Below are 229445 nucleotides of genomic sequence, written 5' to 3' on the forward strand. Positions count from 1 at the left end.
GTAAAAGTTGATGAAGCGCAGCAGGCTGAAATGGCGGTTCTTACGATCTTTGAACGTCTCCTGCTGATGCCACATCTCCATGATTGTGCGGATAACACGCTCGGCTTTGCCGTTGGTCTGGGGCCGGCTGATCCGCGTAAACTTCTGGCCGATACCGAGTTCGTTACAAGCCTTGACGAAAGCATGTTCGCCAGTGCCTTTAAATTCTTTGCCGTTGTCTGAGTAGGTGTATTCGATGGTGTAAGGGCATTCATCGACCACCTGACGCAGAAAGAGTTCGGCACTGTGTTGTGTCTTGTCCGGGAATACCCCTGCATAGAGTTCCCGGGAATAATCATCAATGGCGACGAACAGATACTCGCGTGGCAGCGTCTGATCTTCGCCCTTGATCAACGGGAGCCGCTTGCTGTCGAAGTGAACCAGCTCTCCAGGATATGATTTGTTGTAGCGTCTGGCTTCTCTTTTTCGTTTTTCTTCGAGTTCGCGCTCGACTTTAGCCAGCCGCTTCAGCCCATACTTGAGGCTACGAAAACGATCGTTGACACTCTTGCGGGGTACAAACTCCTGCTTCCTGGCCCGTGCGAGTATCTTGTAGATCGTTGGCCTCGAAACCCGGTAGAGTTCTGCCAGGCGACTGACCTTGTATTCGCCAGTCTGCCAAAGCTGCCAGATCTTCTGCCGATCATGAGGCGTTAACCGAATGTTTTTGTGCATGACCATGTTTACAAAATCCTCCCCTCGATATTATCGGATTCTGTAAACAACGCGTCAATTTCTTACATCTTAAGTTATCAGAGAGCCTGGCACCGACAGCTGCCAAAAGACCAAAGCCGGCATCATAGGACATCTCGCCCGTATCAACACCATCGTCAATGTCGGAATCGCTAAGGGAGACAATTCCTATATTTCCACTGAAGTAGGGCTGTGCCATGGCGGATGCGGCCAGAAAATGCAGAACAAACACCGAAAGAACGATTGTCAGAAAATTTTTCATTTTCATTTCTCCTTTTTCCTAATCGACAGAAGGATTTTCATCAAGAGTCCCACACCCGTTCATAAGAAGCTCACTAGCACTTCTTTGAATATTAATTCACCGTATCTTTTTGATGAGCGGCCACACTCCGGTTCAATTAATCGTATTTACAAGGTTATTACCCTACCCCCATACCAAGGTTTCGTCCATCAGGAATTTCCTGATAACAGCCGTCGCAAAACTCTTTTTCAGGCCCCCTTTTCGCATTTCAATAAATCTATCAAAGCATTTTATATCGTCAAATCGCCCACCTTGACAGCCGGGGGACGACCGATAAACTTGGAAGCCTAGGGTCATCTCGACGATTGATCAATCCATGAACCCAAGGACAAGGGAGGCCGGAATGAATGTGTTTGAGGTCGCCATGAAAATGGAAGACGACGGCAAGGCGTATTACCAGAAGCTGGCCGCGCAGACAGCGCATGAAGGCTTGCATAAGATTTTCCTGCAACTGGCGGAGGACGAGCAGAAGCACCACGACATTTTCAAGAGACTGAAAGAGAAGACGCCGACTTCCATGCAGAAATCCACCGCGCTGGAGCAGGCCAAAAACGTCTTCGAGACACTCATCGCCAGCAGAACTAACCTGACCATCGCGGGGGATCTGGACGGCTATCGCCACGCCATGAAACTGGAAGCAAACAGCTTTCGTTTTTACGAGGAAGCGGCCGCAAAGGAACAGGACGCTAAGGTAAAAGAGCTGCTGCTGCAGATCGCCGGCGAAGAGCAGAAGCATTTCAATATTCTGCAGAACGTCTACGACTTCGTGAACGCGCCGAACCAGTTCCTGGCCTGGGCCGAATTCAGCAATCTCGGTGAGTTCCGCAATTTTGGGCGCGACAGCACGATCTAGGCTGCCTTCTGCCACCGCCTCGAATGAAAGGATGGCCATGAGGATCACCTTCCAGGGCGCCGCCCGTACCGTGACCGGTTCCCAGCATCTTATCGAGGTCAACGGCAAATCCATCCTGCTCGATTGCGGCCTCTTTCAGGGCAAGCGCAAGGAAGCATTTGAGCTGAACCGCAGCACCCTGTGCGATGGAGGGGATATCGACTGTCTTATCCTTTCGCACGCGCATATCGATCACTCGGGGCGCATCCCCTGCCTGGTGCGCAATGGTTTCAGGGGGGATATTTTCTGTACGTCGGCAACGCGGGATCTGTGCGCCGTCATGCTGATGGACAGCGCCTTTATTCAGGAAAAGGACGTCGAGTACGTCAACCGCCGTCGTCAGAAGAAGCGGCAGCGGCTGTTTGAGCCGCTCTATACGCGGGAGGATGTGGCCCGCTCCATGGACTATTTCGTGGGCCTGGGTTACAACCGCCGCCATCGGCTTTTTCCCGGTGTTGATCTGACGCTGGTCGATGCCGGCCACATGCTCGGCAGCGCCCATGTCATTCTCGATATCGATGACCGCGACACGGGGCGGCAGCAGCGTCTGGTATTCAGCGGCGACATCGGCCGCCCGGACATCCCCATCATCCGCGACCCGGTGCCGTTGAGCGAGGGGGCGGACATTCTGATCATGGAGAGCACTTACGGCGACAGCACCCACCCGCCCTACCCCGATTCGGAGCGGGAGTTGGAGCGTATCGTCAACGAGACCGTCAATCGTGGCGGCTGCCTGCTCATCCCCGCCTTTGCCGTGGGACGCACGCAGCAGCTGGTCTACGCCCTGCACAAGCTGCATAACGAAGGGGCTATTCCCAACCTGCCCATCTTCGTCGACAGTCCCCTGGCCACCCGCACCACCGAGATTTTCCGGCTGCATCCCGAGGTCTACGACGCCGAAATCCGCGAGTTTCTGCTGACCGACGACGACAAGAATCCTTTCGGCTTCGGCCTGCTGCAGTACACCCAGACGGTAGAGCAGTCGAAGGCGCTCAACAGCCTGAAGGTGCCGGCAATCATCATCAGCGCCAGCGGCATGCTGGAGGGGGGACGTATTCTGCACCACCTGCGCAACCGTATTGGCGACGCGCGCAACACAATTTTGCTGACGAGCTGGCAGGCGCCCAACACCTTGGGTCGCAAGCTGGTGGAGCAGGAGAAGGACATCCGTATTTTTGGTGAGGATTTCCACGTAAATGCCCGCATCGAGGTACTGACCGGCTTCTCCGGCCACGCCGACCGCGAAGGGCTGCTGGATTTCGTCCGGGTCATGGCCAAGAAGCCGCGGCGGACCTTCATCGTCCACGGCGAGGACGAGGCCGCGACCAGTCTGGCCCAGACCCTGCACCAGGAATTGGGCCTCAAGGAGGTCAGCATCCCCACCCCCCAGCAATCCGTTACAATCGATTGAGGTGTCTTCACCTTCTGCCATGGCTGAGACCATTCTGGTGGAGTGCGGAGGTCTCCTGATCTTTTTTGACCGGATTAACGCTGTAAAACCGGCTCCTTCCTCTTTGTGGTGCCCCCAAGGTCCGACAAGGCCGTATCTTTTGGGCGAACAAAAGAGTATTATGTAAACAGTTTTATCCTCTCCCTCCTTTTACCAACCCCCTTTGCCTCCGCGAAACACATCTTTTCGGAGTGAAGCATCTTGCTGCCATGCGAGAAAACCCTGCATGGCAATCGTCCATTGTGCCCTTTAAAATCCTCTTAATGACGGATTTTATCGGCCACTATTTGGTCAACCCCAAAATAGGGAGCCCGTTATGGAAAGCACCACGATGACGATCGGTAGCACGATCAAGGCCCGCTGCACCAAATGCCGCAAAAACACGGATCACACGCTTATTTCTCTGGCCGGAGACACGCCTGACAACGTGCAGTGCGCCAGCTGCAAGCGTACACACAAATACAGGGCGCCCACGGTGACGAAAAAAGCGGTCACTCTGCAACAGAACGACCGCCAGGAATGGGAGTCCCTAAACACCAGGCTGGACCACTCCCAGGCAACGGAATACAGCATGACCGCAGCCTACAAGCCCAAGACACAGATCAACCATCCCCGTTTCGGGCTTGGGTTCGTCATGCGGGTAGCGGGTACGCAGAAGATTGAAGTCCTCTTCGAGGACGGCCGGAAGATGATGCGCTGTAAATAACCGGAAACAGGATAGCGGACGGACCTACGCAGAAATGCCGCCCTTTAGAGGAATAAAACACATATGAAGATTTGTGAGCTGTGTGAAGAGCAGGCCAAAAAATCACGCAACGGCAAACCCCATGGCGGGCTGGCCACGATGGATGCTCCGCGTTTTTTCAAGGGGAAAAATCCTCAGGGGTTCGAAGAGCAGGACTACCAGTGCCTGACCTGCCAGGCAAAATTCACCCACAGCACCGATAAAAACGATATCCCCTGGACCCTCTGGCAGGGATAAGATAGTGGGCCGAAATCACTCCGCCTGCCGCAACCAGGCTTCGAAGCGCTCCCGCGAGCCGCGGGAGAGGATGCGGCCAAAGATATCCCGATCGTAGAGGAACAGGCAGTGGCGGATAACGGTATAAGGGCTGAACGTATTGTCGGGATTTTCTTCCAGGTAATCCTGGCGATAGTCCTTCACCGCTTTGAGGTTCTCGATGAGGCTCTTGTGCAGGTCTGACTTGTGAAAATCCGGGTCCATCTTGAGGATGACCTGCACGAAGTTGTCGACTTTGTAGTCGGTAAATTCGAAATCCCGGAAGAAATGTCCGGCGATACGCAAAAAGCTGAAAACGTTAATGGTCCGGCCACTGTTCGCCGCCAGACTTTCGCCATTGACACCCCCCGAACCGGCGGTTCCATCACTCACCGGGGTGGCCTTTTCCTGCTGCAGCAACTCCTGAGTGGCATTGCGGATCTCGCGGAACTCCCGGTCAGCCAACTCGAAAAGGGCCGACAGAACATTGATGCGACGCTTGAGGTCACTGGGGATCGACTTCTTGTACTTGATCTTATGATCCAGCACGCTCCAGGCATCCTGGATCAGGGAGCGTATCTGCACCTCGAAGGGATAGGCGGCATGGGGATGGCTGCCGAAGCGGGACGCTATTTCAGCCTTGGGTTCCAGATCCATGTGGAGCCCTTTGTAGCCGAACAGATCCTCGGTGCTTTCCAGGGCGGTGATCTTGTCGGTGACATCGATGATGCGAAAGTGCTCCTTCAGTGAGTCCGAGACAGCGCCCACCTGATCATCATAAAGACAGACGATGCGAATACCGAGCAGATCCGAAATATAATCCTTGATTTCGTAGGGGGTTTCATCGGCTTCGAGTTTGCCCTGGTATTTGCGCTGAAACTTTTTGATGCACTCTTCCCTTTCTTTGATCCGCCCTTCGATCTTGGTTACCTCCTCAATGCCGGAGTCTTTGAGCATGGCCTTGATGACCCGGGTATAGGCGTTCTTGGCCTCTTCAAAATGGCTCCTGTTGCTGTCATAGAATTTGCGAAAAGCGCGTTTTTCCTGTTCAAAATCGAGCGAGGCCAAAAAGGGCTCCTTTATAAAAAATCAGGGGTTCAGGGGTACGGATCGTGCTCAGAGCACAAAAAGAGAATGGAGATAAGTATAGCAAGAAAGTCAGCGATGGCATTTTACGGAAGGCGATCAGACAGGAAGACAACTTGGGGACGGGGCGGGTTTCTTATTCCGGTTCGGTATTTTCCAGGGCGACTTCTTCGGCCTTTTGCTTTTTCTTCTCTTCTTTTTTGGCTTTGCGGGCAAGTTCCTTCTGCCGCTTTTCATAACCATAGTTCGGTTTTCTCGCCATAAGGCCACCTCCTTCGGTTTGCTAACCAATCTCTTGTTAACGAAGCACAGCGCCGTCCCTCGAAAAAAAAACCCCGCGAAAGCTCGCGGGGTTCCTTTACAACCGGATGTCCGAACTTATTTATATGCGGCGGACATTAGCCGACTGGGGACCCTTCTGGCCCTGAGTTACCTCAAAGCTGACGCGATCGCCCTCGGCGAGAGACTTGAAGCCGTCGCCCTGGATTTCAGAAAAATGAACGAAAACATCAGGTCCGTTGTCCTGCTCGATAAAACCAAAACCCTTTGCATCGTTAAACCACTTTACTGTACCTTCTGCCATTTTTTTCTCCATGTTCCGCGCTGGGAACTTTCCTGTTGTGCAAATTCTGTTGGTCCCAAAAAAGAAAAAACACACGCCCAAGTGGGCCTGTGTTTTTGATCCAGCCTGACACCTTGTCGAACTGGTGAGCAACTAAAACCTACACAAACTTTCCTAAGTTCAGTAACCCTATCACGGGCAACGCCCCAATAGCAACACATAAATGCTTATCAGGTAAAAAGTTTTTCTTTTCCGCCCCCCACTACCGCTTCCTCCGCCTCCCTACGCCTGGGCGAACAGACACTTGAGATAGCGGCTTTCGGCAAAGTCTAGGGGATGATCGAGGGCATGACCGGTCTCCTGAATCTCCCGCAGGGGACGTCCGGCCCGGGCAGCGGCGTCACAGACGGCCGCCCGAAAATCCTCAGGGCTCACGGGATTCGAGCAGGAGGCGAGAACGATATCCCCACCGGCGACAAGCAGATTGACCCCGAGGTGGGCGAGGCGGCCATAAGCGTTGAGCGCTTCCCGGACCTGGCTGCGCCGCACCGCAAAGGCGGGCGGGTCAATGATCACCAGGTCGTACTTTTGGCCCTGTTTCACCAGTTCGGCCATAGCCCGAAAGGCATCGCCCTCAATGGTGTGGTGGCGGGCCGCGGCAATGGTCGGCACATCGGCATTAAGAGCAAAGTTGCGCTTCGACGAATCCAGCGCCTGGCCACTCTGATCGAGACTGGTCACCTCAACGGCGCCGCCGCGGGCCGCCGCGAGAGAAAAGCCGCCGTTATAGGAAAAGGCATTGAGGACCCGCTTGCCCCGGGCCAGCTGCTCAACCCTGGCCCGGTTGTCGCGCTGATCGAGAAAAAAGCCGGTTTTCTGGCCATGGATGGGATCCACTTCAAAAAGCAGCCCGTTCTCCCGACAGGTCAGTACGCCGCGGATAGGCTCGCCGTAGAGAATCTGGCCTTCCCTGAGGCCGTGCAGGCAATCGGGATGCTCCCGCAACCCCCGACTCAGACGCAGGACCAGCCGATCGAGAGGCTGTTGCTCCAGCAGGCTCGCCAGGCAGTCATGCAAATACGGAATCCAGGCGTGTGTATAGATTTTCACCACCGCCGTGCCTGCATAACGGTCGATGACCAGGCCGGGAAACCGGTCACTTTCACCATGAACCAGGCGATAACCGTCCGTCTGCGTCCCTTGCAGCGGCAGGCGGCGGGCCAGGGCAGCGGCGAGACGTTCGGCGAAAAAGGCACGGTCGATAGGGCCGGGCTTACTGGCCCGCAGGACGCGCAGGCGGATAGGTGAGAAGGGGTCGTACAGCCCCACCGCCACGAAACGCCCTTTACCGTCATACACCACGCCAAGATCGCCGGGCTGGCCACGATGGCTTTCCGCCTTGACCCGTTCGGCGTAGAGCCAGGGGTAGCCCCGGTGCAAATTGGCCATGGCCGAGTTGCTGACCTGCAGCTTTACGGTCTTGCCGGGGAGCCGGGCCAGTTCGGCCAACAGAGGATGTAGGGAAGAAGGCATGCTCAAAGTCCTGAATAGAAGGATTCGTGTTCCGGTGCAGGCCACCTTAGCAGACGTGACCAAAGAGATTCCAGCACAACCTGAGAAAAGGTGTGACAAAGAAGGTCAAACCGTCTGTTTTTTGGGCCTGATTTGATATGATAAAAGCAAGAGCAACCGATGAATGCCCCTAAAGGAGAAAACCATGATTAAAAATATTGGCGGCAGTCCGCTTGAACGGTTTCAGGCCGAAGCTAAACGCCTGGCCCACCTGGTCCGCCAGGAGCGTCAGAGCAAATCCACCATAAAAACTGAAGAAAGAACCCTCGGATTAGATGGCGACCGTGTCACCCTGGGACAATCCCCAACCGAGGAAGTCGGCTATGCCGCCGGCGTCAAGCCCACGGCCCCGGCGACGAACTTCCTGCTATTACGCGACCTCATCGCCCGCACCCTCGAAGACCAGGGCATCGCCACACGTATTGCCGTCGAAGGGGGCGAAATCAATCTGCAGACCCTCACTGGGGAAGAAGCCCAGTCCTTGATTGCCGAGGACGGTTATTTCGGCGTCGACAAAACTTCCGACCGCATCGTACAGTTTGCCATCGGCCTCGCCGGCAACGATCCGGCTCGCCTCGACGCTATTCGCCAAGGCGTCGAGGATGGCTTTGCCGAAGCGGAAAAGGCCTGGGGCGGCCAACTGCCCGAGATTTCTTACCAGACTCTCGACGCTATCATGGAAAAACTCGACAACTGGGTTGTCGGCTTTTCCCAGCAGGGCTGATTTTCCACCTGTCCAGGGGGACTAGCCCCCCTGGACAGGTGCCCCATTTTTCCCCATCCCGTTCACACGCATCGCGTCATTCTGTCCCGTCCCTACGCCTATATTGTATACATTTTCTTTTTATTTACAGAGATTTAGACTAGTTACAAGATCAATCTTCTTGGCACGAGTTTCGCTTTGGACAGGTCATGGCAGGCCGTCTTATCGGGCCATCGACACACCATCATAACAGCGGCGGAAACACCGCCCGCGCAACTTTGCACAAGGAGACCGGTTATGGGAGAAGCAGCCAAAGCATTCTGGGTAAACGAGGACGACGTCGAGGAAGTATGCGTATCGGAGTTCGAGGATATTTCCTACATCTGCACCGGCGTGCAGGACGAGCAGTGGAAGTTCGGGACGGATTAGTCTCCTGATTGGAAGTCAAAACCGGCGGGTTAGGCCCGCCGGTTCCGGTCCTTTCTGTGGACCAGCCGGGTCACCGCCCCCGCACGGCTTAAAGCCCCCATCCCCATATCCCTAAATACCTATTACCGCTTGTGATTACCCACCATTCGTGGTAGTTTTTTGCGCAGTTTTCCGGGCATCCGAACCAGGATAGCCCCGGTGCCATTCCTCGTTCCCCCTGATGCCGAAGAGAGACGCGATGGATAAAAACGAGCTTCTGCGCCAGCTGCCCGCCGTTGACCGCCTGCTCAACGCTCCTGCCATGCAGGCCATGGTGACGGTCTGTCCCCACATCATTTTGCTTGAAGCGGCGCAGCAGACCGTGGCTGGCCTGCGTCAGGCGGTGCTGGCGACGGACGCCCAGAGTCACACCATCGACCTGTCGGTGGAGGCGGTGGCGCGTCAGGCGGCCCGCCTGGCAGCCCGCAAGCTGCAACCGTCACTGCGCCACGTCATCAACGCCACCGGCACCCTGCTGCACACCAATCTGGGTCGAGCCCCTCTGAGCGACAAGGCCCTGGCGGCCATCGATCAGGTCGCGCGCACCTATTCGAATCTGGAGTTTGATCTGCATACCGGCCAGCGGGGGCATCGCTATTCCCATATTGATGAGCTTTTGTGCCGGCTGACTGGCGCCGAAGCCGCCGCCGTGGTCAACAACAACGCCGGCGCCGTACTGCTGGCGCTGACCGCCCTGGCTCAGGGCAAAGAGGCCATCGTCAGCCGCGGCGAACTGGTGGAGATCGGCGGCGCTTTCCGCGTCCCCGATGTCATGGCCGCCGGGGGAGTGATCCTCAAGGAAGTCGGCACCACCAACAAAACGCACCTGAAGGACTATCGCACCGCCATTGGTGAGCATACCGGCCTGCTGCTCAAGGTGCACACCAGCAACTACCGCATCGTCGGCTTCTCGTCGCAGGTGCCCGCCGCAGACATGGTCGATCTCGGTCGGGAGCACAATATCCCGGTCATGGAGGATCTGGGTAGCGGCATGCTCTTCGACCTCTCGAGCTACGGCCTGCCCCGCGAACCGACGGTAAGCGAAGCGGTGGCCGCCGGTATCGACGTACTGACCTTCAGCGGCGACAAGCTGCTGGGCGGCCCGCAGGCCGGGCTTATCGTCGGCAAAAAGTGGGCGATCGACAAGATCCGCCATCATCCGCTGGCCCGCGCCCTGCGCATCGACAAGCTGACTTTGGCAGCCCTGGAGGCGACCCTGCGTCACTATCTCGACCAGCAGGAGGCCCTGCGCGAACTGCCCGTACTGCAGATGCTGGCCATGACCGAGGCGGATGTCAAAAAGCGCGCCCGGCGGCTGCAACAGAAAATCCGTACGGCCCTGGCCGACCAGGTCGACACCGCCATCGTTGCCGAAGCTTCCCAGGTCGGCGGCGGCGCCCTCCCTTTGACCGAACTGCCCGGCTATGCCGTGGCTCTCACCCCCAGGAACTGCTCCGTGGAAGAACTGGCCATCCGCCTGCGACAGGGAAATATCCCGCTGGTCGGCCGCCTGCAGGAGGGGCGTCTGCTCCTCAATCCCCGCACCATCTTTGCCGCCGAGGAGACCCTGGTGGTCACCGCTCTGAAAGAGGCGCTGGAGGACTGACATGAGCCTGAAGACCGAACATCACGTCATCATCGGCACGGCCGGCCACGTCGACCACGGCAAGACGGAGCTCATCCGCGCCCTCACGGGCAAGGAGACGGATCGTCTCAAGGAAGAGAAGGCCCGCGGCATTTCCATCGATATCGGCTTTGCCCCGTTTCGGCTGCCCAGCGGCGAGATCGTCGGGGTGGTCGACGTCCCCGGCCACGAGCGCTTCATTAGCAACATGCTGGCCGGCATCGGCGGCATCGACCTGGTGCTGCTGGTGGTCGATGTCAATGAGGGCGTCATGCCCCAGACCCATGAGCATCTGCAGATTCTCGATCTGCTGCAGGTCCCCAGGGGCATTGTGGTATTGACCAAGTGCGACCTGGCCGAACCGGACTGGGTCGATATCGTCGAAGAAGAGGTACGCGAGGAGATCAGTGGCACCTTTCTCAAGGATGCCCCCTGCTGCCGGGTCTCTTCCATCACCGGCGAAGGGATCCTCGAACTGGTCAAGACCATTGCCGAAGAGGTCAAGGCTTTGGCAAGCAAAGATGCCGACGGCCCCCTGCGCCTCCCCGTCGACCGCCACTTCACCGTGGCCGGCTTCGGCACGGTGGTGACCGGCACCCTGCTGTCGGGCACGGTGCGCCCCGGCGACACCCTTGAGGTGCTGCCGCCGGGGGAGACGACTCGCGTACGCGAGGTGCAGGTGCACAGCAAAAAGGTCGACGCCGCCTTCGCCGGGCAGCGCGTCGCCCTCAACCTGACGGGGATCGAGCGCTCCCGACTGCAGCGCGGCGCGGTCGTAGGCACCCCGGGCATCTTCGAGCAGACGGACCGCATCGACGTGCGCCTGACCCTGCTGGCCGATGCCCCTCGCCCCCTCAAGTTCCGCGATCCGGTGCACTTCTACCTCGGCACCGCCAAGGTGGTGGGGATGGTCGCCCTGCTCGACCGTGACACCATGGAGCCGGGCGAAAGCGCCATCGTGCAGATCCACCTCGATCGTCCCCTGGTCGCTCACCGCGAAGACCGCTTCATCATCCGCTCCTATTCCCCCATGACCACCATCGGCGGCGGCAAGGTCATCGACCCCAAGCCCGTCAAACACCGCCGCTTCCGCGAGGAGATCATGTCGGCCCTGGCCGAGCTGGAATCGGGGGAGAAATCTTTCCTGCTGCAGAAGCTCAGTCAGCAGGGGTGCGCCAGAGTGAAGGAGCTCGAACTCATCTCCGGCATGGGCAAGGAGCGCATCACCGACCATCTGCAGACCCTGGAACAGGACGGCAAGGTGGTCCTGCTCGGCGACCAGTGGACCATCAGCGAATCGATCCGCTCCTGGCTGCACCAGCTGCAGGAGGAGACCAAACGGTTCCTCGGCCAGAACCCGCTGCTGCCCGGCATTCCCCACGCCACCCTGAAGAACACCCTGCCGGCGGCCCTGTCGGCCAAGGGTTTCGAGCAATTGCTGGAACAGGCCGTGGCCGAAGGCCTCCTCGCCCAACAGGGTGAATGGGTGGCCATCCCCGGCTACGTGCCGACCCCTTCCGAGGCCCAGGCCCGGGATATCAACCGCATCGAAGAGGCCTACCGCAACGCCGGCTTTCTCGCCAAGAACAAGCGGGAGATGCTCGATCAGCTCGGCCTGAGCGCCGAGAAGGCCGATCCCTACTTCGGCTTCCTCTTTGCCCAGGAGCGGCTGGTGCGCCTGAGCGAAGAATCCTTCTTCCACGTCGAGACCTACCAGCTAGCTGTCGACGCGCTGCGTAAACACTTCGCCAGCCAGCAAACCCTGACCCTGGCCCAGTTCCGCGATATCCTGGGGAGCGCCCGCAAGCAGACGCAGGCTGTCCTCGAACACTTCGACTCCCTCAAGTACACCATGCGGCGGGGAGACGAACGGGTGGCCTGGAAGCTGCCACCCGCTTAACCTGAAAATGGAGACAACCATGGCCGAGAAGACACGCCTCAGCAGCCTGGCTCGCAGCGCCGGCTGAGCGGCCAAATTGGGTCCCGAGACCCTGGCACAGGTTCTGTGCCATCTACCGACATATAACAACGACAACCTGCTGTCCGCCGCCATCCCCTTCGCCGACGCCGGCATCTACCGCCTTGCCGAAGACATGGCCCTGGTGCAGTCCATCGACTTCTTCACGCCCGTGGTCGATGATCCCTTTCTCTACGGTCAGATTGCCGCCGCCAACGCTCTCTCTGATATCTACACCGTGGGGGGCAGGCCGCTGACCGCCCTGAATCTGGTGGGTTTTCCCACATGTTCCCTGGGGACGGAGATGCTGACCCGCATTCTGCAGGGGGGCGCCGACAAGGTGCTGGAAGCGGGCGCCGTGGTGGTAGGGGGGCATTCCGTGCAGGATGACGAACCCAAGTTCGGTCTGGCGGTCACGGGCCTGGTCGATCCGCGCCGCATGGTCACCACCCAAGGGGCCAGGGCGGGCGACGTCCTCGTGCTCACCAAGCCGCTAGGTACGGGGTTGCTGACCACGGCCATCAAAGGGGAAGTGCTGCAGGAGGGGGATATCCCCGAGGCGCTGCAGGGCATGTCCCTGCTCAACCGGCGGGCCAGTGAAATTATGATGGAGGTGGGGATTTCGGCCTGCACCGACGTCACCGGTTTCGGCTTGCTCGGCCACGCCCTGGAGATGGCCGAAGCCAGCAGCGTCTGTCTGGAACTGGAAGGAGCAGCGCTGCCGGCCTATCCGCGCGCCTTGGAGATGGCCGACATGGGCCTGGTACCCGAAGGGAGCTACGCCAACCGCGCCTACTATCTGCCCCGGGTGGAACAGGCGGCGCAGGCGTCCCGCGCCGTGCTCGATTTAATCGCCGATCCGCAGACCTCCGGCGGCCTGCTCATGGCTGTACCGGAGGCCCGGGCGGACAGCCTCTGTGCCAAGCTGCGCGAGGGGGGCGGTCAGGCCTTCGTCATCGGCCGCGTACTGCCCGCACCGGCGGCCCGCTTGCGGCTGCGCTAAAAAAAACCGGCGACCTAAAGGTCGCCGGTGAGCTCCTGTAAACGGTAGATTTTTGGATTGAGCTCGCGCACGCAGGCGACGATCTCCCGCAATCGCTCTTCTTCAACTCCTTCCTCTTCGTCCCGCCCCTGAAAAAAGGCGTACCCCTTGGGCAGGGGCGCATAGCCGCCGTCCTTCATCAGAGAGACGTCCACCTGGTCGTTGACGCGCCCTTGGGCCTCCCACGGATCACGATAGTTGAACTGGCGGGCCACGATGTGCAGGCCGAGGCCGTTGGGAAAGAGGGCCTTGACCTCGAAGGAAAATTCCCGCGGCGCACTGTAGTGTTCGCTGCGCCCCGAACGGGCCATGACCTTGGCTCCCGCCTCGACCAGCAGATCACGCACGGATTCCAGCGTCATCGGTTTGATTTCGGTATCCATCCAAATACTCTCCTCTTTGGTTCATCCATCCAATCGCAGTTCCACGCCCCAAGGCGCCGGTTTCTTCCCGTCCCGGGTCAACACCCACAGGGTGGGGTAGGCCATGGTCGCGGGGGCCTCGCCATAGCCGTCCGTCAGGTAGATGACCGCCGCCGGCGGCGGCTGCATGGTGCGGGCATAGTCGAAGACGGGGCGCAGGTCGGTGAAACCGCCCCCTTCGTAGACTTCGACCACGGCGGCGCTGCTGCGAAAGCTGTCGATGCGCTGCACGCGGCTACCAGCGTAGAGGACGGTGAGGTGGCTGTCGCGCCCGCGGGCAATGTTCAGCAATTCGCGGGCAAAGGTCTCGCGCAATTCACGAATATTGGTCGAATCGCTGACATCGATCCCCACCAGCAGATTCAGGCGCCGACGCTTGCGTTGTCCGGGGGTTTCATGGGCAAAGCGGCGATGCTCCCGCTTCCAGGTACTCTGGCGGCCGACGCGACCGGCCGTCGCCACAAACTGGCGCAGCACCTGTTTCCAGGGGATGGGCGAGGGCGCCAGCAGACCCTCCACCAGTTCGCGCACATCGCCGGGGACTTCGCCGTGACTCTTGCGCCAGGCATCCTGCACCAGGTCGCGTACGACCTGTTCCGCCAGGGCGACCGGGGTGCTGTCGGACTCCTGCCAGACCTGGTGATCGTCATGGATCTGCGGCTGACTGTTCAGCGCCGGCGCGAGCTCCTCGTTTCCGGCCTCAGCATGCTCGCCCGCATCCTGCTCGGCGTTGCCCAGCCCCTGCCCTTGCTGATTGCCGGTGTCGAAGGGGCGCTCCAGCAAACGATAATATTCCTCGGCGGCCAGCCCCTCCTCCAGCCGCAGACGCTTCGGCAGGGCCGCTTGCAGGGGAAGGTCGGCGATACCCGGGTTGATGGCCAGATCACAGGCCAAATCCCAATCGTGACTGTTTCGCTCCTTTCGCCGCAACATGTGCAGATGCAGGACGTGCTTGATGACGTGCTCCAGCAAGGCTCGCTGCTGCGCCGGCTCAAAAGAGGCCAGTCGTTCGGGGTTGAAACAGAGGGTCGGGATGCCGTTGCGAAAGGTCACCCCCAAGGCCTTGTCCCCCACCACCTCGCGGCGGCGAAAGCCGAGCAGAAACTGGCCGTAAAAGGGGTGCGTCTTGAGCAGGCGCACCACGGCATTCTCCAGCACCCGCGCCGTCATGGCTTCAGGAGGCCTCGCGGCTGATTTCGTTGATGGCTTCAAGAATCACCCCGTCGTACTCGTCCTTGCTGAGAGCCTGCGCCACCTGGGGCAGGCGCAGCAACGACTTGACCAGGGCGAAACGCAAATCGCGGGGGAGCACGTCGATGTAGGCGATGAGATTGCGCTCCTGCACCAGGGTCATGACGGCCGAAGTCTCCAGGGCCGTGACCAGGGCGTTGAGGGTGGCGGCCTGTTGGTCGTCACGCTGGCTAGCCGCCCGTTCTGCGACGCGGTCCCAGTGGTCAAGGATGTCGGCGGCCGTCAGCGGTCGCTCACTCTGCTCGGCGCACCAGCGCAAAAAGGCCACGGCCGCCTCCTTGCCGACGATGCCGGCATAGACTTCCATCTCCAGTTCGGCCGGAAAACGGCAATGACGGCGCAGGATGCTGACCATCTCCCAGGCCCGCTCCGTCGGCTCCATCTGCATGTCGACGGGGCTGCCCTGATGCGCCAGCAGCTGCGGAAAGGCCGCCAGAAACTGCTGTACCCCATCGTCGAACCCGCGTTGACGGGCGTGGCGGGCCCAGCAGGGGTAATCGGTCTCGACCGTGATCATGACCATACGGTCGAGCAGGGCGCGATCGAGGGTCGCCACCTGATAGGTGCCGTCGGGTGGATTGATGGATACCACCACCTTATGCTTAGGCGCCAGTTTGTGAGTATGCAGGGCACGGCGCTGCCCCTCCGCCGGCGGCTCGACAAACTGGAAGATGGCCTGCAGGGTATCCTCCTGCTGGGCCCGGTTGAGCTCGTCACAGTGAATAATGGCCGGCTCATTCTGCTCGGACGGCCACCAGGAAGGACGCGACCAGTGCATGACCTCCCCCTCGCGGTAAGGAATGCCTACCAGGTCGCCGACCTCCATCTGTCCCAGCCGCAAGGGGACGTACTGTCGACCGATTTCCCGACACACCTGCAGAATACCCGCCGTCTTGCCGACGCCGCGGTGACCGACCACGCAGGGAGTCAGATCCGTGTGCGTGAGGATTTCTCGCAGCACCGTTTTCATCTGTTCGATATTCATCGCTTTGCCTTTCTGCCTGCTTCCGCTCGGGCGGAGTCCGGCAGCTGAATCATAATGCCTGCAGCCTGACGCTGTCCATCCCGGCCAACAGCATCCCAGAAATCACCCCTTGCCGTAAAGGCCTCTTTGCCCTAGGATGGCGACAGCCTTTCATTGCCATGGAGACAAACATGTTCGGACTAGGATTATTTGAAATTGCTTTGCTCGCCGGCCTCATCGTCCTCGTCTTCGGCATCGGCCCGGCGCGCCGTCTGGCGGAGTCGGCCTACCGGACCTACCGGACGGTGCAACAGACCAAGCAGGACATCAGGGACAGTCTCCATGTCGACGCCATCCTTGGCAAAAAGAATCGCAAACCTTAAGCCCTGTTTCCCTTCTTCTAATAGAAAAGCCCCCGCCGAACCGCTGGCAGGGGCTTTTTTTGTACAGCGCAGCCGCCATCACACCAGCTTGCGAACCGCCTCCAGAGCCGCCTTGTAGTCGGGCTCGGTGGTTACTTCCTTGACGATTTCCCGATAGACGATCTTATCGTTAGCATCCACCACCAGTACGGCGCGGGCCAGCAGCTTGAGCTCGTCAATAAGCAGCCCGTAATTGAGGCCGAAGGAACGATCCTGATAGTCGGACAGGGTCTTCACCCGATCGATGCCGGCGTTGCCACACCAGCGATTCTGGGCAAAGGGCAGGTCAACGCTGACGGTGTAGACGACGACGTCCTCAGGCAGTTTGGCTGCTTCTTCGTTGAATTTGCGGGTCATGGTATCGCACACCCCGGTGTCGAGGGAAGGAACCACGGTGATGAGGCGAACCTTACCCTTGGAATCAGCCAGGGTCACAGGCTGGAGGGTACCGTCAACCACGCGGAAATCAGGGGCCTTATCGCCGACCTTGACATCGGGGCCGACCAGAGTAACGGGATTGCCTTTAAAAGTAATGACGCCGCTGCGTTTTTCGCTCATGAGTCTCTCCTTGTCAATTGAAGATAATTTTGGTTACAATTTAGCCATCCAGTCCCGACTTGTCAAGCAGCAATTCTCACTACCATGAATCGTTGCTGTGGTTTTCTCCGTGGCAGCTCCCGTTGCAAGTACCACCGCTGTAGGTCATTATGATCCCGGTAGCGAAGGAGACATCGGCCGGCGGGGTGTGATCGGGATACCAGTGTCCGGCCGTTGCGGTACCGAAGCCGTTGTGGCATTCGGAGCAAGCCACCCGGTGATCACTGCGCGAATGCCCCTCCGCTCTGTTGGGAGTGACACTGCCATCGGGACGACCATCAGAGGTAGCAATACCATGGCAGGAGGAGCAGGTCCCCAAGGCCATATTAGGATTGGTCGCCGTGTGACAGGTACGGCAGGCTGGCTGAATGCCGCTCCCCCCAGTATCCATGTCGTGGCAGGCCAGACAGACACCGTCGTCGGCAATGGCCTCGGTTGCATGTGCTGACGGCAGCAGCCAGGCGGCACCCAGCAAATGGGTAGCATGACAGTCGTGGCAGGAGGTTGGCGGGTTGTTGTAGGCTCGGTTGGTATTGTGGCAGCTGTTGCATACGTCGCCGTAAGTGCTTAATCCCGTCGGACGAGTATGGGTGCCGCTCGTCACTGAGGTAGCATGCACCCAGGACAGCACGGCGACATCCCGGCTGCCGTTTTCATCAAAATGGCACGTGAAACATCCCACGCCGGTAAAACCTCCTTGGTAGTCGTCACCGTGGCACGGGGTGCAATCCAGAGTGTTTGCCGTTTTGACCTCGCCATGATAGCCGATCTCGTTTTTGTCCAGCCAGAGCTCACCAAGGGGATGTGAGATCATGTGGCAGTCGTGACAGGCGGCCGGGTTTTCAGTAAAGGCACGGGTGATCTCGTGACATCTATTGCACACAGATCTATTGGCAAAGAAGGCTTTATGGGCATCGACATCGCTCAGACTCCCGTGTATCCAGGTGGATCCTACAGGAACGCGGGAACCGTCTGGTCCAAAATGGCAAGTATAGCAACTCAACGCATTCCCGTTGCCGGTGAGGTCGGCCCCGTGACAAACCTTGCAGGATTCCAGGCTTGCCTGCGCATCAGTCCCATGAGTCATCTCAAAGACGGCCTCGTGAGCGGCGTTAGCGGGAGGTGCATTGGTATTGCTGTCACTGCAGGCGCAAAGGACCGCTAGGACCAACAGCGGAAAGATGAATTTGAACCGGTTGAATATTATCACAGGGCCTCCTCGCTTAACCGTGACATTGAATACAGGTCGTTGCCGACTTGGGGCTTCCGTGGCAGCGGAAACAGGAAGTTGGATCCAGGCGGCCATCTATGCGGTGGCGCGACAGATAATCGCCTCGATGAGGCATACTGCGATACGTCTCGGTCTGATTCTTGATCGAGGGTTTGAGTTCCACCCGGGTGGCATGGCAGTCGTTACAGAAACTGGTTTGGTGGCACATGGCACAGAGTTGCTCGTTCTGGTAGGCCTCCATGCGATGGGTTTGGATGAAGCTGCCGTTATGATTGAACCGCTGAAAATTCATGGTACCCTCCCGTGCCCGGTGACACTGGGTGCAGGTGGGCTTGCCCTGTCCGAGCTCTTGCGGGTGACTCGTCAGCCTCACCGTACCCGAGTCCAGTCCGGCGCAGGCGACAAGAAGACTTAGAAGAACCAATCCCGCCAGCCACATCAACAGATTTTTCTTCTCCATCATGTACTCCATTCTCAAAGGGAAACGGCTCAGCGGCCAAAAAGGTAACTCACCACGAGCATGCCCCGCATATCCTTGTCAAAATAAGGGTCCTGGCTGTAATCCCCTGAAAGCTTAATTTGCAGCCTGTCCTGCAAGATGGCCATCCCCAGTCCGAGGGAGGCAAAGAGTGAAAAATCCTCGTTGTAGATCGGCTCATCGTAAAGGGCATAAACCAGATCTCCCGACAAGAAGGCTCCGGCAGCCAGACGCGGCAGGCGGTTCAGATAAAAATAGGCCCGCGCCAGCAGGTAACTGTTGTCGTCGCTGTCGCCGTCCATATACCCAAACTCTGCCCCTACCTCGTTCATTCCCTTTCCAAATAAGGAGAGCAGACCGCCGGTGTACACGGCGTCTTCTGCGTTGCTGTCATTGCTGATACTTTTCACCTTCAGTCCCGCCGAAACCCTGCCTCCGGAATACCAGTTCAGGTCTCCACCAAGGATTGAGAGATTAGCATCCCCCCGTGCGGCCAGAGCATTGAACAATGAGACGCCGGAAGCCGACGTGCCGAAATAGTCTGCGTAGACGAAACTCTGGAAGTAAGGGCGAAAGGTGAAGGAACCGGCGGGAATACGCAGCTCATAGGAATGTTCGGCCCAGCCGCGGCTGTCGACATTGTGGACAGAGAGGCCATTAAACTGAACCCCGATGGGGAGGCCGAGGGACAAATCGACTCCTAGCCTCTCTTGGAAGGTTTCGCTGTCGTTCTGGCTTTTCTTGTAGGCGAGGCCGAGATCGTAGAGGGTTCCCCGATGCAGCGAAAAGCGACCGCCATACAGGACATCTCCAGTGCGGTTGTTTACGGAATCGAGAGCGACGGGCAGACCGCCATAGGCAGTAAAGGAGGCCATCGGCCCAAGGTCGGCATGAATCAGCGCCCCGTCGAGACTTTCATTGACGATGCTGGAGAACACATACTGCCGTCCGATCCGCACCAGCAGATTGGCCGTATCACGCCGGTAATCGACATAGCCATAGAGCAGTTTGGCCTCGGTGTCGTCCTCGAAGTAATTACCATCGCCGAGATCGGAGCGTCCCCAGCCGTACAGGTGGAAGGAAAGTTCCTCGACCCCTGCAACCTCGACATCAGCCCTCAGGTACTCATACAAGGGCAAAACAGAAACGTCTGTTGCGGTCAGGGTGTCTCTCTGATAAACACGCATCAGGGTGTCTGATTTCACCTGATACTGCTGCGCGAAGACCGTAGAGACGCCGAGGCACAGCAATAGACTCAGCAGCACGCCTGATACCAGCAAAGGCCGTTTCTTCATTTAATCCTCCTTGTACAATGGTTCATCCACTGCAGGCAATGGATTGCATCAAACACAAACCAAATAGAACCGGCAAAAGGGCAGACGCACCGAATAAGTCGTCAAAGAATACCAAGGATGAACAACTTGACAAGTCAGGTTTTGTGACTCGCATTCAAAAACAAATCGGAATAGCTCTTACTTACAGATGCCGCATCGACGGCAACCTGGCGAACAAGGGGACGAGAGTTTCCCCTCCTGTCCACGGTGGTACTCGGCAAGCAGATAATCCCGGCGGACACCGTTGTCGAGAATATCCCAAGGGAAGATTTCGTCTTCCGGGCGTTGGCGGTTCACATAGAAGTCGGGATCGAGCCCTTCTTCCCGGCAGGCCGCCTTGAGGTTTTTCCCGGAGGCCAGATGGGGCAGCACTCGTCCGACGCGGCGATCCCCGCGGGAGAGAAAGGCCTGCAGTACAGCACCGCGCACCGATTCGAAAATCACTTCGCAGTTGGCCATCCGGGCTATGGCGCCACGGATCTGCTTCATCTTTCGTTCCAGGCTCTTCGCCTCGTCCATCGCCGCCCACTGCAGAGGGGTGAAGGGCTTGGGAATAAAAGGGTTCACCGATAGGGTCAAGGTACCGAGGCGTCCGGATTTCTTCTGTTCTTCCACCCAGACCTCGCGCACCTTCATGGTCAGTTGCAGCAATTTGTCGATGTCATCCTGTTCTTCCGTCGGCAGGCCGATGAGAAAATAGAGCTTGAGGTTGAGGATGCCCCCGGCGGCCAGCAGACGGGCAGCGGCCAGGATATGCTCTTCGTTGATCCCCTTGTTGATGAGGTCGCGCAGGCGCTGACTGCCGGCCTCCGGCGCCAGCGCCAGGGTACGGTGGCCCGATTCGCGGAGGGCATGCACCTCGTCGGCGGTGAGGGAATCCATGCGCAGGCTGGCGACGGAGACCTGCCCTTCCCGCTCGAATATCTCCCGGTTCAGGTCATCGATGGCCGAGTAATCGGACACGGCGGCACCGACCAGGCCGATCTTGCGATGCTCGCAGAGCCCTTGTTCGATCTGCGGCAGCAGGGACTGCAGGGAACGCTCGCGGGCCGGCAGGTAGATGAAACCGGCGGCACAGAAGCGGCAGCCGCGGGAGCAGCCGCGGGAAATCTCCACCAGCGACATGTCGGCAAAAGCCGTGTCCTGGGTGTGCACATAGGAACGGCTTTCACTGGTATCGAGCTCTCTCACCCACTGGCGCTGTACCTGCGGCGGCGCCCCGGCCTGAGGCGCTATCGCCGCCAGGCTGCCGTCCTCGCCGTAGGTCACCTCGTACAAGGAGGGCACGTAGACGCCGGGAATGGCGGCCAGGGCTCTGAGCAGCTCGCCCCTCGGCAGTTCCAGGCGGGTCAGTTGCTCCAGCAGGGGCGGCAACATCACCTCCCCCTCGCCCACGGCGAAAAGATCCATGATGTCCGCCAGGGGCTCGGGGTTCAGAAAAGCACAGACGCCGCCACAAAGAACGAGGGGATGGTTGTCTCCGCGCTCAGCCGCGTAGAAAGGCAGGTGCCCCAAGCGGAAAAGGGTCGGCAGATGGACGTAGTCGTTTTCAAAGCAGATGGAAAAGGCCACGACATCAAAGTCGGCCAGGGGCCGCTGGGACTCCAGGGAAAAGAGCACGGTCCCGGTTTTTTCGTGTTCCTTCAGATCGGCGGGATCTGGGAGAAAAAAGCGTTCGCAGAGGATATCGTCATGGCTGTTGAGAAGATGATAGACGGTCTGAAAACCGAGATTGCTCATGGCCTGATAATAGGTGTTGGGAAAGACCAGGGCCATGGTCAGGCGACCACCCCAGGGTTTCGGCTGGCTGCCCTTCTCTTTTTCGAGGCGGCTTTTGGCGTGAGAGATCAATTGTCGTGACATGCAAATCATCCTGCAGGCTGGCGTTGTCTGCACTATGGCATCAATCGGAGGCCGGGTAAAGAGGCGCACACAAAAAAAGGGGACCGCAAATGCGATCCCCGAGACGAGGGAGTCTACCAATTCATGAGTGACCAAATACAGCCGGCACGGCTCCTTATGGCAGCAGGCGGAGATCCGCTGTCAGAAGGTATTGCGCCCGTACGGCACAAAGAAATCCATCTACGGCCCGGCTCGGCGTTTTTTCCAACCGCGAGCATCGAACCGCCAGAGATCAAAAATCTATTCGGCGGGGCCTAGTCGACCCGTTTGCGCAGAAACGTCGGAATGTCGTATTCCATTTCGTCACCGCCGCCGGAAGCCCGCAGGCTGAAGGGAACTTCCTTCTGACGGTCCCGAATGAACGTGGGCAGATCGCGATCGACCTTTCCGAGGGTGGCAGCCGCCCGGTTTTTCAATTCTTCGGCATGCCGCCCGTTCTTCTCGAAAGAAGGGCCGAACCCGGTGGCGATGGCCGTAATCTTGATACGGTCGCCGAGTTCTTCGTTGATAACCAGACCGGTGATGATGTTGGCTTCCTCGTGCACTTTCTCGTGAATGATGCGCGAAGCCTCATCGAACTCTTCCATGGTCATGTTGGAGGAACCGGAGATGTTGACCAGCACCCCTTTGGCGCCCGAGATGTCGATATCTTCCAGTAGCGGGCTGCTGATGGCCTGGTGGGCTGCTTCGGCGGCCCGCTTTTCGCCTTCGGCCAGGCCGATGCCCATCATGGCCATGCCGCGCTCGCTCATGATGGCCTTGACGTCGGCAAAGTCGACATTGATGAGTCCGCTGGTGGTGATCAGGTCGGAAATCCCCTGGACAGCCTGCAGCAGAACGTCATCCGAAGGTTTGAAAGCATCGAGGATGCTCATGTTCTTGCCGGCCAGGCCCAACAGGCGGTCGTTGGGGATGACGATCAGCGAGTCGACGACTTCCTTGAGCTCTTCGACGCCCTGCTCGGCTTTTTTCATGCGCTGCTTACCTTCGCGGGAGAAAGGCTTGGTAACGACGCCGACGGTCAATGCCCCCATTTCCCGGGCGACTTCGGCGATGATCGGCGCCGCCCCGGTGCCGGTACCGCCGCCCAGTCCGGCCGCGATGAAGACCATGTCGGCGCCATCGAGGATTTCCTGCAGACGGGACTTGTCTTCCCGCGCCGCTTCCCGTCCCACCTCGGGATTGGCGCCAGCGCCCAAGCCCTTGGTGAGCTTGGAACCCAGCTGAATCTTCATCGGCGCCTTGTTGGTTCTCAGCGCTTGCGCATCGGTATTGGCGCAGATAAATTCCACCCCTTCGATCTGTGAGGCGATCATGGTATTGACCGCATTGCCTCCGCCGCCACCGATGCCGATTACCTTGATTTTCGCTCTCTGGTCGATACTTTCATCAAATTCAAACATAATACTCCCTCCGTTCTGGTTTGGGGGCCGATTCTCCGCAACCGGTTATCCCCGTTTATAGATTCACTTCCCGTACTGTTCCTTGCCAATCAGAAAAATTCATCGAACCACTCTTTCATGCGCCGCACCACCTTGTCGAAGACGTTGGTCTGGCCGATGCTGAAATTGCGGCTGCTTACGTTCCGGCTGCCATACTTTACCAAGCCGACGCCGGTCGCGTAGATAGGTGAGTTGACGACGTCCGTCAAACCGCCGATATCCCGAGGGACGCCACGCCGCACCGGCAGATTGAAAATCTGTTCGGCCAGTTCGGGCATACCCGGCAGAATGCAGGTGCCGCCGGTAATGACGACACCTGAAGCAATCAGGTCTTCGTATCCACTGCGGATAATCTCCCGGTTCACCAGGGAAAAAATCTCCTCGACCCGCGGCTCGAGGATCTCGGCCAGCAGCTGTCGGGAGAGCACACGAGGCTCGCGCCCACCCACTGAGGGCACTTCGATGGTCTCATCCTTGCCGACCATGGAAGAGAGGCAGCAGCCATAGGCCTGTTTGATCTTTTCCGCCTCGGCCATTGGCGTACGCAGACCGACGGCAATATCGTTGGTCAGGTGGTTGCCCCCCAGGGAGAGCACCGAGGTGTGCTTGATGGCCCCATCCACGAAGATGGCGATATCCGTCGTGCCGCCGCCAATATCGATCAGGGCGACCCCCAACTCCTTCTCATCGGGAGAGAGCACGGCCTCCGAGGAGGCAAGCTGCTCCAGGACGATATCAGCCACATCGACATCGGCGCGGTTGCAGCTCTTGACGATGTTCTGGGCGCTGGCCACGGCCCCGGTGACGATATGCACCTTGGCTTCCAGACGCACGCCGCTCATGCCCAGAGGCTCCTTGATGCCGTCCTGGTCATCAATGATGAACTCCTGGGGGAGAATATGGATGACTTCCCGGTCCATAGGGATGGCGATGGCCTTGGCGGCGTCGATCACCCGACGGATATCGTCGTCGTTCACCTCGCGGTTCTTGATGGCGATGACCCCCTGGGAATTGAGCCCTTTGATATGTCCACCGGCAATACCGGCGAAGACCGACTTGATCTCGCAGCCCGCCATGAGTTCAGCTTCCCGCAGGGCTTTGCGGATGGCCTCCACCGTGCTTTCGATGTTGATCACCACCCCCTTGCGCATTCCCTTGGACGGGCTGGTGCCGATCCCGACGATATCCAGCCCTTCGTCGGTCATGTTGCCGACGATGGCGCAGATCTTGGTGGTGCCGATGTCCAAGCCGACGATCAGGTTGTCCTTCTTCGTGCTCATATCGTACCCCTTCCTTTAAAACTAGCCCTTTTGTGTGGTGGTGCGGTTGTCCACCTTCACAATCACACGGTCCAGTACATTGAGATCAATATATTTCAGCCCCGGCAGCCTCGGTTCGAGCTCCTTGTAAATCTCTTCGAGGCGGTCAAGTTTGAGTTCGTAATTGGCGTGGCCCATGTGCACCGGCACGCCACCCACGTAGGTAAACAGATCGATACCGGAGGCCGGATCAAGGTGCAGCTCGGACACATCTTCCAGCCCGAAACGGCTCCTGGTCTGCAATATTCTTATCAGGCCGACAGCCTCGCGCAGCAGCTTGCGGGACTCTTCCGGCTTTTCCAGCAGAAAACCGCGATCGATACCGGTGATCACCGGGTAATCCAGCCGGTCTTCCGACTCCAGTACCTTGAACAGCGTTCCTTCCGCGTCCATGTAGTAGAGGTAGCCGAGACTGACGATGGCCAAGGGTTTCCGCTCTTCGACTCGAATTACGACGCTTCTCGGTAGCACTCTTTCGACCTGGACGCGGGAAATCCACAGATTTTCTTCAATTTTGCTGCCGATCAAGGCCAGGTCCAGATCAAAAATGCTGGTGCCCGGCTGGATATCGGACAGGGCCAGAATTTCCTCTTCGCTGACCCGCTGCGCCTGTTCAACCTGAATGGTTTCAAGGCGGAAATAATCGGAACTGAAGATCATGCGCAGACCGATGAAGCTGCCGCTGGTGGCGAGGACGAGGCTGCCGACAAAGACGGTGAAGCGCAGCGTGCGCCGGAAGATTTTTCCCCAGTCACGGGGCTGCTTCTCCCGGCGGCGACGGTTTTCTTTCACCCGGCTCTTTTTCTGTCCCTTTAAATCGCGCATGATCCCCGTCTTATTTCCTCGCGGTTCGGTCTATTTTCCCAATCCCGCGTCTTCCAGAATCCGCTGGGTCAGTTCGGCAAAGTCCAGACCCGCCTGCTGTGCCGCCTTGGGCAAGAGGCTCGTTTCGGTCATCCCCGGAATGGTGTTGGCCTCCAGGCAGTAGAATTCCTTTTCGCGCACCATGAAATCGATTCGCGCCGCCCCGGAACAGCCCAGCACCCGATACACGTCTCTCGCCACCTGCTGCACCCGGTGGTACAGCGCGCTGTCGAGAGGGGCTGGCAGGATATACTCCGTCTGGCCGGCCGTATACTTGGCATGGTAGTCATAAAATCCCCCCTTCGGGGCGATCTGGATGATGGGCAAGGCCTCCCCTGCCAACACCCCTACCGTGATTTCCATGCCCTGGATAAAATCTTCCACCAGGACATGATCGTCATGCTGCAGGGCGTCCTGCAACCCCGCCGCCAGTCCCTGTTCATCCCGGACGATACTGATCCCTATGGTGGACCCTTCCCGGGCCGGCTTGACGACCAGGGGGAAGTGACGACACTTTTTCAGAAAATCTCCCAGCACATCACCTTTTCTGTACACCTGAAAAGCCGGCGTTGGCAGTTCGTGGTAAAGGAGGATCTTTTTGGTCGTTTCTTTGTCCATGGCCAGGCTCGAGGCCAGCACACCGCTGCCGGTATAGGGAATCTGCATCATCTCCAGCAGGCCCTGAATGGTGCCGTCCTCGCCATAGCGGCCGTGCAGCGCGATAAAAGCCACCTCGACTTGTTCTTCGATCAGACGCAGGGCAATATCCCTGCCGGCATCCAGACCCACGGCCTGGTATCCCGCCCCCTGCAGGGCGGCAAGAACCGCTTTGCCCGTTCGTAAGGACACCTCACGTTCGGCGGAAAGCCCCCCCATGAGAACTGCTATTTTTTTCTGCTTCAACTCCTGCCGTGTCATATCCATTCATCCCTGGCAGGCAGCTCATCGCTGCCAATTATTTTCACTTCGGGTTCGAGGTTGACGCCCTGACAGGCTCGCACCCGTTCTCGGACCTGCTCGATCAATCCCAAAATATCTTTGGCTTTGGCTGTCCCCGTGTTGACGATAAAGTTGGTGTGCCGCTCGGAGACTTTGGCTCCCCCTTGCGAAGCGCCCCGCAGACCAGCTTCATCGATCAGTCGCCACGCCTGCCTCCCCGTCGGGTTTTTAAAAACGGAACCGGCATTGGCGCCACCCACGGCATGGGCCTGGCGGCGGTGCGCCAGGCGCTCCCGATAAATCACCTGCAACTCCACCGGCTCGGCTACCGTCAGGGAGAGGGTGGCCTCAACCAGCAGCGATTGCGGGGGCAGCTCGCATCGGCGATACGCGAAGGAAAGATCAGTCGCCGTACGGCTGACTTCCCCTTCCGGAGTGGCCAGCACCACCTCTGTCACGACACCTGCCATCTCCTGGCCTCCCGCCCCGGCGTTCATGGCTACCGCTCCCCCCAGGCTTCCGGGGATTCCCGCCATCGCCTCCATCCCCTTCAAGCCCTTTTCCACACACAATCGGATGAGGTGTGTCACCGGCAGTCCCGCTTCTGCCACCACCCGCCCATTTGCCTGAAATTGCAGCTGGCGAAGATTGGCGAGATTCAGAACGGCTCCCCGGATGCCGCCATCGCGTACGAGCAGGTTGCTGCCACTGCCGATGGCCAGCCAGGGACAGTGAGCCTCCTGCAATAATCGCAGGGCCGTCAGCACATCGTCGCGGTCCGCCGGCAGAATAAAGAGGTCGGCCGGCCCTCCCACCCGCCAGCTGGTGTGAGCGGCCATAGACTCATTTTTAAGAACCGATCCCCGCAGGGAATCCTTCAAGCTTTCAAAGAGCGATGACACCTTAGCCTTTATCCTGCAGACGCCTGGCTAATTTTTCGCCGACCTGCCAGACGTTGCCGGCCCCGAGGGTGATGACGATGTCCCCTGGCTTCACGATGGCGGCCAGATGGTCGACCACCGCATCGGCTCCGGCGATATAATGCACATCCTTGTGACCATGCCCGGCAATCCCGGCCGCCAGATCCGCAGCCTCCACCCCTTCAATCGGCTCCTCACCGGCGGCATAGATATCCATGACCACCAGATGATCGGCCTGATAGAACGCCGTGACGAAATCGTCGAACAACGCCTTGGTGCGGCTGTAGCGATGCGGCTGAAAAACCGCCACCACCCGCCGATCCCAACCCGACCGAGCCGCCGCCAGGGTCACTTTGATTTCGGCCGGATGGTGGCCGTAGTCATCAATCACCATGATTTTGCCGTCGTCGTGGCGAACCTGGAACCGACGCTGCACCCCGCCAAAATCGTGCAAGCCCTCCGCGATGGTGGTGAAGGGGATATCCAGCTCGCTGGCCACAGCGATCGCGGCCAAGGCGTTGAGTACGTTGTGTCGACCCGGCATGTTGAAGGAGACACGTCCCAACTCCTCCGAGCCCTGGTGAAGGACGAAGGAGGTGCGATGCCCCTCATGCCGGATATCGGTGGCGTAAAAATCGGCCTGACTGGCCAGTCCGTAGGTGACGAAACGCTTCTTGACCCGGGGGATCAGCGCCTGAATATTGGCATCGTCCAGACAGAGAACCGCCAGCCCGAAAAATGGCACTTTATTGATGAATTCCACGAAGGTATCGCGGATATGATCCATATCGCGGTAATAATCGAGATGGTCCGCATCGACGTTGGTCACCACGGCGATGGTCGGGGACAGTTTCAAAATCGTCCCGTCCGATTCGTCCGCTTCTGCTACCAGAAACTTGCCCTGGCCGAGTTTGGCGTTGGAGCCCAGGGAATCGAGACGCCCGCCGATCACCGCAGTGGGGTCGATGCCGGCATGGGAAAGAATGGTGGCGACCATGCTGGTGGTGGTGGTCTTGCCATGGGTGCCGCCGATGGCGATGCCGTATTTCATGCGCATCAGTTCCGCCAGCATTTCGGCCCGCGGGATGACCGGGATCAGGCGACGGTGGGCTTCCACCACTTCGGGATTGTCCTTGCGCACCGCGGTAGAGATGACCACCACATCGGCCTCGCCAAGGTTCTCGGCCTGATGGCCGTAGACAATCTCGCCACCCAGTTCCGCCAGGCGCTTGGTGATCTCTGACTCGCGCAGATCGGAGCCGGACACCTGGTAGCCAAGGTTCAGCAAGACCTCGGCAATGCCACTCATACCGATGCCGCCGATTCCGACAAAGTGGATTTTCCTGATTTTCCCGTACATAAGAAACCCTCTTTCAGCCGATCACTTCCCGGCACTGCTTCAGGATGCTGTCGGCAGCGCCCTGAATCCCCAGGGCTTTGGCCGCGCTGGCCATGGTGACCAGCTGGTGGTGATCGTAAATCATGTTGCGGATCAGGGTCGCCAGACTTTCACCGCGCAACTCCGACTGGGGCACCATCAGGGCGGCGCCTTTGACGACCAGGGCGCGGGCATTGGCGCTCTGGTGATCCCCCGCCGCATGGGGATAGGGGATGAGAATAGCCGGCCTACCGCAGGCGGTCAGTTCCGTCAGGGTCGTCGCCCCCGCCCGGCAGACCACCAGGTGCGCTTTACTGTAGGCCGCGGCCATATCATCGATAAAGGGCAACACCTCTGCCGAGCCCCACCCGGCCTCGGTATACTCGGCCCGGACCTTGTCCAGATCTTCGGCGCCGCTCTGATGGATAATGAGCAGGCGGTCGCGCAGGTCCTCCATGTGCCGCAAAGCCGCTACCATAGCCTCATTGATGGCACGGGCTCCCCGGCTGCCGCCAAAGACCAGCAGGGTCGGTTTTCCCTGGGGCGGGGCCGGACACTGCTCCATCCCCTGTCGGGGTGGATTCCCCGTCAACACCGTCTTGCCTTCCGGGAAAGCCTGCGCCGCTTCCGGAAAGGAGATGCAAATCCTGTCCGCCCAGCGGGACAGCAGCCGGTTGGTCAGTCCTGGCCAGGCGTTCTGTTCATGCAGGATGAACGGGATGCCTTTGAGACGAGCCGCCACCCCGACGGGGCCAGAGGCATAGCCACCGACGCCAATGACGACATCTGGTCTGAATTCCTCCAGCAGACGCATAGACTGCCGGATGCTTTTTATCAACTGGGGTGCCAGAGCCAGCTTGGTTCCCAGGTTCTTGCCGACAAAACCGCCGATGTCGATAGTGGACAGGGGCCAGCCCAAGGTCGGCAGGACTTTGGCCTCCAGTCCCTTTTGGGTGCCAACGAAATGAATCACCGCCTCGGAGTCCATCTCTTTCAGGCGTTCGGCAATTGCTACGGCGGGGAAGAGATGGCCGCCGGTGCCTCCTCCAGCCAGCAGAAGTCTCATAGGCCCTCTCCTTTCGCCTGGCGGGAGACGCTGAGCAACACCCCGATAGCCAGCAGCGTTGTCACCAGGCTGGTACCCCCATAGGACAGGAAGGGAAGAGCTAATCCCTTGGTCGGCAGCATGCCCATGACGACGGCGAAGTTGACGAACGCTTCCAATCCGATGAGGAGCGATATGCCGAAAGCGAGGTATCTTCCAAAGTCGTCCGGAGCCGCCTGGGCTGCCCGGATGCCTCTCAATACCAAAAGGAGGAACATAGCGGTGACGATGAAAACGCCGGCGAACCCCAATTCTTCGCCGATGACAGAGAAGATGAAATCCGTATGGGCCTCAGGCAGATAAAACAGCTTCTGCTTTCCTTCCCCCAAGCCATTGCCGAACAGACCGCCGGTGCCGAAGGCAATCCAACTCTGAATGATCTGGAACCCGGTATTGGTCGGATCATCCCAGGGATTGAGAAAAGCAAAAATGCGGCGGCGGCGGTAGTCAACGTTCATCACCAGAAAATACAGAAACGGCGTCGTCAGAATTATCGCCGATAGAAAATAGACGAGGCGCGTCCCCGCCACAAAGAGCATGACCATGGCCACACAGCCCAGCGTAATGGCACCGCCCAGGTCCGGCTGCAGCAGGAGGAAAAAAAGGAGCAGCGCCAGCACCAGCATATAGGGGAGGAATCCCCAGGTCAGGCTTTTGATCTTGTCCTTTTTCTTGGCCAAGGAATGGGCCATGTAGAGGATGAGCCCCAGCTTGGCCAGTTCCGATGGCTGAATGGAGATGCCCGCCAGCCGAATCCAGCGGGAGGCGCCGCCGGCGTTCGAACCCAGTCCCGGCAGAAAGACCGCCCCCAGCAACAGGACGCAACCAAACAGGAAAGGCACAGCCAGTCGCCTCAGGACCTGATAATCGACATGCATCACCGCGGCCATAAGAGCGAACCCCAGCATGGCATAGACGCCCTGGCGCTTGAGAAAATAGAAGCCATCCGCATAACGCTTGTCCGCCATGATCGAGGACGAGGAATAGACCATGACCACGCCGAGGCAGGTCAGCACGACCGCCAGCAACAAAATGGTATTGTCGAATCCTCCCCGTGTCTCCATGTCAGTCTCTCTTCGTTTCCGGCAGGCCCATGACCAGGGCAGCAAAACGCTCTCCTCGCTCGATATAGCTGGAGAACATGTCGAAACTCGAACAACCAGGGGAAAGCAGCACCGTCCCCCCCACAGGTGTCAGTTCATGGGCGAGGCGCACCGCTTCTTCCAGACTGGCAGCCCGTACGGTGTGCGTCAGGTTTCCCAGAGACTCGGCGATACGCTCCGCCGCCTGCCCGATGAGGATAAGATGGCTCACCCTGTCTTTGACCACCTCCACCAGGGGCAGGTAATCCCCCCCTTTGTCCTTGCCGCCGGCGATCAGGGTGACCGGTGCCGTCAGGCCGGAAAGGCTCTTGACGACGCTACCGACATTGGTCCCCTTGGAATCGTCGTACCAGGTCACCCCGTTCAGGGTGCGAACGGGCACCATACGGTGGGCGAGACCACCAAATTGGCAGGCCGCGCGCCAGGCCGTCGTAACCGGACAGCCCTCGAGCAGAGGCGGAATCAGGGCCGCCATGACATTTTCGACGTTGTGCAGTCCCTTGAGCCGCAATTCGGCCAGAGGGAATCGATGGGTTTGCCCTTGCCAGGTCCAGACGATATGCGTTCCGTCACATCCCATCCCCTCCTCCAGGATCCGAGCCGAGGAAAAATAGACTTGCCGGGCGGTGAGGTTTTTGCCAAGGGCGCACACTGCGTTGTCTTCGGCGTTGAGTACGGCGACGTCGCCTGCGGTCTGATTGGCAAAGATCCGCGCCTTGGCCTGCACGTAAGCATCCATGTCCGCATAGCGGTCAAGGTGATCTTCACTGATATTCAGAAGCAGAGCGTAGCGGGGGTGGAAGTGCTGGATCGCTTCGAGCTGAAAGGAAGACAGCTCGGCCACCAGGTACTGCCAGGGTCCCGCATCGACCGCCTCGATCAGCGGCGTTCCCAGGTTCCCCCCCACAAAGGTCTCTTTTCCCCAGGCCTGAAGCACTTCGCCCATGACCGTTGTCGTAGTCGACTTGCCGTTGGTGCCGGTGATGGCGATCAGAGGCGCCTCGAGCTCCTCATAGGCGACTTCAATTTCACCAACCACGGGCACGCCGGCGGCCGCTGCCTTGGCGATGGCTGGGACAGTCAGGGGAACACCCGGGCTGACGGCAATCAGATCGGCAGCCTGAAAAAGCGCTTCCGTGTGGCCGCCAAAATCGGTGGCAGTGTTTTTCGGCAGACGCGCCACGCCTTCGATCCGTTCGGCAGAGCGCTGATCCGACAGGGTGACACGGGCGCCACGGCGACTAAAATAGGCGCACAGAGCCACCCCCGTGCGTCCCGCGCCTACCACGACTATCTGCTTTCCCGTAAAATCCCGCTTCATGCTACCTCAGCTTCAGGGTGGAGAGCGCCACCAGAGCCAGAATAATGCTGATGATCCAGAACCTCACGATGATTTTCGGTTCCGGCCAACCCTTGAGTTCAAAGTGATGATGGATGGGCGCCATGCGGAAAATTCGTTTGCCGTAAAGGCGAAACGAGGTCACCTGAAAAATAACGGACAACGCCTCGACCACAAATATGCCGCCCACAATAACCAGAACGATCTCCTGCTTGGTAATAACCGCGATCGTCCCCAGGGCACCCCCCAAAGAAAGGCTGCCCACATCGCCCATAAAAACCTGGGCAGGATAGGTGTTGAACCAGAGAAACCCCAGCCCTGCCCCCACCATAGCCCCACATAACACCGCCAATTCACCCGCCCCCTGGACGCTGCTGATCTGCAGGTATTCGGCCAGCCTGGCGTTGCCGGCCAGATAGGCAAAGAGCAGATAGGTGCCGGAAGCGATGATCATCGGCCCGATGGCCAGTCCGTCCAGTCCGTCCGTCAGGTTCACGGCGTTGCTGGCGCCGACGATAACGATCATGGCGAAGGGAATGTAGAAGATTCCCAGATCGGGCACAACCCCTTTAAAGAAGGGGAAAGCCAGGGTGGTCTGAAACGGCGGGTAGACATACAGGGTGGACGCCGCCGCCAGCGATATCAGCATGAGCCACAGCATTTTCTGTCGGGCCGACAGGCCGTCGCTGCTCTTGAGTTTCACTTTGCGGTAGTCGTCGATAAAACCAACCACGCCAAACCCGACCGTGACCAGCAGGGTCACCCAGACATACAGATTGGTCAAATCAGCCCACAACAGCGTCGGCCCGACGATGGCCAGCAGGATTAGCGTCCCCCCCATGGTGGGCGTCCCCTCTTTCTTGAAGTGGGATTCCGGTCCTACCTTGCGAATGGTCTGGCCGATCTGCAGCATGGAGAGCTTCTCGATCACCCAGGGGCCAATGATGAAGGCGATCACCAGGGCCGTAATCGTCGCGTAGATGGCTCTAAAGGTGATAAAACGGAACACATAGAGAGCCGAAAACTCCGTGTGTAATGGATAGAGCAGATGATAGAGCATGGGTGCCCTTACCTTTCCGTTTCAATAGGAAAAAATCCAGGGGCCAGCAGGGCGGCCGAGATCTTTTCCATCCGCATGCCTCGCGACCCCTTTATCAGGATCCTGTCATCGGGCTGCAGCCATGACTGCAGCCAGCGACACGCTGCCTCGGCCGTGTCGACCACGTGCAAGTGCGCTGCATCGAGCCCGCCTTCTTTGGCGCCTTCCGCAACTTTCCCGGCCTTGTCTCCCAGCAACAAAAGGGCGTCTACCTGGCTGGCTGCCTGCTGCCCCAGTTCTCTGTGCAAGGCATCGGACTCTTCCCCCAATTCAAGCATGTCGCCAAGAACAGCCAGGCGGCGGCCCGTCCCCGACAAATCGTTCAGGGCGTCGAGCGCGGCCCGCATGGAGGAGGGATTGGCGTTGTAGCTATCCTCAATCAACTGGGCGCCATTGGCCAACCGAAACAATTCCATGCGCCCGCGTATAGTGCGAAAAAGGGACAGCCCTCGTGCAATGACCTCGCCATCCACCTTCATCGCTACCGCCGCCGCGGCCGCAGCCAGCGCATTGGCGACATTGTGCCTCCCCGGTACGGACAGGGTGACCGGCCAGCGTCCCTTCGGCAAGACCAGGTCGAAAACGACCGTATCTCCCTTGACCACAACTGCCTCGGCGCGCACATCGGCCTGCGGATTGAGGCCGAACAGGATCCGATGGACGCCGTTGGCCACGGGCAATGCCAGGACTCGGTCGTCATCGGCATTGATAACTGCCGTGGTCTGAGGCTGCATCGCCTCAAACAATTCGCCTTTGGCTCTGGCCACCCCTTCGAGTCCATGCAGGGTTTCCAGATGCGCCGGCCCGACATTGGTGATCAGTCCGATGGTAGGCGACGCAATCTGAGCCAAACGGGCAATTTCCCCCCTGGCACTCATCCCCATTTCCAGGACGACCCAACGATGGGCGGCCTCCAGACGGAACAACGTCAAGGGCAGACCAATGAGATTATTGAAGTTTCCTTCCGTCTTCAGGCCAGGCCCCGTCTGGGACAGGATGGCGGCCAACATTTCTTTGGTGGTCGTCTTGCCGGCGGTGCCGGTTATCGCCACCAGGGGGCCTCTATAGTGGGCGCGAACCGCCGCGGCCAGATCGCCGAGAGATTTAAGGGTGTCCTCCACCCGAATAATGGGTACGGGCAGGCCCGCTACGACCTCTTCACTCAGACAGGCCGCCGCCCCATTCTGGACCGCCTGGCCCAGATAGTCGTGGCCGTTGTAATGCGGGCCGACCAAGGGCACGAAGAGTTCCCCCGGCCGAAGAGTACGGCTATCCGTGGAAACACCCGTCACCATCTCCTGAGAGTGGGGAGGAGTCAGAATTCCCGATACCAGGCGGGCTATTTTCTGAACAGGCAGTTCCATGCCGTTCACTCCTCCGAGGCCAATGCTTGCCGCAATTCCTCGCGATCGTCAAAGTGGTGTTTTTCGGTGCCGATAATCTGGTAGTCTTCGTGCCCTTTACCGGCAACCAGGAGAATGTCTCCCTCCCCGAGGGTCGAAACGGCATAACGAATGGCCTTCCTGCGGTCAGCCAGCACGACAAAGCCCCGGCAGCCATTTTGGCCCTCGTCGAGGCTGATTTCCTGCGGGTAGTGGTGCTCGATTCCCGGCCGCACTTCCGCCAGTATGGCGAAGGGATCTTCCGTGCGGGGATTGTCGGAGGTCAGCACCACCAGATCCGCATAACGCGCAGCTACTTCCCCCATGACCGGACGCTTGCTGCGATCCCGATCGCCGCCGCAACCGAACACGGTGACAAGCCGCCGCGGCTGCAGGTCTTTAAGGGTGGAGAGGACCTTTTCCAGGGCGTCGCCGGTGTGGGCATAATCCACCAGGATTAAGGCCCCTCGGTTATTTTCGATGCGCTCCAGGCGTCCCGGCACCATAGCCGCCTCAGCAATTCCCCTCGCCACGAGTGGCGCTTCCAGGTTAAGAGCCAGGCCGGCGGTAAACGCACAGAGAATGTTCTGCAGATTGAACTGGCCGACCAGAGATGATTTCAGGTCGATTTCATCTTGAGCGGTGCTGATTCTGGCCGCGATGCCGTCGACGCTCAGCTGGGCCTCTTTGACCTGTACCATCGCCTGCTTAGCGCAGCCACAGGTCAGAGCCTCCGGAAGTTCGGCTGCCAGACGTTGGCCGTAGGGGTCATCGATGTTGACCACCGCCCTGCCGCCAGAGGAAGGCAGCAGCCGGCGAAAAAACGCGGCCTTGCTGGCAAAATACCCTTCCATGGTGCCGTGATAATCGAGGTGTTCGGGAGTCAGGTTGGTGAAGATGCCGACGTCAAAGTGAATGCCCTCGACACGATACTGCTCCAAGGCATGGCTCGAAACCTCCAGGACCAGCGCATCGGCACCCTGAGCGCGGAAATCGGCCAATGTCCGCAGGAAATCCACGGACTCAGGGGTCGTATGACTGGAGGGCAGCTCGGCCTTCCCATAGCGGTAGTTGACGGTTCCGAAGACGGCCGGTTTTTTTCCGGCTGTCCGCAGAATAGCTTCGAGCAGATACGTCACCGTGGTCTTGCCGTTGGTGCCGGTCACGCCGACCACAGGAATATCGGCAGTCGGATTGCCATAGAACGCATGAGCGGCCAGAGCCATGGCCTGTCGGGCATTTTCCACCCGGACAAGAGTCACCCCTTCGGGGAGAACCAGTGGCTTCTCGGCAAAAACAGCGATAGCCCCACGCCCAATGGCGTCCTCGACAAAGAGATGACCGTCCGATTTGGCTCCCGGCAGGGCGAAGAAGGCCCCCCCCTTGATCACCTGACGGGAGTCATAAAACAACCCGGTGATTATCTGGGTCTGGGGCCCCGCCACCTGGCAGGCCGGTATCTTTTCGATCATCTCACATAGTTGCATAAAGTCAGGTTATTCCTTGTCCTGGCTAAGAGGGTCAGTTCATCCGCTCAGGCCGGCGGCGCCAACTTCACCCAGACTTCCTGTTCGTATCGAATCGGTTCACCCGGCCGGGGCGACTGCTCGACGACACGGCCGCTGCCTCTCAACTGGATGTTCAGGCCGGTCCTTTCCATGGTCTGGAGCACCTGTCTGTAACTCTGTCCCTGACAGTCCGGCATACGCACGCCTTCATGGCCGTTTTCATTCCAGGCCGCCTTGAGGTTTTTGTTCAGCGGAAAAGCGGAAACCTCCACGGATGGAGGTGTCGAGGCCACGTAGGTCGAAGCCGTGGCCGGCACCTTTAGATAGTGGAGCGACTTGGCGGCAATGCGCGAGAAAATCGGCGCCGCCACCAGTCCGCCATAGGCCTTTCCTTCCGGTTCATCCACCACCACCAGAATGACCAACCGGGGGTCATCCACAGGCACTAGTCCAACAAAGGACGAAACCCGCTTGTCCGCTGAATACCCCCCCGTTACCGGGTCAACCTTCTGAGCCGTTCCCGTCTTGCCGCCGACACGATAGCCTGGCACGGCCGCCATCGTGCCGGTGCCACCTTCTTCCGTCACCTGGCCCATCATCTGGCGAACCCGGTTGGCGACATCATTGGAGACGACCTGCCGGACCACGCGCGGACTGTTCTTTTTAATGACCTGCCCATTGGTATCCACCACCTTGTCGACCACATAGGGCTTCATCAGGTAGCCGCCATTGGCGATGGCCGCCGTAGCCGCCGCCAGCTGAATCGGCGTCACGCTTAAACCCTGCCCGAAGGAGATGGCCGCCAGGTCGATTTCAAACCAATCGGACGGCTTGCGGATCAACCCTCCCGCCTCGCCTGGCAGATCAATACCCGTTTGCTCTCCAAAGCCAAAGTCTCGGATATAACGGTAATAATTATCGCGCTCCAAGGCTTTGCCTATTTTGGCCGACCCTACATTGGAGCTGAACTTGAGAATCTCATCGACCTGCAATTTTCCGTAGGGGCGGTGGTCATGTATCACCTTTCCGCCTACTGCCAGCTTGCCGTTCTCGCAGTCAATCTTCTGAGAGGCCTTGATCACCCCCTCATTCAAGGCGGCGGCGATCAGAAACACCTTGAAGGTGGATCCGGGTTCAAAAGCATCGGTAATCGCCCGATTCCGCCACTGCGCTGGCTTGTAATTGAAAAACGAATTGGGGTTATAGTCAGGTTGGCTGGCCATGGCCAGCACACGGCCTGTTTCCGGGTCGATTACGACAACGGACCCCGATTTGCCCTGAACCGCCGCTATGCCGGCTGCCAGTTCCTTTTCGGCTATGTACTGAAGGTTCTTGTCCAGAGTCAGATAGACGTTGTACCCCTGACTTTGCTCCTGTAATGGCTGAACCCCCGCCCCCATTCCACGCCCGAGAGCATCTTTTTCGGTGACCAGATACCCTGATTGGCCCAGAATCATGGCATCGTAGCGTAGCTCAACCCCCTCCAGTCCTTCGGGGTCGAGACCAGCAAACCCTATGACCTGGGCACCAATTTCCGCATTAGGGTAATAGCGCCGATGTTCTTTGATGAAATCGGCGCAGGCCAGTTTCAGTTCCTTGACCTTGTCGCTCTCTTTCGGAGAGACCCGCCTTTTGAGCCAGATAAAACTTTTCCCCGAACTCAGCTTGGCCTTGACCGCGGCGACGGGCAGCGTCAGGGCCTTGGCCAGCGCCTGAGCCTCCCCGTTCAGATCTACTACTTTGCGGGCATCGACATAAATCGAGTCGACTTCCACACTCAGGGCCATCTCCTCGCCATGGGCATCGAAAATCGCCCCCCGCTTGGGCGCCAGAGAGATGACCTTCTGGTGCTGCCTCTCGGCCCTTTTGCGCCACTCTTCCTGATTCAAAACCTGGATACTGAAGGCACGGACGGAAATCAGAACAAAGGCCAGCAAAAAACACAGGCCAATGAACCGAAGGCGATAACGTCCCCATTTCTCCTGTTTATCCAAGCGGCACTCCCAACCGGCGTCTTCTAAAGATGAATGATCGTCGGAGAATCGATGTCTTGTGGCGGCTGCATCAGATTCGTCTCGCTCCCGGCATAGGCCGAATCAAAAGGGGTATAGGTTGTCCCTTCCCGGTCGGCCTGATAGCAGGCCCCCAGCACGAGCAGACTGACCCCCATACAGAAAAAAAGGCCCACTACCCCGACCAGGTGGCGCGACCTCTTCTTTTCTCTTATCACCAGCAGCTCCTGCATTTCCTGCCACAGGTCCTGCTTCTCTTTAGGTTCCAACAATTCCATAACAACAATCCCTCAATAGATCTACCTTACCGTGATGACCTGTTGTGGTGTGGGAAACCGCAAGCCCAGTTCTTTGACGGCCACTTTTTCTATTCGGGCCGGATTGCGCAGACTGGCCGCTTCCAGACGCAGGTTTTTGTTCTCCTGGTGCATTTCCCGCAACCGCTCCTGCTGACTGGAAATCTGGTATTCAAGGTTGATCACCTGGATACGGGTCCAGACGAAAAAAAGAGAGATGGCCAGCATCAGACCGATAAAAACCATCACGGGCATCAGGCTCGGTTTTTTCAGCGCCACCCCTCCAAACCTGGGGAAAGCCCTCAAAATAAGTTCAGACATGATCTCTCCTTTACCCTCTTCGCATCAGTCGAGACGTCGGGCGGCCCGAAGAACCGCACTGCGTGCTCTGGGGTTGTCGGCAATCTCTTCTTCGCTGGCGCGAACGGCCTTGCGGGTCAATATTTCAAGCTTCGCTTTTTGGCCGCAGCTGCAATAGGGGAGCTGCGGTGGGCAGATGCAGCTTTGCGCCTGTCGTTGAAAAAACTGTTTGACGATGCGGTCTTCCAGTGAGTGAAAACTGATGACCACCATACGCCCGCCCGGTTTCAGAAGTTCCAGCCCTCGGTTAATACCTTGGGCCACATGATCGAGTTCGCCGTTGACATGAATCCTCAGCGCCTGAAAAACCCGGGTGGCCGGGTGAATCCTGGCCGGCTTGTAACCACCGGGAACCGTATCCCGAACCAGGTCCGCCAACTGCCCTGTCGTCAAGAGAGGTTTTTCGGTCCGGGTGGCCACGATGCGGCGGGCAATGCGCCCTGCCCAGCGCTCCTCTCCGTATTCGCGAAAAATACGGGCCAACTCCTCTGCACTGGCACTTTCAAGAACATCGGCGGCCGTCTGACCGGCGGTGGTATCCATGCGCATATCCAGCGGCGCATCGGCGCGAAAGGAGAAACCTCTTTCCTCGGCATCAAGCTGATGAGAGGAAACTCCCAGATCCAGCAGAATGCCATCAACCCGGTCCACGCCTAGCATCGGCAGGATCTGATTCGCCTCCGCAAAGTTACCGTGTCTTAGCACCGCCCGCTCTCCGAAGGGAGCCAGTACTTCACTTGCTTTATTCAGCGCCGCCGGGTCGCGATCGAGCCCGATCAAGCGGCCATCCGGTGCCGAAGCTTCGAGGATCAGGCGGGCATGTCCGCCACCACCCAGGGTACCATCCAGAAAAACTTCCCCTGACTGCGGAGCCAGGTAGGCCAGAACCTCTTTGGGCATCACAGACAGATGCCTGAATTCGCTGGCGGACAAACCTAGAATCCCAGATCCGACATGAACTGGGGATCTTCCTGCACAAAAGACACCGCCGTCTCGGTCACTTCGGCGTGCTTGTCTTTGCTGTATATTTCAATGCGGTCCGACATGCCCACGACCACGATATCCCGTTCCAGATTGGCGTGCAGTCGCAGCGACTCAGGAATTAGAATTCGGCCCTGCTTGTCGAAAGAACATTCGGTGGCCGGGGCGACCACGAGGCGATAGGCGGCGTTGCGCTGGGGGCCAGGGGGGAGATTTTCCACATTCTGGCGATTTTTCTCCCAGAGGGGCACAGGATAGGCGCTGAGCCCGCCATCCCAGTTTTTGGTCACGACCAAGCGCTCCTCCCCATGGGCTTCCGCCAGGATTTCGCGGAAACGGGCCGGTATGCTGGCTCGCCCTTTAGGGTCGATCGAATTGTAGAATTCTCCCTGGAAGCTCATTGCCCTCTTTTGGTCCAATTTGGCACTAAATTACACTTTGTGGGAAACTATAGCCGTGGCCCATACCCTTGTCAAGGAGATATTTCTTCTCTGTTAAGGGTTTAGAATTGGTAAAAGGTGTAAAAGCAGGCACAAAAAAACCCCCAAAAAGGGGGTGAAGGAAAAAACGGTGAATGGCGGGCTGAAGTCAGGAATCCGTTGTCGCCCCGGGCAGCAACATTTCAATCTCCTCGATACGGCGGTCCACCACCTTGCGCACGATGAACTGCACGCCTTCCGACTCACAGGTTTCGCCTTCCTGGGGGATGGTACCGAGAGCTCTCAACAGGAAGCCGGCCAGGGTGGTAACGTGCTCTTCGGACAGTTTCAGGTGGAAGCGCTTGTTGATTGTTCGCAGCGAGGTGCTGCCATCAACCAGGTAGCGGCCCGGGCCGAGCTCCCGCAACATCTCTTCCTCGACATCGTACTCATCCTGAATTTCGCCGACGATTTCTTCGAAGATGTCTTCAAGAGTCACGATCCCTTCGACCCCGCCGTACTCGTCCACCACGATAGCCAGGTGCATACGCTTGCGACGGAAAGACTGCAGCAAGGTCTCGATGCGCTTTGATTCGGGAACAAAGTAGGGAGGACGGGCGATATCCCTCAAAGAGAACGTGTCAGGACGTCCCACGAAACTCAGGATATCCTTGGAATGAATAATACCCACGATGCTGTCAAGATTTTCCTCGTAGACCGGAAAACGGGAATGATGGGCCTGCTGGACCAGGACCAGCGCCTCTTCAAAGGTCGAATGGACTTCAATGCCGACGACTTCGGTGCGAGGTATCATCACATCACGAACGCGCATCTCCGCCAGATCGAAAATCCCGTGGAGCATCTGGTGTTTCTCCATATGGACCACCCCCGTCTGCTCACCAACCGTAATGATGGTGCGGATTTCATCTTCGGAGAGGATCGGCTTCTCCTGTTCTCCGGGGATTAGCCGCGACAAGAAACGAGTGACTCCGGTGATGAGCCAGATCGCCGGCGCCAGCACCTTGAGAACGACCCCGATCGGCCTCAGCACGGCGAAGGACATCGCCTCCGACTGTTTGGCCGCATAGCTCTTGGGCAGCACCTCAGAGAAAACCAGCAGCAGAGGGGTCACCAGGAGGATGGTGAGCAGTTCCCCTTTTTCACCATAGCGTTGGACGAGCAGCCCCGTGGCGAAGACGGAGATGGCGATATTCACCAGATTGTTCCCGACCAGGATTCCCCCCAGGAGCTTCTCGGGACTCTCCAGCAGCTCCTCCAGGCGCTGGGCCCCGCGGCGTTTTTTCTGCACCAGATATTTCAGACGCAGCTTGTCCAGCGACATCAGGGCCGTTTCCGAGCCGGAAAAAAAAGCGGAAAGCACGAAGAGGACCGCCAGCAGACTCAGCCGTATCCAGACATCATCAGGTTCGAGCATGGGAATCTCCAAAACATTCAGGAATCAACATCATCACAAGTGAAGGGAAGTTTATCCCAGAGATCGCGAATATTCAACACAGATCACACGCAACCTGTTGAAACGCCAACATTCCCTGTTATATAATCCCCCGATATTTCATCGTGACCCTTTGCTGCCCGCCGGGCAGCCCTCCCAAGGAACCCTCCATGACCCCAGACCAGGCCCGAAAAAGACATGAGGCGTTGTGCAGCACGCTCCATCGACATAATTATCTCTATCACGTGCTGGACCAGCCGGAAATCTCCGACGCGGACTATGATCGGCTTCTCCAGGAACTTCTGGACCTTGAAACGCAATTCCCCGAGCTTGTCCACCCGGAATCCCCCAGTCAGCGCGTGGGGGCGCCGCCTCTGGAGAAATTTGAGCAGGTCCGCCACTCCCTGCCCATGCTCTCGCTGGAGAACGCCTTTACCGAGGCGGACATGCGTCAGTTTGACGACCGTGTCCGGCGCTTTCTGGCCAGGGAGGAGCCGCTGGAATATGTCTGTGAGATGAAGATGGACGGGGTGGCGGTGGAGCTCGTCTACGAAGAGGGTCGCCTGCAGACCGGTTCGACCCGCGGCGACGGCACCACCGGGGAAAAGATCACCGAGAACCTCAAAACGATTCCGTCCGTCCCCCTTGTCCTGACTTCTCCCTGCCCCTCGCTGCTGGAAGTACGGGGAGAAGTCTATATGGAGCTGGACAACTTCCAGGCTCTCAATCGGGAGCGGGAAGAGGAGGGACTGCCCACTTTCGCCAATCCGCGCAACGCCACCGCCGGCAGCCTTCGGCAGCTCGATTCGGCGGTCACCGCCCGCCGCCCTCTGCAGATATTCTGCTACGGCATCGGCCGTCTAGAGGGCGAGGCCCCCCGCACCCACGAGCAGCTTCTGCAGCAGCTGCAAGAATGGGGGCTGCGCACCAACCTCGCCGGCACCACGTGTTGCCCAGACATTGAGGCGGTTATCACCCATTATCATTCGCTTCAACAGCGCCGGGAAGATCTGCCCTACGAAATCGATGGCATGGTCGTCAAAGTCAACGAACTGGCCCTGCAGCGGGAACTGGGCGAAAAGACCCGTACGCCGCGCTGGGCCATCGCCTGGAAATTCCCGCCTCGCCAGGCGGTCACTACGCTGGAGGACATCCAGCTCCAGGTCGGCCGCACCGGGGCCATCACCCCCGTTGCCCTCCTGCAGCCGGTGGAAGTCAGTGGCGTTACCGTCTCCCGCGCCAGTCTTCACAACTGGGACGAGATCGACCGCCTCGATGTGCGGATCGGCGACCAGGTGGTCGTGGAGAGGGCCGGTGATGTTATCCCCGATGTCGTCAGGGTGCTCACCGAAAAGCGCCGCGGCAACGAAACCCAGGTCCCCCTGCCCACCCATTGCCCCGCCTGCGGCTCACCGGTGAAACGCCTCGAAGGGGAAGTCGTTCCGCGCTGCCAGGGGCTTTCGTGCCCGGCCCAGCTCAAGGAGTCCCTTAAACACTTCGCCCGTCGGGGAGGTATGGACATCGACGGGTTGGGCGGAAAATACATCGACCAGTTGCTGCAGCTCGGGCTGGTAAAGAACGTGGCCGATCTCTATCGCCTGAGAAAAAAGGATCTCTTCCGTTTTGAGCGCATGGGGGACAAACTGGCGGAGAAACTGCTGGCCGCCATCGAGGCCAGTAAAAAACGCCCCCTCTCCCGTTTTCTCAACGCCCTGGGCATTCGGCACGTCGGCGACCACATGGCCAAAATACTCGCCAGCCAGTTCGGCTCCCTGGAGGAGCTGTCTCGGGCCAGCCAGGAGGATCTGCTGGCCATTCACGAAGTCGGCCCCCAGGTGGCCAGCAGCGTCACCAGCTTCTTCGCCTCCCCCCAAAATCAGCAGATTCTGGCCGACCTGTCGATGCTCGGCGTGCACCCCGAGCGGGAGCAACGCCGCGCCGGCGGTCCTTTAAGCGGCAAGACCTTTGTTTTTACCGGGAGTCTGGCCCTGTTTTCTCGCAAAGAGGCGCAGACGCTGGTAGAAAAGCTCGGTGGCCGCGCCAGTGGTTCCGTCAGCAAGAAAACGGATTTCGTCGTGGCCGGCGAGGAAGCCGGCAGCAAGTTGGCACGGGCGCAGGAGTTGGGGGTAACCGTTCTCAGCGAAGAAGAGTTTCAGCAGATGGTGGAAAGGGAGGGAGCATCGTGAAAAAAGTCAGGGCGTCTGTTCGCTTCAGAGGACGGGTTCAGGGCGTGAATTTTCGCGCTTACACCCAGAAGATCTGCCGCCAGAACCACCTTACGGGGTGGGTGCGCAACTTGCCGGATGGCGATGTGCAGGCCTTGCTTGAAGGTCGCGAGTCCGATATCCGCAGCGCCCTGGAGGCCTGCCGCCAAGGACCCGAGATGGCCGCTGTCGACGATGTACTTATCGACTGGGAAGAGTATCAAGGTGAGTTTGCCAGCTTCTCCATCCATTACTGACTTGCCGTCAGGAGACCTCGAGCCGGAAGACCAGGGGTTTTAGTCTTTGCCCAGTTCCGGCAACTCCAGACTTTCCCGATACACCTCGGCGCCGGGCAGGCCCAGCTCCTTCGCTACCCGCTTGACCAGCTGCCGGCGCGGCAGGGCGGTCTCGCGGTGCAGCCGCAGCAGGGCGTCCTTGACCGTCTCTGCCGGCTTTTCTTCGACCTCTAAAGCCGGTCCCACCAGCAGGACAATTTCCCCGCGCACTCTGGCCGAACTGAAATGGTCCAGGGCTCCAGCCAGCGTCCCCCGAAACACCTCTTCGTGCAGCTTGGTCAGTTCCCGCGCCACCACCGCCGGTCGTGTCGTTCCGCACACGGCGATCAGATCCTTCAGGGTGGCCAGCAGGCGATGGGGCGCTTCATAAAAGACCAGTGTGCGGCTTTCCGACTGCAAGGTGGCCAGCTGGGCCAGACGCGCCTGTTTTTTGGCCGGTAGAAACCCTTCGAAGGCAAAGCGCTCCGTCGGCAGCCCCGAGACGGACAGCGCCGTGACCACAGCCGACGGCCCCGGAATGGGCACCACCTCAATGCCCGCCTCCAGACAGCGGCACAACAATCGGTAGCCGGGGTCGGCAATGCCCGGCGTACCCGCATCGGAAATGAGCGCCACGGAGCGGCCTTCGCGCAGGGCGGCCAGAAGCTGCTCCCCCTTGCCGACTTCATTGTGCTGATGGCAGGAGGTCAGTGGCGTACTGATGCCATAGTGGGAAAAGAGCTTGCGGCTGTGGCGGGTATCCTCGGCCGCCACCAGGGCTACTTCCTTGAGAACGCGCAACGCTCTGAGCGTCATGTCCTCGAGGTTGCCGATGGGGGTGGATACCAGATAAAGAACCCCTGCTGCGCCTGCCGTATCAACCGACTCACGCATCATAGGGGCAAAGACTCCAACTCGGCCAGCCAGAGGTTCACGCTCGCGTCGCTGGGCATGCGCCAGTCCCCGCGGGGCGACAGAGCAACACTGCCGACCTTGGGACCGTCCGGGAGGCAGGATCGCTTGAACTGCTGGGAGAAAAAGCGCCGGAAGAAGATCCGCAGCCATTTGACGATTTCGTCCGGGGCGAACTCCCCGTCAAAGGCATGACAGGCCAAAAGATATATTTTTTTAGGGGGAGACTGCAGACGAACCAGGTGGTAGAGGAAGAAATCGTGTAGCACATAAGGGCCAACCTGATCCTCGGTGATCTGCCGGATCTCGTCTCCCTCGCCGGGAGGCAGCAGTTCCGGCGAAACGGGCGTCTCGCAAACATCCCGCAAAACAGCTGACGTCTCACCGCTGAATTCCTCCAAGGCGCACCAGTCGACCAGATAGCGAACCAGTGTTTTCGGCACCCCGCTGTTCACCCCATACATGGACATGTGATCGGCATTATAGGTGCACCACCCCAGGGCCAGTTCGGAGAGGTCTCCGGTGCCGATCACCAGACCGCCGACCTGATTGGCCACATTCATCAGAATCTGGGTGCGTTCGCGTGCCTGGGCATTTTCGTAGGTAACATCGTGTAAAGACGCGTCGTGGCCGATATCGGCAAAATGCTGCCTGACGGCCTGATCGATGGGGATGACACGAAGCGTCACGCCCAGCAGTTCGGCGAGTTTTTCCGCGTTCCCTCGCGTTCGCCGGGTCGTCCCAAAACCCGGCATAGTGATGGCCACAATACCCTCGTGATCCAGCCCCAGCTTGTCAAAAGCCTTGACCGTCACCAGCAGGGCCAGAGTCGAATCGAGGCCACCGGAGATACCGACGACGACACGAGAGGCTGCCGTGTGTCTGAGTCGCTTGGCCAGGGCCGTGGTCTGCAGGGCGAAAATTTCACGGCAGCGCTGCGCCCTGTCCCGATCATCGGCAGGAACAAAGGGCGTACGGGAGAGGGGTCGCCATATCTCAGCTGCTTTTTTTTCCGTCCCCTTAAGTTCAAAGGGGATAACCCGGAAAACCCGCTCGCTCCGCGCCACCGAATAACTGTTGTTTTTCAACCGTTCACTCACCAGCCGATCCACATCAATGTCGGCCATGGCCAGTTGACTGTCGAATTCGAACCGTGCCGTTTCTGCCAGGACCACGCCGTTTTCCGCTATCAGCGAGTGCCCGGAAAAAACCAGGTCGGTGCTGGACTCCCCCGGCCCCGCCGAGGCGTAGGCATAGGCGGCCAGACAGCGGGCGGACTGGGATTCCACCAGAGACTGCCGGTAGCTGTGCTTGCCGAGCACTTCCGGGCTGGCCGACAGGTTGAGCAGGACCGTCGCCCCCGCTCCAGCCATTTCGCCGCTCGGCGGGTTGGACACCCAGGCATCCTCGCAAATTTCGATACCCACCATGCAATCAGGCTTGTTCACGGCCTGAAACAGCAGATCCGGCCCGAAAGGTATGGCACAGTCGTCCAGAAAGATCTCCTCACCCGTTCTGTCCAGGGCGGAGGAGAACCATCGTTCTTCATAAAATTCCTGCGTGTTGGGCAGATAGGTTTTGGGTACGCATCCCAGAATCTGCCCACCGGCCAGAAAAAAGGCCCCGTTAAAGAGGCGGCCCTGCTGGTGGACCGGCGCTCCGACAACCAGGGCGATATCATACTCCGCCGTCAGGGCAGCCAGGTCGGTAACGGCCCGCAGGGCTTTTTTAACCAGAAGGGGTTGAAAAAAGAGGTCGCCACAGCTGTAGGCCGTCAGGCACAGTTCGGGACAGACAAGGAGCTGACACTGCTGCGCGGCCGCCTTTTCCACCACGCGAGAGATCCCCGCCAGGTTGAAATCCACATCGCCAACCCGCAACTCGGGGGAAGCTACCGCCAGGCGTAAAAAACCGCAATCAGCGAACGAGACAGAATTCATCATAAGCACTACTTTCGTCTGTGTTTTTGGCTGCACGGCAAAGGCCAACGGCTCCCTGCCAGGGACGCTCGGCGAAAAACCGACATTTAGAGGCCGAATGCATCGGGGATGTATTCGATCTCCGCGCCGGCTGCCCCCGGCGAAACCGCCAGGACATCGAAACGAGGCTGCAGACCCTGGCCTTGGCCGGACGCGAGATACCACTGGGCTGACCGGATGATCTGTCGTTGTTTGCGCGGTCCTACGGCCTCCTGCGGAGAACCGAAAGCGAGGCTGCGGCGGGTCTTCACCTCAACAAAAGCCAGGATTTTGCGATCCTTGACCACCAGGTCGATCTCCCCCAGGGGCGTACGAAGGTTGCGTTCGACGATTTTCATCCCCTGACGACGCAGGTAGCGGGCCGCCTCTTCCTCTCCCCAGCGACCGAGGGACTGACGCTCCTCGCTCATAAGTCGACCACATGCTCGCGCACCCCGGCGAAGGTGCGCCGATGAATAGGGCTGGGCCCAAGGCGGGCAATGGATTCCATGTGGGCGGCGCTGCCATAACCCTTGTGACCGGCAAAACCATACCCAGGGAAACGGCGATCATAAGCGATCATCATTCTGTCCCTGACCACTTTGGCCACCACGGAGGCGGCGGCAATGGAAAGAGAGCGGCTATCCCCTTTCTTCAAGGTCAACTGGGGGGTCTGCTCAGGCAAGGGAGTAATACCGTCGATCAACAAGTAATCGGCTGAAAAACGGAGACGGTTGACGGCCAGGGACATGGCCTGAATGGTCGCCTTAAGAATATTGATCGCATCAATCTCTTCAGCAGACACGATCCCTACCCCAATAGCCCGGGCCTGCTGACGAATGAGGGGAAAGAGTTCGTCCCTTTTCCTGGCCGAGAGTTTTTTGGAGTCGGTCAGGCCGGGCAGATCGTGGACTGACGGCAGGATGACAGCCGCCGCCACCACCGGTCCGGCCAGGGGACCCCGGCCGGCTTCATCGATGCCGGCGACAGCCTTATAGCCGTTTTTCAGGGCCTGCCTCTCAAAGTGCAGAGGTGACAGACTCTCCTCGGCAAACAACTGCAGTGTCATCGGCAAGCCGCCATGGCAAATTTTCCCTTTAATTTTGTCGCTGAGCTTGGTATACAATATACAATATTTGCATGCATAACTCTAATGAATCGAAGGAGAAATTTCATGGCAGCTATTTTCATCGGCCTGGCAGTTGTGGGGTATTTGGCTTTTCTGGTGGACTGGAAGGGATTCATGGAAGTTTTCCGCCTGGGGGGCTGGGCAACGGTCGCTCTTTACGGCGTCCTCACGGTGCTCATCTACGTGCAGCTGACTTCCCATTCGGCCGGTACGGTTCCCGGAGTTCATCATTAAGGTTTCAGACGGTGGGTAAATCCTGATATGTCCCCCCTGTGGATGAAAAAAAAGCCCCGGCTTGCGGCCGGGGCTTTTTTTGTCCTACGCTTGGGCGGCCCGCTTTTCGCGAATACGCGCTGCCTTGCCCTGCAGGTTGCGCAGGTAATACAGCTTGGCCCGACGAACGCGGCCAACCATCATGTTCTCGATCTTGTCGACCGTCGGGGAGTGCAGGGAAAATACCCTCTCAACCCCAACGCCATTGGAGATCTTGCGAACCGTGAAAGTCGATCCGATACCGCGGTTAACCCGCTTGATGCATACCCCCTGGTAAACCTGGATGCGCTGCTTGTCGCCTTCGACAATCTTCACATGCACGCGCAGGGTGTCACCCGCTTTGAAGGCCGGGATGTTTTTCCGCATCTGTTCCATTGCCAGTTGATCGATGATGTTCATCTTTTCCTCCTCTACATCCGCTGATCCGGTTCATTCCTGAAAGGCAAAGTATTTTTGCAGGAAGAGGACCCGGAGGATTCATGTTTATACTGCAAAATCCTTCACTACCGCAATGATATTTTTACACTTCGTCTATTTTTCGCCGGCACCGGCCGCCAAGAGCCGGTCGAGCATAATCGCCGCTGCCGCCCGCACGGGCAGATGATTGTAATCGCTGCTCCCGCGAATGGACTCCAAGACAGGCCAGCCGTTCGCAAAGAGCGAAGGGGCCAGGCCCCAGCCGGTCCCCAGCACGAGCATAAGGTGCCTAGTTTTCAGGAGCTCTCGGCAGGCGCCATAGCTGAGGCCGTCGCGGGCTTTCGCCCCGGTCAACACCGGCAGAGGCTCCATGCCTACTTCTTGACCCCAGTCGGCTAAAGCATCTTGCAGGGAGGCGGTCACCCGAACCAGACCGAGGGCTTCCCCTCGATGGGGGTTGTATTCGGCGCCATGCCCCTGGTGCCAGTGATCAAGTATGCGCTCGACCAGGGTCAATTGCTCCTGAACGGGTGTCACGATATAGAAGCGGTCAACCCCATAGGTTCTGGCCGTTCTGGCAATGTCGTGGACATCCAGATTGGTCACGGCCGTAGTGACCAGATCCCCCCGACGATCCACCACGGGACGATGAACCAGAGCAATGGCAAACGGGAGCCGGTTCATGCTGGTTCCTCCGCCAGTTCCCGGCGAATGGATTCCAGCAACGCCATATCTTCCGAACTGAGTGGCGCCGACTCCAACAGATCGGGCCGGCGAACCAAGGTCCGCTGCAGCTGCTGACGCCGCCGCCAGCGGGCGATAGCCTCATGGTTGCCCGACAACAGAACCTCAGGCACCCGCATGCCCTGGAAATCGGCAGGACGGGTATAGTGAGGAAATTCCAGCAGGCCGTCAGCGTAGGAATCACCCTCGGCGCTGCCACTACTGCCCAGAACCCCGGGGAGCAAACGAGCCACCGCATCGATCATAACCATGGCGGGCAACTCGCCCCCGGTCAGAACAAAATCTCCAAGGGAGTACTCGACATCGACCATGCTACGGATGCGCTCGTCAAAGCCCTCGTAGCGACCACAGACAAAAATCAGCCCGGATTGCGCGGACAAAGCCCGCGCATCATCCTGACCAAAAGTTTTTCCCTGCGGGGTCATCATGACGACCTGAGCCCCGGGGGACTGTTGGCGCAGAGCCTGAATGGCGGCGTAGACCGGCTCGGGCTTCATGACCATACCAGCGCCGCCACCGTAAGGCATGTCGTCCGTTACCTTGTGTCGCCCCGCGGCCCAGTCGCGCAGATTGTGCGCATGAAGCTGAATAAGTCCCTTTTCAAGGGCTTTACCCAGGATACTGACAGCAAAGGGAGACTCAAACATGACCGGGAAGAGGGTCAGGACATCAAAACGCATCGGGTTTCTGCACCAAACCTTCCGGCAAATCTACGACGATAAGCCCCGCCGCCGTATCGACCTCGACCAAAAAGGCCTCGACCACCGGAATAAGAACCTCCCCGTAGGGACCGTTGACCACGAAGATATCGTGAGCAGCCGTTGTAAAAGTATCGTCCAGGGTCCCGAGCTCACCGAGACTCCGATCGCGAACAGCAAAGCCCTGCACCTCATCCCAATAAAACTCATCGGGGTCCGGCTCAGGGACATCCTGGCGCCTCATAAGGACTTCGGCTCCAACGAGGCGCTGCACGGAATCAATGTGCTCAAGACCTTGCAACCGGAGCAGGTAACCCCCTTTGTGGGAAACCACGCGCACAGGCGTATGAGCTTCTGGCTCGCGATCAGCAGAGCGGAGGAAGACAGGTGTTTCGGCCGCCAACGGGCAGAGGCCGGCCAAAGGGCGCACTTTCAGATCTCCGCGCAACCCATGGGTTCCGGCCACAACACCTACCAGCAGAAAGTCTTTGGCTATTTTCGGCATTACTCCATGATTTGCAGAGTGGCCCGCCGATTCTCCCGCGTCGCCTTGGCGTTCAGCAATGTCCGCATGGCCTTGGCCGTGCGCCCCTGCTTGCCGATTATCCGCCCCATGTCTTCCTGAGCAGCAGCTAGCTTGACAAGAATCGTCCCATCTTCACCCTCCTCCTCGGAGATGACGACCGCGTCAGGGTTTTCAACCAGGGATTTCGCGATGAATTCGATGAGTTCTTTCATGGAGTCCGTCCTTCGAAGAAAGGGATGGTTCCCGCCACGACGAGAGGAGACCGGGGTCTCCTAGGACTGCTTGAACTTGGCCCAGATGCCCTGCTTGCGCAGAACCTGACGTACTGTTTCCGTGGGCTGCGCCCCTTTTTTCAGCCACTCAAGGGTACGCTCTTCGTTCAAGGAGACCATAGGCGGGTCAATTTTGGGATCATACTGTCCCAGATTTTCTACAAAACGACCGTCGCGGGGAAACCGCTCGTCGGCAACTACAACCTGGTAAAAGGGTTTTTTCTTGGCGCCACCGCGGGCCAGCCTGATTTTAACTGCCATGTAACGTTCCTCCTGGGTGTTGCTATACGGAATTTCCGTAGCTGTTGGTTGATCGATTAACTTTCACTCTCATTGTTATCATGAAGCCGGAAAGATGCAATGTTTCTAGAAAGGCAGACCGCCTCCGCGGCCAAGCATCCCCTTAAGCCCTTTCGGCCCTGCTTTCTGCATTTTCTTCATCATCTTCTGCGCTTCCGTAAAGCGCTTAAGCAACTGATTGACGTCCTGAACAGTGGTGCCGCTGCCTTTAGCAATGCGCAAACGACGTGAACCATTGATCAGGCGGTGATCCCGACGTTCCTTGGGGGTCATGGAACAGATGATCGCCTCGATCTTCTTCAGTTCCTTGTCAGGCATTCCCATGTCTTTAACCTGCTTCATGGCTTTGCCCGCCCCAGGTATCATCTTGAGGATCGATTCCATCGAACCCATTTTTTTGATGGCCTGCAGCTGATCGCGAAAGGTTTCCAACGTAAACCCTTCCTTGCGCAGCTTTTGTTCGAGATCGGCGGCCTGCTCCTTATCGACAGCGGTCTGCGCCTTTTCGATAAGACTGAGGACATCCCCCATCCCCAGAATGCGCTGGGCCATGCGGTCGGGATGAAAAACTTCAAGGGCGTCAAGCTTTTCCCCGAGGCCGACAAACTTGATCGGCTTGCCAGTGACCGCGCGGATAGAGAGAGCCGCACCACCGCGGGCATCGCCATCGAGCTTGGACAGGATAACACCGGTAATGTCCAGCTTTTCATCAAAGCTTTTGGCGACATTTACGGCATCCTGACCCGTCATGGCATCAGCCACGAAAAGGATTTCACGGGGCTGCAGGGACGCCTTGATACGCACCAACTCGCCCATCAACTCTTCATCGATGTGCAGCCGGCCGGCCGTATCGAGTATCAGTGTATCGTAACCGTTAAGCTCGGCATAACGGCGCGCATTCTCGCAGATGACAACGGGATCCTGCCCCGGCTGGGAGTCAAACACCGGGATATCCATTTGCCGACCGACGGTCTTGAGCTGCTCAATCGCGGCCGGACGATAGATATCGGCCGGAACCAGCAGAGGACTGCGCTTATCCCGCCGTAATTTCAGGCCCAGCTTGCCGCATGTCGTGGTTTTGCCCGCGCCCTGAAGGCCGCAGAGCATGATCGACACGGGGGGACGGGCAGCAAGGTCGAGCTCGTAGGCCTCGCCTTCGCCCATCAACCGCCCCAGCTCTTCACGGACAACCTTGATGACCTGCTGGGCGGGAGTCAGGCTCTTGAGAACTTCCTGACCGACCGCACGCTCCGTGACGCTGGCGATAAAATTTTTAACGACCCGAAAATTGACGTCTGCCTCCAGGAGAACCAGGCGAACTTCGCGCATCGCCTCCTGGATATTCTGCTCCGTCAGGCGCCCATGGCCGCGAAGCTTTTTGAATACTGCGTCAAATTTATCGGTCAGATTATCAAACATTGCGTGCCAAAGACACTTTCCCTTTGAAGATTCGCAAAGTTTGGAATATAGGGAAAGCCCCTACCCTTGTCAAGGAAAAACCTGAAAACCCCAAATCCCTAAGTTTCAAGCGAAACCTGTACAAACCCCTCTTCCTCCCGGATATAAAGCTCGGCGGGCAGCAATCCCTTATCTCTCAAGACAGCGGTAACCACGGCTTGCTCAGCACTGGCATAACGAATGGCCAGGCCACAATCGGAACTGAGCTGACGCGGAACGGGAATCAGGAGAATATCCGCCCCAGCGGCCTTGAGAATTTTTTCAGCTTCCATGACCCGATGCACAGAGTGAAACACCGCCACCAGATCGCCATTACGAACCATGGCACCAACTCCCTCCAATTGAATTTTCCACAACAGCAGACAAGCGGGCGGCAAAGGCTGGCCGCTTCATGGATTGACAGTCTTCCGACAAAACAGGTAGACTCCCACGAGTATCTATTCTACCAACATCCCAGGAAAAGAAACCGCCTTGAATTTGACTCTCACCATGGACCAGATCAGCCTGGTTTCCTTCGCCCTTCTCGCCAACCTCCCCCTGGGCTACCTGCGACAACGCTGCCGCAAGTATTCCCTGCGCTGGTTCATCTACATCCATCTATCCATCCCCTTTATCGCCACCTGGCGCCTGACCTCGGATATCGGCTGGAAAATCATTCCATTCACGCTGGCTGCGGCCATCGCCGGACAGCTTCTGGGGGGCAGGATATATCATCGGAACCGGTCATGAGCAGCAAATCTCCTCCGGGCAAAAACCAGATCCAGTTGGTCGGCGCGCTACTGGAAAATCTTTTCCAACAACGCGGCCTTGATGAAAAGAGACGGGAATACAAAGCCTGGCTCGTCTGGGAAGAAGCCGTCGGTCCACAGATTGCCGCTCGAGCCCGACCGATACGCATTAGGGATGGCGTCCTTGAGGTGCGCGTGGATCATCCCGTCTGGATGCAGCAGCTACAGCTGCTGAAGCCCAAAATCCTCACCCAGCTCAACGCCTTGCTGGGGGAAGAAGTGATCGATGACCTGTTTCTGCGCCGCGGCGCCCACAAACCGCCGGAAGCGCCGCCCCCTGCACCTGAAGAAATCGACTGGCAATCAGCCAGGCTGACGGAAGCGGATCGCCAGGAGATCCACCAGACTGTCATGGCCATCAGTGATCCGGAGGTGAGGATGAGTCTAGAGGATCTTCTCACCAAGCAGAAGAAACTGCAGCGGGCACGCCAAAAGCCCGACTAGCCTTGCGGCGGCACCGACGTCTTCGTCTCGTACATGGCCAAAACCTCGCGACTGTACCCATCCCCAGCGTAGATAACCAGCGGATCCTCCACTAACAGGCCGGGCTTGGCGCCCTTGCGCCCCTCCACCAGTACGAGTCGGGCCGCCTCTCCGGCACGGGACTGCACGATCCGGAGCCGCTTGGGTTCCAGCCTTTCCAGACGCAGGGCGCACAAAATATCCGTCAGACGTTCAGCCAGATGGATGACAAAAAAGCGACCACCGTCATCCAGACATCGGGCCGCCGTGCCCACAAAGTCCTCCAGACCGCCAGCCAGCTCATGACGGGCTGCCGCTCTTTCCGAGCCAGGTGACAGCCTCCCCGTTCCGGCGGGACGATAAGGCGGATTGGACAACACGGCCGTAAAAGGCGCATATTGGCTTAACACCTCCGGGGCACGCATGTCTCCGCACACAATTTCAACCCTCTGATCCAATCGGTTCAACTGGGCGCTCCGACGAGCCCTGTCCGCCAGCTCTTCCTGCCGCTCGACCCCCACGACCCGGATCGATTCGTGGCGACTGGCCAGCAGCAGGGGGATGATGCCCGCTCCCGTGCCCAGATCCAAAACCCGGTCCTGAGGACGGATTCGGGCAAAACCGCAGAGCAGCACCGGGTCAAGGGAGAACCGATATCCCGCCCTCCCCTGCAAAATCCTCAATCCCGGCCCCAGATCGTCCAGGGTCTCGCCATCTTTTCGCCAGAGTTCCGTATCCATAGCTCTTTATGGTCAACCAAGCCGTGTGGTGGCCGAAAAAATAGGGGACGGTCTGTTCACCGTCCCCTGCCTTTTGAAACGAAAGCCTCAGGTTCCTGAATCAGGATCCTCCGTAGGAATGAAGACCGGAAAGAACCAGGTTAACACCGAGGTAGCAGAACAGCGTGGCGGCGAATCCGATAATGGAAAGCCAGGCCGCCCGCTTGCCAACCCAGCCCCGGGTAAAGCGGGCGTGCAGAAAGGCCGCATAGATGAACCAGACGATCAGGCTCCAGGTCTCCTTGGGGTCCCAGCTCCAGTAGGTTCCCCAGGCATAGTTGGCCCAGGCGGCACCGGTGACAATGCCCAGGGTCAACAGCGGGAAGCCGATCATGATGGCTTTGTAGTTCATATCATCCAACACCTTGGTGCTGGGGAACAGGCCTAGAATCCCACCGGCAGGAGAATCCTCCGGACTCTTCTCTTCACGGCCGGCCTTGATCAGATACATGATGGAAACGCCGCAGGCCACCGCAAAGGCGGCGTAGCCGAGAAAGCAGGTGATGACGTGATAGGTGAGCCAGTTGCTCTGCAGAGCCGGCACCAAAGGCTCGATCGCGTCGTTAAGCCGCAGCTGCGCCCAGGTCATGGACAAAAAAGCGAAGGGGAGGACAAATGCGCCGATGGAGCGCTGGCGGTATTTGAGATCCATCAGGATGTAGATCAGCAGGATGGTCCAGGAAAAAAAGACCACGGACTCATAAAGATTGGACAGGGGCGCGTAGCCGTCGGCCCCCAGCAATTTGTACGTCTCGCTCCAGCGCACGCCGATAGCTGCGGTATGGGCCAGAAAGCCGACATACGCCAGGATGTTGCCGCCGAGGGCGATAGCCTTGCTCCGGGTGGCCAAATAGACCACGAACAGCACCATCGAGGCGAAGTAGGCCACAGTTACAGCGTTGAACAGTTGTGTACTGGTCATCTTTTCTTTTCCCCCATAGAGGTCTGAAGATTAGCCTTTAAGTTCGTCTTTGAGTTTCGCTTTGAAATCATCGAAGAACAGTTCGAAAGCGGGCTGATTGCGGTGGGCTGAGCCACCGATCCGAACGCCTACCTTACCATCGACTGGCTGCAGGGTCACCCAGATGCGCCGATGGGAAATGAAAAATGCCGCCAGCGAACCGAAGATCATCAGGAAACAACCGATCCAGACCACCCAGACGCCGGGATCTTTGCCGACCTGCAGGCCGGTATAATAGGGCTGGTCGATCTGCAGCAGGCTGAAGATGAATTCATCGCCGCGCTGGGCGTCAAAGTCGGGGAAGTTCTGCAACACGACAAAGGGGTTGCCATGCTGACCGTCCGCCGTATTGACATGCATCTGGATAGCCGGTCCAAAACGATCATAGGAAGGGGTCGAGGCGGTGACGGCAAAAGAGCGGCCGCCGGGCAGAGCCACGTGCTCGCCCTGCCGCGCCACATATTCCTGCACTTCGTTGGTGCTGCGCGTGCGAACACGCACTTTAAAGGACGGATCGCCTGCCGGGCCATAGCTCGACTGATAGAAGGTAATCCCCTGATAGCTGAGGGGATCGTTGACCTCAATGGTCTTGCTCAGGACTTCCTGACCGCTGTCGAGCACGACCAGGTCACTGACGTATTCCTTCGGCCGACCACCCCCTTCATAGAAGGACACCTCGAAGCGGTCGCAGCGAATGGCGAAGGGCAGCTTGACCGCCTCGTTGGTGCCAAAGAGGCGAACCGTATCGGCGGAGCCCCCCTCCACGACATTCATGTAGCCTTTGTAGCCCCAGATATTGCCGATAATCGCCCCGATAAAAATAATGAGGATGGAGAGGTGGGTCACATAGACACCAAAGCGGGCATAGGGCCCCTTTTGGGCGAAAAGGTATATGCGATCGTCCTCCCGTGTCTCCACGGCACCGGCGAAATGCTTCTGCACAAGACTGCGCAGACGGCCGGCAGCCTCGTCCATCGTCCCACCGACCACGACTTCGTCGGCGTTGGACAAGGTGCGAAAAAGGGAGTCATCCCCTTTAAGCTGGGGATGCATGACCGTGTTCCACACCCGGGGAAAGCGCTTGATGGAGCAGCATACCAGGTTAAGAGAGAAGAGTCCGAGCAGGGACAGAAACCACCAGGAATGGTACATGTCGAAAAACTGCAGGGAGTCGAGAAGCTTGTAGGTCTTCTCCGTATAGATCTGCAAATATTCCTGGGGAGAGAGGTTCTGTTGCACCACCGTGCCGATGATGGACGTCACGGCCAGCAGGATCAGAATGATGATAGTCAACTTCAGGGAACAGAGAAAGTCCCACACTGACGTCAGGAAGCTTTTTTCTTTTGCGGTCAAAATCGTGTCTCCTGGATAGAGTTCTGGATCGATAGAGTGGCCTTTGCCGGGCGGATTAAAACTTCTCCGTCACGCAAGAAAAGTGCCGAAGGCCATAAAGCACACAAAAACAGTCAATAAAGCCCTGTTCCAGGATTATCCCCGGTTAAAGCCCTACGGCATCTGGCCTGCCGCTTGGCTAAATCCCGTACTCTCCCCGTCTTTTCACGTGAGATAAAGACTAATCCAGTCATCTAATGATTGTCAATGTTCATATACCGGAACCCGTACCGTTCAGGTGCGGTCACAAAAATGCGGGATACCACGCTTCAGCGGTTCAGGGCTTTTCGCCCGATATCATTGCGGAACTGGGAACCTTCCCAGTGGATGAGACGTACTCCCTCGTAGGCTTTGGCAATAGCGTCGGCAACGGTGGTTCCGAGCCCGGTGACGCCGAGGACGCGCCCCCCCGCATTGACAATCTTGCCGTTGGCCAGCGCGGTGCCGGCATGAAAAACCACCAGATCGTCCAGACGGCCCGCCTCTTCAAGCCCGTGAATTTCGTGACCCTTGTCGATGTCGCCCGGGTAGCCACCGGAGGCCATGACGACGCAGACAGCCGATTTTTCGTGCCACTCGATCCCGTCCTGGGTCAGTTTGCCCCGGGCGCAGGCCTCCAGCACCGGCACGATGTCCGACTTCATGCGCATCAGCAACGGCTGCGCCTCGGGGTCACCAAATCGCGCATTGTATTCGACCACCCGCGCCTTGCCGTTTTTGATCATCAGACCGACATAGAGGATGCCGCGATAGGGAGTCCCTTCGCTGGCCATGGCGGCGATGGTCGGCCGCACGATCTCTTCGACGATATCTCCGTACAGAGCTTCGGTTACCACCGGCGCCGGGGAATAGGCTCCCATGCCGCCGGTATTGGGACCCTCGTCATTATCAAAAATCCGCTTGTGATCCTGCGACGAAGCCAGGGGCAGAATATTCTGGCCATCGGTGAAGGCAAAGAAGGACGCTTCCTCGCCGTCCATGAATTCCTCGACCACGACACGGGCGCCAGCAGCACCAAAAACCTTATCCAGCATGATGTCATCAACGGCGGCAACGGCCTCCTCGACCGTGACGGCGACGACCACCCCCTTGCCGGCCGCCAGGCCATCGGCCTTGACCACGATGGGCGCACCCTGCTCGCGGATATAGGCGACCGCCTCATCCCGGTTGGTAAAGGTGGCGTAAGCGGCCGTAGGGATGCGGTATTTGGCCATGAGATCCTTGGAGAAGCTCTTGCTGCCTTCCAACTGGGCGGCAGCCCGGGTCGGTCCGAAAATCCGCAGGCCGGCAGCTTCGAAGAGATCGACGATGCCCAGCGTTAGCGGCACTTCCGGTCCAACCACAGTGAGATCAACCCCCTGATCCAGGGCGAAGTCGCAAAGAGCGGCGACCTTGTCCGCGGAAATGTCGACACACTCCGCCAAAGCAGCGATACCGGGATTACCCGGCGCGCAATAGATTTTCTCCACCAGGGGTGACTGGGCGATTTTCCAGACCAGGGCATGTTCGCGCCCACCACCACCAACGACCAGGATTTTCATAGAAACCTCCACAGAGCCGTGACGAATATGAGAAGCTCTAAGCCGTCACGCCCGTTTTTAATGTCTGAAATGGCGCATGCCGGTAAAGACCATGGCCATGCCGTGCTCGTCGGCGGCGGCGATGACTTCCTCGTCGCGGATAGAGCCGCCCGGCTGGATGACGGCAGCGATGCCGGCGGCCGCGGCGTTGTCGATGCCATCCCGGAAGGGGAAGAAGGCATCGGAGGCCATGACCGCCCCCTTGACTTCGAGACCGGCATGCTCGGCCTTGATGGCGGCAATCCGGGCGGAATTGACGCGGCTCATCTGGCCGGCCCCGACGCCGATGGTCATATTCGCCTTGCCGTAGACGATGGCGTTGGACTTGACGAACTTGGCCACGCGCCAGGTGAAGAGCAGATCCTGCATCTCCTCGGCGGTCGGCTGCCTCTTCGTGACGACCTGCAGCTCGGCCGTGAGGTCGAGGTCCGTATCCTGCACCAGCAGACCGCCGTTGACCCGCTTGAAATCAAGGCGCTGACCGGGAACGGCCGGCCACTGGCCGCATTCTAAAAGACGCACGTTCTTTTTGGCCGCGACCACCTCCACCGCTTCAGACGCCACCCGAGGCGCGATGATGACTTCGACGAACTGCCTCTCGACAATAGCCTTGGCCGTTTCGACGTCCAACTCACCATTGAAGGCAATGATGCCGCCAAACGCGGATTCCGGGTCCGTGCTGAAGGCGCGGTTATAGGCCTCGAGCAAGTCCTTGCCGATGGCGACCCCACAAGGATTGGCGTGCTTGACAATGACGCAGGCGGGCCCTTCGCTGAACTGCTTGACGCACTCGAGGGCGGCGTCGGTGTCGCCGATATTGTTATAGGACAACTCCTTGCCCTGAAGCTGACGGGCCGTGGCGATGGAGGATTCACGCACGTCCTTCTCGACGTAGAAGGCCGCTTTCTGGTGAGGATTCTCTCCGTAGCGCATTCCCTGAGCCTTCTTGTACTGCAGGGTCATGGTCGGCGGAAATTCAGCGCTGTCGGCGTCAAGACGGCGGCCGAGCCAGTTGGAAATGGCACCATCATAGGCCGCCGTATGCTGATAGACTTTGACGGCCAGACGGAAGTTGGTCTCACGGGAGACGCTACCGCCACTCTTTTTCATCTCTTCGAGGACGGCGGCATAGTCGGCGTGATCGACGATGACCGTCACGTCGCGATTGTTCTTGGCGGCGCTGCGCAGCATGGTGGGACCACCGATATCGATATTCTCGATGGCGTCTTCCAGCGTACAGTCGGCCTTGGCCACGGTCGCTTCGAAAGGGTAGAGGTTGACCAGCACCATGTCGATGGGCAGGATGTCGTGCTCAGCCATTTTGGCCACATGCTCGGGGTTATCACGCATCCCCAACAGACCGCCATGAACCTTGGGGTGCAGTGTCTTCACCCGGCCGTCGAGCATTTCAGGAAAGCCCGTAAAGTCGGAAACATCCTGCACGGGCAGCCCCTCCTGGCGAAGCAGCGATGCCGTCCCTCCCGTGGAAAGGATCTCCACGCCGAAAGCATTGAGCTCCCTGGCAAATTCGACGATGCCGGTCTTGTCCGAAACACTGATGAGGGCACGTTTGATGGCGGCCATGACACCTATCCTTTCTATTGACTCTTCTCTGTATGCGGTTTACTGAATCTACGGCTGGCTAAAAAACAAAAAAACCGTCAACTGGCGGTTTTTCAGAAATCGAGCGACTTGATGAAGGCATCTTCAAAGACCGGTGTACCGGAAAGGGGGTAGGGTTTCAGGGATCGCGCCAATCCTTCCACCTCGGCAACGCCGTCCTTTTGGAGCAGCATCCGGCCGACACCCCGCAGGGCGCCACCGGCGACAAAATGAACATTTTCTAGCATGTTTTCCGGCAGCATGGCAACCCTTTTCAGGACTTCAGACGGCAAGGACAAACCAAGGGCCCCGGTCAACATCACCTGAATATCCTTAGCTCCTTCCAGCCCCGCCCGCTTCAGCAGGCAGTCGACGCCGGCCCGGATCGCCCCCTTGGCCAGCTGAAAGCTGCGAATATCCTGCTGGGTCAGGCGCAGATCGATCACGGCATCGCGAAACAGGCGCAGCGAGCGCTCGCCCGTTTCCTCGACGATATAGCGGGAGAGGTTGGTTTCAATACTGGCGGCGTCCACGATGGTACCCCGCGAGTCGATCAACCCCTCCCGCCGGGCCAGGGCGACGACCTGGGCCAGGCCGCTGCCACAGAGGCCGCGGGCGGGCCCGCCGCCGACGACCTTGAGTGCCCAGCGGTCGGCCTCCAGGGCGATCCCCTCGATGGCGCCCTCCCCCAGCGGCATCCCGCAGGAGATCCCGGCCGCTTCGAAAGCGGGCCCCGCCGCCACCGAAGTAACCAGCCAACGCCCCTCATGATAAAGCGCCATCTCGCCGTTGGTGCCCACATCCAGATAGAGGGTCCGGGCCGACTGGGGGGGATGGGCATGGAGGAAAGCGACGAGATCGCCTCCCACGTAGCCGCTAACCAACGGAAAGAGATAGAGCGCACAGGGCAGGTCCAGGCCAAGGGAAAGGGGCTCGAGGCTGAGCCCCTGCCGGAAGACGGGCTTGTGGGGAGGATAGAGAAGACTGTCGACAGGGCACCGGCAGAGCAGATGGGAAACCGCCGGGTTGGCGGCGGCGGCCGCCGCTTGCACCTGTTGCCGCGAAAGATCCGCCTGGCGCAGCAATTCGGCGAGCAGGGCGTCCATCCCCTCGACCAGGAGGGTCTGCAGCCTTTCCCCCTCACCCCGCTGAGCGGCCTCGAGACGACGCACCACGTCACTACCAAGGACATATTGGGGGTTTCTCAGCCGCCCTTCGGCCAGCACCTCGCCTTTCCGATCGAGCAGCCGAGCCGCCAGCGTGGTCGTTCCCAGATCGAAAGCCAAAACGCATGGTTCACCGGTCATCATGGGATTCCTTTGCGCCCGCCCGCCGCCTTCAGGCTGGGGGCAATTCAGCGGTCATCATGGTAAAGACGGGGGATCTGCTTACTGACCTGGCAGAAAATTTCGTAGGAGATGGTTCCTGCCTTTGCCGCCAGTTCTTCGGCACCAATGCAGTTATCCCCGTCGCCGCCCAGCAGCGTCACCCTGTCCCCCACCTGAACCCCGGGGATATCGCTGACATCGATCATTGTCCAGTTCATGCATACGGTACCGGCTACCCGCGCCCGCTGTCCACGCACGAGCACTTCCCCACAACCGGACAGGCGACGGCTATAGCCGTCGCTGTAGCCGACCGGAATGGCAGCCAGTACGGAGGGCCGCTCGGCCTTGAAGCGATGACCGTAGGACACCCCGGTGCCGACGGGAACCTGCTTGAGCTGGTAGATATGAGTGCGCCAGCTCATGACCGATCGCAGATCGAGACGGCCGGCGAAGGCGTCGGAAGGCAGCGCTCCATAGAGGACGATGCCGGGACGCACCAGATTGCATGCGGGCAGATGATGGGCGAAGAGCGCGGCGCTGTTGCTCAGATGAACCCACAAGGGCTGATGGCCAGCGTCACGAATCTGCTGCAGCATGCCGCAGAACGTTTCATACTGACGGGACGTCAGGGGATCCTGCGGCGCATCGGCCAGCGCCAGATGAGACAGAACCCCTTCGAGCCGCAGCCCTTTCCAGGCAGCCATCTCCGCCAGCACCGCACCCAGCTCCTCGGGCCGAAAACCGACCCGCCCCATACCCGTATCGAGCTTGAGGTGGAAGGGACAGACTTGACCGTTAGCCAGAGCGACTTGGTTCAGACGCCTCGCGGTCTCGACATCGAACAAAATAGGAATTAAGCGGTGGCGGAGGAGAGCCTCTTCCTGACCCGGGAAAAACCCTCCCAAGATGACAACAGGACGGTCGATCCCCGCCTCACGTAACTGCTGCCCCTCCTGCACGGAGGCCACACCGAACAGATCGGCGCCTTCGTCCTGCAGGCAGACCGCCACCGGCCCGATCCCGTGACCATAGGCGTCTGCCTTGACGACCGCCAGCAGCTTGCGCTCTGCTCCCGCCTGACTACGCGCCTGGCGGAAGTTGTGACGCAGGGCGGCAAGATTTATCTCGACAAAAGTTGGAAACGTAGAATCAGGAGACATAACGGCAAGGCCTCTGGAAGAAAAATTTTTCTTAGCACGACGGTCCGAGACTGTAAAGGAGAAACTCATGATCCCGCCGGCGGCGGAATCGTGATTTCCGCATTATTCTGGTTGACAGCAAAACCCTAATCCATTAGGCTTTTTTCTTCTTCTCACGGCCTCGTCCGGGGATGAAGGGCGGCAGGCGCCGGCACAGGCAAAGCCGCTTGAAAAAGTGCAGACCGCTAGGGGAGTGGCACACTGAGAATCCCGCAACCAGGGATGACCCTTTGAACCTGATCCGGTTCGTACCGGCGTAGGGAAGCGGCGAGAGGAACCGGTTGTTTTCCGATCGTCATGCCCTGCGAAGGCATGACGATTTTTTATTTTGCCACTGAGAGCTCATGATGATTGACGGACTTTACCTGATCACCGCCCAGGAACCGGTAGAGATCATGCTGGACAAGGTGGCCTCCGCCCTGCAGGGTGGGGTTCGCGTCGTCCAATACCGGGACAAGGTGCGGCCCGATCAGGAGCAACTGGCCATCGCCTGCCAGCTCAAACAGCTCTGCCGGCAACGGGGAGCCACCTTTATCGTCAACGACGATCCGGTCATCGCCCAGGCCAGCGGCGCCGACGGCGTTCATATTGGCCAGCAGGATGGCGCCGTCGGCGAGGCCCGTCGCATTCTGGGGCCAAACAAGATCATTGGCGTCTCCACCCGCAATGCCGAAGAAGCTCTCAAGGCCCAGAGGCAGGGGGCGGACTACGTCGCCGTCGGCAGCATCTATCCGACCACCAGCAAGGACGATATCCAGGTGGTGGGGCTCGACATACTCAAAAAGGTGCGCAAGGCCGTGCAGATACCGGTAGTGGCCATCGGCGGCATCAACCGCGACAACGGCAGTGACGTCCTCGCGGCCGGCGCCGACGCCCTCTGCGTCATCTCGGCGGTCATGGCCGACCCGGCCCCGGCGCTGGCTGCCGGCGAAATCGCCCTGCTCTTTAATCGTCACAATCCCTTCCCCCGCGGCAAGGTTCTCACCATTGCCGGTTCGGATTCAGGGGGGGGAGCGGGCATTCAGGCCGACCTTAAAACTATCACCCTGCTGGGCAGCTTCGGCATGAGCGCCCTCACCGCCCTCACCGCCCAGAACACTCTCGGGGTCAAAGGGGTGCACCCCGCCCCCGTGGATTTCGTCACGGCCCAGATCGAGGCGGTGCTCGCGGACCTGGGTACCGACACCGTCAAAACAGGCATGCTCTTTTCGGCCGAAATCGTCGAGCAGGTAGCCCGCGCCATCGACCAGCACGCCCTGCTTGCCGTGGTCGACCCGGTCATGATTGCCAAGGGGGGCGCTCCCCTGCTGCAACAGGAGGCCATCGCGGCTTTTGTCCAGCACCTGCTGCCGGTCGCCTACCTGCTGACTCCCAACCTGCCTGAAACGGAGGCCCTGACCGGTTTTGCCGTGCGTAACGAAAAGGACATGGAGCGCGCCGCCCGCCGGTTGCAGCAGATGGGCGCCCGCCATGTCCTGATTAAAGGGGGCCACCTTGAAGGAGCCGCCGTCGACCTGCTGCTGGCCGACGACCAGCTGCACCGCCTGGCCGCCCCCCGCCTGGACACCCCCAACACCCACGGTACCGGCTGCACCTACTCGGCCGCCATTGCCACCTTCCTCGCCCAGGGGGTGCCACTGACCCAGGCCGTCGAGCAGGCCAAAACCTTCATCACCGAAGCCATCCGCAGCTCCTTTGATTTGGGCACGGGACACGGCCCCGTCAACCACTATCGGGCCGCCCGGCTTTTCCGCCAGCCCGAGTGAACCCGGTTCGACACTTTTTCACAACTGACGGCCTGCCTGAGCGGACCGTAAATGCGAGGGAAAAACATGACCCAGCTTGAAATCGCCCGCCAGGGCCTGATCTCCGACAAGATGCAACAGGCCGCGGCCGCTGAAGGCATCGACCCTGAAATTCTGCGCCAGCGCATTGCCGAAGGTACCGCCATCATCTGCCACAACAATCGGCACATCAACGGCATCCCTCTGGCCGTGGGCAAGGGCCTGCGCACCAAGGTCAACGCCAACATCGGCACCAGCAAGGACGACACCAGCATCGACAAAGAACTGGAAAAGGCCCGGGTCGCCGTCGCCGCCGGCGCCGACGCCATCATGGATCTCTCCACCGGCGGCCCCATCGATGAGATCCGTGCCGCCATCATTCGCGAAACCAGCGCCTGCATCGGTTCGGTCCCCCTCTATCAGGCCGCCGTCGATACCGTCGTCCGCAAAAAGAAGGCCATGGTCGACATGACGGTCGACGAGATCTTCGACGGCATCAAAAAGCACCTCGACGACGGCGTCGATTTCATCACCGTGCACTGCGGCGTCACCCGCGCCACTGTCGAGCGCATGGACCGTGAGGGACGCATCATGGAGGTTGTTTCCCGCGGCGGCTCCTTCACCATCGAATGGATGACCCGCAATCAGGCCGAAAACCCCCTTTACGAGCACTTCGACCGTCTGCTCGAACTGGTCAAGCCCTACGATGCCACCCTCTCCCTCGGCGACGGCTTCCGCCCCGGCTGCCTGGCCGACGCCACCGACCGCGCCCAGATTCATGAGCTCATCGTGCTGGGCGAACTGACCCAGCGCGCCTGGGACGCCGGTGTGCAGGTGATGATCGAGGGGCCGGGGCACGTGCCCCTCAACCAGATCGAAGCCAATATCCAGTTGCAGAAGCGGCTCTGCCACGGCGCCCCCTTCTATGTGCTGGGCCCCCTGGTCACCGATATCGCCCCCGGCTACGACCACATCACCTGCGCCATCGGCGGCACCCTGGCTGCCTCCGCCGGCGCCGACTTCCTCTGCTACGTCACCCCCAGCGAGCACCTGCGCCTGCCCACCGTCGAGGATGTGCACGAAGGCGTCATGGCCAGCCGCATTGCCGCCCACGCCGCCGACATCGTCAAGGGCGTCAAAGGCGCCATCGACAAAGACAACGCCATGGCCCGCGCCCGCAAGGAGCTGGACTGGGAAAAGCAGTTCGAACTGGCTCTCGACCCCGAAAAAGCCCGCCGCCTGCGAGCCGAATCGGGTGTCGACGAGGAGCACGGTGCCTGCACCATGTGTGGGGAGTTCTGCGCCTACAAGGTCATGAACGAACGTAAACGGCAGAGCACCGCCGGCTGAGGCAGCTTTCCTGCACAAACCCGTCTTGAAAAATGCCCCAACGCCTGCTGGCGGGGGCATTTTTCTTTTTCCGGCCAGACGCCCCGACGCCTCGCACCAGGCCAATATTTATGGTTGAAATCCGGCCCACGTTCATGTTTAGATTAGCGAATTTGGCTTGGCCAAATATCTCACCACCCGGGAGGGATATAGAATTATGTGTGCAAAAAAAGTGGTAAAAAAGACCAATCGCCCCAAGCGTCCCCACAAAATCAAGCTGCGGGGCTTCAACAACCTGACGAAAACGCTGTCCTTCAACATCTATGATGTCTGCTACGCCCGTGCGCCCCAGGCCCGCAAGGAGTATCTGGAATACATTGATGAGGAGTACAATTCAGAGCGTCTGGTGAAAATTTTGACCGAGGTGGCCGACATCATCGGGGCCAACATCCTCAACGTTTCCAGTCAGGATTATGATCCCATGGGGGCCAGCGTCACCATCCTCATCGCCGAGGAACCGGTGGACCCCAAACCCGACCAGGTGCTCGCCCATCTCGACAAGAGCCACCTGTGCATCCACACCTACCCGGAGACCGACTCCCGGACGGGCGTATCGACCTTCCGCGTCGACGTCGACGTCTCCACCTGCGGCAAAATCAGTCCGCTTAAAGCCCTCAACCACCTGATCAACTCCTTCGAGTCGGACATCGTGCTCATGGATTACAAGGTGCGCGGCTTCACCCGCGACGTCAAGGGCACCAAGCACTATATCGATCACAAGATCCTGTCGATCCAGCAGTTCATCAAAAAGTCGACCCTGGATCTCTATCAGTGTGTGGACATCAATATCCACCAGGAAAATCTTTTCCACACCAAGATGCTGCTGCGCGATTTCAACCTCGACAACTACCTGTTCGCCAGCGCCGCCAAAGATTTCTCCCCCGAGGAAAAGGCACGGGTAAAAGAAAGTCTGCAAAAAGAGATGACCGAGATCTTCTATTCCAAGAATATCTATTGAGCATCCACCGGACCACGACACAAGGAGAGTCATGTTTACCGTCATGCGAAACCTGTTGGTCACCCTGGCTATCGGAGCAACCCTGACCATGACGGCCTGCTCCTCCCCCAAACTTCCGGGCGACCCACAAAACCCCTACCGCCCCGAGCGGCAACCCGTGGTCGGCGACATTCTCCACCTGCCGACGGGGATTTTCGTCGATGAAGAGCAGATGCTCGCCACCGCGACGGATGCCCGCCTGGTCTATGTGGGGGAAACCCACGACAATCCCGCCTCCCATCGCCTGCAGCTGACCGTTCTGCGGGCGATGGCGGCGCGCTATCCCGATCGACTCGCTCTCGGCATGGAAATGTTCACCCCCGCCCAGCAGGAGGTGCTGGATCGCTGGGTGGCCGGCGAACTCAGCGAGAAAGAGTTCCTCAAGCAATCCCGCTGGTACGCTACCTGGAACATGGATTTCGCCTACTATCGGGATCTGCTGCTCTTCGCCCGCGACCATCGCCTCCCCGTGGTCGGCCTCAACGCCGACAAAGACCTGGTGCGCGCCGTCGGGCAGAAACCTTTTGAGCAGCTCGACGAGGCCCAGAGCCAGCGCCTGCCCCAGATCGACATGACCGACCCCTATCATCGCGCCATGGTCGAAGCGATCTACGGTGGGCACAGCCAGGGCAACAGCATGCTGGAAGGATTCCTGCGCGTCCAGAACCTCTGGGATGAGACCATGGCCGAGAGTATCGCACGCTTCCTGAACAGCCGGAACGACGATTCCTGGCGCATGATGATCGTGGCCGGCGGCAACCATGTGCGCTACGGCTATGGCATCCCCCGCCGGGTTTTCCGCCGACTCCCTACCTCTTACACCCTCATCGGGTCAAGGGAGCTCGACATCCCCGAGAGTAAAAAAGACCGCCTCATGGACGTGGAGATTCCCGATTTCCCTATGCCGCCCTATGACTTTATGGCCTTTACCGCGTACGAGGATCTGCCGCACCAGGAAGTCAAGCTCGGGGCCATGCTGGACGACTCCCAGGGGATGGTTTTGATCAAGGGGGTGATTCCCGGCTCGGCGGCCGCCGAGGCTGGCCTGGAGGAAGGGGACATCATCCGCCAGTTCAACGGACTGCCCATCGAGGAGGCCTTCGACCTGATCTACGAAGTGAAGCAGCAAGAGGAAGGCGACCTGGCGACACTGTTCATCGAACGGGGCACGCAGACCCTGTCGCTGGAGGTGAGGTTCAAGGCCCTGCCGCCGAACCATCACCTTCCTGAATAACCTGCCAACAGAAAAGGCCGCCCGATGAGGCGGCCTTTTCTGTTATGGTGATTTTCAGGGCGTTCAGGCCTTGCCGGCGCTGCCAAGCACCGTCTCGTTCTTGTGCTTGATGAGGGTGATCAGCTCCTTGCGGGCTTCGCCGAGATACTTGCGCGGGTCGAACTCCTCGGGATGGTTGGCCAGATATTCGCGAACCTTGGCGGTGACCGCCAGTCGGCCGTCGGAATCGATATTGATCTTGCAGACGGCACTGGCCGCCGCCTGTCGCAGCTGGTCCTCAGGCACACCGACCGCCCCTTCCATACGGCCACCGTATGCGTTGATCAGACGGACATAGTCCTGCACCACGCTCGAAGCCCCGTGCAGCACGATGGGGAAACCGGGGATCCGCTTCTCGATCTCCGTGAGGATATCGAAGCGCAGCGGCGGCACCTGCTCCCCTTCCTTGAGCTTGAACTTGTAGGCGCCATGGCTGGTCCCGATGGAGATCGCCAGCGAATCGACCCCCGTCTTCTTGACGAAATCCTCGACTTCCTCGGGCTTGGTGTAGGTGGAATGATCGGCCTGCACCTCGTCCTCGATGCCGGCCAGAACACCTAGCTCGCCCTCAACGGTCACGTCATGGGCATGGGCATATTCGACAACCTGGCGGGTCAGCGCCACGTTTTCTTCGTAAGGCAGGTGGGAACCGTCAATCATGACCGAGGAGAAACCGGAGTCGACACAGGACTGACACAACTCCAGGGAGTCGCCGTGGTCCAGGTGCAGGGCGATGGGAATATTGGACCCCATTTCGCGCACCATTTCCACCGCCCCCAGGGCCATATAGCGCAGCATGGTACTATTGGCGTAGCTGCGGGCCCCCTTGCTGACCTGAATGATGACGGGTGAAGCCGTCTCGGCACAGGCCATGACAATGGCCTGCAACTGTTCGAGGTTATTAAAATTATAGGCGGGAATGGCGTAACCGCCCCCTACGGCCTTTTGGAACATATCCCGGGTATTGACCAGCCCTAACTCACTGAAATGCACTTTTTTGCCCATGGCTTCCAGCCTCCCTGTCTTTTTCGACTATTTCAAAACACAGTGTTACCACCAGATGCAACCGGATAATAGATAGCAGCTCGCCCCGGTGAAGTCCAGCCCAAAGTCGCTATTTTTGCCGTCAAGGGGGTTGAAAAAGGGGGGAAGTTCGTTTAGGATACGCCCGGTTTTGCGCTATCCTGATCCCACCTGTCTTGATTCATTAACCCATAAAAGGAAACGCCCATGAATTCGACAAAGCAGGACGATTACCTCAAGGACTGGCAGCAGCGGGAAGAGATCGCCGAGGCGATGCTCCCCCTCATCGGCCGACTCTATCGCGACCGCAACGTGGTCATCTCCGTCTACGGGCGGACGCTGATCAATCCGTCAACCATCGACATTCTCAAGGCCCATCGTTTCGCCCGCCAGATTCTGGAGAACGAACTGTCCGTAAGGGACAGCTATCCCCTTCTCAAGGCGATCAGCGAACTGGATCTGGCCCCGTCCCGCATCGATATCGGCAAGCTGACGGTTCGCTATCAGGCCCAGGCCGCCGGGGAGCCGGTGGAGCAGTTCGTCCGACGTGAACTGACTTCGGTCAACACCGGTAAGGGCTCCATGCGTCAGGAACCTCAGGATATCGTCCTTTACGGATTTGGCCGCATCGGCCGCCTGCTCGCCCGGCTTCTGATCGAAAAAACCGGCGGCGGCGACAAACTGCGCCTGCGGGCCGCCGTTGTACGCAAGGGCAGTGCCGACGATCTCATCAAGCGGGCCAGCCTGTTGCGCCGGGACTCCGTCCATGGCTTTTTCCGCGGCGCCATTACGGTCGATGAACAGGAAAACGCCATTGTGGCTAACGGCAACATGATCCGCATTATCTACGCCGATGCCCCTGAAGAGGTCGACTACACCCAGTACGGCATCAAGGACGCCATCGTTATCGATAACACGGGAAAATGGCGCGATCGCGACGGGCTCGGCCGCCATCTCAAGGCAAAAGGGACCTCCGCCGTCATCCTGACGGCGCCGGGAAAAGGGGATATCCCCAATATCGTCTACGGCGTCAACAACGAGCTGATCAGCCCCCTCGAAAAAATCTTCTCCGCCGCCAGCTGCACCACCAACGCCATTGTTCCTGTACTCAAAGCGGTCAACGACCGGTTCGGCATCGTGCACGGCCATGTGGAGACCTGTCATTCCTACACCAATGACCAGAACCTGATCGACAACTACCACAAGAACAACCGCCGCGGCCGCAGCGCCCCACTCAACATGGTCATCACCGAGACGGGGGCCGCCAAGGCTGTCGCCAAAGCGCTGCCGGAGCTGACAGGCAAACTCACCGGCAACGCTATTCGCGTGCCGACCCCCAACGTCTCCCTGGCCATACTCAACCTGACCTTGACCGAAGGAACCAGCGTTGAGGAACTGAACCGCTATCTACGGGATATCTCTCTCAACTCCGGCCTCCAGCAGCAGATCGACTACACCAACTCCCCCGAGGTCGTCTCCAGCGACTTTGTGGGCTCCCGGCACGCCGGCATCGTCGACTCACTGGCCACCATCGTCGACGGCAACCGCTGCGTTCTCTACGTCTGGTACGACAACGAGTTCGGTTACAGCGCCCAGGTGGTACGCATTGTCGAAAAGATGGCCGGTCTCGAATTGCCGGCCCTGCCGGCCTGACTTTTCCTTCAAGACATCAGCGGCCGTCTTCAGACTGGAAGGCGGCCGCTGGCGACAGAACGTCCCAAACGAAGAAGGGCCACCTGCTTGGCAGGTGGCCCTTCTTCGTTACCGTGATACTTCAATGCGAGAGATCAGTCCGTCTTCATCAGCCGCATTTTTTTACGCAGCCGGCGCTGGGCTTCTTTCTCTTTGCGCTTACGCTTGACGCTGGGCTTTTCGTAGAATTTGCGCTGCTTCATTTCACGAAACAACCCTTCCTGCTGCAGCTTGCGCTTGAGAACCCGGATCGCCTTTTCGACGTTGTTGTCGACGACATGGATTTCCACTGACTCTTCACCTCGCTTTCTTATCTATTTACACTTCGCCAAGTCTCCCGGGCGAAGGATAAGACGGCAACTTACACCAACATCAGCAAAAAATCAATATAAATCTCACTCACACTCTCCGTCGACCACAAAGAGTCCGACAGAGAGCCCGCCATTGACCAGATCGGCAATCTTCTTCAAGGGGAGGCCGACCGCGTCAACCAGCGGCGAGACAGGGCAGAGAATAGCGCGCCGCCAGCCGCCATACTGCCGGGCGTAGACATTCCCCAGCTGACGATAGAGAGGCGCCAGATCCACCCCTTTTCCCAGGCGCTCCCCATAGGGTGGATTGCACAGAATGGTACCGTGGAAACTGGTGGCCCGGCTGTCGGCCAGATCTGCCACCTCCAGGCGGACAAGATCGGCGACTCCCGCGCGCTCGGCGTTGCGTCTGGCGGCCGCCAGCGCCACCGGATTGCGGTCAGACCCGCAGATAGGCACCTCAATCTCGCGCCTGGCGCGGACAGCTTCCAGCGTGAGAGCCTCCCAAAGCCCCGGCCGAAAACCGGGCCAGTTCATGAAGGCAAAGTGACGTCCTGCTCCCGGAGGCAGGTTGGCCGCCAGCAGCGCTCCTTCGATAACGAAGGTGCCCGAGCCGCACATGGGATCGACCAGTGGAGCCCGGCCATCCCAGCCCAGCAGCGCCAGAATACCTGCCGCCAGGGTTTCGCGCAGAGGGGCCTGGGCCGACTCTTCGCGATAGCCGCGGCGGTGCAGCAACTCACCGGAGGTATCGATCGAAATCTGACACTGATCGTCGTCAAAGCGCACGAGAACGAGTTGCTCTTCCCCCTGTCCTTCCCCCGCCTGGCGGCCAAGGGCACGATCGATGGCGGCAGCGACTGTTTCGGCGATACGCCCGCCATGCACGAGCCGGGAACGATGGCTCGCCGATTTCACCCGGACAGCGGTCTCCCGCCGGATGAAGCGCCCCCAGGGCAAACGCAGGGCCTTTTTGTACAGGTCGGGAAAGTCGCGACTGCGAAAGGTTCCGAGGCGGATCACCACGCGACTGGCCGTACGCAGCCACAGGTTGGCGCGATAGATATCCGCCAGGCCTCCCGTGAACTCCACTCCGCCCGGCACCACGGCGACCCCGGCCATACCGAGCTGGTGCAGCTCGGTAGCGCAGACTGCCTCCAGTCCTGGAGCCGTCACCGCAAAAAGTTGTCCTTCGAGTTTTTTCACAGCCCCTCCCCGCAACGTTCAGAGCGCCGATCCTAGCACAGGGGCGGCGCCTTGACCAGAAATCCCCACGTCTTTCCCCCTGCGTCCCCGCATAAATTCTGCTACTATTTCACCATTCAAACCAACAACCGGGAGGCTGTCCTACTATGAATTATTCCGACCTGGATATCGACTGGGCGTACCTGCTCGAACGTGTGGAAACCCTCATGGATCTCGGTGAAGAATACCTGGGGCGCCAACTGGCCGAGGTTGAACTCGAGGCGGAGGTCTTCCAGAACACCCTGGCATTGCGCTGGCAACGACAGGGACCATCCGGATGGCTGGTGCCCGTGCTCTTCCCGGACACGCCGGACCATGCGGACCTCCTCGGAATCGACGCCACTCTGCAGCGACTCAACCAGAACACCCTGCAGTTCGTCCGGGGCTATCCGGCCAACAATGTGCTCTTGTGGGGCGAGCGGGGCAGCGGCAAGTCCTCCGCCGTCAAGGGGCTTATCAACCGGTTTTCCAGCCAGGGTCTGCGCCTGGTGGAGGTGCAGAAGGAGGACCTCTTCCAGCTCCCTCTCATCACCAGCCGCCTGCGCGATCTCAACTATCGCTTCATCCTTTTCTGCGATGATCTGTCTTTTGACGAGTCGGAGATTTCCTACCGGGAACTCAAGGCCTTGCTCGAAGGCGGCATCGAGGCCCGGCCGGCCAACGTGCTCGTCTATGCCACCAGCAACCGGCGCCATCTCATGCCGGAGCGCTTCGAAGACAACGGTCCGGAGGCGGAAATCCACCCCGAGGAGCGCATCGCCGAAAAACTTTCGCTGTCCGATCGCTTTGGTATCACCCTCGGCTTTTATCCCATGTCCCAGGAGACCTACCTGGCCGTTGTACGTCACTTGAGCCGCCGCCGAAAGATAAAAATATCGGTCAAACGCCTGGAGAGAGAAGCGCTGCAATGGGCGATGCGCCGCGGCGCCCGCTCCGGGCGGGTCGCCCGCCAGTTCATGGATGACCTCAGCGGGCGACTCCTGATAGAAGCCGATAGAAAAAAACGTCCCGAGCAGGATCCATAACCCCCAACAGACTCATCTAGCCCAAACCACAACCTGCTGATTCAAGGCCACTTTTTGCGCTCGTCCACAGTTTCGTGGAAAACCCTGTGGGGAACTCAAAAAGGGGCGCGGACAAACCCTTAGAGCATCCCTCTTCACAGCCTTTTGCCCATTTTTTAATCACCGCTTGAGGTGGTAAAAGCGTGCCGAAAAGGAAAGGATTCTTGAGCTGAATCGCAATCTGGTGTAATAAGAAACGAGGCTAAAATGCCTAGAATAGACGCGCCCTTTCAAGACGCCTTTATCACCCCGGAGGAAGAGCTCAGATGGTCCAGATGACCGAAGCCGCCCTTTTTGATGCCTGCCGGATTCTTTTTGGCCCGGAGCTGCACCTCAATCGCGACTTTCTCTTTTACCTCCAGCCCGGCGGCGCCAAATCAGCCTACCGCAGCAAAGCCAAGCAGACCCATCCGGATCGCTTTACCGAGACCGAAAAAAAGCGGCAGAACATCCTGTTTCAGGATCTGACCAGCGCCTACAAGCTGATCAATACCTTTTTGGAGCAGCGGGAAAAAGGACACATCCAGTCTATGCGCAGCGCCGGGCCAGGGGTCAGAGCCAGTGCCTCTACAGCCAGGACGCGTCCCCCTGCTTCCCCGGCCGGCACCTTTTATGCCGGAAATCTGCCGCAGCGCCATCTGGAATTCGGCCTCTACCTCTACTATCGCGGTTATATCTCCTATCAGCAGCTCATTGCCGCGCTTGTCTGGCAGCGAGCCCAAAGACCGGCCATTGGCGAAATCGCCCGCCGCTGGGGCTGGCTCGACGAAGCCTCCCTGCGCCACATACTCACCGCGCGGGGAGCCTTCAGTCGTTTCGGGCAGCGGGCCGTCAAGCTCGGCGTACTGACTCCTTTTCAGGTGCAGACACTGCTCCGCTACCAACAGAACCTTCACAAGCGCATCGGCCAGTACTTCGTCGAGAGCAACCTTCTTGACGCGCAGGACATCGAGAAACTGGTCGAAGAACTGAGAGCCCACAACCAGCAGGTGGCCACCGGCCGGCGCTCCACCAGTCATCCCTATTAAGGACTTTGTTCGCCCTCCTCACCCCTCACTCGGGAAAGGAGCCGGCGAAGGCGTCGCGGTCGGGACCACCCCCGCCTGACGCAGGCGGCTGAGGTACGCGGTTCGCGAGATCCCCCTCCCACCCAGGGAAGCCAGATGCGAGGTGGGCAGCTGGCAGTCAATCATATCGAAATGGTACGCCGCCAGCCGACGGGCCAGAAAAACCATCGCCACCTTCGACGCGTTGCTTTGGCGGTGAAACATCGACTCGCCGAAAAAACAGCGCCCCAGACAGACCCCGTACAGTCCGCCGACCAGTTCATCCCCCTGCCAGCATTCCACCGAGTGCGCGAAACCCATCTTATACAGCCGACCGTAGGCGGCCAGCATGCCGTCGGTGATCCAGGTCCCCGTATCTTCCTGGCGGTCTGGCCCGCAGGCCAGCATGACTTCAGTAAAGGCGCGGTCAATCGTCAGCTGGAAGGAGCCCCGGCGAATCACCTTGTCGAGACTGCGGGAGACATGAATAGCCGTTGGCTCAAGGATGAACCGGGGATCGGGCGACCACCAGAGCAGGGGATCGCCTTCGTTGAACCAGGGAAAGATGCCGGAGGAATAGGCCAGCAGGAGACGCGGCGGGGTCAGATCACCACCGACAGCCAGCAGCCCATCAGGCTCGGCCAGATGAGGTGGCGGAAAAAGCAGCTGGTCAGCCAGTTGGAAGACGGGCACCGACGACTCTCCTGAAACGCCTCAGTCGTAGGAAAAAGTCAGGGCGTCCTGACGCAGACCGAGGCGCACGGTCCCGCCCTTGCTCAGCCGTCCGAAGAGGATTTCGCTGGCAATGACATCGCTGACTTCCGTCTGAATGAGACGGGCCAGCGGGCGAGCGCCGTAGACCGGGTCGTAGCCCCGCTGGGCGAAATAGCGGCGGGCGGCCGGGGAGACCTTGAGGACAACCCCCTTCTCTTCCAGGGGCGTGGCCAGCTCGTTGAAAAACTTGTCGACGATGCGGACAATCACCTCCTCGGCGAGGCTGCTGAAGGCGATGATGGCATCGAGACGATTGCGGAACTCGGGGGAGAAGGTGCGTTCCACGGCGTGGCGTGGATCTCCCGTCGAGGCCGTTTTGCTGAAACCGATGGGGTTGGCGCTCATTTCCCGGGCGCCGGCGTTACTGGTCATGATGAGAACGACGTTGCGAAAATCGGCCTTCTTGCCATTGTTATCGGTGAGGGTGCCGTGATCCATGACCTGTAGCAGGATATTGAAAAGATCGGGATGAGCCTTTTCGATCTCGTCCAGCAGCAGGACCGCATAGGGGTTCCGGATGATGGCGTCGGTGAGCAGCCCCCCCTGTTCAAAACCGACGTAACCCGGGGGTGAACCGATCAGCCGCGCCACCGAATGCTTCTCCATGTATTCACTCATGTCGAAGCGGATAAACTCCACACCCATCTGGGCGGCGAGCTGTTTGGCGACCTCCGTCTTGCCCACCCCGGTCGGGCCGGTGAACAGAAAGGACCCGGTGGGCTTTTCCGGGTGGCCCAGGCCAGCCCGGGAGCGCAGCACGGCACGGCACAGAGCATCGATGGCCGGATCCTGCCCGAAGACGCGCGCCTTGATATCGCGGGCGAGGGTCTTGAGCCGCTGGCGGTCGCGGGCCGAGACCTGGCGCTGCGGAATGCGGGCGATGCGGGCGATCACCTCTTCGATTTCCCGGATGCCCACCTCCTGCCGGGAACGCGGGTGCAGCCGGAAGGAGGCGCCGACCTCGTCCATCACGTCAATGGCCTTGTCCGGCAGGTGACGGAAGTTGATGTGGCGAGCCGACAGCTCGGCGGCGGCCCGCAGCGCTTCGTCGCTGTAGCGGACACCGTGGTGCTCTTCATAGTGGGATTTCAGCCCCTGGAGAATGGCGAGGGTCTCTTCGACGCTCGGCTCGGGAACATCGATTTTCTGGAAGCGGCGGGACAAAGCCCGATCCTTCTCAAAAAGATTCTTGTATTCCTCGTAGGTGGTCGACCCGATACAGCGCAACTCACCAGAGGCCAGCACCGGCTTGAGAATATTGGAGGCATCCATTGAGCCGCCGCTGGTGGCACCGGCGCCGACCACGGTGTGGATTTCGTCAATAAAGAGAATGGCCTTGCCTTTTTTGGCCAGGGCGGCCAGCACCGCCTTGAGCCGTTCCTCGAAATCTCCGCGGAATTTGGTCCCGGCCAGCAAAGCCCCCATGTCGAGGGAAAATATCTCAAAATCAGCCAGCATGTCCGGCACCTCGCCCCGCGCCATGGCCAGCGCCAGCCCTTCGGCCAGCGCCGTCTTGCCGACCCCCGGTTCGCCGACATAGATGGGGTTGTTCTTGCGCCGCCGACACAGCACCAGCAGCGTCCGCTCGATTTCCGCCTCGCGCCCAATGAGGGGATCGATCTTACCGTCCCGGGCCTTATCCAGCAGATTGACGGTAAAGAGTTTCAAAGGATCCTTGGCCGGAGCCGTCTTGGTCCCGCCTCCTCCCGTGTCCTCACGCCCTGGAACAGGCGAGCCTTCCCCTTCGCCTTCCTGCCGGGACGGCATCTTAACGACCCCGTGGGAAATATAATGCAACACATCCAGGCGGCTGACCCCCTGAAGCTTGAGAAAATGGGAAGCGTGAGAGTTCTTCTCTTCCAGAATCGCCACCAGCACATCCCCGACGGTGATCTGCTTTTTGCCGGAGGCATGCATATGAACCACAGTACTCTGCAGAACCCTCTGCAGCCCAACGGTCTGTTCAGGCACCTCTTCACTTTCGCTGGCGACACTCTCCAGCTGGTTGGTCATGAAATCTTCGAGCATGGCGCGAAGGGTTTCGGGATCGCCTCCGCAGTTGCGAATAATGTCCTGCCCTTCGCCATCAAAAAGAATGGCGTAGAGCACATGTTCCGTCGTGAGATATTCATGACGGCGGCGCTGGGCTTCCCGCACCGCCAGAGAAAAGGTGATCTGTACTTCCTGGTTGAACATGGGAACTCCGTCCTTTTTCAGACTTTTTCGAGGCTGCACCTTAAAGGAAAACCCTCTTTCCTGGCCATGGCATGAACTCTGGCAACCTTCGTTTCGGCAATTTCAAAGGGGTAGATGCCGCACTCCCCGACGCCTTTCAGATGAATATGCAGCATGATGCGGTTGGCCTCGGTGGGAGTCTTGTGAAAGATCGTTTCGAGGGCGGCGACCACAAATTCCATGGTCGTGTAGTCGTCGTTGTGCATCAGTACCCGATACGGGGGAGGGAAAGTGACCTTTTCCTTCTCGGTAACGGCGGGTTTTACTCCCGGCGATGACAGGGGTTTATCCACAGTTCTCCTCTTCTGACAGGGTCATTATTAAAAATCATGCTAGCACAGCTTCGGCAAAACTTCCATCCTTTGCCCCCGTCGGCGCGGACAGGTTGCGCCCCGGCAAGATCATGACATCCTAACGAAAATCGCCTCTTCCGGAATTGACTTCCTGGCCATCTCGGGGAAAATCATAGGAAGGTTGTAAAGATTCCGAGCAGATTCGGACCCAAGAATTTCGTGAGCGCAAGCTTTTACCTGACAGGCCGCCATGATTAAAGTCTTTCTTCAATACGCTGCCTGGTTTCTCTTGGGCAGCACGCTGCTGAGCAGCTTTTCGGCCGTGCAGAAATTGCTCGTCGGCATCCCTTTTCACCCGAAAGGTTTTCTGGTCCCGATTTTTTTCGGCGGCTGCTGTGGGCTCATCCTGAACGTCTGGCGACGCAAATGGAAACACTCCACCCGCTCCCTTCTGGAAAGCGAGGCACGCTATCGCAGCCTCTACGACAACGCCCCCGTCATGCTTCATTCCATCGACACCCACGGCCGGCTGCTCACGGTCAGTAAATTCTGGCTGGAAACACTGGGTTACCATCCGTCCGAGGTACTCGGCCACAAACTGACGGATTTCATGACCCAAACGTCACGTCAGATGGCCGAGCAGACCATTTTCCCCAAGTTTTTCCGCACGGGTTCCGTCAAATACATCCCTTACCAGTTTGTGAAAAAAAACGGGGACATTGTCGAGGTTCTGCTCTCGGCCATCGGCGATCGCAACGCACAGGGACACATCGAGCGCAGTCTCGCCGTGGCTATCGATGTCACCGAACATCGCCAGGCGGAGCTGGAGGTTAAAAAGCTGGCCTACTACGATACGCTCACCGAACTGCCCAACCGCACCCTCTTCCATGACCGCCTTGGGCAGGCGCTGGCTCACGCCCGCCGCAACAACGCCCGGGTCGAGGTACTGTTTCTCGATCTGGATCGTTTCAAGGTCATCAACGACACCCTGGGTCATGCCGTCGGAGACGAGTTTCTCAAGATTATTGCGCAACGCCTTCGGGACTGCATGCGTCAGGGGGACACGGTGGCTCGCCTCGGGGGCGACGAATTCGTCATCGTTCTTTCCAGCAGCAACGGCGACCAGGACGGCGCCGCCTTTGCCGAACGGATCCTTGAAACCCTGGCTCAGCCAGTAAAACTGGCTGGCGGCGAACTCTGTACCACCGCGAGCATCGGCATCAGTATCTACCCTCTGGATGGTGAGGATATCGACACCCTGTTGCGCAATGCGGACATCGCCATGTACGCCGCCAAAGAGCATGGTCGCAACAATTATCAGTTTTTTTCCGATGAGATGAATACCCGGGTGGTCGAAAAGCTGGGAATCGAGACGAGTTTGCGGCGGGCCATCGATCGGGGCGAGCTCTTTCTCACCTACCAGCCGCAGATCGATATCGAGTCGGGGACGATCATCGGGGTCGAATCTCTGCTGCGCTGGAACCATCCCCAGGACGGGCTCATTTCACCGGAAAAATTCATCCCCATTGCCGAAGAGACCGGCTTGATCAACCCTATCGGCGAGTGGGCTTTGCGCACGGCCTGCCGACAGGCTCGCGAGTGGCAGATCGCCGGCTATGCCCCGGTCAGAATGGCGGTCAACCTTTCCGCCCGCCAGTTCAAGCAGCTGGGCATTATCGACCTGCTCGATCGCATTCTGGAGGAAACCGGCCTCGATCCCAGGTGGCTCGAACTGGAGCTTACGGAAAGCCTGATCATGGACAACACGGTCGAGACCATCATGACCCTGACGGACATCAAGGTGCGGGGAATCCACCTGGCTATTGATGACTTCGGAACCGGCTATTCCTCCTTGGCCTATCTGAAAAACTTCCCAATTGATCGCATCAAAATCGCCCAGGAATTCATCCATTCGGTCAACGACGACGCCGACAGTCGGGCCATCGTCGAGGCCATAATCGCCATGAGCCACAGTCTGCAGCTCAACGTCCTGGCCGAGGGCGTGGAAAATCTGCCGCAATTGGAATTTCTCACCGCCCGACAATGCCACGAGATGCAGGGCTTTTATTTCTCGCCTCCCTGTACTGCCGCTGAAATGGGCGATCTTTTCGCCATGAACGTCAGCAAGTCGGGGTTCTGTCTGCTCCATGAAAGAACGTCACAAAGTAGTCACTGACTGTACCCGCCGGGCGCACTGCCCGCCAATTTTTCCTGCAGAAAATCCCGCCAGATCCTTTCCGCCAGAGGGGCCCTATCCTCTGCCGCCGCCATCAATTCGGCGTGAATCAGCAAAGGATGGATCAGCGAAATCCCTTCGGGCTGCCATTCCTGCCAGGCCAGATCGTGGCTGTACAATTGCAGCAGATCCACGGGTCCGTCGGGATCGGGAATGAGGCGCAGCTGCATGAGAAGGCGCAGGGCATCGCCGGACAGATGCAAGGCGGCGCGCTGGGGGCGGTAGCCACCCAGCAGATGGGCAGCACCCAGCTCGCCGCCGATGAGCACCTGCTCCTGCAAACCGTTTTGCCGCAGCAGATCGGGAAGATCGTCGATCGCTACCCCTGTCTGCAGGCGGCAACGACGCAGCAGCAGCCGGGGGCGCAGCTTTTCGCTGTAGCCGAATTCCCAGCGCTGCAACAGATCCTCGCCTCGCCGCAACCGTCTGCCGCCACTGGCCTCCCGGCCGAGGTACCCCAGCGATTCGAGCTGTTCCAGCGTCTGCCCAATCGTCCCCAAAGCGACATGGGCCCGCTGGGCCATGTCCCGATAGGACAGGCGCAGGCTAGCCGGCTCCATCAACAGAAGGGAAATCAGCTTGAGGCCGGCGGTTTGAAAGGCTCGGCCGCCGCTTTTCTTTTCGGCGGACCGGCGGCGGCCGCCAATTTCCATAAGCAGTGGCGGCTGACACAGGTACATGTTGCCGGCCGCATCGACATATTCGATCCCCTGTTGGCGCAGTTCGCGAGCCAGGGTTTCCGGTAGATAGTCGGTAAACAGCAGCCTCGGCTCCTCGGCGGGCTGAAGGTGTGCCTGGTTGAGAAGAACAGCGACGGTTAAAGGCGAGAGCTGCCTCCTTGGCATGACCTGATAGCTGACTTGGCCCCAGCCGCCTTGAAGCCGCAGGCGGCCCTCCTGGGCCTGCAATGCCGGCCTGGATCCCGGGTCCACTTCGCATCCCGGCAGAGCGCGTAGGTTTCGCAGGCAATCTTCCGTCAACCGTTCTTCAGCTTGGGTCAGGGGCCAGGTCATGATAAGTCCTCTCGATGCCGGTGTTTGTTCAGATTTAAAACGCGTTCATAGATTAAATGCAACATCTTTTTTGTTCATGGCGACCCTCCCCAGGATCTTCCCTTTACATCCGCCCTTGGCATGACTATATTTTAAGGCATACTTTTGCCTTTCCATGAACTGAACAAGGAGCTCTGCCATGAAGACGCGTTTCTCCCTCATCGCCATGATCATGCTTTCCCTGACTCTGCTTTCAGGGTGCGGCTACAATGAAATCCAGCGTAATGAAGAAATGGTCTTTGCCGCCTGGGCCGACGTGGAGGCTACCTATCAGCGTCGCGCCGACCTCATCCCGAACCTGGTGGAGACGGTTAAGGCCTACGCCAGTCATGAGCGGGAGACCCTGCAATCCGTCACCGAAGCGCGGGCCCGTGTGGGGCAGGTCAACCTGAGTGGTCAGGATCTGTCCAACCCCGTCGCGCTTGCAAGCTTTCAGTCGGCCCAGGGAGAACTTTCCGGCGCCCTCTCCCGCCTGCTGGTGGTGGCTGAACGCTATCCCGACCTGAAGGCCAGCCAGAATTTCAGCGACCTTCAGCACCAGCTCGAAGGCACCGAGAACCGCATCAACGTCGCCCGCCAGCGCTACAACGAAGCGGTGCAGGTCTTCAACAGCTCGATCCGCACCTTCCCCAACAATCTGACCAACAAATTCATGCTGAAGCTCGAACGCAAGGAACCCTTCAAGGCGGAGGCCGGCGCGGCCACGGCCCCCAAGGTCAACTTCTAGCATGCTCCTGAGACGCTTTTTTCTCGCCCTGACGCTTGTCATTCTGCTGCCCCTGACAGCCAGCGCCCTCGACGTGCCTCCCCTGCGGGGGCATGTCAACGACCTGGCCGGCCTCCTCTCGGCCGAGATGGCGCTGAAAATCGAGCGTTTTCTGACCGATTTCGAAGCCAGTGACTCGACGCAGATTGTCCTGCTCACCGTCGCCTCCCTGGAGGGGGAACCACTGGAAGTCGCGGCTCTGAAGGTGGCGGAGACCTGGGGACTCGGGCAAAAGGGTAAGGACAACGGCGCCCTGCTCCTGGTTTCGCGGGACGACCGCAAGATTCGCATCGAAGTCGGCTACGGGCTGGAGGGGAGACTCACCGACCTGCTGGCCGGCCGCATTATCGATCAGGAGATCACCCCTCGCTTCCGGCGAGGAGATTATGATGGCGGCATCGCCGCCGGCCTGGTCGCCATGGCCGAAGCGGTGCGGGGTGAGTACACGGGATCGGGGTCATCCCGTCAGCAGAAGGAGCGCCACCCTCTCGGCCTGCTGGCACTGCTGCTCTTTCTGGGACCGGGATTGCTCTTCCTGACGGGTGGACGCAGCCACCGTGGCAGTCGTCGAGGCGGTCTATGGATCGGCGGACCACCCTTCAGCGGTGGCGGCTTTGGCGGCGGTGGGGGTTTCGGCGGCGGCGGGGGCGGATTCGGGGGCGGCGGCGCTTCCGGCGGCTGGTAAGGACGATCTTCTTTTCACCCTTGCACAGGAACTGTCATGGCGAAAGTCACAGCGCAGACATTTTTCAGCGAAGACGAACGGCAACGCCTCAAAGCCGCCGTCTTCGAAGCCGAGAAACGCACCAGCGGCGAGATCGTTCCCATGGTGATCGACGCCAGCTACGACTACCCCCGGGCCGAGATTCTCGGCGCCGTCCTACTGTCGCTGGCCACGGGCGTGACGGCAAGCTGGGCCTTCGGCGGCTCCTCCGTCTGGGTTTTTCTGCCGATCTTCGCCCTCGCCTACTTTCCCTTTAAACTCTTCATCCGCCACACCCCCACGCTCAAACGCTGCCTTATTCATCCCGCCGAGATCCGCGGGGAAGTGGAGGAAAAAGCCCTCGTCAGCTTTCTTGAGCAGGGCCTGCACCACACCCGCGATCACACCGGCATCCTCATTCTGCTCTCCCTGTTTGAACGACGGGTCTATGTGCTGGCTGACCGTGGCATCAACGCCCGCGTTCCTCTGCACGTCTGGGAGGAGATCGTCGAAACGGTGACCGAAGGCATTCACCAGGGGCTGGCGTGCGACGCTCTCTGCGAGGCCATCACCCGCTGCGCCGAGCTGCTGGAAGAACATTTCCCCCGCCGGGCGGATGACCGCGACGAACTGCCCAACCTGATTCTCGGCTAAGCCCCTTATTTTTCTGTAATGACCTCCCGATAATAATCGCTACTGCGGGGCCCGCCGGGCCACTGCCGCTGCAGCAGGGTGGTGTTGCGACCGGCGCGCACCTCCAGTTCCAGCAGGCGCTGCGCCAGCCGCAGGGTCTCGCTCTCTGCCCCGTAGGTCCGTTTGAGAATCGACTGTATCCGTGAGTAATTCTGTACCAGGGGCAAGGTCCGTTTTTTTCGGCTGGCGGCCAGAAAGGCGCGCCCCTTGGCCGAGAAGGCGAGAACATGCAGATAGAGCGGCCCCCTCGCCAGAAAGGCGGCCATGTTATCGGTCTGCACCTCGTTGAGCACATAGGCGAGCAGGCGCTGGACACGGGTGCGAGTCAGATGCCGTGACTTGATGGCATCCACCAGGGCCGAATAGGAGTCGCTGCACTCGGCCGCCTCGAGCAGGCGTGGTTCGATACCGGCTTCGACCTGGTAGATGCCCTTGAGCGTCTGTGCCCCCCTGAAGAGGCGACTGAGCAGCAGGCGATGCAGATGCGTCTCATCCAGACAGCGCCCTTCGGCCAGGGCCTGTTGCAAAGGGAGTAAAGCGGAAGAAGGGATGAAGGGGGTGATGTCCTCTCCGGCGGCGAGCATGCGGCGAATGCCCGTGGCGCTCGCCACATCCCCCACGGCCTCCTCGTCATGATAGCCGGCACCGAGACGGGAAATGGTCAAGGGGCGCAGCGTACTGGCGGTTCGGCGCAGGGCCCGGAGATACTCGAGACCAAGGATGTTGTTGGGCGAGGCGAGCAACTGCCCAAAAGAGGCGTCCGGCGCCAGCTCCTGCGCCAGTTGCGCGCGGGCTGTCGGGTAATTGTGACCCTGCCGCAACAGGGTACCGGTTCGGCGGGCCACAACCTCTTCGTTCGCCTCCAGCCAGCGGGCGCACTCCTGCAGTGCCTGCATATCCCCCGCTTCGCTGCCAAAGCAAAGGGAGTCGACCCCCCCGAGGGCATTCAGAGCTTGAACGGCGCCCTGGGCGAAAACCGGGGCGCTATTGCAGGCCCAGGGGAAGGGCAGCTCCAGGACCAGGTCGATGCCGGCTCGCAGGGCCATCTGGGCCCGCACCCATTTATCGACCAGCGCCGGTTCGCCGCGCTGCAGGAAATGCCCGCTCATGACCGCTACGGCGACTTCGACCCCGGCAAGGGCCAGGCTCTGACGCAGGTGGTGGAGGTGTCCGTTGTGAAAGGGATTGTATTCGGTGATCAGGCCGACGGCGCGCATGACGGGTTTACCCGAGGAGGACGGAAAGAGGCGGGCCGACCCGGTTTTCCGTGGGCGTCACCAGGCTGCGGTAGGCCATGACTTCGACGCCGCAGGCGGCGGCCTGCCGCAGCAGACGGCCGTAATCGGGATCGATGGCGTCGGCCGGCGTAAAGGCCTCAGCCTCACCGCGCTGGACGAGGAAGAAAATGACCGTACGATAGCCCTGCTGGCGGGCCGCCATCAGTTCACGCAGGTGTTTCTGCCCCCGCGTCGTCACGGCATCGGGAAAGCAGGCGACGGTGGCCGCGCAGCAGAGAGTCACATTTTTAACCTCCACCAGCACTTTCTCCCGCTCATTTTCCAGCATAAAATCGAGGCGGCTGGCGCCGAAAGGGTACTCCGCCCGCACCTGGTAGCCCGCCAGCGGAGCAATGGCTCCCTGGCGCAGGCCTTCCTCGACCACCCGGTTGGTGCGGTGGGTGTGGGTATCGACCCAGTGGCCGTTGACTTCGATCAGCTCCAGGGTATAGAGGAGTTTTCGCTTCGGGTTGTCCGAGGTGGAGAGCAACACGCGGTGTCCCGGCACGGCGCACTGCTTCATGCTGCCGGTATTGGGAGTGTGGGCCGTCACCACGCGGCCGTCGGCCAGCTCGACATCGGTAAGGAAGCGCTGATAGCGCCGCAGCAGGCGCCCCTCCAGGAGGGGCTGGGGCAGTCTCATTGGTCGATCTCGGCCATCTCCCGCTCGGAGAAGCCGAGCAGATAGAGGATGGAGTCGAGACTCTGCTGGTTGATATGATAATCGGCCTGCTCCCGCACCCGGGCCTTGGCATTGAAAGCAATACCCAGCCCGGCTTTGCCCAGCATCGGCAGATCGTTGGCGCCGTCGCCGATGGCCACCACCTGGTCGAGGGTGATCCCTTCCTGACAGGCTATCTCCTCCAGCAACTGGGCCTTGCGGGCCCCGTCGACGATCTCCCCCTTGACCGCACCGGTCACCTTGCCGTCAGCGATCTCCAGGTCGTTGGCGTAGGCGTAGTCCAGGCCCAGTTCAGTCTTGAGGCGATCGGTGAAAAACTTGAAGCCCCCCGAGATGACTGCCGTGCGAAAGCCGAGCCGCTTGAGAATGCGCACCAGGTTCTTGGCCCCGGGCGTGAAGGGGATATGGCGGTAAACCTCCTCAAGAGCGTCGACCGACAGCCCCTGCAGCAGAGCCACCCGCTCCCGCAGCGCCCCCTGAAAGTCGAGTTCGCCGTTCATCGCCCGCAGGGTGATATCCGCCACCTGCTCCCCGACCCCGGCCAGGCGGGCCAGTTCGTCGATGACCTCGATCTGGATGAGGGTGGAATCCATGTCCATCACCACCAGGCGCTTGGCGCGGCGGTAGAGGCTCTCCTTCTGCATGGCGATGTCGACGCCGAGGCTGGCGCCGACACGCAGCAGCTTGCGGGTCATGGCCTTGACATCCAGTTCCGGCGGCGTGGTGATGAGAAACTCGACGCAGCGCAGCTGTCCCTGCGTCAGTTTGGAGATACGCTCGATGTTGACCCGGTTGTCGGCCAGGATGCGTGACACCCGCGCCAGCGAGGTAGCGCTCACCTCGCCGCCCAGAATGGTCACCACATAGGCGTGCTTGGTCGTTTTGCGCCGGTACTCCGATTCGGACAGTACCTGAAAATCGAGATCCAGCCCAAGCTCCTTGGCCAGGAAAAGGAGATCCTTGATCAGGGGTTTCTGGTCGCTCTCACCCGTGGGAAAATCGATGAGCACCGAAAAGGAAAGCAGCGTATGGGTCACCGTCTGCTCGATGTCGCGGATGCGCGCTCCAGCGGCGGCGATATTGCCGGTCACGGCGGCGACGATACCCGGCTTGTCCGGCCCGGTCATGGTAACAAGAACCATCTTACGATCCATGATATTAAACAACCCCTTTCATCTGTCCTGAAAAACGTCGGTATTCTACCGTCAAACCCCACCCCCTGCAACCCCGTAAACGCCCAGACTCCAACCTCCCGGTCTGCCGATGCATAAAATTTCCCACTAAAAAACTGATTTATGTATTGACCTTTTCCCATCCTTTTGATAATGTTTACCCAATTGGTCAGGTTCACCCTTGGCCAATCGATACAACCCTCCTTCCTTTTGCGCATCGGCCTCTCTCCTGGCCGGTGCGCCTTTTTTATCTAATCCCCCCCAAAAATACGGCCCCGGACGAAAAGACCGGGGCCGGCTGAAGAGCTGAGACAAGGGCCAGTCTAACGGGCCAGAACGAAGCGCCCCTCTCTGACCTCGACCATCACCATGGAATCGACACCCAGGCCGTTATGATCCTCGGCGGTCATATGGTAGATCCCCGAGACACCGACATAGCCGGTGGTCTCTTCAATGGCTTTGCGCAGGGCGGCCGGCTCGGTGCCGACCTTTTTCATGGCATTGGCCAGGATCATGATGGCATCCCAGGCGTAGCCCGAATGGGTGTTGATAGGGAACTGCTTGTCGTAGCCCTTCTCCCGGTAGAGATGGATGAATTCCTGGATAACCGCTTTCTGCGGATCGCTGTCATCGAGCTCATCCACCACCATGAGCTTGGTGGCCGGCATGCGGTCCCCCTCGGCGGCGGCCCCAGCCAGCTCGATGTACTTGGGGTCGGGCAGGCCGTGGCACTGGAAGAGGGGCAGCTCGATGCCGAGTTGCGCCTTGTTCTTGGCGACGATGGCGCCGGCGGGGCCGGTGGTCCAGCAAATAATGGCCTGGGGCTTGGCGTTCTTGGCCCGGGTCAGTTGGGCGGTCATATCGGTGTCGCGGGGGCCGAAGGACTCTTCCAGCAGGATTTCAACGCCGTACTGGGGAGCGAGCTGGTGCATCCAGCCGGCGCCGTCCTTGCCGAAGCCATCGGAGGCGATCAGCAGGGCCACGCGGGTCAGGCCCTTTTCCTGCAGATAGATCAGCAGCCGTTCGACGGCGGTCCGGGAGCGCTGCGGTGACTTGAAGACCCAGTCAAAGGGGCCGAACTTGTCGCCCCCCATGATGACCGGATCGCCGCCGACCGTCATGACGATGGGCACGCGGCCGTCATGGGCAATCTTTTTGACGTTCATGCCCGTATCGGTGAGGGTGGGACCGATAATCGCCGCTACCTTGTCCTTGTAGATGAACTTTTTGGCGATATTGGCCGCCTTGGCGGGATTGGCTTCCGTGTCGCCGATCTCCAGCGCCAGGGGGCGGCCGTTGATGCCCCCCTCCTGATTGATCTTGTCGACGACCATTTCAGCCACCAGCTTGGTCGGGGTACCGATAAAGGATGCCCGCCCGGACAGATCGAAGAAAGCGCCGATGGTGATCGGCTCTGCGGCCAGCGCCGGACTGGCCAGCAGCACCAGCAGACTGAAAATGCCCAACACGCGTTTCATAGTGTACCTCCTCCTGTAAAAAGCCCCTGACCTGGTTCAGACGATTTCATCCTGAATCCGCGTATCAAAGACGCGTTTGCTTTTGCCCTCAGAGCGGGGCAGGCTGCCGTAATCGACCAGCTCCAGGTCAGCGGAGACCATGAGCTGTTTTTTGATCTGGTGGATGGCCTCGTGGATGAGTTCAGCGCTGCGCTCGGCGCCGACCCCCTGGGCGCGCTCGATAAGCAGGCGCATGCTGTCCCGCCCGGAAGCCTCCTCGCGGGTCAGATGTATCTGATATTCGGAGCCGAGCCCGGGCACGGCGGAGAGGATGGTGTCGATGCTCGACGGATAGATGTTGACGCCGCGAAACTTGATGGTGTCGTCGCTGCGCCCCTTGATGCGGGAATGACGGGGGAGCACCGAGCCGCAGGTGCAAGCACCGGGAATAATGCGGGTGATATCGCGGGTGCGGTAGCGGATGAGGGGGGCCGCCTCCTTGCACAGGCTGGTGAGGACCATCTCTCCCCACTCGCCGTCAGGGAGGGGCTGCAGGGTGTCGGGATCGACGATCTCCAGCAGGTAGTAATCCCCCCAGTAGTGGATGCAGTCGTGCTCGCTGCACTCGATGCCGGTACCGGGGCCGTAGAGTTCGGTGAGCCCAGTAATATCAAAGAGTTCGGCTCCACCGAAGAGTTCGGAGATTTTCTGACGCATGGAGCGGCTGGAGCGCTCGGAACCGTAGATGATCTTCCGTACGGCGATCTTGTCGGCCACCCCCCGCTTGTGAATCTCTTCGGCCATCAGCAGGGCCATGGAGGCGGTGGAGCAGAAGACGGTGGACTGGAAATCAATAAGAAACTGGATCTGCAGATCGATATTGCCCGGCCCGACGGGCACGGCGAGGGCGCCGATCTTTTCGCAGCCGAGCTGAAAGCCCATGCCGGCCGTCCACACCCCGTAGCCGACGGCAATCTGCACGCGATCGAGGGGGGTGACGCCGGCCATCTGGTAGGCGCGGGCAAAGAAGTCGGTCCAGTCGTCGAGATCCTTCTGCGTATAACAGAGCACCTTGCGCTTACCCGTGGTACCCGAACTGGCATGCACGCGCACAATCTGCTCAAAGGGGACAGCGCGCAGGGGAAAGGGGTAGCCGTCGCGCAGATCGTCGGCGGTCGTGAAAGGGAGGCGGCGTACATCGTCCAGGCTGCGGATGCTGTCGGGGCTGACACCGGCCTCATCGAGTCGCTGGCGGTAAAAGCTCGAACCTTCGTAGGCGTGGCGCACGGTCCACTGCAGCCCTTTGAGCTGGTGGTCCTTGAGCTGGGCTTCGTTTTCAAAGGCGGGCATGAAATTCTTCTGGTGCATAGCGGGTTTCTCCAGGCGGATATTGGTCAACCCGGCAGCGCCGAGACGACTGGCGGCGGGGTTGTCCTGACTGGCGGCGCCCAAAAAGGCCGAACGGAGCGCCGGATCGTTAAGAAGACGGGAGCTTTCCCCCTGTTCGACGATGCGGCCATTGGCCAGCAGATAGGCACTGTCGGAGGCGGAAAGGGCGCGGGCGGCGTTCTGTTCCACCAGCAGAATGGTGGTGCCAGCCCGGCCGAGCTGATGAATGATGGCGAAGATCTCGTCGGTGATGAGAGGGGCCAGGCCCAGGCTTGGCTCGTCGAGCAGCAGCAGGCGCGGTTTGGCCATAAGAGCCCGTCCCATGGCGAGCATCTGCTGCTCGCCGCCGGAGAGAGTGCCGGCCAGTTGTGTCTGCCGCTGCCGGAGTTTGGGGAAGCGCTCATAGATTTCCTCCAGGCGCGCCGACTCCTCCTTCCTGGCCAGTCGCAGAGCCAGGGCGCCGAGCTGCAGATTCTCGTGCACCGACAGGTGGGCGAATACCTCCCGCCCTTCCGGCGAGAGGGCGAGGCCCTGACCGACCATGCGGGCCGGCGCGCTGCCGGTGAGATCGCGACCATCGAGAAGGATGCTCCCGGCCGTCGGTTTGACCAGTCCCATCAGACACTTGAGCAGGGTGCTCTTGCCGGCGCCGTTGGCCCCGACCAGGGCTACCGTCTCGCCGGCGGCCACCTCGAAGCTGACGCCGAAGAGGGCCTGGGCGGCCCCGTAATGAGCGGTGAGATTGGTGACTGTCAGCATCAGGCGGTCGCCTCCATGCGCCCCAGATAGGCTTCGAGAACAAGGGGATTGCGGCGGATCTCCGCCGGTGTCCCCTGGGCGATGCACCTGCCGCTGTCGAGCACCACCACCTGGTCGGCCACGCCCATCACCAGGTCCATGTCATGCTCCACCAGCAGCAAGGTATGGCCAGAAACGCGCAGGCGACGCAACTGCTCGGCGACGGCAGCCGTCTCGTCGGCATTGAGACCGGCCACCGGTTCGTCCAGCAGCAGCAGTTGCGGTTCGCTGACGCTGGCCCGTGCCAGCTCCACCCGCTTCTTGTCGCCGTAGGCGAGGACCCCGGCGGGCCAATGCGCCTTGTCAGCCAGGGCGAAGCGGTCGAGAGCCTCCAGGGCCCGCAGACGCAGGCGCCGTTCGCGGTGACGCAGATAGGGCAGACGCAGCATGGCCATGACGAGGGAACGCCCGGCTTCGCAGGTCAGACCGCACAGGACATTGTCGAGCACGGAGAGCCGGGGAAAGATCTTCAGGTTCTGAAAGGTGCGGGCGATGCCGAGGCGGGCCACCTCGTGGGCCGGCAGTCCGGCGATAGGCCGACCGCCAAAGGCAATGGCGCCACTGCTCGGCGGCAGCACGCCGGTGATGACGTTGATCAGGGTGCTCTTGCCGGCCCCATTAGGTCCGATCAGGGCCGTCACCTGTCCAGCCCTGACCCGGAAGGAGACCCCGTCAAGAGCCGGCAACCCCCCGAAGCGTTTGCTCACCCCCTCAAGCTGCAGCATCGTGACGCCTCCGCAAAGCCAATCGGACACGGATCTGGTCGATGACTCCCGTGACCAGCCCCTGGGGGAAGAACATGAGCACCAGGATGAGGACGGCCCCGTGCACGAAATCCTTGTAGGTTTCCAGGGCGGCGATCCATTCGGGCAGCAGGGTGATGAGGCCGGCCCCGAAAAGGGAGCCCCAAATGGACCCCATGCCGCCGACCACCACCATGATCACCATATCGGTCGAGGTGAAGATCCCGAAGGAGTCGGGGCTGACGAAGCCGTAGCAGTGGGCAAAGAGGCTGCCCGCCACCGAGGCGAAGACCGCCGACAGCACAAAGACCTTGACCTTGGCCCGCCGGGTGTCGACTCCCAGGGCGGCGGCGGCCGTCTCTTCGCCGGCCAGGGCAGCCAGCCCTCGGCCGACGCCGCTGCGCACCAGATTGAGGGACAGCAGCAGGGCGACCAGGGTGAAACTCCAGACCAGGTAATGGAAACGCACCTCGTCGTCGAACACCAGGGGACCGATGGCCAGCGGCGCCACGCCGGGAAAGCCGCTCGGCCCGCCCGTGACGGTGTCCCACTGCAGGAGAACGGTATGCACGACGATATTGCAGCCGAGGGTGGCCATGGCCAGGTAATGGCCGGAAAGGCGCAGCGCCGGCACCCCCACCAGCAGGGCCACCAGCGCCACCAGCGCCGCCACCCCCACCAGGGTGGGCCAGGCCGGCAGGCCGAAGGTGGCGGTGCCGATGGCCGAACCGTAGGCGCCGAGACCGAAAAAGGCGGCATGGCCGAGGGAAATCTGGCCGGCGTAACCGATAAACAGGTTGAGCCCGAGCACGACGATGGCGTAGATGGCAATGAGGTTGGTCAGACCGAGGGTGTAGGGGTTCTTCTCCACCAGTGGATAGAGGCCCAGCGCCAGCGTCAGGGCGCCCACCCACAGGCCGGTGCGGTGCAGAACGACAAAATAGACGAATTTCTGTCGGAAGGTCATGGTCTGCCCTTAGGAAGCGTTCAGGCCCCGCTGAAAAGCGGCCAGATTCTGCGCGACGAACTGCGGCGGGGCCAAGGTGCGGATGGCGGCCTCGCACTCAGCGGCGCTGCAGAAGAGCCTCCCCTGGCGCACCGCCAGGCCAAGCAGCACCAGGTTGGAGAGCACGGCGTTGCCCAGCTCCCGCGCCAGGCCGTCGGCGTCCAGGCGCACTCCTTCCCCGGCCCCGGCGGCATTGATGAACAGGGCGGCCTCCGCCTTGAGAAGGGGCTTGTGCACCGGCAGATTGTCTTCCCGCAACAGCAGGGCGACATCGGCCTGACCGGCGCGGATCAACGGGCTGGCGAAGGGGCCGACCTTGATGGTGGACAGCACGGTGCCGCCGCGCTGGGCCATGCCGTGGGTCTCGGCCGTCAGCACGGGCAGCCCCCGATCGACGGCCACCTGGGCAATGACGCGGGTGAGGAAGAGGACCCCCTGACCGCCGATGCCGCTGACAACAATCTGCTGCTTCATGCCTGGGCCTCCTTGATGATCGCCTTGACCGGGCAGACGGGAATGCAGGTGCCGCAGCCGACGCAGCGATCCTGATCGATGAGGGCGCGCCCCCCCACTTCATCCATGGACATGGCCGGACACTCGAACTGGTCGACACATTTGCGGCAGCCGACGCAGGCGTCGTTGATGGTCACGGCGAAACGGGCCTGCGCCTTGAGCACCGCCTTGTCCATAAGGCAGCCGTGTCGGGAGATGATCACCGCCACCCCGCCCTGCGGACTGCGGATATGGTCATCGGCCTGGCGCAAAAGTCCCTCCAGCTGTTCCTGATCGTAGGGGTCGCAAACTTCAAGAAAGTCCACCCCTGCCGCCCGCACCAGCGGTTCGATGGCCACCGCCCGGGTCGGCCGCCCCCCGGCCGCCCAGCCCAGGTGCGGAACGGGCTGGCCGCCGGTCATGGCGGCGGTGGCGTTGTCGAGGATAACGACGATAATACGCGCCTGCTGGATGACGGCGTTGACCAGGGCCGGCAGACCGGCATGGAAAAAGGTCGAATCGCCGATGGTCACCACGACGGTGGGAAAATCGCCATCCTGGGCATAGGCCTGATAGAAGCCGGCCCCCTGGCTGATGCAGGCCCCCATGCAGTGGGCGGTGTCCACGGCCTTCAAATTGATGCCGAGGGTGTAGCAGCCGATATCCGAGGGATAGATGCCCTTGGGGAAGGTCTTCTTGATGGCGTAGAAAGAAGTGCGATGCGGACAGCCGGCGCAGAGGGAAGGCCGCCGTCCGGGCGCCGCCTTGGCCAGGGCCGCCGGTTGCGGCAGACCGAGGAAGTCGGCCAGGGCGCGATGCACCAGGTCCGGCGTCATTTCCCCTTCGCGAGGGATGGCGCCGCTGTGGCGGCCGACCGCGCCGGCATGGGCCAGCTGCATCTCGATGACCGGGTAGGTCTCCTCCAGCACCAGAACCCGGTCGTAGCCGGTGTGCAGCTGTTCGATAAAGAGCGGACTCAACGGATAAGGCATGGTCACCTGGAAGAGGTCGTAACGGCCGCTCAGGCCCAACTCGTCCAGGAGGTCGACGAGATGCCCGTAGACGATGCCCGAAGCCACCAGGGCCGTGCGCGCCAGACTGTCATCCCCGACGGTCAATTTCGGCTGGAAGCGCGGATCCCGCGCGATCTGCTCCAGCTTGTCATTGAGCTGGCGGTGCAGGGCCGGCAAAAAGGCCGGCGTGGCGGCCCAGCGGGCCGGATCCTTCTGAAAGGCGGCCCGGCGGCCCAGGGCGACGGGTTCCGCCAGAGCGACGTTCTGCCGCGAATGACAGATGCGGGTTGTTGGCCGTAGTACGACCGGCACTTCGTACTCTTCGGACAACTGGAACGCCTCGGCCACCATGGCCTTGGCTTCGGCCGGGGTAGACGGATCGAGTACCGGCACCCGCGCGGACAGACAGAAAAGGCGGGTATCCTGTTCGTTCTGCGAACTGTGCGGGCCGGGATCGTCCGCCACAATGGCCACCAGGCCCCCTTTGACGCCGAGATAGGCCGTGCGCATGAAGGCGTCGGCAGCGACGTTGAGCCCCACCTGCTTCATGACCGCCGCCGCCCGCTTGCCGGTGTAGCTGGCGGCCAGGGCGACCTCGAAGGCGATCTTCTCGTTGACGGACCATTCGATATGCAAGGGCTCCACCGCCTCGTGCTGGCGGTCGATGACCGCCTGCAGCACCTCCGTCGACGGCGTCCCCGGATAGGCGGCGGCCACCTGGCAGCCCGCTTCGAGGAGACCACGGCCGATGGCCTCATTTCCCATCAGAAGTTGAACCTGATTTTCCATTGCTTACAAACCTTCCATACACCCGCGGGTAGCGGGCGAGATTATTTTCCCAACAGGCCTTTGGGCCTGACGAACAACACCAGCAGCAGCACCACGAAGGCGACCACGTCCTTATAGGCGCTGGAGAGATAACCGGCGGAGAGGGACTCGAGCAGTCCCAGGGTAAGTCCGCCGGCAATGGCTCCCGGAAAGGAGCCGAAACCGCCGAGGATGGCGGCAGCGAACCCCTTGAGGCCGAGCAGCACCCCCACATCGTAATTGAGGGTGGTGATGGGGGTGACCAGCACCCCGGCCAGACCGCCGAGAGCGCCGGCCAGAGCGAAGCTGGTGGCCCGCACCCGGCCGGAGGGGATGCCCACGACCTCGGCGGCGGTGGGGTTGGAGGCGACGGCCCGCATGGCCAGCCCCAGGGGGGTGCGATAAAAGAACCAGCTGAGCAGGACGATGGCCGCCAGGGTCAGCCCAAAGATCCACAAAGCCTGCGGCAGCACCGTGGCCCCCAGGATCTCGATGGGGCGGTCGGGGGAAAGGGGCGGCAGAGCCATGCGATTCTTGCCCCACACCAGCTTCATGATCCCTCGCAGGATGATGGAGAGGCCAACGGTGAGAAAAATCAGCACCAGATGGTGATCCGAACGCGAGGGGCGCAGACCGAAACGCTCCACCAGCATGGCCACCAGCGCCACCCCGGCCACGGCCAGCAGCAGGCCCGGCATCATGGGCAGGCCCAAGGCGAAGAGGGCGGAGAACATCAGCATCCCCCCCAGGGTGACGAAGTCGACCTGCACGAAGTTGACGATCCCCATGGTATTGTTGACCACGGAAAATCCCAGGGCGATGAGCGCATAGATGGCGCCGCTGGTCAGCCCTGAAAAGACAAATTGCATGAAATCCTGATACAAGCCAGCCCCCGTTCTCTCCCTGTCAACGGGGAAGAGTACCCTAAAACAGCCTCCTTTGAGAAGTATTAAATCCCCCTTTTGCCCTGAGAAGACCGCAGGGCGACAAAAAGCACAGGAGAGACTACCATTGGCCTTTATTTTGCGCCATAATGGGCGCCTCCACCTCACCAATCACCCTGACGGACGAAAGGAATGTCTGCCATGAGCGCCCCTGTCATCCCCCGCACTGAATCGGCTTATGCCTACCCCCTGCTCATCAAGAACCTGCTGCAAACCCCGCTGGTCACTAATCCCGAGCAGGAGATCGTCTACCGCGACCTGCTGCGCTACGACTACCGCACCCTGCATCAGCGCATCTGCCGCCTGGCCCACGCGCTGAAGAAGCTGGGGGTCAAGCCCGGCGACACGGTGGCGGTCATGGACTACGACAGCCATCGCTACCTCGAATGCTTCTTTGCCGTGCCGATGATCGGCGCCGTGCTGCACACGGTCAACATCCGCCTGTCGCCGGACCAGATTCTCTTTACCATCGACCACGCCGAAGACGATGTGCTGCTCATCCACAGCGACTTCCTGCCCATCCTCGAACAGATCAAGGGGCGCATCGACACGGTGAAAAACTTCGTCCTGCTGCAGGACGGCGCCGAGACGCCCGCCTCCCAGGTCGCCTTCGCCGGCGAGTACGAAAACCTGCTGCAGGCCTGTCCGACCCATTACGATTTTCCTGACTTCGACGAAAACACCCGTGCCACCACCTTCTACACCACGGGCACCACCGGCCTGCCCAAGGGGGTCTACTTCAGCCACCGCCAGCTGGTCCTGCACACCTTTGGCGTCCTGGCCGCCATCGGCACCCCGGCCAGCCAGGGGCGTTTTCACCAACAGGACGTCTACATGCCCATCACCCCCATGTTTCACGTCCACGCCTGGGGCCTCCCCTACGTCGCCACGGCTCTGGGAGTGAAGCAGGTCTACCCCGGCCGCTACGTCCCCGATCATCTGCTCGAACTCATCGACCGGGAAAGGGTCACCTTCTCCCACTGCGTCCCCACCATCCTGCACATGCTGCTCAAAAGCCCACTCATTGACCAAATCGACCTGTCCCACTGGAAGGTGGTCATCGGCGGCGCCGCCCTGCCCAAGTCCCTCTGCCTGGCGGCGATGGCCAAAGGCATCGATCTCTTCACCGGCTACGGCATGTCGGAGACCTGCCCCATACTCACCATCTCCCACCTGACCCCGGAAATGCTCGAACTCCCGGCCGAACAGCAGGCGGAAGTCCGCTGCAAGACCGGCCGGCCCATGCCGCTGGTCGATATCCGCCTGGTCGATGATCAGATGCGGGACGTGCCGGCGGACAGCGCCAGCGGCGGCGAGATCGTCGTGCGCGCCCCCTGGCTGACGCAGGGCTACCTCAAGGATCACAAGAACTCCGAGCACCTCTGGCGCGGCGGCTACCTGCACACCGGTGACGTGGCCGTGCGTGACGCCCGCGGCTACCTCAAGATCACCGACCGCACCAAGGACGTCATCAAGTCCGGCGGCGAGTGGATATCCTCCCTGGAGATCGAGGACATTATCGCGCACCATCCCGCCGTCAGCGAGGTGGCGGTCATCGGTCAGCCCGACGACAAGTGGGGGGAGCGCCCCCTGGCCCTGGTCGTGCTCAAACCCGAGGCCGAGGGGAAGACCTCCGAGAAGGAGCTGGTCGCCCATGCCCGCAACTACGCCGACACGGGGATGCTGTCCAAAACCATCGTCCTGTTGCGGGTGCGTTTCGTCGACGCCATCGACAAGACCAGCGTCGGCAAGATCAGCAAGACCACCCTGCGGGAAAAATACCTCTAAATCCTCGCCCGCCGCAAACAGCAAAGCCGCCCGTGTGTCACATGGGCGGCTTTTTTTGTCCTTGGCCTCTGTCAGGCTTTAGTGATGAAAGCTTAGCAGGATCGTTTTATTCCTGCAGGTGCAGCGTCGAGCGCTGGACCGTCTCGCAGTCGCGGCATTTGAAGATGCGCGTGTCGTGCCACCAGGGCTCTGTCCCCCAGTAGGAGGGATGCCCTTCCGAATCGATGTGTTCGACATCGTTGAAGTTCTTGGATTCTTGGCACTCGGGGCAAAAGAGCCAGACCTTGCCGTCGACACAGGCCTTGACGAATTCAGCGGGATTGGACATGGAGAACCTTCCTTTCAAATAAAACAGGGGAGCTTCAGCGTAGTGGCCGGCGCGTCTTCTGCTGCAGCAGCAGATCCATAAGGACCAGCGCTGCCATGCTCTCGATGATGGGCACGGCGCGGGGGACCACGCAGGGATCGTGGCGGCCGCGGGCCTTGAGTTCGACCTCGCGGCCAGAAAAATCGGCGGTGCACTGAGGCTGGCCGATGGTCGCCGTCGGCTTGAAGGCCACGCGGAAATAGATGGGTTCGCCGTTGGAGATGCCGCCCTGCACGCCGCCGCTATGGTTGGTGAGGGTGCCGAGGCGCTCCCCCTTGGCCACAAAAGGATCGTTGTGCTGGGAACCGAGCATACGGGCTCCATCGAAACCGGAGCCGATATCGAAACCTTTGCTGGCCGGAATGGAGAGCATGGCCGCCGCCAGAGCGGCCTCAAGCTTGTCAAAGACCGGCTCGCCCAGACCGGCGGGCACCTGCCGGCAGACGCAGGTGATGACGCCGCCGATGGAATCCTGCTGCTCCCGCGCCGCCAGAATGGCCGCCTCCATGCGTTTGGCTGCTTCCGCGTCAGGGCAGCGGACGGCGGAACCATCGACCTGGGCGCGGCTGATACGGTCCATATCCACTGTCGGGGCTTGCTCGTTGCCGATGGCGCTGACCCAGGCGACGATGTCGATGCCATACTCTTCGCGCAGATATTTTTCGGCCAGGGCGCCGGCGGCCACCCGGCCGATGGTCTCGCGGGCGCTGGCCCTGCCGCCACCGCTGGCAGCGCGGACGCCGTACTTCATCTGATAGGTGTAGTCGGCATGGGAGGGTCGGGGCACAGCGTCCGTCTCCGTGTAATCTCCCGGCCGGAAGTCCTTGTTGACCACCAGCAGGCAGATGGGGGTGCCGAGGGTGCGACCCCCCTCAACGCCGGAGAGGATGGCGACCTGATCCTTCTCGTCCCGAGGGGTCGTCAGCGCGCTCTGCCCCGGTCGACGCCGGTCAAGCTGCGCCTGGATATCGGCTTCGCACAGTGCCATATTCGGGGGGCAGCCATCCACCACCACCCCTACTCCCGGGCAGTGGGATTCACCAAAGGTTGAAATCCTGAAAAGCGTTCCGAATTGACTCGACATCCCCACTCCTGGCGAAAGGCTTCTTCGCCGGTCATTGCCGGCGAAGATCGCGGTTAAAGGCGGTCTGGACGGATAAAAAAGCTTGCATCCGTCCGTGAAAACCCGATTTAATTACAACGCCCCCTTGAAACTGTCAAGAAATTAGCGGTAAACCGGGGGAGTAGCCGGAAATCGACGTCGCCCTTCAACCCCGGCCGGCCCGTGTCCGGCGCCGGCGATGGGGCGACCAGCAGCTTGCGAGGAGGAACGATGAAAATCCGCAAAAAGATTCTCGACTATGAGTACGAAGAAGTCATCGACGTCAAGCACCGCGAACTGATCCGGGTGGCCTGCGCCGTCGCCGTCGGCTGCCCCGACTGACTGAAAAAGCACTTCGCGGTCGCGAAGGAAGCAGGAGCCAGCGAGGCGGAACTCAAGGAGGCCATGGCCTACGGCATCATCGCGCCATCAGGGCGAGCCAAGAACTTCACCCTGCGCATGCAGGAAGAACTCGAATTCTAAAGCCGCGGCCGCCCCTTACAGGCGACCGAGCAGACGCAGCAGACCGTCCAGCGCCGTGTAGGGGTGCGGCGGACAGCCGGGGATGTAGAGGTCGACGGGGAGCAGATCGCCGAGGCCGTTGTGGCACTCGGGACTGCCACGGAAGGGACCGCCGCCTATGGCGCAGGCCCCGGAAGCGATGACCAGCTTCGGTTCGGGCATGGCGGCGTAGGTGTCGAGCAGGGCGCTCTTCATGTTTTCAGTGACCGGCCCGGTGACCAGAATACCGTCGGCATGGCGGGGCGAGGCGACGAACTGGATGCCGAAACGGCCCAGGTCAAAGACCAGGGTACCGAGTACGTTGAGGTCGGCTTCGCAGGCGTTGCAGCCGCCGGCGGAGACTTGCCGCAGTTTCAGGGAGCGCCCGAACAGTTTTTTCATGCGGGCGTCGAGGGCTTCCGCCAGCGGGTAAACGTCCGCGTCGACCACCAGCCCGTCGCGGCGGCGGGACGCCAGCCGATAATCGCCACTGAAGGAGAGGGCGTCGTGCGTACAGGCTGTGCAGTCGGCGCAGAAGAGGCAGAGCCCCATATCGACCGCCACTTTGCCCTCCCGCCGCTGCACGGCGCCGTAGGGGCAGCCGCGCAGACAGTCGTCACAGCCGGAGGGGCAGCGCTCCGGCTGCAGACGGGGCAGCCCACGAAAACGCGCCGGCAGCACCGGCTCTTCCTTGGGGTAATTACCGGTCCGATAGCCCTGACGAAAGCGTTCAGCAATAATCTTCAACATCGCTCGTTCTCCATCCCCACCTACAGATCGATACCGCAGTAGGAAAGATTGAAACTCTTGTTGCACAGGGGAAAGTCGGATATTTGTTCTTCGCGCAGGGCCATGGCCAAACCGCTCCAGTTGCGGAAGGAGGGGTCCACGACCTTGTAGCGGGAAAACCGGCCGACGGCATCGGTCAGAGCCACATGCACGATTTCGCCGCGCCACCCCTCCGTCAACGCTACGGCCAGACTGTCCGGCGCCAGCGGAGCCACCTCGGCCCGCGTCGCGCCGGCGGGCAACCGGCTGAGCCAGTACCGGATCTGTTTGATGGAATCGTAGATCTCCCGCCGACGCACCTGGGCCCGGGCGAAGACATCCCCGCCTTCCTCTATGACCACATGATCGAAATCGTCGACATAGGCGCCGACCGGATGATGGATACGGGAGTCGATGGCCAGCCCGCAGGCGCGGGCCGCCATGCCGACCAGACCAAGGGACTCGGCGTCCTCGGTAGCGACCTTCCCCGTCCCCTCCAGTCGGGCCAGGGCCGAGGGACTGTCGAAGAAGAGTTCGATCGCCCCCCGCGTATCCTGTTCGATTACAGCCAGGCGCTGCAGAAGGTGGGCGACCAGCACCGGCTCGGCGTTGAAACCAACCCCGCCAGGACGAATCATCCCACGCCCGAAACGGCTGCCGCACAGTTCGGCACTCAGGTTGAGATAATCGCCGCGAATGCGGCCGCAGAAGCTGGCCGTCGGCAGAAAGCCCACATCCCCGGCAAGCGCGCCGATGTCGCCGACATGGTTGGCCAGACGCTCCAGCTCCAGCGATACCGCCCGCAGCACCTGCCCTTTCGGCGGCACCGCACAACCGCTTAAGGCCTCCAGCACTTGGCAGTACGCGGTGGCGTGGCCGATGGTCGTGTCCCCGGCCGCCGCCTCCAGCTGAGGCAGAGTGCTGGCCTGCGGACCGCCGCGCAGCAGGGCTTCGAGTCCCCGATGCTGAAAACCGAGGGAGATCTCCAGGTGCATGACCTTTTCGCCATGGCACTGAAAGCGGAAATGCCCCGGCTCGATCACCCCGGCATGCACCGGCCCGACGGCGACTTCATGCACTTCCTCCCCTTCAACCCGGTAGAATTCCATATCCCCCGGCACCGGATGCTCCCCCGCCGCCCGGCCCCAGGCATCCCGTCCGGGCACCCAGGATGAATGGAAACGCACCGGCTTGAGCCAGGGATGGCCTTCGGGCACCACGCCAAACTGTTCGGCGAGCTCCCGCTCGAAAAGATGCAGCTGGGGGATTTCCGGGGTCAGGGAAGGGAAACGGTAGCCGACCCGTGACCGCAGCAGATGCAGCTCTCCCTTCCAGTCGTGCGCGATCAGGGCAAAGAGTTCCACCTCGCCGGCCGCCGCCAAGTGCCCGAAGTAGGCGGCCACCCTCCCTTCCTGTTCCATATCGACCTTCAACCGGGGGCCGAAAGCCTCATAGTCGAGAACGGGGATCTCATCGAGCGGCACAGTCCCGCCATTTTTCACGATGGGCATCATGCGTTCACCTCCAGCAGAGCGGCGGCATCCCGCAGCAGGCGCTGCAGGGGCTCGGGCAGATAGAGCCCCAGCACCAGCACGACCAGCAGCAGGAAGAGGGGCGGCGCCACCAGGGGCAGCCGATCCGGAAAATACACCTGCTCCACATCCGCCTCCCCCTGGGTCACGGCCAGCACCGTGGCCCCCATGCCGATAAAGATGACAGCCAGCAGCACGAGCACCACAGCGCCCACCCACATCTGGCCAGCGGCGAAGATGCCGCGCAGCATGGTGAACTCGCTGAGGAAAGGGCCGAAGGGGGGCGAGCCAGTGATGGCCAGAAAGCCGGCCAGAAAGAGGGCGCTGGAGACAGGTAGTACCGAAAGCGCGCCCCGCACATCCTGCAGGCGCTTGCTGGCAAAGGCCCGGTGGATATTGCCGGCACAGAGAAAGAGACAGCCCTTGGTCATGGCGTTGTTGAGCAGATGCAGCAGAGCGCCGAAGGTGGCCAGACCACCGATACCGACCCCCAGCGCCAGCAGCCCCATGTGTTCGACGCTCGAATAGGCGAGCAGACGTTTGATGTCGCCCTGCCGGACCATAAAGATGGCTGCCAGCAGCAACGAGAGCAGGCCCATGCCGAGCAGCATCTGTCGGGCCAGGGCCAGATCGCCGGCCGCTCCCATCAGCTGCACTCCGCGCAGGATGGCGAGAAAGGCCACGGAGGTCAGACCGCCGGCCAGCAGGGCGCCGACCAGACCCGGCGCCTCGCCGTAGGCATCGGGCTTCCAGCTGTGCAGCGGCGCCAGCCCCATCTTGGTGCCGAAGCCGACCAGCAGAAAGACGAAACCGGCATGCAGCCAGGGGCGGGCCAGGGTTGGCCCCGCCGCCAGCAGCGCATCGAGCTGCAGGCTGACCGGGACCCCGTTGCCGAGAGCCGCATAGGCGACGAAGAGGATGCCGACCATGGCCAGGGCAATGCCCACCGAGCAGAGAATGAGATATTTCCAGGTCGCTTCGATGGAGAGGCGGTTGCGATTGTAGTAGATCAGCGGAGCACTGGCGATGGTCGTCGTCTCCACCGCCACCCACAGCAGCCCCAGATGACGCGCCGCCACGGCCAGGGTCATGGCCGTCAGAAAGATCAGCAGGCAGGCGACCATCAGGCGGTTCCCCCGTTCCGCATGCAGGTTGAGATAGGCAACGGCGTAGAGGGAACAGGCCAGGTAGAGCAGACTGGTCGCCAGCAGGACCAGCTGGGAGAGGGCATCGAGGCCGAGCCAGGGCGTTGCGGCAGGGGTCCCCTGACTGACCACGACGACGGCCAGCGCGAAGTGCAGGACACCGCTGACCGGCAGCAGCCAGCTCCGCACCCGGAAGGAGGGCAGCGCCACCGCCAGGGCGGCCAGGGCCAGGGGGAAACAAATCAGCAACATCAGCATCGTGTTATTCCTTCAGAACGGACAGCCTAGTGGTATCCACGGTGGAAAACTCCCGGTTGATCTGGTTGATCACAATTCCCATGACAAATACCGCGACGAGCAGATCAAGCAGCACCCCCGCTTCCACCACCAGGGGCATCGCCTCGCTGAGCAGGATGCTGAAAATGAAGATGCCGTTTTCCAGCATCAGATAGCCGAGCACCTGGGTGATGGCCTTGCGCCGCGTCATCAGCAGCATGAAGCCGGCAAAGAGGGTGGCCAGAGAGGTGGGGACGTAGAGCCCGCCCTGATGCTCCGGCAGCAGCGGCAGAAAATCAGCAAAGATAAAAGCTCCGGCCGTGAGCATGGCGCCGATGATCAGGGTGGGAACGAAACCGATAAGCGCCTCGACCTCGCGACGGATGCGTACCTCCCGGATGGCCCGCAGCAACAGCCAGGGGATGAACACGCCCTTGAGGAGAAAGGCGGTCGCCGTCAGCATCAGGGTGTGCCAGGAAATCCCGTGGGCCAGAATCGGCAGCAGCGCGATGAGGGCGCCCTGCAGAGCCACGACCCGAATGCAGGCCACCAGGCGGGCGCTGCCCAGAGTGAAGAAGTTGATGAGGATCACCAGTAGCAGGCAGAGGTTGCTCAATTCAATCATGGGTCGTAACTCCTAACGCAGCACCAGCACCAGGGCAAAAATCGAAATCAGCATGGTGCCGATGAGCACCTGAGGGACACGCACCAGGCGCAGACGAGCCATGGTCGATTCCACCACGCCGATCAGCACGGCCAGCAGCAGCAGGCCGCCGAGGTAGACGCCCCCGTCCAGCAGCGGGCTGCCCGTCTCAAAGGGCAAAGCCAAACGGACGACAAGAGAGCCCAGCACCATCAGTTTGAGGGCGGCGCCGTACAGGACCATGCCGAAAGCCGGGCCGCTGTGATCGAGCACCATGACCTCGTGGATCATCGTCAGCTCGAGGTGGGTATTGGGATCGTCGAAGGGAATGCGGGAATTTTCCACCAGCAGCACAACAAAGAGGCAGACGGTGATCAACCCCAGCGAGGCCGCCCCCCCTCTCCAGGAGGAGCCGAGGCCGCTGCCGAGCAGGGTCCCCAGAGAAAGACCATCGGCCAGACGGGCCAGGACGATGAGGGAAAAGAGCAGGGTCGGTTCGGCCAGGCAGGAGAAAGTCACCTCGCGGGCTGCCCCCATCCCCTCAAAACTCGAACCCGTATCCAGGGCGGCGGAGGCCACGAAAAAACGGGACAGCCCAAAGAGATAGACAAAGAGGATCAAGTCCCCCTGAAAAGAGATGGGCGCCGGCAGGGCGCCGAAAGGCAGCAGGAGGGCGGCCAGAATCGGCACGGCCAGCCCGACCACCGGTCCGGCCAGAAATACCCAGGTGGTCGTGTGGCTGAGGACGAACCCCTTGCGCCACAGGCGGGCCAGGTCATAGTAGGGTTGCAGCAGGGGTGCGCCCTGCCGGCCGGCGAACAGAGCCTTGGTGCGGGTGATCACCCCCTGCAGCAGAGGCGCAAACAGCAGCAGAAGCGCCAGGTGGACCAGAACATTGACAAACATCGAAGCCTCCTCAACCACCGGCGATTACCATAAGCAGGGTCAGCAGGGTCAAAGCGATATAGAGCAGATAAAAAGCGGGTCTGCCGTTCTGCAGAAAACGCCGCAGCAAGGTGAAAAGCCAGGCCAATCCCTGACTGAGCGGCAACAGGAAACGGTCGAGCACGGCGTCCGGCGTGTGGCTGGAAAAGCCCGTTTTTGCCGGAAAAAGACCCTTGGGGGGCTGTTCATGGCGACTTGTCCACAGCCCACCCCGGAAAAGCCCAACCAGCAGGTCGGCAAAGGAAGAGGCGCTGTACTGCATGCGAGGGGCTGGGAATTGGTAACCGCACCCCCAGGTAGCCACCCGCGGGGCCCCGGCATGGCCGCGTCGTTGCAGCCAGAGCCACAAACCGGCCAGCGTCAGCAGCAACAAAATAGCCACCAGGCTGAGGCGGGAGAGCGGCGCTAGGGGCGCTTCCAGCTCCAGTCCTGCGACCTGCGTCGACCAGACCGCCGCGGCCTGCTGCAGCAGGGGGGCGAAGGTCCAGGGGAGCAGGCCGATCCAGGCGCAGGCCGTCAGCAGAGCGAGCATGGGCAAACGCATGGACCAGACCGCCGGCTTGGCCGTGGCCGCCTCGGGGCACCGAGGTTCTCCTAAAAAGACCACGCCGAAGACCTTGACAAAGCAGGCCACCGCCAGTGCGCCGATGAGAGCCAGGACCGGCGCGACCAGCACAGCCCATGGACCAACGGCTCCCGTCCCCTTGAGCGAATCGAAAGCGCCCAGGTAAATCAGCCACTCACTGACAAAACCGTTGAGAGGAGGCAGCCCGCAGATGGCGACGGCACCGCCGAGAAAACAGACGGCCGTCCAGGGTAGACGCCGGAACAGTCCCCCCATGTGATCCATCTCGCGGGTTCCGGTAGAGTGGATGACCGCCCCCGCCGCCAGAAACAGCAGGGACTTGAAGAGACCGTGATTGACCGTGTGCAGCAGCGCCCCCGAAATTCCCAGCAGGATCATGGCCGGCTGCTCAAACGTGCGGCCGAGCAAGGCGATGGCCAGGCCGATGACAATGATGCCGATATTCTCGACGCTATGGTAGGCGAGCAGGCGCTTGATGTCGTGCTGGGCCAGGGCCAAAGCCACCCCCAGCACGCCGGATAGCGCCCCGAGCACCAGCAGCCCCACCCCCCAGCTCAGAGGAATGTCGGCGTAAAAGGAGGTCAGGCGCACCAGGCCGTAAATGCCGGTCTTGATCATGACCCCCGAGAGCAGCGCCGAGGCATGGCTGGGGGCGGCGGCATGAGCGCCCGGCAGCCAGATATGCAGAGGCATGATGCCAGCCTTCAGGCCGAATCCGAAAAGACCGAGCAGAAAGATCGCCGTGCCGGTACCGGCAGAGGCGAGGGTGGCCGCCGCCGGAAAGGCGAAGGAGCCGACCACAGCCGCCAGCAGGGCGAAGAGGGCAAAGAGGGCCAGGGTGCCCGTGTGGGTCGCCGCCAGATAGATCAGACCGGCCCGCCGGCTGTCCTCCTTGTCATCTTCGGTGGTAATGAGAAAGAAGCCGGCCAGGGCCATGGCTTCCCAGGCGAAGAGAAAGAGCAAGCCGTTTTGCGCCGTCAGCACCAGCATGAGAGCGCCGGCGATCAGGCCGTAGAAGAAGCGTAATTTCTGCGCGCTGGCCCCATGCCGTCGCTGGGGCCAGTAGCCGAGACCATAGACCGCGCCGGCACTGACCACCAGATAGAGCGGCAGGAGAAAAACGGCGGAAAGGGCATCGAGCTGCAGCACGAATTCGGCACCGGGCACCCCCCAGGGCAGCCGCAGACGATTCGTGGTCGGCGCCAGCAGGGCCATAATTGCGGCGGCCAGACCGCAGGTCGTTCCCAGCAGGGTCAGCAGGCAGCTCAAGCGCTCTCCCCAAAGGGCCTGGCGCCGGGCCATCAGGCCGGGCAGCCCGGAAAAGAGCAGCAGCAGGATCCCGGTCAGGAATAATCCCATGGTCATGGCACCCCCCTCCCGGCCCAGACACCCCAGGCCAGCAACAGGGTACAGGCCATGAAAATATAGAGCAGATAGACATGCAGTCGCCCCTGCTGCAGCCAGCGAAGACGCACGCACCAGTGGGTCACCCTGGCGATGCCGGGCAGGAACAGACGGGTCAGTACCGGGTCGAGGGACTGCTGGCTCAGGCCTATGTGCCCTGGAAATACCCCTCGCAACAGCGGGCGCTTGACCTGCGGAGCGAGGAGGTGCGGAACCAGGTGGCTCTGGGTCAACTCGGCATAGGCCTCACCCGTGTACTCGACCCGGGACGAGGAAAAGGCAAAGCCGCAGCTCCAGGTCCCGCGACGGGTGACAGGCCGGTGATGACGCAGCCAGAGAAGGAGGGCGGCGATGGCCAGGAGGCTGAGCCCGACGAGACCGTGGAACTGACCCAGTTTCTCCACGCGCAGCAGCACCGGGGCCAGGGCCGCCTGGCCGCCGGGAACGAGCTGCTCAAGGGGCAAGGCCAACAGAGCCAAAGCGCCCTGAGGGAGCACGCCGACAAGCAGACAGCCGGCCAGCAGTGCGCCCATGGGACCCAGCAGAAACAGCGAAGACTCATGCGCCTGCTCGGCCGCCAGACTGCGGGGGCTGCCCAGCAGAACAATCCCGGCCAGGCGGGTAAAGGCCAGCACGGCCAGCGCACCGACCAGGCCGAGAAGACCGACCAGCAGCAGGGAAAGCAGGCCGCTGAAACCGGCATCCAGCACGCCCTCCTGCAGCAGACCCAAATAGATGAGCCATTCACTCACCAGGCCGTTGAAGGGCGGCAGGGCGGCGATGGCCAGACAGCCGCCGAGCATGAGGCCGCCCGTCCAGGGCATGCGCTTGAGCAAGCCGCCGAGCTGATCCATATCCCGCGTTCCCGTGGCATGCAGAACGCTGCCGGCGCCCAAAAAGAGCAACCCCTTGAACAGGGCATGATTCCAGATGTGCAGCAGGCCGCCGGCAAATCCGAAGAGGGCCAGCGTGGGATGCCCGTTGGCCTGCGCGAAAAAGCCCAGGCCCAGACCGAGAAAGATGATCCCCACATTTTCAATGGTCGAGTAGGCCAGACACCTTTTGATATCCCGCTGGAAATTGGCCAGGACAATGCCATAGAGGGCGCCGGCGCCACCCAGGGCCATGAGGACGACGCCGGCCAGCGGCAACGCCGACGGCAGAAAGCTGCCGGCGCGCAGGATGCCGTAGACCCCCACTTTCACCAGCACTCCCGACATCAGAGCCGACACATGGCTGGGAGCGGCGGGATGGGCATCGGGCAGCCAGACATGCAGGGGAAAGAGACCGGCCTTGACGCCGAAGCCGGCCAGGGCGGCGACAAACAGCAGGCCGGTCGTCTGGGGTGAAAGCTGCGCCAGGCCGGTGAAGGCGGCGAAATCGAAACTCCCGCAGAGGGTGCCGGCCCCCGCAAAAAAGGCCAGCAGCAGCACCAGTCCCAGGTGGGCAACGACCAGATAAAGCCAGGCGGCCTCTCTCACCTCGGCCTGACGATGCTCAAAGGCCACCAGAAAGAAGGAAGTCAGCGTCATGACCTCCCAGGCCATGAGGAAGAGCACCGCATTGGCGGCAACCACGACCAGAATCATGGCCGCAACCATCATGTTCAGGAAAAACCAGTGCGGACCCAGGGCGGCCGGGTGGGCGTGTCCCTGCAGATATCCCGGTGCGTACAGGGCGCAGAGCAGAGCCAGCAGGCACATGGGCAAAAGAAAAAAAGCAGCGAGGGGATCCAGGTAGAGGGACAGGTGACCACCCGGCACCCCCCAGGCCAGCGTCCAGGACTGAGGCGCATCAGCACGCAGACCCGACAGAGCCGCCAGCAATCCCGCTAAAGCGCCCGCCACCATACCGGCCCCACCGAGCACGGCGGCCAGCCGCGGCCAGCGGGAACTGCACAGAGCGAGGAACCCCGTGGCGGCAAAAATCAGGAGGGCCAACAGCAGCAGGTTCATACCATCTCTTTCGGTGAACTAAAATCCGGACGGTCGAACTGGAAATCAGCCAGGTGGCGTCGCCTCCAGAGAAAATAGCCGAGACCGGCACTCGCGCAGCCGGCGGCGGCAAGTAAAAGCGCCGGGATACCGACCCAGGCGTAGGCGAGGCCGCCGATGAGGCCACCGCTGAAAAAACCTCCCAACAGAGTCGTCAGCAGAAAAAGCTTCCACCACTCGATGTGCCGGTAACGGAGTCCCTGTCCGATCAGGACTCCGATATCCGTCACCATGCCAGACACATGGGTGGTGCGGATGATCAGCCCATAATAGCTGCTGGCCATGGCGTTCTGCAGACCGCAGGCCATGGCCGCCAGGGGGATGCCGATAGACAGCTGGGCCATGAGCAGAAAGGTGGCGGCGCCAATAATAGCCCCCTCTATCATCATGGTGATGCCGTAGCGTCGACCAGGGCGGACTTGCGTGGAGCCAATGATCAAACCGCTCAATACCGCGCCAGCCAGGAACCCGGCAAAGATGGAGAAGGCACCAACCAGATCGCCCCGGTTGGTGGTGGTGATATCGATGGCCAGGCGTGAGACGGCGCCGCTCATATGACTGACCGGCACATGATAGATCCCCAGCAGAACCACATTGACAAACCCGGCGACCGAAGCGAGCAACGCGCCGAAGACGAAGACCCAGGGACGCTCGCGATAGAGATTCTTTTTGGTCTGATCAAGCGAATAGGGCATGCAGCTGAGAACTCCGACAATCTTTCAAATCCACGCTCACGAAAAACCGATCCAGCCGGTCTTTCCCCGACGGCCCGCCTCTTCTATTTTTGGCAGCGGTCCTCGGCGCGACGCAGCGCCGCGCCAATCTCCTCCCGGCTCCCCGGTTCCGCCAGGGTTTTGCGAAAGTTGCGGTCGCGCAGGACAAAACCAAGGAGCGAGAGAAGATGCAGATGCGCGCGCAGGGTGGGGGCAATAAGCGTAAAGAGCACCTGAACCGGGATACCGTCGAGGGCGTAAAAATCTACCGGCTGCTCAAGAAAGCACAACGTCACCGTCGGTCGGGTGACATGCAGCAGCGACGGATTACGCGGATGCGGCAGGGCGATCCCTTCGCCAATGCCGGTGGAAGCCAGCTTTTCGCGGGCGATGAGCACCCGGCACAGGTAATCGCGATCGACCTCATCGGGCAGTCGCAGATGTTCCACCACATCGGCCAGCACCTCGTCCCGACTTTTCCCCTCCAGGCGGTAGAAGATTCCCCCGGCCTCGATGGCCTCGCTCAGGTGCGGCAGCGGCAGGGCATCGCCTTCCGGCTCGGCCAACAGTTCGGGCGAGATGCCCATGCGCCGCGACGTCGCCCATTCCAGCAACTCGGCCCGATTAAAGCGATAACTCTCATGGACCTTGTAGGCCGGCACAAGCTCCTGCTTGATCCAGCGATAGATGGTCTTTTCGGAGACCGACAGCAACTTGGCGGCGTCTTTAACAGAAACGTTCATTTTTATCACCTATGACATATGTCATTTCATTTGGACATCTTTGGACATTATTTTTCTCTCTGACCAAATTGTCAACAGCTTTATGGCCCCGAAAAGATATTTATAGGAAAATCTATATAAACTTCTTCTCGACAAAGGCTTCCCCCGACGACAGCCTTCTGCTACAGTCCCCGCCAAGCAGGTAAATCAGAGGAAATCTCATGCCCACCCCCTTACCAAGCACCCAGATGTTCTGCACCCAACCCTTCGACTGGTGCGAGATTCACCCCGACGGCCAGGTCTTTCTGTGCTGTCCGGCCTGGCTGAAGACCGCCATCGGCAACCTGCTGCAGGCCCCCCTCGGCCAGATCTGGAATGGCGAACAGGCTCGCCAGGTGCGCCAGGCGATCCTCAATGGCAGCTTTTCCGGCTGCAACCGTCAGCGCTGTCCCCGCCTGGCCAGCGCCACCGCACCGGTCAGCCCCCTGGAACAGGTGGCCGATCCGGACATCCGACAGGCGCTGCAGAACGGCGCCACCACCCTGGTCTACGGCCCCAAGACCCTCAACCTCTGCCACGACCGCAGCTGCAATTTGGCCTGCGCCAGTTGCCGCCGCGACTTTCACCTGGCGCGGGGAACCGCGCTGGAGACCGTTACCGCCCTGACGGAAAAGATCCGCCGTGAAGCGGGCCCCTCGGCCGAAACCCTGATTCTCAGCGGCACCGGCGACCCTTTCGGCAGCCCGACCTATCGAGGGCTGCTGCAGCACTTCGATGCCAGGGATTTCCCCCGGCTGAAAAACATCCGCCTGCACAGCAACGGCCAGCTCTGGACCGAAACCCTGTGGGAGTCCATGGCGCCGATTCACCCCTACGTGCAGACTGCCGAGATCTCCATCGACGCCGCCACGGCCGCGACCTACGCCCTCAACCGCCATGGCGGGGATTTTCGGCAGCTGCGCGCCAACCTGCGCTACATCGCCGGCCTGCCCATCGCCCTCACCTTCAGCTTTGTCGTCCAGGCCAACAACTACCGGGAGATGCCGGCCTTTGTCGAATGGGCCCATAGCCTGGGCGCCGCCGTCTATTTCAGCCAGCTGGTCAACTGGGGCACCTTCAGCCGCCAGGAGTTTGGGATCCGGGCCGTACACCGGGCCAACCATCCGGAGCACGCCGATTTTCTCCTCATACTGCGTTCACTCGCCGACCGACCCCGGGTCGACCTCGGTAACCTCAGCCCCCTGTTGGCAAGAAAGGACGCGACTCAAGGCGATTGCGTCGACTGACCCTAGGCCTGCGCCAGCAGCTCCTCAAAAAAACTGTTTGCTTTTTAGGCAAACAGTGCCTATAGTGCGTAGTTCAGCGTTAACGCTACCAGCGGAAAAGTCCTCTATCGCCGGCCCGCCCGGTTTTTCCTCTGCCCCATCGATCACTGACCCCCCTGCAATCATTCCCTTCGGATATTGCGCAGCACTTCGGTTGGCGACGATGCGTTCATGCCAACGGTGTTGTGCAAGGCCGTTCCCCTTGGGACAATCGTTTGTCCCAGCGGTATCGCACCCCGAACTTTATTCACTGTTTCGTCTTTCGACCAGTCCTTGCGAGTCTGCCTAGAGGAAGGCTTCAGGCCTTGCGGCTGCAATGACGCGTGTCTTTGACGAAATCAGCAAGGATTCTGCATGTCTTTTACCGAACTCAACCTGTCCGCCCCCGTCCTCAAAGCCGTCCTCGAGTGCGGCTACACCACCCCGACCCCCATTCAGGCCAAGGCGATTCCCGAAGCCCTGCTGGGCAAGGACCTGATCGCCAGCGCCCAGACGGGCACCGGCAAGACCGCCGCCTTTATGCTGCCGGCCCTCGAACGTCTGGCTACGTTGAAAAAAGGCCCCAAGGGCGCTCCGCGCATTCTGGTACTGACGCCGACCCGCGAACTGGCCAGCCAGGTGACCGACGCCACCCGCAACTATGGCAAGTACCTGCGCGTTCGTAGCGCAGTCATCCTGGGCGGCAGCCCCTACCGCGACCAGTTCAAGGCCCTGTCGCAGCCTCTTGACCTGGTCGTCGCCACGCCGGGACGCCTCATCGACCACCTCGATCGCGGCAGCCTCGATCTGTCGCGCGTCGAAATCCTCGTCCTCGACGAGGCCGACCGCATGCTCGACATGGGCTTTCAGCAGGATGTGGAAAAAATCACCGCCGCCACCCCGGCCGACCGCCAGACCCTGCTCTTTACCGCCACTCTTGATCAGGCCATGACCAAGCTGGCCATGGCCCTGCTGAAGAACCCGGTAAAGATCGCGATGGCACCCCAGGGTTCCACCAGCCTGAAAATCGAGCAGCGCCTGCATGTGACCGACAATCTGGAACACAAACAACGCCTGCTCGAACACCTGGTCACCGACGGCAGCATGAACCAGGCCATCATCTTCTCGGCCACCAAGCGCGACGCCGACCGCCTGGCTCAGGAGCTGTCTTCCCGTGGCCATCGCGCCGCCGCCCTGCACGGTGACATGACCCAGGGCGCCCGCAACCGCACCGTGCGTGACCTGCGCAATGGCCGCGTCAAGCTGCTCGTCGCCACGGACGTCGCCGCCCGTGGCATTGACGTCACCGGTATAAGCCACGTCATCAACTTCGATCTACCCAAGTTCGCCGAGGACTATGTCCACCGCATCGGTCGCACCGGCCGCGCCGGCGCCAGCGGAACCGCCATCTCCTTCGCTTCCGGGAGCGACGCCCTGGCCCTGCAGCGCATTGAGCGCTACATCGGCCAATCGCTGCCCCAGCATGTCGTTCCCGGCCTGGAGCCGACCCGCGGCCTCCACCCGCAGCCGCGCCGCACCAGCCGCAAACCCCAAGGCGGCAAACCCGTGCGCCAGCAGCGCACCTACGGCAAAACCGAAGAGGGCCGCCCGCAACAACGCCGCACCGGCAATGCTGGTCGCCCCTTTGGCGCCAAGCCCAAGAGCGAGCCCGTGGTGATTCACCGCCGCAGCCGCTGATAAAACCGCTGTCATCCCGACCAAAAGCCGGTACGCTTTGTGCGCACCGGCTTTTTTGTTTCCTGCCTCCCGCTGAACGCAGTTTTTGACAACCCTTCGCTGGTTGTGCTATCTATAACGATTCGCATACGAATCTTTTGCTCCCTAATATTTTTGAACTATTTTGCATAGAGGTCATCACATGACGTCTCAACCTGAAAAACCGGCTACGAAGCCCCACGGAACTCGCCACACCACAGAGGCCGACAGCCAGAAACCACCCCGCATCCCTTCAAACAGCTACGAGCTGCGCATCCTCCAGGCCCTGCGGCGCATTATCCGGGCCACGGAAATTCATTCGCAGAAGCTGATCCAGCAGCACAACATCACCGGCCCCCAACTCGGCTGCCTGCTGGCCCTCATCGATCACGGCCCCCTGCCTACGACGGTGCTGGCCCAGAAAATCTACCTCAGCCCGAGCACTGTGGTCGGCATTGTCGACCGCCTTGAAGAGAAGGGTCTGGTCGTGCGTCAGCGCAGCAGCCGCGACCGCCGACAGGTGCAGGTGGCGGCCACGGAGGCCGGACAGGCCCTGGCCACCGCGGCGCCCAGTCCCCTGCAGGAATCCTTGGCCGACGCGCTGAAGGAATTGCCGGAGCTCGAAAGGGTCTCCATCACCCTGTCCCTGGAGAAAGTCGTGGACTTGATGGAGGCGCGCAAAATCGACGCGGCCCCCCTGCTGGCCACGGGCCCCATCGCACCACCGCCAGACCCTGTCAACCCTTGACAGCCTTGTCCGTTTTTCCCGCTCCGGTGCGAAAATGGGCCCCTCTATTGTCCTTACACCAAAAGACAGGAATGCTATGACACCAAAGATCAAAGTCGAAAATCTTTACAAGGTTTTCGGCAAGACCCCCCGTGCCGGGATCAAAATGCTGCAGGACGGCATGGGCAAGGAAGAACTTCTGCGGCGCCACAAGCTGGCGGTAGGCATCAATCAGGTCTCCTTCGACATCAACGAGGGCGAATTCCTCGTGGTTATGGGACTCTCCGGCAGCGGCAAGTCGACCCTCATCCGCTGCCTCAACCGCCTCATCGAACCGACGGGCGGCAAAGTCTTTATCGACGGCACCGATATCACCACCCTGTCGGAGGAGGCCCTGCGCCGCACCCGCCTGAAGAAATTCGGCATGGTCTTTCAGCGTTTCGCCCTCTTTCCCCATCGCACCGTTCTGCAAAACGCCGAATACGGCCTGGAGATTCAGGGCATCGCTCCCGACGAGCGTCAGGCCAAAGCGCAGGAGGCCCTCGAACTGGTCGGTCTCAAAGGCTGGGAGAATTCCTACCCCGGCCAGCTCAGCGGCGGCATGCAGCAGCGCGTCGGCCTGGCCCGGGCGCTGGCCCTTGACCCCGACATCCTGCTGATGGACGAGGCTTTCAGCGCCCTCGACCCCCTGATCCGCCGCGAAATGCAGGACGAACTGCTGGCCCTGCAGAGCCGGGTCAACAAGACCATCGTCTTCATCACTCACGACCTCGACGAGGCCCTCAAACTCGGCGACAAGATCATCATCATGCGCGACGGCGCTATTGTGCAGGCGGGTACGCCGGAAGAGATTCTCACTAACCCTGCCAACGATTATGTGGAAAAATTCATCGAGGATGTCGACATCTCCAAAATCCTCACGGCCGAATCGGTCATGCACAAGGCAACCGCCGTCACCTTTCCCAAGGATGGCCCCAAAACCGCCCTGCACAAGATGAAAGAAGTCGGTCTTTCCGGCATCCTGGTGGTGGACAAGGAGCGCCGTCTGCTTGGCATCCTTTCGGCTGAGGACGCCTCGAAACTGGCGAAGCGCAACGAAGCGAGCATCGAAACGGCCATTGTCCGCGATGTGCCCGAGATTCATCCCGGCGCCAGCCTGCAGGAACTCTTCGCTTTCGAAAACTTTCCCGTCGCCGTCGTCGATGAGAACAGAAAGCTCAAAGGTATCGTCGTGCGCGGCGCGCTGCTGGCCGCCATGGCAGAAAGGAGGCTAGGCTGATGGATATGCCCCTGCCGAAATTTCCCCTGGGAAAGGGCATTGAAGCCCTGATCGATTTCTTCACCGAGCATTTCGCCTTTATCACCAAGGGTCTCTCCCGGGTCACCGAGACCGGCATCGACGCCCTGGTCGAGGGCATGCTCTTTCTGCCCCCCTGGCTGCTCATCCTTATTTTCGCCGGCATCGCCCTGTGGCTGAGCGGGCGGCGCATCGCGATTTTTGCCGCCCTCGGACTGCTCTTCATCTGGAATCTGGGCCTGTGGGAAGCCACCGTTTCCACCATCGCCCTGGTGCTCATTTCCACCCTGGTGGCCGTGTCCATCGGGATCCCCATCGGCATCCTCGCCGCTCTCTACCAGGGGATGAATCGGGTGACCATGCCCGTGCTCGATTTCATGCAGACGATGCCCGCCTTTGTCTACCTGATTCCGGCCATCCCCTTTTTCGGCCTGGGTCCCGTTTCCGCCATCTTCTCCACCGTCATCTTCGCCATGCCGCCGGCTATCCGCCTGACCTGCCTCGGCATCCGGCAGGTGCCTGAAGATCTCATCGAGGCGGCGGACGCCTTCGGCTCGACCCGCAGCCAGAAGCTCTTCAAGCTGCAGCTGCCGCTGGCGACGCCGACCATCATGGCCGGCGTCAATCAGACCATCATGCTGTCCCTGTCCATGGTGGTCATCGCCGCCATGATCGGCGCCGGCGGTCTGGGCAGCGAGGTCTGGAAAGCGATCCAGCGTCTGAAGCCGGGGATGGGCTTTGAGGCCGGCCTGGGCGTGGTCATCGTCGCCATTATCCTCGATCGCATCACCCAGAAGATCACGACCCGCAAGTCCGTCAACCTTTAACACGCATAAGGAGAAAAACGATGAAATCACCCTTTATTCGCCTGGCTATCCTTTTGACAGCCCTGTTGAGCCTGGGACTTTTGGGCTGCACCAAACAGGAAGACGAGACCGCCAAGCAGGCGGCCGCCCCGACCAAAAAGCCCGTTGAGCTGATCTACGTCGAGTGGGCTTCCGAAATCGCCAGCACCAACGTTGTCAAGGCCGTTCTGCAGGAAAAGATGGGGTATGAAGTGAAGACGACTGCTGTCGGTGCGGCCGCCATGTATCAGGCCCTCGCCGCCAACGACGCCGACGGCATGGTCGGCGCCTGGGTTCCGACCACCCACGGCCACTATTTGGAGGAAATCAAGGGCAAGTACGTGGACCTCGGCCCCAACCTCACGGGTACCCGAATCGGACTGGTCGTGCCGACCTATGTCACCATCGACTCGCTCGAAGAGCTCAATGCCAACGCGGATAAGTTCAATGGCCGTATCGTCGGCATCGACCCCGGCGCCGGCCTCATGTCCAAAACGGAGCTCGCCCTCACCGAATACGGGCTGGACAACTTCAAACTCATTGAAGGAACCGGCGCCACCATGACCGCCGCCCTGGCCGACGCCATCAAGAACAACCAGTGGGTCGTCGTCACCGGCTGGACGCCTCATTGGAAGTTCGCCGCCTGGGACCTCAAGTATCTGGAAGATCCCAAAAATATCTTTGGCGGAGAGGAATTCGTCCACACCATCGTGCGCCAGGGTCTGCAGGAAGACCAGCCTGAAGTCTACGCCTTTCTGGACAAGTTCAACTGGACACCGGAAGACATGGCCACGGTCATGATCTGGAATGAAGAAGAAGGGGCGGACCCTTACGAGAACGCCAAGCGCTGGATCAATGAAAATCCGGAAAAAGTGGCCGAGTGGCTGAAGTAACGGACCGGCAAGCGCGACAGGCATGAGCACGAAGGGGCGGCACCGAAAGGGCCGCCCCTTCGTGTGTCTGAGGGCTCAGGTATGGAGATGAACGAGAAAAGGCGAGTCGATGCCGTGATGGTGCAGCAGCTCCCGTACTGCCTTTTCTCCCTGCGCCAGCGCCTCGCTCAGGCCATACCGGCGCTGCAGATGGACGAGATAGGGCAGATTGCCACTGACGGCCAGACCAAAGCGCTCCCGCATGGCGGCGATGGCCGCAGCTTCCAGCTCCTGGGCCCGCTCCTGGGTGTCCGCCACATAGTGGGTGGGAAAAGCGACCACAGTACGGTCGAGACTGTCCATAAAAAGGGTGCGCTCCAACGGGGACAGCGTGGCGAAATCGATGGCGCACCAATCGGCGGGGCGGGTGGAGAGCAGGGCCCGGCAGGCGAAGGGACGCACGGCGTAGACCGTGCAAACCCCATCCGCATCGAGAAAGGGACAGGCGCCAACCCGTTGCCGATAGCGGCGCAGGAAGGTTTTGAAATCGTCGACGCCGGCGAGCTCCGCCCCCATGCGCTCCACGGCGGCTTCCACCGCCGCTGCCTGTTCGACGGTGAGCGCATCGCTGACCAGCAGGGCCTCGGTCAGGGACACCTCGACGTGAAGCGTGCAGCAGTTGCGGCAGCCCCGGCTACAATGAATCTTTCCGCCGCGCTCGCCATAGGCCTCGCTCCAGCGGGCCATCTCCCGGTCCAGCCTATGCTGATCTTCGCCGACGGCCGTCTTCAAGGCTGGCCACAGCGCCATCTTTTCGTCTGTCGATGTCATTTTCCCTCTACCTTTTTGCCGCCTGTTGCACTACCGTGGAGACAGAAATCGCCACCGAAATCCCCATGGAGCGGTTATGGATTTACTCTTCTGGCTGGGGCTCGTCACTCTGCTGATCGTCACCCCGGCGGCGCTGATCGCCTATCTCGGCAGTCGCCGCCTGACTTTTCTGCGCGAGGTGGCCCCGGCGTTGCCCGCCACACCTCCCAAAGTCTCGGTGGTCATTGCCGCCCGCAACGAGGAGCGCCACCTCCGCCAGGCCCTGCAGTCGATCCTGCGCCTGGATTATCCTGACTACGAAGTGATCGTGGTCAACGACCGCTCGGAAGACGGGACCGGCGTCATTCTGCAGGAGCTCGGCGCCACCGACAAGCGCCTGCGCCTGCTCACCATCGACGAACTGCCGGCCGGCTGGCTTGGCAAGAATCACGCCCTCTGGCGTGGCAGTGCACTGGCCCGTGGCGAACTGCTCCTCTTCACCGACGCCGACGTGGTCATGGAACCGAGCACCCTGACCCGCGCCATCGCCCTTTTCGACCGTGAACAGCTCGATCACCTGGCCGCCACGCCGGTGCCGCACATGCCCACCCATTTTCTCAATATCTTCGGGGCCACTTTCGGTCTGATCTTCGGCATGTACGTGCGCCCCTGGAAAGCCCGCGACCCGAAAAGCCGCTGTCACATCGGTATCGGCGCCTTCAACCTGGTGCGCATGACGGCCTACCAGGAGGTCGGCGGCCACCGCACCATCGCCCTGCGTCCGGACGACGACCTCAAGCTGGGCAAGATCCTCAAAAAAGGGGGATTTTCGCAGGATGTCGCCTACGGCAGCGGCCTCATCAGCGTCGAATGGTACGCCAGCGTCGGCGAGGTGATCCGCGGGCTGGAGAAGAACGTCTTTGCCGGCACCGACTACCGCCTGTCACTGATTATCGCCGGGGCCCTTTTTCATCTGGCCGTCAGTGTCTGGCCCTACGCCGCCCTTCTGCTGACGACGGGAACGACCCGCCTGCTCTACGCGGCCATCGTCGCGGTGCTGACCTTCAGCCTGATTGACGGCGCCCGCTTTCACGGCTACCGGCGCTGGTACGCCGCCGGCTATCCCCTGGCCGCCGCCCTCTTTACCTACATCCTGCTGCGCTCCGTCACCCTTAACCTGCTGCAGGGCGGCATCACCTGGCGTGGCACCTTCTATTCCCTGGCAGAGCTGCGCCAGAACCGGGTGTGAGCCTCATTCGCCGGCTTTTTTTACTTCCAGTTCTTCCCAGCGGGCCATCAATTCCTCCAGCCGACTTTCAGCCGCGGCAAACTGGCGAGCCGTTTCTTCAAGACGGCCGCTGTCGCCGCCCAGGCGGGCGGGGTCGGAGAGCATCGCCTCCAGTTCGGCCATTTCGGCTTCCCGTTCGGCGATTTCCGCCTCTACCGCTTCGAGCTCCCGCTGTTCCTTGTAGCTGAGCCCGGCCCGCTTGCGCACCCGGACCTCCGCCTCTTTGGCCTTGAGGGGCGTTTTCACCGCCGCTGCCTCCTCGGCCTGCAGGGCCTGCAGCCGGCAGAAATCCTCGTAGTTCCCCTCGGAGAATTGCATGCGGCCACCCGGCTCAAAATGGAGGATACCGGTGGCGATGCGGTCGAGAAACCAGCGATCGTGGGTGACGACCAGCACGCAGCCGGGAAAGGCGTTGAAGGCCTCTTCGAGCACCTGCATGGTGGGAATGTCGAGATCGTTGGTCGGCTCGTCGAGAATGATGAGGTTGGCTTCTTCGAGCATGAGCTTGGCCAGCAGCAGCCGGGCCCGCTCGCCACCGGAAAGGGTGGAGATGCGTTTGCGCTGCTCATCGCGGGAGAAGAGAAAATCCTCCAGATAGCCGATTTTGTGGCGTTTGTGGCCGGCGACCGTGACCCAGTCCCCCTCCCCCACCGCCTCGTGCACGAACTGCTCGGGATCGAGGCCGCTACGGGCCTGATCGAGATAGCCGATACGCGTGTTTTTGCCGAGAACGACGGTGCCGGCAGCCGGCGACAGCTCGCCGAGAACGGTACGCAGCAGGGTGGTCTTGCCGCAGCCGTTGGGACCGAGGATGCCGATACGCTCCCCCTTGCGCATAATGAGGTCGAGGTCGCGAATGAGGGGGCGGCCTTCCATCTCGACCGTCAGCCCGGCGAGTTCGAGGATGGTACCACCCAGGCGCTGCCCCATCTCCAGTTCGAGCTTCATCTCCCGGCCGGAACCGGTCTTCTTCTGCCCCTGCAGCTGTTCGACCCGGTCAATGCGCGCCTTCTGCTTGGTGGTACGGGCCTTGGCCCCGCGCCGCAGCCAGGCTTCTTCCCGTCGCAGCAGATTGAGCAGGCGGTCCTGCGAGCGTTCCTCGCGCAGCAGCAGCTCCTGCTTCTGCTCCAGGTAGGCGCTGTACCCACCGGCGAAGGACGTCAGTTGACCCTGATCGATCTCGAACATGCGGTTGACGACCCGATCGAGAAAATAGCGGTCATGGGTGACGAGCATCACCGCCCCGGCGAAGGTGCGCAGGGCCGTTTCCAGCCAGGCGACGGTGTCGGCGTCCAGGTGGTTGGTGGGCTCGTCGAGCAGCAGCAGTTCGGGCTCGCGCAGCAGCGCCGCCGCCAGGGCGACCCGCTTGACGCCGCCGCCGGAGAGTTCCCCCACCCGCTGCCGCGGATCGACCAGACCGAGCTGGCCGCACAGGTCAGCCACTTTGTGATCGAGATTCCACGCCCCGTGCAGGTCGAGCCAGCTCTGGATTTCATGCTGTTCGTGCAGCAGACGCTCGGCGGCCTCCCCGTGGGCGGTGTGCAGTTCGTCGGAGATAGTCTGAAAGCGGGACAGCCGGCGGCGCGCTTCGCCGAGGGCGGCATCAAGGGTCTGGCGGATACTCTGGGTGGGGTCGAGTTCCGGCTCCTGTGGCAGGTAGACGGCGGTCAGGTCCCGCTTGCGGATGACCCGCCCGGCATCGGCCGATTCCAACCCGGCAATAATGCGCAGCAGCGTCGACTTGCCGCAGCCGTTACGACCGATGACCCCGACCTTCTCCTCCTCGCCAAGGGTAAGGCCAATGCCGGCGAGGACGGTGCGGGCACCATAGCTTTTGTGCAGATCGGTTATGTCGATGACGTTCATGGGATATCCTGGCGGCACCTCAGGGGGCCGTTCATGCCGTGGTGAAGCCGATGCTCAGCATCCCCGCCTTCAGAATATAGACCCCGAAAGCGATGAGCAGCAGGCCGCTGACCAGTCGCACAGCCAGCGGGTGACGGTTGACGGCGCGTATTTTCTGGCGCACGGACTGGCTGGCGTAGGCGGCCAGCAGCATGGGGATGGCGAACCCGAGGGAGTAGACGGCCAGCAGCAGGAGCCCGACGGAAAGGCGGCCGTCCGTGGCAACCAGGGCCAGCAGCCCTGACAGCACGGGGCCGACACAGGGGATCCACACCAGCCCCAGCGTCAATCCGAGGATCAGCCCCGACCAGCGCCCCGACCCCGCCGCCGGCAGGCGCGCAAAGAAGGTGAGGCGTTTAAAGAGGTTGACGTCGAAGAGCATGAGGACGCCAAAGAAGATGACCACCACCCCTGCCACCTTCTCCAACGTCGGCATGACACCGGCCACGGCTCCGCCAAAGAGGGAACTCACCGCCCCCATGGCGATAAAACTGACGCTGAGTCCTAGCACGATGAGGACGGGGCGCAGCCGGTGGTCCTGCGGCGTGCCGGTAACGATGATGGGCACGACGGGCAGCACGCAGGGGGAAGCCAGGCTGGCAAAACCGGCGGCCAGAGCCATGAGCAGCGAGGACAGCGACAAATCAAGAGGCATCATGACCTCACGGGTTCGCGGCGCTTTTCAGCAGTTGACGGATTTCCTCGGCGCTACGCACGCCGGGGGGAAGACGCCTGATTTCGCGCCCCTCGCCATCGACCAGCACCAGCGCCGGCAGGCCGCGAATACCGTAAGCGTAGAAATAGTTGAGGTCCGTCGGCACTGTCGTCTGCACATAGCGAAGCTCGGCCTGGCCATCCAGCTCATTGGCCATCCGGTTCAGAATGTCGTTCTGCAGGCGGCAGGGCCCGCCGTTAGGATCGAGAAAAAAGACCAGAAAAGGACCCGCGGCCTGTTCAGCCGCCGGCCCGGAAACCGCCACCGGCGGCGGTGCCGCCGCCGTTTTCGGCTCGCTGTCGGTGCAGGCCGGCAACAGGGCGAACAAAATCAACAACCATACTTTTATCATCTGCATAGGACCTCCCGTGGAAGCAGGCGAAAATTAGTGAAGAGGTAATATAGTGACCGCCGGACGACGGCGCAAGGGGAAAGGGAAAAACCGGCTGGATCGGAAGGTCAGCTACGCATGCCCCGCCCAAAGTGACGCTTGGTGGAATCCTGCAGTTTGGCGGCGGCCCGCAAGGCCTCGCGCAGGATATCCTGCTCGTTTTTGGAGAGCGCGTAGGGATCGATGTAGTGGGAAGGGGTTTTCCCCTGCTCGATGAGGGCGATTTCGTGGCGCAGGCGCAGAAATGTGAAAGCTTCAAAGGCTGCCTTGAGATGTTCGGCCGTTTCGTGATTGAAGACGCCCAGCCGCACCAGCTCGTCCAGCCGCTCCACCGTGGTGGTGGCATCTACCCCCTTCTCCAGCAGAAACATGCGCACGCAGTCGACGATAAAAACGCTGCCGGCCTGTTTCAGAGAGATTAGACCTTTGTGTTCGCCACTCTTTTCCACCACGAAGCGCCCCAGCATGCCGAGAGGGGATTTGAGGTTCAGATCATTCTCCAGCAGGTAGAAGAAGAAGATCGGGTGGCGCCGCAAGGCGTCATGCAGGATGCTGCGCAAATCCCGACAGAGGGTCGCGTCACCGGCCAAAGGCATGAAGTCGAGAAAGATGGTGGAATACATGACCCGCTTCGGCTCGGGCACGGTGATCCAGCGGTTGATGCGCTCCTGCCAGTCCTTGAGCCGTCCGCGCCAGTAGGGGTTGTTGGCCATGACCTTGCCGTTGCACAGGGGATAGCCAATGCGTTCGAAGGCCTGAACCAGTCGCTCGGAAAAAGGCTGAAAGAAGGCCTCGACCCGCTCCAGCTCCGAATCGGGGAAATCTTCGTAGAGCAGTCCGTTGTCCTGGTCCGGATTGAGCAGCATCTCCTTGCGCCCGCCGCTGCCCATGATAATGAGGCAGAACCGGATATTCGGCGGTTTCATCCCCTCCTGCTTCATCTCCTCGATAATGAGATCAAAACAGCGCCGCATGATGCAGTGATGAATGTAGGAGAGGATCTCCATGGTCTCGAAATGGGAACGCGCCTCCCCCATGAGAGCTTTGGCCACCTTGACCACACTGGCCCGGGCCGTCACCAGCTCGTCAATGGAGCGAGCCTCTTTGACGCTGCCCACCAGGATCATCGACTTTTGGCTGCGGTACTTCATGAGGTCGCGCAGGGTCACCATACCCACCACCTCGCCGCGATCGATGACCGGCAGGTGCTTGATGCGATGCCCCATGAGAAAACTGGTGGCTTCGTACATGTAGGCATTCACGGGCATGGTATGCGGATTGGGCGTCATTACCTCGGCGGCGGTCAGGGTGTCGCAATCGGTGCCCTCCCGCGCCATGACCTTGCGCACCAGATCGTGCTCGGTGATGATTCCCGCGGCGGCCTTCTGGTCATCGCGAACGATGAGCGAACCAATGCCCCGTTCAATCATCAAACGGGCCACCTCACGCACCGAGGTCGTCGGCTCACAGGTCTCCACCGGTGACGACATGATCTCGGACAGGCGCTTTTTGAACGGGTAGGCCTCCATCTGCGTCAGCGCCTTCTGGGTATGATCCTCGACCATATCCGAATAGAGGCTGCGTACGCGGGAGAGGATTGTGCGGGTGAAATGCTCGGTAATCTGAGGGCAGTGCTTGGCGGCGCGGGTCAGCAGCTCCTGCGGCAGCAGGTAGCACTCCGTCGCTTTCACCGTGCGGGCTCCGGCGGTATAGCGCTCGCCGGTAAAAATGGGGGTAGCGCCGAAGAACTGCCCCTCCTTGCGGTAGTCGACGACCATCTCCACCCCGCCTGGCGTCAGGGCGACGATTTCAACCAGGCCTTTGCTGATCAGGTAGAGGTAGCCGGTGGGGGGATCGTGCTGGTGGAAAATATGGGTGTGGGGCGGGAATTTCTGGACGACGGCATGCTCTTCGAAATCGGCCAGAATCTCCGCCGGGAGTTGGCTGAAAGGCTCCGTATCCTGCAATGTCCTGATCAAATCCATACCAACCCCGCTGTTGCCCGCCTCACTTTGCTCTGGTGATCCGCCATACGAAAAAAGCCTCCTGGCACGGGAAGCTTCTTTCACTTTTTAAACCGGGACACCCCGCCTCAGGAGGCGGAGGAGTCTTTCTTCTTTTTACGGCCCAGATTCATCGGATGGGCCTGCCGACTGATGATGAAATCGAGGAAAATCTTGATCCAGATGGTCGAACCGGCCACGGCGATCCAGGATTGCGGATTCTGCAGCGGTCCCACACCGCGCAGAGCCCCTAGGGCGGTTCCCAGCACCACCAGCCCGGCGGCGAGATTGATCAGACCCACCAGAGTGGCCCATTTTTCCGGACGCGGGGGCGACTCCCCCCGTTTGAGGGCGACTTCAGAATAATCGCGCTTGCCGAATATCCGCCAGGCCCGTCGCAGCCAGAAGAAGGCCATGGGGAAGAGGGCGAGAACCAAAACCCACCTCATCACGAAATCAAAATAATGTGCAAACATAATCAGTCTCCCGTCATCCTCTGTAAAACTCAAACACCGTTTAAAACGAACCCATTTTTACCCGATGAGGAAGGTCTCAATCAATAAAATTCTGAAAAAAAACCCCGCCAGCGCACTGGCGGGGTAAGAAAATCCAACTGACATTCTGCACATTGACTGGGTAAATCCTAGTGCCCGTGGCTGCCATCCACAGCCTTGGCGCCGCGAGGTACGCGGACGCTTTCGACCAGGTGCTGGATGTGCTCGGGAGGAGCGGCGGTCATCTTGCTGACCACATAAGCCACACCGAAGTTGATCAGGGCACCGATGGCGCCGAAGGCCTCGGGGGTGATGCCGAAGAAAGAGTTGGCGCCGCCGATCAGGCCGAGATAGTCCGTGCCCTTGATGAAGAAGATCCCCTTGTGAGCGAAGACGTAGAAGAGAGTAACCAGCAGACCGGCGACCATACCGGCGATGGCGCCTTCCTTGTTCATCCGCTTGTTGAAGATACCCATCATCAGACAGGGGAAGAGGGAGCTGGCAGCGATACCGAAAGCCAGAGCCACGGTACCGGCGGCGAAGCCCGGCGGGTTGAGGCCGAGATAGCCGGCCACGATGATGGAGCAAGCCATGGCGATCTTACCGGCCATCAGTTCGCCCTTTTCACTCATGTTGGGCATCCACATGTCCTTGAGCAGGTCATGGGAGATAGCCGAGGAGATGGCGAGGAGCAGACCAGCCGCGGTGGAGAGCGCGGCGGCCAGACCACCGGCCGCTACCAGGGCGATGACCCAGTTGGGCAGCATGGCGATCTCAGGATTGGCCAGAACCATGATATCGGCGTTGACCGAAAGCTCGTTGCCCTGCCAGCCGGCCGCCTGGGCCTTGGCCAGAACCTCGGGGTTCTTGGTCTTGTCGTTGTAGTACTGGATGCGGCCGTCGCCGTTCTTGTCGTCGAATTTGAGCAGGCCGGTAACTTCCCAACGCTGCATCCAGGCCGGACGCTCATCGTACACGATGCTGTTTTCCGTGGCATACATGTCGCCGCCGGAATGAACAGCCTTGTTGACGGTGGCGTGCAGGTTCATCTTGGCCATGGCGGCCACGGCAGGAGCGGTGGTGTAGAGGATAGCGATGAAGACCAGGGCCCAACCAGCCGAGTAACGAGCGTCCTTAACTTTAGGCACTGTGAAGAAGCGCACGATAACGTGGGGCAGACCAGCCGTACCGATCATCAGGGAGACCGTGTAGACGAACATGTTCAGCTTGCTGCCCGGCACCGAAGTCGTGTATTCGGCGAAGCCGAGATCGGTCACGATGAGGTTGAGTTTCTCGAGCAGGCTGACGCTGCTGCCCACCATGTCGGAGCCAAGGCCCAACTGGGGGATGGGGTTGCCGGTCAGCTGCAGGGAAATGAAGATGGCCGGAATGGTGTAAGCCAGAATCAGGACGCAGTACTGGGCGACCTGGGTGTAGGTGATGCCCTTCATGCCGCCGAAAACGGCATACATGAAGACGATGCCCATACCGATGTAGATACCGGTAGCGTTGGAGACGCCGAGGAAGCGGGAGAAGGCGACACCGACGCCGGTCATCTGACCGATGATGTAGGTCAACGAAGCTGTCAGCAGACAGATGACCGCCACCGAGCTCGCGCCCTTGGAATAGAAGCGATCCCCGACGAACTGCGGTACGGTAAATTTACCGAACTTGCGCAGATAGGGGGCCAGCAGCATGGCCAGCAGAACGTAGCCGCCGGTCCAGCCCATAAGAAAGAGCGAACCGCCGTAGCCCATGTTGGCGATGAGACCGGCCATGGAGATGAACGAGGCGGCCGACATCCAGTCAGCACCGGTTGCCATACCGTTCAGGACAGGGTGAACGCCGCCGCCGGCGACATAGAATTCACTGGTGCTCCCAGCTCGGGCCCAAAGGGCGATACCGATATACAGAGCAAAAGTGAGACCAACGACAAGATAGGTGATTGCTGCGAGACTCATGTAGGCTCCTCCCTTATTGCTCGTGAACGTCAAATTTTTCGTCGATCTTACCCATCAGATACGCATAGATGAAGATAAGAGCCACGAAGATGTACATCGATCCCTGCTGAGCGAACCAGAAGCCCAGCGGGTAGCCACCCAGACTGATGTTGTTGAGGGCATCGGCGAAGAGGATGCCCGCCCCGTAGGACACCACAAACCAGACCGCCAGGATCTGAGCCACCAGTGTTAGAACCGCCTTCCAATACGCTTGTGCACTTCTGTCCATAAAAACCTCCTCCTGGTTGGGGAAAATGGCTCATCGCCATTTCACCATGCGAAACCTTCCCTTTCGTTTCTAAACCCAATGTTCATTCTAACGGCAAAAATCATTTCGTCTATTTTGCCTGAGCACCTCCTAACTAAAAAAGCAGTTTAATTGAACCGGAACCCCCACACTGAAAGCCACCTTTAACCGCTCTATCAAATCAAAAACATCCAATTTCGAGTAACATTGTTATTTTCAACAAAACCTTATTTCATTGACTTTTGTTCCAATTATCGCCAAAGAATTTCACATGTCAATAAAAATTTAAAACTCTGTTTGAATTTTTTGAAAACAGTCGCCCGGAAAATGCCGTGAAAATTTAAAAAAGTATTTCAATTTAGCCACTTAACCACCTAAAACAGTTCGCGACAATGCTTCACAATTCAACCGGAAGGAAATCCCATCCGCGAATTGACCACCTCCGCAGCCCCGCACAGGGCGGCCAGCAACCCCATCGACAACCCGTCGGCATCGAGACGGAAATCAGGCCCAACCACAGTCAGCGCGCCAACCGCCTGCCCACCGGAAGCCAGCAAGGGCACCGCCAGGGCGGCGCTGCCCAACCCGACACCGTGCAGATCGGCGCAGGCACCACACTCTCGAATCGCCGCATCCTCAGCCGGCAACAAAACGGCCTCCAGGCAGCCCGCCACCGCACCGGGCCCGCCGCCCTCAAAAGCTTGCAACACCCGCCCCGCCGCGCACACCTCCAGAGGAAACCGCTTCCCCACCAGAGAAACCACCTTCACCTGATGAGAACTGTCCACGCCATCCAGAAACAGCGCTTCCCCCCCTCGGCGCACCACCAGATAGACCGCCTCCCGATACTCGCGGGCCAGTCCCTCCATGACGGGTTTTGACTTCCGCAGCAGATCCATACGAGAAAGGAGTTTCTGGCCGACCTCATAGGCCAGCGGACCCAGACCATACCCTCCCGCCCCCTGGCGACGCTCGACATACCCACGATTCTCAAAGGTCGCCAACAAACGAAAGACACTCGCCTTATTCATCCCCAGGCGCTCGCTCAACTGAGACAGAGTCACCTCGTCATCCTGCTCGCCCAGCGCCTCAAGCAACATCAAGGCATTCTCCACAGACTGCACGCTGTATTCGCCACGCCCCCTGACACGCATCACCAACCCCCATGCTTTACACCAAATATGCGAAAATTTATTACAACGTTCTACGCTTATCGATTTTTAAATACCTAATTTTTAAATGGTTGCGAAATAATAGAAAAACAATCCCATCAATGCAATCATTTTTTATAATACTGTTTTATTTTTTTATGTGGGCTTAACTCTTCGGGTCCAATCGAAACAAGAAGCGGGGTTGCAGATCGGGCGGGACTGGGCTATATTGCCGGGCAATTTCACGCCAAAGGAGACAGTCATGATTACGGCCATCAGCCCCCTCGACGGGCGTTACGCATCCAAGGTTACCGAGCTGACCGAGTGTTTTTCCGAATATGCCCTGCTGCACAACAGGGTGAAGGTCGAAGTCCTCTGGCTTCTGGCCCTGGCCGCCGAAGCCGGTATCCCCGAATGCCGAGCCGTCACCGCCAGCGAAGAGGCCTTTCTGCGCAGTATCGTCGCCGACTTCACCCCGGCTGAAGCGGAAAAGGTCAAGGCCATCGAAGCCGTCACCAACCATGACGTCAAGGCCGTCGAGTACTATCTCAAGGACAAAATCGCCGGGACTTCTCTGGAGAACCTCTCCGAATTCCTCCACTTCGCCTGCACCTCGGAAGACATCAACAACCTCTCCCACGCGCTGATGCTCAAGGACGGCCTCGCCGCCCTCAGCCCGCTCCAGCAGCAGATCATCGCCCACCTGCGCAAACTGGCCGTCGAATTCAAGGACGTCCCCATGCTGGCCCGCACCCACGGCCAGACCGCCTCGCCCACCACCATTGGCAAGGAGCTGGCCGTCTTCGTCGCCCGCCTGCAGAAGCAGAGCGACAACATCGCCGCGGTGGAGATTCTCGGCAAGCTCAACGGCGCCGTCGGCAACTTCAACGCCCACCTCAGCGCCTATCCCCAAGTGGACTGGATAGCCCTGGCCAAAGGAGTCATCGAGAAGGAGCTGGGGCTCAAGCAGAACCTCTTCACCACCCAGATCGAGCCGCACGACTACATGGCCGAACTCTTCGACGGGCTGACCCGCTGGAACACCATCCTTACCGACCTCAACCGCGACATCTGGACCTATATCTCCATGGCCTACTTCGGTCAGAAAACGGTGAAGGGCGAAATCGGCTCCTCGACCATGCCCCACAAGGTCAACCCCATCGATTTCGAGAACTCCGAGGGGAACTGCGGTCTGGCCAACGCCATCTTCTGCCACCTTTCCCAGAAACTGCCCATCTCCCGCCTGCAGCGGGACCTGACCGACTCCACCGTGCTGCGCAACATGGGGGTCGGCTTCGGCTACAGCATGATCGCCTACCGCTCCACCCTCAAAGGGCTGGGCAAGCTCAAGCTCAACGAGCACAAGCTCGCCGACGACCTTGACCGCGCCTGGGAAGTGCTGGCCGAACCGATTCAGACGGTGATGCGCAAGGCGGGGATCGAGAAGCCCTACGAGAAACTCAAGGAACTGACCCGCGGCCAGCAGATCGACCGCGAGACCATCCGCGCTTTTGTCGAGGGGCTGGAACTGGCCGAGGAGGACAAACAGCGCCTGCTGGTCATGACCCCGGCCAGCTACACCGGCATGGCGGCGGCGCTGGTCCAAAAGCTGGACTGATACGCAGCCTTTGGCAAAAAAGCCGGCCCCACAGGGTCGGCTTTTTTTATGGTGGCCTCGTAAATGCGTCGTCAGACCGCCAAATACCGGACTCCGTCCAGGAGCAAAACGTCTAAGGACAGGCTAATCTCTTGTTTTTGCGGGACATGAAGGGAGTGGTCCGGCTTGGTGACAATTTTGCAATGCTCGTGGCGAACCGGCTATCACTTCGAACACAACCTTCATCTGCGGAGACACCATGAAGATCATTGTCACCCTGATTGGCGTGCTTGCGGGCGCCTTCCTCTACAGTTCCCACCACCGCTTTCTACTAGGCGCCCTCATCGGCGGTCTTCTGGTCTGGTTGTGGATGCGCCTGCAGTACCTGCAGGCCCGCCTGAGCGACCTGGAATATCGCCTGAACGAGGCTCTGCAATCGCCAGAGGAAGACAAACGGGCCACTGAACCCCGCCGCGCCGAGGCGCCGGGTGAGGCGACTGCCCCCAGCGAGGAGTTTCTGTTCGAGAGTGAACCGCTGCCGGCGCCCCCTTCGACAGTGGCCAGGCCGACACCACCCCCACCCCGCCCGGCGGCGCCCCGCCCCAGCCCGAAGCCTGCGCAGAAACCGGCGCCCCAGATCGAGCTGTGGAACATCCTGGTCTCCTACTTTACCGGTGGCAACGTGGTGGTACGGGCCGGGGTGGTGGTGCTGTTCTTCGGCGTCGCCTTTTTGCTGAAATACTCGGCCGAGCGCAATATCATTCCCATCGAAATCCGTCTGTTGGGGGTCGGTCTGGGCGCCATCGCCCTGCTGCTGTTCGGCTGGCGTCTGCGGGCAAGGAAACCGGCCTACGCCCTGATCGTCCAGGGGGCCGCGGTCGGCATCCTCTACCTGACCATCTTCGCGGCGATGCGCCTCTACCACCTGCTGCCGGCGGGACTGGTCCTGCCCCTGCTCGTCACTCTGTCGATCTTTTCGGCTACCCTCGCCATCGTGCAGGACGCCCGCAGCCTCGCCGTCATCGGTATCCTCGGCGGCTTTCTGGCGCCGATCCTGACCTCGACCGGCGGCGGGAGCCACATCATGCTCTTCAGCTATTACGCCCTGCTCAACGCCGGCATCTTCTACACAGCCTGGCACCGCTCCTGGCGAGAACTCAACCTGCTCGGCTTTATCTTCACCTTTGCCATCGGCGCCCTGTGGGGACACGGCAACTACCGTCCCGAGCTGTTCTCCACCACCGAGCCTTTCCTCATCCTCTTCTTCCTCTTCTACTTCGCCCTGGGAATTCTCTTCGCCCGCAACCAGCCCTTCGATTTCAAGGGCTACGTCGACGGCACTCTGGTATTCGGCACCCCCATCGTCTGCTTCGGCCTGCAGGCCGCGCTGGTGAGGCCCTACGAATACGGCCTGGCCTGGACGGCCCTGGCGGCGGGTCTGCTCTATACCGGCACCGCCTGGGCGCTATTCCGCCGCAGCGGTCCCGCCATGCGCACCCTGGTGGAGGCTTTCATGGCGACGGGCGTGGTGCTCGGCACCATCGCCATTCCCCTGGCCCTCGACGGCCGCTGGACCTCTGCCGCCTGGGCCCTTGAAGGAGCGGCCATTGTCTGGCTCGCCCTCCGCAAGGGGCGCTGGATGCCCCGCGCCTTCGGCCTCGCCCTTCAGCCTCTGGCCGGTTTCGCCTTCCTGACCGCCGCCGCGCCGACGCCGGATTTCCCTCTGGTCAACAGCGCCTTTCTTGGCTGCCTGGCCGTGGCTTTCGCCGGCTTCTTCAGTGCCGGGACGCTCTACCGTTACCGCGACAGCGTCCCCACCGTCCGCCTGGAAAGCGCCCTCGCCCTGGTCTGGGCGCTGCTGTGGTGGTTCGGCGGCGGCCTGCAGGAAATCGACACCTTTATCCACTTCCCGTACCGGCCGGCAACCCGCCTGGTTTTCTTCGCCCTCTCCGCCGCCCTCGCCTTTTTTATCGGCGAAAAGCAGCAATGGGAGGATATGAAGCACGTCTACAAGGCGCTGCTGCCGGCGATGATCCTCTCCTTCATCCAGGCGTTCTGGACCGTGAACGGCCACCCCTTCACCCACGGCGGCGTGATCGCCTGGCCTCTGGCCTTCGGCGTCCTCTATGCCCTGCTCCACCGCGACCGGCAGAGCAGCCTTGCCCACTACCTCAGTATCCTGCACCTGGGGACGCTGCTGCTGCTCATCGGCCTGGTGACCTGGGAGGCGGCCTGGTGGACCAACCACCTGGTCCACGGCAGCAATATCTGGCCGCTGGTCACCGGTGCCCTGGTACCGGGACTGTTCGTCCTTGTCCTCAGCCGCCGCTGGAATTCCCCTCTGTGGCCTCTCACGGATTACCGGCGGACCTACCTGGTCTACGGCCTGACTCCGGTGGTCTTCGCTCTGTGGGTGGGCTCGATCCAGATTAATCTCATCAATGCGGGTGGGGCGAGGCCACTGCCGTATCTCCCCCTGATCAACCCCCTCGACCTGACCCAGGCTTTTGTCTTATTGGCGATGGGGTTCTGGAGCACCACGCTCACCCGCCATCTGGGGGAGCGGCCCTTTGGTCTCGAGCGCGTTCCCCGGTTGGCCCTGTTCGGCGGCACGATCTTCTTCTGGCTCAACGCCGTGCTCATCCGCACCCTGCACCACTGGGGAGGGGTGCGCTTCTCTTCTCAAGCGATGGCTGACTCCGACCTGGTGCAGACCTCCCTCTCCATCTTCTGGACCCTGTCGGCCCTGATGATCATGCTCTGGGCCTCGCGACGGCAGGTACGCGTGCTGTGGCTGGTAGGGGCCGGCCTGGTCGCCGTCGTCATCCTCAAACTCTTTGCAGTCGACCTCGCCAACACCAGCACAGTCGAACGCATCGTCTCCTTCATCGGCGTCGGGGTGATCTGTCTGGTCATCGGCTACCTGGCACCTCTGCCCCTGCGTTCCCGGGAAGGCTCGGAGACTTCATGAAAACGCTATTCGCCACCCTGACCCTTACCCTGGTCCTGGCCGGCGCTTCCGGCCCAGCCGCAGCGGCCCCGCGGCCAGAGGCATTCGCCTACGGCCTGCCCCTGGAAATGACGGAAGACAACGCCCTGGTCGAAGTGACACTCCCCCTCGACGTCTACCAGGGGGTCACTCGCGACGACCTGGGCGATCTGCGGGTTTTCAACGCCGATGACCAGGTGGTGCCTCACACTCTGCGCCAGTCTTCCCGCACCCGGCAGCGCGAAGAGACGCTCACTACCGAGCTCCCCTTCTTTCCCCTGCGGGGAGAGCCGGAGTCCTTCGGCCACGATCTCTCCCTGCGGGTTGAGCGCTCGGCCGAAGAAACCATCGTCGATGTGCGCACCAGCGATTCGCCCCCACCCTCCGCCGACACCCCGGTCGCCGCCTACCTGATCGACGCAAGCGCCCTGGATGACAGTATTGATGGGCTGCAGCTGAGCTGGCAGCAGACCGATGCGAACTTTCTGGGTCAGGTGATTCTCGAGGCGAGCGACGACCTCAAACGCTGGCGCCCTCTGACCACCTCGGCCGTGGCCAGCCTGACCTGGCAGGGACATCACCTCGAGCAACAGAAGATCTCCCTGCCGCGCACCCGGGTGACCTTCCTGCGCCTGCGCTGGCCGGCCGGCCAGGAGGCCCTCGCCCTGGCGTCCGTCGCCGTGATCACCCGTATTGACATCCCGGTGGGGCAGCCCCCCCGCCAGAGCTTCGAGCGGGAAGCCATGCCCATCGCCGGCCAGCCCGGGAGCTACCGGGTAGATCTGGGCGGCGCCGTCCCCGTCGACTCGGTGCGCATTCGCCTGCCCGGCAACAACCCCCTGGCGCAGGCGCGGCTCTTTTCGGCCGCCAGCCATGAACATCCCCGGAGTGAACGATGGCGGGGACTGGTTTACACCCTGAATATCCGCGGCCAGGAGCTGCGCAACGACGCCATCACCCTCCCCCCGACGCGGGACCGCCTCTGGATCCTGACCTTCAAGCAGGACGGCGAGACCAGTCACCCCGCCCCGGTGCTGGAATTCGGCTGGCAGCCCGATACCCTGGTCTTTCTCGCTCAGGGCGAAGCCCCCTTCCGTCTCGCCTACGGCAGCGGCCAGGTGCTTGCGTCCAGCACGCCGGTCGAAGCGTTCCTGCGTGCTAAGGGCAACGGACAGACCTCGGGGATGCCCCCTGCGGTGGCGATCGCCGGCGAGCAATACGTGCTGGGGGGCGACGAGAGGCGGCTGCCGGGCCCTCTGCCCATCCCCTGGAAGAAATATCTTCTCTGGGGGATTCTCGGCGCCGGCGTGCTGCTGATCGGCGTCCTCGCGGCCTCGCTGCACCGGCAAATGCACACGCCCGAGGGAGGCGAACCGGGCGTGTGACGGGAAAATGCGCCTCGACAACCTATTGAAATGACAAGCTAAAATTCTTCGCTGTGCCGCCGCGAAAATATCTCTTTGTTCCTGGCGAAAAATCATCTATATTCCGCGCGTTTTCACCCTCTTCACCGTTACCGGAGGGGGTGCTTTTCGTGGCGCGGAGGCCGCATGATCACAGGGATATCGTCCGAAGGCAAAGCCCGGCTCGTCGAGGCCAACCGCAGCGAATACGGCGAGCGCTACGACCGCCTCGCCTTTCTCGGCCCGCAGCAGGCCGAGCAGTCCTCGGCCCGCCGCCGCGAGCTGCTCGATGCCCTGGCGGGCAAGGCCCTGGTCGGCTGCGGCGGCACCAAGCTTGACTGCAGCGACCTTTCGCCGGGGTGCCGGCTCTGCGCCGAGGGGAGCTGGTCCTGCCTGTTCGTCAACGGCCGCTGCAACTGCGACTGCTTCTATTGCCCCGCCTCGCAGGACGACATCGGTCTGCCGACCACCAACACGGTGGATTTTCGCACCCCGGTCGACTACGTCACCTACCTGGAGCGTTTCGGCTTCCGCGGCGCCAGCATGAGCGGGGGCGAGCCCCTGCTCACCCCCAACCGCACCCTGGCTTTTATCGAGGCGATCAAAAAACGCTTCGGCGCCGACATGCACGTCTGGCTCTACACCAACGGCACCCTGGCGACCCCCGACCTGATGAAGAGACTGCGCGATGCCGGCCTCGACGAGATCCGCTTTGATATCGGCGCCACCGGCTACCGGCTCGACAAGCTGCGCCTCGCCGTCGGCCACATCTCCACCGTGACCGTCGAGATCCCCGCCATCGCTGAAGAAAAGGAACTGCTGCAGGCGAAGATGGTCGAGATGGCCGAAGCCGGGGTGAATTACCTCAACCTGCACCAGCTGCGCCTGACCCCCTACAACTTCGAGCGCCTCGCCCCCCGTGGCTACACCTATCTGCACGGCGACAAGGTCACCGTGCTCGACTCGGAACTGACGGCGCTCGAGCTGATCCTGCACGGCCGCCTGCGGGGCATCCCCCTGCCGGTCAACTACTGCTCCTTCGTCTACAAGAACCGCTACCAGAACCGCGCTTCCCGGCGCCGCAATGCGCCCTACCTGGCCAAGGACTACGAGCAGCTTACCGAAAACGGCTACATCCGCACCCTGACCCTGATCGGCTCCACCAAGGCTATTGCCCGCCAGCGCGCTCAACTCGAGGCCTTAAACGCTGCCCGCGAGCACTGGTCCCTGAGCAACAACGGTGAGCGCCTGAGTATCCATCCTATCCTCTGGCCCTTGATCGACTTTACCGGCTTACGCCTGCTGATCGGCTACGCAACGGCCAGGCAGCTGCCAGCCGTCAGCTATCGGAATCCTTTTGTGGCCGTCAAACTTGGCGACAGGAAGCAAGTCATCGTCGAAAGAACCAAAGTCGCGGCGGATTTCGAACTTCAGGACGAAGAGATCGGCCGTTTCGCCCACACGTTTCTGTCCTCGCCCCCCCTTTCCGCTCCTTCCTTCGAGTTAGAGAACCCCTTTGAAGATCTGGCCCGTTTTGAATGGACCCCCAGGGGGTTACAGGAGTATTTCTGACCGGCAGGCCTTGGTCACAATTTATTTTCCCTTGAACGGCGAATGGCCAGCAGTGTGAAACCGCTGGCCATTCGTTGAACTGTAGAAATTGTTACCGGGAACCTTCTTTTATTTAAGGAGATATCGTCCCACGTAGTTCTTGGAGAACTGAAAGGCCGTGCGGCCGCAGCGCTTGCTTTTGTCATGGGACCACTGGATGGCCTCCTGCTGCACTTCGCGAGTCCAGGGAATTTCCACCTGCCGCTTGCGCGCCTCGCGCTCGATGCACAGGCGCACGGCGTCGAGATACCGGTCCTGTGAGAAGACATGAAAGGCCACCCACAGACCGAAGCGGTCGGAAAGCGAGACCTTTTCCTCCATGGCCTCGCTCTGCTGCAACTCGCCTTTGACATACTTGCCGCCAAGATGATCCCCCTCATATTCGGGCAGCAGATGACGTCGGTTGGAGGTGACGTAGATGAGCACATTTTCCGGAGCCGAGTAGACCGAGCCGTCCAGGGCGCTCTTGAGCATTTTGTAGCTGAGTTCCCCCACCTCAAAAGTCAGGTCGTCGCACAAGAGGATGAATCGATAGGGCTCGTTCTCAACAGCGGAAAATATCTCGGACAGGTAGATGAGATCCTCCTTCTCCACCTGGATAACCCGCAGCCCCTTCGGCGCGTACTCGTTGAGCAGTGCCTTGACCAGAGAGGATTTTCCCGTCCCGCGAGAGCCCCACAGAAGAGCGTTGTTGGCGGGAAGGCCAGCGAGAAACTGTCGAGTGTTATTGATCATGATCTGTTTCTGCTCTTCAACGCCAAGCAACTCGCCGAGGGTCGTATTGTCCGTCACCTTGACCGGTTCGAGATAACCTGAAAAAGAGTGGCGGCGCCAATTGGCCGCATAGCAGGCCGACCAGTCGACGGGCTTGACCGCTTTGGGCAGAAGCATTTCCACAGAGCCGAGCACTCGCTCGAGTTGAGCCACAACCTCAGGCTTCAGATTCATCATGACAAATTCCTCTCTTGAAAAGATGGTCGGCGGTCTCGACCTGAAGACCGCCCCGGCAAGGGGTATTTATGCAGGCGCAAAGCCAGAGTGTATACGTCAACGCCCTTGATCCTGTCAAACCGAAAATCACAGCGGCCGCCGCCAAAAGATCCTTTGCGATGAAAAAAATAAAAAAATGCTTGCTTTTTAAATTTCGCTCATGCTAGGGTCACCGCAATCAAGCAAGCTTTGTTTATTTTCTGTTGCCCGATAGATTGACATGGCGTCGATCAGGTAGAAAAGACACAGACCTTCTTGGGTTCTGTGTTTTTTTATTTTCAGCAGATACCGGAGCTTGCACAACACAAAGTCCCCACCAAGGGGTACACGGAGTAGAAAAAATGGCACAAGGCACTGTAAAATGGTTCAATGACGCAAAGGGTTTTGGTTTCATCGAGCAGGACAACGGACCCGATGTATTCGTTCACTTCTCAGCAATTCAAGGCGACGGCTTCAAGTCTCTCGCCGAAGGTGACCGCGTTACTTTTGACGTCACCCAAGGTCAGAAAGGCCCTCAGTCGGCCAACGTGCGGAAGATCTAAACCGATCTTTCAGCATCAATATGTGAAAAAGCCTGTGGTTCGCCACAGGCTTTTTCTTTTTTCGCCCAGTCTCCCTCTTCTGTCGTCTCTACCGTATACAGGGTTGCACTCTTACCCGCTGCGGGCTATCCTCTAGCATCCTATTTGGAGGACTCCCTGCCATGCGCCCCGCTTCCCTGCCCTTTTCTATCTATCCCCAAAGAGACGATCTCTACAACGAACTCCACGCCCGTCCTTTCCAGGTCATCGCCACGCCGCAGATCATCAGTCATCTGGCCTTCATGGCGAGACCTCACGAGCTGGACGACGCCTTTGACCGTCTTTGCGAACTCTGTGGTCGCTACACGGTCAATCCGCCGCCACCCGATACCGGGTCGTATCAGCAGGACTTCGGCGCGTTCACGCTGCGCTGGGAAAGGCATATGGAATTCTACGCCCTGACCTTCCTGCGCAGCGAGCAGGCAGGACCGGAGCCCTTTCGCCAACCCGCTATCGGGCTGATCCCGCCGGACTGGCTGGCAGCGCTGCCGGGCGAAGCTCTTGCCGCCTTTCACGTTGTGGTTGATGGCGGCCCATTATCGATCGAGTCCGAAGACTTGACGCGCTACTTCGAGGGCCACAAACTCATTATCAGCGCTCCGCGGGAAGGCAAAGCCTTTTTCTGCACCGCCTTCCGGCTGCACAGTGACGGTTTCGGCCGTTTCCTGGTCCAGAACCGCGGCAGTTCAGACCAGCAGACCGGCCGCCTCGTCCAGCGCATCATCGAACTGGAAACCTATCGCCTGCTGGCCCAGCTGTCCATTCCTTTGGCCAAGCATCTTTCGACTCAGCTTCATGACATGGATCGCACGTTGGCAGACCTGCTGGCCCGGGTTCAGGCCAGCGACAGTGCCGTTGATGAGCGCTCCCTGCTACAAAACCTGTCTCTGCTGTCTACGCGCCTCGAAACCTTTCGGGCTGAAACGAATTATCGCTTCTCAGCCACCCGTGCCTATCACGAGCTGGTGCACTCCCGGTTGAGAAATATCCGGGAGCACAAGATCGAGGGGCACATGACCGCGACCGAATTCATGAGCCGGCGGCTGAATCCCGGGATGCGGACGTGTGAATCGGTCAGCAACTGGATGGAAGACCTCTCGCGCCGCATTGAGAGGGCAGGCGACATGCTGCGCACCCGTGTCAACCTCACCCTCCAGGAACAGAACAAAGGCTTGCTCGGCGCCATGAACCGCCGTAGTCGCCTCCAGTTCCGACTGCAGGAAACAGTTGAAGGCCTTTCGGTTGTAGCGATCAGCTACTATCTGGTGGGACTTCTCGGCTACCTCCTCAGCGGCCTACCCCTGGAGCCTTTGGGCTTTTCCAAATCCACGGTACAGGCTGCTCTGGTCCCCGTCGTCCTCCTCGCCGTCTGGGGGCTGACCCATCGCATCAAACATCGCCTGATCAAAGAACCGGCCCAACAGGAAGATTGACCCGTGCCGCCAATACGGACGGACGGAACTGCGACCCAAAACTGATTGACAACCCAGCTGATTTGCGCTAAATAGATGAACCTCATGGCTGCGCCGCCCTAGCTCAGCTGGTAGAGCAACTGATTCGTAATCAGTAGGTCGTCGGTTCAAGTCCGATGGGCGGCTCCACGAATTAAAAACAGGCACTTGTCGCAGTACGGCAGGTGCCTGTTTTGTTCCTGGCTGTGATTCTCGACAGCACCGGCCGGAGCTTATCACATGAATCTGCGCCACCTTCACTGCATCGACCTTGACCAGCCCCAGCTGGAAGGCTTCCGCCAGTTCATCAGTGCCTGGCTCTACCGGGACGGCAGCACCAGCCTGCTGGTTGACCCCGGCCCTCTTTCAACCATCCCTACCCTGCTCGAGAGACTCGACCATCACGGCGTCGACCATTTGGACTACGTACTGCTGACCCATATCCATATCGACCATGCCGGCGGCACCGGAGCCCTTCTTCAGGCTTTTCCCGACGCCCGCGTCATCTGCCACCCCGAGGGCATTCCCCACCTGGTCTCACCCGATAAACTTTGGCAAGGCTCCCGCAAGGTGCTCGGCCCGTTAGCAGAAACTTACGGCGAGATAGGGGCCGTCCCGGCAGACAAAATCCATTTTGCCGACACACTGGTCGGCGGCGACATCCGGGTGCTCCAGACGCCGGGACATGCTGCGCATCACCTCAGCTACATGGTGGACGATCTGCTTTTTGCCGGCGAAGTCGCCGGGGTGCGCAACGAAGTTGCTGGGGGCATCTACATGCGCCCGGCCACTCCACCTCGTTTCATCCTGCAGGTGGCGCTCGACTCCATCGACCGGCTGCTGGCTCTGGCCCCGAAACGCATGGTTTTTGCCCACTACGGATTGGTTGACGATGCTCCCCGATATCTGCAGATGGGCCGCCACCAACTGAAGTTATGGGTAAGAGGCGCAGTCGAAACGATCGATTCCGAGCCCGATGTGCGCGAGGCGAGGCTGATGAACTGGCTTCTGGCTCACGACCCCATATTTCGCAACATGTCAAAGCTCCCCACCGATATACAGGCTAGAGAGCGCTACTTTCTCGGTAACACCTTTAAAGGCATCATTGATTACGTCGATCACCTGTCGACTCTGGAACAAGAGCAGCTGCTTTCCTTCTGAGTCCCTTACGAGCCACAAACGTCGATTTTTTTTACACATCAAGCCCGGCTGAACTCCGTTTTTTGACAGGCCGCCCCTCAATCGTCCCCCAAAAGCACCTTCGCCCCCTACCCGAAGCGTCGCTTATCTTTACACAACGCTCCTATTTTTTTTTGCCGGTCAATTATCAATGCCATTTTAGACACTTACCAAAAGGCATTTTGTTTGCATATTAAACCATCAAAATGACAGGATTAGCGTAAGAAGAGCCGAAAGGAGGCTGCCATGAGAAAAATACTGCTGACAACCCTGCTAGCCATGATACTGACAGGGAGTTCGGCGCTAGCTTTTGTTGTGGACCTAACCACACCCAACGAGCCAGGCATGCCTGTCATGACCTATGCCACCGTATCAGGCTACGTTGACGCTGTCGACAGCAGCATCTTTCACTTCGAGGTCAACCTAGCCTCGGAATTGGGAGACTATCTTAATAGTGGGAAAAATTTCGGCTTGGATAAGTTCTACTTTAATACCGATCTCAGCCTCACTGAAGGCATGTTTCTCAATCTTGACCCAGACACCTGGAATGTTAGCTTCATCAAGCAGACCGCGGGTTTCGGCGTGTTTGACCTTGAACTGACCGACCCTGGCAAAAGAACCCCCAGCCTCAGTTTTGATATCGACTACATGAACGCCGTTACCGAGGCCAACTTCTTTCTTCTTTCCGCCGATCCGGCCGGCAACGGCAATGGCCATTTCGCCGCTCATATTGCTGGCTTTAGCTATGGTGAATTCGGCAGCATCTACGTACGTGACGGCGAGACGCCGCCGCCCGTCCCCGAACCGGGCACTCTGCTTCTGCTTGGCTCGGGCATTTTGGGTCTGGCCCTGTACCGGCGTCTGAGAAAATAACTCTTCCGTTCACAACTCATGCACTCCCGACAGGGGTCACCGCTCGGCGGTGGCCCTTGTTTCGTGGAACCCCAGCAAAAAGTGCCTTGCAATACTGGCAACAGGTCATTTTCTCTATATACTTGAGATGGTCCCCCTTTCATTGAGGAGATATGACCATGACCATGCCACGCCGTTTCGGACGCATCCCCTTCGCGACCACCCTCTCCCTTACCCACAAAGACCGGACGTACCAAGGCAGCTTGCAGGATATCGCGCTAAAAGGGGCTCTTCTGCACTTTGATCGCCTGCCACCTCTACAACCCAACGATATTTGCCAACTGGACATCCCCCTGTTAAACAGCGACATCGTAATGCATTTCTCAGCTGAAGCCATCCACTTTCACCAGGAAACCATTGGCTTCCGCTTTGTTGAAATGGGCCTGGAGACGATGAGTCACCTGCGCCGGCTCCTTGAGCTGAATACGGGAAACGCGGAAAAGATCGAACAGGAAATGGCTTTTCTGCGAAAAAACGAGGTCGCTCACTGAGTGGGGGCTTTGGTCTCTATCTTTGCCGACAGATTCATTTTGGCCCCGGTTGCATTTATGACTGATCGTGTTATAGTTTTACCCGTTGCCCGAAAACGGCATCACCTATCACAACAAAAGGAGAGATAGACGTTATGGCTTCATTGAAAGGCACCAAAACTGAAAAGAACATCCTGACTGCCTTCGCCGGCGAAAGCCAGGCCCGCAATCGCTACACCTACTTTTCCGCCCAGGCGAAAAAAGAAGGTTTCGTACAGATAGCCGATATTTTCGAAGAGACCGCCAACCAGGAAAAGGAGCACGCCAAGCGCCTTTTCAAAATGCTGGAGGGGGGTGAAGTCGAAATCACGGCAGCCTTCCCAGCGGGCGTGATCGGCACCACCGCGGAAAACCTTCAGGAAGCGGCCGGCGGCGAAAACTATGAGCACACTACCATGTACCCCGACTTCGCCAAGGTGGCCAGAGAAGAAGGCTTTAACGAGATCGCCGATGTATTCATGGCCATCGCCGTCGCCGAGAAACAGCACGAGAAACGGTATCTGGACCTGCTCGCTAACATTGAAAACGGTCGCGTCTTTAAGCGATCTGAAACCGTGGTCTGGCGTTGCCGCAACTGCGGCTATCTCCACGAAGGCACCGAAGCCCCCGATAAATGCTCGGCTTGCGCCCACCCACAGGCTCACTTTGAGCTGCTTGGCGAAAACTACTGATTAAAGGAGGAGCACATGCCCAAAAGATTGGAAGTGTACAAGTGTGAAGTATGCGGCAATATCGTTGAAGTATTACATGGTGGTGGCGCCGACCTGGTCTGCTGTGGGGAGAACATGAAGCTTATGACCGAAAATACGGTTGACGCCGCCAAAGAAAAACACGTCCCCGTGATCGAAATGGGTCAGGACTCTATTACCGTGAAGGTCGGCAGCGTTGCGCATCCGATGGAAGAAAAGCATTACATTGAATGGATCGAGTTGATTGCCGACGGCAAAGTATACCGCCAGTTCTTGAACCCCGGGGATAAGCCTGAGGCTACCTTTGCCATCACCGCCAGCAAAGTCACCGCCCGAGAATACTGCAACCTGCATGGGCACTGGAAGGCGGACGCCTGATTATCGTACGAGCCTGAAAACACAAAAAAGGCACCTTCTGGCGAGGGTGCCTTTTTTGTTGATGGTGTATTTCGCTGGCTGTGAAGAACGAAACGGCATCCTTAATCGGGAAGCGCGTCGAGGTGTTCAGCGAGCCGGGACCGCACCTCTTCGTCCATGTCGGTAAATTCGATACCCATGCCAATCGGCAAGGTCTTTGCCTTGATCCATTCCGGGTGATTGACCCAGGCAACGCGCCCCCGACAAACCAGGCGTGCGGCAGGCAGGGATAGCTCTAGAAGCACCGCCGTATCGACGGGAAGCAAATCGGCCGTCTCGACAAAAACACCGCCCGTACTGAGATTTAACGTGTAACCCGGTCGCAGATGCGAAGCGTCGCGTCCACACAGGATGGGAATCTCGACATCCATGCGCGGGGCAGCTGGATCGACGATACCCAGCACATCACAGGCGACCGCTACCAGATCCTTCCCCTCGAAGGGTTTGACGATCACCGCATCACAGACGCTCCCTGACTGAACCTGCTCTTGCCCGCTGACAATCAGCAGGATGTGGGTATTGCGCAGAAAAGGGTCGCTTTTGATCATCCGACCGAGCTCGGCCCCGTCGAGGAGAGCGGAGTCGGCCTCAACTATGACCAGAACAGGATCTTCCTCTTCCACCAGAGACATAGCCGTAGCCCGATCGGAAGCCAACAGAAAATCGAACCCGGCCCGATGAAAAAAGGAATGTTCCATCGCAGTGACGATTTCCGGCACCTGGGCAAGTAAAATTTTCTTCCGTTCCACAGCATTCCTCCCGACATCGCGACAAAGATTGATAATCGACAAAGGCTTTTGGTCAACAGTGCGGCGCTCATATTCCCAGTTGGGGGTATATTGGCCGACCACGAAGACCTGATGCAAGAAAAACGCCGTCGACCCTGTCATCACCGATACGTCACCCGAAATAAGCCTAGCATAGAATTCAGAAAAAAAAGACCGAAGAAATCTCCGGTCTTTTTTTTCTGGGCCTTGTCGACATCGGCCTCAAAGACAGGCACAATATCAGAGAATTTCTACCAGTTCGATATCGAAGGTCAGATCCTTGCCGGCCAGGGGGTGATTCGCATCAAGGGTAACGGTCTCATCGGTCAGGTCGGCGACTTGAACGACAAATGACTCGCCCTCTTCCTGGGTAACCTCCAATTGACGCCCCAGAGTCAAGTCCAGATCTGCCGGCAGATCCTTGCGAGCCAGTTCGATTACGAGTTCATCAATGCGCGGTCCATAGGCCTGCTCGGCGCTGATGGTGACCGTTTTGCTCTCGCCAACCTCCATCCCGGCCAGAGCCTCATCAAACCCGGGAATAACATCGCCTTGGCCAAGGGTCAGACTAAGAGGTTCTCCCCCTATAGAGCTGTCAAAGGCTGTGCCGTCGTCAAGACGCCCGGCATAATGGACTTTGATCGTATCGCCAGTTTTTGCTGCTGCCATAAAAAATCCTTTCCAGAGAACCTGCTTTCTTTTGGTTCTCTTGGCTTTGGTTGGGATGGTCGTAGCTCATCCATCAAAACAAAAGGCCGCCAGGGCAGCTGAGTTGCCCTGGCGGCCGCCATCATTAAACCGTATTGTACTACTTGGACTCTATATCCAACAGTTCGACCTCGAAAATCAGAGTGGCGTTAGGGCCGATGGCGGGTCCGGCACCGCGCTGCCCGTAGGCCAACTCGGCCGGGATATACAACTCGTACTTGGCGCCTTTTTTCATCAGTTGCAGAGCCTCGGTCCAGCCAGGGATCACGCCATTGACGGGGAACGTCGCCGGCTCACCTCGGCCGTAGGAGCTGTCAAATTCGGTGCCATCGACGAGGGTTCCGCGATAGTGAACGGTAACCGTATCTTCAGCCTTGGGAGAAGCACCTTCTCCTTCAGTGACGATTTTGTACTGCAAACCGCTCGGAAGACTGACAACGCCCTCTTTCTTGGCATTTTCAGCCAAAAAGGCCTGGCCTTCGGTCTTGTTCTTTTCAGACAGTTCCTCGATCATTTTCTGCTGTTTTTCCATCATCTGCTGTTGAAAAGCCGTCATGGTTTCCTGAATCTGCTCGTCGGTCAGCATAGGCTGAGCGTCAGCGAGAGCGTCCTGCATCCCTTTAAGAAGAACGGCTGGATCGACCTCAACGCCCTGCGCCTTGAAATTACGACCGATATCGAGGCCAATGCTGTAGCTGACCTTGGCCTTGAGATCTTTGAGTTCTTTGATTTCCGGTGCTTTTTCCTGGGCCGTACATCCCGTAGCCAGAACGAGGAGGCTGAGGATGGCGACGAGAGAGAAACTATGCCTTTTCATTTCGTTTCCTTTCACCTTGCGAAGAGTTGACGGATACATGTGTGGCAGGCTTTAGGCCAACACATTCATAACCTGTCGTCCCGGCGGGTGTCAACTACTCATTTTGGCGGAGGCAGCCGCCTGAATCCCTGTCAGCGTAAGCATCCCCACCAGGGAAACGCCCAACAAACAGAGGATAAAGGGAAGCCAGCCCCATTGACGGTAAATGAGTCCAGGCACATAGGAACCGACCACGCCGCCGCCATAGTAAAAAGCGACATACAGGCCATTGACCACTCCTTTGTGGTGGGCAGCCAGCCGGTTGAGGTGGCCCGTGGCCGTGGCGTGGACCAGAAACATGGCGCCGCAGAAAAGAAACATGACCACAAACAAAACAGTAATATGGCCGGTCGCCAGTCCTAGAAGCGCCAAACAGAAGACGGTCATGCCGGCGAGTATGGCCCGTTTGCTGCTGCCCAGCCCTTCACTGACCCGCACCGCCATCAGGGATGTCACCATGCCCATGACATAGCCGGAATACATGAGACCGATGCGGAACTCGCTGGCCTGGTCGCTGATCTCGGTCAGACGGAACGGCAGAAAGTTCATGATGGCGGCAAAGACCAGAAAGAGGCAGAAGATCAAAAGATAGATGCGGCGATAGACGGGATGGCGCAGAGTCTGCCACAGCAAGTCCGCCCGCGGTCGGCTGACACTGAGGGCTTCGGGACCTTTAAGACGAAAGAGAAAGACAAAACAGACAACAAGGCTGACAGCCAGGACCAAAAAACTGTGGCGCCAGCCCCAGGTGGTCGCAATGAAGCCGGAACAGGCCCGGCCGAGAAAACCGCCGAGGATCGTGGCGGCCACGTACACGGCCATGGCCCGCTGAATACGGGAAGGGCCGGCCTGCTCGGATACATAGGTCATGAGCGCCGTCAGCATGGCGGGAATCAGCAGTCCCTGCAGGAGGCGAATGACCATGAGTTCGGCAAAAGACGGGGCATAGTAAAACCACAATTCTGTTACGGCCAGCAAAAAGACCGCCACCTTCAGCATGCGCCGGGGAGAAACGGTCTCCAGCACGAAGCCATAGACGAGAGGAGCCACACTGAGAGGGATAAAGGCCACCGTGGTCAGCAGGGCCGCGGTCTCGGACGACACGGCAAACTCCCGAACAATGACCGGCAGGAGGGGCTGCGGGGCATAGAGGGCCGACAGGGTAAGAACAGTGGTCAGAATGATGATAAACATGTGTGGTCCTGAAGTTTTCAGCGAGAGCTCATCGTCTCGGCCAAGCTGGGCTGAGCGATGGATACGACTTGTATTCTTGCGGGATTGCGACCATTTGGCAACCGATATTTTATTTACCGCCGGAGCGCCCTTGAGGTCGAAGCCCGGCCACGGGGAATTCTCCATTGAAAAAGTGTCCCACATCCTATATACCTTAATTCGCATGAAAAAACGTTGCGGCCGGCGTCGACCGGCCGTCCTGAAGGACAAATGAAAGCCATGATGAGAAACATATTTTTACCCCTGCTCTTCATCATCTTGACGGCGCTGGCGGCTCAGGCGGCCCCCCTGCAGATCTTCGTCAGCGTTCTGCCACAAAAATATATCGTTGAGCGCATCGGCGGTAACGAGGTGGCGGTCTCCGTCATGGTGGGCCCAGGGCGCAGCCCGGCCACTTATGAGCCGACACCCAAGCAGATGGCCACCCTGGCCACCGCCGCCGTCTATTTCCGCATCGGCGTCGCCTTTGAAACCGTGTGGATGGAACGCATCCGGTCCAACAATCCCGACCTGCGCATCATCGATCTGCGCGAAGGGATTACCCTGCGCGCTATCGAGAGTCACCACCACCCTGGCCACGACCACCACGGCGAAGAGAAAGGCCAGGGGCTCAAGGATCCCCATATCTGGACCAGCCCTCTGCTGGTTCAGGTCATGGCGGGCAAGGTGCTGTCCGTGCTGGCGGCACTCAACCCGGAGGCAGAGGAGACCTACCGCCGCAACTATCAGGCCCTGATCAGCGATCTTGAATCGCTCGACCGGGATATCCGGGCCAAACTGGCTCCCCTGAAAAACCGCCGCTTTCTCATCTTCCACCCTTCCATGGGCTACTTTGCCGACACCTACGGATTGCAGCAGGTACCCATCGAAATGGAAGGCAAGGAGCCGGGGGCCAGGACTCTGGCCCGACTGATCGATGATGCCAGGGCCCAGAATGTCCGCGTTATCTTTGTGCAGGAGCAGTTCAGTCGGCGCCTGGCCGAAAACATCGCCCGCTCCATCGACGCCACGGTCATTGCCATTGACCCTTTGGCTGAAGACTATCCAGCCAACATGCGCCATATTGCGGACGTCTTCGCCGCCGCTATGGAAAAAAAATGAACACGGCCGTCATTGAACTCGACCAGGTCTGCTTTCGCTACGAAGACATCCCCGTCCTGGAAAACATCACCCTGACCATCGAGCAGGGTGAGTTTCTGGGCATCGTCGGCCCGAACGGCAGCGGCAAAAGCACATTGCTCAAGTTGATCCTGGGACTGCTCGCCCCGACCTCGGGGAGCGTACGGGTCTTCGACCAGCAACCCGGCCAGGCCTGTCAGAAGCTGGGCTACGTACCCCAGTTTGCGACCTTCGATCGCCGCTTTCCCATCAGTGTCTTCGATACGGTCTTGCAGGGCAGACTTGGCAAGACAAGCCGGATTTTAGGCTATGGCGACGAAGACCGACAGGTGGCACGGCAAGCCATGGCCGAAGCGGAGATCCTTGACCTGCAGAATCGCCCCCTCTCCACCCTCTCAGGCGGGCAGCGACAACGGGTACTCATCGCCAGGGCGCTGGCCTGCGAGCCGGACATTCTCATTCTCGACGAGCCGACGGCCAATATCGACCCCCGCGTCGAAGCTGGCGTCTTCGATCTGCTCAAGCGTCTCAATGCTCGCGTCACCGTCATCGTCGTCTCCCACGATATCGGCTTCATTTCCGGCTACGTCAGCCGGGTCGCCTGCCTGAACCGGACCCTGGTATGCCATGCCACTTCCGATATCAGCGGTGAAGTGGTTGAAAACCTCTACGGGATGCCCATGCAGATGGTCCATCATCACACTGTTATCAAGAAATAAAGGATCCATGGAAACTTTTTTAGACGCCGCGCTGCACCAGACTTTCTTGCAGAACGCCTTAATAGGCGGTTTGCTGGCCAGCATCGCCTGCGGTATCGTCGGCTCCTTTGTCGTGGTCAAGCGCATCGGCTATATTGCCGGCGGCATCGCCCATGCCGTTCTGGGCGGCATGGGCATTGCCTACTATTTCGGCTACAGCCCCATCGGCGGCGCCATTGTGGCCGCCCTCCTGTCAGCCGGCATCATCGGCTGGATCAACCTGCACTGGCAACAGCAGGAAGACACCATCATCAGCGCCCTCTGGTCGGTGGGCATGGCCACCGGCGTGCTGTTCATTGCCCGCACCCCGGGCTACAACGTCGATCTCATGAGCTATCTCTTCGGCAACATTCTCATGATCCCCCGGCAGGATCTCTACCTGATATTCGTCCTCGACCTGGCTATCGCCCTGGTCATTCTGCTTTTCTACAAGCAATTTCTGGCCGTGGCCTTCGATGAGGAATTCGCCCGACTACGGGGTGTTCGCGTTGACCTCTTCTATCTGCTGCTTCTTGCCCTCGTCTCGTTGACCGTCGTCATCCTGATCCAGGTGGTCGGTTTGATCATGGTCATCGCCCTGCTCACCTTGCCGGCAGCCATTGCTGGACATTTTGTCCATTCCCTGGCTAAAATGATGGTGCTGGCGACGCTTTTTGGGGCTTTTTTTACCACCGGCGGGCTCTTCATCTCTTACCAGCCGGATCTTCCCGCCGGGGCCACTACCGTTCTGCTGGCGGGGTTGGGATATCTGCTTTCTTCCCTCTTTGCCAGCCTGCGCCATCGGATTCGACGTCCTATCGCCTCGCGTTGATCCCCAAGTCGACAGGACACCCTACTCTGGAGACCAACCATGATGACCGCTTTCTGGGGGATTATTACCCTCGGCATCCTGATATTTGTTCATGAACTGGGTCACTTTGCCGTCGCCAAATGGTCCGGCGTCAAGGTCCTGCGTTTTTCTCTCGGTTTCGGTCCCCGTCTGCTTAGCTGGAAAAAAGGGGAAACGGAATACCTGGTTTGCCTGCTCCCCTTTGGGGGCTATGTCCAGATGCACGGGGAACGCAAGAACAACCCCGACGAAGCGCCCGTCAGCAGCGACGACGACAGAGCCTTCACCAACAAAGGGGTTTTCACCCGCATGGCCATTGTGGCGGCGGGACCGCTGACCAACTTGTTACTCCCCTTTCTCATCCTGCCTGTCGCCTACCTTGTCGGGATACATACCCCCGCCTACCAGATCGCCACGCCACAGGTCGGCCATGTGGCCACGCAAAGCCCGGCCGACGACAGCGGCTTTCGTGAAGGGGATCTGCTCGCAAGTATCGAAGGGCGCCGGGTCGCGACCTGGGAAGAAGCCAATTCGGTGTTCGCCATGGCAGCCAAAGAAGAAGTGAGCGTCACCGTTAGCCGTCAGGGACAGAACCAGGATTTGCAGCTCGCCAAGGTCGCCGGTGAGAGCTACGACCTGCGCAGTGTCGGGATTTTTCCGGAGCAGGCCGCGGTACTCGGCGAGGTTTTCGAAGGGGATCCCGCCCGGGTAGCGGGCCTGCGCGAAGGGGATCGCATCGTCGCCATCAACGGCACGCCCATCAACAGCTGGTACGATGTCGGCACAGTTATCAATGCCGCGGGCGGGGCCGAGGTGACCGTGGAGGTACAGCGTGCGGAGGAGCGCCTTCGCTTTACCATGCTGCCGGAACAGAGCTCCCAGGGGCGTTTTCTTATCGGCATCTCGCCGCTGCAGGAGACTTACCTGAAGCACTTCCCCCCACTCGAAGCCGTAAAAGCCGGAGCCCAAAAGACAGTGGAGCTGATGCGCCTCACCGGCGATTTCCTGCGGCAGTTGGTGGCCGGCAACATTTCCACCGACAATATCGGCGGACCGGTTATGATCGTACAGACCGCCGGGGCCGCAGCCGAGACGGGAATAGCCGCCACCCTGCTTTTCCTAGCCTTTCTCAGCATTCAGCTCGGTTTTCTGAATCTGCTACCCGTGCCGGTGCTCGACGGCGGACATCTCGTCTTCTTTCTCATCGAACTGATTTTCGGCCGTCCCCTGCCCCAGGCCGCCCAGGAAACCGCTCTGAAATTCGGGCTACTCCTGTTGCTTCTGCTCATGGGGCTGGCCCTGTTCAACGATTTCAGCCGCTTCTTCTCCTGATCTCAGCTTGCAGCCTTGGCTTTCTCCGGTACTATTGGGGGAAACAACCATGGCCGTCCGCTCGCGACGGTACGACAGGGAGGTAATCCACGATGCATCAGTTAAAAGTTATACTGCTGGCAGGGATGGCCCTGATGCTGGCGCCTTTGAACCTGTGGGGGGCCGAAGAAGGCGTCACCTACCGCGGCCGCGGGGACAGCGCCCCCATTTTCAGCCTGGCGAGCAGCCAGGACCGGCTTTTTTCCTATGATCGGGATTTTTATGGCAAGCACCACCTGATCCTGACCTTTTTCCCTGCCGCTTTCACCCCTGTCTGAACGGGTGAAATGGAGGGTCATCAGAGGAACCTCTACCTCTATGACCGCTTCAACGCCCGCGTCGCGGGCGTCAGCCGGGACAACGTCGATACACTTAAATACTTCGCTGAAGAATACGGCCTGACCTTCCCCCTCTTCTCCAACACCTCTTCCTACCTGGGAACCTGGCTCGGCGCCTACGCGCCGGGGTCGCCCGTCTTTGCCCGGCGGACCGTAGTCATCGACAAATGGGGGACCATCCGCTACAGCAAGAGCGGCAATCCGAACTATCATGAAGTTTTGCAGGTCCTTAAAGAGCTGCATGCCGAGGAGGTGTCGCCATGATTTTTTCCCTCACCGGTCTATGGCGCCAGCTGGTTATTCTGGCGATTCTGCTGCTCTTTTCCGGCTGCGCCTGGCTTCCCACCCCCGCCCCGCCGCCGGTCGTCCTTCAGGTCCAGGAAGACGGTACCTCGGTGTGGCAGGACGAATTCGCCTTTGTCCCGCCGCCAGCCCCCTGGGAGCTCGTTCAACTTGATGAAGACGATTATTCGCTGGCGTACATGAAATTGTGCCGGGACAGCTATCCCTGCCAGTCCACTCTGGCCTATGCGGAAGAACCCTTTGGCTATTCTCTTGATTTTGAACGGCGGGTACCGGAGTTTTTCAAACGATTCCTCTGGGCCTCCCGGGTACAGTTCGCCAAACCGACTCTGGAGAAGACGACTCTCTTCGGAAAGGAAGCGCTGATCGCCGACACCGAAGGGATTGAGCCTGTCAAGGGCCACAAGGTCTGGAGCAAAATCGTCTTTGCCCGTCGAGGCGAGCGGGTCGTCGCCTTCTACTATACCCAATGGCGGCCGGCGGAAGCCGACTACGATCAGGCGGACGTGGAGGCCTTTGACCGTTTCGTCGAGACCTTCCGCTACCTCAAACCCTCCTTTTACGAAACCTTGTAGCAAAACGATAAGAGATCATAAAAAAAGACGGATCACTTTGGCGAGTGATCCGTCTTTTTTTATGCCTGTGAGAATACCTGCTCAGAAATTGACGACCAGGGCCACGCCGAGGATTCTGTCGGTTTTTTCCGAGCCCGGCGCCGGCTCGTTGTCGTATTTCACGACATAACTGGTTTTCATGGACAGAAAACTGTTTAGGGCAGCGATCAGGGCCGTCTCGCTGTTCAACAACCAGTTGTCAGAATTCTCGAAATCAGGCAAATATTCGAGGGTCTGCGAAAAACGGTTCTTTTCGGTAAACTGGTATTGGTATTCGCCGAAAAGCCGCCCGCCCAGATATTCTTCGGAAGAACCGTCCGTGTATTCATCCATGGTATAGGTCAGGCCAGCCTCGCCACGCAGAAAGTGCTTGGGGCCGTCCAGAAATTTGTAGCCGACACCCAGCCCAAAGGTATAACGGCTGTCGATGCCGGCAAACTTGTCCTGCAGCCACCCGGCCGTGCCAAAAGTAAAGAGGCGCTCCGTCAGGGCGTAGTCCCCCCGCAGCTCCGTCATGTACGATTCCGCCGTTTTTTCCCCATCCGTCTCGCCGTACAGAGCCTGCAGCTTCCAGGTCGCCAGAATCCGTTCGGTGAGGGTCACCTGCATCTTGTTTTTAGCGGAAAGTGTGGTGACTTCCGTGTTGCCGCTGGTATCGACATAGGACAATTCCGCCTCATCGCTCCATTTCTTGTCTTCCGCCAGGGCTCCCGTCACTGGCAGCAGCAGCATTACAAAAACACTTAACAGCGTAAAAAATCGCATCATAACCTCCTTCAGCAGGGTTCACATAATCCATAGGCGACTGTGTTTCGACAAGCAACAGTATAGTTGATTTTTTTCGCGTCTGCAGGGACCGCGGGACGGTATTTTTACCCAACGTATGGTTATTTGGCGTATCCTACCAGAACCACCCACCGAAAAGACTGTCTTTTATTCATGAAATCAACTTCTTATGCCTCTTTTTATTCAGCCAAATTCTGGCATACTAGATGCTGTCATTGGAGGGAATCCCCACCCACAGCCCAAGGAGGTTACCCATGGTCTCAGGCAGTACCGCAGTCATCTTTCTTCTTCTGAGCGTCGGGCTCATCATCTTCCTGACGTCCAAGTACCGCATGAACCCCTTTGTCGTTCTCATCCTCGTCTCTTTCCTCTATGGCCTGCTGGTGCAGATGCCTCTTCCCGACATCGTCAAAAACATCCGTAACGGATTCGGCGGGACCCTCGGTTACATCGGTATCGTCATCGTGGCCGGCACCATCATCGGTACTATTCTGGAGAAGACCGGAGCGGCCCTGTCCATGACCCGAGCCATTCTCAAACTGGTCGGTAAGGAGCGCTCGCCCCTGGCCATGAGCGTAGCCGGCTACGCTATTTCCATCCCGGTTTTCTGCGACTCAGGCTATGTCATCCTGACCCCTCTCAACAAAGCCTTGGCCAAGGAGACGGGCAAATCCATGGCCGTCATGGCCGTGGCGCTGGCGACCGGCCTCTACGCCACCCACTGTCTGGTACCGCCAACCCCCGGCCCCATTGCGGCGGCGGGCATCCTCGGCGCCGACCTCGGCCGCGTGATCGGCATGGGATTGCTGGTCTCCATCCCCGCCATGCTGGCCGGCTATTTCTGGGCCACGCGTTTCGCGCGCCGCTATCAAATCGAATCGGACATGGAGGAGACCTACGAGCACCTCATCGGCAAATACGGCAAGCTGCCCGGCGCTTTTCATTCTTTCCTTCCCATTACCCTGCCGATCGTCCTGATTCTGCTCAAGTCGGTGGCTGAGTTCCCCACCAAACCCTTTGGCGAAGGGGGGATGGCCCAGGCCATGAGCTTTATCGGCGATCCCGTCACTGCTCTCACGCTCGGCATTCTCCTGGCCCTGACCCTGGTAGAGAAAGGGCAGATGAAGAATGCCCTCGACAACTGGATGGGCGAAGGGGTTAAGCACGCCGCTCTCATCCTGGCCATCACCGGCGCCGGCGGCGCTTTCGGCAGCATTCTCAAGGCTTCGCCCATCGCCACCTTTTTGGGAGAATCCCTGTCCACCCTGCAGCTTGGCATCTTTCTCCCTTTCGTCATCGCCGCCGCCATCAAAACCGCTCAAGGTTCTTCCACGGTCTCCATCATTACCACCTCGTCCATCATGGCCCCGCTCATGGTAGCCCTCGGGCTCGACCCGGTCTTCACCGTGCTGGCGATTGGCGCTGGCGCCATGACCGTTTCCCACGCCAACGACTCTTATTTCTGGGTGGTGACGCAGTTCTCCAACATGGACGTGCCGGTGGCCTACCGGGCCTACACCAGTGCCACTCTGGTGCTGGGTCTGGTCTCCATCGCCTGCATTTCGGTTCTTTCCTTCATCTTCTAAAGCCAGTCCCGTGGGGACGGTGAAAACCGTCCCCACGTCTGGTTCAAAGTTGTCACAACAGGTACCATTCACATGAGAAATCCTCTGACCTTCCTGCGTACCCGTCTGCTGGAGAGGCTGGCCATGAACAGCTTCGTCGCGGCCGATTTCGAAAAGTCGGCGGTGTATTGGCGCAAACTGGCCCGCCTTAATCCCGAGCACCCAGGCGTTCACTACAATCTCGGGCTGGTGCATATGGCCACCAAGAGCTACGAAGAGGCCGAGCAGGCTTTTCAGGCCGAGCTGACCCGTCAGGGGGAAACCCCGCCGCTGCTCAAAGTACTGGCGGAGTTGGCTTTTCTGAAGGGGGAGAGGATCGCGGCGCTGGATTTCTACCGCAAGGCCGCCCGCGCCGAGGGGCGCCTGTCCAAGGAAGGCCAGCTATTGGAAAGCAAAATCGCCCTGTGCAGCGATGACGAGCGCTTTGCGAGAGCACTGGCTGCCATAGACGATTTTGAGGCGGGATGCGCCCTGATGGAGGACGAGCGCTTCGATGAGGCGGAAAAGAAATACCAGCGGGCGGCCGAAGCGGACCCCACCCATTTTCTCGCCCGCAACAATCTGGGCGTCATCGCCATGAATGTCCAACGGGACCTGAAGCGGGCGCGCGCTTTTTTTGAGCAGGCGGACAATCTCATCGATCACCCCCTGGTCAAGGCCAATCTCCGAAAATTGAGCCATCTGGAAGCAGAGGAGCAGAGGACATGAACCGAGCGATGGAATTTCAGCACCTGAGCGATATCTTTGCCGCCGCCCTGGCCCGGGTCGATCCCTACCGCATGATTCTCAATCGTGTGCGCTTAAATGGCAGCCTGCTGACCATCGATATCGAGGACGATTTTTTCGAGGTCGACCTCAGCGACTACCGGCAGCTCTATGTCATGGGGACGGGCAAGGCGACGGCCAAGATGGCTCTGGCTTTCGAGGAGATCCTCGGTGAACGCATCGATCGGGGCCTCATCGCCGTCAAGTACGGCCACACCGAAACGCTCAACCATATTGAAACCTTGGAGGCCGGCCATCCCGTACCGGACGACAACAGCGTCCTGGCCGGCCAACGCATGCTGGAGATGGCCGCCGCCGCGGACGAAAAAACCCTGGTCATTCATCTCATTTCCGGTGGCGGCTCCGCCCTGCTGGCCTGCCCTTTCCAGGGCGACCACAGGGTGGAGAGCCTCAGCCTGGCCGACAAGCAGCAGGTCACCCGCGCCCTGCTGGCCTGCGGCGCCACTATCAACGAAATCAACGCCATCCGCAAACACCTGTCGGACATCAAGGGTGGTCGCCTGGCGCGGGCTATCGCCCCGGCCCGCTGCCTCAGCTTTATCCTTTCCGACGTGGTTGGTGACCGCCTCGACGCCATCGCTTCCGGCCTGACCAGCCCCGACCACACCACCTTTGCCGACTGCCTGGAGATCCTGAGCAAATACGACATCGCCGGTGAGATACCCACGAAAGCGCTGGCCGTTCTGCAAAAAGGCGCCGACGGCGAACTGAAAGAGACTCCCAAGCCGGGCGATGCCATTTTTGACCGCGTGGCCAACATCCTGATCGGCAGCAACTATGTCAGCCTGCTGGCCGCCCGCGACGCCGCCAGGCAATGGGGCTACCACACGACCATCCTCACCTCCCAGGTAAGCGGCGAGGCCCGCGAATGGGCCAAGGTGCTGGTGGGAATCGGCAAAGACATCCGCAAGGCCAGTGTGCTCAGTCCCAAACCGGCCTGCATTATCGCTGGCGGCGAGACTACCGTGACGCTGCGGGGCAAGGGAAAAGGAGGACGCAACCAGGAGATCGCCCTGGCAGCCCTGGCGGAGATGCAGCAGGACCCGGAAAACTGCCTCGGCCTCTACCTGCTGTCGGCTTCCACCGACGGCAACGACGGCCCCACGGATGCCGCCGGCGCCTTCGCCGCCGTGGAACTGCTGGCGGATGCGGAACAGATAGGACTGGCCGTCGGCGCGTTTCTACGCAACAACGATGCCTACACCTTCTTCGACCAGATCAACGGCCTGCTGAAGACGGGGCCGACCAACACCAACGTCTGCGACCTGCAGATCCTCATCGTTACGGAATAGCCCTCAGGGGCGGGTGAAGGAATAGGGATAGCTCAGATGGTCCGCATAGGTGCCGGCCAGAATCGCGGCAGCGTCCTCAGCGAAGACCCGTTCCTCGTTGGCGGGCACCACAAAGACCTTGACCGGCGAATCGTCGCGGGTGATGGTCGTTTCCCCCGGCATGGCCACGGCGGAGCGGTTGCGCTGGACATCGAGGTGAATGCCGAAAAACTCCATGTCCCGCAGAATCCGCTGCCGGCTCATCCATTCGAGGTCCCCCGCCCCGGAGGTAAAGACGATGGCGTCCACGCCGCCGAGAGCGCTCATGTAGGCGCCAATGTACTTGCGCAGCCGGTAGGTTTCCATGGCGAGGGCCAGTTCACAGCGCTCATCGCCATCCACCACGGCGGCCAGCACATCGCCGCGTTCGCTGAAGCGACCGGTGATGCCCCGCAGGCCGCATTCCAGATTGAGGATGCTGTCCATTTCCCGCGGTGAGTAGCCGCCCCGGGTCATGACATAGGGGAGAATGCCCGCATCGATATCGCCGCAGCGCGTCCCCATGATGGCCCCCTCCAGAGGTGTCATGCCCATGCTGGTGTCGACGGAGATGCCCTGGCGGATGGCGCAGAGGGAAACGCCGCGGTCGACGTGAATGGTGATAAGATTGCACTCGCCCGGCTCCTTACCCAGACGCACGGCCGCCCGCTTGGACATGTAGAGGTGGGAGGGGCCGTGGAAGCCGTAGCGACGCAGGCGGTGCTTTTCGTACCATTCATAAGGCAGAGGATAGATGAAGGCGGTCGGGCTCAGCGTCTGGTGAAAGGCCGTGTCGAACACGGCGATCTGGGGGACATCGGGGAGCAGGGCGATGGCCGCTTCGATACCGGCGATGTTCGGCTCATTGTGCAGGGGCGCCAGCCGGCGCAGGTCTTTGATGGTCGCCAGTACCTCGCCATCGATCTGCACCGAACGGGTAAAACGGTCGCCGCCGTGGGCGACGCGATGGCTGATGGCCCCGAGACGTTCCCCCTCCTGCAACACTCCCTGGTCGACATCGCTGAGCAGGTGGAGGATAAGGGCCAAAGCCTGGCGGTGATCGGCGCACTCCTGACTACTGACCTGGGTGGGACGTCCCGGCACATGGTGGGTCACCGTAGTGCCCCCCACCGCCACCCGATCCACCTGACCGCGGGCCAAAAGGACCCGCCGGTGCCAGTCGAAAAGATGGTAGCGCACCGAATAACTCCAACAGTTCAAAGTCAGTATGAACATCCCTTTCCCTTTCCGCTCAAGACCCTACCAGGTGCCACATATAATCCCACATAGCGAACCACGCCAATTTCGCACGATGCCCCACCGAATTCAACGATTTTTTCGGGCGCCACCCTTGCCCCTGCCCGGGGAGCCTTCTTCCTCATATCTTTTGATTTTCCGGCAAAAAGCGTCATAATAAAATCATTTAAAGCGCTTAGGTACAGAAAGGTCGGCACATGCCCAGAAAACTCGTCCGCAAAAGAGGCAAACCCGCCGGCTCGGCACCCGGCACCCTGATTCATGTCGGCGAGAAACGCACGGAATCTGTTCGCCTTCATTATATCGACTACGATGCCCATCAACTGGAGGAACAGGACGTTGCCGCCGACGAAGCCGCCGCCTGTTGTGCCCTCAAAGACCGCCCGTCCGTAAGTTGGATCAACGTCGACGGCATCCATCAACCGGCGACCATCCAGACGATTGGTGACTGCTTCAGCCTTCACCCCCTCGTCCAGGAGGACATCCTCAACACCGATCACCGGCCCAAGTTCGAAGCCTTTGACGATTATGCCTTTATTGTGCTCAAAATGCCTTTTTACGATCAGGAGCGCCGTGAGGTCCGCACCGAGCAGGTCAGTCTCATCCTGGGCAACCGCTTCGTGCTTTCCTTCCAGGAGAAAGAAGGGGATGTCTTTGACAAGATCAGGGATCGCCTGCGCAACAACAAGGGGCGCATCCGTAAGCTGGGGGCCGATTACCTGGCTTACGCCCTGATCGACGCTGTGGTCGACCACTATTTTTCCATACTGGAACAGATCGGCGACCAGATTGAAGATCTCGAGGATGAGCTGATCCTTGAACCGGATCAGGAGACGCTGCACGCCATTCACAACTTCAAGCGCGAGATGATTCTGCTGCGCAAATCGGTCTGGCCCCTGCGCGAATTGATCAGCGGCCTGCAGCGGGACGAGTCCGACCTGATCAGCGACACGACAAAGATCTATCTGCGCGACGTCTACGACCACACCATCCAGGTCATCGACACGGTGGAGACCTTCCGCGACATCATCGCCGGCATGCTCGACCTGTACCTGTCCAGTCTCAGCAACAGAATGAATGAGGTCATGAAGGTGCTGACCATCATGGCCACTATCTTTATTCCCCTGACCTTTCTGGCCGGTGTCTACGGCATGAACTTTCACTACATGCCCGAACTCACCTGGCGCTGGAGCTATCCCGCCTTCTGGCTGATTATGATCGCCATCGGCCTGGGCCTTTTCGTTGCCTTTAAAAGGAGAAAATGGCTGTGAAGCCCTCATCCTCATCAACCGGGATAGTCCTATGAAGAAGCAAAGCTGCCAGCGCCTCATGGAGCGCCGGGCCAAACGGGACTCTTTTCTGGGCACAGAAGACGGTCTGCCCCTTTTGGAGCAGTTTTTCACCGACCTGGAGTCCGCCTTCGTCGCCGCCCGACAAAACGCCCTGGCGCGCCTCGAAAAAAACCAGAATGCCTTGTCCCAGAGCCTCGACAAGGCGGCCGAGGACCTGGCGAAGAGCCGGGAAAAACTGTCCACCGCCTTCGACGAGACGGCCCAGGGGCAGGCAGGCGATGACAAGACGACCAAAAAACTGCAGAGTGAAATCGACGCCCAGATGCTGTGGCTCTATCAGCGCGTACGCTATCAGCTTGACCAGGCGCTCAAACCATTCACTGCCAAGCGCCGCCCGGTCGGGCAGAGCCTAGAACAGATTTATGATGGCTACCAGGCCTGTATCAAAAAACTGCCGCAGGAAATCGTCCTGATCAAGCCCCGCCAGGAAGACGCCGAGCCCCTCCATGGCCAGAGCATCTTCGCGCGGCAAAAAACGGCCTTTCTCGAGCGGGTCTGCGCCTCCTCCCTGGCCCCCCTTAACCGCTTCCTGTTCTGGCAGGCCCGACGGCAATTGCAGCGACGCTATCGCCAGATCCGTCTGCCGGCCCAGCAGCTTGCCCGTCAGCACCTGCCCGACCGGCAGCAGGTGAGTCAACACCGCCTGGTCAAGGATTATGAGGCCGTTTTCGAGAAGGCCAAAGAAAAGCTGGGGGATAGCTGGCGAAACCTGCGCTTCAACCTGACGGCCGCCATCGAAGAACTCAATGAGCTGCGGATTGAACGCCAGGAAGACAAAGAGGAAACCTTATCGGCCGAGGATTGGCAGGGCAAGCTGGCGGAGATACGCAAGCTGGTCATGGAGGTTCTGGAGCAGACCGCTGCCAGCCTGCAGGAAGTCGATGCGCCCCTGGTCTCTTTTTTTGAAGAGTTCCCCGCCCAACTCGACCTGGAACACGAGCGGCTGGCCTCCTTCCTGTACGAAGACATGCTCAAAGCCCGCCTCTGGCGAGCGCGCCTGCGCTGGGAATTTCATCGGCGCCTCCTGGCCATCCGTAGCCGCTTCAAGCGCCTGAGCAAAGAGCTGAATCTCCCTGCCGACCAGCAGCAGGCCAAAGGGCTGCTGGCGCAGCTGCGGAAAAAAGCGGCGGCGGTCCTCCCTTTTCTGGCCGTCAAGCAGGGGGCGGCGCAGGAAGAACTGCTGCGCATGGCCGATCTTCCTTCCAAGGCCGAACTGGCCCGGCAAAGCCAAAATCTTCCCCCGGTTTACCGGCGCCTTTTCAACACAGGCCCCCTGCGCAGCCGGGAGTTTCTCGTCGGCCGTGATGAAGAGATGGAGACGCTCTCCGAGGTGCTGAATCGCTGGCAGGAAGGGCGCACTTGCAGCGTGGCCATCACCGGCCCGGAAGGCAGCGGCAAGACCACCCTGGTCAACTGCTTCGCCAGTGAATATGGCGCCAGGCACCCCTTAATCCGACAGGTCATCGGACAAAGGCTGCGCCGCGAAGAGGATGTGCTCGCCCTCTTTGCACAATGGTTCGAAGAGGCTCCCCCTTTCGTCTCGCTGACGGATGTGGTGGCCTATATTCGGTCCCGGGAGCCGTTTATTCTGCTGGTGGAAGATGGCCATAATCTGCTGTTGCGCACCATCGGCGGACGCCAGGCCGCCGAAGCTTTTCTCTACGTGCTCCTGGCGACCCGGGGACACTGTCTGTGGCTGATGACCTTCCGGCAATATCCCTTCATCCGCCTCGATTATCAGCTGCGGCTTGGGCAGTACTTCACCCACCAGATACCGACCCTCTTCCACAGCAGCGCCGAAATCCGCGACATGCTGCTGCTGCGCCAGCACACCACCGGCTACAAACTGCATTTTTTGCCGGAAAAGGATAAGGAAGTGGCCGAAGACGCTTCCGAAGAAGACTTGGCCGCCGCACAAAAAGAGCGGAAGGAGAAATATTTTCGGCAGATGTTCGAGGCCTGTGGCGGAAATATCCACGCCGCGCTCTATTACTGGCAGTTGAGCGTCCACTATGACCTGGAGAGCAAGGAGATCCGCGTCTGCCCGCTGGGCCGGATCGATTACCGCTTTGTGAAGAGTCTCGATCGCCTCTACCTTTTCAGCCTCTCCGAGGTCATCAGCCATGGAGGGCTCTCAGTGGGAGAGCACAGTGAAATCTTCCGCCTTTCTCCCCTGCGCAGCCAGCTGACCCTCGACTATCTCGGGCAGATCAATCTGCTCGACGTCGCCGAAACCGAAGCCGAAGGTCTCGGGCGCCGCTATACCATCAACCCGATTTTTGTCGGGCCGGTCAGCGATATCCTGGTATCCCAGAACATCCTCTACTGACGGGGAAATCCATATGAAAGACGAAACCGCTAAATTTATTACCGAACTGTTCAGCGACAGCCGCCTGCTGGTGGCCCTGGCCGTCATTGTCGCCGTCTGGCTCTTCACACGGGCCCTGCAGAAACTGGCTGAAATTCTGGCCGACAAGTTTTCCCGCTACCGCCTATTCATCTCCAGCCTCTTTCCCGTACTGCGACTGCTGACCTGGCTCATCGCCATTCCGGCCATCACCTTCTCCATCCTCGAACCTCCCATGAACACGGTGCTGGCCATCACGGCTTCGGCCGGCCTGGCCATCGGCCTCGGCGCCCAGGATCTCATCCGCAACCTCATCGCCGGCATCCTCATCCTCTTCGACCGCCCCTTTCGGGTGGGCGACATGGTTAAAGCGGGGGATCATTATGGGGAAATCACCGATATCGGGCTGCGCTCCGTCACCCTGCATACCTTCGATGACAGCTATGTCACCCTGCCCAACTCCATGGTGCTGGGCCAGGCCGTTTCCAATTCCAACACGGGAGAACTCGATGAGATGATCGTCACCGAGCTTCTGCTGCCGGCCGCCATCGACACCCAGACGGTCCGGGAGATTGCCTGGGAGGCGGCGGCCTGCTCACCCTACGTCTATCTGAAAAAACCGATCACCATCATCGTTGAAGATCATTTCGACTTCACCTTTCTCACCCGTTACAAGATCAAGGCCTATGTACTCGACGTCCGTCTGGAGCGTCTGATGGCCAGCGACATCACCGAGCGTATCAAGCAGGAGATCAATCGGCGGGGTTTGCTGCCTCAGGCTGAGGCCAATAAGAGCCTTCAGGCTACCGGTCCCTTGCCTGCGACGCCGGCCCCAGCGGAGAAGAGTACTCCGTGAACTGGACCATCCTGCTCGTCTTCCTTTTTGTCTACCTTGGCATGATCCTCGGCCGACTGCCCGGCTTTGCCCTCGACCGCACCGGCATTGCCCTGCTTGGCGCCCTGCTGCTGCTTGTCACCGACCAACTGACCCTGACCGAAGCCTGGCTGGCCGTCGATGTGCCGACCATCGCCCTGCTCTTTGGCCTGATGATCGTCTCCGCCCAGTTCCGGCTCGGCGGTTTTTACAGTCGGCTGACTCTGGGGCTGGCCGCAGCAGATCGCTCCCCCGAACGTCTGCTGGCCCTGATGATTGCTGCCAGCGGCCTGCTCTCGGCCCTGCTCGCCAACGATATCGTCTGCCTGGCCATGGCGCCCATGCTGGTGGAAGGCTGCCTGCGGCGGCAACTCAACCCCAGACCCTTTCTGCTGGCCCTGGCCTGTGCCGCCAATGTGGGTTCGGCCGCCACCCTCATCGGCAATCCCCAGAACATGCTCATCGGCCAGAGTCTCGAGCTGTCCTTTGCCGGCTATCTTCTCGACGGCGGCCTGCCCGCCCTGCTCGGTCTCGGCCTGACCTGGTGGATCATCGCCCGCGTCTATCGCGGGCGTTGGCACTGCGAGCTGCCTCCCCTGAAGGTCGAGGCGCCCGTCTATGACCCTTGGCAAACACGCAAGGGTTTTCTCGTGCTGATTCTGCTGGTCGCCGCCTTTCTCGTGGCGCCCTGGCCTCGGGAACTGCTGGCCCTGGCCGCGGCGGGCTTCCTGCTTAGCAGCCGTCACCTCGCCTCGCGGCGTATCCTGGCTCTGGTCGACTGGCAGCTACTCGTCCTATTCATTGGCCTCTTCATCGTCAATCAGGCTTTGGCCGATGCCGGCTTGCTGGCTCAGGGCATGCAGGCCCTCGCCGCCACCGGCGTCGATCTGCACCAGCCCGGTTGGCTCTTCGCCGTCACCGTGCCCCTCGCCAATCTCGTCTCCAACGTGCCGGCCACCCTGCTGCTGCTGCCCGCCGCCACCCACCCCCTGGCCGGACCGGTCCTCGCCCTGGCCAGCACTCTGGCCGGCAACCTGCTTATCGTCGGCAGCATCGCCAACATCATCGTCGTCGACCAGGCCGCCCGGCTTGGTATCACCATCGACTGGCGTGAGCATGCCCGCATCGGCATCCCCGTTACCCTGGCGACCCTCACCGTCGCCGCCCTGTGGCTCTGGTGGCGGGCTGGAATGATCGCTGGCGGCTAGCCGCGAGAAAGGATGATTCATGACCGCCGTTCCCTCCCTGCGCCTTCGCTCTCTCAACGACAAGGCCCCGCGGCCCGAGGGGCAGTTCGTCCTCTACTGGATGGTCGCCTTTCGGCGCCCGCACTGGAATTTCGCCCTGCAACACGCCGTGGAACTCGCCCTGAAATACCAGCGTCCCCTGCTGGTGGTGGAGAGCCTGCGCTGTGATTATCCCTGGGCCAGCGATCGCCTCCATACTTTTCTCCTCGACGGCATGGCCGACAACGCCCGTCTGTTGCGAGATAGCCCTGTCACCTATCACCCCTATGTGGAGCCGCATCCTGGCGCTGCAAAGGGACTCATCCTTTTTCTCGCCCGGTCTGCCTGCGCCATCGTCAGCGATGATTTCCCCTGTTTTATTCTGCCCGACATGCTCCAGACCGCCGCAGCGCAATGCCCTGTGGCCTTCACCGCCGTGGACAGCAACGGCATCCTGCCCCTGCGAGCCACCGAGACCCTCTATCCCTCAGCCTATGCCTTCCGCCGTTTTCTGCAGAAAAACCTGGTCGGCCCCCTGCTCAGCCCCCCCCAGGCCGATCCTCTCAAGGGACTGCCGCTGCCCGAGCTGAAACCGCTTCCCGAAGAGTTAAGCCAGCGCTGGCCGGCCTGCCCTGTCGAACGACTTCAGAAGCCGCAAACGGTGCTCGCCGAGCTTCCCCTCGACCACAGCGTACCCCCTGTCGACATTAAAGGCGGCCCCCTCGCAGCCCAAAAAAACATGGAGGACTTTCTCCAGCACAAGCTAAGCCGCTACGCCAATGAACGCAACGAACCAGAAGCCGAGGTCACCAGCGGGCTCTCTCCCTATCTGCACTTCGGCCATATCAGCGCCCACCAGATCGTCCACGAGCTGTTGCAGACTCAGGGCTGGTCTCCTCACCGCCTCGAAAGCAAACCGCGAGGGCAGAAAGAAGGCTGGTGGGGGCTCGACGTCAACGCCGAAGCCTTCCTCGATCAGCTCATCACCTGGCGCGAGCTCGGCTTCAACATGTGCGCGCTCAACCCGCTCTACGATCGCTACGAATCACTGCCGCCCTGGGCGCGGGCCAGCCTCGAAGCGCACGCCGACGATCCGCGCCAAACCCTCTACACCCTGGATGAATTCGCCGCCGCAACCACCCACGACCCCCTGTGGAACGCCGCCCAGCGCCAACTCGTGCGCGAGGGGCGCCTGCACAACTATCTGCGTATGCTCTGGGGAAAAAAGATACTCGAATGGACCCGCCATCCCCGGCAGGCCTTGGAAGTGATGATCGAACTCAACAACCGCTACGCCCTCGACGGCCGCGACCCGAATTCGACCAGCGGCATCTTCTGGTGCTTGGGACGCTACGACCGCCCCTGGGGGGAGCGGCCGATTTTCGGCAAAATCCGCACGATGAGTTCGGAACGTACGGCCAAAAAGGTGCGGGTAAGAACGTATCTGGAGACTTATGGGGAGTAGGGGGATTCGGTCTGCACAGACAGGGCTGAGGCATACCCCCAAAAGAAAAGTTTCTGGTTCCTACCTCAATTCACTAATCCGCAGTTGAAGACGCTTTGCCATTTCCGGATTGAGCACACTTAGCCGGGGCAGCAGGTTAAGCGCCGAGGCAACGTCCCTAAGATCAAGGTATGTCAAACCGACATTATAGAGGGTACCTGCGTGGTTTGGGTTCAGCTGTGCTGCCACTAGGAAAGCCTGTAGCGCTTCTTTCAACTCTCCTTTTTTATTGAGGGCAACACCAAGATTGAAATAGGTCATCGGGTCTGACCTGTCCAGTTCCAGAGAACGCCGGTAATGATAGATGGCATCCTCCAAGCGGCCCAAACGCTCGTAGGCCAAGGCCAGATTAAAATACACCGTGGCATTATACGGCTCCAGCATCAGCCCTTTCTGCAGATAGGCGGCAGCTTCCGCATATTTGCCTTGAAAGTTATATAAAACACCCAGGTTATTGTAGAGCTTAAAATGAGAAGGGTTTCGGCGAACTCCCTCCAAAAGAATCTGCACCGCTTTCTTGTGCTGCTTCTGGGCGGCGTAAACCATGGAAAGGTTAATGTGTAACAAAACGTAATCGGGGTTAATTTCAAGGGCCCGCTCATAAAGTTGCTGGGCTTCCTCCAAGCGCCCCTGTTTTCTGTACACATTGGCCAAATCAAGATGGACACGTTCGCTGCGAGGTGCCCGGCGGAGGTTATCTTCATAAAAAGCGGCAGGGTCATTCCACAGATCATTTCGTTGCCAGGTCAAAACCGACAGAGCAGCGACGAGTAAAAATGTTCCGACCCAAGCGCCTCGACCCGGCAACCGAGCAAGCGCGGCCATCACGACCAGCGCAAAACCGAACATCGGGATATAGAGTCTGTGTTCAAAAACAGGATCCAGGGGAATTATAGTGGACTCTACCGCCAATCCCAAAAAGAACCAGAGAATACCGGCCGATAGGTACGGCAGCCGTTTCCGCATATATGCAGCCGTAGCCAGCAGGGCCACAACTCCTAAGGCGGCGATTAAGGTCTTGGCTTCCCACACTGTGGCGACAATAGGGATATCGTAATCAAGAGCCTGACCGTAAGGAACAAAGAGTAACCGGAGGTAAAGCCAGATGACGGAAAATTCGGTGGCCAGATAGTTTAGGGGCGAGAGGTGCCGGAGATGGACCAAATCCGGCATACCGCCGACATTGGCGATCCCCTCGCCTGACAGCGCCGGCAGCAGGAGACTGGTCACCGCCAATCCAATGGGAGCAATAGCAAATGGCGCGACATACCAGAACTGTCTCGACCAGGACAGACGCCGCTCTTCCGCCAAGAAATAGCGATCAAAGAGGATGATTGCCACCGGCAATACCGCCGTGTTCTGTTTAAAGAAAACGGCGAGAACACCGCAGACTATCGCGCTGCCGTAAAATACCCAGTGTCGGCTTTCCTTATGATCCGTGTTCTCCCGCGCCCGCACGTACAAATATAGGGCCAGAAAGAAAAACAGGGCGGCAAGGCTGGTCATGCGTTGCACGATGTAGGTCACTGCCTGCGTCTGCAACGGGTGGGCAACAAAGATGAGAGCTCCCCCTAGGGCGAGCAGATAGCGTGATGGAAAGACTCGCTTGAACAGGAGAAAGACCAGGCATGAAGTCACCAGATGGATGACAATATTGACGATATGGTAACCGACCACTTTCGTACCGCCATAGTGGTAGTTGAAGGCAAAGGTCAGGTTGGCAAAACCCCTCCCAGAAAAGAGGTCTTCCCAAGCCTCTGAAAGTTGATGGATCGTGCGATTTTCCACGATGGCACGCACATCGTCCATATACCAGGGCACCTGCAGGGTATGGGCATATATGAGTATCCCCAACAGACAGATTCCGACAAAGGCCGCAAGATCTCCTCGCCCGGTTCCCTCCCAGCTTTTATTTTTCGACTCCGCCATCGTTCCTCGCTCCTATGCTTCCTCAGGCGATTTTAACGGCTTACGAAGTGCCGTCATCAAAATCGCCAGGAGAACTTTGATCATGTAATAGACCCCTGTAATACCCGCAATCGACGAGCCTCCCCCCTGTCTCTCGCGCATCAAGGTGACGGCTTCGGCTATGCGGAAACCATTGCGGCCCAAAAGTATCACCGCTTCCGGCTCAGGATAATCCACCGGGTAATGCCTGGCCAGAAACTCAATCGCTTTTCGTCCATAAACCCGGAATCCCGATGTGTTATCCGTCACACGCTGACCGATCAGCAGCGAATTGACCACCTGAAAAAGACGAATGCCCATACGCCTGGCAAAGGTCGAACGATACCCCGCCTGCTGTTTGAGAAACCGCGAGCCGATCACCATTTGAGCTTCTTCCGCCGTCAAAGCCTTGAGTAGCCCAGGTATTTCACTCGCCAGGTGTTGGCCGTCACCATCGAACTGAATGGCGAGGCTGTAGCCATGGGTGGCCGCGTATTTAAAGCCAGTTTGCACGGCCCCGCCAATCCCGAGATTTTTCGGCAAATCGATTACCCGTGCCACACCGCTGGCTCTGGCCTGCGCCGAGGTCGCATCGACAGAACCGTCGTTGACGACCAGGATATCCAGGGGCAGGTTGATCGAACGCAGATCCTCAATGACCTGGCCAATGGCCTTCGCCTCGTTGTAGGCGGGTACAATGACCAGCAGATCGGCTTCTTTCGGCTGGAATGACAATCGGTTAAGGCCAAGCTCCTGGATCATCTCCTTGTTCTGTTCGGAGAGTCTCGTCACGACCACCGTCAGATGGATGAGCAGGAGAAACGTGAACCCCGTGGTCATCAGCGTCAAAACACTCGGAGGGTAAGCGATACCGAACAGCTGGCCGAGGCGATCGATGGCGAAGCGATCAAGGGAAAGGTAGAGAAGAAAAAGGCTCATGGCGAACCAAAGGATGGAATATTCCTCCTTGACGCGCCGGTTCTTCACCAGGCTGAAAATGAAAAAAAAGATAAACAGGCTAAAGAGAATGGAAAAGAACTGAATCCTGTCGAAAACAAAAATGTTCGGCATTAGGTCGCGTCTCCCTGTGATGCCGCCTGTGCTGGCATATCGAGCAGTTCTTTGAAGGTAATTCCATGGTGGCGTAACAGCTGGGCATACTCCCGCCCGGTCAGTTTTCTCATCTGCATTAGCTGACGGCGCTTGCGCAGCACCTGCGGCATCCCCCGCAAACTATCCCATATCCCTTTCAGGAGCGCCCCGACAAGTTCCACCCGGGAATCACCGTCACGGAACTCCCCGCCTGTACCACGCGAGGCCAATACCGCCTGTGCTTGCTCGAGGTAGCGCCAGACAGTAAAAAAGGGGAGCATCACAAGGAAATTCAAGGGAAAGTTTTTAAGGACCACCCAAAAATGATTGCGCTCAACCAGATACACCTTGAAGGGTGACAGGCTGCCACTGGTCTGCGAATACTTGTGATAGACGACGGCCCCGGTGGCGATAACAGCGCCCCAACCAGCCAGTCTGCCACGCAATCCCAGGTCAGTGTCTTCAGCATAGGCAAAAAAGTCTGCATCGAAAAACCCGACCGACTCCAGCATGGCCCTGCGATATAAGGCCGCACAAGCACTCGGAATAAGGATGTCCTCCACGGCCGGCAGATTTAGAGACGACCAGAGTCTGTTACGGAACCGGCCCCGGGACATGCCATCCTTGCAAATGGCCAGCCCCAGTGAGTCGATGACATCCGGATTGGTGAACGAACAGATCCGGCACCCCACCATTCCAGCGTGGGGATGATCGTCGGCGACCTGGACCAGGAGCTCCAGCCAATCCGGCTCCACCTGCGTATCGTTGTTCAAGGTAACGATGTATTCCCCGCGGGCCTGGTTGAACCCCAGGTTGTTTCCGGCCGCAAACCCCGTATTTTCCGGCAGCTCCACTAGACGGACCCAAGGGTATGCGTGACGCACGAACTCCACCGAACCGTCAATGGAACCATTATCCACCAGAACAACTTCAAACTCTTTAAAGCTTTGAGCCGCTAGACTGTCCAGGCACGTCGCCAAATGGTTACGACCATTCCAATTGACGATGATTATTGAAACCTTGTCCATCAAAGCGACATCCATTCCCTTCCTGCCATTTTTGTCCATCTCTCTGGAAGCTGTCCTCTGTTCGGAAATAGCTTCAGCAAAGAAGCATCCAGCCAATATTCCGAATGGCTCCGCTATAGAAAAACCCATATCTTAAAATGGCCCGCCGCTTTTCGAAAAAACCGAAGACAGGCATGCGGATAAAGGCGTCCAGCGTGGCCCGCTCGTTGCTCCCCATAATATCTCTGTATCGTTCATAGAACGCCTTGGCCTGCACGCGATTGCGAGCCATTACCTCACCGACCAGGGAAAGCCTAAACAACAATCGGGCTGCGTATAGGGGATTCCAGGCTTGTGCCCCCACCGCATTGCCCCCATGCTGGCGATAGAGCAGGGTCGGCACGGGCAGATAGACAATCTTGCCGAAACAGGCAGCAACCAGGCTCAACCAATGATCATGCATAAGAGCGTTCGCCGGCAGCGGCAGGGCGAGCTCGCGCAGGGCTTTATTCAACATGATCGTACAGCCAGTCGCGACATTCTGCACCAGCAGGCGGCCCAGCGTACCGCCTCGCTCAGCGTTTATCTGTTGAAAACGATGACCTGAGTCAGCTATCGGACTCAATTTGTCATCCACAATGCCAAAGTCTGTATGCACCATCAAAGGTGTTTCCGCCCCGTAGGCCTTCTCGGATTCCTTCATCCTGGCAAAAGTCAGACTAATTTTTTCCGGTAGCCAGACATCATCCTGGTCGCAAAGCATTAGATAAGGCGCCGTGCTTCGCTCCATGAGTCGTGCGAAGTTACCCGCAGCCCCTAGGTTTGTTCCCTCATCTTCATAAATGATTAACCGGTCACCCAGCCGCGTTTGCTGCGCCCGGAGGAACGCCAAAGTGCCATCCTTGGAGCCATCATCCCGAACTAGCAGACGCCAGTCCTGAAAGTCCTGCGCCATCAGGCTGGCAATTTGTTCTTCCAGCCAGGCTTCGCCATTATATGTTGCCAACAAAATATCGACCATGGCCATCCGTTAGACCGCACAGAAAAGTTGAACCCTTGAAGCGCTTTTTGATCTATTAGCCATATTTTTAGCGCGGGTTCGCAACGGCCACCGCGATGATTTCTTTAAACCTTGTGTTGAAATGTTTTTGCCCCCAAGAAGCAATCCGTCTTTTTCCCTTTTCGCTCAGTTCCCGACAGAGGCTATCATCTGTCCACAGCCGCCGGATACACTCGGCGATCTCCGTAGTCGAGTCAGGATTAAAATGCAGGGCAGCGCCGGCGGCCTGCTCCGGCATGCCGTATAGACCCGAAATCGCTACCGGACAACCAACAGAAAAAGCCTCCAGGGGAGGAACGTTCGTTGGGCCGTAATAGGTCGGCATCACCATGGCTCGTGCTCTACGGTAAAACTCGGGCATATCCTCCTCAGAAACATACCCGGCAAATATCACATCCCCTTCAAGGCCGAGCTCATGCACCAGCTTAATTATTGCCTCGTAGGCGTTCTGGCGGCCGCCGGACAACACCACCTTCAAGTCAGGCAGTTCGCTCTTCAGGCTGGCGACAGCCTTAAGTAAGTTACTGTGATTTTTGTGCCACCAGAACTGGGCAGGATAAAAGATATATTTATCCGGTAGGCGGTACTGTTCATCGAAGTCGGGGCGCACTCGGGTTGAGTGCATATAGCTGGGGGCGATGAAAGGTAAAGGGTGAACACGGTCCGGGGCAATATCATAGGCCTCGACCATCTGCTGGCGGCCCAACTCTGAGTCAACCAGAATACCTGTGGACCAACGGCAGTTATTCCGATTGATCCGATCTTTGTTGTAAAAATTCCACCAGGAGCCCGACTCTGGAAAACGTCTTTCATAGCGATACATCAGGTCATGAATACTGACCAAAGCCGAGACCGGATACTGGTAGCTGCGCTGATCATATGAGGGAAAAATCCAAAGATCGCAACCCTCCTTCAGCAGAGCCCTGGCAACAGGATGAAAATGTGGCGTCATTTGCCGCCACAGACCCATCGGCAGCCCCATAAGCGTCCAACCCAGGCCCGCAGCCCGCCCCCACTTCCCCAACGGAATCGGTACCGAGGCAACCTCGTACTTTTCAAGGTGAGGCAGCCATTGTTCAGAGGCATATCCCACCACGACCGAAAACCGGTCGGACGGCAGAGCAATCAATGCTTCGAGCATCGATTGAGCGATCTGAAATGTCCCGCCAAAATGGGGCTCTACCTCGAGATAAAGGCCAATTTTTTTCATTTCCATCCTTCAGGCTCAGCCGCGGCCTTCTGTCCGTTGGGCCACAAAACAGGCACCCCAGGTATCGAAACCCAAGGGGCGGTTTGTCATCCATTCAGCGTCCGCTAGCAGTGTCATTCCAGCCTCTTGCAAGAGTATTTCGATCTCCGTTCTAAACAGGTAGCGCAGGTGGTGTATCTCTCTGATTGCCTGCGTTTTACCGCTCGATTTCTCTCGCACGAGAATTTCATAATGCAGATCAACCACATTGGTATTGGCCTGCATGACCGGCTCCACGATCCGCGTCACGGCATACTCATCGTCCTCCAGACGTTTGACCCTGACCACCGGTCTGTCTGTCAGCACAGCCGGACCATACCAGCAGTCAAAAATAAAAACTCCCCCTGGCTTCAGGTGAGCTTTTGCCGTAGCAAAGGCTGATCGCAGATCGTCGTTACCCGTCTGGTAACTGATGACATGAAAAAGAGAGACAACTACATCATAGTGGCAATCCAGACGAATATGCCTGATATCGCCTTGATGGAAAACCGGGCAACGATAAGAGGATCGTTGCTCCTTTTCCGCCTTAATTGCCTGCTCGGTGGCTACCGCCAGCATGTCTTGCGAACGGTCAATGCCTGTCACTTCATATCCATTCCCAGCCAGCAGGAAGTCGTGTCGCCCTGTGCCGCAACCCAGGTCAAGCAGACCCCTGGCGCCGGGATGGTGTCGCTGGATCAACTCATGGACGAACCTTGCTTCCCCAGCATAGTCCTTGTCCTGGTAAAAGAGGTTGTAGTAACGGGAATAGCTACCAAACACGGCCATTTCGACACTCCTGCTCCAGGGAAAAATGTGTCACCATATCTCAAAAACCGACGGCCCCCTGCCGAACATCAGTTTCAGATAGAAATCACCTTCTCCATAGCCTCTACAACCACATCCATCTGCTCATCGGTCAACGCCAGCCCGCTGGGGATATAAAAACCGCGCCGGGCCAACCATTCGGCTATGGGGAATCGTTCATCTTTAAAAAGACCCATTTTTCTGAAAACCGGCTGCTCATGCATGGGCCAAAAAAAGGGACGGGTGCCAACGCCTTCCTTCCCCAGTCGGCGCATGGCCTCCTCCCCATCAAAAGGTATCCCGTCCTTCAGAACCACCCCGTACACCCAATAGATATTCTCTGCGTAATCGGTGCGGAGCGGCATCAAGGTCAAGCCTTCATGCCCGGCGAGCATTTCGGTATAGCGCCTGCCCATTTGCCTTTTACGGGCAACGAACTCATCGATTCTTTCCAACTGAGCGACCCCCAGGGCCGCCTGCATGTTGGTCATGCGATAGTTGAAGCCGAGGTCTTCATGGACAAAGCGTTTCTTCGCTTGAAAGCAGAGATTGCGCAGAGATCGACAACGCTCAGCCAGCGCATCGTCGTCGGTCAGCACCATCCCCCCCTCACCCGTAGTGATATGCTTGTTGGGATAAAAGCTGAAGGTGCTCAGATCACCAAAACTGCCACAGGCACGCCCCTTGTATTGCTGTCCATGCATTTGCGCGGCATCCTCGATGACCTTCAAGCCATATCGCGAGGCAAGCTCCAATACCGGATCCATGTCCACGGGCAACCCATAGATATGCACTACCATGATCGCCTTGATTCGCCGGTTATTGTTGCAGCCAATTTCGTTTTTGAGCTTGGCTTCAAGCTTTTCCAGATCGAAGTTCCATGTCACCGGGTCACTGTCGACCAGCACCGGCACTCCCCCCCGCCTTACGACGGCTGCGGCGCAGGAGAGGATGGTGAAAGCCGGCATTACCACCTCATCGCCCGGCTTCAAGTCCAGTGTGGAAAGAGCGACCTCCAGGGCCGCGGTGCCATTGCAGACTGCAATACCATGACGCCGTCCCGTCAGGGCCGCCATTTCTTTTTCAAAGCGAGCCACAAAAGGTCCCTCGGAGGAGATCCATCCCGTTTCGATACATTCAGTTAGATATTTTTTTTCGTTGCCATCGAGCAATGGCTCATTCACCGGAATCACACCTAAACCTCCAAAATCCGCCGCTGTCATGCAGTCATCGTTAGCTTTTCCCCTGATCAGTCGCGCATGAAAAGTTTCCCCAGGGTCGGGTTGAACTCATTCTGCAGGTCGAGATATTTGTAATAGACCTCTTTCCGAATATGCCACCGTTCCAACGCTACCGGTGAGAACTGGGTATCATACCGGTAATCAAAGCGCAGGTCGTAGGCCCAGACGTTGGGCACCACAAAATCCGGCTCCAGTTTTCGAGCCATGGCGATGGTTGCCTCATGGTCGACATTTTCCGCCCCGTCACCCCCAAGAAGCAGATAAGCAACGATCTTTATGCCCCATTTCTTGATCAGGGCCAATTTCTCCACAACATCGTCAAAGGTCTGATTTTTCTGATAGGAGGCAAGTACGTCATTGGACAGGCTCTCGATGCCGAGCTTGAGGTGGGTAATATTCATTCGCCTCATAAGTTCGAGTTTATTCTCATCGATGCCGTCCAGACGACAGTCGACCGCAAAGGAATAATTTTTGGGAATATCATGCTGTTCCAGCAGTTCCACCCGTTTTCTAAAAGCATTTTCAGAATAAATTCCGAAGTTCAGATCGTGAATGTACAGGCCACCGTGAGGCCGTGAAAGAATATCTCTGACCAGGGTTTCATCGGTCACAAACCGTACACCTTCACCCATTTTCCGATAAGACTGCCCAGCCACACAAAAACCACATTTCTCGAAACAACCAAAGGAGCTGAAGACGGCGTGGCACAGCTGCCCCGACGGTACCAGCCGACTGAAATTGGGCGTGATGTCGGTGGCGATCCTCCTGGCTGGAAGTGTCCCTTTCGGTCGATTCTGCAGGGCCTCCAGTACGCTATCCGAAGGTTCTCCGGCCAGGATGCAGTCAAAATCCGACACGAAGCGCTCATTATCCAGATAAAAGTAAGGGCCAATGCCGATGGTATAAATGCCTAGCTCACGCAACTTTCTGGAAAAATGAGCCGCAATAAACGGATTGCCCCAGTCTTTGGTCGGCACCAAAGGATCGGCGCCCATAATAATGACGACTTCAGGACTCATCGATAGGAGGTTCTCCATAACCTCGCCGTAAAGAGACCCCTTGCCGTCTACCGCATCGACATAGGTATCAAAGTTGTCAAAGAGATATCGTAAATTCCAGTGGATGTTGCTGGCAGTCGCATCCCCGTTATAAACACAATGCTCGACACCTTGATCCTCCAGAATGCGAGATAAGTAGCAGAGGCTTATCGGGGCCTTGTTGTTGTGACTACCCATAAAGCGGTAGAAAGGAGGATTAAAAAGAACGACCTTGGAATTCATAGTATGGCTCCACTATAGCATGGTGTGATTTTGCAGAAACAACGACTATCTACCTGCCTCGCTAGCGCTTCAAGCCCCGCGAGACCTGATAGTGATCCTGAACACCGGCGAAAGGCTGCTCTGCGGGCATGATGCCGTACTGCCAGTCCTGATAGAGCTTCTCCACCGCAAGGTTGTAATTGTTGTGGGACGGAACGCAATAAGCACAGGCGCTGCGCGACAGGGCCGTGCGTCTGGCGAGACTGTTCGACCAGACGGTGGCGAATTCACCTTTCAATTCGTCGAGGTTTTCGAATTTTGTCAGATGCCCGATGGCATCCTTGTGCGATCGCCGATACTGCGAACCCGGGTTGGCGGCATCCGAACAGGGATGCAATTCGCCGTAGGGTCCGATGGTGAGCATGCGGCCACGGATGGAAACCCAGCAGCGGGTAGGCGAGAGGTCTTGCGCCATCGACCTGTCGTTTGGACGCTGCAAATTGTCGTCCACCACCACATCAAGGGGAGAGAAAAACCCGGAACGAATCTTGTCCAGCAATTCGACAAAGGATGGGTCATCAGCCAGATTGGCCGCCTTGTACTCAGATTTTTCCCCGTAGCAGGTCTCAATTTCCTTGATATCACAAAAGTCCAAGCCGGTATTTCTGGCGCGTTCCAGAAAGGCTTCCAAGCTGGACGTATAGCTGGACACCAGGCAACTGGCGCCAATGCGTGTAGGACTCCCCACCCGGCGTTTGGCCGCAACGACGCGTTCAATATTCTCCCACAATGTTTCAAACAGCTCAGAGCGCCGGCCCTTGTACTGCGACCACTCCCAGGCATTGGCGGCGTCAATGCTGAAGCGGATTTTATTGAGACCTCGGACCAGAATCTCGCATTCTGCCTGCCCCCAACTTCCCGGGAAAATGCCGTTGGTGTAAAGGGAGATTTCTGCGTTCCTGCTACGCTCGCGAAGATGGGCAATTCCCGATAGCGTCAAGTCGGATAGCGACGGTTCGCCGCCGCCGCCGAAGCTGTAACTTTCCACCCCCATATCCAGAAAAACATCCTGAATCAACCGCAGCCTATCCGCCGTCAGGGGCTCACCAAGTTCAGGATAGCCGATGAAATGCCAGTCCCCGTTACTGTCCGGCTGACAGTTCGGACACGCCCTGCAGCGGAGATTGCAATGCAGGGCCGGGTGGAATTCCACCTGATTCGGTGGACAGACATCCCCTTGAAACAGCGAGATGAGCAGGGGAGCGTTTTCGGGGAGCAACTCCCGCCGCAGAAAACTGATCCGCCGGCGCAAGGGCGACTCAAAAGTCCAGGCGTCCTGAATCTCCCGAACATTTTTCATGATGCCGTACAGGCGGATCAGCTCCTGTCGGGCCAATTGCAATTCACCGGCCAGGTCTTCACTGGTTCGGGTCGGGTTCAGAAACAACTGCTCGGCCAGCCGCAAGACAAGCACCCAGTCCCGCTCGCTGACTTCCTGGGGCTTCGCCCTGCCTGACTCCGAGAGGGCCGCGCCAAAGCGGCTGATCGCTTTATCGAAAGAGCTCATCTTTCATTCTCCAATACAGTTATCTTCTTGATTACGGTAACGGACTTTCGCCCTCGACCTACCACACCTTTGGGTACGCCAGAGCCCTGGTCAGCATGACACCTGTCCGCCACAGAGGCTTAAAGATGAAACACGACCCATGCGCGGCAAACCAGTAGGCGGCCAGAGAAGCGACCACGGCGCCCATGCCGCCGTATCTGGGGATCAGCATCCAATTGAGGCCTACATTCAGCAGACAGCCTAAAGTCACGGTCAGCAGATAAAGACGGGTCCAGTTCATGGCGGTCAAAAAACCGCTTCGGGCCATCTCCAGACTGGTAAAGACATTCGACCAGATCAGTACCGAGAGCATCAACCCAGCGCGGGCGTAAGCCTCACCGAAGAGCGTGGAAACCAGCCAGGGAGCCACAAAGGTGACAGGCAGGGCTACGGCATAGGCCGAAAGAGCGGCCCAGTTATAAAGCCGCTGCAAGTGCCCAAAAAACATCTCGTCGCCAACGCCCCTCGCTTCCACTATGCCGGGGAAAAGCGACCAGTAAATGGCGGACGGGATGAAATACCACACCTCGGCCAGGCGCACAGCCACCGAATAGATGCCGACTTCCGAATCTCCCGCCATGTCGCCAAGCATGATCTGGTCGATGCGCAGGTAGATGACAATGACCACACTGGACAACATCAGGGGCCAACTGTCTTTAAGCAAAGCAGTCCCTTTTTTCAGCTGAACATTCCAGTGCAGGACACGGTTGCCCCGAACATGATAAGCCAGTATCAGACCGGACATACCCAGCATCACCTCGGCCGAAGCGATCCAGGCAAAGGCGACAAGAGGTGCGCCAACTAGAATAAGCACGACCTTCCCCAGAGAGCAGAGCAGAAAGGCGGCATTTTTGGCCAAGACCGCGTATTTGGCCTGCACCTGCGAGTGGAACCAGAATTCAATCACGTTGAAGGCTTGAAATACGGTGCCGATACCTATGATGGCGACCAACCCTTGACTCAGACCATCATTCGGGCGCAGGAAAAAAATGGTTCCCAGTGCGGCCAGCAGGGCGACAACACCACCGACCAGCTTCAAAGTGAAAGACGTACCGAGGATCGTCTCCTTGTCGGCAGACGTACGGACAATATCGCGCACGATAATGTCGTCGAGTCCCAGCGATGAAATGGACGAAAACAGGGCGACAAAAGCGACCGCGTAACTGAACAGACCAAACTGGGCCGGCCCCAGATAGCGGGCCAGCCAGATGCCAACCACCAGGGCAACCGCCATGCGCAGAAGGTTGTCCGCCAACTGCCAGCCGGCATTGCTGACCACGGCGGACGATGCTGCCTGTTGCAGCCCTGCAAGTCTCGACCGCACCACCTCCGGCAGAAATTGGCCCCATGTCCTGCTCATCGAAAGCTCACCGAAACACCTCGTCATAACGAAAAGACGGCGCATGAATATTCTGCTCGGTGACACCCAACTGGAGCAGAATCGATCTGAAGTGACCAACGCGTGGCGGGGAAGTGATCAGGATTGGGATATCGCCAGCTTCGACCCCCACCGGCAGCGACACAACGGGCGCCCCCAAAAAGCTGCCACCAACCCCTTCGTCATCCATCACCGAAGCCAGCTCCAAGCCGGCTTCCCTCAGCGAGAGATAGGCGATCTCCGTCAGGTCGTCCACGCCACAAAACGACACCCTGACCGCTCCTTGCTGCCGAAGTGAATCAAACAGAGCGAGGCTGTCCAGACGGGTGATGCGGTAGAGCTTGTTGAAATTGCTGAGATGCCGGTAGGCGAGATGACTCTTTTCCGCGAAACCTTTGGGCGTCAAGAGATAGGCGAAGCGGTTGCGGGGATAGGCCTTGACCTGCACGTAGCCCTTCTTCACCAGGGCTTTCAGGTAAGTATTAACCAAACCCAGGGCAATACCGAGACGGGCAGCGATTTCCCGCTGGGATATGGGCCTGCCTTCCTCCAGCTCAGCCATCAGCAACAGTGAACGGAGGGACTCGGAATTGTTCTTGGGATGTTTGTTCATACTGCGAACAATACGTCAAAAAAGGATGTATTTGCAAGCTAATTCAGGCAGATAAAGGAATATTGTTCACGGAATGAACAACTTGTTATGGGAAAAACCATGGAGAGGATAAAAAGCGGGCGGGGGACAAGCCCCCGCCCATGACAATCAATAGGACAACCCTTATGACTTAGGGAGTGTCTCTCAGCGTACCGGTTACATCTAGACCGGTTACATCGCCACTCAGGCTTAAAATGGCGTCGTACATCATTTCACGAGCAAACTTGCTGTTGTGCGCCCAGGAACCGCCATGGCCGTGGGTCTGGCCGTGCGGTGCGCCGTCTTCATAGGTGAAGACCTTCCAGGTGGTAGCAGCGTGGGCAACAGCAATACTCGGGAAGTACACCTGACGTTCCTGAATATATGCCATCAGTTCCTCTTCCTGGCTGGCATAATCGACGTTGGGATAGGTGCTGTCGAGCAGAGAATCGATCTTGGCCTGCAGAGTAGCGTTAAGCCCTACCTGCCCATCAGCAGCAACCATGGCGACCAAGATGGTATCCAGCAGACGCTCACTGAAGAGCTGGGTGCGCGCCTGTAGATCAACTGCATCAAAAGCCTGACCTTCTCCATGGCACCCGGCACAACTGAATTCAGGATTGGTCATCTTGTTGGTGGCTGCGTGGTTTTCATTGGTATTGTGAACATCATGGCAATCTACGCAACCGAACGGTGTGCCACCGTGAGTAAATCTACCACTGTAGCTTTCTCCGGGATACGTGGCTACCATGCCGGAATCGGCCCCCCAGAGGATAGCGAAGGAGGGAGCATAGTGCAGGTAAGAGATGTCGTAATTCCTTGTTCCGGCTTCCGCCTCGGTCAGGGTGGTCACATCGACACCAGGAGTACGACCTTTGTGACACTCGAAGCAGATCTGGTTTACACCGAGGTCAGCTACAGGCACCACAACACCGCCGCTGAGTTCAACAGCACCATCTACCAACGCATTGAAAGCGAACACATGATCTAAAGGGAACTCGCGTACCTGGGCAAACTCAGGTGCATTATTGAGACCAAACTCAGTATTGGGAATGGCCAGATCGTGGCAGGCGCGGCAGCTAAGAGTACCCCAACTCCAGGAATCATCAGGATCTACCCCCAGGGTTACAGCCGCATAGTTGTCACCCGTGTGGCAGGGAGCACAACCACTTTGACGGTAGGATACGGTGGTCTGATAGCTGTTATGGAAGTCGCCAAGGCCTTCCGCATAGCCGATGACCGGGTTATCAATGTTGTCGGCGCCTGCATAGGTGCCACCCACTTCGGCGAGCATCTTGCCGGCAGTGTGGGGGTCATGACAGGACGTACAAGCGTTGCGAGCGCCAGCGTTGACGTTGTAGCCCTTGATGGTGATATCCGTGTCCCCACCGGCGAAGTCAACCAGATGGCTGAGAATCTCGCCACCAAAGTGGGTATCGATCATAGTACGGCCATTGCCGCTGGCCCCATCATGATAGAAGGGGATATTGCTGAAATCGTACGTACCGCTGGTTGCGTCAATCAGATTGGCGGCACTGTAGGCATCGGAAAGCTCATACTCATAAATGAAACGGCCATTGTTGCCGGAACCGGTGTTGGTAGCGACGATGTCAACCATATGGCAAGCCGTACAGAGGTTGAATTCTGCCGAGAAGACCACCGTTGCTTCTTGGGTAGTAGTACCAGTATCACCCAGCATGAAGGCGGTAATGTCGCCATCGCCACGCAGATTGGCCTCATGGGGATTATGGCAAGTAGCGCAGGTTTTCTTCTGCACGCCGTCGATAGTATCAGAACCAACCGGCAGCAGGTAGGCATCAACCGTATCAGCGGTATAAGCAGTAGCCAGATCGGCCCTTGAGATCATGCGCTCCATAGCGAGCAGCTCAATGCCGCCCTCGTTACTATGACAAGCGCTGCAAAGCCCGCTACGGGCGTTTTGGCTGGCGTGTCGGCTAGTCTCAAAACGCTCGTAGATTTCAGGATAGAACGGATTGGCAGCCACCTGAGGATTATTGTGACACTCAAGGCAGGCGAGCCTCTCCCTTTTCACGGTATTCACACCTGCTGGGTCAGTCACGTCAGCCCACTCAGCGTGAAGCAGCTCGAGCGGTGCGTGACAGCTGGCGCAGGCAGGAATATCTCCCGCGATATGAAAGGTGGAAGCAAGAACCTCTTCGGTCTCCTCATGACAGACAGCACAGCGCTCGGCGGTCGGAATGGGATACGGGATGGTTTCTTGACCGTAGGTACCATGGTGGGCACTGCCGCCGCCATGACAATCTTCGCATTCATGCCTGATGACCAGGGCATTGGGCACTACGCCAACAAGGTCATTACCGGCAGACCAGATGGGATTGGTTTCGTTGTGGGTCACCAGACCGTGGCACTGCTTACAGCTGGAGCTGCCTACTTCAACAATCTCACCTTCGGGGCGGTCAACACTGGAGCCTCCCGAGCCGCTGCTGCCGCAACCCCAGAGCATCGCCGCGCTCAGCAGCATTGCCCCGTAAAATAGAATCTTCTTCGTTTGCATCTGTTACCTCCTGTGTGTTTGTGGGTGAAAAACCCCTCTTGCTCTTAGTGACACATTCTGCAGGTTTTGCCATTGCTGGCTCTGTCCAGGCGCCCCTTGCGATCATCCCAGTCTTTGCCATGGGGGTTGAAGCCGACGGCTCCGCCTTTGGCACTGTGGCAGTTGAGGCAGACATCACCCTGAGGATGACAAGCCTGGCAGGTGGCCAGATTTTTGCGCGCATCGCGGGCGTGATCGACAGACCAGGTATGGAAGTCCCTGACTACCGAATCACTGTTGTGACAGACAAAGCAGTCCGTATCAGCGGTTACCGTTTGGTGAATGACATCAATATCGCCACCGATACCTGAAATCCCGAATGCCTTGCTGTGCGACGGCCCGGTGCCAAGATCCACGTTGGAACGAAAATCGTTGTGGCAGTCGGAGCAGTAGTTGGGCTCATGGCAACTGGAGCACAGCTGTTGGTCGGTGCGAGCGGCGATGGGGTGGGTTACGTGAAAATCGCTGCGATGCACGTTGATCATGTTGTTGCCAAAATCACCCATTTCATCGGCGAAACCCGCAGTGTGGCAGTCCATGCAGTAGCTCTGCTGGTGGCAGGCGGCGCAGTCATAGGTGTTGCCCTTGGCAAAGGGGCGGTGGTTAAGGGCCCAGACGGGTCCGTGGGTTTTGAGGCCCGGCATCTTGACGGTGTCAACGAAATCCTGATCGTGACACTGCAGACAGGCCGTGGTCTCGGGAACGATGCTCTGCGCCCCCTCCACGTGGCAGGTGGCGCAATCCGTCCCTTCGATGTAGGTCAGATGCTCGGCGTGGTCGAAATCGACCGCCAATGCCGGTAGCGCCCACGCAAAGGTGACGGCCATAACGGCGATTAAACAGCGGATCATATCGTCACTCCTTTACTAAAAGAGGATGTTGAGGCGAACGCGGCCACGGTTGTAGTAGTCCCACAGATCACTCTCAACCCGCTCGATCTTGGCCTGCACGTTGACCTTCTTGGTGATGTAGCCGGTCACGTCAGCCCAATAGCGGGAGCTGGTGGTTTCGTCATCTTCGTCATCGATGCGGCGATCCAGAACATCGACCTCCAAACCAACACCAGCCTGAACGTAAGAATTGAACAGATAGGCGGCGCGGGCTTTGAAGCCCATGAGATCCTGGCCGTCTTCATCTTCGCGCACGACGCCAGTCAGATAACCGGAGAAATTGCGGGTACGGATTTTCTCAATACCGGCCTCGAAGACAGTGGCATCAGAGTAGTCGGGATAAATCTCACGGGTCAGACGCCCAAAAGTGTGAAGGCCCGTGGCAATACGGTAGGTCAGTTCAGCCATGATCTCTTCGTATTCAGCCACGGCAAAAACGGAGTAGATGGAAGTGGCGGAAAAGACCGGGAGGGAATAGAGATATTCAGCCCGCAGACCCCAGGTATTGTTAGGGCGATACTTAGCGCCCCCCAGGAAGTAAGAAATTCGATTAGAGAGGTAATCGAACTGCACTTCACCATAGAGGTTGAGCATGTTCTGGAAATCATAATCGACATCCAGCCCGATCAATTCTTTGGCCAGATCGCCGTTATCCCACTTCTGCACGTAGGACAGACCCAGGTCGAGACTGTCGAAGAAGCGGCCGCTGAGCTCGCCGCCGAACATGAGGTCGTCGGCGCTGTAGCCGCTGTAATAGGCGACATCGCCACCGCCGAACAGAGCCAGCTTGAGGGGACCGAGGTTGTCATAGTCGAGATAGAGACCGTCCATCATCGAGGCCCCGGCCGTGGTGGAGATGAACTGCCGACCGAACTTCAGATTCAGATCGTCGATCAGGTCCTTCTTTTCGAAATAGGCGTAATAAAGACGGCTCTCGATATCCACTTCGTCCTTGAAGTCATCGGCCAGGCGGCCGTAACCACGGAAGTCGAGTCCGTCTCCGTCAATGTCCCTGACATTGAGCATCAGGTACTGATAGGCCGGCATGGCGGTGTCGCCCTCGGCATCATCGTACCATTCGATCTCGGTGCTTGAGCGTCCCGAGATCGAGGCTGCCAGCGCATCGACCGCCGGCATCAGCGCCAGCAGCATCGCGGCCATGCAGACCGTCCATCGGTGCCATACTTTCATGTTGCCTCCTTAACATGATGGCTGTGAAGTAACCCCGGATAAAATCCGGCAACTCAATGAGGCCTGCCGCCAACCCCTCCCAAGGTCAGCATCAGGCCTTGCCTTCTTATGGTTCTCTTTTCGCTATCGCCTCCTTTGCTTCAGGTTGTGACAGGGGAAATCGCACTAAAACCAGGGAAAATACCCCAATGCTATTTGTCACCCAATTCATGAGTGAAATACCTTATCTGATATAATCAACAGCATTTTTCATACCATATAGAATCACTTCTCAGAAAATACCTCCACTTTTCATCATGTCAAGAAAAAGCCCTTCTTTTTGCGCCCCCAACATTAAAATCGCTTTTTAATATATAAAATAGCATGTTGCGATTAATGCCCTCATCACAGACATCTCAGTCAAATGGCGATAAGCCATCGCCATAAAGCCGAGCGAACCACTAGGGATTCATTAATCAGTATTTCCATATATGGTAACCTTTCGACATGGAGGTCATCAGATAGTCTCCTTCGAGGGAAAATGGTAGACTAACGACAATTATTCACCCCATGCCGACACCCCAGACACCCCAATCAGGAGCCCTGCCATGTCTGCCCACAAATTCAATCCGGCCAAGCTCGCCAAACTGAACCACCCCGACCGCTACCACCGTGAAAACCCGGAAGCGATCTGGAAAACGCTGAATCTGACGGATCCCCGGGTGATCGTCGATATCGGGGCCGGCACCGGTTTCTTTGCCATCCCCTTCAGCCGCCATATGCCTGAAGGCGTGGTGTATGCCTGCGATATCGCCGATGAGATGCTGGAATGGCTGGAGAAAAATCTCCCCGCCGAGCTGCAGGGACGGGTAATTCCCGTTAAAATGGAGGAGCGGAGCGTCCCGCTGGCGGCGGAGATGGCCGATCTGGTGTTCATGGTCAACCTGCATCATGAACTGGAAGACGCGGCCGCCATCCTGGTGGAGACCTGGCGCCTGCTCAAACCCGGCGGCAAGGTGGCCATCGTCGACTGGAAAGATGAGGCAACCGAGAGCGGCCCCCCTGTGGAGATTCGGGTCAGTGAATCACGCATCCGCCAACAACTGTCCGATGCCGGCTTCGGAGCAGTCAGGACGCATCGTGTCCTGCCCTGCCACCATTTTCTGGAGGCCCGTAAACCACCCAAACAACCTGACACCGAGGGAAAGGATTGACCATGACGAAAGAGAGACTTCTGGTGATTGGCGGCGACGCCGCCGGCATGAGCGCAGCTTCGAAGGTGCGGAGACAGAAGCCGAAAGCCGAGATTATCGTTTTTGAGCGCTCCCCCCATACCTCCTATTCGGCCTGCGGCATGCCCTATTACATTGGGGGCATGGTGGAAGAGGTCGATTCTCTGGTCGCCCGCACACCCGCCCAATTCCGCGAAAAGTACAACATCGATGCGCGGGTGGAGCATGAAGTGCTTGAAATCGACCCGGCCCAGGCGAAGCTGCGGGTGCTGAACCGCGAGAGTCGCACGGAAAGCTGGGAAAGCTACGATCAATTGCTCATCGCCACCGGCGCCGTGCCTTTCTGCCCCGAGATGGCCAACGCCCATGCGCAGGGGATATTCGGGCTTTCCACCCTGCAAAGCGGCATCCGGGTGCGGGAATTTCTCGACCAGGAGCAGCCCAAACAGGCGGTGGTGGTCGGCGGCGGCTATATCGGACTGGAGATGGCGGAGGCGCTGGTGCGGCGAGGGATGAAAGTCTCGCTGATCCAGAAGGGGGAACAGGTCATGGAGACCCTCGACCCCGACATGGGCGCGCTGGTTTCGGAGGCGCTGCGGGAAATCGGCGTCACCCTGTATCTGGAGGAGACGTTGCAGGGTTTCGAAGCGCAGGATGGCCGGGTGACCGCAGTGATCACCGGTCAGCGCACTTTACCGGCCGACTGCGTTATCCTCGGCATGGGAACCAGCCCCAACAGCCACCTGGCCGCCGAGGCCGGTCTGGCCCTGGGAGTGAAGGGAGCCATCAAGGTGAACGCCCGCATGCAGACCGACCGGGACGGGATCTGGGCAGCGGGGGATTGCGTGGAGTCGATGAATCGGGTGAGCGGCCGCCCCATGCACATAGCCCTGGGGACCGTGGCCAACAAGCAGGGGGTGGTGGCCGGCACCAATATCGCTGGCGGTTATGCCACCTTTTCGGGCGTGCTCGGAACAGCGGTCAGCAAAATCTGTCAATATGAGGTGGCGCGTACCGGACTGCTGGAGAGGGAATTGCCTGCACTGGGACTGGAGGCGGTCACCGCCACCATCCGCAGCCGCACCAGGGCCGGCTATTATCCCGGTGCCGGGCGTATCACGGTCAAGCTGCTGGCGGAGAAGGGAAGCGGCCGCCTCTTGGGTGGTCAGATTGTCGGGCTGGAAGGAGCGGCCAAGCGTATCGACATCCTGGCGACGGCGCTCTATGCCGGCTTGCGGGTGCAGGATATCGTCGATCTCGACCTGAGCTACGCCCCGCCCTTTTCGCCGGTATGGGACCCGGTGCAGACGGCGGCCCGGCAGCTGTTATCGCAGGTGTAGGAACATCAAGGGCTCATCACCACGAAGACACCAGGGCACCAAGAAGGTCTGGTTTAGGGATAAAAACCCTAATCTGGCTTCCTTTGAGATTGAGGAATTTCTTGGTGTCTTCGTGTCTTCGTGGTGAAAAAGCTCTTGGACGTTAAAGAAAACCGAACTTCTTCATGCGGTAGCGGAAAGCATCGATGCCCAGGTGCAGCAGCTTGGCCGCCTTGGACTGGTTTCCTTCCACCACCTCCAGGGCCTGACGGATGAGCTCGCGCTCGACTTCTTCGATATCCACCCCTTCCGGCGGAATGCGAAAATTCATGGGGCCACTGCTGGTGGTGGCTTTGGCGACAATTTCCTGGGGGAGGTGTTCGAGCAGCAGCGTTTCGTCGTTTTCGAGAATGATCGCCCGCTCGATGACGTTCTTGAGTTCCCGGATATTGCCCGGCCAGCCGTATTCGAGCAAAAACTTCTCGGCCATTTTGGAAATCCCCTTGACGCTCTTGCCGAACTCCCGATTGAAGTGAGAGACGAAATGCTCCGTCAGCGGGATGATGTCGTCCTTGCGCTCGCGCAGGGCCGGCAGATAGATGGGGATGACCTGAATGCGGTAGTAAAGATCGTTGCGGAACGCACCCTCTTCGATGGCTTTGAGCAGATCCTTGTTGGTCGCGGATATAATGCGCACATCGACACGGATATCCTTGGTGCCGCCCACCCGGCGGAAGGAGCGCTCTTCCAGCACCCGCAACAGCTTGGCCTGCATCCCCGGCTCCATGTCACCGATCTCGTCAAGGAAGATGGTGCCGCCATCGGCCAGCTCGAAAAGTCCCTTCTTGAGCATCTTGGCGTCGGTAAAGGCGCCCTTCTCATGCCCCATCAACTCGCTTTCCAGCAGGGTTTCGGGAACGGCGGCGCAGTTGATGGCCATAAAAGGCTTGTCAGCGCGAGCACTCTCGTAGTGAATGGCTTTGGCGATCAGCTCCTTGCCCGTACCGCTTTCGCCCTGGATAAGAACGGTGCTGGCGTCGCTGCGAGCGATCTTCTCGACCATGGCCAGCACGTTTTTCATATGGCGGCTGCTGCCGATAATCTGGCTGACGCCGAACTTGTGAGAGTGCACCGTGCGCAGATTGGCGACTTCTTTCTTGAGGTCGCCGGTTTCGAGGGCCTTGTTGATGACGATGGCCAGCTCATCGAGATTGAAAGGCTTGTTGACGTAATCGAACGCGCCCATGCGCATGGCCTGCACAGCCGTTTCGAGAACTCCGAGAGCCGTCACCATAATGACGATAATCTCGTCGTCGATCTCCTTGACCTTCTGCAGCACGTCCAGACCGTTGATGCCGGGCAGCTGGATATCGAGTAGAATGAGGTCGGGCGCCTCTTCCTGCACGGCCTTGATGGCCTCCTCGCCGGAAGCGGCCGTACCCACGTCATACCCCTGCTTGCGCAGGTTCTGCTCAAGCGACCAGCGGATCAGATGTTCGTCGTCAACAACCAGAATCTTATACTTGCGCACTTTCGACTCCTTCCACCCCTAACGCCTGCCCCGCTGTTACAGGCAATTCAATCGTAAATGTCGTCCCCTCCCCCAATCGGCTTTCGACGCTGAGCGTCCCCTGGTGCTGTTCCAGGAGCTGCTTGCAGATGGGCAAACCCAAGCCGGTGCCCTGGGTCTTGGTGGTATAAAAGGGAGCAAAGATCTTGTCGAGTTCTTCCGGGGGAATCCCCTTGCCCGTATCGGAAATCTTCAGCTGCACCATATATTGCCCACGCCGCTCCACCGCGGTGGTACTCAGATGGAGAGATCCTCCCGCCTGCATGGCCTGAATGGCATTGATGCTGATGTTGAGCACCACCTGCTGAATCTGCTTGGCATCGGCCCATACCGGCGGCAAGTCGCGAGCCAGGTCTTTGCGCCGATGGATATTGCGGGCTTCCGGGTGCTGAGAGACAAAAAAGAGCGTCTTTTTGACCAGATCGTTCAGATCGAGGTACGCGAATTCCGGCTTCCCAGGCTTACCGAAAACCAGCAGATCGGTGGCGGTCTTGTCGAGACGACGAATCTGTTCGAGAATCTGTCGAAAGATGTCGCGACGTGGATCGTCCTCGGGAAAATCATCGGCCATAACCGAAATGGCACTGCTGATGCCGGCCAGAGGATTCTTGACCTCGTGGGCGACGCCCGTGGCCATTTCACCGAGAGAGGCCAGGCGATCCGCCCTTTCCATCTGCTGAAAATGATACTTTTCGAGCTGCTTTCGCGCCTGCTGCAGATTCTCCACCATCGAATTGAAACTGCTGCTGACCCGCGCCATCTCGTCATTGCCCTCGGGGGTCAGGCGGACACTCAAGTCGCCGTTCTCGACCTGGGCCATCTTGTCCATGAGCATCAGAATGGGTCGCTTGACAAAACGGATGAGAATGACGGCACTGCCGACGGAGAGGAGCAGGAGAATGATGCCGGTGGTGGCGGCAAAAAACTCGGTCGATTCCTTCAGGCGCTCCGTGGATGGCGACAGGGAAAAATTGAGGCTCAGCAAGCCGATAATCTCGTCCTGCCTCTGCTCATGGCAGCGATAGCAGACCTGCTGGGAGCGGATAGGGCGCACCATGCCCAGGACCTCTTCGCCATTCACCTCGAAGGTGGCTGCAGAGCTTTTATTTCGGTAAAGCGCTAACTCTCTCGGATTGACTCGCGTACCGATCTCGTCTGGCTGAGCGGATTTGATGATCGTGCCGTCAGGTTCAAAAATGCGGACACGCACAATGCGACTGCCGCGGCCAACATTTTCCAGAGTCGCCTGCACATCATCGCTGTTGCCAACGCGCATGGCATTGAAAATGGCGTTTTCGATAGTCGTCAGCAGAAGCTCGGCGCTCTCTTCGGCGGACATTTCCATGTCCTGGTGATCCCGCTGTATGTGCATCAGGGAAAAAGCGGCCACCCCGATAGACAACAGCAGGATATTGAGCAGGATCACGCGACTGATAAGGCTTTTGAACAACAGCAGGCCCCCCTGGCAGACCAAGAAAGTACGGATACAGAGAAGCCGATCAGGCCTTTTTCTGCAGAACCCGCTGGGCGGCTTCCACCAGATGGGCGGGTGTCAGTCCGTAATGGGCCAGCAGATCTTCCGCCGTGCCCGACTGGCCAAAGACGTCGCGCAGTCCGACCCGTTCTACCGGCACGGGGTGGCTTTCACAGAGAGCCTCGCAAACGGCGCCGGCCAATCCGCCGATCACCGAATGTTCCTCTGCCGTCACCACCGCCCCGGTCTCACGGGCGGCCTTCACCACGAGATCAGTGTCGAAGGGTTTGATGCTGCCCAGGTGAAGCACCCGCGCCTGTACGCCGCCTTCGGCGAGAATAGCGGCCGCTTCCAGCGCCTGCGCCGTCATCAGGCCGGTGGTGATGAAGGTCAGGTCGCTGCCGTCACGCAGGACATGCCCCTTGCCGATAGTAAAGTCGCAGCCGTGTTCGAAGACGACCGGGACCTTAGAGCGGCCCAGGCGCACGTAGACGGGTCCTTCATATGCCGCGACAGCCCGGATGGCAGCTTCGGTTTCGGGACCGTCGGCGGGGCACAGTACGGTCATATGGGGCAGCGCCCGCATGATGGCCAGATCTTCCACCGACTGGTGCGAGCCGCCGTCCTCACCCACGGTAATGCCACCATGGGTGGCGACGATCTTGACGTTGAGTTTGGCGTAAGCCACGGACTGGCGGATCTGCTCGAAGGCGCGGCCGGCGGCAAAAACAGCGAAAGTGGAAGCAAAGGGAATCATCCCCCCCGCGGCCAGGCCAGCGGCCATGCCGACCATGTTCGCCTCGGCGATGCCGGCATTGAAGAAGCGTTCAGGAAACTCTTTGGCAAACAGAGCGGTTTTTGTCGATCCCGACAGGTCGGCATCCAGCGCCACGATACGGGTATTTTCACGGCCGAGTTCGACCAGGGCTTTGCCATAGGCATCTCTTGTTGCGATCATCTCGCTCACGGTATCCTCATCACTTTGGTTTATATACTTAAAAATTGTCGGATTACAGTTGTTTGAGCGCCTCGGCCAACTCGGTGTCACTGGGCGGCACGCCATGATAGCTGGCCTTGTGCTCGAAGAAGGAAACGCCCTTGCCCTTCACCGTGCGGGCGACAATCATGGTGGGACGGCCCTTGGTCTTTTCGGCGTCGGCCAGAGCCAGGCAGATGGCGCGGATATCGTGCCCATCGACCTCAAGAACGTGCCAGTTGAAGGCAAGGAATTTAGGGCCCAGCGGACCGACGTTCATCACCTTGGCCACTTCGCCGTCAATCTGCAGTCCGTTCTGGTCGACGAAGACGCAGAGATTGTCGAGTTGGTAATGGGCTGCGGCCATGGCGGCTTCCCATACCTGTCCTTCCTGCACCTCCCCGTCGCCCAGCAGGCAGTAGATGCGGCTGTCGGGCTTGCGAAGACGGGCCGCCAGCGCCAGACCGACGGCCTGGGAAAAGCCTTGGGCCAAAGAACCGGTGCAGACCTCGACCCCCGGCGTTTTGTTCATGTCGGGATGTCCCTGCAGATGGCTGCCCAGGCGGCGCAGTCCCTTGAGGTCGTCGCGAGAAAAATAGCCCGCTTCGGCCAGACAGGCGTACAGGGCCGGGGCGGCATGGCCCTTGGAGAGGACAAAGCGGTCGCGATCCTCCCAGGCGGGATTACTGGGATCGTGGCGCATCTTGTGGAAGAAGAGGACGGTGAGCACATCGATGGCGGAAAGGCTGCCACCCGTATGGCCGGACTTGGCCGAGTTCAGCATCTTGAGAATTTCAACACGGAGATCGCGGGCTGTTCGCTCCAACTCCTGCACAGTCTGGTCAGTCAACATCAGGCGGGTGCTCCCTTTCACAAACGTGCCCGCACAGCGGCGGGCAGATGGATTAGCGGGTTTTCTTGTCGTCGCCGACAAGGTAGGAAAAAATCAGATCATCGAGACTTTCCGCCGAGGCAGCGGAAGTCGGCGTGGCTTGGGAAGACGGCGAAGAAGACTTTTTGGTGGCCGTAGCCGCAACGGGGGCCTTCTTGGGCGGCGCTGGCGGACTCGGGGCGGCGGCAGGCGCCGAGGCCTTTGTGCTCTGGGAAACGGCCGAAGCGACGGGCTTCCCGCCAAAGAGAACGGCGTCGAGTTCCCCGTCTTTTAGGCGGCGAAGCATCTCCCGATGCTGCGTTTTCATACGGCTTTCGACGACGGCTTCAAGATTCCCGGTGTCGAGGATATCGGCATAGGACGTTTTCTGCGAAGCCAGGATGGTTCCGCCCTTGTAAAGCAGGGTGACGATATGGGGACTCTTCAGACCGCCGTCTTCGGTTTGAACATGGTAAACCTCGTTTTTATAACGGAAATTGTGGTTGAAACCAACGACCATGCCGTCCCTCTCATCATCCTGTAATAATCATTGCGAAACTAGCATACTCCGCCAAATGGCGCAACAGGATTGATGTTATTCCGTCTTAACACCATAGAGGCGGTCAGTCCTTGCGCGCCTCGCGAAAGAGAGCCTTGACCTTGTCGACCGCTTCCAGGGCATCGGCGGCATAGAGATCGGCGCCGATGCTGTCGGCGTAATCCTGGCTGACCACGGCGCCGCCGACCATGGTAAAGACCCGCACCCCGGCATCCCGCAACTGGCGGATGGTCACCTCCATCTGGTTCAGGGTCGTGGTCATCAGCGCCGACAGGCCAACGGCATCGACCTGATGATGGGTCGCCTGTTCGACGATGCGGGCCGCCGGCACGTTCTTGCCAAGGTCGATGACCTCGAAACCGTGATTTTCGAGCAGGGTACAGACGATGTTCTTGCCGATATCGTGAATATCCCCCTCGACGGTGGCCATGAGAATGCGCCCCAGCCCGCGCCCCTGCTGCTCTTTCATCTCTTGCTTCAGCCGACCAAAGGCCGCATGCATGGTCTCGGCGGAAAGCATGACCTGGGGCAGGAAGATCTGATTCTTCCCGAACCGGCGACCGACCTCTTCCAGGCCGGGCAGCAGCCCTTCGTTGCTGACCGCCAGAGGTTCCAGGCCTTCGGCCAGCGCCTCCTCGACCAGGGCGACAATCCCTTCCTGATCGCCTTCGAGCACAGCGGCGGCCAAGCGCTGGCGGATATCCGGGGGAACACCATCGTTCTGCGGCGCGGCGGCAGGGGCGCTGACGCCGCCATAGACATCGATATAGGCCTCGGCCCGCTGGTCCCTGCCCAGCAGCACCATGGCCGCCCGATAGGCGTCCATCATGCGTTCTTCCTTGGGGTTGACGATGGCCGCGGCCAGCCCCGCTTCCAGGGCCATAGCGAAAAAAGTAGCGGAAAGAACGGAGCGCGCCGGCAGACCGAAGGAGATGTTGCTGACTCCGAGCACCGTGCCCAGCCCGAGCTCCAACTTGACCAGACGCAAGGCGCGGATGGTCTCCATGGCCCGCTTCTGCTCAGCCGAAACCGTCAGCGTGAGACAGTCGATGATCACATCCTCTTTCGGCAACCCCACAGCCTCGGCGGCCCGCAGGATTTTGCGGGCGACCTCAAGGCGGCCCGCGGCCGTCTCGGGAATGCCCGATTCATCGAGAGCCAGACCGATGACAGCAGCGCCATACTTACGGGCAAGAGGCAGAATTTTGGCCAGGCTTTTTTCTTCGCCCGACACGGAATTGATGAGCACCTTGCCGTCAGCGGCTTTCAGGCCTTTTTCCAGCGCGACCGGGTCGGAAGAGTCCAGAACGAGCGGCGCCGACACCACCCCGCTGACCGCGTAGACGGCCCTCTCCAGGGCGGCGGGCTCATCCACTCCCGGCGCACCGCAGTTGACGTCCAGCAGGGTAGCCCCCGCCGCAACCTGCTCCTGGGCCTCGCGACGGATGTAGGCGGTCTTGCCCTCCCGCAGCTCGGCCGTGTACTTTTTCTTGCCGGTAGGATTGATGCGCTCACCGATTACGGCACAGGGAGCATCCCCCCCGATGGGCACGACGGTGCTGCGGCTGGAAAGGTAGCCGCGCCGCGGTGGCGCCTGCCAGGCCACCGAACGGCCCTCGAGAGCCTGCCGCATGGCACGGATATGGGCGGGGGTGGTACCACAGCAACCACCGATAATGCGTACGCCGATGGCCAGCAGACGGTCATGATAGGCTGTCATCTCCTCCGGTGTGCCGGGAAAAACCGTCACGCCGTTGCGTAATTCGGGCAGCCCGGCGTTAGCCTGGGAAATCAACGGCAGCGAGGTGACGGCGCGCATCTTTTCCAGCAAGGCATAGATCCCGTCGATGCCCAGGCCGCAGTTGGAGCCGATCACGTCGACGCCTAGGGCGTCCAGGGTCACCGCCGCCGCTTCCGGCGGGGTCCCGAGCACGCTGCGGCCGCCGTCATCAAAGGTCATCTGGGCGACAATAGGCAGGGAGGAGAATTCACGGGCGGCGATCACAGCGGCCCGGAGTTCGCGGATGTCGAGAAAGGTCTCCATGGTGACCAGGTCGGCGCCGGCTTCGGCAAAGGCCCGCACCTGCTCGCGAAAAACCGCGACCATCTCATCGAAATCGGCATCACCGACGGGAGTCAGAAAACGACCCGTGGGACCGATGGAGCCGGCCACGAAGCGGTCGTGACCGGCGGCCTGCCGCGCCAGCTCGACGGCGCGGGCATTGAGGTCATAGACCCGACCCTGCAGGCCATAGTGGCCCAGTTTGGTAGAACTGCCGCCAAAGGTGTTGGTGACAATGATATCGGCACCGGCCTCGACGTACTCCCGGTGGATAGCGACAACGACCTCGGGAGCGCTTTCGTTCATGGCCTCGGGGCAACCGCCCGGCGCCAGACCCCGTTCCTGCAACATCGTTCCCATGGCCCCGTCGAGAATCAGAACCTGCTTTGCCAGCGCCTCACGAAAATCGGCCATCAGTTTCTCCCTTCCGGATCGGTTACCAGAGGCTCTGCCGGAGCCACGGCGGCGGGCTCGCGGCTGAAACGGAAGTCGACCGTCACCGGCTCGGCAATCCCGACATGCCCCCGGATGCTTTCGCGGCGCTGCCCCTCAATCAGAAACTGCACTTGCCGAATATAGGGGAAATTGGCCGCCAGTGTATTCGTCACCCCATAAACCGTCATCAGCTCGGAAAAACTCCCCCCCGGATGAAACGACACCAGGTCGGCGCTGAAATCGACCGTGGCCAGCGAGCCTTCCACCCGGATATCCCGCAGCACGGTTTGCGCCGGCAAAACAGCCAGGGAGGAGGTAGCCGGCCCGTCGATCAAGGCCTGCACGGTATCCCGCAGGCAATCTTCCTCCTGCGCGCAGTCTTCAATCTCACGGGTCTCGGGGAGCAGGTAGTCGGCCGAAGGGGCGGCGAAATAGAGCATGATTTCGCGCATGACTTTGGGCTCCTCCACCTCAGCCGGCTGCGGCACGGAAGTCGGCGGCGACGCCAGATAGCTCCGCAGCACCAGCGCACCCAGAGCCAGCACGATTACGGCTGCAACGATCAGAAGCAGGCGATTACCCTTCATACACATCGATCTCCTTACACTTTTCAGACTGGCGATAAAATCAGACGGTCAGATCCAGTCGAGCTCGATCTGCTCCACACCGAGCAGATCCGCTCCCAGAAAGGCCCCGCCCACTTTCTCAAAACGGGTCGGCACGTCCGTGACGAAAAAGGATCTTTTCCCGGAAGCAGCCTGGCGTAACAGATAGGCCGAGGCCAGGGTTTCAGCCACTGTGCGGGCGGTCTCCTCCGCCGAATCGATCAAACGCACCGTCTCGCCCATGACGGCGCGGATGATGTTTTTCAACAGGGGATAGTGGGTGCACCCCAAAACCAGGGTGTCGATGGCGTGAGCCCGGAGGGGAGCCAGATATTCCTCGGCCGTCAAACGGGTCACGGGATGGTCGAGCCAGCCCTCTTCCGCCAGGGGGACAAAAAGAGGACAGGGAACATTAATGACGTCAAGAGAGGGATTGCAGCGGTGGATGGCCGCGGTGTAGGCGGCGCTCTTGACGGTTCCTTCCGTGCCGATCACACCGATGCGGCCTGAACGGGTCTGGGCAGCCGCCGTGCGCGCGCCCGGTTCGATCACGCCAATGACGGGCAGACTGAAGTGTTCCGCCAGCGCGGGCAAAGCCACGGAAGAGGCCGTGTTGCAGGCCACCACCAGCATCTTGACCCGATGCTTGACCAGAAAAGCGGCGGCTTCCAGGGCGTAGCGCACTACGGTCTGCGGGCTCTTGGTCCCGTAGGGAACCCGGGCCGTATCGCCGAGATAGACAATATCCTCACCGGGGAGCTGCCCCACGATCTCCTTGAGAACGGTAAGCCCGCCTACCCCTGAATCAAAAACACCTATGGCACGTTCGGACAAAAGAGGCCCTTTCCGTCGGATAGCTGAAGCGCCTGAACAAGCATGCAATCCTAGAAAAACCACCCTGAAAAGTCAAGGAAAACGCCCTTTTTTCGCTTTGTCTTCCCGATAAAAACTGTTATGGTAATCAATCGGTCGCACCCGGTGCTTCACACATCCGCAACCTTATCCAGCAAGGGAGATTGGCTTCATGGATTTTTCCAGTGTCGCTGAATTCTTTGAACGCTTCCAGACCGAACGGGTTATCGAATTTCTCAACGACATGAACGTCGGTGAGCTCATTTACAACCCCCTCTTCCTGGGCATCATGGGCGGCCTGGCCATCCTAGCCCTGATCATGCGCTGGCGCATGCTGCTCGTCACCCTCTTCAGCGTTGTCGGTTTTGCCGGACTGATCTCCTACACGCTGGAGCGTGGCGCGGACATCAGTAGCCCCAGCGACCCGACCTTGCTCATTTTCGTCATCGCCGGGGCCATTCTGGTCATGGCGGCCATCTATTTCCTCTTTATCAAAGGGGACTGATGACGCCGCCTTTTCTGCCCCCGCTTTGACCTCATCTGATCTAAAGGTGGAGATTCCATGCTGAAAAAACGTGATTTTGCCTTAATTGTTCTCGCCGTTATCATCGTCGCCTTTCTCTGGGCTGCTCCCGAAGAATCGACCAGCCGCGTACCCTACGACGACACCCATCGCCCTTACTTCGAGATGGTGAAAAAAGAGGGCAAAAAAGCGGCGGAAAAGCATTGTGAAACCTGTCACAACGCCGAGGGCGTGCCCTTCCCGGCCGAGCACCCTCCCAAATTCCGCTGCCTGTTCTGCCACAAACTGGAAGAGACGCCGTCATCCTAGGGCGCAGGCGTTTAGACCATGCCTGAACTCGATCTCAGCGGGGCGATGGACGGTCTCTGTCGTGATCTCTGTCACCGCCTGCCGGAACTGGGTCACATCGACCCCGACCGGGTCCTGTTTTCTCTCAGCCGCTCGCGGGCCGGCGGCACCCACGGGGTCTATGCCCGCATCGCTCCCCTGCGGTTTTCCAATGGCCACCTGGAAAACAGTCGCCGCCGGGGCCGCTACCTGGAAACCTTTCGGATGCCCAGACTTCACCACAACGGGCGGGACATCCTCTACCTGATCACCCTTATGGCACCACGGTTTCTGCGCCTGTCCTTCGAGCAGAAACTCACCACGGTCATTCACGAGCTCTACCATATTTCTGAAGCATTCGACGGCGACATCCGCCGCTTCCCCGGCCGCAACTTCGCCCATGGCCCTTCCCGCGCCGCCTACAACCGTATCATCGATGCCCTGATGCAAACCTACCTGAGCACCGACCCCGATCCGGCCCTGCTGGCCCCCCTGCGCCTCGAGGAAAAAGACTGGCAGGAAGGACGCATCAGGCTGTCCGGCCTGCGTGTTCCCTTGCCCAAGGCCAAGCTGGTCGCCCGTGTGCGCATCTAAAGGCGAATTCACCTCCAAGCCACCAGGCAAAAAAACACCGGGGACAAGCCCCGGTGCTGATATTCTCAAGGTATTTCGAGGTCGTCGGCTCAGACCGACTCCTTTGATCTTCTTTTCAACAAGAGTCCGGCGACCGTGGCCAGGAGCAGGGTCAACGATCCGCCGACGACTCCGGCTACCGACGTACCGGCATCAGCCTGTGGCCAGCTTTCTTTTTCAACAACTTCCGCACCCTGTTCATCCAGACGGAAACCATAGTCCGGGAAAATGGCCAGCCGCTGCTGCACCCTTGCCAGACCGCCGTGCAGCCCTTCCCCACCACTCTGTTCCTCTTCAAAGCCAGCCTTGGCGAGTGCCCATTCCAAACCATCGGGATGAGCGGAGGCAAACCAGGAAAAGACCCCTCCGACTAGAACCGCCGCCACAGACAGAGCAGCCAGGGCCTTTTTGCGGCGATGGGGAGCGTTCGCAGAGGCGTGAGTCATTCTCAGCAGATCGGGCCGCGCTTGCCCCACATAGCGGACTACCGCCGCGGTGACCACCCCTTCCACCAGACCGATCCCCAGATGGATGGGTTGCATGAGCAGAGCAAAAGCGCCGAACGAAAGATCGGCCAACCCCGACAAGGTCGTTTGCAGAACAACCGCGAAAGCGCCGAGCTGTAAGGCGACTACCGCGGTCAGGACGGTCGCGAAAGTTCGCCTGCTGTGGCCGACGTCGCCCACCGCCAGGGGGCGGTAAATGAGCGGATAGGCCAGCAGACAGGGGAACAGGCCCAGATTGATGATGTTGCTGCCCAGCGCCAACAGCCCCCCATCGGCAAAAAAGAGGGCCTGCACTGTCAACACCGAAGCCACCACCACGAAGGCGGCGTGAGGACCCAGCAGAACGGCGAGCAAAAGACCGCCGCCGAGATGGCCGCTGGAACCGGTTCCCGGCAACGTGAAATTGATCATCTGGGCGGCAAAGACAAAGGCTCCCAGCACCCCCATGAGGGGCACCATCCCGTCCTCCAGGCGGCCCTTAAGACGGCTGGCGCAGTATCCGAGAGTGGCGCCGGCGGCTACCCACATAGTACCGCCAACGGCAGGAGACAGCAGGGCATCGGACATGTGCATGGAAACACTCCTCCTCAAGGTGTCGGGGTCAGATGATGCCACGTTTTCCATTTTCGTGGCACCGACCTGCCTGCAATAGTAATTTCCCGGGGGAGATTGTCAAGCTTTCACGTCAGGACTGATTCACCACGCAGGCACGAAGACACCAAGGGAGGCCAATAGGCTGGCAGACCCAAGGGGGACATCTCATAGAAATTACGGATTTTTCTTGGTGGTGGGCAGGATTTGGTTTATATCGCCAGAGGGAAGATGCGCGCCTTCCGATCACAATCCACGGATCTGCACATCCTCGGCGTAGGTCTCGGCCAATGCGGCAAAGCGCCTGATCTCGTCCGCCGGATGGGGTTCAAGGGCCTGCAGGCTCTCGGCGAGGGCATGGCGGGGCACGAACTGCTGCAGCACCCAGGTGCGTGCCCCGGCAATGGCCTGACCGATCCGGTGGATATCGGCCTCTTCGACCAGACCGGGAACGCAGGTGGTGCGGAATTCGTATTCGACCCCGTCCTTCAGAACCAGTTCGAGGGAACGCCGCAGAGCCGGGACATCGACGGGAGCATTGTGCAACTCCCCGTAACGCTCGGGCGAGGTTTTGAGATCGATGGCCAGGTAATCGACCAGCTTTTCCCAGAGAAGGCCTTCGAGCACCCCAGGAGCCAGCCCGTTGCTGTCGAGCTTCACCAGCAGACCGAGGCTTTTGACCTGACGCAGGAAGGGAACCAGCCCGCCATCCACCGTCGGTTCGCCGCCGGAAACAACGACGCCGTCGATGAAACTGCGCCGCGAGCGAAGCTCGTCGATCAGGTCGTCAACAGGACAATTAGGATAATGGCCGGGATTGAGAACCAGGTCGGGGTTGTGGCAGAAGGGGCAGGTCAGGTTGCAGCCGCCGTAAAACACCAGGGAAGCGATCCTGCCCGGGTAATCGAGCAGGCTCGTCCCCTGAAATCCTTTGATGGGCATGGATTACTCGTCGCTGCCCGCCTGGCCGACCACAAACTCGGTGCGATCCTTGAATTCTTCCTTTTTGCCCTTGTTCCACTGCTGAACCGGGCGGAAGAAGCCGCAGACACGGGAGTAAACTTCAGTTTTTGCGTCACATTTGGTTGCCATAATGCCTCCTGGTAAAAATTATAGGGGCAGGTTCTAAACCTGCCCTGGGCGGGTTTGAAACCCGCCCCTACCAAAGAATTAAGCCGCCTTGCCCTCGTGATTGTGGGGGCAGGCGAAATGCTCACCGGTGATGTAGCCATGCACCGGACAGATCGTAAAGGTGGGACTGATGGTGAAATAGGGCAGATGGAAGTTCTCGGCAATGCGCCGCACCAGCAGGCGGGCGCTGCGCCAGTCTTCCAGCCGCTCACCGAGGAAACCGTGAAAAACAGTGCCGCCGGTATAGAGGGTCTGCAGGCCGTCCTGGTGCTGGAGCGCCTGAAAGATATCCTCGGTGCTGCCGACGGGCAGCTGGGTTGAGTTGGTGTAGTAAGGCTCGTCGCTGCCGGCAGTAATGATGCCGGGGTACTTCTTGCGATCGCGGTTGGCCAGGCGGAAGCTCGTCCCCTCGGCCGGCGTCGCTTCCAGGTTGTAGAGATGGCCCGACTCCTCCTGAAAGACTTCCAGCTGCTTGCGCATGAACTTCAGGGTCTCTTCCGCCAGCGTCTTGCCCTCGGCCGTATCGATGGATTTGCCGATCAGATTCAGACTGGCCTCGTTCATCCCCAGCAGGCCGATGGTGGAAAAGTGGTTATCCCAGTAATGACCGCTGCGCTCCTTGATACCGGAGAGGTAAAAACGGCTGAAAGGGTAAAGCCCTTCTTCGGTAAAGCGGTCGAGCTGCTTGCGTTTGATCTCCAGCGACTCATAGGCGAGCTTCATCAGTTCGGCGATGCGCTCGAAAAAAGCCTCTTTCGTTTTGGCGACGTAGGCCGCCCGAGGCAGGTTCAGTGTCACGACGCCGATGGAACCGGTCAGCGGGTTGGAACCGAAGAGACCGCCGCCGCGCCGGCGCAGTTCACGGTTGTCGAGACGCAGACGGCAGCACATGGAACGGGCGTCAGCCGGGTCCATGTCCGAATTGATGAAGTTGCTGAAATAGGGGATGCCGTACTTGGAAGTCATCTCCCAGATCGGCTGGAACCGGGGGCTTTCCCAGTCGAAGCCCGCGGTGATGTTGTAAGTGGGGATGGGGAACGAGAAGATACGCCCCGAGCTGTCCCCTTCCATCATCACCTCGCAGAAGGCCCGGTTGAACAGATCCATCTCCTCCTGGAAATCGCCGTAGGTGACATCCATCAGCTCGCCGCCGATGACCACAGCCTCGTCCTTCATGTTGCTGGGCGGCGTCATATCCATGGTGATATTGGTGAAGGGGGTCTGGAAGCCGACCCGCGTCGGCACGTTCATGTTGAAGATGAATTCCTGAACGGCCTGTTTGACCTCTTTATAGCTGAGCTGGTCGTAGCGGATAAAGGGCGCCATCAGGGTATCGAAGTTGGCGAAGGCCTGGGCCCCGGCTGCCTCCCCCTGCAGGGTGTAGAAGAAATTGACCGCCTGGCCGAGGGCCGTACGGAAGTGCTTGGCGGGACCGCTCTGCACCTTGCCGTAGGCGCCGGTAAAGCCCTTGAGCAGCAGCTCTTTCAGATCCCAGCCGCAGCAGTAGACGGACAGCATACCCAGGTCGTGAAGATGAAAATCCCCCTCACGGTGCGCATCGGCAATGTAGCCGGGGTAGATTTTGTTCAGCCAGTAGTTGCTGGTGATATTGGCCGCGATGTGGTTATTGAGCCCCTGCAGCGAATACCCCATGTTGGCGTTTTCGTTGACGCGCCAGTCTTCCTGGCTCAGGTAGGAATCGATCGCCTCGATCGACTCTTTCATGAACTCCTTGGTCCGGCGCAAATTGTCATGCTGCTGCCGGTAAAGGATATAGGTTTTAGCGGTCTGGGCGTGACCGTTCTCGATGAGGCTCTTTTCCACCAGGTCCTGCACATTTTCCACGGTGGGAATACGGCCATCCTTGTAGATGACCTCCAGGATGCCGACGACCTGACGGGCAATACGGGCCGCCTTGTCCATGTCCTTGCCGCCGACGGCGCGCACGGCCTTTTGAATGGCCTCGGTGATTTTCTGCTCCTCAAAAGCGACCAGCCGGCCATCCCGTTTGCGAATGTATTCGAGCATCCCTCTCTCCCTCCATTTGTGCTGAATGAACAGTGCGAATTTAACACAGGAAGGATCGCTGTCAAGGCAAAAAACACAACATATAGACATTGATATTTCACACACCCACAACATCTGGTGATATAACGGGCATAACCTGTGAAATGACGGTGGACAGAGACGGCCAAGTCCCCAATATTCTTGACCCCTTCGGGGAGGCGTGCTAAAGACTCTGGAATATCACCAAACTCAACGGGGATTTTACGATGGCCGACCTGACCCGCTTCGGCATTTCCATGGACGAACGCCTGTTGTCGCGCTTCGATGAACTCATCAGCAGCAAGGGCTACGTCAACCGCTCCGAGGCCATTCGCGATCTCATTCGCAATGCCCTGGTGGAAGACCGCTGGGCCCGGGACGATGAGGAGATCGTCGGCACGGTGACCCTGGTCTACGATCACCACACCCGCGACCTGGGGGACAAGCTCATCGAGCGCCAGCACACGCACCATCAGGCCATCGTCTCGACCTTGCACGTCCACCTCGACGCCCATCACTGCCTGGAAGTCCTGGTCGTCAAGGGAACCGCCGGCAAAGTAAGGCAGCTGGCCGACGAACTTATCGGCACCCGCGGCGTCAAGCACGGCAAACTGGTTACCACCAGCACGGGCCAGGATCTGGCCTGACCCGGGCAATCGACAGTTTCTGGCGCCCACGCGTGCCACGAAAGCGTCATTCGTAACACCAAAGGCTCCGGCATGGCCCATATCGGCACCGCTCTCCTCAACTTGGGAACCCTGGACGACCTGGCCGCACGCCAGAGCCCCCTGCACCGTCTCGACCCCCGCGCCAAAGTGCTCACCACCCTGGTCTTTGTCGTCACAGTGGCCTCCTTCGGCAAGTACCAGGTTGCCGCCCTGCTGCCTTTTCTGGTTTTTCCTCTCTGGCAGATCGCTGTCGCCGGCCTGCCCTTGACCATCTTCTTGCGACGTCTGCTCTGGGTTGCTCCCTTTGTCCTGTGTATCGCCATCCTCAATCCCATGCTCGATCGGGAGATTCTCCTGCAGGTCGGCCCCTTGCCCGTCAGCGGCGGCTGGCTCTCTCTGACGTCCATCCTGCTGCGCTTCGTGCTGACCATCGGGGCCGCCCTCATCCTGATCGCCACCACCAGCTTTCCCGGGGTCTGTCGCGCCTTGGAGCAACTGGGCGCCCCCCGAATTTTCACCATGCAGCTGCTCTTCCTTTATCGCTACATTTTCGTTCTGATCGAGGAAGGACTACGTCTGGCCCGGGCCAGGGCGCTGCGATCCTTTGGCAAAAAGGGGCTGGAATGGCGTGTCTACGCCCTGATGACCGGGCAGCTGCTCCTGCGGTCCCTGCAGCGGGCCGAGCGCATTCACCAGGCCATGCGCTGCCGCGGTTTTGACGGGCACCTGCCTTCCCTGCAGCAAGGCCGTTTTGGTCGGCGGGAAATCCTCTTCACCCTGGGGTGGTGCACCATCTTCCTCCTGCTGCGTATCTGGAATCTTCCCCAGTGGATGGGGGGACTATTCATGGAGCTGTTTTGATGACCGAGCTGGTGGTTAAGGCAAACAACCTGCAATACAGCTATCCCGATGGGACCAACGCCCTGCGGGAAATTTCCTTCGAGGCATACCGGGGGCAGTCGCTGGCCATCACCGGGGCCAACGGAGCCGGCAAATCCACCCTGCTGCTCCATCTGAACGGCCTGCTGACGCCCACATCGGGCACGTTGACAATCCAGAATATCGCCCTCGGCCCCAAAAACCGCGAGGAGGTGCAGCGCCGGGTCGGTCTGGTCTTTCAGAATCCGGACGATCAGCTGTTCATGCCGACCGTCTGGCAGGATGTGACCTTCGGCCCCTTGAATCTGGGCCTGGACGCCGAGGAGGTCAGCGCGCGGGCCACCGAAGCCCTGAATCAGGTCGACGCCCTTCACCTGAAAGAGCGGCCGCCCTATCGCCTCTCCGCGGGCGAAAAGCGCCGGGTCGCCCTGGCCACGGTCCTGGCCATGCAGCCGGACATCCTGGTACTCGACGAACCGACCACCGGCCTCGATCCCTGCAGCCGCCGCCAGCTCATCCAGCTGCTCAACGGCTTTGGGCACACCCTCATCCTTGCCAGCCACGATCTCGACCTGGTTATGGAGGTGTGCGAAAGGACCCTTGTCCTGCATGAAGGGAAGATTGCCGGGGAAGGCCCGACCAGCGAGATTTTTACGGATGGGGGTTTGTTACAGCGCTGCCGTCTGGAAAAACCATTAGGTATGCGGGGATGTCCCCTTTGCGGAAGGATGAAGACGTAAAGGGGAAAAACGTGCCTAGCGTCCCTCTTTTAACAGGGCTTCCAGTCGGGCCAATCGATCTTCGAAACGTTCAAGACGCTTGATGATATCGGCCGAGGCAGAGGTTGCCTGCTGGGTCTGCAGAGCCGCCGTGATGAGTTCGGGGTGCTGGCTGGCGTAACCGGGACCGAACAGTTTATCGATCTGGGCCACGATGCGGGACAGATCGGCAGATAAGGTTTCCGTCGATGCATCCTCGGCAGCGGCATACTCAGCGGCCAGAGCTGAAAGATCTTTTTTCGCCGCAGTCAGGAGCTCTTCATCAGGAGCAGGCTCTCCGGGCTCCTCGACCACCTGCGTGTCGTCGCCTGCCCCCTTTTCAGGTTCCACCTGCCGAGCCAAGGTCTCCGTCACAAAGCGATCCAACCTCTCGAGGGATTCGCCTTTGGTCGCCTGCAATTTCGGCTCAGGCTCAGGCTCAGGCTCAGGCTCCGGTGTCGGTTTCGGCGCTGCCTCCGGTGCTACCTCAGGCTCCGGTGCTGCCTCAGGCTTTGGTGCTGCCTCAGGCTTTGGTGCAGCCTCAGGCTTTGGTGCTGCCTCAGGTTCAGGTGCCGGCTCAGGCTTTGGTGCCGACGCGACCTCGGCCACGGGTCTAGCCGTTTCATCAGGGGTTTTCTTTTCCACCACGGTCTTCGTCAGGTCGGCAGCGACCTCTTTGTTTTCGGCCTTTTTTCCCGACACCACCGGCCTGGCTGGAGCCGGCGCCTTTTTCGGCTGGGCGGGCGGAGAAGACGGCTTGGGTGGGACCGCCTCTTCTTTCTTGACATCCACCACTCCGGAAGCTTTCGGCGCCGGCGCTGTTTTGGTCTCCGCCCTCTCCTTGGCCACCGCCGTCGGTGACTTTTCTTCGCCTTTATCCTGTAAAAGCGCAGAAGACTGCGAACCGAAGCGATCCAGGGATGACTCGATTCCCAGAGTGGATCCGGGTGAGGCACTCTCTTTCAGTATCCCACCACAACGGGGGCAACGGGAAACTTTCGCCCCGGTCGAGGTGAGCAGGGACACCTTACGTCCGCATTCTGGGCACTTACCTTCACTGACAACTGCCATTTCAGCATCCTTTTCCTTAATTAGGAAAGGGTAGCATAAAATTCTTTTGAGGGAATGGCGTGCAGGCAAAAACTTTGATACATGAGCAAAACCTGGGTGCAATCCAATATTTTCTAGACCTTTTCACCCCAAAGACACGAAGAAAACTTCCAAGCGGTGCCTGCCCAGAATCTGTTTTGGATATCCTGCCTTGGGAGGTTGCTGAATTTTTTTGGTTTCTTCATAGTTTGGCGGTGCGAAACCAATAAAAAAAGGCCGGTCAAGCCGGCCTTTAAAAGAGATTTAGCGTAAACCAGTAAAAATCAGTAACGCCCGAATTCCTCGTCATCCAGGGCGATAACCTGCGAAACGTCCTGACCCTTGGAGGCGGCCGGTGACGGCTTGGTCTCCCAGCCGGATGAAGGCGCGGGCTTGGCTGGCGCCGCCGAGGGCAGACTCAGGGCCGGCTTTGGGGCCGGCATCGGCTGGGCATAATCCTGGCCGAGATTCTTCAAAGAAAAGCGGGCCAGCATCTGTTGCAGTTGGGCGGCCTGGCTCGACAGTTCTTCGGCGGCGGCGGCGCTTTCTTCGGCGTTGGCCGTATTCTGCTGGGTGACCTGGTCGATCTGGCCGAGCCCCTGGTTGATCTGGGCGATGCCCTGGGCCTGTTCGTTGGAAGCGGCGGCGATCTCGGCCACCAGGTCGGTGGCTTTGGAAATGCCGGCCACAATCTCGCCCAGGGCGGCAGCGGTACGGTCGGCGATCTCCGAACCGTTCTGGGCCTTCTTCACCGACCCCTCGATGAGCTCGGCCGTTTCGGCCGCTGCCTTGGCGCTGCGGGCGGCCAGATTGCGCACCTCTTCCGCCACCACGGCGAAGCCCTTGCCGTGCTGACCGGCGCGGGCCGCTTCGACGGCGGCGTTCAGAGCCAGCAGGTTGGTCTGGAAGGCGATCTCGTCGATGACCTTGATAATGCGGGAAATGCTCTCGCCTGACGCGTTGATATCGTTCATGGCCGCCACCATCTGCTGCATCTGGGCGTTGCCGTTTTCGGCCGCGCCGCGGGCGGTCGTGGCCAGCTGGTTGGCCTGGGTGGCGTTTTCGGCGTTGAGGCGGGTCTGGGAGGCCAGTTCAGCCATGGAGCTGGTGATCTGCTCCAGCGAACTGGCCTGCTCCGTGGCCCCCTGCGAGAGGGACTGGCTCGAATCGGCCACCTGGGCGCTACCCGAGGCCATCTGGGAGCCGGCCACGTGAATCTGGGCCAGAATACCGTTGAGGTCTTCCCCTACCCGGCTGAGAGCACGGCGGATGACATCCTGCTCATCGCGGGGACGTACTTCGAAAGTCAGGTCGCCATCGGCCAGCTTCTGCAACGAAGCCACCACCTCGCCCTGCAGGCTGTCGGCAAAACCGTCCATAGCTGAGGCCATGTCGCCGATTTCGTCCTGGCGCTTCATGCGCAGACGCTGGTCCAGGTGACCGCGCTCCAGGCCCAGGATCATGGCGACGGCCCGTTTCATAGCCCCCGAGATATCCCGGGAAAGGACCAGGCCCAAGGCAATAGCCAGAATAACGGAAAGAATGACCGCCACCACCATGGTGCTGCGGGCCTTGGCGGCCCCGGCCTGCGCGGCGGCGCTGTCTGCCGCCGACTGCTCAGTGTCGGCCTTCATGATCTGTTCGAGGAGTTTTTCTACCGCGGAAAAAGCCTGGCGTTCGCTGCCGAAAGCCACCTCAACCGCTTGCTCCAGAAAGCCTACATTCTCCCGCACATCGGCACGCGCCTCTTGAAAAATCGCTTCGATAGCGGCCAGCGTCGGCACGACCTCGGTATCAAAAAGATTGCGGGCGGCACGGGTCTTACCGGCAGCAAGCATTTGGTTGATCTGGCCGCCATAGCCGTGCAGACGACGGTGGGGTTCGTGGAATTTGGCGATGATGTTGTTAAAATGGGGATCGTCCGAGGTAAAGGTCGACATCCACTTGCCCATGGCGCACAGGGTTGGATCCAGCTGTTTCTTGAACTGGTCGCCCTGGGCGATGCTCAGATCGAGGGTGCCGACCCATTTGACATGGTCGAGCTGGCGGGCGACCAGAATAGCCTCCAGGGTCTCCACGTCATCGAGCTTCACGCGTGAGGCCAGCTCCACCAGCTTGGCATGCTCCGCCTTCCAGGTTTCCAGCGCGGCAGCAAACCGCTTCCAGAGGGCCGCTTCTTCGTCGGAATGGGACAGGCCGCCATACAGTTTGTACCCTTCGTCAAACTTTTCCCAGCGCTTCCCCAGATTGTCGATCTCATGCTGGCGGTCCTGGGCGGAGATGCTGGCGATCACCATGGTGCGCTCCGCCGATTTGATCGCGTTCATCCCTTCCATCATCAGGGCCAATCCGCGCAGGGCCGGCACATTGACCTCGGCCTGCTCTCGCAGCGACCCTTCGGTCGAACGGATGCCGAACCAGCCGACGGCGCCGACAAAGGCGCAGATAAGCGCCACGACGATAAAGGCGCCCGTGAGTTTTGCGAAAATCTTCATAAAATACCTCCCACCCGAGTGTCATAAATCAAATGGATGCTTTAAGCAGCGCGCATCTTAAAAGGCGTTAAGCAAGCACAATGCCAGAAAATATGGTCCTTTTTGAGGCGCTGACAGCCTTCTGAGCCGTCGCAAAGTCAAATAACTGTCCTTAGGGTGCCGAGATATTGGCTTTTAAAGCCTTACCGCCGCCCGACCATACTGGCCATAGGGAGTAGCTCGCGCCAACAGGGGCGCCAGCTCTTCCACCCGGCAGGGACGACTGAAGAAGTAGCCCTGCATCTCCAGGCAGTCACGGGTTTTCAGGTAGTCGAGCTGAAGTTCGGTCTCAACCCCTTCGGCGATCACTTTCAGGTCGAGACTGCGGGCCAGGGCGAGGATGGCTTCGACGATAGCCTTGTCGCTGCCGTCCTCGGGGAGACGGCGCACGAAGGACTGGTCGATCTTCACCCGGTCGATGGGGAAGTTCTTCAGATAACTCAGCGACGAATACCCCGTGCCGAAGTCGTCGATGGCCAGACTGATGCCGCGCACCTTCAGGTCGGTGAGGGTCATGATGGTGCTCTCGATGTTGTCCATCAGGTGCCCCTCGGTCAGCTCCAGTTCAAGACACTCGGAGGGAAGTCCCGTTTCCGCCAGCACACGGTCGATCAGGTCGATGAACTTGGGCTGTTTAAACTGCATCCCCGAAATATTGACGGCCACCTTCACTTCGGGGTTGCCGTTGTCGCGCCAGGTGCGGCACTGACGGCAGGCGGTGCGCAGCACCCATTCATCGATGGCCAGAATCAGCGCCGTCTCTTCGGCCAGGGGGATAAACTCCCCGGGGGAGACCAGGCCTTTGACCGGATCCTGCCAGCGCACCAGGGCCTCCAGGCAGGTAATGCGCCCCGTCTCCAGGTTGATCTGGGGCTGAAAGCAAAGGAAGAATTCATCGTTGAGCAGGGCCCGGCGGATGCCGTTTTCCAGTTCCAGCCGCTTCAGGGCCAGGCCGTTCATATCCTCGGAGAAGAAATGATAGCGGTTACGCCCCAGGCGCTTGGCCTCGTACATGGCGATATCGGCGTTTTTCAGCAGGGTGTCGGCGTCCTCGGCGTCACGGGGAAAGAGAGCGATACCGATACTGCAGGAGCTGTAGGTCTGATGCCCTCCCACCCATACCGGCTCGGTGAAGATGTCGAGAATCCGCTGGGCGAAGATCGCCGGACTGTCATCGTGCTCAACATCTTCCAGAATAATGGCAAATTCGTCGCCGGAAAGGCGCGCCACCGTATCCATATTGCGTGTGCACTCTTCCATGAACCGCGCCACGCGGGTCAGCAATTCGTCGCCCATCTGATGGCCGAGGGAATCGTTGATATTCTTGAAGCGGTCAAGATCGACAAAGAGCACCGCCAGCTTCTTTCCACGACGCTGGGCCATTTTCATCGATTGGCGCAGACGGTCCATGAACAGGCGGCGATTGGGCAGCCCGGTGAGAGCATCAAAATAGGCCAGTTCACGGATGCGGCTTTCCGCCTCCTTGCGCTCCGTCACGTCGCGAGAGATGTGAATGATCTGACGAACCTCACCGTCGGCTGTCTTGATGGGAACAGCGACGACCTCCTTGAAGCGAATCCCTTCGGGCGTCTGCACTTCGTTCTCGACCACCACCTTTTCGCCGGCGGTAGCGCTGCGCACCAGCGAACAATCGCGGCCGTCGTTGAAGCAGGGGGAAGAAAATCCGTGGATCACCTCATGACAGGTGCGGCCCAGCACATCCTGCTCGGTTTGGCAATTCTCCTCCCGAAGAAACACCTCATTGACGGACAAAATGCGGTAATCCTGGGCATCAATGACAATCAGGGCGTCGTGCAGGCTATTGATAACACTGGCATTGAATTCGCTGAATGCCCGCAGGGCGTCTTCCACCTCCTGGCGCTCGCGAATGTCTTCCTCCAGCAGGCGGTTGGTGTGATGCAGTTCTTCGGTGCGCTGAGCGACCTGGGATTCGAGAGTATCCCGGCTGTGCTTGAGGTTGGTCGAGAGACTGTTGAAAGCCGCAGCCACCTCGTTGAACTCACGGGTTTCGAAAGAACCCACCTGTTCGCCCAGCCGCGATTCGTTGTGGACAATCTGCACGACCTTGTCATGGATCTTTCGCAGCGGGCCAACGACTAAACGGCGCCCCACAAACCACTGGAACAGAAAAAGGGCGACCAGGACGGCACCGATAACACCGTAGAGACTGTGTGAAAAGCGATCGGCGCTGGCATAGGCCGCCGCCAAAGGGATACGAACGGAGAGAGCCGAGACCAACTGCCCTTCAAAACGGTCGAAGCTCCTTTCCGGGCCATAACGGGCCACCAGGTCGGCAGGAGCCAGATCGGGGTTGAGGTGACAGCGCAGGCAGGATGCCTCCATGGACTCGCCGCGCACCATGACCTCGAAAAAAGGTTTCCCGTCGATCTCCCGCACCCCCGACCACTCGTTGAGATTCGGGTCCTGGCGCAGGGCGACCAGAAAAGCCCGCTCATGCTCGTCCGCCTCGTTGGCCGGGCTGCGGGCATCGATTGCCGCTTCTTTGTAATAGAGGCCATCATTCTCCGCCACATTGGCGTAAAAAATGCGGTTCATCTCCCGTACCGCGTAGGTCGACGACATCCAGGTCGGATCGAAATAAGTCGGTTCGAGCGAGCCACTCTGCTCCAGGCGTTCAAAGAGGCGGGGCTTAAGGTGGCTATTGAAGTACTGATGGACAGCCAGGTTGCGCTCTAAAATGACCCGGGAGCGGTTCCGGGCTTCCTCCAGAGAGTGGCGCCTCATGCCGTAATTGACAAAAGTCACCAGGGCCAGGGTAGCCAACACAAACAGGATCACGTTCGTCAAGCCCAGCACATGGCTGATCCGTGGCGTCCTGGTTCCCTGCGGCGGCTTCATCGTTGGCTGATCTGAATGGGCCATAAGACCTGTTCCCCTACATCGGTTTATTTCATCACATCAAAAAACTTACAGACAGACCCTCAGCACCGCCGGGGCCAGCCCGTCGAGAGGCAGCACCCTGTCGACGCCCCCCATTTTGATGGCCTCCTGCGGCATGCCGAAGACGACGCAGGTGGCCTGATCCTGGGCGAAGGTGACGGCACCGGCCTCTTTGAGCTCCAGCATGCCACGGGCGCCGTCATCCCCCATGCCGGTCATGATGACCCCGACGGCGTTCTTGCCGGCATAGCGGGCCGCCGAGCGGAAGAGCACATCGACGGAGGGTCGGTGCCGGCTGACCAGGGGACCGTCCTTGATCTGCACGTAATAGCGGGCGCCGCTGCGTTTGAGCAGCATGTGGTGATTGCCGGGGGCGATGAGCACGTGGCCGCGCAGCACCGAATCGCCGTCTTTGGCTTCGGCGACGGAGACAGCACAGAGACTGTCGAGGCGTTTGGCGAAGTTGGCGGTGAAATTCTCGGGCATATGCTGTACCACGACCACACCGGGGCTGTCCATGGGCAAAGCCTGCAGAAAGACCCGCAACGCCTCGGTACCGCCCGTGGAAGCGCCGACGGCCACCACCTTTTCGGTGGTCTGCAGCATGGCGCCCGAGGCCGGCTTCTGCAGCACGGCATCGGCCGTCAGCTTGGGTGCCGCCTTGATGCTGCGCTCGCTGAGACGGTGCAGCTGGGCCGAGGCGGCGGCCTTGACGGTATCGCAGATGCGCAGGCGGGATTCTTCCAGAAACTGCCGCGTCCCCAGGCGAGGTTTCTCGATAATTTCCACGGCGCCGTATTCCAGGGCTTTCAAGGCCGTCTCCGTCCCCTGACCGGTCAGGCTCGAACAGATGACCACGGGGATGGGGTGCTGGCTCATGATCTTCTGCAAAAAGGTGATGCCGTCCATGCGCGGCATCTCGACATCGAGAGTGATGACGTCGGGGATCTCCTCCTGCAGACGGTCGGCGGCGATAAAAGGGTCGGCCGCCGTAGCCATAACCTCGATCTGTGGATCGGAAGCCAGCAGATCCGCCAGGGTCTGGCGCACCAGGGCCGAGTCATCGACGATGAGCACGCGGATTTTTTTCTTCATGACCGCCCTCCTTGCCCCAGCCGCCGGAGCCAGACCTCGCCGGTATGCGAATGAAACAGAATCTTGCGTCCCTGTTTGCCTCCCGTATCGGAGGAGGCGACGCGCAGCCCGGCCGCGCTGATAAAGTCAAAAGCGGCCTGGATATTTTTGGCCCCCACGGTGCCGCCGGAAAAGCCGCCGGTGGTGGCCAGCACGTCGGCGCCGCCGAAGACCTTGACCTCGATCTCGCGGCGAAGAATCTTGCGCTTTTCAAATTGCTCCAGCATGTGGGCCAGGGCGCAGTTGACGAACTTGAAACAGTCCTCCGTCGTGCTGCTGGGCAGCAGAGCATGGCAGATCGCCGCCAGGCCCGTTCGTTTGTGAAAGAAGGTCACTGCCACGCACGATCCCAAAATGGTGGACACCAGGGCCGGTTCGCTGAGAATAAGCAACTCGGCCGGCATCAGAAAAAAGGCATTGGGCGGCGCGGCAAAATCGGTCATCGCATAAACCGGTACACGGTGGGGGCGACCTGTTTCAGGGGCACATCATAGCCGTGCAGCGACTCGGAATGACCGAGAAAAAGATAGCCTCCTGGCCGCAGATAGCGGCAAAAGCGGTTCATCAGCGCCTCCTGGGTCGGCTTGTCAAAATAGATGATGACGTTGCGACAGAAGATGATGTCCATGGGCTCGGGCCAGCCGAAATCCTCATCCATAAAATTCAGGCGGCCAAAGGTCACCTGGGCCCTTTGCGCCGGGGCAATGCGCACCAGAGGGCTGTTGGGATCCTTGCTCTTGAGCAGGTATTTTTTGCGAAAGGCCGGGCTGACGGGGGCAATCAGCCGCTTTTCATACACCGCCCGCCGCGCCTTTTCCAGCACACGGGTACTGATGTCCGTAGCGAAGATATCAAATTTGAAACCCGGCACCGTCTCGGCATAGTCGGAGAGCACCATGGCCAGGGTGTAGGGCTCTTCCCCGGTGGAACAGCCGGCGCTCCAGAGCCGCAGGCGGCGCCGCATCCCGGCCCCATAGGTGCGAGCCAGTTCGGGCAGGGTGGCGGCGGTCAGGTAATCGAAATGGCTCGGCTCCCGAAAAAAATCCGTCTTATTGGTGGTGACCGCATCAAGCAGATGGACCAGCTCTTCGCCCTGCCCCTCTTCGCTGAAGACGTGACGGCAGTAGTCGTCGTGGCTTTCCAGGCCCAGGGCGCGCATGCGCTTGGTCAGACGCCCTTCGAGCATGGTCTTCTTGCCCGGCGGCATCTTGATGCCCAGCTCATCGTAAATAAAATGGCTGAGCTCGTTGAAGGTTTTGGTGGAAAGGCCTGATTTCACCTGTATCTCCTATGGTCGCCCCCGGCGACGGACCACCGGGGGCGACTCTGCAGGCTAGAAGCGCTCGAACTCGTCGTCCAGCTTGTCGCTGCCCGACCCCATGTCCAGCTGCAGACCCTTGCCGGCCGCTTTCGGCGCGGAAGGCTTGGCCGCCGGCTTGACCGAGGGCGCTTTGGGTGACGGCAGGGCGCGGGTGGTAACGCGGGCAGCACTGCCGCTGTTCACCTTGAAGAAGGCGATGGTGTGCTGCAGCTGCTCGGCCTGGCTGTTGAGTTCTTCCGAGGTCGAGGCCATCTCTTCCGAAGCGGAAGAGTTCTGCTGAATGACCTGGTCCAGCTGCTGGATGGCTTTGTTGACCTGCTCGGCGCCGGCATCCTGCTCCTTGCTGGCGGCGGAGATTTCCTGCACCAGTTCGGCGGTGCGCTGGATGTCGGGTACCATGCGGGCCAGCATCTCGCCGGCCTTTTCCGCCACTTCGACACTGCTGCTCGACAGGTCGCTGATCTCGGCGGCGGCGTGCTGGCTGCGTTCGGCCAGTTTGCGTACCTCGGCGGCCACCACGGCAAAGCCCTTGCCATGCTCCCCGGCGCGGGCCGCCTCGATAGCGGCATTCAGAGCGAGCAGATTGGTCTGGCGGGCGATCTCTTCAATGATGCTGATCTTGTCGGCGATATCCTTCATGGCCGACACGGTCTCGGCCACGGCTTTGCCGCCGTCCTGGGCGTCACGGGCCGACTGGGTGGCAATCTTCTCCGTCTGCAACGCGTTGTCGGCGTTCTGGCGGATATTGGCGGCCATCTGCTCCATGGAGCTGCTGGCCTCTTCAGCGGCAGCGGCCTGTTCGGTGGCCCCCTGGCTCATCTCTTCGGACGAAGCCGAGAGCTCCTGGCTGCCGGAAGCGACGTTGTCGGCGGCGTTCTGCACATTGCCGACGATCTCCGTGAGCTTTTCCACCATGTTCTTCATGCAGGCGTAGACGCTGGCTTCATTCTTCACGACCAGATCCATTTTCTGGGTCAGGTCGCCGTCGGCGATCTTTTTGGTGACCTCCTCAATTACGGAAGGATCACAACCGAGCTGGCGCAGGATGCCGCGGATCAGGAAGAGGGCGGCGAGGATGCCGATGATCACAGCCGCAATAGCCATGATGGCAATCACACGGATGGCCTTATCGTTGGCGGCCTTCACGCGGGGGCCCAGTTCATCCTGAGCCTTCATAATGGATAGTTTGAGATCTTCAATGTCGACACCGGCCTGGTCACCAAGGGCGTCCAATTTGGCTCTCTCGTTATTGCGTTCAACAATAAGATTTACTGTCTTGTTGAAGTCTTGGGTATATTTTTCATGCCGGTCCATCACCTCACCCAGCAGGCGCCGACGTTCCGGGTTTTTCAACTCCCTATTAAGAACTTCAAGCTCTTTTTTACACTCATTTAACTCTTGACGCACGCGGTCTGCATCGGACTCATCGTTGGCATCGAGAAACTTCATCGCATACGTGCGGGCGAGCAGAAGATCCCTTAAGGCCAGGCTGGCATTATAAGCGGCGACCATGTCCTGATCAGCCCGGGCACTCGTGAGAATTGCCGTCAAACCCTTTTCGGCCTCCATACCATAAACACCGAGGTTGTTGACCAGCTCATTGCGCACATCTCTATAAGCAACCAGTTTGGCGAAGGTCGCATTATAGTCCTTCAACACTTCATCGGCTTTAGCCAGCAATCTTTGCCGCTCGGGGTTCTGGATGGATCCTCTTGCCTCCTCCATGAACTTCAAAGTCAGAGCATACCGTTCTTCAAAAATCTTCTGATCTTCATTGCTGCCGGTACGGATGAAGTTCAAGGAAGCCACCTGGCCCTCCAGCAGGTTAGCCTGGATACGGCCACTCGTATTCGTGTTACGGGCCATGCGGCGATAGTCTGAAAAATCGTGTGACGACTGGTTGATGGCGTTGAAGGCTACGACACCGATAATGACCAGCAGGGCCAGCACCACGGCGAAACCGGCCGTCAGTTTTTTGGCCAGACTCATTCCTTTAAACATAAAAACCTCCTGAATTAATAGTGTTTGAATCAGACTTTAACGGTTTCGTCCCCGGGTTGCCCGCCGGTCACTACCGCCAGCTCGTCGCTGGAAAAGACCCGGTCGATGTCGAGAATGATAATGAACTGTTCGTCGCGCTTGCCCATCCCCTTGATGAACTCGGTGCGCAGCCGCGTGCCGATACGGGGGGGCGGCTCGATCTGCTCCGGCTCCAGGTCGAGGACTTCCTGCACCGAATCGGCCAGGGCGCCGATGACGGTGGTCTCCCCTTCCAGGTCGATCTCGGTGATGATGATGCAGGTGTTGACGGTCTTCTCCGTTTTGGCCATGCCGAACTTGAGGCGCATGTCCACCACCGGCACCACGTTGCCGCGCAGATTGATGACCCCACGCATGAATTCGGGCGTTTGCGGCACCTTGGTCATTTCGGTGAAGTCGAGCACCTCGCGCACCTTGTCGATGCCCAGAGCAAAGACTTCACCGTCCAGCCTGAAGGTCAGGTACTGGTTGGTCTCCATGCCGTTTTCCACACTCATACATACTCCTTCCTGTTTCGATATATGGGACTCTGCCTATTTCGGGTTTTCTTGCTGTTTTTCCTGTTCCACGGCCTTGAGCAGGGAGGCAAGATCGAGGATGAGGGCCACGGAACCGTCGCCGAGGATGGTGGCACCGGAAACGCCCTCGATTCCGCGATAGAAGCGCCCCAGGGACTTGATGACGGTCTGGTGCTCACCGATGACGTGATCGACCACGAAGCCGATCTGCTGCTGGTTGACGCGGGTGATGACGATCTGCTCGACGGCCGGCCGCTCCCCGGTCATGGCGAACCGTCGGCGCAGATCGATATAGGGAACAAGCTGGCCGCGGACGTTGGCCAGGCTGCGGCCATTGGCCTGACCGCGTGTCTCGGCAGTCAGCTCGATGCACTCTTCGATGGCGTCGAGAGGGAGGACGAAATGACTGTCGCCAAGGCGCACCAGCAGGCTCTCGATAATGGCCAGGGTCAAAGGGAGGCGGATGCTGATGAGGGTGCCCTTTCCCGGCTGACTGTCGATCTCCAGACTGCCGCGCAGGGCCTCGATGGCCCGCTTGACCACATCCATGCCGACGCCGCGGCCGGAGACGCTGGTCACCGAGGCGGCCGTGGAAAAGCCGGGCGCAAAGATAAGCTGGTAGAGATCGTGATCGGCCAGCACCTCGCCTTCGCCAAGCAAGCCCCGGTCGATGGCTTTGCGGCGGATCGCCTCGCGATTGAGACCGCCACCGTCGTCCTGGATGCGGATGAGGACGCTGTCACCCGAATGCTCGGCGGCAAGATGAATGGTGCCCAGGCGAGGCTTGCCCGCCGCCTGACGTTTTTCCGGCGGCTCGATGCCGTGGTCGATGCTGTTGCGGATGAGGTGTACCAGGGGGTCACCGAGCTTTTCGATAACGGTCTTGTCCAGCTCCGTATCGCCGCCGCTGGTCTGCAGGTCGATCTCCTTACCGAGCTCGCGGGAGAGATCGCGCACCAGGCGCTTGAACTTGCTGAAGGTGGTGCCGATGGGGAGCATGCGGATATTCAGCGTGTTGTCGCGCAGCTCGGCGGTGAGGCGCTCGACCTCTTCGGCGATGGCCAGCAGGTCCGAGTCGTTGCGCTGCGCCGCCACCTGGCTCAGACGCGACTGCACCGTGACCAGCTCGCCGACCAGGTCGACCAGGGCATCGAGCTTTTCCGCCGGTACCCGTAAGCTGCTCTGGGCCTCTTCCTGCTTGCGTTTTTCCTGCAGCTGGCGCACCTGGTGCTGCTCGGCCAGGGCCGCCGCCACCTGGCCGGGTTCAACCAGGCGCGATTCGATGAGTTTCTCGCCGAGCTTCTTCTGCTGGCCAAGCAAGTCCTGCAGTTTTTCCTGGCTGATATCCCCCCGCTCGACCAGAATCTCGCCGAGCTTTTTGGTGTACCCCTCGGCCAGGTCGAACCCGTCGTCGATGCGGTCGATGCGAATTTCCGCCTCATCCTCGACAAAAATGAAGACGTCGCGGATGGCATCGAGGCCGGCCTCGGTGGTCAGCACCACGTCCCAGGTGACGTGACACTCTTCCGGGTCGAGGTCATCGAGAAAGGGGATGTTCTGCGGCTGGGCCACAATTTCACAGGAACCGAGATCACGCAGTTCGTTGAGCAAAAGGACCGGATTGGTACCGCCCCGCAGCAGTTGGGGGAAAGGTTTGAAGCGCACCCGGTACACGGCAACCTCGGTCTCCGTCTTTTTGCCGACCGCTTTTTCTTCTCCTTTTTGACTGCCGACCGCCGCCAGCTGCGGCTGCAGGGCACGAAAGGCTTTGACCAGGGCGGTGCCTTCCGGGGAGTCATCGGGACGGGCAGGATCAGCTACGTCGAGCAGGCGTTTGATCTGGTCCCGCGCCGCTAGAGAAAGATCCACCAGCTCGCGGCTGACAGACAGTTGGCCGTTGCGCACCAGATCAAAGACCGTTTCGACCTCGTGGGTAAAGGCGGCGATGGCCTCGAAGCCGAACATGGCCCCCGACCCCTTGATGGTGTGCATGGCCCGGAAGACCCGCCCGACCACGTCCATATCCTCGGGGCGCTCTTCGAGTTCGAGCAGGGATTCTTCCAGTTCGGCCAGCAATTCGTTGGCTTCTTCCCGAAAGGCGGCCCGCTGTCTTTCCATCATGGCGGCAATGTCACTCGTGCTCATGGCCATCCTCCACCCACAGGCAGTTGTCAGGGGCATTGCTGAGCGGGCAGCTGCAATGACGGTCAAAACCAGCCTCGGTCTTAAGACCCTCCAGCGAAGCGGGCAAGCTGGCCAGGGTCAGCGATTTACCTGCCCTCGCCGCCGTTCGGTGGGCGGAGCACAGCAGCTGCAGCCAGGGAAAGTCCATCTTCTGCGCCTGGGAGCAGTCGACCACCACCTGGTCGCTTTGGCTCAAGGCCTGCTGCAGCAGTGTCTTCAGTTCGGCGACTTCCTGGATGGTCAGCGCCCCCTTGAGACGAACCAGGCTGATGCCCCCACTCTCTTCAATAATCCGCTGTGTCTGTTGTTCCATGAGTTCCCCTTGTCGGAGCGGCAATTAAATTATCCGATGAGCTTTTTGACCACTCCGAGCAGCTTGGCCGGATCGAAAGGTTTGACGAGCCAGCCCGTCGCGCCGGCAGCCTTGCCCTTGGCCTTGAAGTCGTCGCCGGCCTCGGTGGTGAGCATGAGCATGGGGGTGAAACGGTAGGCCGGCAGTCCTCGCAGATTCTGGATAAGAGTAATCCCGTCCATGTTCGGCATGTTCAGGTCGGTGATGACCAGATCAAAGCTCTGCCCCTGGGCCTGGTTCAGGGCAGCCTGTCCGTCAGCGGCTTCCACCACTTCGTAGCCGGCCCCCTTCAGGGTGAAGCTGACCATTTGCAGAATGGAACGGGAATCGTCTGCTGCCAGAATTTTTTTCATGTGCCCTCCGTATGTTCGTCAGTGTGCAAGCCGCGCTGGGCGGCATCGTTAAAAGAGTTCGATGGAGCCTTCATCCAGGGTCTTCTGGGAGACGGGGTTGTGCTGGGCCTGCTCCACCAGAATGGCCGCCTGCCCGAGGACGTCCCGGAGGGCCCGTAGACGGAAGTTTCCATCGGTTGTCTCACCTTCTTCCCCCTCATCCGCCGATTTCCCCAGAGGCAGAGAAGAGAGATCGTTCAGCACCGCTTCGAGCACCTCGATGCGCCCGTTGACATGGCCGAGCACCTGATGGGCCATATCCTGAAATTGCAGGGAAGTGACCAGGGAGCGCACCTCGAGGCCAACGCTCTCGGCGATAGTGGAGATCCGGGCGGCGGACTGTTCCACCTGGCTGTCGAATTCGCGACTCTTCTGCAAAAGACCCACCACCCGATTTCTGGCGTCGGCGACCATGCTGGCGTCCTGGGCGGCCATCTGTTCCATGGCGGCACCCACCGCCCCCAGACCGTCGGAGATGCCGCTGACGGCGTCGCTGATCTGATCGCTGAAGCGGTTGGAGCGGGCCGACAGGTTGCGTACCTCTTCGGCCACCACCGCGAAGCCCTTGCCGGCCTCGCCGGCCCGGGCCGCCTCGATGGCGGCATTGAGTGCCAGCATGTTGGTCTGCCGGGCGATGGTGCGGATTTCTCCTAGCTGGCCAAGCACCGTGGCGAAGCGGCTGTTGGTCTGCTGCATCTCGCGGATGAGGCGTTCGGCCACCTGCCCGTTCTTTTCCGCCGCCTCGACGAAGCCGTGCAGCATGGTTTCGATTTCGGACAGGAAGGCGGCCAGCGACTGCTTGCCTTCGGGCGCCTCCCCGCTTTTCTCCGCCTTGCCGGTCAGCTGCAACGACAGCTGCTGCTGCTGCCGCGTCTGCTGCTCAAGGCCGGTAAAGCCCTGCACCAGCCGGTTGATGGCGTCGTCGAGAATGCCCTGCACCTGAGTGTTTTCCGAACGCATGCTGGCGAACTGGCCGTTGAACTTTTCCTGCAGGTCGGTAAAGAGGATCTGGGTCACCTGCTCCAACGCCATCACCCCCTCGGTAACGGACAAATCAGTAGCCGAAGTTTCCGCACCCGGCTCTGGCTTGGAGGAACGCAGCCGACTGGCCAGCGTCTCGGCCGCTTTTCGGGCACCTCTTTGCAGGGACGGCAGAACCCGGCTGACAACTTTCTGATTGAATCGGGACATCTGTAACGGCATGAAATTTCCTTTTTTTTAATGAATCAAACAGCCTTATTTCCTTGACGAGACTTTGCTCCCCAGGAGCGAGGCGACCAGGCTCTGGGCCGGCGCCAAAGAGAGTTCCTTCTCCACCAAAGATTCTCCTTGCATGAAAAGATGCCGGGCCAGTTCACCCTGTACATCGAGCACCAGCAAAGGCCTGTCTCCTTCCTGGCGACACAGCCTTTTGAGAAAAGCCGATTTGCGCACTTCGCTCCAGCAGCCTGCCACCAGGATCAGAGCCGCCTGCGGTTGGCGATCCCCATAGACCGACAGCCAGTTGATCGCCTCTTCCATACCCTGGACGTAGGCTACCTGATAGCCGGCCAGCTCCAGGAGAAACCCCGTGGACGTCGATCGTTTACATCCTTGTTCACAATACAAGATCATCTGTTTGCTCATATCTCCTCAACTTTGGCCACACCGGACAGCGCCGGTGTCATGAACATTTCCTAGAGCAAAGGCAATGCCAAACCGTATACGCTTTCTAAGCTACTGATATTAAATAGGTTTATCCTCTAAGCAAAAACAAAAAGGCTGCAACCGAAGTTGCAGCCTTTTTCCAAAAAAACCAATATCTGGTTATATTTTTGCTATGTTAGGTGACTTTTCCACCAAAGTTGACAGTGCAACCCTGGTTGCACCCTTTTCTCACGACGAGGTGGAGTTTTTTTTCAGCCTTTTACTCAAAGCCTGCCGAGATATGCCGAGCATGCCGGCGGCGATGCCCTGATTCCCCTGGGCCCGGCGCATGGCTTCATCAACCAGCTGCGATACCGCGTCTTCGATGCTGGGAAGTCGGGGGGGGAAAGAGCAGGTCACAGAGGCCGCCGTCTCGTCCTCACCGGAGAGCTCAGTCCCGCCGCTGGATTCTCCCATAGCCTTTTTGAAGGCCGCCATGGAGAGTTTGCCCGATTCATGCAGGCTGACAGCGTCATAGACCATGGCCCGCAGCTCGCGGACATTACCGGGAAAATGATAGCTGCCGAGCAAGGCCAGGAGTTCGGGGGGTGGCGTGGGGCGTTTTTTGCCCAGCTCCTCGGCGGCTTCGGCCAGAAAATATTCGAGCAGCAAGGGCAGGTCGTCGCGGCGCTGGCGCAGGGCCGGTACCTGGGCGTGGTGACCGCGCAGACGGTAGTACAGATCCTTGCGGAAACGCCCCTGCTTCTGCAGCAACTCCAGGTCCTGGTTGGTGGCCACCACGATACGCGCCCGGCAACGCTTGGGCTTGTCGCTGCCCAGGGGCAGGTATTCTCCCTCCTGCAGCAGCCGCAGGAGCTTGACCTGGGAGAGGGGACTGAGATCGCCGATTTCATCGAGAAAGAGCGTGCCCCCCGCGGCCTGCTCGATCATCCCGGGACGATGCTGATCGGCACCGGTGAAGGCGCCGCGCACATGGCCAAAAAGGGTATCGGAGAAGACATTGTCATCGAGCCCCGCCACATTGACGGGGACCCAGGGCTCTGCTTTGCGGCTGAGCAGATGGACAGCCCTGGCCAGCAATTCCTTGCCGGCGCCGCTCTCACCCGTAATGAGCACCGGCTGCCCGCTTGGCGCCACGGCTTCGAGGTAGCGGAACAGGGCCAGCATGCGGCAATTTTGGGTGTGAATGCGGCTGAAGGCTTCGGGGTTGCGAAGCTCTTCGTTGAGCACCTGCTGCTGCAGAGCACGGTTTTCACCCTGCAGTTCGAGAAAGCGCAGGGCACGATGGATTCCGGCCAGCAGGGGACCTTCTTCCGAGGTCTTCACCAGAAAATCAAAAGCGCCGAGCTGCATGCATTGCACAGCCGTTTCGACCTGGTTCAAAGCCGTGTTGACGATAACGGGGATCTCGGGATACTGCTCGACGAGCAGGGGGAGCAGTTCATCGCCCGGCAGATGGGGCATGGTCAGATCGAGCAGGATCAGGCTCACCGGGCGTTCGGCCAGAATCCCCAGCACCTGACGGCTGTCCTGGCATTCGATGATGTCGGCAAAACCGCCGCTGCGTTGCAGGGTGCGGCTCAGCGCCCGCAGCCACAGGGGTTCATCATCGACCAGCAGCAAGGACTTGTTGTGACGTATGGGCATATCCTCTACTCCTCTGGGGCAACAGGTAACCGCAAAATGACCCGCGTCCCTTCTCCCGGGTTCGATTCGAAAGACAGGGTGCCGCCGTGTTCCCGGACGATACGCGCCGACACGGACAGGCCCAGCCCCGTCCCCCCTTCTTCGCGGCGAGTGGTGAAGAAGGATTCCGTGAGGCGGGGCAGATTCTCGGGGGCGATGCCCACTCCCTGGTCGGCCACTTCGAGGACCGCCTCGGACGCCGGGGCGTCGAAGGAGGTCCGGATGGTAATGGAACGGCTGCGGTCGGGCAGGGCCTGACAGGCGTTGACCACCAGGTTGATGATAACCTGCTCGATGCGCTGCATGTTGCCAAGAAGCAGCGGCATGTCTGCCCCGTAGTGCGTCACCAGATGATCGGTGGCCTTGTGGATGGGGTTGGCGACCAGACGCAGGGCGGCCTGCACCGCCTCATTGAGCAAAAAGTTCTCCTGGCGGTCGGTGCGTTCCCGACGCACGAAATCCTTGAGATCCTCGACAATGCGCTTGATGCGGCGGGCGCCCCCCTGAACTTCGTCCAGTACCTGGGGGATCTCCTCACGCATACGGTGGTAGGGGAAGCCGGCGAGTTCACCATCGGGGTTGGTGCGGAAATGGGTATCGAGAATGGGCAGGGATTCGTCGAAGACATCCTGCAGCAGGGGCAGGTTGAGCAGGATGAGGGCGTTGGGGTTGTTGATCTCATGGGCCACTCCTGCCGTCAATTCCCCCAGAGATGCCAGTCGGCTGGATTGGTTGGCCTCTTCGCGCAGCTTGAGCTTTTCGGTGATGTCGCTGGCCAGCTCGATGACCTGGTGCACCGTACCCTTTTCATCCTTCAGGGGAAATGCCTTGACTCCCCAAATGCGGCCGTCGGGTGTCGAGATAACCTCTTCCGCCGTTTGACCCGTCGAAAAGGCAACCCGAGAGGGACAATTGCTGCAGGGAATATCGGATTTGTAATGGCAGGTTCTGCCCACCATCTCGTCCGGCGTGATACCCAAATAATCGGCCGAACTCTTATTGGCCCAGACGATCTTAAAATTGCGGTCCAACAAGTGCAGGATATCGGGTATGCCGTCTAATAGTGTTTTCAATTGATCAGAAAGCTCGCGTTTCTGCTGCTCGCTTTCCCGCAAAGACTGCTCTCGCTCGGCAATGGTCGTGGCCATGTCCTTGAACGCTGTCGAAACTTCGCCGATTTCATCATCCGGCCCTTTAGGCAAGGTAAACCGGTAGTCGCCAGCCGCCACGGCCAGGGCAGCCTGGCGCAGAGGCCGTAAGCGATTGAGAATAAAGACGCTGAGCATGGCGATAAGCGCAATAAAGAGGATGAGATAACCGGTGAGGTGGTCGACGAGATTCATCCAGAACAGACGGTTGGTCATGGATTTAATCGCAAACCCCGGCATCTTGATGCTAAAAATGCCAACGAGTTGCCCGACACCATAGTCATAGCCGGCATCATAGCGGGCACGGATGCTGGCAGGAGCGGTAGCGCTCTGGCCGTGGCAGGTGAGGCAGTAAGCTTCCGTACGGATGGGGGTGGCGTAATGGTAGATCGTTTGACCTGACTCTAGCTGGTAGACGTGCAGTCGCTCTGTCTCGGCAGGATTTCCGCGAAAATAGGCGATAGCCTGGCGCTCGATATCATCTGCCAGATTGTCGGGATTGCGGGGGTTTTCAGAGACGTTGTTGAAACTGATACCGCTTGGATTGCGGTTGGAAAAGTCGACCGAAATGCGCCGCAGGGCATGAGCCGGAAGAAAGCCGAGGGTCTCGTCAGTCAGGGGCAGGCCACTGTCAAGGAACTGGTGGTGATAGACTTGGCGGATAGCCATAACCATGCTGTGCAGGGCGCGTGCCTCTTTCAGCATGAGGTCGCGTACTTCCCACTGCACCCCCTGGTACCGTAGAATTTCGACTAGAAAGAGGGATACTGCAAAGAAGAGAAGCATGGCTAAGGTCAGACGGGTACGCAGCCGCATGGGATCTCCGGATGTCAAGAAATTGGCTTGCTAACGGTCCGGAGGGGAGAAATGCAAACGGCGTGCCGCCGGCGCGGCGCTAAAGGCCGAGGTAGGCTTTTTTCACTTCATCGTTATTGAGCAAATTTTCGGCGGAGTCGACCAGGGTAATCCGGCCGTTTTCCATGACATAGCCGCGGTCAGCCAGTTTGAGGGCCTGGTTGGCGTTTTGCTCCACCAGCAGCACCGTGGTGCCGTATTCCTTGTTGACCTTGCGGATGATTTCAAAGATCTGCTGGATGATCAGGGGCGCCAGTCCCAGTGAAGGTTCATCGAGAAGCAGCAGGCTGAGGCGGGCCATGAGGGCGCGGGAGATGGCCAGCATCTGCTGCTCGCCGCCGGAAAGGGTGCCGCCGAGCTGATGGCGGCGCTGGGCGAGAATGGGGAAGAGTTCGAGGATGATCTGCAGATCCCGCTGGGCCTTTTCCTTGTCCTTGCGCAGAAAGGCGCCCATCTCCAGATTTTCCATGACCGTCATGTTGGGGAAGATGCGGCGTCCCTCCGGCACCTGGCAGATGCCGAGCTGGACGATTTTTTCCGGGCTCATGCCGTTAATGGGCGCCCCCTTGAAATAAATTTCGCCCCGGCGCGGCGGCACGATGCCGCAGATGGACATGAGGGTGGTGGTCTTGCCGGCGCCGTTGGCGCCGATGAGAGCGACGATCTCCCCTTCGGCGATGTCGATGGAAACATCGTGCAGGGCCTGGATGTTGCCGTAGTAGGTCTGGACGTTGCGCAGGCTAAGCATGGGCTTCCTCTCCAAGATAGGCCTCGATGACGCGGGGGTTGTGCCGGATCTCCTGGGGGGCGCCTTCGGCGATCTTCTTGCCGTATTCCATGACGGTGATCCGGTCGGAGATGTTCATGACCAGCTTCATGTCGTGCTCGATGAGCAGGATGGCCATGCCATCTTCGTCGCGGATGCGCACGATGAGTTCGTCGAGGGCCCGGGTCTCCTGGGGATTCATCCCCGCCGCCGGTTCGTCGAGGAGCAGCAGAAAGGGATCGGTGGCCATGGCCCGGGCGATCTCCAGGCGACGCATGGCGCCGTAGGGGAGATTGCGGGCAAATTCGTTGGCGAAGGGGGCCAGGCCGACCTTCTGCAGCAGGCGGTAGCTCTTCTCGATGGTGTCGACCTCTTCCTGCCGCGTTTTTTTGCCGCGCAGGATGGCGCCGAGGATGCTGGTGCTGGTACGGCAGTGGCAGCCGATCATGACGTTTTCGAGCACGGTCATGGCCGGGAAGAGGCGGATGTTCTGAAAGGTGCGAGCCATGCCAAGGGTGGTTATCCGGTTGGGCTTCAGACCGTTGATGCGGCGGCTTGGCCCTTTGGGCGGATAAATGACAACATCCCCCCGGCTCGGCTTGTAGATGCCGGTAACGCAATTGAAGAAGGTCGTCTTGCCGGCGCCGTTGGGACCGATCAGGGCGACAATCTCTCCCGGGCACACCTGCAGATCGACCCCGTCGATGGCACGCAGGCCGCCGAAATCCATGGTCAGATTGCTGACTTCAAGCAGTTTATCCATGTTCCCCCTTGCCGGCGGGTTCTGCGGAGAGACCGCGATATTCATACTTACGGCGGATGTTGCTGACCAGCCCCTGGGGCCGGAAGATCATCATCAGCACCATCACCGCCCCAAACACCAGCATGCGATAGTCGGCGAAGGCCCGCAGATACTCGGGCATGAGGATCAGCACCAGGGCCGCCACGATCACCCCGACGATGGAGCCCATGCCGCCAAGGACGACGATGGAGAGCACGATGGCCGACTCCATGAAAGTGAAGCTGTTGGGATTGATGTAGGTGTTGCGGGCGGCGAAGATGACCCCCACCAGGCCGGCCCAGAAGGCGCCGAGGGCGTAGGCGGACAGCTTGGTGCGGGCCATGTCGATGCCCATGGCCACGCAGGCGATCTCGTCCTCGCGCAGGGCGATCCAGGCCCGGCCGATGCGGGAATCCTTGAGACGGTTGACGACGAAGATGGTGAACAGCACCAACAGGATCATCAGGTAATAGGTATAGATGGTCGCCCCTTCGATGCTCATGTCCAGGCCGAAGAGACCGGGCCGGTCGATGTTGGCGATCCCCTTGGCCCCGTTGGTAACGACTTCCCAGTTCTCGATGACGATTTTAGCGATGGAGCCGAAGCCGAGCGTGACGATCGCGAGATAGTCACCGCGCAACCGCAGAATGGGGAAGCCTAGCAGGGTGCCGAGCAGAGCTCCGGCCAGCCCGCCGATGGGAAGGCAGATCCAGAAGCCGAGGCCGAACTGGGTATTGAGCAGGGCGTAGGTATAGGCCCCGATGGCGAAGAAGGCGACGTAGCCCAGATCGAGCAGCCCGGCCAGCCCGACCGTGATGTTGAGCCCCAGCCCCAGCACGACAAAGATCAGAGCCAGCACCATGATGTTGACCTGGTAGACGTCAAAGACCCAGGGGAATAGGATCGCAAAAGCCAGGACAGCTCCGATGAGGGGACGGTAGATCTTGGCCTCTTCCAGGATGCGCTGGCCGATCCCCGGCCGCACCTCCTCTTCCCCCATCTCCATCTTTTTGGAACGTTTCGCCCGCCGCGCCAGGGCCCAGCGCCAGATGAAGGAAAGCACAAAGGCGCCGAGGCCGACCCAGAGGACGTTGAACCAGCGCCACTCCACCAGGTTCTTGAGGGTGTTGACCTTCACCACCACGAAGGGAAAGGTGAGGAACATGAACCAGAGCGCGATGCCGAGAGAATGTTTGATATGTGCCAGCATGGTTTATACTCCCGCCGCCGTCAGACCTTCTGCTTGACGGCCTTGCCAAGCAGGCCGGCCGGTCGCAGGATGAGGATCAGAACGAGGACGCCGAAGGCAAAGACGTCCTCGTAGGCGCTCGACACGTAGCCGGCGGCGAAAGCTTCCGCCAGTCCCAGCACCAGGCCGCCGAGGGCGGCGCCGGGGATGTTGCCGATGCCGCCCAGCACGGCCGCGGTAAAGGCTTTGACGCCGGCCATGAAGCCAATATAGAAGTTGATCTGCCCGATGTAGGAGCCCACCAGCACTCCACCGATGGCCGCCAGCACCGAGCCGATAATAAAGGTCATGGAGATGACGCGGTCGACGTTGATCCCCACCAGCCGGGCCATGATGAGATCCTGCTGGGTCGCCCGCATCGCCTTGCCGATGCGCGTGTACTTGATCAGCACGGTCAGCCCCATCATGCTCAGGGCGCTGGTTACCAGAATCACCAGTTCGGCCGAGCCCATGATGTGGGCAATGGGTTCCATAAAGGCGAAATCGGGGACGAGCTGCGGAAAGGGGAGAAAGTCGGGGGTCTGAGCCAGCAGGACATAGTTCTGCAGAAAGAGCGACATGCCGATGGCGCTGATCAGCGGCGACAGCCGCGGGGCGTTGCGCAGCGGCCGGTAGGCGATGCGCTCGAGGGTGAAGCCGTAGGCAGCGGCGTAGATGACGGCGATCAGGGCCGCGAGGATGAGGATGGACACCCCGGAAAATCCATAGATGGTCAAAACGCCGGAGACGATCAGGGCCACGAAGGCGCCGATCATGTAGATCTCGCCGTGGGCGAAATTGATCAGCTGGATGATGCCGTACACCATGGTGTAACCCAGGGCGATGAGGGCATAGATGCTCCCCCGGGTCAGGCCGCTCAGAAAGAGTTCGAGAAAGTAGTCCATACGACTCCGCTAAAAAGGGGGGCAGGCCTGAACCTGCCCCCCTAGGCATTACTGAACTTCGAGGAAGGTGCCGTCCTTGACCTGATAGACGGAGAAGCCGACCCCTTCGGCGTCACCGCGGGCGTCAAAGCGGATCTTGCCCAGTGTCGTGTCGACATAGGAGGTCTTGAGGGCGTCCGAGAGCTTGGCGTAGTCGACGCCGCCCACCACCTTGATGGCGTTGAGAGCAGCCTGGATGGCGGCATAGCCCTGGTCGTAAAAGGTACCCGGCTCCTTGCCGTACTTGGCTTTGTAGGCTTCACGGGCTGCTTGGTTGAGGGGGAAGCGGGAAACATCCATGGGGCCGGTGGCGTAGACGCCCTCGGCGTTGGCGCCGGCGATTTCGAGGAAGCCATCCCCCTTGATGCCGTCCGGCCCGATGAAGGCCGTGTCAACACGCTTCTTCTTCATCTGCCCCACCAATTTGGAGGCCTCGGGGTGATAGCCCCCGAAGATGACCGCCTCCGCCCCTTCGCGGCGGATCTTCTGCACGACGGCCGAGTAGTCCATAGCACCGGGGGTGATCCCTTCGTACATCACCACTTTGGCCAGGCCACCCTGCTCGATGGTCTGCTGGGCGAAGTCGGCGAACCCCTTGCCGTAATCCCCCTTGTCATGAATGATGGCGACCTTTTTGGCGCCGAGTTTGCCGGTGACGAACTCAGCCGCGAGCTTGCCCTGCATGTCGTCAGAGGCAATGGTGCGGTAGAAGTTGGGATATTCCCCGCTCTGAGTCAAGGTCGGGGTCGTGGCGGAGGGGGAGATGGCGATGACGTTGGCTTCTTTATAGATGCCGAGAGCGGCCTTGGTAGCCCCGGAGCAGACGTGGCCGATGACGACGGCGGCACCCTGGGACACCAGCCGGGTCGCGACGTTGGTGGCGATTTCGGGTTTGCACTGGTCATCGAGGAGCAGCAGCTCGATCTGGCGGCCCAGTACGCCACCTTCGGCGTTGACCTGCTCAGCCACCAGCTGGACAGCCTCCATGGTCGGGATGCCGTAGGGCGCCAGATCACCGGTATGGGGTCCGGCCACGCCTATCTTGAAAGTGTCCGCTGCCCAGGCCGGAGCCGTCAAGGCAAAGAGACAAAGACAGAGGATGGAAAAAACGCGTCTGCTACGATAGAAGCTCATACTTTCCTCCTGGTCAGAAAAATAAACCGCACATGTGGAACAACCGCTCAAGATATAACGTTAATCCCTGTCCCCGTCAAGAGCTAATCGATTGAAATAACGATGAAATTCATTCAAGAAACATCATAAGGTTGGGCATATCTCCGGCGGGCCGCGATCTTTTCTGGACGGTTTAATGGCGACACCACCCTTCCCCCGCCAGGAAGTATAGCGCTTTTTTGGGGAGAAAAAGGCCTCCAGATTTTGCCAACCGTCCTGCGAAATTACGGAAAATACTATCCCAAACGCGGAAACAAAACGCCACACAGGAAAAGTGCGTTATGTACTGCAGTTAATGAATCGGATCTTTTGCAACAAAAACCTTGACTTTTAGCACTTGTCCACCATCTTTTCCCATGGTATAAGCTGCTTGTTCAGCCATTTTTAATGCATCGCCCGTCCAAAATTTTTCAGGGGAACCTTTATGAATCGTGGCCGCAAAGAACCTGTGCAGGTGGTCTGCCCCAAATGCCGCTTCACCGAAATTATCTATCTGCCCAGAGAAGACCTGCCGCGCTGCCCGGAATGCAACACGCCCATGATCATCCAGGAACTGCTGGATGAAGGAAAATCCTACTGACGACAAGAAGGTTTATCCACTTACCCCAAGGAGAGACGTCATGAAACGATTGCCTTTGCTGCTGCTCCCCCTGCTGCTTCTGCTGGCCCTCGCACCGGTCTCGATGGCCGACACCCTTGACGACATCAAGGAGAGAGGCGTGCTGCGCGTTGGCATGGAGCCGGGCTACATGCCCTTTGAACTGACCAACCAGAAGGGGGAGATCATCGGCTTCGACCCCGATGTGGCCAAGCGTATGGCCAAAAAACTCGGCGTCAAACTTGAGTTGGTCAGCACGGCCTGGGACGGCATCATCCCCTCGCTGATGACCGGCAAGTTCGACATCATCATGAGCGGCATGACCATCACCGACGAGCGGGCCGAGGTGGTTGACTTTGCCAATCCTTACATCATCATCGGCCAGACGGTCCTGCTGCGCAAAGACCTCGCCGGTGAAGTGACTTCGTACAAGACCCTCAACGACCCCAAATACAAGATCGCCTCCAAACTGGGCACCACCGGTGAATTCGCCGCCAAGGAGACTTTTCCCGACGCCCAGTATTTCTCCTACGAGACCGAGCAGGAGGCCGTCATGGAGGTCGTCAGCGGCAAAATTGACGCCTTCATCTATGATTCGCCCTACAATGCCGTGGCCTTCGCTGAAAAGGGTCAGGGCAAGCTGGTCTTTCTCGACGAGCCTTTCACCGAAGAGCGCATCGGCTGGGCCGTACGCAAGGGCAACCCCAAGATGCTGGAATTTTTGAACGCCTTCCTGGCGGAAATCAAGACTGACGGCACCTATGACAAGATCTACACCAAGTGGTTCAAGGACGACACCTGGCTGAAGGAACTCCAGTAAGATTTTTCGCCAGAGATTAACGACAGCGGCCCCACCAGGGGCCGCTTGATTTAAGGAAGACCTGACGTTTTGAATTCCGGCCATCAACTTTTTTATTCGAAGCTTCTGCTCGCCGCCATCCTGATCCTGGTGGCGGCGGGGATGTGGGGCGCCACGGCCCGCGTCGACTACACCTGGCGCTGGGAGCGCGTCCCCCAATATTTCCTCTACAAGGGGGAAGATATTCATAAAGCCGGCGAGGATGGCCGCGTGGACCAAGTGCAGGTCCAGGGCAAAAGCGCCCTCATCCAGATGCGGTACGACAACGGCGAGACCGAAGAATTCACCGTGGACGCGGACACGGTAAAAGTGACCGCCGGCGAAGAACTCTTCGAAGGGGATATCCTCGGTTTCAGCTCCGGCTGGCATATCGGCCCCCTGATCCAGGGGCTGTGGGTCACCCTGTGGCTCTCCCTGCTGTCAAGCATTCTCGGTCTGGCCCTGGGGCTGGTGACGGGCCTGTGTCGCGTGTCGAAAAACTACGTCCTCAAAAGCCTGGCCTCCATTTACGTCGAACTGATTCGCGGCACCCCCCTGCTGGTACAGATCTTTATCTTCTATTTCTTCATCGGCACGGTGCTCAACCTCGACCGCATGGTGGCGGGCATCGGCGCTCTCGGCATTTTTGCCGGCGCCTACATCGCCGAAATCATCCGGGCCGGTATTCAGTCCATTCCCCGGGGACAGATGGAAGCTGCCCGCTCCCTGGGCATGACCGTGCCCCAGGCGATGCGCCACATCATCCTGCCACAGGCTTTCAAACGCACCCTGCCGCCGCTGGCCGGGCAGTTCATCAGCCTGATCAAGGATTCCTCACTGGTGTCGGTCATCGCCATCACCGATCTCACCAAGAGCGGCCGCGAGGTCATCACCTCGTCTTTTGCCACCTTTGAAGTCTGGTTCACGGTGGCCGCTCTCTACCTTGTCGTCACCTCCCTGCTGTCGCAGGTGGTTTTCTGGATGGAACGGAGGCTTTCGGTCAGTGATTGATGCACGGCACGTTGTAAAGACTTTTCACGGGCGCGGCCAGGTGGTTCGCGCCGTCGACGACGTTTCCACCACCATCGCCAAAGGCGAGGTTGTGGTCGTCATCGGTCCTTCCGGTTCAGGCAAATCAACTTTTCTGCGTTGCCTGAACGGTCTGGAAACCTTCGATTCAGGCCATATCGTCATCGACGGCATGGATCTGGCTGACCGGCGCACCGACATCAATCTGGTGCGCCGCGAGGTCGGCATGGTCTTCCAGCAGTTCAACCTCTTTCCCCACAAGACGGTCCTGCA

At 59.5% G+C, this 229445-nt stretch carries 214 protein-coding genes, 1 tRNA gene, 1 pseudogene and 1 riboswitch (1 of these 217 running past the window's edge); of the genes and pseudogenes, 74 read left to right on the forward strand and 142 right to left on the reverse strand.

Annotated elements, in window-relative coordinates:
- Positions 1 to 720: DDE-type integrase/transposase/recombinase (locus tag MJO47_RS00005; RefSeq protein ID WP_253959069.1), on the reverse strand; the 720-nt coding region annotated here is incomplete at its 3' end.
- Positions 683 to 994, reverse strand: coding sequence for a hypothetical protein (locus MJO47_RS00010; RefSeq protein ID WP_253959070.1), 312 nt, complete (start codon positions 992 to 994; stop codon positions 683 to 685). The genes MJO47_RS00005 and MJO47_RS00010, both read right to left, overlap by 38 nt.
- Positions 995 to 1376: 382 nt before the next feature.
- Between MJO47_RS00010 and MJO47_RS00015 the strand changes: the two genes are divergently transcribed.
- From MJO47_RS00015 to MJO47_RS00030, 4 genes are all read left to right on the forward strand, one after another.
- Complete coding sequence (locus MJO47_RS00015) at positions 1377 to 1886, forward strand: ferritin family protein (protein WP_253959071.1); 510 nt, start codon at positions 1377 to 1379, stop codon at positions 1884 to 1886.
- A gap of 37 nt (positions 1887 to 1923) precedes the next feature.
- Positions 1924 to 3336, forward strand: a complete 1413-nt coding sequence (locus MJO47_RS00020; protein ID WP_253959072.1) for an MBL fold metallo-hydrolase RNA specificity domain-containing protein — start codon at positions 1924 to 1926, stop codon at positions 3334 to 3336.
- Positions 3337 to 3691: 355 nt separating this feature from the next.
- Positions 3692 to 4081 carry a hypothetical protein gene (locus MJO47_RS00025; protein ID WP_253959073.1) on the forward strand — a complete coding sequence of 130 codons (390 nt, stop codon included), beginning with the start codon at positions 3692 to 3694 and terminating at the stop codon, positions 4079 to 4081.
- Between the two features lie 63 nt (positions 4082 to 4144).
- Positions 4145 to 4357 carry a hypothetical protein gene (locus MJO47_RS00030; protein ID WP_253959074.1) on the forward strand — a complete coding sequence of 71 codons (213 nt, stop codon included), beginning with the start codon at positions 4145 to 4147 and terminating at the stop codon, positions 4355 to 4357.
- A 15-nt stretch (positions 4358 to 4372) separates the two neighbouring features.
- Here the strand turns inward: MJO47_RS00030 and MJO47_RS00035 are convergent, their stop codons facing one another.
- From MJO47_RS00035 to MJO47_RS00045, 4 genes are all read right to left on the reverse strand, one after another.
- Positions 4373 to 5443 carry a GTP pyrophosphokinase family protein gene (locus MJO47_RS00035; protein WP_253959075.1) on the reverse strand — a complete coding sequence of 357 codons (1071 nt, stop codon included), beginning with the start codon at positions 5441 to 5443 and terminating at the stop codon, positions 4373 to 4375.
- A gap of 154 nt (positions 5444 to 5597) precedes the next feature.
- Positions 5598 to 5723, reverse strand: a complete 126-nt coding sequence (locus MJO47_RS15415) for a hypothetical protein (protein WP_256501974.1) — start codon at positions 5721 to 5723, stop codon at positions 5598 to 5600.
- Between the two features lie 120 nt (positions 5724 to 5843).
- Positions 5844 to 6044 carry a cold-shock protein gene (locus MJO47_RS00040; RefSeq protein ID WP_253959076.1) on the reverse strand — a complete coding sequence of 67 codons (201 nt, stop codon included), beginning with the start codon at positions 6042 to 6044 and terminating at the stop codon, positions 5844 to 5846.
- A 261-nt stretch (positions 6045 to 6305) separates the two neighbouring features.
- Positions 6306 to 7556: a class I SAM-dependent rRNA methyltransferase gene (locus MJO47_RS00045; protein ID WP_253959077.1), complete on the reverse strand. Its 1251-nt coding sequence runs from the start codon at positions 7554 to 7556 to the stop codon at positions 6306 to 6308.
- Here MJO47_RS00045 and MJO47_RS00050 point away from each other — a divergent pair.
- The 6 genes from MJO47_RS00050 (at position 7555) to selD (ending at position 13350) form a co-directional block, all read left to right on the forward strand.
- Positions 7555 to 7692: a hypothetical protein gene (locus MJO47_RS00050; protein ID WP_253959078.1), complete on the forward strand. Its 138-nt coding sequence runs from the start codon at positions 7555 to 7557 to the stop codon at positions 7690 to 7692. The genes MJO47_RS00045 and MJO47_RS00050 overlap by 2 nt on opposite strands.
- A 48-nt stretch (positions 7693 to 7740) precedes the next feature.
- On the forward strand, positions 7741 to 8319 hold the full coding sequence (locus MJO47_RS00055) for a hypothetical protein (RefSeq protein WP_253959079.1): 579 nt from the start codon (positions 7741 to 7743) through the stop codon (positions 8317 to 8319).
- Between the two features lie 276 nt (positions 8320 to 8595).
- Entirely contained in the window at positions 8596 to 8727 is a 132-nt protein-coding gene (locus MJO47_RS15420; protein WP_256501983.1) for a hypothetical protein, read from the forward strand.
- 238 nt (positions 8728 to 8965) lie between these two features.
- The gene (selA, locus tag MJO47_RS00060) at positions 8966 to 10372 is read left to right on the forward strand and encodes an L-seryl-tRNA(Sec) selenium transferase (protein WP_253959080.1); all 1407 of its coding nucleotides are present in this window, start codon (positions 8966 to 8968) and stop codon (positions 10370 to 10372) included.
- Between the two features lies 1 nt (position 10373).
- Positions 10374 to 12290 (forward strand): selenocysteine-specific translation elongation factor, encoded by a 1917-nt coding sequence (gene selB, locus MJO47_RS00065; RefSeq protein ID WP_253959081.1) that lies wholly within the window; start codon positions 10374 to 10376, stop codon positions 12288 to 12290.
- Between the two features lie 19 nt (positions 12291 to 12309).
- The gene (selD, locus tag MJO47_RS00070) at positions 12310 to 13350 is read left to right on the forward strand and encodes a selenide, water dikinase SelD (protein ID WP_253959082.1); all 1041 of its coding nucleotides are present in this window, start codon (positions 12310 to 12312) and stop codon (positions 13348 to 13350) included.
- Between the two features lie 14 nt (positions 13351 to 13364).
- On the opposite strand, the gene MJO47_RS00075 is transcribed toward selD, so the two are convergent.
- Genes MJO47_RS00075 through MJO47_RS00085 form a run of 3 tightly spaced genes read right to left on the reverse strand, consistent with a single transcriptional unit; the run spans position 13365 to position 16047 of the window.
- Positions 13365 to 13772, reverse strand: coding sequence for a hypothetical protein (locus MJO47_RS00075; protein WP_253959083.1), 408 nt, complete (start codon positions 13770 to 13772; stop codon positions 13365 to 13367).
- A 21-nt stretch (positions 13773 to 13793) separates the two neighbouring features.
- On the reverse strand, positions 13794 to 15023 hold the full coding sequence (locus MJO47_RS00080; RefSeq protein WP_305882378.1) for a VWA-like domain-containing protein: 1230 nt from the start codon (positions 15021 to 15023) through the stop codon (positions 13794 to 13796).
- The gene (locus MJO47_RS00085) at positions 14986 to 16047 is read right to left on the reverse strand and encodes a hypothetical protein (protein ID WP_253959084.1); all 1062 of its coding nucleotides are present in this window, start codon (positions 16045 to 16047) and stop codon (positions 14986 to 14988) included. The genes MJO47_RS00080 and MJO47_RS00085 overlap by 38 nt, the downstream gene beginning before the upstream one ends.
- 170 nt (positions 16048 to 16217) lie before the next feature.
- On the opposite strand from MJO47_RS00085, the gene MJO47_RS00090 reads away from it, so the two are divergent.
- Positions 16218 to 16409, forward strand: a complete 192-nt coding sequence (locus MJO47_RS00090) for a hypothetical protein (RefSeq protein WP_253959085.1) — start codon at positions 16218 to 16220, stop codon at positions 16407 to 16409.
- 78 nt (positions 16410 to 16487) lie between these two features.
- Here MJO47_RS00090 and tpx read toward each other — a convergent pair whose 3' ends face one another.
- The 23 genes from tpx to MJO47_RS00205 form a co-directional block, all read right to left on the reverse strand.
- On the reverse strand, positions 16488 to 17006 hold the full coding sequence (gene tpx / locus MJO47_RS00095) for a thiol peroxidase (RefSeq protein ID WP_253959086.1): 519 nt from the start codon (positions 17004 to 17006) through the stop codon (positions 16488 to 16490).
- A 79-nt stretch (positions 17007 to 17085) separates the two neighbouring features.
- Complete coding sequence (locus tag MJO47_RS00100) at positions 17086 to 17859, reverse strand: hypothetical protein (protein WP_253959087.1); 774 nt, start codon at positions 17857 to 17859, stop codon at positions 17086 to 17088.
- 409 nt (positions 17860 to 18268) lie between these two features.
- Complete coding sequence (locus MJO47_RS00105) at positions 18269 to 18739, reverse strand: cytochrome C (RefSeq protein WP_253959088.1); 471 nt, start codon at positions 18737 to 18739, stop codon at positions 18269 to 18271.
- 26 nt (positions 18740 to 18765) lie between these two features.
- Positions 18766 to 20049 carry a hypothetical protein gene (locus MJO47_RS00110; protein WP_253959089.1) on the reverse strand — a complete coding sequence of 428 codons (1284 nt, stop codon included), beginning with the start codon at positions 20047 to 20049 and terminating at the stop codon, positions 18766 to 18768.
- A gap of 177 nt (positions 20050 to 20226) precedes the next feature.
- The gene (locus MJO47_RS00115) at positions 20227 to 21951 is read right to left on the reverse strand and encodes a TIGR03960 family B12-binding radical SAM protein (RefSeq protein ID WP_253959090.1); all 1725 of its coding nucleotides are present in this window, start codon (positions 21949 to 21951) and stop codon (positions 20227 to 20229) included.
- 293 nt (positions 21952 to 22244) lie between these two features.
- Positions 22245 to 23393, reverse strand: coding sequence for a cell division protein FtsZ (gene ftsZ / locus MJO47_RS00120; protein ID WP_253959091.1), 1149 nt, complete (start codon positions 23391 to 23393; stop codon positions 22245 to 22247).
- Between the two features lie 89 nt (positions 23394 to 23482).
- Complete coding sequence (ftsA, locus tag MJO47_RS00125; RefSeq protein WP_253959092.1) at positions 23483 to 24712, reverse strand: cell division protein FtsA; 1230 nt, start codon at positions 24710 to 24712, stop codon at positions 23483 to 23485.
- 21 nt (positions 24713 to 24733) lie between these two features.
- Entirely contained in the window at positions 24734 to 25576 is an 843-nt protein-coding gene (locus MJO47_RS00130) for a cell division protein FtsQ/DivIB (protein ID WP_253959093.1), read from the reverse strand.
- A gap of 30 nt (positions 25577 to 25606) precedes the next feature.
- Positions 25607 to 26533, reverse strand: a complete 927-nt coding sequence (locus MJO47_RS00135; RefSeq protein ID WP_253959094.1) for a D-alanine--D-alanine ligase — start codon at positions 26531 to 26533, stop codon at positions 25607 to 25609.
- A complete protein-coding gene (gene murB, locus MJO47_RS00140; RefSeq protein ID WP_371926606.1) occupies positions 26530 to 27456 on the reverse strand; it encodes a UDP-N-acetylmuramate dehydrogenase in 927 nt (308 codons plus the stop codon). The genes MJO47_RS00135 and murB overlap by 4 nt, the downstream gene beginning before the upstream one ends.
- Before the next feature lies 1 nt (position 27457).
- Positions 27458 to 28834, reverse strand: coding sequence for a UDP-N-acetylmuramate--L-alanine ligase (gene murC / locus MJO47_RS00145; protein ID WP_253959096.1), 1377 nt, complete (start codon positions 28832 to 28834; stop codon positions 27458 to 27460).
- 13 nt (positions 28835 to 28847) lie between these two features.
- The gene (gene murG, locus MJO47_RS00150; RefSeq protein WP_253959097.1) at positions 28848 to 29918 is read right to left on the reverse strand and encodes an undecaprenyldiphospho-muramoylpentapeptide beta-N-acetylglucosaminyltransferase; all 1071 of its coding nucleotides are present in this window, start codon (positions 29916 to 29918) and stop codon (positions 28848 to 28850) included.
- Positions 29915 to 31021 (reverse strand): putative lipid II flippase FtsW, encoded by a 1107-nt coding sequence (gene ftsW, locus MJO47_RS00155; RefSeq protein ID WP_253959098.1) that lies wholly within the window; start codon positions 31019 to 31021, stop codon positions 29915 to 29917. Before ftsW ends, murG begins: the two co-directional genes overlap by 4 nt.
- A gap of 1 nt (position 31022) precedes the next feature.
- Entirely contained in the window at positions 31023 to 32381 is a 1359-nt protein-coding gene (gene murD, locus MJO47_RS00160) for a UDP-N-acetylmuramoyl-L-alanine--D-glutamate ligase (protein WP_253959099.1), read from the reverse strand.
- A 1-nt stretch (position 32382) separates the two neighbouring features.
- Positions 32383 to 33459, reverse strand: coding sequence for a phospho-N-acetylmuramoyl-pentapeptide-transferase (gene mraY, locus MJO47_RS00165; protein ID WP_253959100.1), 1077 nt, complete (start codon positions 33457 to 33459; stop codon positions 32383 to 32385).
- Between the two features lie 8 nt (positions 33460 to 33467).
- Positions 33468 to 34862, reverse strand: a complete 1395-nt coding sequence (gene murF / locus MJO47_RS00170; protein WP_253959101.1) for a UDP-N-acetylmuramoyl-tripeptide--D-alanyl-D-alanine ligase — start codon at positions 34860 to 34862, stop codon at positions 33468 to 33470.
- A 5-nt stretch (positions 34863 to 34867) separates the two neighbouring features.
- On the reverse strand, positions 34868 to 36367 hold the full coding sequence (locus MJO47_RS00175) for a UDP-N-acetylmuramoyl-L-alanyl-D-glutamate--2,6-diaminopimelate ligase (protein ID WP_253959102.1): 1500 nt from the start codon (positions 36365 to 36367) through the stop codon (positions 34868 to 34870).
- Between the two features lie 47 nt (positions 36368 to 36414).
- The gene (locus tag MJO47_RS00180) at positions 36415 to 38382 is read right to left on the reverse strand and encodes a penicillin-binding protein (RefSeq protein WP_253959103.1); all 1968 of its coding nucleotides are present in this window, start codon (positions 38380 to 38382) and stop codon (positions 36415 to 36417) included.
- Positions 38383 to 38405: 23 nt separating this feature from the next.
- On the reverse strand, positions 38406 to 38678 hold the full coding sequence (locus MJO47_RS00185) for a hypothetical protein (protein WP_253959104.1): 273 nt from the start codon (positions 38676 to 38678) through the stop codon (positions 38406 to 38408).
- A 21-nt stretch (positions 38679 to 38699) separates the two neighbouring features.
- Complete coding sequence (gene ftsL, locus MJO47_RS00190) at positions 38700 to 39017, reverse strand: cell division protein FtsL (protein ID WP_253959105.1); 318 nt, start codon at positions 39015 to 39017, stop codon at positions 38700 to 38702.
- A 24-nt stretch (positions 39018 to 39041) separates the two neighbouring features.
- Positions 39042 to 39989 (reverse strand): 16S rRNA (cytosine(1402)-N(4))-methyltransferase RsmH, encoded by a 948-nt coding sequence (rsmH, locus tag MJO47_RS00195; RefSeq protein ID WP_256501995.1) that lies wholly within the window; start codon positions 39987 to 39989, stop codon positions 39042 to 39044.
- Between the two features lie 2 nt (positions 39990 to 39991).
- Positions 39992 to 40438: a division/cell wall cluster transcriptional repressor MraZ gene (gene mraZ, locus MJO47_RS00200; protein WP_253959106.1), complete on the reverse strand. Its 447-nt coding sequence runs from the start codon at positions 40436 to 40438 to the stop codon at positions 39992 to 39994.
- 187 nt (positions 40439 to 40625) lie between these two features.
- Entirely contained in the window at positions 40626 to 41891 is a 1266-nt protein-coding gene (locus tag MJO47_RS00205; RefSeq protein WP_253959107.1) for an HlyC/CorC family transporter, read from the reverse strand.
- Between the two features lie 188 nt (positions 41892 to 42079).
- Here MJO47_RS00205 and ligA point away from each other — a divergent pair, with 188 nt between their 5' ends.
- Entirely contained in the window at positions 42080 to 44095 is a 2016-nt protein-coding gene (gene ligA / locus MJO47_RS00210) for an NAD-dependent DNA ligase LigA (protein ID WP_253959108.1), read from the forward strand.
- A complete protein-coding gene (locus MJO47_RS00215; protein ID WP_253959109.1) occupies positions 44092 to 44370 on the forward strand; it encodes an acylphosphatase in 279 nt (92 codons plus the stop codon). The genes ligA and MJO47_RS00215 overlap by 4 nt, the downstream gene beginning before the upstream one ends.
- Positions 44371 to 44409: 39 nt before the next feature.
- Here MJO47_RS00215 and rsmI read toward each other — a convergent pair whose 3' ends face one another.
- The 4 genes from rsmI to MJO47_RS00235 form a co-directional block, all read right to left on the reverse strand.
- Positions 44410 to 45285: a 16S rRNA (cytidine(1402)-2'-O)-methyltransferase gene (gene rsmI / locus MJO47_RS00220; RefSeq protein ID WP_253959110.1), complete on the reverse strand. Its 876-nt coding sequence runs from the start codon at positions 45283 to 45285 to the stop codon at positions 44410 to 44412.
- A complete protein-coding gene (locus tag MJO47_RS00225; protein ID WP_371926638.1) occupies positions 45282 to 47240 on the reverse strand; it encodes an NAD(+) synthase in 1959 nt (652 codons plus the stop codon). The genes rsmI and MJO47_RS00225 overlap by 4 nt, the downstream gene beginning before the upstream one ends.
- Positions 47241 to 47326: 86 nt before the next feature.
- Positions 47327 to 47689, reverse strand: coding sequence for a YraN family protein (locus tag MJO47_RS00230; protein ID WP_253959112.1), 363 nt, complete (start codon positions 47687 to 47689; stop codon positions 47327 to 47329).
- Positions 47686 to 48327, reverse strand: coding sequence for a ribonuclease HII (locus tag MJO47_RS00235; protein ID WP_253959113.1), 642 nt, complete (start codon positions 48325 to 48327; stop codon positions 47686 to 47688). The genes MJO47_RS00230 and MJO47_RS00235 overlap by 4 nt, the downstream gene beginning before the upstream one ends.
- Before the next feature lie 105 nt (positions 48328 to 48432).
- On the opposite strand from MJO47_RS00235, the gene MJO47_RS00240 reads away from it, so the two are divergent.
- Positions 48433 to 48621 carry a hypothetical protein gene (locus tag MJO47_RS00240; RefSeq protein WP_253959114.1) on the forward strand — a complete coding sequence of 63 codons (189 nt, stop codon included), beginning with the start codon at positions 48433 to 48435 and terminating at the stop codon, positions 48619 to 48621.
- Between the two features lie 84 nt (positions 48622 to 48705).
- On the opposite strand, the gene rplS is transcribed toward MJO47_RS00240, so the two are convergent.
- From rplS to MJO47_RS00280, 8 genes are all read right to left on the reverse strand, one after another.
- Positions 48706 to 49059 (reverse strand): 50S ribosomal protein L19, encoded by a 354-nt coding sequence (gene rplS / locus MJO47_RS00245; RefSeq protein ID WP_253959115.1) that lies wholly within the window; start codon positions 49057 to 49059, stop codon positions 48706 to 48708.
- 132 nt (positions 49060 to 49191) lie between these two features.
- Complete coding sequence (locus tag MJO47_RS00250) at positions 49192 to 49761, reverse strand: RNA methyltransferase (protein WP_253959116.1); 570 nt, start codon at positions 49759 to 49761, stop codon at positions 49192 to 49194.
- Complete coding sequence (gene trmD, locus MJO47_RS00255) at positions 49758 to 50501, reverse strand: tRNA (guanosine(37)-N1)-methyltransferase TrmD (RefSeq protein WP_253959117.1); 744 nt, start codon at positions 50499 to 50501, stop codon at positions 49758 to 49760. The genes MJO47_RS00250 and trmD overlap by 4 nt, the downstream gene beginning before the upstream one ends.
- The gene (rimM, locus tag MJO47_RS00260) at positions 50491 to 51024 is read right to left on the reverse strand and encodes a ribosome maturation factor RimM (RefSeq protein WP_253959118.1); all 534 of its coding nucleotides are present in this window, start codon (positions 51022 to 51024) and stop codon (positions 50491 to 50493) included. The genes trmD and rimM overlap by 11 nt, the downstream gene beginning before the upstream one ends.
- Complete coding sequence (locus MJO47_RS00265) at positions 51024 to 51257, reverse strand: KH domain-containing protein (RefSeq protein ID WP_155876967.1); 234 nt, start codon at positions 51255 to 51257, stop codon at positions 51024 to 51026. Before MJO47_RS00265 ends, rimM begins: the two co-directional genes overlap by 1 nt.
- Before the next feature lie 60 nt (positions 51258 to 51317).
- Positions 51318 to 51578, reverse strand: coding sequence for a 30S ribosomal protein S16 (gene rpsP, locus MJO47_RS00270; RefSeq protein ID WP_155876968.1), 261 nt, complete (start codon positions 51576 to 51578; stop codon positions 51318 to 51320).
- Positions 51579 to 51683: 105 nt separating this feature from the next.
- Positions 51684 to 53036 carry a signal recognition particle protein gene (gene ffh / locus MJO47_RS00275; RefSeq protein ID WP_253959119.1) on the reverse strand — a complete coding sequence of 451 codons (1353 nt, stop codon included), beginning with the start codon at positions 53034 to 53036 and terminating at the stop codon, positions 51684 to 51686.
- 98 nt (positions 53037 to 53134) lie between these two features.
- The gene (locus MJO47_RS00280) at positions 53135 to 53398 is read right to left on the reverse strand and encodes a DUF3343 domain-containing protein (RefSeq protein ID WP_253959120.1); all 264 of its coding nucleotides are present in this window, start codon (positions 53396 to 53398) and stop codon (positions 53135 to 53137) included.
- 148 nt (positions 53399 to 53546) lie between these two features.
- Between MJO47_RS00280 and MJO47_RS00285 the strand changes: the two genes are divergently transcribed.
- Positions 53547 to 53804 carry a hypothetical protein gene (locus MJO47_RS00285; protein WP_253959121.1) on the forward strand — a complete coding sequence of 86 codons (258 nt, stop codon included), beginning with the start codon at positions 53547 to 53549 and terminating at the stop codon, positions 53802 to 53804.
- Complete coding sequence (locus tag MJO47_RS00290) at positions 53801 to 54307, forward strand: DUF721 domain-containing protein (RefSeq protein WP_253959122.1); 507 nt, start codon at positions 53801 to 53803, stop codon at positions 54305 to 54307. The genes MJO47_RS00285 and MJO47_RS00290 overlap by 4 nt, the downstream gene beginning before the upstream one ends.
- On the opposite strand, the gene MJO47_RS00295 is transcribed toward MJO47_RS00290, so the two are convergent.
- The 7 genes from MJO47_RS00295 to alr form a co-directional block, all read right to left on the reverse strand.
- Positions 54304 to 55065: a tRNA1(Val) (adenine(37)-N6)-methyltransferase gene (locus MJO47_RS00295; protein ID WP_253959123.1), complete on the reverse strand. Its 762-nt coding sequence runs from the start codon at positions 55063 to 55065 to the stop codon at positions 54304 to 54306. The two genes, MJO47_RS00290 and MJO47_RS00295, sit on opposite strands and share 4 nt — an antisense overlap.
- Positions 55066 to 55165: 100 nt before the next feature.
- Positions 55166 to 56026: a c-type cytochrome biogenesis protein CcsB gene (gene ccsB, locus MJO47_RS00300; RefSeq protein WP_253959124.1), complete on the reverse strand. Its 861-nt coding sequence runs from the start codon at positions 56024 to 56026 to the stop codon at positions 55166 to 55168.
- Between the two features lie 30 nt (positions 56027 to 56056).
- On the reverse strand, positions 56057 to 57418 hold the full coding sequence (locus tag MJO47_RS00305; RefSeq protein WP_253959125.1) for a cytochrome c biogenesis protein ResB: 1362 nt from the start codon (positions 57416 to 57418) through the stop codon (positions 56057 to 56059).
- Positions 57419 to 57726: 308 nt separating this feature from the next.
- Positions 57727 to 58998 carry a phosphoribosylamine--glycine ligase gene (gene purD, locus MJO47_RS00310; protein ID WP_253959126.1) on the reverse strand — a complete coding sequence of 424 codons (1272 nt, stop codon included), beginning with the start codon at positions 58996 to 58998 and terminating at the stop codon, positions 57727 to 57729.
- Between the two features lie 57 nt (positions 58999 to 59055).
- Positions 59056 to 60621, reverse strand: coding sequence for a bifunctional phosphoribosylaminoimidazolecarboxamide formyltransferase/IMP cyclohydrolase (gene purH, locus MJO47_RS00315; protein WP_253959127.1), 1566 nt, complete (start codon positions 60619 to 60621; stop codon positions 59056 to 59058).
- A 92-nt stretch (positions 60622 to 60713) separates the two neighbouring features.
- Positions 60714 to 61949, reverse strand: a complete 1236-nt coding sequence (locus tag MJO47_RS00320) for an ASKHA domain-containing protein (RefSeq protein ID WP_253959128.1) — start codon at positions 61947 to 61949, stop codon at positions 60714 to 60716.
- A 44-nt stretch (positions 61950 to 61993) separates the two neighbouring features.
- Complete coding sequence (gene alr, locus MJO47_RS00325; RefSeq protein ID WP_253959129.1) at positions 61994 to 63127, reverse strand: alanine racemase; 1134 nt, start codon at positions 63125 to 63127, stop codon at positions 61994 to 61996.
- Positions 63128 to 63343: 216 nt separating this feature from the next.
- Positions 63344 to 63446, forward strand: a riboswitch (TPP riboswitch).
- Between the two features lie 67 nt (positions 63447 to 63513).
- Here alr and thiD point away from each other — a divergent pair.
- The 4 genes from thiD to MJO47_RS00345 all read left to right on the forward strand — a co-directional run bounded on the left by thiD (position 63514) and on the right by MJO47_RS00345 (position 68570).
- Positions 63514 to 64932 (forward strand): bifunctional hydroxymethylpyrimidine kinase/phosphomethylpyrimidine kinase, encoded by a 1419-nt coding sequence (gene thiD, locus MJO47_RS00330; protein WP_253960525.1) that lies wholly within the window; start codon positions 63514 to 63516, stop codon positions 64930 to 64932.
- Positions 64933 to 64998: 66 nt separating this feature from the next.
- Positions 64999 to 66300, forward strand: coding sequence for a phosphomethylpyrimidine synthase ThiC (gene thiC, locus MJO47_RS00335; protein WP_253959130.1), 1302 nt, complete (start codon positions 64999 to 65001; stop codon positions 66298 to 66300).
- 196 nt (positions 66301 to 66496) lie between these two features.
- The gene (gene speD, locus MJO47_RS00340) at positions 66497 to 67297 is read left to right on the forward strand and encodes an adenosylmethionine decarboxylase (RefSeq protein ID WP_253959131.1); all 801 of its coding nucleotides are present in this window, start codon (positions 66497 to 66499) and stop codon (positions 67295 to 67297) included.
- A 31-nt stretch (positions 67298 to 67328) separates the two neighbouring features.
- Positions 67329 to 68570 (forward strand): ChaN family lipoprotein, encoded by a 1242-nt coding sequence (locus MJO47_RS00345; protein WP_253959132.1) that lies wholly within the window; start codon positions 67329 to 67331, stop codon positions 68568 to 68570.
- Positions 68571 to 68633: 63 nt separating this feature from the next.
- Here the strand turns inward: MJO47_RS00345 and MJO47_RS00350 are convergent, their stop codons facing one another.
- Entirely contained in the window at positions 68634 to 69614 is a 981-nt protein-coding gene (locus MJO47_RS00350) for a class II fructose-bisphosphate aldolase (protein WP_253959133.1), read from the reverse strand.
- 225 nt (positions 69615 to 69839) lie between these two features.
- Here MJO47_RS00350 and MJO47_RS00355 point away from each other — a divergent pair, with 225 nt between their 5' ends.
- On the forward strand, positions 69840 to 71285 hold the full coding sequence (locus MJO47_RS00355; RefSeq protein ID WP_253959134.1) for a glyceraldehyde-3-phosphate dehydrogenase: 1446 nt from the start codon (positions 69840 to 69842) through the stop codon (positions 71283 to 71285).
- A gap of 134 nt (positions 71286 to 71419) precedes the next feature.
- Here MJO47_RS00355 and rpsU read toward each other — a convergent pair whose 3' ends face one another.
- The gene (rpsU, locus tag MJO47_RS00360; protein ID WP_155876985.1) at positions 71420 to 71614 is read right to left on the reverse strand and encodes a 30S ribosomal protein S21; all 195 of its coding nucleotides are present in this window, start codon (positions 71612 to 71614) and stop codon (positions 71420 to 71422) included.
- 105 nt (positions 71615 to 71719) lie between these two features.
- The gene (locus tag MJO47_RS00365; protein ID WP_253959135.1) at positions 71720 to 72841 is read right to left on the reverse strand and encodes a THUMP domain-containing protein; all 1122 of its coding nucleotides are present in this window, start codon (positions 72839 to 72841) and stop codon (positions 71720 to 71722) included.
- A 146-nt stretch (positions 72842 to 72987) separates the two neighbouring features.
- Between MJO47_RS00365 and MJO47_RS00370 the strand changes: the two genes are divergently transcribed.
- The gene (locus MJO47_RS00370; RefSeq protein ID WP_253959136.1) at positions 72988 to 73905 is read left to right on the forward strand and encodes an ATP-binding protein; all 918 of its coding nucleotides are present in this window, start codon (positions 72988 to 72990) and stop codon (positions 73903 to 73905) included.
- A 305-nt stretch (positions 73906 to 74210) separates the two neighbouring features.
- Entirely contained in the window at positions 74211 to 74972 is a 762-nt protein-coding gene (locus tag MJO47_RS00375) for a J domain-containing protein (protein WP_253959137.1), read from the forward strand.
- 18 nt (positions 74973 to 74990) lie between these two features.
- Here the strand turns inward: MJO47_RS00375 and aat are convergent, their stop codons facing one another.
- The 3 genes from aat to MJO47_RS00390 are packed head-to-tail and all read right to left on the reverse strand — an operon-like array spanning position 74991 to position 78280.
- Positions 74991 to 75683 carry a leucyl/phenylalanyl-tRNA--protein transferase gene (gene aat, locus MJO47_RS00380; protein ID WP_253959138.1) on the reverse strand — a complete coding sequence of 231 codons (693 nt, stop codon included), beginning with the start codon at positions 75681 to 75683 and terminating at the stop codon, positions 74991 to 74993.
- A 21-nt stretch (positions 75684 to 75704) separates the two neighbouring features.
- Positions 75705 to 77960, reverse strand: a complete 2256-nt coding sequence (gene clpA / locus MJO47_RS00385; protein ID WP_253959139.1) for an ATP-dependent Clp protease ATP-binding subunit ClpA — start codon at positions 77958 to 77960, stop codon at positions 75705 to 75707.
- A 17-nt stretch (positions 77961 to 77977) separates the two neighbouring features.
- Positions 77978 to 78280, reverse strand: a complete 303-nt coding sequence (locus MJO47_RS00390; RefSeq protein WP_256502316.1) for an ATP-dependent Clp protease adaptor ClpS — start codon at positions 78278 to 78280, stop codon at positions 77978 to 77980.
- A gap of 262 nt (positions 78281 to 78542) precedes the next feature.
- Here MJO47_RS00390 and MJO47_RS00395 point away from each other — a divergent pair, with 262 nt between their 5' ends.
- On the forward strand, positions 78543 to 80468 hold the full coding sequence (locus MJO47_RS00395) for an EAL domain-containing protein (protein ID WP_253959141.1): 1926 nt from the start codon (positions 78543 to 78545) through the stop codon (positions 80466 to 80468).
- On the opposite strand, the gene MJO47_RS00400 is transcribed toward MJO47_RS00395, so the two are convergent.
- Positions 80462 to 81541: a type IV toxin-antitoxin system AbiEi family antitoxin gene (locus tag MJO47_RS00400; RefSeq protein ID WP_253959142.1), complete on the reverse strand. Its 1080-nt coding sequence runs from the start codon at positions 81539 to 81541 to the stop codon at positions 80462 to 80464. The genes MJO47_RS00395 and MJO47_RS00400 overlap by 7 nt on opposite strands.
- Before the next feature lie 178 nt (positions 81542 to 81719).
- Here MJO47_RS00400 and MJO47_RS00405 point away from each other — a divergent pair, with 178 nt between their 5' ends.
- Genes MJO47_RS00405 through MJO47_RS00415 form a run of 3 tightly spaced genes read left to right on the forward strand, consistent with a single transcriptional unit; the run spans position 81720 to position 83703 of the window.
- The gene (locus MJO47_RS00405) at positions 81720 to 82307 is read left to right on the forward strand and encodes a LemA family protein (protein WP_253959143.1); all 588 of its coding nucleotides are present in this window, start codon (positions 81720 to 81722) and stop codon (positions 82305 to 82307) included.
- Between the two features lies 1 nt (position 82308).
- Positions 82309 to 83031 (forward strand): YgcG family protein, encoded by a 723-nt coding sequence (locus tag MJO47_RS00410; RefSeq protein ID WP_253959144.1) that lies wholly within the window; start codon positions 82309 to 82311, stop codon positions 83029 to 83031.
- 36 nt (positions 83032 to 83067) lie between these two features.
- On the forward strand, positions 83068 to 83703 hold the full coding sequence (locus tag MJO47_RS00415; protein WP_253959145.1) for a TPM domain-containing protein: 636 nt from the start codon (positions 83068 to 83070) through the stop codon (positions 83701 to 83703).
- Positions 83704 to 83708: 5 nt separating this feature from the next.
- On the opposite strand, the gene MJO47_RS00420 is transcribed toward MJO47_RS00415, so the two are convergent.
- From MJO47_RS00420 to MJO47_RS00465, 10 genes are all read right to left on the reverse strand, one after another.
- Positions 83709 to 84959 (reverse strand): nucleotidyltransferase, encoded by a 1251-nt coding sequence (locus MJO47_RS00420; protein WP_253959146.1) that lies wholly within the window; start codon positions 84957 to 84959, stop codon positions 83709 to 83711.
- Between the two features lie 7 nt (positions 84960 to 84966).
- A complete protein-coding gene (gene sfsA / locus MJO47_RS00425; RefSeq protein WP_253959147.1) occupies positions 84967 to 85662 on the reverse strand; it encodes a DNA/RNA nuclease SfsA in 696 nt (231 codons plus the stop codon).
- Positions 85659 to 86855: a phosphoserine phosphatase SerB gene (serB, locus tag MJO47_RS00430; protein ID WP_253959148.1), complete on the reverse strand. Its 1197-nt coding sequence runs from the start codon at positions 86853 to 86855 to the stop codon at positions 85659 to 85661. Before serB ends, sfsA begins: the two co-directional genes overlap by 4 nt.
- Positions 86856 to 87196: 341 nt before the next feature.
- Positions 87197 to 88351, reverse strand: a complete 1155-nt coding sequence (locus MJO47_RS00435) for an ABC transporter substrate-binding protein (protein WP_253959149.1) — start codon at positions 88349 to 88351, stop codon at positions 87197 to 87199.
- A 36-nt stretch (positions 88352 to 88387) separates the two neighbouring features.
- Positions 88388 to 90478 carry an ATP-binding cassette domain-containing protein gene (locus tag MJO47_RS00440; protein WP_253959150.1) on the reverse strand — a complete coding sequence of 697 codons (2091 nt, stop codon included), beginning with the start codon at positions 90476 to 90478 and terminating at the stop codon, positions 88388 to 88390.
- The gene (locus tag MJO47_RS00445; protein ID WP_253959151.1) at positions 90478 to 91242 is read right to left on the reverse strand and encodes an ABC transporter ATP-binding protein; all 765 of its coding nucleotides are present in this window, start codon (positions 91240 to 91242) and stop codon (positions 90478 to 90480) included. Before MJO47_RS00445 ends, MJO47_RS00440 begins: the two co-directional genes overlap by 1 nt.
- Positions 91229 to 92227, reverse strand: a complete 999-nt coding sequence (locus tag MJO47_RS00450; protein WP_253959152.1) for a branched-chain amino acid ABC transporter permease — start codon at positions 92225 to 92227, stop codon at positions 91229 to 91231. Before MJO47_RS00450 ends, MJO47_RS00445 begins: the two co-directional genes overlap by 14 nt.
- A 9-nt stretch (positions 92228 to 92236) precedes the next feature.
- Positions 92237 to 92740, reverse strand: a complete 504-nt coding sequence (locus MJO47_RS00455; RefSeq protein ID WP_253959153.1) for a 2-oxoacid:acceptor oxidoreductase family protein — start codon at positions 92738 to 92740, stop codon at positions 92237 to 92239.
- Positions 92737 to 94560 (reverse strand): thiamine pyrophosphate-dependent enzyme, encoded by a 1824-nt coding sequence (locus tag MJO47_RS00460; RefSeq protein WP_253959154.1) that lies wholly within the window; start codon positions 94558 to 94560, stop codon positions 92737 to 92739. Before MJO47_RS00460 ends, MJO47_RS00455 begins: the two co-directional genes overlap by 4 nt.
- Positions 94561 to 94601: 41 nt before the next feature.
- The gene (locus tag MJO47_RS00465; protein WP_253959155.1) at positions 94602 to 95447 is read right to left on the reverse strand and encodes a branched-chain amino acid ABC transporter permease; all 846 of its coding nucleotides are present in this window, start codon (positions 95445 to 95447) and stop codon (positions 94602 to 94604) included.
- 216 nt (positions 95448 to 95663) lie between these two features.
- Between MJO47_RS00465 and MJO47_RS00470 the strand changes: the two genes are divergently transcribed.
- The gene (locus tag MJO47_RS00470; RefSeq protein WP_253959156.1) at positions 95664 to 97310 is read left to right on the forward strand and encodes a fatty acid--CoA ligase; all 1647 of its coding nucleotides are present in this window, start codon (positions 95664 to 95666) and stop codon (positions 97308 to 97310) included.
- A gap of 106 nt (positions 97311 to 97416) precedes the next feature.
- Here the strand turns inward: MJO47_RS00470 and MJO47_RS00475 are convergent, their stop codons facing one another.
- Positions 97417 to 97638: a hypothetical protein gene (locus tag MJO47_RS00475; protein ID WP_253959157.1), complete on the reverse strand. Its 222-nt coding sequence runs from the start codon at positions 97636 to 97638 to the stop codon at positions 97417 to 97419.
- Between the two features lie 34 nt (positions 97639 to 97672).
- Complete coding sequence (aroC, locus tag MJO47_RS00480; RefSeq protein ID WP_253959158.1) at positions 97673 to 98761, reverse strand: chorismate synthase; 1089 nt, start codon at positions 98759 to 98761, stop codon at positions 97673 to 97675.
- A 249-nt stretch (positions 98762 to 99010) separates the two neighbouring features.
- On the opposite strand from aroC, the gene MJO47_RS15505 reads away from it, so the two are divergent.
- On the forward strand, positions 99011 to 99262 hold the full coding sequence (locus MJO47_RS15505) for a GSU3128 family (seleno)protein (protein ID WP_305882380.1): 252 nt from the start codon (positions 99011 to 99013) through the stop codon (positions 99260 to 99262).
- A gap of 15 nt (positions 99263 to 99277) precedes the next feature.
- Here MJO47_RS15505 and MJO47_RS00485 read toward each other — a convergent pair whose 3' ends face one another.
- The 9 genes from MJO47_RS00485 to MJO47_RS00525 form a co-directional block, all read right to left on the reverse strand.
- A complete protein-coding gene (locus MJO47_RS00485; RefSeq protein WP_253959159.1) occupies positions 99278 to 100030 on the reverse strand; it encodes a hydrogenase in 753 nt (250 codons plus the stop codon).
- Positions 100031 to 100050: 20 nt separating this feature from the next.
- Positions 100051 to 101562 carry an NADH-quinone oxidoreductase subunit C gene (locus MJO47_RS00490; RefSeq protein WP_253959160.1) on the reverse strand — a complete coding sequence of 504 codons (1512 nt, stop codon included), beginning with the start codon at positions 101560 to 101562 and terminating at the stop codon, positions 100051 to 100053.
- Positions 101559 to 102983: a proton-conducting transporter membrane subunit gene (locus MJO47_RS00495; protein WP_253959161.1), complete on the reverse strand. Its 1425-nt coding sequence runs from the start codon at positions 102981 to 102983 to the stop codon at positions 101559 to 101561. The genes MJO47_RS00490 and MJO47_RS00495 overlap by 4 nt, the downstream gene beginning before the upstream one ends.
- A 4-nt stretch (positions 102984 to 102987) precedes the next feature.
- Positions 102988 to 103626 (reverse strand): hydrogenase, encoded by a 639-nt coding sequence (locus tag MJO47_RS00500; RefSeq protein ID WP_253959162.1) that lies wholly within the window; start codon positions 103624 to 103626, stop codon positions 102988 to 102990.
- Positions 103627 to 103638: 12 nt separating this feature from the next.
- A complete protein-coding gene (locus MJO47_RS00505; RefSeq protein ID WP_253959163.1) occupies positions 103639 to 104550 on the reverse strand; it encodes a respiratory chain complex I subunit 1 family protein in 912 nt (303 codons plus the stop codon).
- A 10-nt stretch (positions 104551 to 104560) separates the two neighbouring features.
- Positions 104561 to 106540, reverse strand: a complete 1980-nt coding sequence (locus MJO47_RS00510; protein ID WP_253959164.1) for a proton-conducting transporter membrane subunit — start codon at positions 106538 to 106540, stop codon at positions 104561 to 104563.
- A complete protein-coding gene (locus MJO47_RS00515) occupies positions 106537 to 108534 on the reverse strand; it encodes a proton-conducting transporter membrane subunit (RefSeq protein WP_253959165.1) in 1998 nt (665 codons plus the stop codon). Before MJO47_RS00515 ends, MJO47_RS00510 begins: the two co-directional genes overlap by 4 nt.
- Positions 108531 to 109268: a YoaK family protein gene (locus tag MJO47_RS00520; RefSeq protein ID WP_253959166.1), complete on the reverse strand. Its 738-nt coding sequence runs from the start codon at positions 109266 to 109268 to the stop codon at positions 108531 to 108533. The genes MJO47_RS00515 and MJO47_RS00520 overlap by 4 nt, the downstream gene beginning before the upstream one ends.
- Positions 109269 to 109351: 83 nt before the next feature.
- On the reverse strand, positions 109352 to 110029 hold the full coding sequence (locus MJO47_RS00525; protein WP_253959167.1) for a PTS sugar transporter subunit IIA: 678 nt from the start codon (positions 110027 to 110029) through the stop codon (positions 109352 to 109354).
- Positions 110030 to 110229: 200 nt separating this feature from the next.
- On the opposite strand from MJO47_RS00525, the gene MJO47_RS00530 reads away from it, so the two are divergent.
- The 6 genes from MJO47_RS00530 to MJO47_RS00555 all read left to right on the forward strand — a co-directional run bounded on the left by MJO47_RS00530 (position 110230) and on the right by MJO47_RS00555 (position 116790).
- The gene (locus tag MJO47_RS00530) at positions 110230 to 111294 is read left to right on the forward strand and encodes an SPASM domain-containing protein (protein ID WP_253959168.1); all 1065 of its coding nucleotides are present in this window, start codon (positions 110230 to 110232) and stop codon (positions 111292 to 111294) included.
- Between the two features lie 393 nt (positions 111295 to 111687).
- Complete coding sequence (locus MJO47_RS00535) at positions 111688 to 113010, forward strand: DEAD/DEAH box helicase (RefSeq protein ID WP_253959169.1); 1323 nt, start codon at positions 111688 to 111690, stop codon at positions 113008 to 113010.
- Between the two features lie 181 nt (positions 113011 to 113191).
- A complete protein-coding gene (locus tag MJO47_RS00540; protein WP_253959170.1) occupies positions 113192 to 113776 on the forward strand; it encodes a MarR family winged helix-turn-helix transcriptional regulator in 585 nt (194 codons plus the stop codon).
- A 76-nt stretch (positions 113777 to 113852) separates the two neighbouring features.
- The gene (locus tag MJO47_RS00545) at positions 113853 to 115034 is read left to right on the forward strand and encodes a glycine betaine/L-proline ABC transporter ATP-binding protein (protein WP_253959171.1); all 1182 of its coding nucleotides are present in this window, start codon (positions 113853 to 113855) and stop codon (positions 115032 to 115034) included.
- Positions 115034 to 115879, forward strand: coding sequence for a proline/glycine betaine ABC transporter permease (locus MJO47_RS00550; RefSeq protein ID WP_253959172.1), 846 nt, complete (start codon positions 115034 to 115036; stop codon positions 115877 to 115879). The genes MJO47_RS00545 and MJO47_RS00550 overlap by 1 nt, the downstream gene beginning before the upstream one ends.
- Before the next feature lie 20 nt (positions 115880 to 115899).
- Positions 115900 to 116790: a glycine betaine ABC transporter substrate-binding protein gene (locus MJO47_RS00555; protein WP_253959173.1), complete on the forward strand. Its 891-nt coding sequence runs from the start codon at positions 115900 to 115902 to the stop codon at positions 116788 to 116790.
- Positions 116791 to 116865: 75 nt separating this feature from the next.
- On the opposite strand, the gene MJO47_RS00560 is transcribed toward MJO47_RS00555, so the two are convergent.
- Entirely contained in the window at positions 116866 to 117600 is a 735-nt protein-coding gene (locus MJO47_RS00560) for a YkgJ family cysteine cluster protein (protein WP_253959174.1), read from the reverse strand.
- 76 nt (positions 117601 to 117676) lie between these two features.
- Between MJO47_RS00560 and MJO47_RS00565 the strand changes: the two genes are divergently transcribed.
- On the forward strand, positions 117677 to 118828 hold the full coding sequence (locus MJO47_RS00565) for a glycosyltransferase family 2 protein (protein ID WP_253959175.1): 1152 nt from the start codon (positions 117677 to 117679) through the stop codon (positions 118826 to 118828).
- A 3-nt stretch (positions 118829 to 118831) separates the two neighbouring features.
- On the opposite strand, the gene MJO47_RS00570 is transcribed toward MJO47_RS00565, so the two are convergent.
- The 8 genes from MJO47_RS00570 to MJO47_RS15510 all read right to left on the reverse strand — a co-directional run bounded on the left by MJO47_RS00570 (position 118832) and on the right by MJO47_RS15510 (position 127776).
- Positions 118832 to 120733, reverse strand: a complete 1902-nt coding sequence (locus tag MJO47_RS00570; protein WP_253959176.1) for an ABC-F family ATP-binding cassette domain-containing protein — start codon at positions 120731 to 120733, stop codon at positions 118832 to 118834.
- 31 nt (positions 120734 to 120764) lie between these two features.
- Positions 120765 to 121430: a cytochrome c biogenesis CcdA family protein gene (locus MJO47_RS00575; RefSeq protein WP_253959177.1), complete on the reverse strand. Its 666-nt coding sequence runs from the start codon at positions 121428 to 121430 to the stop codon at positions 120765 to 120767.
- Positions 121431 to 121434: 4 nt separating this feature from the next.
- Positions 121435 to 121839, reverse strand: a complete 405-nt coding sequence (locus MJO47_RS00580) for a co-chaperone YbbN (RefSeq protein WP_253959178.1) — start codon at positions 121837 to 121839, stop codon at positions 121435 to 121437.
- A 107-nt stretch (positions 121840 to 121946) separates the two neighbouring features.
- Positions 121947 to 123863: a putative nucleotidyltransferase substrate binding domain-containing protein gene (locus MJO47_RS00585; protein ID WP_253959179.1), complete on the reverse strand. Its 1917-nt coding sequence runs from the start codon at positions 123861 to 123863 to the stop codon at positions 121947 to 121949.
- Positions 123864 to 123970: 107 nt separating this feature from the next.
- Positions 123971 to 124357: a hypothetical protein gene (locus MJO47_RS00590; protein WP_253959180.1), complete on the reverse strand. Its 387-nt coding sequence runs from the start codon at positions 124355 to 124357 to the stop codon at positions 123971 to 123973.
- Between the two features lie 167 nt (positions 124358 to 124524).
- Positions 124525 to 126336, reverse strand: a complete 1812-nt coding sequence (locus MJO47_RS00595) for a sodium:solute symporter family protein (protein WP_253959181.1) — start codon at positions 126334 to 126336, stop codon at positions 124525 to 124527.
- A 13-nt stretch (positions 126337 to 126349) separates the two neighbouring features.
- Positions 126350 to 126604 carry a DUF4212 domain-containing protein gene (locus tag MJO47_RS00600; RefSeq protein ID WP_253959182.1) on the reverse strand — a complete coding sequence of 85 codons (255 nt, stop codon included), beginning with the start codon at positions 126602 to 126604 and terminating at the stop codon, positions 126350 to 126352.
- Between the two features lie 422 nt (positions 126605 to 127026).
- A complete protein-coding gene (locus tag MJO47_RS15510) occupies positions 127027 to 127776 on the reverse strand; it encodes an IclR family transcriptional regulator (RefSeq protein WP_305882413.1) in 750 nt (249 codons plus the stop codon).
- Positions 127777 to 128035: 259 nt separating this feature from the next.
- Between MJO47_RS15510 and purB the strand changes: the two genes are divergently transcribed.
- From purB to MJO47_RS00630, 4 genes are all read left to right on the forward strand, one after another.
- Positions 128036 to 129391 (forward strand): adenylosuccinate lyase, encoded by a 1356-nt coding sequence (gene purB / locus MJO47_RS00615; protein WP_253959183.1) that lies wholly within the window; start codon positions 128036 to 128038, stop codon positions 129389 to 129391.
- A 238-nt stretch (positions 129392 to 129629) separates the two neighbouring features.
- Positions 129630 to 132341 carry a DUF2339 domain-containing protein gene (locus MJO47_RS00620; protein WP_253959184.1) on the forward strand — a complete coding sequence of 904 codons (2712 nt, stop codon included), beginning with the start codon at positions 129630 to 129632 and terminating at the stop codon, positions 132339 to 132341.
- Complete coding sequence (locus MJO47_RS00625; protein WP_253959185.1) at positions 132338 to 133744, forward strand: DUF3999 domain-containing protein; 1407 nt, start codon at positions 132338 to 132340, stop codon at positions 133742 to 133744. The genes MJO47_RS00620 and MJO47_RS00625 overlap by 4 nt, the downstream gene beginning before the upstream one ends.
- A gap of 165 nt (positions 133745 to 133909) precedes the next feature.
- Positions 133910 to 135334 carry a radical SAM protein gene (locus MJO47_RS00630; RefSeq protein WP_253959186.1) on the forward strand — a complete coding sequence of 475 codons (1425 nt, stop codon included), beginning with the start codon at positions 133910 to 133912 and terminating at the stop codon, positions 135332 to 135334.
- Positions 135335 to 135442: 108 nt separating this feature from the next.
- On the opposite strand, the gene MJO47_RS00635 is transcribed toward MJO47_RS00630, so the two are convergent.
- Entirely contained in the window at positions 135443 to 136324 is an 882-nt protein-coding gene (locus MJO47_RS00635) for an ATP-binding protein (protein WP_253959187.1), read from the reverse strand.
- A gap of 380 nt (positions 136325 to 136704) precedes the next feature.
- Here MJO47_RS00635 and MJO47_RS00640 point away from each other — a divergent pair, with 380 nt between their 5' ends.
- From MJO47_RS00640 to MJO47_RS00675, 8 genes are all read left to right on the forward strand, one after another.
- Positions 136705 to 136905, forward strand: a complete 201-nt coding sequence (locus MJO47_RS00640; RefSeq protein WP_155877027.1) for a cold-shock protein — start codon at positions 136705 to 136707, stop codon at positions 136903 to 136905.
- 161 nt (positions 136906 to 137066) lie between these two features.
- The gene (locus MJO47_RS00645) at positions 137067 to 138377 is read left to right on the forward strand and encodes a DUF3422 family protein (protein ID WP_253959188.1); all 1311 of its coding nucleotides are present in this window, start codon (positions 137067 to 137069) and stop codon (positions 138375 to 138377) included.
- Positions 138378 to 138469: 92 nt separating this feature from the next.
- Positions 138470 to 138545, forward strand: a tRNA-Thr gene (locus MJO47_RS00650).
- Positions 138546 to 138635: 90 nt separating this feature from the next.
- The gene (locus MJO47_RS00655; RefSeq protein WP_253959189.1) at positions 138636 to 139556 is read left to right on the forward strand and encodes an MBL fold metallo-hydrolase; all 921 of its coding nucleotides are present in this window, start codon (positions 138636 to 138638) and stop codon (positions 139554 to 139556) included.
- A 264-nt stretch (positions 139557 to 139820) separates the two neighbouring features.
- Complete coding sequence (locus MJO47_RS00660) at positions 139821 to 140447, forward strand: PEP-CTERM sorting domain-containing protein (protein WP_253959190.1); 627 nt, start codon at positions 139821 to 139823, stop codon at positions 140445 to 140447.
- A 158-nt stretch (positions 140448 to 140605) separates the two neighbouring features.
- On the forward strand, positions 140606 to 140977 hold the full coding sequence (locus tag MJO47_RS00665) for a PilZ domain-containing protein (RefSeq protein ID WP_253959191.1): 372 nt from the start codon (positions 140606 to 140608) through the stop codon (positions 140975 to 140977).
- Positions 140978 to 141111: 134 nt separating this feature from the next.
- Positions 141112 to 141687, forward strand: coding sequence for a rubrerythrin (gene rbr, locus MJO47_RS00670; protein WP_253959192.1), 576 nt, complete (start codon positions 141112 to 141114; stop codon positions 141685 to 141687).
- Positions 141688 to 141702: 15 nt separating this feature from the next.
- Complete coding sequence (locus MJO47_RS00675) at positions 141703 to 142083, forward strand: desulfoferrodoxin (protein ID WP_253959193.1); 381 nt, start codon at positions 141703 to 141705, stop codon at positions 142081 to 142083.
- Positions 142084 to 142184: 101 nt separating this feature from the next.
- Here the strand turns inward: MJO47_RS00675 and MJO47_RS15565 are convergent, their stop codons facing one another.
- The 4 genes from MJO47_RS15565 to MJO47_RS00695 all read right to left on the reverse strand — a co-directional run bounded on the left by MJO47_RS15565 (position 142185) and on the right by MJO47_RS00695 (position 145647).
- Entirely contained in the window at positions 142185 to 142871 is a 687-nt protein-coding gene (locus MJO47_RS15565) for a PilZ domain-containing protein (RefSeq protein WP_253959194.1), read from the reverse strand.
- Between the two features lie 258 nt (positions 142872 to 143129).
- Positions 143130 to 143558 (reverse strand): peptidylprolyl isomerase, encoded by a 429-nt coding sequence (locus MJO47_RS00685; protein WP_253959195.1) that lies wholly within the window; start codon positions 143556 to 143558, stop codon positions 143130 to 143132.
- Positions 143559 to 143697: 139 nt separating this feature from the next.
- Positions 143698 to 144414, reverse strand: a complete 717-nt coding sequence (locus MJO47_RS00690) for an FKBP-type peptidyl-prolyl cis-trans isomerase (protein WP_253959196.1) — start codon at positions 144412 to 144414, stop codon at positions 143698 to 143700.
- Positions 144415 to 144504: 90 nt separating this feature from the next.
- Positions 144505 to 145647: an MFS transporter gene (locus MJO47_RS00695; RefSeq protein WP_253959197.1), complete on the reverse strand. Its 1143-nt coding sequence runs from the start codon at positions 145645 to 145647 to the stop codon at positions 144505 to 144507.
- 258 nt (positions 145648 to 145905) lie between these two features.
- Between MJO47_RS00695 and MJO47_RS00700 the strand changes: the two genes are divergently transcribed.
- The 7 genes from MJO47_RS00700 to MJO47_RS00730 all read left to right on the forward strand — a co-directional run bounded on the left by MJO47_RS00700 (position 145906) and on the right by MJO47_RS00730 (position 150979).
- The gene (locus MJO47_RS00700; RefSeq protein WP_253959198.1) at positions 145906 to 146787 is read left to right on the forward strand and encodes a metal ABC transporter solute-binding protein, Zn/Mn family; all 882 of its coding nucleotides are present in this window, start codon (positions 145906 to 145908) and stop codon (positions 146785 to 146787) included.
- Positions 146784 to 147524, forward strand: a complete 741-nt coding sequence (locus tag MJO47_RS00705) for a metal ABC transporter ATP-binding protein (protein ID WP_253959199.1) — start codon at positions 146784 to 146786, stop codon at positions 147522 to 147524. The genes MJO47_RS00700 and MJO47_RS00705 overlap by 4 nt, the downstream gene beginning before the upstream one ends.
- A gap of 7 nt (positions 147525 to 147531) precedes the next feature.
- On the forward strand, positions 147532 to 148374 hold the full coding sequence (locus tag MJO47_RS00710) for a metal ABC transporter permease (RefSeq protein WP_253959200.1): 843 nt from the start codon (positions 147532 to 147534) through the stop codon (positions 148372 to 148374).
- 39 nt (positions 148375 to 148413) lie between these two features.
- Positions 148414 to 149724: an RIP metalloprotease RseP gene (gene rseP, locus MJO47_RS00715; protein ID WP_253959201.1), complete on the forward strand. Its 1311-nt coding sequence runs from the start codon at positions 148414 to 148416 to the stop codon at positions 149722 to 149724.
- Positions 149725 to 149816: 92 nt separating this feature from the next.
- Positions 149817 to 150041: a hypothetical protein gene (locus tag MJO47_RS00720; RefSeq protein ID WP_253959202.1), complete on the forward strand. Its 225-nt coding sequence runs from the start codon at positions 149817 to 149819 to the stop codon at positions 150039 to 150041.
- A 9-nt stretch (positions 150042 to 150050) separates the two neighbouring features.
- Positions 150051 to 150365, forward strand: coding sequence for a peroxiredoxin (locus MJO47_RS00725; protein WP_253959203.1), 315 nt, complete (start codon positions 150051 to 150053; stop codon positions 150363 to 150365).
- Positions 150362 to 150979: a hypothetical protein gene (locus tag MJO47_RS00730; RefSeq protein WP_253959204.1), complete on the forward strand. Its 618-nt coding sequence runs from the start codon at positions 150362 to 150364 to the stop codon at positions 150977 to 150979. Before MJO47_RS00725 ends, MJO47_RS00730 begins: the two co-directional genes overlap by 4 nt.
- Before the next feature lie 81 nt (positions 150980 to 151060).
- Here the strand turns inward: MJO47_RS00730 and MJO47_RS00735 are convergent, their stop codons facing one another.
- The gene (locus MJO47_RS00735) at positions 151061 to 151786 is read right to left on the reverse strand and encodes a YdiY family protein (protein ID WP_253959205.1); all 726 of its coding nucleotides are present in this window, start codon (positions 151784 to 151786) and stop codon (positions 151061 to 151063) included.
- Between the two features lie 272 nt (positions 151787 to 152058).
- Between MJO47_RS00735 and MJO47_RS00740 the strand changes: the two genes are divergently transcribed.
- From MJO47_RS00740 to MJO47_RS00750, 3 genes are all read left to right on the forward strand, one after another.
- The gene (locus MJO47_RS00740; protein ID WP_253959206.1) at positions 152059 to 153390 is read left to right on the forward strand and encodes a GntP family permease; all 1332 of its coding nucleotides are present in this window, start codon (positions 152059 to 152061) and stop codon (positions 153388 to 153390) included.
- A 72-nt stretch (positions 153391 to 153462) separates the two neighbouring features.
- The gene (locus tag MJO47_RS00745) at positions 153463 to 154137 is read left to right on the forward strand and encodes a tetratricopeptide repeat protein (RefSeq protein ID WP_253959207.1); all 675 of its coding nucleotides are present in this window, start codon (positions 153463 to 153465) and stop codon (positions 154135 to 154137) included.
- Positions 154134 to 155507, forward strand: coding sequence for a glycerate kinase (locus MJO47_RS00750; protein WP_253959208.1), 1374 nt, complete (start codon positions 154134 to 154136; stop codon positions 155505 to 155507). Before MJO47_RS00745 ends, MJO47_RS00750 begins: the two co-directional genes overlap by 4 nt.
- Before the next feature lie 3 nt (positions 155508 to 155510).
- On the opposite strand, the gene MJO47_RS00755 is transcribed toward MJO47_RS00750, so the two are convergent.
- Positions 155511 to 156761 carry an acetate/propionate family kinase gene (locus tag MJO47_RS00755; RefSeq protein ID WP_253959209.1) on the reverse strand — a complete coding sequence of 417 codons (1251 nt, stop codon included), beginning with the start codon at positions 156759 to 156761 and terminating at the stop codon, positions 155511 to 155513.
- Positions 156762 to 156979: 218 nt separating this feature from the next.
- Between MJO47_RS00755 and corA the strand changes: the two genes are divergently transcribed.
- The 5 genes from corA to MJO47_RS00780 are packed head-to-tail and all read left to right on the forward strand — an operon-like array spanning position 156980 to position 164046.
- Positions 156980 to 158053, forward strand: coding sequence for a magnesium/cobalt transporter CorA (gene corA, locus MJO47_RS00760; RefSeq protein WP_253959210.1), 1074 nt, complete (start codon positions 156980 to 156982; stop codon positions 158051 to 158053).
- Positions 158054 to 158084: 31 nt separating this feature from the next.
- Complete coding sequence (locus tag MJO47_RS00765) at positions 158085 to 160463, forward strand: ATP-binding protein (protein WP_253959211.1); 2379 nt, start codon at positions 158085 to 158087, stop codon at positions 160461 to 160463.
- 13 nt (positions 160464 to 160476) lie between these two features.
- Positions 160477 to 161337, forward strand: coding sequence for a mechanosensitive ion channel family protein (locus tag MJO47_RS00770; protein ID WP_253959212.1), 861 nt, complete (start codon positions 160477 to 160479; stop codon positions 161335 to 161337).
- The gene (locus tag MJO47_RS00775; RefSeq protein WP_253959213.1) at positions 161334 to 162563 is read left to right on the forward strand and encodes an SLC13 family permease; all 1230 of its coding nucleotides are present in this window, start codon (positions 161334 to 161336) and stop codon (positions 162561 to 162563) included. The genes MJO47_RS00770 and MJO47_RS00775 overlap by 4 nt, the downstream gene beginning before the upstream one ends.
- A gap of 19 nt (positions 162564 to 162582) precedes the next feature.
- On the forward strand, positions 162583 to 164046 hold the full coding sequence (locus MJO47_RS00780) for a deoxyribodipyrimidine photolyase (protein WP_253959214.1): 1464 nt from the start codon (positions 162583 to 162585) through the stop codon (positions 164044 to 164046).
- A gap of 60 nt (positions 164047 to 164106) precedes the next feature.
- On the opposite strand, the gene MJO47_RS00785 is transcribed toward MJO47_RS00780, so the two are convergent.
- The 14 genes from MJO47_RS00785 to MJO47_RS00850 form a co-directional block, all read right to left on the reverse strand.
- The gene (locus MJO47_RS00785) at positions 164107 to 166014 is read right to left on the reverse strand and encodes a tetratricopeptide repeat protein (protein WP_253959215.1); all 1908 of its coding nucleotides are present in this window, start codon (positions 166012 to 166014) and stop codon (positions 164107 to 164109) included.
- A gap of 12 nt (positions 166015 to 166026) precedes the next feature.
- Positions 166027 to 167103, reverse strand: coding sequence for a DUF2304 family protein (locus MJO47_RS00790; protein ID WP_253959216.1), 1077 nt, complete (start codon positions 167101 to 167103; stop codon positions 166027 to 166029).
- A complete protein-coding gene (locus MJO47_RS00795; RefSeq protein WP_253959217.1) occupies positions 167103 to 168167 on the reverse strand; it encodes a glycosyltransferase family 2 protein in 1065 nt (354 codons plus the stop codon). Before MJO47_RS00795 ends, MJO47_RS00790 begins: the two co-directional genes overlap by 1 nt.
- Before the next feature lie 58 nt (positions 168168 to 168225).
- The gene (locus tag MJO47_RS00800) at positions 168226 to 169152 is read right to left on the reverse strand and encodes a glycosyltransferase family 2 protein (protein ID WP_253959218.1); all 927 of its coding nucleotides are present in this window, start codon (positions 169150 to 169152) and stop codon (positions 168226 to 168228) included.
- Positions 169153 to 169219: 67 nt separating this feature from the next.
- Positions 169220 to 170401 (reverse strand): glycosyltransferase family 1 protein, encoded by a 1182-nt coding sequence (locus MJO47_RS00805; RefSeq protein ID WP_253959219.1) that lies wholly within the window; start codon positions 170399 to 170401, stop codon positions 169220 to 169222.
- A 15-nt stretch (positions 170402 to 170416) separates the two neighbouring features.
- A complete protein-coding gene (locus MJO47_RS00810; protein ID WP_253959220.1) occupies positions 170417 to 171208 on the reverse strand; it encodes a class I SAM-dependent methyltransferase in 792 nt (263 codons plus the stop codon).
- Between the two features lie 74 nt (positions 171209 to 171282).
- Positions 171283 to 172449, reverse strand: a complete 1167-nt coding sequence (locus MJO47_RS00815; RefSeq protein ID WP_305882381.1) for a DegT/DnrJ/EryC1/StrS aminotransferase family protein — start codon at positions 172447 to 172449, stop codon at positions 171283 to 171285.
- 26 nt (positions 172450 to 172475) lie between these two features.
- Positions 172476 to 173747, reverse strand: a complete 1272-nt coding sequence (locus MJO47_RS00820) for a radical SAM protein (protein ID WP_253959222.1) — start codon at positions 173745 to 173747, stop codon at positions 172476 to 172478.
- 61 nt (positions 173748 to 173808) lie between these two features.
- On the reverse strand, positions 173809 to 175293 hold the full coding sequence (locus MJO47_RS00825; protein ID WP_253959223.1) for a hypothetical protein: 1485 nt from the start codon (positions 175291 to 175293) through the stop codon (positions 173809 to 173811).
- Positions 175294 to 175351: 58 nt separating this feature from the next.
- Positions 175352 to 176692, reverse strand: coding sequence for a flippase (locus tag MJO47_RS00830; protein WP_253959224.1), 1341 nt, complete (start codon positions 176690 to 176692; stop codon positions 175352 to 175354).
- A 7-nt stretch (positions 176693 to 176699) separates the two neighbouring features.
- Positions 176700 to 177323, reverse strand: coding sequence for a winged helix-turn-helix transcriptional regulator (locus MJO47_RS00835; RefSeq protein ID WP_253959225.1), 624 nt, complete (start codon positions 177321 to 177323; stop codon positions 176700 to 176702).
- Positions 177324 to 177492: 169 nt separating this feature from the next.
- The gene (locus tag MJO47_RS00840; RefSeq protein WP_253959226.1) at positions 177493 to 179877 is read right to left on the reverse strand and encodes a cytochrome c3 family protein; all 2385 of its coding nucleotides are present in this window, start codon (positions 179875 to 179877) and stop codon (positions 177493 to 177495) included.
- Positions 179878 to 179921: 44 nt separating this feature from the next.
- Positions 179922 to 180767 carry a cytochrome c3 family protein gene (locus MJO47_RS00845; protein WP_253959227.1) on the reverse strand — a complete coding sequence of 282 codons (846 nt, stop codon included), beginning with the start codon at positions 180765 to 180767 and terminating at the stop codon, positions 179922 to 179924.
- A gap of 15 nt (positions 180768 to 180782) precedes the next feature.
- On the reverse strand, positions 180783 to 181997 hold the full coding sequence (locus tag MJO47_RS00850; protein ID WP_253959228.1) for a hypothetical protein: 1215 nt from the start codon (positions 181995 to 181997) through the stop codon (positions 180783 to 180785).
- A gap of 587 nt (positions 181998 to 182584) precedes the next feature.
- Here MJO47_RS00850 and MJO47_RS00855 point away from each other — a divergent pair.
- A complete protein-coding gene (locus MJO47_RS00855) occupies positions 182585 to 183190 on the forward strand; it encodes a class I SAM-dependent methyltransferase (RefSeq protein WP_253959229.1) in 606 nt (201 codons plus the stop codon).
- A gap of 2 nt (positions 183191 to 183192) precedes the next feature.
- Entirely contained in the window at positions 183193 to 184548 is a 1356-nt protein-coding gene (locus MJO47_RS00860; protein WP_253959230.1) for an FAD-dependent oxidoreductase, read from the forward strand.
- A gap of 142 nt (positions 184549 to 184690) precedes the next feature.
- Here the strand turns inward: MJO47_RS00860 and MJO47_RS00865 are convergent, their stop codons facing one another.
- From MJO47_RS00865 to murI, 8 genes are all read right to left on the reverse strand, one after another.
- Positions 184691 to 186058 carry a sigma 54-interacting transcriptional regulator gene (locus MJO47_RS00865; protein WP_253959231.1) on the reverse strand — a complete coding sequence of 456 codons (1368 nt, stop codon included), beginning with the start codon at positions 186056 to 186058 and terminating at the stop codon, positions 184691 to 184693.
- On the reverse strand, positions 186045 to 187547 hold the full coding sequence (locus MJO47_RS00870) for a PAS domain-containing sensor histidine kinase (RefSeq protein ID WP_253959232.1): 1503 nt from the start codon (positions 187545 to 187547) through the stop codon (positions 186045 to 186047). Before MJO47_RS00870 ends, MJO47_RS00865 begins: the two co-directional genes overlap by 14 nt.
- 49 nt (positions 187548 to 187596) lie before the next feature.
- Positions 187597 to 188529 (reverse strand): transketolase family protein, encoded by a 933-nt coding sequence (locus tag MJO47_RS00875; protein ID WP_253959233.1) that lies wholly within the window; start codon positions 188527 to 188529, stop codon positions 187597 to 187599.
- Positions 188530 to 188581: 52 nt separating this feature from the next.
- Complete coding sequence (locus MJO47_RS00880) at positions 188582 to 189400, reverse strand: transketolase (RefSeq protein ID WP_253959234.1); 819 nt, start codon at positions 189398 to 189400, stop codon at positions 188582 to 188584.
- Between the two features lie 52 nt (positions 189401 to 189452).
- Entirely contained in the window at positions 189453 to 189938 is a 486-nt protein-coding gene (locus MJO47_RS00885) for a hypothetical protein (RefSeq protein ID WP_253959235.1), read from the reverse strand.
- A gap of 103 nt (positions 189939 to 190041) precedes the next feature.
- The gene (locus tag MJO47_RS00890) at positions 190042 to 192453 is read right to left on the reverse strand and encodes a homocysteine S-methyltransferase family protein (RefSeq protein WP_253959236.1); all 2412 of its coding nucleotides are present in this window, start codon (positions 192451 to 192453) and stop codon (positions 190042 to 190044) included.
- Positions 192453 to 193061: a GerMN domain-containing protein gene (locus tag MJO47_RS00895; protein ID WP_253959237.1), complete on the reverse strand. Its 609-nt coding sequence runs from the start codon at positions 193059 to 193061 to the stop codon at positions 192453 to 192455. Before MJO47_RS00895 ends, MJO47_RS00890 begins: the two co-directional genes overlap by 1 nt.
- A gap of 48 nt (positions 193062 to 193109) precedes the next feature.
- Entirely contained in the window at positions 193110 to 193913 is an 804-nt protein-coding gene (gene murI / locus MJO47_RS00900) for a glutamate racemase (protein ID WP_253959238.1), read from the reverse strand.
- Between the two features lie 190 nt (positions 193914 to 194103).
- On the opposite strand from murI, the gene MJO47_RS00905 reads away from it, so the two are divergent.
- Genes MJO47_RS00905 through MJO47_RS00915 form a run of 3 tightly spaced genes read left to right on the forward strand, consistent with a single transcriptional unit; the run spans position 194104 to position 195375 of the window.
- Positions 194104 to 194436 (forward strand): hypothetical protein, encoded by a 333-nt coding sequence (locus MJO47_RS00905; RefSeq protein ID WP_253959239.1) that lies wholly within the window; start codon positions 194104 to 194106, stop codon positions 194434 to 194436.
- 57 nt (positions 194437 to 194493) lie between these two features.
- Complete coding sequence (locus MJO47_RS00910) at positions 194494 to 194763, forward strand: cytochrome c (RefSeq protein ID WP_253959240.1); 270 nt, start codon at positions 194494 to 194496, stop codon at positions 194761 to 194763.
- Positions 194764 to 194781: 18 nt separating this feature from the next.
- A complete protein-coding gene (locus MJO47_RS00915) occupies positions 194782 to 195375 on the forward strand; it encodes a putative metallopeptidase (RefSeq protein WP_253959241.1) in 594 nt (197 codons plus the stop codon).
- A gap of 89 nt (positions 195376 to 195464) precedes the next feature.
- On the opposite strand, the gene MJO47_RS00920 is transcribed toward MJO47_RS00915, so the two are convergent.
- From MJO47_RS00920 to MJO47_RS00935, 4 genes and pseudogenes are all read right to left on the reverse strand, one after another.
- On the reverse strand, positions 195465 to 196493 hold the full coding sequence (locus tag MJO47_RS00920) for an energy-coupling factor ABC transporter permease (protein ID WP_253959242.1): 1029 nt from the start codon (positions 196491 to 196493) through the stop codon (positions 195465 to 195467).
- 264 nt (positions 196494 to 196757) lie between these two features.
- Positions 196758 to 197453 carry an anaerobic ribonucleoside-triphosphate reductase activating protein gene (locus tag MJO47_RS00925; protein WP_253959243.1) on the reverse strand — a complete coding sequence of 232 codons (696 nt, stop codon included), beginning with the start codon at positions 197451 to 197453 and terminating at the stop codon, positions 196758 to 196760.
- A 3-nt stretch (positions 197454 to 197456) separates the two neighbouring features.
- Positions 197457 to 197591: pseudogene (nrdD, locus tag MJO47_RS00930) on the reverse strand (anaerobic ribonucleoside-triphosphate reductase); the annotation flags it as partial.
- A 90-nt stretch (positions 197592 to 197681) separates the two neighbouring features.
- The gene (locus tag MJO47_RS00935; RefSeq protein ID WP_253959245.1) at positions 197682 to 199670 is read right to left on the reverse strand and encodes a ribonucleoside triphosphate reductase; all 1989 of its coding nucleotides are present in this window, start codon (positions 199668 to 199670) and stop codon (positions 197682 to 197684) included.
- A 245-nt stretch (positions 199671 to 199915) separates the two neighbouring features.
- On the opposite strand from MJO47_RS00935, the gene nikR reads away from it, so the two are divergent.
- The 3 genes from nikR (at position 199916) to MJO47_RS00950 (ending at position 201975) form a co-directional block, all read left to right on the forward strand.
- Positions 199916 to 200335 (forward strand): nickel-responsive transcriptional regulator NikR, encoded by a 420-nt coding sequence (gene nikR / locus MJO47_RS00940; RefSeq protein ID WP_253959246.1) that lies wholly within the window; start codon positions 199916 to 199918, stop codon positions 200333 to 200335.
- A gap of 72 nt (positions 200336 to 200407) precedes the next feature.
- A complete protein-coding gene (cbiQ, locus tag MJO47_RS00945; protein ID WP_253959247.1) occupies positions 200408 to 201217 on the forward strand; it encodes a cobalt ECF transporter T component CbiQ in 810 nt (269 codons plus the stop codon).
- Positions 201217 to 201975 (forward strand): energy-coupling factor ABC transporter ATP-binding protein, encoded by a 759-nt coding sequence (locus MJO47_RS00950; RefSeq protein ID WP_253959248.1) that lies wholly within the window; start codon positions 201217 to 201219, stop codon positions 201973 to 201975. Before cbiQ ends, MJO47_RS00950 begins: the two co-directional genes overlap by 1 nt.
- Positions 201976 to 201990: 15 nt before the next feature.
- Here MJO47_RS00950 and MJO47_RS00955 read toward each other — a convergent pair whose 3' ends face one another.
- The 21 genes from MJO47_RS00955 to MJO47_RS01055 all read right to left on the reverse strand — a co-directional run bounded on the left by MJO47_RS00955 (position 201991) and on the right by MJO47_RS01055 (position 227293).
- A complete protein-coding gene (locus tag MJO47_RS00955; protein ID WP_253959249.1) occupies positions 201991 to 203064 on the reverse strand; it encodes a zf-TFIIB domain-containing protein in 1074 nt (357 codons plus the stop codon).
- Between the two features lie 302 nt (positions 203065 to 203366).
- Positions 203367 to 205577 carry a methyl-accepting chemotaxis protein gene (locus tag MJO47_RS00960; RefSeq protein ID WP_253959250.1) on the reverse strand — a complete coding sequence of 737 codons (2211 nt, stop codon included), beginning with the start codon at positions 205575 to 205577 and terminating at the stop codon, positions 203367 to 203369.
- 174 nt (positions 205578 to 205751) lie between these two features.
- Complete coding sequence (locus MJO47_RS00965; RefSeq protein WP_253959251.1) at positions 205752 to 208520, reverse strand: EAL domain-containing protein; 2769 nt, start codon at positions 208518 to 208520, stop codon at positions 205752 to 205754.
- 45 nt (positions 208521 to 208565) lie between these two features.
- Complete coding sequence (locus MJO47_RS00970; RefSeq protein ID WP_253959252.1) at positions 208566 to 209633, reverse strand: chemotaxis response regulator protein-glutamate methylesterase; 1068 nt, start codon at positions 209631 to 209633, stop codon at positions 208566 to 208568.
- Positions 209630 to 210115 (reverse strand): chemotaxis protein CheD, encoded by a 486-nt coding sequence (locus MJO47_RS00975; RefSeq protein ID WP_253959253.1) that lies wholly within the window; start codon positions 210113 to 210115, stop codon positions 209630 to 209632. Before MJO47_RS00975 ends, MJO47_RS00970 begins: the two co-directional genes overlap by 4 nt.
- Positions 210112 to 210951 carry a CheR family methyltransferase gene (locus MJO47_RS00980; protein ID WP_253959254.1) on the reverse strand — a complete coding sequence of 280 codons (840 nt, stop codon included), beginning with the start codon at positions 210949 to 210951 and terminating at the stop codon, positions 210112 to 210114. Before MJO47_RS00980 ends, MJO47_RS00975 begins: the two co-directional genes overlap by 4 nt.
- A gap of 54 nt (positions 210952 to 211005) precedes the next feature.
- The gene (locus tag MJO47_RS00985) at positions 211006 to 212994 is read right to left on the reverse strand and encodes a methyl-accepting chemotaxis protein (protein WP_253959255.1); all 1989 of its coding nucleotides are present in this window, start codon (positions 212992 to 212994) and stop codon (positions 211006 to 211008) included.
- A 29-nt stretch (positions 212995 to 213023) separates the two neighbouring features.
- A complete protein-coding gene (locus MJO47_RS00990; protein ID WP_253959256.1) occupies positions 213024 to 213530 on the reverse strand; it encodes a chemotaxis protein CheW in 507 nt (168 codons plus the stop codon).
- A gap of 36 nt (positions 213531 to 213566) precedes the next feature.
- On the reverse strand, positions 213567 to 215672 hold the full coding sequence (locus tag MJO47_RS00995) for a chemotaxis protein CheW (protein WP_371926639.1): 2106 nt from the start codon (positions 215670 to 215672) through the stop codon (positions 213567 to 213569).
- Between the two features lie 10 nt (positions 215673 to 215682).
- A complete protein-coding gene (locus MJO47_RS01000; RefSeq protein ID WP_253959257.1) occupies positions 215683 to 216048 on the reverse strand; it encodes an STAS domain-containing protein in 366 nt (121 codons plus the stop codon).
- Between the two features lie 29 nt (positions 216049 to 216077).
- Positions 216078 to 216440: a response regulator gene (locus MJO47_RS01005; RefSeq protein WP_253959258.1), complete on the reverse strand. Its 363-nt coding sequence runs from the start codon at positions 216438 to 216440 to the stop codon at positions 216078 to 216080.
- A gap of 48 nt (positions 216441 to 216488) precedes the next feature.
- Positions 216489 to 217682, reverse strand: a complete 1194-nt coding sequence (locus MJO47_RS01010; RefSeq protein WP_253959259.1) for a methyl-accepting chemotaxis protein — start codon at positions 217680 to 217682, stop codon at positions 216489 to 216491.
- 33 nt (positions 217683 to 217715) lie between these two features.
- Positions 217716 to 218105 (reverse strand): hypothetical protein, encoded by a 390-nt coding sequence (locus tag MJO47_RS01015; protein WP_253959260.1) that lies wholly within the window; start codon positions 218103 to 218105, stop codon positions 217716 to 217718.
- Positions 218106 to 218354: 249 nt separating this feature from the next.
- Positions 218355 to 219773: a sigma-54 dependent transcriptional regulator gene (locus MJO47_RS01020; protein ID WP_253959261.1), complete on the reverse strand. Its 1419-nt coding sequence runs from the start codon at positions 219771 to 219773 to the stop codon at positions 218355 to 218357.
- Positions 219774 to 219778: 5 nt separating this feature from the next.
- Positions 219779 to 221776, reverse strand: a complete 1998-nt coding sequence (locus MJO47_RS01025) for a DUF3365 domain-containing protein (RefSeq protein ID WP_253959262.1) — start codon at positions 221774 to 221776, stop codon at positions 219779 to 219781.
- 79 nt (positions 221777 to 221855) lie between these two features.
- Positions 221856 to 222563: an ABC transporter ATP-binding protein gene (locus MJO47_RS01030; protein WP_253959263.1), complete on the reverse strand. Its 708-nt coding sequence runs from the start codon at positions 222561 to 222563 to the stop codon at positions 221856 to 221858.
- Positions 222556 to 223344 (reverse strand): ABC transporter ATP-binding protein, encoded by a 789-nt coding sequence (locus MJO47_RS01035; RefSeq protein ID WP_253959264.1) that lies wholly within the window; start codon positions 223342 to 223344, stop codon positions 222556 to 222558. The genes MJO47_RS01030 and MJO47_RS01035 overlap by 8 nt, the downstream gene beginning before the upstream one ends.
- Positions 223337 to 224572 carry a branched-chain amino acid ABC transporter permease gene (locus tag MJO47_RS01040; protein ID WP_253959265.1) on the reverse strand — a complete coding sequence of 412 codons (1236 nt, stop codon included), beginning with the start codon at positions 224570 to 224572 and terminating at the stop codon, positions 223337 to 223339. Before MJO47_RS01040 ends, MJO47_RS01035 begins: the two co-directional genes overlap by 8 nt.
- A 20-nt stretch (positions 224573 to 224592) precedes the next feature.
- Positions 224593 to 225495, reverse strand: coding sequence for a branched-chain amino acid ABC transporter permease LivH (locus MJO47_RS01045; protein WP_253959266.1), 903 nt, complete (start codon positions 225493 to 225495; stop codon positions 224593 to 224595).
- Between the two features lie 48 nt (positions 225496 to 225543).
- On the reverse strand, positions 225544 to 226668 hold the full coding sequence (locus tag MJO47_RS01050) for a branched-chain amino acid ABC transporter substrate-binding protein (RefSeq protein ID WP_253959267.1): 1125 nt from the start codon (positions 226666 to 226668) through the stop codon (positions 225544 to 225546).
- 331 nt (positions 226669 to 226999) lie between these two features.
- Positions 227000 to 227293: a hypothetical protein gene (locus tag MJO47_RS01055; protein WP_253959268.1), complete on the reverse strand. Its 294-nt coding sequence runs from the start codon at positions 227291 to 227293 to the stop codon at positions 227000 to 227002.
- A 34-nt stretch (positions 227294 to 227327) separates the two neighbouring features.
- Here MJO47_RS01055 and MJO47_RS01060 point away from each other — a divergent pair, with 34 nt between their 5' ends.
- The 3 genes from MJO47_RS01060 to MJO47_RS01070 form a co-directional block, all read left to right on the forward strand.
- On the forward strand, positions 227328 to 228125 hold the full coding sequence (locus MJO47_RS01060; protein ID WP_253959269.1) for a transporter substrate-binding domain-containing protein: 798 nt from the start codon (positions 227328 to 227330) through the stop codon (positions 228123 to 228125).
- Positions 228126 to 228194: 69 nt separating this feature from the next.
- Complete coding sequence (locus MJO47_RS01065; protein ID WP_253959270.1) at positions 228195 to 229154, forward strand: amino acid ABC transporter permease; 960 nt, start codon at positions 228195 to 228197, stop codon at positions 229152 to 229154.
- Positions 229147 to 229445 carry the beginning of an ATP-binding cassette domain-containing protein gene (locus MJO47_RS01070; protein ID WP_253959271.1) on the forward strand. 436 nt of this gene lie beyond the right edge of the window, so 299 of the gene's 735 nt are visible here — the first part of the coding sequence; it begins with the start codon at positions 229147 to 229149; the stop codon falls past the right edge of the window. Before MJO47_RS01065 ends, MJO47_RS01070 begins: the two co-directional genes overlap by 8 nt.

The sequence above is a fragment of the Desulfuromonas sp. KJ2020 genome, from assembly GCF_024197615.1.
GTDB lineage: Bacteria > Desulfobacterota > Desulfuromonadia > Desulfuromonadales > SZUA-540 > SZUA-540.

Bases quoted from the DNA above. Each gene is read 5' to 3' on its own strand.
- MJO47_RS00960 (WP_253959250.1), bottom strand. From the start codon at position 205,577: ATGAAGATTTTCGCAAAACTCACGGGCGCCTTTATCGTCGTGGCGCTT.
- MJO47_RS00600 (WP_253959182.1), bottom strand. From the start codon at position 126,604: ATGGACAGAAGTGCACAAGCGTATTGGAAGGCGGTTCTAACACTGGTG.
- MJO47_RS01025 (WP_253959262.1), bottom strand. From the start codon at position 221,776: ATGCGGCTGCGTACCCGTCTGACCTTAGCCATGCTTCTCTTCTTTGCA.
- purH (WP_253959127.1), bottom strand. From the start codon at position 60,621: ATGGCCGCCATCAAACGTGCCCTCATCAGTGTTTCGGACAAGACCGGC.
- thiC (WP_253959130.1), top strand. From the start codon at position 64,999: ATGACCCAGCTTGAAATCGCCCGCCAGGGCCTGATCTCCGACAAGATG.
- MJO47_RS00100 (WP_253959087.1), bottom strand. From the start codon at position 17,859: ATGATCTCACATCCCCTTGGTGAGCTCTGGCTGGACAAAAACGAGATC.
- MJO47_RS00540 (WP_253959170.1), top strand. From the start codon at position 113,192: ATGACGTCTCAACCTGAAAAACCGGCTACGAAGCCCCACGGAACTCGC.
- thiD (WP_253960525.1), top strand. From the start codon at position 63,514: ATGATTGACGGACTTTACCTGATCACCGCCCAGGAACCGGTAGAGATC.
- MJO47_RS00795 (WP_253959217.1), bottom strand. From the start codon at position 168,167: ATGGATGTCGCTTTGATGGACAAGGTTTCAATAATCATCGTCAATTGG.
- MJO47_RS01010 (WP_253959259.1), bottom strand. From the start codon at position 217,682: ATGCCGTTACAGATGTCCCGATTCAATCAGAAAGTTGTCAGCCGGGTT.
- MJO47_RS00555 (WP_253959173.1), top strand. From the start codon at position 115,900: ATGAAATCACCCTTTATTCGCCTGGCTATCCTTTTGACAGCCCTGTTG.
- MJO47_RS00515 (WP_253959165.1), bottom strand. From the start codon at position 108,534: ATGAACCTGCTGCTGTTGGCCCTCCTGATTTTTGCCGCCACGGGGTTC.
- MJO47_RS00410 (WP_253959144.1), top strand. From the start codon at position 82,309: ATGCTCCTGAGACGCTTTTTTCTCGCCCTGACGCTTGTCATTCTGCTG.
- MJO47_RS00485 (WP_253959159.1), bottom strand. From the start codon at position 100,030: ATGTTGAAGATTATTGCTGAACGCTTTCGTCAGGGCTATCGGACCGGT.
- MJO47_RS00225 (WP_371926638.1), bottom strand. From the start codon at position 47,240: ATGAATTCTGTCTCGTTCGCTGATTGCGGTTTTTTACGCCTGGCGGTA.
- MJO47_RS00915 (WP_253959241.1), top strand. From the start codon at position 194,782: ATGCCTGAACTCGATCTCAGCGGGGCGATGGACGGTCTCTGTCGTGAT.
- MJO47_RS00780 (WP_253959214.1), top strand. From the start codon at position 162,583: ATGACCGCCGTTCCCTCCCTGCGCCTTCGCTCTCTCAACGACAAGGCC.
- MJO47_RS00765 (WP_253959211.1), top strand. From the start codon at position 158,085: ATGAAGAAGCAAAGCTGCCAGCGCCTCATGGAGCGCCGGGCCAAACGG.
- MJO47_RS01060 (WP_253959269.1), top strand. From the start codon at position 227,328: ATGAAACGATTGCCTTTGCTGCTGCTCCCCCTGCTGCTTCTGCTGGCC.
- cbiQ (WP_253959247.1), top strand. From the start codon at position 200,408: ATGGCCCATATCGGCACCGCTCTCCTCAACTTGGGAACCCTGGACGAC.
- MJO47_RS00460 (WP_253959154.1), bottom strand. From the start codon at position 94,560: ATGGAAAATCAGGTTCAACTTCTGATGGGAAATGAGGCCATCGGCCGT.
- alr (WP_253959129.1), bottom strand. From the start codon at position 63,127: ATGTCTCCTGATTCTACGTTTCCAACTTTTGTCGAGATAAATCTTGCC.
- MJO47_RS00625 (WP_253959185.1), top strand. From the start codon at position 132,338: ATGAAAACGCTATTCGCCACCCTGACCCTTACCCTGGTCCTGGCCGGC.
- ccsB (WP_253959124.1), bottom strand. From the start codon at position 56,026: ATGACCAGTACACAACTGTTCAACGCTGTAACTGTGGCCTACTTCGCC.
- MJO47_RS00705 (WP_253959199.1), top strand. From the start codon at position 146,784: ATGAACACGGCCGTCATTGAACTCGACCAGGTCTGCTTTCGCTACGAA.
- MJO47_RS00855 (WP_253959229.1), top strand. From the start codon at position 182,585: ATGTCTGCCCACAAATTCAATCCGGCCAAGCTCGCCAAACTGAACCAC.
- MJO47_RS00115 (WP_253959090.1), bottom strand. From the start codon at position 21,951: ATGTCACGACAATTGATCTCTCACGCCAAAAGCCGCCTCGAAAAAGAG.
- MJO47_RS00450 (WP_253959152.1), bottom strand. From the start codon at position 92,227: ATGACCTTCCGACAGAAATTCGTCTATTTTGTCGTTCTGCACCGCACC.
- MJO47_RS00755 (WP_253959209.1), bottom strand. From the start codon at position 156,761: ATGTTCATACTGACTTTGAACTGTTGGAGTTATTCGGTGCGCTACCAT.
- MJO47_RS00735 (WP_253959205.1), bottom strand. From the start codon at position 151,786: ATGATGCGATTTTTTACGCTGTTAAGTGTTTTTGTAATGCTGCTGCTG.
- MJO47_RS00710 (WP_253959200.1), top strand. From the start codon at position 147,532: ATGGAAACTTTTTTAGACGCCGCGCTGCACCAGACTTTCTTGCAGAAC.
- murG (WP_253959097.1), bottom strand. From the start codon at position 29,918: ATGAGACTTCTGCTGGCTGGAGGAGGCACCGGCGGCCATCTCTTCCCC.
- mraY (WP_253959100.1), bottom strand. From the start codon at position 33,459: ATGCTCTATCATCTGCTCTATCCATTACACACGGAGTTTTCGGCTCTC.
- MJO47_RS00730 (WP_253959204.1), top strand. From the start codon at position 150,362: ATGATTTTTTCCCTCACCGGTCTATGGCGCCAGCTGGTTATTCTGGCG.
- MJO47_RS00535 (WP_253959169.1), top strand. From the start codon at position 111,688: ATGTCTTTTACCGAACTCAACCTGTCCGCCCCCGTCCTCAAAGCCGTC.
- aroC (WP_253959158.1), bottom strand. From the start codon at position 98,761: ATGTCGAGTCAATTCGGAACGCTTTTCAGGATTTCAACCTTTGGTGAA.
- MJO47_RS00920 (WP_253959242.1), bottom strand. From the start codon at position 196,493: ATGCACATGTCCGATGCCCTGCTGTCTCCTGCCGTTGGCGGTACTATG.
- MJO47_RS00375 (WP_253959137.1), top strand. From the start codon at position 74,211: ATGGTCCAGATGACCGAAGCCGCCCTTTTTGATGCCTGCCGGATTCTT.
- tpx (WP_253959086.1), bottom strand. From the start codon at position 17,006: ATGAGCGAAAAACGCAGCGGCGTCATTACTTTTAAAGGCAATCCCGTT.
- MJO47_RS00015 (WP_253959071.1), top strand. From the start codon at position 1,377: ATGAATGTGTTTGAGGTCGCCATGAAAATGGAAGACGACGGCAAGGCG.
- ftsA (WP_253959092.1), bottom strand. From the start codon at position 24,712: ATGAGCACGAAGAAGGACAACCTGATCGTCGGCTTGGACATCGGCACC.
- MJO47_RS00525 (WP_253959167.1), bottom strand. From the start codon at position 110,029: ATGAACGTTTCTGTTAAAGACGCCGCCAAGTTGCTGTCGGTCTCCGAA.
- MJO47_RS00510 (WP_253959164.1), bottom strand. From the start codon at position 106,540: ATGACCATGGGATTATTCCTGACCGGGATCCTGCTGCTGCTCTTTTCC.
- MJO47_RS00645 (WP_253959188.1), top strand. From the start codon at position 137,067: ATGCGCCCCGCTTCCCTGCCCTTTTCTATCTATCCCCAAAGAGACGAT.
- serB (WP_253959148.1), bottom strand. From the start codon at position 86,855: ATGGATCGTAAGATGGTTCTTGTTACCATGACCGGGCCGGACAAGCCG.
- MJO47_RS00355 (WP_253959134.1), top strand. From the start codon at position 69,840: ATGAATTCGACAAAGCAGGACGATTACCTCAAGGACTGGCAGCAGCGG.
- MJO47_RS00810 (WP_253959220.1), bottom strand. From the start codon at position 171,208: ATGGCCGTGTTTGGTAGCTATTCCCGTTACTACAACCTCTTTTACCAG.
- rsmI (WP_253959110.1), bottom strand. From the start codon at position 45,285: ATGATGCGTGAGTCGGTTGATACGGCAGGCGCAGCAGGGGTTCTTTAT.
- MJO47_RS00395 (WP_253959141.1), top strand. From the start codon at position 78,543: ATGATTAAAGTCTTTCTTCAATACGCTGCCTGGTTTCTCTTGGGCAGC.
- MJO47_RS00565 (WP_253959175.1), top strand. From the start codon at position 117,677: ATGGATTTACTCTTCTGGCTGGGGCTCGTCACTCTGCTGATCGTCACC.
- selB (WP_253959081.1), top strand. From the start codon at position 10,374: ATGAGCCTGAAGACCGAACATCACGTCATCATCGGCACGGCCGGCCAC.
- MJO47_RS00110 (WP_253959089.1), bottom strand. From the start codon at position 20,049: ATGAAGAAACGGCCTTTGCTGGTATCAGGCGTGCTGCTGAGTCTATTG.
- MJO47_RS01035 (WP_253959264.1), bottom strand. From the start codon at position 223,344: ATGGATAAACTGCTTGAAGTCAGCAATCTGACCATGGATTTCGGCGGC.
- rpsP (WP_155876968.1), bottom strand. From the start codon at position 51,578: ATGGCAGTTAAAATCAGGCTGGCCCGCGGTGGCGCCAAGAAAAAACCC.
- MJO47_RS01020 (WP_253959261.1), bottom strand. From the start codon at position 219,773: ATGCCCATACGTCACAACAAGTCCTTGCTGCTGGTCGATGATGAACCC.
- murC (WP_253959096.1), bottom strand. From the start codon at position 28,834: ATGTACGGGAAAATCAGGAAAATCCACTTTGTCGGAATCGGCGGCATC.
- MJO47_RS00455 (WP_253959153.1), bottom strand. From the start codon at position 92,740: ATGAAGCAGCAGATTGTTGTCAGCGGCATCGGCGGTCAGGGGGTCCTC.
- MJO47_RS00495 (WP_253959161.1), bottom strand. From the start codon at position 102,983: ATGCTGATGTTGCTGATTTGTTTCCCCCTGGCCCTGGCCGCCCTGGCG.
- MJO47_RS00785 (WP_253959215.1), bottom strand. From the start codon at position 166,014: ATGGCGGAGTCGAAAAATAAAAGCTGGGAGGGAACCGGGCGAGGAGAT.
- MJO47_RS00895 (WP_253959237.1), bottom strand. From the start codon at position 193,061: ATGAAGGGTAATCGCCTGCTTCTGATCGTTGCAGCCGTAATCGTGCTG.
- MJO47_RS00350 (WP_253959133.1), bottom strand. From the start codon at position 69,614: ATGGGCAAAAAAGTGCATTTCAGTGAGTTAGGGCTGGTCAATACCCGG.
- MJO47_RS00420 (WP_253959146.1), bottom strand. From the start codon at position 84,959: ATGCGCGCCGTCGGCCTGATCACCGAATACAATCCCTTTCACAACGGA.
- sfsA (WP_253959147.1), bottom strand. From the start codon at position 85,662: ATGAGACTGCCCCAGCCCCTCCTGGAGGGGCGCCTGCTGCGGCGCTAT.
- rplS (WP_253959115.1), bottom strand. From the start codon at position 49,059: ATGAACATCATCGATCAACTGGCAATGGAACAGATGCGGAAAAACATC.
- MJO47_RS00490 (WP_253959160.1), bottom strand. From the start codon at position 101,562: ATGATGCCCATCGTGAAAAATGGCGGGACTGTGCCGCTCGATGAGATC.
- speD (WP_253959131.1), top strand. From the start codon at position 66,497: ATGTGTGCAAAAAAAGTGGTAAAAAAGACCAATCGCCCCAAGCGTCCC.
- MJO47_RS00845 (WP_253959227.1), bottom strand. From the start codon at position 180,767: ATGATCCGCTGTTTAATCGCCGTTATGGCCGTCACCTTTGCGTGGGCG.
- MJO47_RS00560 (WP_253959174.1), bottom strand. From the start codon at position 117,600: ATGACATCGACAGACGAAAAGATGGCGCTGTGGCCAGCCTTGAAGACG.
- MJO47_RS00595 (WP_253959181.1), bottom strand. From the start codon at position 126,336: ATGAGTCTCGCAGCAATCACCTATCTTGTCGTTGGTCTCACTTTTGCT.
- MJO47_RS00580 (WP_253959178.1), bottom strand. From the start codon at position 121,839: ATGATAAAAGTATGGTTGTTGATTTTGTTCGCCCTGTTGCCGGCCTGC.
- MJO47_RS00250 (WP_253959116.1), bottom strand. From the start codon at position 49,761: ATGAACCGGCTCCCGTTTGCCATTGCTCTGGTTCATCGTCCCGTGGTG.
- murF (WP_253959101.1), bottom strand. From the start codon at position 34,862: ATGGAACTGCCTGTTCAGAAAATAGCCCGCCTGGTATCGGGAATTCTG.
- MJO47_RS00235 (WP_253959113.1), bottom strand. From the start codon at position 48,327: ATGACACTGCAGTTGTTTGCCGAGGAGAGTCTGTCACCTCTGCACTTT.
- MJO47_RS00860 (WP_253959230.1), top strand. From the start codon at position 183,193: ATGACGAAAGAGAGACTTCTGGTGATTGGCGGCGACGCCGCCGGCATG.
- MJO47_RS15420 (WP_256501983.1), top strand. From the start codon at position 8,596: ATGGGAGAAGCAGCCAAAGCATTCTGGGTAAACGAGGACGACGTCGAG.
- MJO47_RS00905 (WP_253959239.1), top strand. From the start codon at position 194,104: ATGGATTTTTCCAGTGTCGCTGAATTCTTTGAACGCTTCCAGACCGAA.
- MJO47_RS00075 (WP_253959083.1), bottom strand. From the start codon at position 13,772: ATGGATACCGAAATCAAACCGATGACGCTGGAATCCGTGCGTGATCTG.
- MJO47_RS01015 (WP_253959260.1), bottom strand. From the start codon at position 218,105: ATGAGCAAACAGATGATCTTGTATTGTGAACAAGGATGTAAACGATCG.
- MJO47_RS00045 (WP_253959077.1), bottom strand. From the start codon at position 7,556: ATGCCTTCTTCCCTACATCCTCTGTTGGCCGAACTGGCCCGGCTCCCC.
- MJO47_RS00890 (WP_253959236.1), bottom strand. From the start codon at position 192,453: ATGGCCGATTTTCGTGAGGCGCTGGCAAAGCAGGTTCTGATTCTCGAC.
- MJO47_RS00955 (WP_253959249.1), bottom strand. From the start codon at position 203,064: ATGGCAGTTGTCAGTGAAGGTAAGTGCCCAGAATGCGGACGTAAGGTG.
- MJO47_RS00950 (WP_253959248.1), top strand. From the start codon at position 201,217: ATGACCGAGCTGGTGGTTAAGGCAAACAACCTGCAATACAGCTATCCC.
- MJO47_RS00820 (WP_253959222.1), bottom strand. From the start codon at position 173,747: ATGAATTCCAAGGTCGTTCTTTTTAATCCTCCTTTCTACCGCTTTATG.
- MJO47_RS00805 (WP_253959219.1), bottom strand. From the start codon at position 170,401: ATGAAAAAAATTGGCCTTTATCTCGAGGTAGAGCCCCATTTTGGCGGG.
- MJO47_RS00685 (WP_253959195.1), bottom strand. From the start codon at position 143,558: ATGGCAGCAGCAAAAACTGGCGATACGATCAAAGTCCATTATGCCGGG.
- MJO47_RS00770 (WP_253959212.1), top strand. From the start codon at position 160,477: ATGAAAGACGAAACCGCTAAATTTATTACCGAACTGTTCAGCGACAGC.
- MJO47_RS00205 (WP_253959107.1), bottom strand. From the start codon at position 41,891: ATGCTCGAACCTGATGATGTCTGGATACGGCTGAGTCTGCTGGCGGTC.
- MJO47_RS00630 (WP_253959186.1), top strand. From the start codon at position 133,910: ATGATCACAGGGATATCGTCCGAAGGCAAAGCCCGGCTCGTCGAGGCC.
- MJO47_RS00675 (WP_253959193.1), top strand. From the start codon at position 141,703: ATGCCCAAAAGATTGGAAGTGTACAAGTGTGAAGTATGCGGCAATATC.
- MJO47_RS00965 (WP_253959251.1), bottom strand. From the start codon at position 208,520: ATGGCCCATTCAGATCAGCCAACGATGAAGCCGCCGCAGGGAACCAGG.
- MJO47_RS00440 (WP_253959150.1), bottom strand. From the start codon at position 90,478: ATGCTGACAGTCACCAATCTCACCGCTCATTACGGGGCCGCCCAGGCC.
- MJO47_RS00520 (WP_253959166.1), bottom strand. From the start codon at position 109,268: ATGCCCTATTCGCTTGATCAGACCAAAAAGAATCTCTATCGCGAGCGT.
- rseP (WP_253959201.1), top strand. From the start codon at position 148,414: ATGATGACCGCTTTCTGGGGGATTATTACCCTCGGCATCCTGATATTT.
- MJO47_RS00995 (WP_371926639.1), bottom strand. From the start codon at position 215,672: ATGATGGAAAGACAGCGGGCCGCCTTTCGGGAAGAAGCCAACGAATTG.
- MJO47_RS00405 (WP_253959143.1), top strand. From the start codon at position 81,720: ATGAAGACGCGTTTCTCCCTCATCGCCATGATCATGCTTTCCCTGACT.
- ffh (WP_253959119.1), bottom strand. From the start codon at position 53,036: ATGTTTGATAATCTGACCGATAAATTTGACGCAGTATTCAAAAAGCTT.
- rimM (WP_253959118.1), bottom strand. From the start codon at position 51,024: ATGCCGAAAATAGCCAAAGACTTTCTGCTGGTAGGTGTTGTGGCCGGA.
- MJO47_RS15415 (WP_256501974.1), bottom strand. From the start codon at position 5,723: ATGGCGAGAAAACCGAACTATGGTTATGAAAAGCGGCAGAAGGAACTT.
- MJO47_RS00975 (WP_253959253.1), bottom strand. From the start codon at position 210,115: ATGACCGATTTTGCCGCGCCGCCCAATGCCTTTTTTCTGATGCCGGCC.
- MJO47_RS00700 (WP_253959198.1), top strand. From the start codon at position 145,906: ATGATGAGAAACATATTTTTACCCCTGCTCTTCATCATCTTGACGGCG.
- MJO47_RS00175 (WP_253959102.1), bottom strand. From the start codon at position 36,367: ATGCAACTATGTGAGATGATCGAAAAGATACCGGCCTGCCAGGTGGCG.
- MJO47_RS00570 (WP_253959176.1), bottom strand. From the start codon at position 120,733: ATGAACGTCATCGACATAACCGATCTGCACAAAAGCTATGGTGCCCGC.
- MJO47_RS00130 (WP_253959093.1), bottom strand. From the start codon at position 25,576: ATGCGCGATTTAAAGGGACAGAAAAAGAGCCGGGTGAAAGAAAACCGT.
- MJO47_RS00415 (WP_253959145.1), top strand. From the start codon at position 83,068: ATGGCGAAAGTCACAGCGCAGACATTTTTCAGCGAAGACGAACGGCAA.
- nikR (WP_253959246.1), top strand. From the start codon at position 199,916: ATGGCCGACCTGACCCGCTTCGGCATTTCCATGGACGAACGCCTGTTG.
- MJO47_RS00690 (WP_253959196.1), bottom strand. From the start codon at position 144,414: ATGAAAAGGCATAGTTTCTCTCTCGTCGCCATCCTCAGCCTCCTCGTT.
- MJO47_RS15510 (WP_305882413.1), bottom strand. From the start codon at position 127,776: ATGCGTGTCAGGGGGCGTGGCGAATACAGCGTGCAGTCTGTGGAGAAT.
- MJO47_RS00085 (WP_253959084.1), bottom strand. From the start codon at position 16,047: ATGAATATCGAACAGATGAAAACGGTGCTGCGAGAAATCCTCACGCAC.
- MJO47_RS00550 (WP_253959172.1), top strand. From the start codon at position 115,034: ATGGATATGCCCCTGCCGAAATTTCCCCTGGGAAAGGGCATTGAAGCC.
- MJO47_RS00660 (WP_253959190.1), top strand. From the start codon at position 139,821: ATGAGAAAAATACTGCTGACAACCCTGCTAGCCATGATACTGACAGGG.
- trmD (WP_253959117.1), bottom strand. From the start codon at position 50,501: ATGCGTTTTGATGTCCTGACCCTCTTCCCGGTCATGTTTGAGTCTCCC.
- MJO47_RS00880 (WP_253959234.1), bottom strand. From the start codon at position 189,400: ATGTTGACTGACCAGACTGTGCAGGAGTTGGAGCGAACAGCCCGCGAT.
- MJO47_RS00585 (WP_253959179.1), bottom strand. From the start codon at position 123,863: ATGGATTTGATCAGGACATTGCAGGATACGGAGCCTTTCAGCCAACTC.
- purD (WP_253959126.1), bottom strand. From the start codon at position 58,998: ATGAAAATCCTGGTCGTTGGTGGTGGTGGGCGCGAACATGCCCTGGTC.
- MJO47_RS00970 (WP_253959252.1), bottom strand. From the start codon at position 209,633: ATGAAGAAAAAAATCCGCGTGCTCATCGTCGATGACTCGGCCCTGGTG.
- MJO47_RS01005 (WP_253959258.1), bottom strand. From the start codon at position 216,440: ATGAAAAAAATTCTGGCAGCAGACGATTCCCGTTCCATTCTGCAAATG.
- MJO47_RS00475 (WP_253959157.1), bottom strand. From the start codon at position 97,638: ATGTCCAATCCCGCTGAATTCGTCAAGGCCTGTGTCGACGGCAAGGTC.
- MJO47_RS00720 (WP_253959202.1), top strand. From the start codon at position 149,817: ATGCATCAGTTAAAAGTTATACTGCTGGCAGGGATGGCCCTGATGCTG.
- MJO47_RS00055 (WP_253959079.1), top strand. From the start codon at position 7,741: ATGATTAAAAATATTGGCGGCAGTCCGCTTGAACGGTTTCAGGCCGAA.
- MJO47_RS00400 (WP_253959142.1), bottom strand. From the start codon at position 81,541: ATGACCTGGCCCCTGACCCAAGCTGAAGAACGGTTGACGGAAGATTGC.
- MJO47_RS00640 (WP_155877027.1), top strand. From the start codon at position 136,705: ATGGCACAAGGCACTGTAAAATGGTTCAATGACGCAAAGGGTTTTGGT.
- clpA (WP_253959139.1), bottom strand. From the start codon at position 77,960: ATGTTCAACCAGGAAGTACAGATCACCTTTTCTCTGGCGGTGCGGGAA.
- MJO47_RS00620 (WP_253959184.1), top strand. From the start codon at position 129,630: ATGAAGATCATTGTCACCCTGATTGGCGTGCTTGCGGGCGCCTTCCTC.
- MJO47_RS00745 (WP_253959207.1), top strand. From the start codon at position 153,463: ATGAGAAATCCTCTGACCTTCCTGCGTACCCGTCTGCTGGAGAGGCTG.
- MJO47_RS01050 (WP_253959267.1), bottom strand. From the start codon at position 226,668: ATGAGCTTCTATCGTAGCAGACGCGTTTTTTCCATCCTCTGTCTTTGT.
- MJO47_RS00280 (WP_253959120.1), bottom strand. From the start codon at position 53,398: ATGGTTCGTAATGGCGATCTGGTGGCGGTGTTTCACTCTGTGCATCGG.
- MJO47_RS00875 (WP_253959233.1), bottom strand. From the start codon at position 188,529: ATGATCGCAACAAGAGATGCCTATGGCAAAGCCCTGGTCGAACTCGGC.
- murD (WP_253959099.1), bottom strand. From the start codon at position 32,381: ATGAAGCGGGATTTTACGGGAAAGCAGATAGTCGTGGTAGGCGCGGGA.
- MJO47_RS00505 (WP_253959163.1), bottom strand. From the start codon at position 104,550: ATGTTTGTCAATGTTCTGGTCCACCTGGCGCTTCTGCTGCTGTTTGCG.
- corA (WP_253959210.1), top strand. From the start codon at position 156,980: ATGCCCAGAAAACTCGTCCGCAAAAGAGGCAAACCCGCCGGCTCGGCA.
- MJO47_RS00740 (WP_253959206.1), top strand. From the start codon at position 152,059: ATGGTCTCAGGCAGTACCGCAGTCATCTTTCTTCTTCTGAGCGTCGGG.
- MJO47_RS00530 (WP_253959168.1), top strand. From the start codon at position 110,230: ATGCCCACCCCCTTACCAAGCACCCAGATGTTCTGCACCCAACCCTTC.
- MJO47_RS00345 (WP_253959132.1), top strand. From the start codon at position 67,329: ATGTTTACCGTCATGCGAAACCTGTTGGTCACCCTGGCTATCGGAGCA.
- MJO47_RS00910 (WP_253959240.1), top strand. From the start codon at position 194,494: ATGCTGAAAAAACGTGATTTTGCCTTAATTGTTCTCGCCGTTATCATC.
- purB (WP_253959183.1), top strand. From the start codon at position 128,036: ATGATTACGGCCATCAGCCCCCTCGACGGGCGTTACGCATCCAAGGTT.
- MJO47_RS01030 (WP_253959263.1), bottom strand. From the start codon at position 222,563: ATGCTTAGCCTGCGCAACGTCCAGACCTACTACGGCAACATCCAGGCC.
- MJO47_RS00990 (WP_253959256.1), bottom strand. From the start codon at position 213,530: ATGAGTGTGGAAAACGGCATGGAGACCAACCAGTACCTGACCTTCAGG.
- MJO47_RS00230 (WP_253959112.1), bottom strand. From the start codon at position 47,689: ATGAGCGAGGAGCGTCAGTCCCTCGGTCGCTGGGGAGAGGAAGAGGCG.
- MJO47_RS00885 (WP_253959235.1), bottom strand. From the start codon at position 189,938: ATGGTCGTTGGTTTCAACCACAATTTCCGTTATAAAAACGAGGTTTAC.
- MJO47_RS01040 (WP_253959265.1), bottom strand. From the start codon at position 224,572: ATGCTGGCACATATCAAACATTCTCTCGGCATCGCGCTCTGGTTCATG.
- MJO47_RS00020 (WP_253959072.1), top strand. From the start codon at position 1,924: ATGAGGATCACCTTCCAGGGCGCCGCCCGTACCGTGACCGGTTCCCAG.
- MJO47_RS00030 (WP_253959074.1), top strand. From the start codon at position 4,145: ATGAAGATTTGTGAGCTGTGTGAAGAGCAGGCCAAAAAATCACGCAAC.
- MJO47_RS01045 (WP_253959266.1), bottom strand. From the start codon at position 225,495: ATGGACTACTTTCTCGAACTCTTTCTGAGCGGCCTGACCCGGGGGAGC.
- MJO47_RS00010 (WP_253959070.1), bottom strand. From the start codon at position 994: ATGAAAAATTTTCTGACAATCGTTCTTTCGGTGTTTGTTCTGCATTTT.
- MJO47_RS00090 (WP_253959085.1), top strand. From the start codon at position 16,218: ATGTTCGGACTAGGATTATTTGAAATTGCTTTGCTCGCCGGCCTCATC.
- MJO47_RS00830 (WP_253959224.1), bottom strand. From the start codon at position 176,692: ATGAGCAGGACATGGGGCCAATTTCTGCCGGAGGTGGTGCGGTCGAGA.
- MJO47_RS00265 (WP_155876967.1), bottom strand. From the start codon at position 51,257: ATGAAAGAACTCATCGAATTCATCGCGAAATCCCTGGTTGAAAACCCT.
- MJO47_RS00470 (WP_253959156.1), top strand. From the start codon at position 95,664: ATGAGCGCCCCTGTCATCCCCCGCACTGAATCGGCTTATGCCTACCCC.
- MJO47_RS00635 (WP_253959187.1), bottom strand. From the start codon at position 136,324: ATGATGAATCTGAAGCCTGAGGTTGTGGCTCAACTCGAGCGAGTGCTC.
- MJO47_RS00815 (WP_305882381.1), bottom strand. From the start codon at position 172,449: ATGACAGCGGCGGATTTTGGAGGTTTAGGTGTGATTCCGGTGAATGAG.
- MJO47_RS00800 (WP_253959218.1), bottom strand. From the start codon at position 169,152: ATGGTCGATATTTTGTTGGCAACATATAATGGCGAAGCCTGGCTGGAA.
- MJO47_RS00320 (WP_253959128.1), bottom strand. From the start codon at position 61,949: ATGATGACCGGTGAACCATGCGTTTTGGCTTTCGATCTGGGAACGACC.
- MJO47_RS00925 (WP_253959243.1), bottom strand. From the start codon at position 197,453: ATGCCCATCAAAGGATTTCAGGGGACGAGCCTGCTCGATTACCCGGGC.
- MJO47_RS00840 (WP_253959226.1), bottom strand. From the start codon at position 179,877: ATGCAAACGAAGAAGATTCTATTTTACGGGGCAATGCTGCTGAGCGCG.
- MJO47_RS00825 (WP_253959223.1), bottom strand. From the start codon at position 175,293: ATGAGCTCTTTCGATAAAGCGATCAGCCGCTTTGGCGCGGCCCTCTCG.
- MJO47_RS00665 (WP_253959191.1), top strand. From the start codon at position 140,606: ATGACCATGCCACGCCGTTTCGGACGCATCCCCTTCGCGACCACCCTC.
- MJO47_RS00695 (WP_253959197.1), bottom strand. From the start codon at position 145,647: ATGTTTATCATCATTCTGACCACTGTTCTTACCCTGTCGGCCCTCTAT.
- rbr (WP_253959192.1), top strand. From the start codon at position 141,112: ATGGCTTCATTGAAAGGCACCAAAACTGAAAAGAACATCCTGACTGCC.
- MJO47_RS00025 (WP_253959073.1), top strand. From the start codon at position 3,692: ATGGAAAGCACCACGATGACGATCGGTAGCACGATCAAGGCCCGCTGC.
- MJO47_RS00445 (WP_253959151.1), bottom strand. From the start codon at position 91,242: ATGCTGCAGCTTGAGGGGGTGAGCAAACGCTTCGGGGGGTTGCCGGCT.
- mraZ (WP_253959106.1), bottom strand. From the start codon at position 40,438: ATGAGCTTCCAGGGAGAATTCTACAATTCGATCGACCCTAAAGGGCGA.
- ftsL (WP_253959105.1), bottom strand. From the start codon at position 39,017: ATGTCTGAACTTATTTTGAGGGCTTTCCCCAGGTTTGGAGGGGTGGCG.
- MJO47_RS00850 (WP_253959228.1), bottom strand. From the start codon at position 181,997: ATGAAAGTATGGCACCGATGGACGGTCTGCATGGCCGCGATGCTGCTG.
- MJO47_RS01000 (WP_253959257.1), bottom strand. From the start codon at position 216,048: ATGGAACAACAGACACAGCGGATTATTGAAGAGAGTGGGGGCATCAGC.
- ftsW (WP_253959098.1), bottom strand. From the start codon at position 31,021: ATGGAGACACGGGGAGGATTCGACAATACCATTTTGTTGCTGGCGGTC.
- MJO47_RS00295 (WP_253959123.1), bottom strand. From the start codon at position 55,065: ATGGATACGGAACTCTGGCGAAAAGATGGCGAGACCCTGGACGATCTG.
- MJO47_RS00655 (WP_253959189.1), top strand. From the start codon at position 138,636: ATGAATCTGCGCCACCTTCACTGCATCGACCTTGACCAGCCCCAGCTG.
- MJO47_RS00465 (WP_253959155.1), bottom strand. From the start codon at position 95,447: ATGCAATTTGTCTTTTCAGGGCTGACCAGCGGCGCCATCTATGCGCTC.
- MJO47_RS00050 (WP_253959078.1), top strand. From the start codon at position 7,555: ATGCTCAAAGTCCTGAATAGAAGGATTCGTGTTCCGGTGCAGGCCACC.
- MJO47_RS00725 (WP_253959203.1), top strand. From the start codon at position 150,051: ATGGAGGGTCATCAGAGGAACCTCTACCTCTATGACCGCTTCAACGCC.
- MJO47_RS00240 (WP_253959114.1), top strand. From the start codon at position 48,433: ATGGCAGCTATTTTCATCGGCCTGGCAGTTGTGGGGTATTTGGCTTTT.
- selA (WP_253959080.1), top strand. From the start codon at position 8,966: ATGGATAAAAACGAGCTTCTGCGCCAGCTGCCCGCCGTTGACCGCCTG.
- ftsZ (WP_253959091.1), bottom strand. From the start codon at position 23,393: ATGTTTGAATTTGATGAAAGTATCGACCAGAGAGCGAAAATCAAGGTA.
- MJO47_RS00575 (WP_253959177.1), bottom strand. From the start codon at position 121,430: ATGATGCCTCTTGATTTGTCGCTGTCCTCGCTGCTCATGGCTCTGGCC.
- MJO47_RS00135 (WP_253959094.1), bottom strand. From the start codon at position 26,533: ATGACACGGCAGGAGTTGAAGCAGAAAAAAATAGCAGTTCTCATGGGG.
- MJO47_RS00435 (WP_253959149.1), bottom strand. From the start codon at position 88,351: ATGAAACGCGTGTTGGGCATTTTCAGTCTGCTGGTGCTGCTGGCCAGT.
- MJO47_RS00590 (WP_253959180.1), bottom strand. From the start codon at position 124,357: ATGTTTGCACATTATTTTGATTTCGTGATGAGGTGGGTTTTGGTTCTC.
- MJO47_RS00370 (WP_253959136.1), top strand. From the start codon at position 72,988: ATGAATTATTCCGACCTGGATATCGACTGGGCGTACCTGCTCGAACGT.
- MJO47_RS00545 (WP_253959171.1), top strand. From the start codon at position 113,853: ATGACACCAAAGATCAAAGTCGAAAATCTTTACAAGGTTTTCGGCAAG.
- ligA (WP_253959108.1), top strand. From the start codon at position 42,080: ATGACCCCAGACCAGGCCCGAAAAAGACATGAGGCGTTGTGCAGCACG.
- MJO47_RS00290 (WP_253959122.1), top strand. From the start codon at position 53,801: ATGAGCAGCAAATCTCCTCCGGGCAAAAACCAGATCCAGTTGGTCGGC.
- MJO47_RS00040 (WP_253959076.1), bottom strand. From the start codon at position 6,044: ATGGCAGAAGGTACAGTAAAGTGGTTTAACGATGCAAAGGGTTTTGGT.
- MJO47_RS00750 (WP_253959208.1), top strand. From the start codon at position 154,134: ATGAACCGAGCGATGGAATTTCAGCACCTGAGCGATATCTTTGCCGCC.
- MJO47_RS00985 (WP_253959255.1), bottom strand. From the start codon at position 212,994: ATGTTTAAAGGAATGAGTCTGGCCAAAAAACTGACGGCCGGTTTCGCC.
- MJO47_RS00185 (WP_253959104.1), bottom strand. From the start codon at position 38,678: ATGGAATTGTTGGAACCTAAAGAGAAGCAGGACCTGTGGCAGGAAATG.
- MJO47_RS00105 (WP_253959088.1), bottom strand. From the start codon at position 18,739: ATGATGGAGAAGAAAAATCTGTTGATGTGGCTGGCGGGATTGGTTCTT.
- MJO47_RS00790 (WP_253959216.1), bottom strand. From the start codon at position 167,103: ATGCCGAACATTTTTGTTTTCGACAGGATTCAGTTCTTTTCCATTCTC.
- MJO47_RS00835 (WP_253959225.1), bottom strand. From the start codon at position 177,323: ATGAACAAACATCCCAAGAACAATTCCGAGTCCCTCCGTTCACTGTTG.
- MJO47_RS00935 (WP_253959245.1), bottom strand. From the start codon at position 199,670: ATGCTCGAATACATTCGCAAACGGGATGGCCGGCTGGTCGCTTTTGAG.
- MJO47_RS00500 (WP_253959162.1), bottom strand. From the start codon at position 103,626: ATGATTGAATTGAGCAACCTCTGCCTGCTACTGGTGATCCTCATCAAC.